We start from the raw sequence: 212226 nt of genomic DNA on the forward strand, positions 1-212226 counted from the left end.
AAAAGGGCATCTTCTACCTGCCAAATCTCCCCATTGGCGACCACTGCAATTTTTTTATCTTTGACCAAAGGAGGGATTTTTTCCCAATAGGCGGGTGGATTGTAGCCATCGCGTTTAGTACGTGCATGTATAGCAATGCTGTTAGCACCAGCGCTAACAACGGCATCGACAATTTCTTGGCTATTACTATCATCATCAAAACCTAAGCGAATTTTAGCACTTACTTCATGCTCATCATCAACGGCATCCCTTACCGTTTTTATAATCGAGTACATATGATCTGGATCTTTGAGTAATACAGCACCGCCTTTGCTTTTATTGACAGTTTTTGCTGGGCAACCAAAGTTTAAATCAACACCATGAGAGCCTAAGCCAATTGCTTTTACAGCATTTTCTGCTAACACGTCGGCTACTTGGCCTAATAACTGAATGCGAACTGGCGTGCCACTACGAGTGAGCCCCGCATTTTTAAGTTCAGGGCAATAACGGTGAAATACTTTATCTGGAAGGCAAGTATCTACAACACGGATAAATTCGGTCACACAAAGATCGAAGCCACCTATGTCGGTGAGTAGTTGGCGCATTTTAAAGTCAACGACACCTTCCATCGGTGCTAAAACAAGTTTCATAGTGTGATTAATTTATTACTGAAAAAGAGCGCCAGTTTACCTGTAAATCATAAATTGATAAAACGCTTATTAGGGTTTATAGTTAGTTTACTAAGTTATTTTTGAAAAAATAGATAATGTGAAAGTTTTTAGTTTTATGCAGGTCTACTTGTATAATGATGTTCAACAAGTTTAGAAGGTAATAAAAAATGAATACAATAAAGAAAAATTCAATTGCATTAACACTCGGCGCAGTGGTTGTTGGCAGTGCAAGTATGGCCAGTGCAGATGTACAAGCTAACCCATTTGAATTTCAGCAAATGGTTGCTGGTTACCAGTTAGACGCAGGTGAAGGCAAGTGCGGCGAAGGTAAATGCGGTGAAGCTAAAACCAAAAAAGAAGGAAAGTGCGGCGAAGGTAAATGCGGCGAAGCCAAGGCCAAAAAAGAAGGTAAGTGCGGCGAAGGTAAATGCGGTGAAGCTAAAGTCAAAAAAGAAGGCAAGTGCGGCGAAGGTAAATGCGGTGAAGCTAAGGCCAAAAAAGAAGGCAAGTGTGGCGAAGGTAAATGCGGTGAAGCTAAAACCAAAAAAGAAGGTAAATGTGGCGAAGGTAAATGCGGTGGTCACTAAACTTTTCTTTTAAATACGTTAAGCTATGGGGCCTATTAGGCCCTTTTTATTTAATATGAGGTTTTATTATGGCTCACATTCAAACGCCTAACTTTGGCATGGTCGGTTTAGGTTTGCGAAGAGAAATGCTAGATGAGCTAGACGGTGCTGTACCAAAACAAATTGAGTTTATGGAAGTGGCCCCAGAAAACTGGTTAAAGTTAGGTGGACGCTTTGAAAAGCAGTTCAAACAGTTAACCAATACTAATTATTTTGTTTGCCATGGTTTGTCACTTTCCATTGGCTCGCCTGAGCCACTAGACCTTGAATTTGTAAAGTCGTTAAAACCGTTTTTTGATACTCATAATATTAAAGTATACAGCGAGCATTTAAGTTATTGTTCAGGAAAAGGACACATGTATGACTTAATGCCGATCCCTTTCACTGAGGAGGCGGTTAACCATGTTGTTTCTCGGGTTAAACAGGTACAAGATATTTTAGAACGCCCACTTGCGCTGGAAAATGTGTCTTATTATGGCGCGCCTGGACAACAGTTAACTGAGCTTGAATTTACAAACGCTATTTTAGAACAGGCTGATTGCCAGTTACTACTAGATGTAAATAATATTTATGTTAATTCAGTTAATCATGGCTACGATGCACATGCCTTTTTAGCTGCATTGCCAACTAACCGAATTGCTTATGCCCATGTTGCAGGGCATTACAACGAAGCCGAGGACTTGATTATAGATACTCATGGCACCGATGTTATTGATCCCGTATGGCAGTTGCTTGATAGCGCTTATGAAACACATGGTGTATTTCCGACGCTGTTAGAGCGGGACTTTAATATTCCACCTATTAACGTGTTAACCAAAGAGCTGGATATAATTCATCAATTACAAGCAAAGCACCTGCAGCGGTTATCCACTGAGCAAAGTGCTTAAACAGTCCTATGCAGCTAGTAATAACAACAGCATGGTTTTAAAAGAGTATTAACTATGAGTTTTATCGATATTCAAAATGAGTTTATGGCTCATATTCGCCAGCCCAACACGAACCCTTGCCCAGCAGATGTTGAAGACAGACGTATGGCTATTTATCGGGAGCTTTTTTTTAATAATATTAATGGGTTTGTTTCATCAGCATTTCCAGTTTTAAAAACACTCTATAGTGAGCAACAGTGGCTATTACTGGTTCGTCAATTTTTTAGTGAACATGATTGCCAGTCTCCTTACTTTTTAGATATTGCTGAAGAGTTTATAACGTATTTAATGACAAGTTATGTGCCCAAAGAGTGCGACCCTGTGTTTATGCTAGCGCTGGCGCATTATGAATGGATTGAGCTTGATGTATCGGTAACTCAGGCTGACTTGGATGAGAGCGAACTGGAAACGAATCAATTAACCCAAAGCCCTTTATATTTATCTAAAACGGCACGTAACTTAAGCTATGAATTCCCCGTACAACATATTAGCGAAGCGTTTCAACCGCAACAGCCCTCTGAGCAGCCACATTATTTTGTGGTGTACAGAGATAAAGACGATGAAGTACAATTTTTAGCAACTAATGCGATGACCGCCATGCTGTTGTCTATTATTGACAATAACGCAGGAAGCACATTTGCGCATGTTTGCCAGCAAGTCAGTGAAAATGCACCTCAATTTAGCCTTGAGCAAATAACTCAAGGCGCATTAAGTACCCTAACGGCTATGGCACAGCGTCAAATTATAGTGACAAAAAATTAAGATTAAGCTCTTTATAGATTATTTCACATCGTCTATTATAACGCCTTTATTTGTTGTGCTTAATAAAAGGTTGTACCGATGTCAGATGATAAAGAGTTTAAAGACCCGTTTAATGCGACTTACTTTTTTGCATTTTTAGCCGTGTTTGCTGGAATAGGGTGTTTAAATGCTATTTTAGGTTGGATCACCAGCTTGACGTAATTTTTGCTTTATTTCATAAGGCTGTTGTTTTCATCAGCCTTATATTTTTTTATCTTGTTTACCCTTCCTGAATTTTTATAACTACCGCAAACTCGCAATTTACGCTCACTTAAGGTTATAATCACCTGCTTTGTAATATGAACCATTGAGCAGTTAAAATTATGACTCAAGTAACACCAGCAATTATCAAAAACAGCATTACTACAATTGCTGATTACCCTAAAGCGGGCATTATGTTTCGCGATGTAACAACCCTAATGGCAAACCCTGAAGCGTTTAAAGCAACCATAGATGCATTTATTAACGCCTATAAAGATCAAGGTTTTACTAAAATTATTGGCACAGAATCGCGTGGCTTTATTTTTGGTGCACCGCTATCTTATGCCTTGGGAATTCCTTTTATCCCTGTTCGCAAACCTGGTAAATTACCGCGCGAAGTTATTCGCCAAGATTACCAACTCGAATATGGTGAAGATACATTAGAGCTTCATACTGATGCGATTGTAGCCGGTGACAAAGTATTGCTAGTTGACGACTTGTTGGCGACCGGTGGTACAATTGAAGCAACAGCCAAGTTGGTTGCAAAATTAGGCGGCAACGCCACAGATGCAGCATTCGTCGTATCGTTACCTGAACTAGGTGGGGAGCAGCGTGTTGAAAAAATGGGTATTAAAATCCTAAAATTGGTTGAATTCGAAGGCGAATAATCGATGAGTTATCAGGTTCTAGCGAGAAAATGGCGTCCTCAAACCTTTCATGAATTGGTTGGGCAGTCTCATGTTAAACAAGCGCTGGTTAATGCGCTGAATCAAAATAGACTGCATCACGCTTATTTATTCACTGGAACCCGTGGTGTTGGTAAAACGACCATTGCGCGTATTTTTGCTAAAAGCTTAAATTGTGATGAGGGCATTTCTGCCACACCATGTGGTCAATGTAGTAGCTGTGTTGATATAGAAGCAGGGCGCTACATTGATTTACTCGAAATAGATGCGGCCTCACGCACAAAAGTTGAAGATACTCGCGAAATACTCGATAACGTTCAATATGCGCCAACCCGCGGACGCTACAAAGTGTACTTAATTGATGAAGTACACATGTTGTCAAAGCACAGCTTTAATGCCTTATTAAAAACGCTCGAAGAACCACCTGAGCATGTAAAGTTTTTACTGGCGACCACCGATCCACAAAAATTACCGGTAACTATTTTATCGCGCTGTTTACAGTTTAATTTAAATGCCTTGTCGCAAGCTGAAATTAAGCAACAGCTTGAGCATGTTCTTACACAAGAACAGCTCAATTTTGATAATGATGCCCTAAGTATTATTGCTAAAGCAGCCGATGGCAGTATGCGAGATGCGCTGAGCCTGACCGATCAGGCTATTGCTCAAACAAATGGCGATATTAATAATCAAGCTGTTCAAGCCATGCTTGGTTTAATGGATACCCATTATAGTCAGAGTTTACTCGCTGCATTACTCGCGCAGGATGGCGCAGCCTTAATGGCTGAAGTTGCCCAAGTCGCGAGCAGAAATCCTAATTACATTGCACTACTTGATGACTTAATTGCACTTACGCATATTATTCAATTAAGCCAATTAGTGCCTGAAGCGGCAGCACTTGATAGCAATAATGCTGACTACATTAAGCATGTTGCAGCGCACACTCATGCTCAGCAAATTCAAGTGTATTATCAGTTATTACTGAATGGCAAAAAAGATTTACAGTGGGCGCCTGAGCCACGCTTAGGGTTTGAGATGATTATGCTACGATTGTTAGCATTTCAACCTGAGCACTCACAAACGACGCATTCAGCACCTAGCTCGCAACCCGCGCCAGAGCAAAATGCCACAGGGCGTACCAATGCATTGCGTGATATTTTAAATAAAAATAAACCAGCGCATAGCAATAGCACTGAAAGTCAGCCATCAATACATAATCCACAGCCAATAGAGGCTGCTGAGCCTGAGGTTTCGCGCTCTGATAATAGCCGGACTCACATTGAGCAAGAGTCAACGCAAAGTCAGCCAAACGTGTCTGATACAACGCCAATGAGCGATGAACAAGCGCAGCGTCAAAGCGAAGATGATGCCTACATGCAGCACAGCGATGTAGAACAAACCATTGCAGCGCAATACGATGATGTAATGAGTAGCGCGGTTGACCAAGGATTTAATCCTGAGCTATCAAACGTACCTAGTAGCACTGAGCATTCAGCGCCAACAATGGGCGAGCAAGAAGCACGTGCACAGTATGCAATAGCGCGTATTTTACGTGACAGAAATATTTCCGGTGCGGGTAAACTGTCAAGCGCAGCAACCGAAAAACCTGTTGTGCCAAAATCGACCCCTACTAGGCCCGTCGATAAACCTATTAGCAATACACCTCAAGCTGTAGCGCAGGAGCCGCCTCCATGGGATAGTGAGGCGGGTGATGAGTTACCAAAAAAGCCAGCGCTCCCCATGTCAGGGAGCAAGCCACAGGTAAGCACTAAACCTGCAAATAAAGTTGACTTTAAAGCAAAGCATCAAACAATTACCGAAAATCTTGCACCTGAGCTATTAGAGCAAATTAATCCGCAAAAACCGGCTCCTGTTGTTGAACAAGCACCAAGTATTCCGGTGCCGGATGATTTTCAAAGCCCCATCAGTGAAATTAGATTTGCCCATCAACAAGATGAATGGGCTTATTTAATTAAGCGAATGGGGCTTGGCGGGCGCATGCGCCAGTTTGCCTTGCATTCAATTTTTACCAAGCAAGACAATCATTTTCATATTGAAGTGGATGAATCGCAAAAGCATTTAGATACGCCTATGCTGCGCCAAAAGTTAAATGTGGCGTTATCGACTATTTATGGGCATAACGTTGAGCTAAATATCGACTTTGCCAGTGGGGTGATTGACTCGCCTTATTTAATTCAACAAAAAATTGATGCAGGTCGTCATCAGCAAGCGATTGATGTGATCACAAGTGATGAAAATATAGTACAATTTCAACAGCTATTTAGCGCTGAAATTGACGAAAACAGTATTCAGGCATTGTAATTAACTATCAGTGCCCTTATTTATACTTCAGTTAATGTATTAAAAGAAAGAGAGACGATTATGTTTAAAGGTGGAATGGGTAACATGATGAAGCAAGCGCAGCAAATGCAAGAGCGCATGCAAAAAGCCCAAGAAGAAATCGCAACAATGGAAGTCGTTGGTGAAGCTGGTGCCGGTTTAGTTAAAGTAACCATGCTTGGTAACCACAACGTGCGCCGTGTTGAGCTTGATGAAAGCTTAATGGAAGACGACAAAGACATGATTGAAGATTTATTAGCTGCAGCATGTAACGATGCTGTTCGCCGTGTTGCCGATGAAACGCAAGAACGCATGGGTAAAGTGACAGGCGGTATGCAATTACCACCTGGTATGAAAATGCCGTTCTAAGCAACTATGCAACTTTCAGATAGTTTAACATCGCTTATTGAAGCACTTCGTTGTCAGCCCGGCATCGGTCCGAAGTCTGCCCAGCGTATTGCATTTCATTTATTAGAGCGCGACCGTAAAGGCGGCACTCAGCTTGGCAATGCGCTAACAAAAGCGATGACGGCTGTAGGGCATTGTCAGTCGTGCCGCACGTTTACCGAGCAAGCACAATGTGATATTTGCTTAAGCACTAAGCGCCAAGACAGTGGTATTTTATGTGTTGTTGAATCGCCAACGGATGTACTCGCCATTGAGCAAACAGGTCAATACAAAGGGCTTTACTTTGTATTAATGGGGCATTTATCACCGATTGATGGCATAGGGCCTAAAGAAATTGGCCTTGATGTACTCGAGCAAAAGCTTGCGCAAGGCGGTATTAATGAAGTCATTTTAGCCACAAATCCTTCGGTTGAAGGCGAAACAACGGCGCATTATATTGCTCAGCTTTGCCACAAAAACAATGTGGGTGCATCGCGTATTGCTCATGGTATTCCTGTTGGTGGTGAGCTTGATTTAGTCGATGGAATGACGCTTATGCATGCATTTAGCGGTAGGCGCTTAGTCAGCCATGAATAGTTTATTTTAAGCTTAACTATTTGAACTTACTTTAAAAGCCTACATACATGCTGTAGGCTTTTTTGTTGGCTTTAATTGCAATATAAACAAAAGTTTAAGGATGGTATGGCTGCAATAACCCAAAGTGCTAGTGTGATTGTTGATGACTTTATCGCACCTGTTTGCCATGAACACATAAAAATTATTTATCAAGATGAGGCGCTTTTAGTGATCAATAAACCTAGCGGTTTATTGAGTTTGTCGGGTAAAAACCCACTAAATTGGGATTCCGTTCATTATCGCTTAGTCAATGGTCAACAGGGTAAAACAGCCGCCTTTGCAGAAGCAAAGTTACCTCATCGATTAGATTTTGGAACCTCAGGGATCATGCTGGTGGCACTCAATAGTGAGTCGGCAAAAAACCTCAATCAACAATTTCAAAGTCACACCATAAGCAAACGCTATGTCGCTATGTTGCAAGGAAAAGTGTGCGATAACCACGGACAAATAAATTACCCGATTGCTAAAGACAAACTCCATTTTCCTCGTGTTAAGTTATGTAACACCACAGGCAAAGCGGCCTTAACACACTACACAGTACTTAAGCGTTTTATTCAACCAATCAAGACGTTAGTGCAATTTACCCCCGTTACTGGTCGAACGCATCAATTACGTATTCATAGTCATGCAATTGGGCATCCTATTTTAGGTTGCGATTTGTATAAAAGTGAACAGAGTGAGCAGATGGCGTCGCGTTTGCAGCTACATGCCAGCGATATATATTTTCATCACCCAAGCACTCAAAAGCCGATGCATTTACACTGTGCTAGCCCATTTTGAACAGATATTGTTTTTTATAATATTGTTGTTTTTTGCTGGCAGCTTTTTTTACTTTTTTCCCTTGAAGTTCTCACACCTCCCCCCATATTAAGTGCATAACGCAGACACTTTGCAAATTGGAGATACATAAATGACTGCAGCACAAAAAGAAACATTAGGCTTTCAAACAGAAGTAAAACAATTACTAAACTTAATGATTCACTCGCTTTATTCTAATAAAGAAATATTTTTACGTGAGCTTGTATCAAACGCATCTGATGCAGCCGATAAATTACGCTTTTTAGCGTTATCAAACGGCGACCTATATAAAGGTGATGCTGATTTACGTGTACGTATTAGTGCTGATAAAGAAGCCAATACGGTAACCATTTCTGATAATGGTATTGGTATGACACGTGATGAAGTGATCAGCTCTTTAGGTACAATTGCAAAGTCGGGTACCGCAGAGTTTTTCAAAAACTTAACGGGCGACCAAAGCAAAGATTCACAACTTATTGGTCAATTTGGTGTGGGCTTTTACTCAGCGTTTATTGTTGCTGATGAAGTGACAGTGCGTACCCGTAAAGCAGGCGAGACAACAGCTGTAGAGTGGCAATCAAAAGGTGAAGGTGAATACACGCTGCAAGAAATTGAAAAAGAAGGCCGCGGTACAGACATTATTCTACACCTACGTGAAGAAGAAAAAGAGTACGCAGACGAATGGCGCCTTCGTAGTATCGTGACTAAATACTCTGATCATATTTCTACACCAGTACAAATGTACAAAGCAGAAGTACCAGAGTCTGAAGGCGAAGACGGCGAGAAAATTCCAGCAGTTCCTGGTGAGTGGGAAAGCATTAACCGTGCTACGGCATTGTGGACGCGTGATAAGTCTGAAATCTCTGAAGATGAATACAAAGAATTTTACAAGCATGTAAGCCATGACTGGGAAGATCCACTTAGTTGGGGACATAACAAAGTTGAAGGTAAAACTGAATACACCAGCTTGTTATACATTCCGAAAAAAGCGCCGTTTGATTTATGGAACCGCGAGCGCCAAAGTGGCTTAAAATTATACGTGCAACGTGTATTCATTATGGATGATGCTGAGCAGTTTATGCCAAGCTACCTGCGTTTCGTTAAAGGTCTATTAGATTCAAATGATTTACCACTGAACGTATCGCGTGAAATACTTCAAGATAACAAAGTGACCCAAGCTATCCGTAAGGGGTGTACGTCGCGTATTATTAAAATGCTTGAGCGTATGGCGAAAAACAAAGCCGATGATTACCAAACGTTTTGGAATGAATTTGGTCAAGTAATGAAAGAAGGCCCAGCAGAAGATGCGGCTAACAAAGAGAGCATTGCTAAGCTATTACGTTTTGCTTCAACGCATACCGATTCAGACACTCAAGATGTATCGCTTGAACAATACATTGAGCGTATGAAAGACAGCCAAGATAAAATTTACTATGTTGTTGCTGACTCATTTATTGCAGCTAAAAACTCACCGCATTTAGAGATCTTCCGTAAAAAAGGCATTGAAGTTTTACTACTAAGTGACCGTGTTGATGAGTGGATGATGAGCCACTTAACTGAATTTGCAGACAAGCAATTTCAATCAATTACTCGCGGTGATTTAGATTTAGGCGATTTAGACGACGAAGAAACTAAAAAAGCACAAGAAGAGTCTGAAAAAGAAGTTGCAGGCCTTATTGAGCGTATTAAGACCGCATTAGGTGATGATGTTAAAGAAGTACGCTTTACACATCGTTTAACCGATTCGCCAGCCTGTGTGGTGAGCGACGACAACGACATGAGCTCGCAAATGCAAAAGCTGATGGAGTCAGTAGGTCAAGCAGTGCCAGAAGCTAAACCTGTGTTTGAGCTAAACCCTGAGCATCAGATTGTTAAGCATTTAAATGATGAGCAAGACGAAGATAAATTTTCGCAGTGGTCACATGTATTGCTAGATCAAGCATTACTAGCTGAGCGCGGTACGCTTAAAGATCCAACTGGATTTGTCACTCGCTTAAATAAACTTATGCTTGATTTAAGCAAATAAGTATTAAAAATCAATGATTGAGTAAAAAGGGAACGTTTGTTCCCTTTTTTTATGCGCTGGAGCATAGAGTTTATTGATTTTTAAAGGTTAAATTTGCTGCATAGACGCTGCCCGAAAGGGTCTGTCTGCCTACATGGATGGTGGCAAATGGCGTGAGCAGGACGCAGAAGCTTTGCTCGATTTTTACTCAGCCTACTAGGTTGCAAACCTTGCGCCGCTATTAAAGTGCCCCTAGTTTGTACAAATATTAATCCGCAAAGGCCAACAGACTCTAGACAATTAGTATAAGTTACTTGAGTATCTGCGGCGCTTGTGGAAGAATTCAGACTTTAAAATAAACTCTCATATTAGGGGACAATGATATGCGCATTATTCTTTTGGGCGCGCCGGGTGCAGGTAAAGGTACTCAAGCTCAGTTTTTAATGGATAGATACGGTATTCCACAAATTTCTACCGGTGATATGCTACGAGCTGCAATTAAAGAGGGCACACCACTTGGCCTTGAAGCAAAAAAAGTAATGGACGCAGGTCAGTTAATTTCTGATGACATCATCATTGGCCTTGTTAAAGAGCGCATTGCAAAACCTGATTGTGAGAAAGGCTTTCTACTTGATGGCTTCCCACGTACCATTCCACAAGCTGATGCAATGAAAGATAATGGCGTTGTCGTTGATCACGTTATTGAATTTGATGTTGCTGATGAAGTGATTGTTGAGCGTATGGGTGGCCGTCGTGTTCATCCTGGTTCTGGTCGTGTTTATCATGTTGTTTACAATCCACCAAAAGAGGAAGGTAAAGACAACGAAACAGGCGAAGAGCTTATTATCCGTGCGGATGACACAGAAGAGACAGTTCGTAAACGCTTAGGCATTTACCATGAGCAAACAATGCCATTGGTTGACTACTACCAAGCAGAAGCACAAGCTGGTAATACGCAGTACCATAAATTAGACGGTACTCAAGCGGTTGAAGCAGTAAGCAAGCAACTAGCTGAGCTTTTAGGTTAATTTTTATCTAAAATTAAGAGCATAATCAAAAAAACCGCTTCATAGCGGTTTTTTATTATCTGAAATTCGACCTTTAAAGCGTTTTAAGCTTTTCAATAACGCTATCGTATTCAGGCTCGGTTGATAAGCTACTAACTAATTGTTTATATATAACTTTATGGCTTTTATCGAGAATAAAAACAGCGCGAGTAAGTAACCCCATATCTTTAATTATTAACCCATACTTTTGGCCAAAATCACGCCATACAGAATCAGACAGTGTCGTAACTTTATCGATATTCTCTGCTTTGCAAAAACGTTTTTGTGCAAAAGGTAGGTCGGCACTAATCGTCAACATGGCCACGCCAGGAAACTGTTGCGCTACTTTTTCATTAAAATGCTTTGTTTGTAGGCTACAAATGCCAGTATCTAAGCTTGGTACCACGCTTATCAATACGGCTTGCCCTTGGTAATTTTCTAATGTAATGGCAGTAAAGCTGTCGTCGACCACTTTAAAATTTGGCGCATCAGCACCGACTTTAAGGCCTTGGCCTAGTAACGTAACAGGTTTACCTTGCGCTGTTACTTTTCCTGCATCTAAGGTGTTTTCAGGTAACTCTGATGCAAAACTAGTGCAACAAAACAGGCTCAATGCAAAGGCTAATGAACGACGCATGGATTTTTTCCTTTTAAGAATTAACGTAATAGTGGTGAGTGTATTATACTGTGATGGAGTTACCAAGCAGAATAATTGACGCGTTTATTTTCCCTAAAATTGTAAATAAGCAATACTTTGATTACTATGTATATATAAGAGATAGGTATTAATTAATAATATCCGTGCCTTTATTTTTTGCGGTGTCAGCGTACAACAAGTTTTAAAATAGAGAGATAATATGTCAACATCGGTTTTAATTTGTGATGATTCAAAACTAGCTAGACGTCAATTAGCTCGGTCTTTACCCGATGATTGGGATATTAAAGTTGAATTTGCATGTGACGGTGTAGACTGCATAAAACAAATAACTAAAGCCCAGCCTGAAATTCTTTTCCTTGATTTAAATATGCCAGAAATGGACGGTTATGGCGTGCTTGCTGCAATGAAAGAGCAAGGACTCGACGTTCTCACTGTTGTGGTATCAGGCGATATTCAACCGAGTGCGCATCAACGTGTGCTTGAGCTTGGCGCCATAGATTTTATTCAAAAACCGTGTTCCCCAGAAAAGCTTGCTGCCATTATTGAACATCATGGTATTAGAGATAGAGCACTGCGTGAACGCATGTCTCACTCGTTAGGTGAACAAGTTGACCCTGATGTTCGTGATATATATCAAGAGCTTACTAATGTTGCCATGGGTCAAGCTGGAGATTTACTGGCAAGACTGCTTAATGTATTTGTTAAGTTACCCATTCCTAATGTTAATGTTTTAGAAGTCAGTGAGCTCAACATGGCGTTAAGCTCTGTTGATACCAATGATACTACATCGGGTATTTGCCAAGGCTTTATAGGTGGCGGGGTATCTGGCGAGGCATTATTACTTTTAAATGACTCTAGTTTTAAAGAAATAGCCTCACTGATGAATTACGAAGGTGAACTAAACGACAAGGTTGAGTTAGAGTTGCTAATGGATGTAAGTAACATTTTAATTGGCGCTATTTTAACCGGCTTGTCAAAACAACTCGACATGACCTTTAGCCAAGGGCATCCAATAGTTTTGGGGCAGCATCGGGACGTTTCTGAACTTGTTCAGTCGAATAAGTCGCGCTGGCAACGGACTCTAGCCATAGAAATAAGTTACGGTATTGAAAATCATGATATTAGTTGTGATTTAATGTTGCTCTTTACTGAAGATTCACTAAAAACTTTAAAATACAAAGTTGCTCATCTACTAGAAGATTAAATATTTATGCCAGCTGATTTAGATTTGAATGAAATCCATTGGTTAATGGATATGTTTAATACGGTTGATGTCGGTCTTGTTGTACTCGATCGAGAATACAAAGTGCATGTATGGAATGGTTTTATGGAAAATCATTCTGGTTTGTTACCGAGCGCTGTAAAAGACAAAGACTTATTTGATTTATTTCCGGCCATTGATGAAAAATGGTTTAGAAGTAAATCTGAGTCAGTGTTTGTATTAAAGAATCGTTCATTTACTATTTGGGAGCAGCAGCCGTATATTTTTCGTTTTAAAAACTACCGACCAATTACCGGTAAAGCGGACTATATGTATCAAAATGCCACGTTTATTCCACTTACCAATGTGCGAGGCGAAGTCGAGCATATTTGTATTATTATTTACGATGTGACAGATATTGCGGTTAACAAAAAAGAACTAGAAGAGTTAAATAAAAAACTAGAACAAGTAAGCCAAACAGATAGTTTAACCCAGCTTGCCAATAGAGGGCATTGGGAGCATTTACTGCACCAAGAATTTTTACGAACGAAGCGAAACGAAGGTTGTTGCTCGTTATTAATTTTTGATATTGACCACTTTAAAAAGGTAAATGATGATTTTGGACACAGTGCTGGAGATGAAGCACTTCGTCATATAGCGAGTTTACTGAAAACTGCATTGCGTGAAACAGACATTGCTGGGCGATACGGCGGTGAAGAGTTTGTTGTTACTTTATTAGATACCGATAAACAAGGGGCGATTGTATTTGCTGAACGTTTACGCCAATTAATTGAAACCTCTCCGGCGAAATACAATGAGCACACGGTGCATATGGCCATTAGTGTGGGTATTGCGTGTTTTGATGATCAGTTTAAAGATCACGAACGCTGGATTGAAGCTGCCGATAAAGCGCTTTATCATTCAAAAGAAACAGGTCGAAATAAAGTGTCGGTATACGCTGATATAAAAAATGATGCTTAGGCATCATTTTTTAATTGGGGGGTAAAATAAGCAAGTCAGTTTTAAGTAAGCGCATTATTTTTTCTGCAGTATTACCAATGAGTTTTGCTTTAATTCCTACATTCCCAACAGATCCTATAATCACTAAATCAGCATTGAGCTTGGCCGCTAAGCTTGGGATCACCTGCTCAGGTAAACCCGCTTTAATATAAAGTTTGTCGCGTAAGTTATTATCAATAATGAGTTGTTGCTGTGATTGAGGTAATTTCTCAAAGGCATTGACTAGTTGCTCTTCTGAAAATACTAAGCCTAAATCTCTTAATATTGGAGAAATATACACTGTGTAGCCGGCATAAAATTCACAGTCTGTTCGCTGTGCGTATGCTAGGCCATATTTAATAATTGACTGATTAAGTTTATGTTTTGCGGTTTTTTCGCTGGCTAAATCAAGTGCGGCGAGTATGTTGGTATGCTTGCGCCATTTGTTATCTGCCGCTAAATACAAAGCGATGGGCGTAAAGCGGATAAGTTGCCAATCAAGTTCACTAAATTGGCTGTCGCTGTCGATATGGCGTGTTTTTATCACCATTTCGTAATCATCAGTATTAATATCTTCGTTAAGCCACTGCTCGGGGGCTTCATGCCATGCGGTTTGAAAGGTATAACTGCAACCCTCCAGTTCTGCGCTAATCAGTGGCTCCAACTGTGCCCTTAATGATGAAAGGCATTTATCTTGGAGTGAAAGCAATTGTTCTGGCGACAGAGAAAATAAAATATTGCCGGTTTCTTCAAAGCTAAATGCAACAATATCAATATGTTTATTCCCTTGCAGCGCTTTTTGTTTAGCATGCTGCAATGACGTTTTTGCAAATTCAACCGAATCAATCAGTACAAGAAGCTTTTTTTTGTCCATTATTTTTACTCTGTTGTATGGCGTGAATCATCAATTGGACATTGACCAATGGTTGAAATCTCACCAGAATTTGACTCCTGTTCCAGTTTTACCTTAAAGCCCCATAGTCTGTAAAGGTGTTTTAATACCTCCCCATGGGAGTTAGCCAGTGGAACGGCATTATGAGGTACATATCGTAGGGTTAAAGAGCGGTCACCGCGTAAGTCAACATCGTAAACTTGTATGTTAGGCTCATGATTACTAAGGTTATATTGTGCAGAAAGTGCTTCTCTAACCGCTTTGTAGCCATTATCGTCGTGAATAGCGCCTATTTCTAAATGTGGGTTACTAGCATGGTCGACTATGGTGAATAATTTAAAATCCCGAATCAGCTTAGGGGATAAAAATTGGCTAATAAAACTCTCATCTTTGAAATTTTGCATTGCAAAGTGCAGTGTCTCGAGCCAGTCACTGCCCGCATGCTCAGGGAACCAGCGTTTATCTTCTTCTGTTGGGTTTTCACAAATACGACGTATATCAACCATCATATTAAAGCCCAGTGCATAGGGGTTAATACCTGAGTAATAATCGCTATTGTATGGAGGTTGGTACACAACATTAGTATGGCTTTGTAAAAACTCCAACATAAATGAGTCGGTTAGTTTTCCCTCATCATATAAATGGTTCAAAATAGTGTAGTGCCAAAAAGTGGCCCAACCTTCATTCATTACTTGGGTTTGTTTTTGCGGGTAAAAGTATTGTGATATTTTTCGCACTATCCTGACGATTTCTCGCTGCCATGACTCGAGTAAAGGGGCATTTTTTTCAATAAAGTACAGAATATTTTCCTGTGGCTCTTGCGGGAAGTGGCGTTCGTGTTTTTTTGACTCTTGCTGTTGAGAAGGAATGGTACGCCATAATTCGTTAACTTGTGATTGCAAATACTCAGCCCGTTCTTGCTGACGCTTTTGCTCTTCAAATAACGAAATTCGTTGTGGACGTTTGTACCTATCAACACCGTAACTCATTAATGCATGACATGAGTCGAGTATGCTTTCTACTTCGGAAATACCGTACTTTTCTTCACAGCGGCTAATATAGTTTTTAGCAAACAATAAATAATCAATAATTGAGCCTGCATCAGTCCATGTTTTAAATAAATAATTCCCTTTAAAAAATGAGTTATGCCCATAGCAAGCATGTGCCATAACCAGTGCCTGCATCGGAAGGGTGTTTTCTTCCATTAGGTAAGCAATACAGGGGTTCGAATTAATCACAATTTCATACGCAAGTCCCATTTGACCGCGTTTATAATTTTGCTCCGTTTGAATAAATTTTTTACCATACGACCAGTGAGTGTAGCCAATGGGCATGCCTACACTTGAGTAGGCATCCATCATTTGTTCTGCGGTGATCACTTCAATTTGGTTAGGGTAGGTGTCTAACTTGTAGTGCTCAGCCACACGCGCTATTTCGTCTTGGTATTGTTGCAATAGTTCAAAGGTCCAATCTGGCCCATCACTTATTCGATTATCGTTCATAATGCTACCTCGCTTTGGCTATGCAGCCCCTTGCTGTTGACGACCTTTTTTAAATAGCTCCCTAAATATAGGGTAAATATCTTCAACACATTGGATATGCTGGATGGCAAAATTACTGTTCGTTTGACTAATGTTTTGATACTCGCGCCATAAACTTTGATGAGCACGTGTGGTAATTTCTATATAGGCAAAATAGCGAACAGCTTTAAGTATTTTATTACGTAAAATGTGTCCACATTGGGGCGTGTCATCGGCCCAATTATCACCATCAGAAGCTTGTGCTGCGTATATATTCCATTCATCAGCATTATAGCGCTCAGCTATTATTTCATTCATCAGTTTTAGTGCACTTGAAACAATGGTACCGCCTGTTTCTTGTGAATAAAAAAACTCTTGCTCATCAACTTCTTTGGCTTGGGTATGATGGCGAATATACACAACGTCGATGTCTTTGTAGCTGCGAGTTAAAAACTGATAAAGCAAAATGTAAAAGCGTTTTGCCATGTCTTTTGTTGCTTGATCCATTGAACCTGACACATCCATAATACAAAACATCACCGCTTTACTAGTTGGGTGTGGTTGTTTGTCGTAGTTACGAAAACGTAAGTCGTAATTATCGATAAAGGGCACGGTTTTTATTTGCTGTTTAAGTGTGTCGATTTCTTTTTGTAATAAGGCCACAGCGGCTTTATCACAGTGTGGTTGTTCAAGCAGCAGTGCTAGTTGCCCCTCAAGCTCGCTAAGGCGGCGTTTTTTACCTGCGGTCATTGCAATACGACGAGCTAGAGAGCCTTGTAATGAGCGCACTACATCAATATTACTGGGCATACCATCACTGCAAAACCCAGCGCGATGGGTTTTCATTTGCACTAGCTTATCAAGCTGATTTTCTTGCAAATTAGGGAGTTCTAAATCCTCAAATAACAAATCAAGGTATTCATCTTTAGAGATAGAAAAAACAAATTCATCTTGGCCTTCGCCAGAGTCACTTGCTTCACCTTCGCCTGCGCCACCGCCTTTGCCTCCTTTAGGGCGTTCTATTTTGTCGCCAGTAGAGAACTGATCGTTCCCAGGGTGTATTTGCTCTCTATTACCGCCTCTACCTTGATGAAAAGTAGGTTCGCTAATATCACGCTGCGGAATAGAGATACTCTCTCCAGAGCTTGAATCAGTGACACTGCGTTTATTGATCGCATCAGACACCGCTTCTTTGATCTGCTTTTTATAACGCCTAATAAAACGCTGGCGGTTAACTGTGCTTTTGTTTTTGCCATTTAAACGCCTGTCGATAAAATGCGCCATAATGACCTCCTAAAAACTGCAATTATGAAGGTTATTGCGATTTTCTAACCCGTAAATACCACTCAGATAGCAAGCGCACTTGTTTTTGCGTGTAGCCTTTTTCAACCATACGATTAACAAAGTCCTCATGCTTTTGCTGATCTTCAGCTGATGTTTTTGCATTAAATGAAATAACAGGGAGTAAGTCTTCCGTGTTTGAGAACATTTTTTTCTCAATAACCGTGCGTAGTTTTTCATAACTTGTCCACAGCGGATTTTTGCCATTGTTATGAGCGCGAGCACGCAGTACAAAGTTAACAATTTCATTTCTAAAATCTTTAGGGTTTGAAATACCTGCAGGCTTTTCTATTTTTTCAAGCTCAGCGTTGAGTGCATCACGGTCAAATAATTGCCCTGTATCAGGGTCGCGGTATTCTTGATCTTGAATCCAAAAATCAGCATAAATAACGTAGCGGTCAAAAATATTTTGGCCATATTCTGAATATGACTCTAAGTACGCGGTTTGTAGCTCTTTACCTATAAACTCAACATATTGTGGAATTAAATAGCCTTTTAAAAAGCTTAAATAACGTTCTTCAACCTCGGCACTAAATTGTTCACGCTCAATTTGTTGCTCAAGCACATAAAACAAATGCACAGGGTTGGCGGCCACTTCGGTAGTGTCAAAGTTGAATACTCGCGATAAAATCTTAAACGCAAAACGGGTTGAAAGCCCGGTCATGCCCTCATCAACACCAGCATAATCACGATACTCTTGATACGACTTCGCTTTTGGATCGGTGTCTTTAAGGGTTTCACCATCGTAAACTCGCATCTTAGAGTAAATGCTTGAGTTTTCCGGCTCTTTTAAGCGCGAAAGAGTGGTAAATTGGGCTAAAATTTTAAGTGTACCTGGCGCACAGGGGGCGTTGTAAAGCTCACTGTGTTCAATAAGCTTATCGTAAATTTTAATTTCTTCGGTCACTCGTAAGCAATAAGGAACCTTAACAATATAAACACGGTCTAAAAAGGCTTCGTTGTTTTTATTGTTTTTAAAGGTTTGCCATTCTGATTCATTAGAGTGGGCGAGTATCATGCCGTTAAATGGCAGGGCGCTTATGCCTTCTGTGCCGTTATAGTTACCTTCTTGGGTAGCTGTTAAAAGCGGATGTAACACTTTTATGGGGGCTTTAAACATTTCCACAAATTCCATTAAGCCTTGGTTGGCTAAACATAATGCGCCTGAATAGGCATAAGCATCAGGATCATTTTGTGCAAAGTGTTCAAGTTGGCGAATATCGACCTTACCGACAAGAGCAGAAATATCTTGATTGTTTTCATCTCCGGGCTCTGTTTTAGCAATCGCAACTTGATTTAAAATTGATGGGAAACGTTTAACCACTCTAAATTGACTAATATCACCATTAAATTCTTGTAAACGTTTTGCGGCCCATGGCGACATTACCGTTTTGAGGTAACGAGACTTAATTCCATATTCTTTTTCGAGTAGGCTGGCATCTTCAACGGGATCAAATAATGACAGCGGATGGTCATTAACCGGGGAGCCCTTAATTGCATAAATAGGCACTTGTTGCATTAAATACTTTAGCTTTTCAGCAATCGATGACTTACCGCCACCCACCGGGCCAAGCAAGTAAAGCACTTGTTTACACTCTTCTAAGCCTTGTGCCGCGTGTTTTAGATAAGAAACAATTTGCTCAATGGCGTCTTCCATACCATAAAAATCGGCAAATGCAGGGTAACGTGCAACAACACGGTTCGAAAATAAGCGACTTAAACGGGTATCGGTAGCGGTATCTACCATTTTAGGCTCGCCAATGGCCATCAGTAATCTTTCAGGTGCACTGGCATAAGCAGACTTATCGGTTTTACAAATTTCTAGAAACTCAGCAACACTGTACTCTTCTTCTTGTGTTGATTCATAACGTGCTTGGTAGTGATCAAAAATAGTCATAATGACCTCCGAAACCTACTTGGAAAATGTATTCACTATTAAAAGTCTAGTCACGAATTTAAATTTTTGTGCAATAAAATTAAAAATTTATATGAAAAATGATCATGATGCACTTTTAGAAAACAACCTACGTATAAACGGAATCAAATAAAGTAGCGGGCATAAAAAAAGACGCCTAAGCGTCTTTTTAAAGATTAGTTTAAAACTAATTATGCGAAGTTAGCGTTCGCGAATTCCCAGTTAACTAGTGACCAGAAACCTTTAAGGTAATCTGGACGCACGTTACGGTAATCAATGTAGTATGCGTGTTCCCATAAATCCACTGTTAGGATTGGTGTAACACCTGCATCTGTTAATGGTGTTGCAGCGTTAGATGTATTAACGATGTCTAGTGAACCATCAGCTAGTTTAACTAACCAAGTCCAGCTTGAACCAAAGTTATTTACTGCTTTGTCGTTTAACGCGTCTTTAAATGCGTCAAATGAGCCCCATTTAGCGTTAATTGCATCAGCAATTGCACCTGTTGGAGCGCCACCGCCATTTGGAGATAGGCTGTTCCAGTAGAAAGTGTGGTTCCAGATCTGAGCAGCGTTGTTAAATACACCGCCTTCTGAAGAACATACGATCTCTTCAAGTGATTTACCTTCAAACTCAGTGCCTGGGATTAAACCGTTAAGTTTAGTCACATAAGTGTTGTGGTGTTTACCATGGTGAAACTCTAACGTTTCTTGTGAAATATGTGGCTCAAGTGCATCAATTGCATACGGTAGTGACGGTAGTTCAAATGCCATTTTTTATCTCCATCTTCTTTTGGTTGATAGTCTATTTAGTAATACGTAATGCCTGCGCAAACAGGGCACTTATCTATACCAAACAGGAATATAGTGTTACTATAATTGTTGAGTATTTTACTCAAGTTTTAGCAAACAGCAATGCTCTTGCTAAAGCTATTTAAGATTGAGGCTTTAATTGCCTATGTTAATCTATATATCTGAGGCCACAGTGAAACTTTTTCAAGGCCTAATGTGTTCGCTATCGTCATTTTGAGGTTGTAAATGGAAACCATCGATAAAATTAAACAGCAAATTGCTGAAAACCCAATCATCTTATACATGAAAGGATCACCAAAACTGCCTAATTGTGGTTTTTCTTCACAAGCATCACAAGCATTAATGTCGTGCGGTGAACCGTTTGCATATGTGGATATTTTACTTAATCCAGACATTCGTGCAGAGCTTCCTGCTTACGCTAATTGGCCTACCTTCCCGCAACTTTGGGTTGAAGGCGAGTTAATTGGTGGCTGTGACATTATCATTGAAATGTTTCAACGTGGTGAATTACAACCACTGATCACTGAAACAGCTGCAAAGCATAAACCTGCAGACGCTGAATAAGCGTTTAGGTAAAAAAAGCTGCAATTTGCAGCTTTTTTTATGTCTATAAAGTATTTACTCATAGTTGCTTATACGATGACAGTACCGAATGAATAGGCAGCTTTTCGCGGTTTTTACTTAGCTCACTAGGTCATAAACTTCAGAACGCGATTGTATCATTTCTAAATTAGATGAGTTTTCAGCCTTAAAGCTAAACAACTCTCAAGGTAAACTTACAAAAACACTGATCCCGCCGACGTCCCGATTGTGTAGGCTAATTTGCCCATGATGGGCTTCAACAATTTCTCGACACAGTGCCAAACCTAATCCACTTCCTGCCACCTTGGTAGAATAAAAAGGGATAAGCGCACTGACCATAACTGTTTCACTCATACCTTTTCCTTTGTCGCTCACATTAATATGAGTGCCAAGGCTATCTTGTGTTACTTTTAAACTAATATGCTCTGCTAGCGACTCTGATTCATGTGCATTTTTCAACAGGTTAATCAGCAATTGTTCTATTTGGGTTTGATCGGCTTTTGTAGTGATGTCTTTTTGAAGGTCGAAATTAAATTGCCATTGGCTTTGTAATTGATCGAGTAATGAATGCCAGTCAACCGTTGTTATTTTAGGTGGTGGAAGTTTAGCAAACCTACCATAGCCTTGAACGAACTCGTTTAAATGCTTTATTCGCTCTTCAATGGTAGTGAAAACGCGCTTTAAACGAGGTTCATCCACTTTTTGCGTTAACAGTTGTGCACTATGTAACATGGATGACATAGGCCCTAGTGAGTTATTGAGTTCATGGCTAATGATCCTAATAACCTTTTTCCAAACTTCAACTTCTTGGCGGCTCAATTCGCGGGTCAACTGTTTAAAAACAAACAACCTATGGTGTTGGTTGTTAAGCAATAAGCGACCCATTGAAAGATGCCATGTTTGCGGTTCTTGTTCTGTTTTATCAAGAATAAATAAACCATCTACGCCTTTATTAACGGCATTAATTATTTGCTGTGGGGCTTTAGACAATAATGCTGAGATTTTTTCGCCTTCAAGGGCTGTACTTGCATTAAAAAAATCTCTCGCACTGTGGTTACTATAAACAATAAAATCATTATCATTAACCAATAATACAGCTTGAGGGGCGTTTTGTAATACCTTATCAAGCATTAACTCTCGTTGGTAAACCCATTGTTTTTCTTGTCTTAATTGCTTTGCAGTTTGGTTATAAAGCTGGCACAAATGACCTAATTCATCATTATGGTTATAGGCCAGTAAAGTCGATAGTTCCCCATCCTTAAAATTTAATAAGCCAGTTTCTAATGAAGTAATACCTTGAACCAGTTTACCACTGAGTCGATGAGCCAATAAACTACTTAGAATGGCTGTAAAAATGACACTTAGTGCTGTTTTTATAGCGTCAACACCCAGCAGCCAACAACAGATAAAAACAGGGATCACAGAGGAAAATACGCATACTAAAATCACTTTAGACGTTAAAGAGAAGCGGTATCCTGATTTAACCATTAGTAGGCAATCTCAAACTTATCAAGACGACGGTACAGTGCTTGTCTGCTAAGGCCAAACTCACGTGCTACTTTGGCAATCACCCCTTTATGTAAACGCATAGCATCCTCAATTTGTTGTTTGTTAGGCTCTACTTTTTGAGTGTGTGTTTGAGACGTAACAGGAGTTAAACCAAAGTCGTCGATGCTTATCTCACCGCTGGGTTTGAGCACACTGACACGTTTACATGCATTTTCAAGCTCACGAACATTACCGGGCCATGAATGGGCTAAAAGTAGGTTTTCGCATTGTAAATCCAGCTCACGTTCTACTAAAAAATGACGAATAAGAGGAAGTATGTCATCCGGTCGTTGGCTAAGACTTGGTAGGTTAAGTTCAATCACATTTAAGCGGTAGTATAAGTCTTCTCTAAACAGCCCTTTACTGATTGCATCTGTTAGGTTTTCATTGGTCGCTGATATTACACGGACATTAACTTTTCGAGTTTGGGTTGAACCTAAGCGCTCGAATTCTCCAGTTTGTAAAATCCGTAGGAGCTTCATTTGCCCTGATAAAGGGAGATTACCTATTTCATCTAAAAATAATGTGCCACCGTCAGCTGCTTCAAATCGACCAATCCTTTGTTTTGTGATCCCAGTAAAAGCGCCTGCTTCTGCACCAAATAATTCTGCTTCTATTAGTTGATGGGGAAGGGCACCTGCATTGACCGTAATAAACGCAGCATTTTGGCGAGGTGAGTTTGCTTGAATAATTTGTGCTATGCGCTCTTTACCACTGCCATTTGGGCCTGTTATTAATACTGAGACATCAGATTTGGCGACTTGTAATGCCATTTTAACTAATTGCTCCATGGCCGTACTGCGATAAATTAAACCTACTAAATTAGCATTTTCTAAAGATGCATCCCGCTCTTGCTGGTGGCGCAATAAGGTTTGATTTTGTTTTTTTGTCTTTCCTAGTTCAATTAGGTTTTTAACACAGGTAAGAAGCTTGGCATCATCCCATGGTTTTGGTAAATAATCAGCCGCACCGGCTTTGACAAGTTCAACGGCTGTTTCAAGCTCGGTCCATGCAGTGATCAGAATAATGGGCAGATGGGGATTTAGCTCTCTGAGTTGATAAAAGAGTAACTTTCCCTCTTCTCCTGAAGTTGTGTCGTTACTAAAGTTCATATCTTGAAGTACAAGTGCAATACGCTGGTATTGCACAATTTGAATAGCTTCAAATGGGCTATTTGCAGTAACCACTTTATAGTCGTGAATCTCTAGCAATAATGACAGAGCATCTAAAATTGCAGGATTGTCATCAACGATAAGTATTTTTTCCATGTTAATTTAATCGCTGTTTATTATTATTTAAATATTGAAAATGCTACACCGCGTTTAGCCAGTGTAGCATAGGTTGGGAGCTGTGCTATATGGTTCGGGTTGCGATACTCGGCGAAATATTTGCTGCGCGTTTAGCTGGGCCAAATACAGCCAAAAGACTCATTGTAAACACCATGATTGCCGTGACAGCAATATAACTTGATGGTAATGCCGCTATTGAAAAATGTTGCATTAATAACTGACCGAGTAAAAGTGCTGAAATAGCACCTAAAAATAAGCCAGCAATGCAAATCAGCGCATTTTCAACTAAAAAATAATTAACAATTGCAGATTTACGAGCGCCTAAAGCACGACGGGTTCCAATTTGCTTGGTACGTTTATTTATATTAAATAGCGTCAAACCAAAAATGCCCAGTGCGGTTACCAATACCAGTATGGTTATGAGCACAATTAACATACGCATCATCAATGTGTCTTCAGCCATGTATTGGGCTTTATCTTGGTCAAGGCCCCGAATTCGAATAATTACACGTTTGTTGTAATTTTCTAGCATCTCGTCTTCAATTCGTTTAGCAATATTTGCCCGCTCATTGGCTGCTGTGCGAACTAAAAAACTCCCCGAGATATTAGGATTTATATAAGGAATTAATGCGACATTATTTGGGCGGCTGTCTTTGAGCCATGGGCCTTTTGCATGCTTAATTACACCAATGACTTTCATTGGAATATCACCAAGGAATATTGTTTTTCCTAATCCATCTTCATCAGGAAATAGCTCATTTAATAATGCCTGTGTCACAATGGTAACATTGGCTCGCTGATCATTATCGTTAGTTACAACAACTTCGTCTTCTCTAAAATTGCGTCCAGCAATAAGTTCAACCCCAAGCGTGTTAATTGCATGATCATCTGTAAAAAAGTAAGCAGTTCTTGCAGAAAGCCCAGGCTCAGGGGCTGAATTTATACTGAAGTCAGAAGAGCTACCACTTCCCGATAAGGGGATGTTGTTTATATAGGCGGCGTCTTTCACTGCGGGTAAAGCTCTTAACATCGCTTCATCAAGTTCAAATTGTTGGTGGCTTTTGACATCTTTGCCAAAGTGCATGACATGAAAAGCAAGTATTTCATCTTCGGGGTATCCTGTATCCTGATTAAGATAAGTCATTCTATCTTGAATAATAAACGCTGCGTTACTGACAATAGCAGTAGTAATAGCTATTTGGATAAGTAACAGCAGCGCACCAACTTTAGATCGACACAGTGCATGGAAAATAGGTTTAATTTCTAACATCATAGTGTTCGTCCTTATTGGCTTTTTAGGTAAATTGCAGGATTGGTTTTACATACCAGCCAAGCAGGGTAAAGCCCAGCTATTATGCAGGTGCTAATTGCAATGAGTGGGGCGCTCAATAACATGGTTAAATCCATGGTCGCTAAGCTTTCGTAGTAGCTATAGCTTTGGCGAACACCCAATAAGCCAAACTGGGCAAGGACAATACCAAGTAGCCCACCTAATAGTCCTAGCATGGCGACTTCGATAATATGTTGCATAAAAATCTGTCGCTTACTGGCTCCAAGTGCACGGCGTACACCGACTTCTGGAGCTCGACGTAAAAATTTTGCAAGTAATAAGCCGAGAATATTCGCCAAACATACAGCCAAAAACATAAAACTAAGTGCGACTAAAATTTTGTTATCTTCACTGACCACGTTGTTATAGGCCATCCACTGGTTAACATCTCGAATACTGTAAGCTAACTCTTTGCGATTAAAACGACCAAGCTTTTGTTGCTCTTGCATGTAGGCTAATAAATAATTTTCATAATCATTTTTTTGTTGTTCGTTAGTTAATTCAACCCAGAATTGAATCCACACCATTTCTGACTGTAACTTGGCACTAAAGCTTCTAACATCCTCATGTTTCCAACCATTGGTATTCCCCCAATTACCAAGCTGTTTTGCTTCAAGAAGACTAAATGGCATAAAAAGTTGTTCAGGGTCATTAAATGAACCATTATTTAAATCGTAGTATTTGATGGTTAATGGCCAGTTTCTAGTAACCCCAACCACTTCATAACTCGCATCATCAAGGTAAATAATTTTACCCACTGAATTTTCGCCAGCAAAAAGCTTATTATTTAACTCTTCACTGATCACAACAACGGGGGTCGCGTTTTCTTCTTGCTGCTGAGACCATTTTTCACCATAGAGAAACTCAAGATCAAACATATTAAAAAATTCTGGGGTTGTTAGTCTCGCACTTTGGCTAAAAGGTTTTACTGTGTCAGAGTCTATGTAAACAGAGAATCCACTGCGCACCATTTTTAAACGCTGGCCACCTATCTCTGATTTATATAGGTTTGCAGCATCTTGATAAGTTAGTTGTAGCGGGAGGTTATCAGACGTCCACCAAGTGTGGCCATCATCCATTACTTGCAACTGCACAGCATAGAGCTGGCTACTTTTATGCGCAATGGGATCCGCTGACATCATGTGATAAACGCTTAAACTCGTCATAGTGATGCCAATACCAATGGCAATCGCCAGTACCATTAAAAAGCTTACTAACGGTGTGCGCTTGAAGCTGCGCCAACTTAAATCGAGGTAATGTAGAAGCATGGCTTAGGCTCCAGCAACATTTTTAAGGTTTTGTGCACCTTGGTACAAGGTGAAATCAGCAAGTTGACCGTCTACAACTTGAATATTTCGAGGGGCACGCCGAGCAAGTTCTGCATCATGGGTGACCATGACAATGGTTGCGCCATCGCGATTGATTTGTTCAAGCAGCTCCATTACTTGACGAGCCATAAGGCTGTCGAGATTACCGGTAGGTTCATCGGCTAATAAAAATCGTGGCTCGCCAGCAAGCGCCCGTGCTATGGCCACTCGTTGTTGCTGTCCGCCAGAGAGTTGCTGTGGCAAATGTTTTGCCCGAGAGGCAAGGCCAACTTGTTCTAAGCATTTTTCAATGCGACGTTTACGCTCTGCGGCTTTAATACCCCTATAACGTAGCGGTACTTCAATATTTTCATATAAGTTTAAGTCAGGTATTAAATTAAACCCTTGGAAGATAAAGCCTATTTTTTGATTTCGACAATCTGCACGTTGATTATCGTTTAACTTACCGACATCAATTCCATCAAGTAAGTATTCACCTGCGGAGAAGGGCTCTAACATTCCAGCGATATTTAAAAAGGTCGTTTTTCCTGACCCGCTAGGGCCTGTTACAGCAATAAATTCGCCTTCATCAACGTGCAGATTAAAGTCACGTAATGCATGGGTTTGCACCATTTCAGTTTGATATACTTTACTTATATTATTCATCTTTAACATGCTTTTTCCTTTTATTATTTGGTTCTACGCGATTGTTAGCGAAGTAATAACGTGTGTGTGTGTTTGAAACTGTTATAGCTTGAGATAATCAATTCATCGCCAGCTTGAACCCCTGAAATTAACTCAACCGCATTAATGCTGGTTGCACCAATTGAAATATCAATGAGCTGAGCTGTATCACCGGTAATTTTATAAACCTGTGTGCCGCCTTGTTGTAAAAATGCCCCACGCTTAACCTGTAAAACATCGTCACGATTTTCTAATAAAATACGTGCGGTTAATCGTTGGTTTTGTCTGATGCCCGTCATGTCTTTGTTAAAACGTACACGTGTTGTGACTTCTCTATTATTGACTTCTGGTGAAATGGCAGAAAGGGTACCCATCACTTTGCTAGCGCCCATTGTTATCTCTACGTCCATACCTAAACCAAGGTCATTTGCATAACTTTCAGGGACTTGTAGTTCTGCTTCAAAATTGCTCAAATCAACTAAAGTCATTAGTGGTTGGCTTTGTGTTACCGCTTCTCTTTGTTGAACTAGTAAGTTACCTACAATCCCTGACACAGTGGCTTTAATTGTTAAGTTATTAACTTTGCGAAGTAGATCATCGACAATCAGTTGTTGACGAGTGACATCTCGTTTAGCGGCCTGTAGTTCAAAAGCAAGTGTATCTTTGGACAATTCAACTTCTTGCTCTGCATGTTTATAAGAAAGTTTTGCACGGGTAAGCTCATCAATGGCTTTTTCATGATCAATTTGACTGATCACATTTTTTTGCATTGACAAAGTCGCTCTGCGATTTTCTCTATCGGCAGCGTTTAATTCTACTTGTGCTAGATCAAGCGCTTTATTTAAGCTTAATGATTGGCGGCGTGCCTCAAGGTGTTTACGTTGTAGCTCGCCCTCAAGACGAGCTAAAACAGACTGTTGCTGCTTTAATTCGTTTGTGAGCTCGGGGCTCTCAACCATGGCTATTACATCATTCAGTTTGACTGAGTCACCAGCATTTACCTTCAATGAAACAAAGCCTCGTTCAGGGCTGTAAACTTTTGGTGCTCTGGCGGCTACAATTTTACCGCTGGCTGCAACATCACGTATTAGTGATTGGCGCACCACTGTGGCTATTTGTAGGCTTACTCTATCAACCGAGATAGTACCTTCTTGATCAGTATTTAATAATGCATATACACATAGAGCAACTAAGCCCACAGTAAATATAAACAGCCATATGTTTTTTTTAAAATTTATAGGTCGTGAGATTTGCGTGTCTTGCCCGCTAGTGTCTTTAATCATTATTTGTTCTCTTTGCTTAGTGTTTTTCAAACACAGTAATCATTAGCGAGGCAATAAACAGAATAATTGGTGAAATTAAAAATAAGCCAATAGTAAACATTCAAATGCCCTCAAAATTTATATAGTTATGGAATATTCGAATAGCGTGCCATTTTTTATCTTGTTGAATTTAATTACTTTTTATTTTTAAACTTTCTTTTTATGTGTCCGCGGACATAAAAAGTGTCCGCTGCGGGCACTTTTTTGATTTGGCTGTGGGGTGAGATTACCTCAACGTAAAGCAAAGAAAGTTGTTAATTAATGCATAGCATAAGACTAACGTGCAAATTCATTGAATAAACTATGTGCTAATAGAAGTCGATGTAATTAAATGTCATGTTTAGATGTATTACGAATAAAGCAAAAATGATGGAATGATATCTGGTGAATAGTTATTCATTTTAAGCCTACTTTACGTTTACGTAAACTGCCTGTTGTGAGGAGGTTTTATTTACAAGTTCTTAAAAATAACACCGGTGTCATTAAAGTTTTCGATCCAACATCTACTCAAATGTTAATATTTAGCATTATTTTATGATTTTTAATGAAGTTGAAATATATTCAATATAATGAATATGTATTCAGAAAGATATTGACTCAGGTTAGGAATAACGCTAATTTTGATCGTCTGTTAGCAAATCGTCGAGCCGTTCATCCACGTTAACAGTGCAGCAAGGGGAGGGGTCCATGTTATATGACTCAAAACTAGAAAAAGATAATTGTGGCTTTGGCTTAATAGCCCAAGTTAATAACCAAGCGAGTCACCGACTCATCCGTACGGCGATCACCGGTTTAGATCGCATGCAGCACCGCGGCGGTATATCTGCTGATGGTAAAACGGGTGATGGTTGTGGCTTGTTACTTCAAAAACCAGACAGCTTCTTTCGTGCTATTGCTGCTGAAAATAATTGGCATTTAGGTAAAAATTACGCCGTTGGGATGATTTTCCTCAATGCTGATCCGGTATTAGCACAAGCAGCTAAAGATGTTTTAAGCGAAGAACTAGAAAAAGAAACGCTTAATATTTTAGGTTGGCGTGTTGTCCCTACCGATCCATCAATGTTAGGACCTATAGCACTAAAGCAATTGCCTGGGTTTGAACAAATTTTTATTAGTGCGCCAGAAGGTTGGCGTTCTAAAGATTTAGAGCGACGTTTATATGTTGCACGTCGTCGTGCAGAAAAGCGCTTGATGGATGATGAATCATTTTATATTGCGAGCTTATCTGGGCTAGTCACCATCTATAAAGGCTTAATGATGCCTGCTGACTTGCCAAATTTTTATCTCGATCTTGCTGATATTCGCATGACCAGTGCTATTTGTGTTTTTCATCAACGCTTCTCTACAAACACACAGCCTCGCTGGCCTTTAGCGCAACCATTTCGTTATTTAGCGCACAATGGTGAAATTAATACTATTGAAGGTAACCGTCAGTGGGCCCGTGCACGCTCTTATAAATTTGCTTCGCCGCTTATTCCTGATTTACAAAGCGCAGCGCCGTTTGTTAATGAAACAGGGTCTGACTCATCTAGCCTCGATAATATGCTAGAGCTGTTTTTAGCTGGTGGTATGGATTTATTCCGTGCGATGCGCATGCTAGTGCCGCCAGCATGGCAAAAAAACCGTGCTATGGATGACGACTTACGTGCATTCTATGATTTTAATTCGATGCATATGGAACCGTGGGATGGCCCTGCAGGGATTGTTATGTCGGATGGGCGTTTTGCAGCCTGTAACCTAGACCGTAATGGCCTGCGCCCTGCGCGTTATATTATTACTCAAGATGGCTTTATTACTTTAGCCTCTGAAGTGGGTATATGGGATTACACCGCTGACGAGGTGGTAGAAAAAGGACGTGTAGGCCCGGGCGAACTCCTCGTTATTGATACTAAATTGGGTAAAATTTGGCATTCAGATGAAATTGACCAAGATTTAAAATCACGCCACCCTTATAAGTCGTGGTTAGAAGAAAACGTTAAACGATTAACGCCTTTTGAAGCACTTACCGAGCAAGATGCGGGCAATCGCTCATTTGATGATGAAACCCTTGTCAAATACCAAAAGATGTTTGGCTATACTAACGAAGAGCTAGACAGCGTCATTCGTGTCATGGGTGAAAATGGGCAAGAAGCCACTGGCTCAATGGGTGACGATACGCCGTTTGCCGTACTGAGCGAAGGGCACCGTTCACTTTATGATTATTTCCGTCAAAAGTTTGCTCAGGTTACTAATCCGCCAATTGACCCGTTACGTGAAAACCATGTAATGTCGCTTGCAACGTGTATTGGCAGTGAGCAAAACGTATTTAATGAAACAACAGGGCACGCTAAACGCCTGCAATTTGATACGCCTATTTTAATGTATGCTGATATGCAGCAGCTACTTAACGCCGATGAAGCGCATTACAGCTATTGTAAGATTGATATTACTTACACCGTAGAAGAAGGCCTTGAGAATGCGGTTAAGCGCATCTGTGATGAAGCACAAGCAAAAGCCGCATCTGGCTGTATTATGCTGGTATTAACGGATCGTAACTTTGATGACAATCAATTACCTATTCCTGCTGCTATGGCGGTGGGTGCGGTACAAAAACGCTTGGTAGATAATAACTTACGCTGTGAGTCAAATATTATTATTGAAACTGGCAGCGTTCGCGATGCGCATCAATTTGCGGTACTACTTGGATTTGGTGCAACCGCAATTTACCCGTATTTAGCGTACGAGTCACTTGTGGCTATGAGCGATACCAAGGTAATTAATAAGTCATACTGTGAAGTTACACTGGCTTATCGTCAAGCAATTAATAAAGGCTTGTACAAAATCATGTCTAAAATGGGCATTAGTACCGTGGCTTCATATCGTTGTTCAATGCTGTTTGAAGCAGTTGGTCTATCGGACGCTATTGTTGAGATGTGTTTTAAAGGCGTGGCGAGTCGTATTAAAGGGGCGTGTTTTAGCGACTTTGATGACGATCAGCAAAGCTTGCATAAACTGGCGCTTAGTAAACGTAAATTATTAAGCCATGGTGGTTTATTTAAGTACGTACACGGCGGCGAGTACCATGCTTACAACCCTGATGTGATTCAAACGTTACAAAAAGCAGTACGTAGCGGCGAGTACAGTGATTACAGCGAATACGCAAAGCTAGTAAATCAACGTCCAGTCGCGACTCTGCGTGATATGTTGGCTTTAAAACTGCCAGAAAAGGGTATAAGTATTGATGAGGTAGAGCCTGCCACTGAGCTTTATAAACGGTTTGACTCAGCCGCCATGAGTATTGGTGCATTATCGCCAGAAGCGCATGAAGCACTCGCAATTGCCATGAATCGTTTAGGTGGCTGCTCAAATTCTGGTGAAGGTGGCGAAGATAAGCTGCGTTACGGTACAGAAAAAAATTCACGTATTAAACAAGTAGCTTCGGGTCGATTTGGTGTCACCCCACATTACTTACGTAGCGCTGATGTTATTCAAATAAAAGTGGCACAAGGCGCTAAACCTGGGGAAGGCGGACAATTACCGGGTGAAAAAGTCACTCCCTATATTGCCAAGCTTCGTTACTCAGTACCGGGTGTGACACTTATTTCACCTCCGCCGCATCACGATATTTATTCTATCGAAGATTTAGCCCAGCTTATTTTTGACTTAAAACAAGTAAACCCGAATGCATTGATTTCAGTAAAACTGGTATCTGAACCGGGTGTTGGCACAATTGCAACCGGTGTAGCAAAAGCGTATGCCGACTTAATTACCATTTCAGGCTATGATGGTGGCACAGGTGCAAGTCCATTAACCTCGGTTAAATACGCTGGCAGCCCATGGGAGTTGGGACTTGCTGAAACACAGCAAGCATTGGTAGAAAATGGCCTTCGCCATCGTATTCGCCTGCAAACAGATGGTGGTTTAAAAACCGGCCTTGATATCATCAAAGCGGCCATTTTAGGCGCCGAAAGTTTTGGCTTTGGCACAGGGCCTATGGTTGCATTAGGCTGTAAATACTTACGAATCTGTCACTTAAATAACTGTGCGACAGGTGTGGCAACACAAGACGAAACATTACGTCAAAAGCATTATCATGGTCTGCCAGAAATGGCGATGAATTACTTTAAGTTCATTGCTCAAGAAGCGCGTGAAATTATGGCAAGTTTAGGGGTTGCAAACCTAACCGATTTAATTGGTCGCTTAGACTTACTCGAAGCCATTGAAGGCAAAACAGCGAAGCAGCAAAAAATAGATTTATCAGCGGTTATCGCTCAGCCAAATAACCCAACAGGTGAAACTCTGTTTTGCAGTGCACCAAATAGCTCGCATTATTTAGGTGAGTTAAATGAGAGCTTACTAGGCAAGGCACAAGAGGCAATAGATAACTCAAGCGGCATTTCATTAGTAAGTCGTATTTGTAATACCGACAGATCAGTAGGTGCCATGCTTTCTGGGTATATTGCTGATAAATACGGTAATCAAGGCATGGCCGCAGATCCGGTAGTTATTGAATTACATGGTACAGCTGGTCAGTCATTCGGTGTATGGAATGCCGGTGGCCTTGAAATGACTTTGGTTGGCGATGCTAACGATTACGTTGGTAAAGGCATGGCTGGCGGTAAGCTAGTTATTCGCCCACCATTGGGTTCGTCATTTGAAAGTCATAAAGCAACAATTATTGGCAATACCTGTTTATATGGTGCAACCGGCGGTAAATTGTTTGCAGCAGGATGTGCAGGCGAGCGTTTTGCTGTACGTAACTCAGGCGTGCAAGCTGTTGTTGAGGGCGTAGGTGATAACGGTTGTGAATACATGACCGGTGGCGTTGTGTGTGTACTTGGTAATGTAGGAGTGAACTTTGGTGCAGGTATGACCGGTGGTTTCGCTTACATTTTAGATGAACGAGGTGATTTTGAGAAACGCATTAACCCAGAGTTGGTTGAAGTGGTTACTTTAGATGACTTAAGTTCACATCAAGAGCATTTACGCGGCTTAATTGCTGATCATTTAGAGCTAACAGGCTCATGCAGAGCAGAAACTATTTTAGCTAACTTTGAACTTTATTTACCGATGTTCAAATTAGTAAAACCTAAATCAAGTGACGTAAAAAGTTTACTCGGGCACCGCGCTCGCAGTAGCGCCGAACTACGTGTTCAGGCGCAATAAGGGGGCAGTATGAGCGAAAATGTATATCAATTTATAGACGTGCAGCGTGTAGACCCACGCAAAAAACCAATCTCGTCGCGTAAAAAATCGTTCGTAGAAATTTATGAACCCTTTTCAGAAAATCAGGTTAATTCACAAGCGGATCGTTGCCTTGATTGTGGTAACCCTTATTGTGAGTGGAAATGTCCAGTACATAACTATATTCCACAATGGTTAAAACTGATCCGTACAGGGCGCATTTTAGAGGCCGCTGAGCTATCGCACCGTACTAACAGTTTGCCAGAAGTGTGTGGACGAGTATGCCCGCAAGACCGCTTATGCGAAGGCTCATGTACATTAGATGAAGAGTTTGGTGCAGTAACAATCGGTAATATTGAAAAATACATCACCGACACCGCGTTTAAAATGGGCTGGAAACCAGACATGTCCTATGTAACATGGACTGATAAAAAAGTTGCCATTATTGGCGCAGGGCCTGCGGGCCTGGGCTGTGCAGATATCTTAGTGCGTAATGGCGTAAAGCCTGTGGTATTTGACCGTCACCCTGAAATTGGTGGGCTGTTAACCTTTGGTATTCCTTCTTTTAAATTAGAAAAAGAAGTCATGCAAAAACGTCGCGAAATATTTACCGAAATGGGTGTTGAATTCAAGCTTAATGTCGAAGTAGGTAAAGACATTAGCATGGATGAAATACTTAATGAGTATGACGCTGTATTTTTGGGCGTGGGGACTTATCAGAGTATGCGAGCGGGGCTTGAGAACGAAGATGCGCCGGGGGTGCATGATGCCCTGCCATTTTTAATTGGTAACACTAACCGTGTTATGGGTTACGATGAGTCTAAACAAGCTTGCATTGATATGGCAAACCAAAAAGTAGTGGTACTAGGTGGTGGTGATACAGCAATGGACTGTGTGCGTACCTCTATTCGTCATAACGCGTTAAAAGTAACGTGTGCTTATCGTCGTGATGAAGAGAACATGCCTGGTTCAAAACGCGAAGTAAAAAATGCCAAAGAAGAGGGCGTCATTTTTACTTATAACGTTCAGCCTAAAGGGATTGTGCTTGATGACAAAGGTGCTGTAGCCGGTGTTAAAATGGTAAAAACTCAGCTTGGCGAGGCAGATGAAAACGGCCGCCGTCGCGCTGAGGAAGTACCGGGTTCAGAGCATATTATTGAAGCCACACAAGTGATTATGGCATTTGGTTTTAAGCCACATAAAATGGATTGGCTAGAGCAGTACGACGTTGAAATTAACCACTGGGGTGGTATTAATGCACCCGAGCAAGGTGAATTTACACATCAAACCACTAATCCTAAAATATTTGCTGGTGGCGATATTGTTCGTGGTTCAGACTTAGTGGTCACCGCTATATTTGAGGGGCGTAACGCTGCAGAAGGCATTATGGATTATTTAAAAGTGTAAATAATGCTTTTGTTAGAATGGAGTCAAAAGCAAACCTTCGGGTTTGCTTTTTTTATTTCCTCAGTTTTACAAACAAAGGTAAATATTTATGGTTCCATAGTCGGTGTTTAAGGTCTACAAAAAGGGACGTAGGTTTTGACCTAGCTATTTACAATTATAAGATTTTACAAATAAAAAAGCCCGCAATACATAGATTGTGGGCTTTTTTAAACGCGCTGTTAGTTAATCCATCGAGAAGTGATCTAGGCTCGGTTTCACTCTGGCTTGTCGGCGTTTCACACTTTTATAGCAAATAACGTTACAAACAAGCTGTAGGCCAATAACTAACCAACTTAGTGTTATTAAGCCACTAATAGCTGTGCTGCTAAAAACTAACATAACAGCAATAACAATATGTACAATTAATGCCACATTTAAAAAGCGATATAAGCTCTGCTTAAATTGTGTATGTTTAAACTTACTAAAAACAGCCAAAAGTATACTGACAATCAGTAGCAGCCAGTTAATTGCTAAGCCAAAATAAATGACCGTCGTTTGCATTAATGTATCCTCACCGTATCAAGGTAACGCACTATAAAGCGATTCACTTTATCCGTGCGCTTTTATAAGCTCTTTTGCATTTGCTTTAGCTGTTTTGCTAATGTTATCACCACCCAGTAATCGAGCAATCTCATTTACTCGACCATCTTTATTCAATGCCAGCATATGCGTAAATGTTTCACCGTCTGCAATTTCTTTGGCAACAAAAAACTGCTGATGAGCGCTACTGGCCACTTGCGGTAAATGGGTTACACAAATTACTTGCGTAGACTTACCTAGTTGGCGCAGTAGTTTACCAACAGCAGCAGCTGTTGGGCCAGAAATACCAACATCCACTTCATCAAATATAAGCGTAGGGGTCGTGACTTTTTGCGCAATAATAACCTGAATAGCCAAACTAATGCGTGATAGCTCACCACCCGAGGCTACTTTTGCTAAAGGTTGCAATGGTTGCCCTGGGTTTGTTGATACTAAAAACGAAACATTATCAAAGCCTAAGCTATTTGGAGCGCGATCGTTTTGTGCAGTCAATGCTATTTCAAATACGCCATTTTCCATAGATAGATTAGCCATGCTTTCGCTGATCAATCCATTTAATGTATTCGCATACTGGTGGCGACTTGCACTTAATTGTTCACTGGCGTTTTGATAATCCTCAAGGGCATGTTCAATTTCACCTTCAAGTTGCTCAAGACGTGAGCTGTTATTACTTATCGACTCAAGCTCTTGTGCAATAGTTTGATGAAATCCAACGAGCTCTTGGGGTTTTATATGGTGTTTTCTGGCTAAGTCCATTGCACCACTGAGTCTATTTTCTACTTCAGTTAATCGCTGAGGATCCAAGTCGGCTTGTTCAGTGTAATTACGAACTTCTCGGCTTGCTTCTTCAACTTGAACAGCGGCTTCTGATAATAATGTTGCCACACTGGCTAAGCTTTCATCATACTGTGCAAGTTCAGTAAATTGTTGGGCGCTGTGCTGTATAATGGAACACGCATTTTGTTCATCATTTTCATATAAATGCTGCAACTCGCGCTGGCAGACTTGCAATATAGTTTGGCTATTGCTGAGTTTATAATGTTCGGCTTCTATTTGCTCAAATTCATCTGCCTGCAATGCAAATTCATCAAGCTCTGCGACTTGATACTCCAATAGTTGCTTTTGTGCGGCTTGTTGCTGCTGCTGTTGTTCTAGCTGTTTAAATTCTTTTTGTAAGTCAGCAAATTGTTTATAACGCTGGCTTACAGCATTAACAAGATTATGATGGCCTGCATATGCATCGAGTAATTGTAGCTGATGCTCTGCCTTTAATAGGTGCTGGTGCGCATGTTGACCATGAATAGAAATTAAATATTGGCCTAGCTCTTTTAGTTGTGCAGCGGTAACTGGGCTGCCATTAATGTAGCTTTTACTGCGACCATTTTTACAAACAACTCGACGAAGTAAACATTCGTTGTCGTCGTTATTAAGCATGTTCTCTTCTAAAAAAGCATGAGCGAGTGGTAAATTGCTTAAATCAAATTGTGCACTTACCTCTGCTTTATCAGTACCTGGGCGCACAGCAGACGCTTCTGCTCGCTCTCCAAGACACAATGATAATGCATCAATGGCGATTGATTTACCTGCTCCCGTTTCACCGGTGATAGCGGTCATACCCGAATGCCATTCTGTGCTTAAATTACTTACGATTGCAAAATTTTTAATTTCTAAACCAATTAACATACTGTTCATCCATCCAGTGAATTAACTGTTAATTTATACAGTGTTTTGGTTTTTTGCAAATTAAATTTCTATATTTTAAGCAAGGCTGGACTCAATTAATGTTTTTTTTTCTTCATCAATAGGGAGGTTTTCATCGTTAAGGTCAATACTATCAACTGGTTGCGCTATGTCTTCAGTTTTTAACTTTAAAATTAGCGTAGGAAGGACTTCTTGATAAAAGTTTTTATTATATAAAATACCTTGAGCTGGTAACTCTGCTATGAAATATTGAGTGGTATCGGAAAAAGCTTGGCTGTTATTATTTTTATAGGTTTTTATTAGTTCTTCGTTAAGTATATTAATAAGTAAATCGCATAGCGATTCTAGCTTATTTAAATTTTCATCAGTGTGTGGCTGTACCACAAAAAAATTACTGACAACGGCTTGAATTCGAGGAAGGTGTTTAGCACTAATGACTTTTGCATCAAGTAACTCGTTAAGTTTTATTTTTAAACGTGATTGAGTACTTGCAACGCGCTCGTTAAACAGCTTTTTCTTTGCTTCAATAGTCTTTTTACGATTACTTTCAATGAGTAAGTAACTGCCAAGTAAAGTAATTAACAATAATAAAGCAAGAAATACTACATAAGTCATTGCTACAATTTCCTGATGGTGATGATTAATAATCTAGCCCGATATTTTGCTCTAAAGTTGCATGTTTGGCAATAACTGAGAGATTGTTTATCTTTTGGGGTGAAACATGCACACTCAAAGAGACTCAGCCTTGCCTACCTGTTTAGAGGCAAGGGATATGAGCATGCGCAGTAGTTTTAATCGCTTTTTACTTTGTCCACTCGATTAACTATCTCTTGCTGCGATTACATCGCCTCTCAATTAAACAACTCTCAGTCCTAAAAGCTCAACCGTTTTTAGTATAAACGGCTACCCCAGTTTAACTTCTTACGAAGCACATTATAATAAGAGTAATTTTTTGGGTGAATTAACCGTAATTTTCTATCTGCTTTGCGAATAACGACCTCATCACCGGGTAATACGGCAAGTACAACATGGCTGTCGCAACTTACCTGTAAGCTATCGGTATTTTCTAAACTAAGCTTTAAACGTACTTCGTTATCGGCATCTACCACTAAAGGGCGGCTTGATAAAGTATGCGGGAACATAGGAACCAATGACATGGCGTTGAGTTCTGGGGTTAAAATAGGGCCGCCGCCCGATAAAGAGTAGGCTGTTGAACCTGTTGGAGTCGATACAATTAATCCATCAGAGCGTTGTGAGAATACAAAATCATCGTTAATAAATGCTTCAAACTCAATCATGTGTGCTACTTTATCAGCATGAAGCACCGCTTCGTTTACTGCCGAATTAGCGCTTTTAAGTTCGTTATGACGGTACACTTCTACTTCTAATAAAAAACGTTTTTCTTCAATGTAATCGCCACTGAGTACTTGTTCTAAACTGCCTTCAAATCCTTCTGGATTTAAATCGGTTAAAAAGCCTAAATTGCCTCTGTTTACACCGATTACCGCAATATCAAAACGAGCGAGTACTCTTGCAGCGCCAAGCATATTGCCATCACCACCAACCACAATGGCTAAATCGGCGCGCGCTCCCAAATCAACGAGTTTTACGAGCTTCTCCTCAGGTACATCACTAAGTTGACCTCCCGTGCGTTTTTCAACAATCACCTCAAAGCCTAAAGCTAATAAAAACGTATGTAATCGTTGTAACGTAGCGGCTGCATTAGGATGATTTGGCTTACCAATCAAGCCAATAGTGTTAAAGGGAGAGTCCATAATAAATACACTGAAAGTTTCGGTATTGGTAGAGTAACCTAAAACAGAAGTGTTTGAAAACACAGATCTTAGGGTCTGTTGTCCTTTCAATGCGAAACAGACACTGACTGAAGGGTTTTGACTAGAGGCGATTAACTTTTTGTTTTCGGTTTTCACTTCGGCCACTAGGTTACAAAGCTCGTATCGCGATTAAATCGCCCCTAGTTTGAACAAATTTTAATCCGCAAAAATAACAGAGCTTAATAGTGACTAATTGATTTAATTAATTCACTGTAAAATTTAGATTTATTAAATTTCTTATACTTGAAATAATAATACCTAGCCCTGATATAACAGTCATGCGTAAAGATGTAGATAACATGAAATTAAATCCTCGAGACCAGCAAATTTTTGCCGCTGTTATGAGCCTGTACTGTAATGGTGATGGCTTACCTGTGCCTTCAACAAAAATTGCAAAACAAAAAGGTATGGCGGTGTGTTCTGCCACTGTTCGCAACGCGATGGCACGCCTTGAAAAAATAGGCTTATTGTATTCACCACATACATCTGCAGGACGAGTCCCCACCAATGATGGCTTTGACTATTGGTTTGATGAGTTTTTTACTTTGGGTGCTATTGCTAATTATTGGCAGCCTGAGCAGGCTGAGCTAGTCGAATTGGCACATGGCTTGAGTCAACGTTATCAAGTATGCTGTTGTGTGGGGCTACCACAAGTTAGAACTCAGCAGGTATTTAGAGTAGAAGTACTCGACTTTGACGCTAATAACTGGCTTATCTTACTTTTAGACAGAGCAGGGCAAAGCCATAATATTTGCATTAACAAGCCTGATGATCCCAGTGACGGCCAACGCTACGAGTTTGCTACTTGGCTTAACACTGTATTTAGCCAGCAAACGCTCATTGAAGGGCTATACAGAATGCAGGCCATGGCAAATACGGCACCGCGTAATTGTCATGACTCTTTAACTCAATGGACGCGTGAGTTAAGCCAAAAATTAGGCTCAGATAACAGTATTGTGGTGGGCGAAAACTACCTTTATAAAAAAATAGATTGTGAGCAAAGTCTTAATATTGGTGTTTCATTTTTAAATTTTGTGGAAGATAAGCTCGCATTTAAAAACGGGGTCTCTATACTCAGTGCTGAAAATTTACCTTTTAGTACTTGTGATGATCTCATTGTGATCACTGTGCCGTACTTTCAAAATCAGGAATATCAAAGTCGTTTTTGTGTTATTTGTCCGAAATCAGCGCAATTAGAGAAAATAATCCAAGAATTTAAATTATTAGAGCCATCGGGCTCTTGAATCTTTTTATTCAATCCCCATAATTACCGCAGTTGTAAAGAATTGGAGCGTATATTTTATGTCTGAGCAGACACAAAACCCAGAGCAAGAAGTAGAATTGAACGAAGAAGTGGCGCAAATGGAAGCCGACGTTGAGGCTGCAGTAGAAGCAGCAGAACAACACGCCGAGCAAGAGCAAAGCCCTGAAGCAGAAATTGCAATGTTATATGCTGAGTTAGAAGCGGCAAAACAAACTATTGCAGATCAGAAAGATAGCGTCGTTCGCGCTGCTGCTGACGTTGACAATATGCGTCGTCGTGCTGCACAAGATGTTGAGAAAGCGCACAAATTTGCACTTGAAAAATTTGCTAACGAATTACTTCCTGTTATAGATAACTTAGAGCGTGCTATTGAGTTCTCTGATAAAGAAAATGAAACGCTTAAGCCTTTGTTAGAAGGTATTGATATGACAGTAAAAAGCTTTAACGATGCAGTGGCTAAATTTGGCGTTGAAATTGTAAACCCACAAGGTGAGCAGTTTAACCCAGATTTTCATCAAGCAATGTCGATTCAGCCAAGTAATGATGTGACGCCGAATACTGTGTTAGCAGTAATGCAAAAAGGTTACACATTAAACGGTCGTTTATTACGTCCTGCAATGGTTATGGTATCTAAAGCAGCTGATGCTTAATTAAGTATACAATTAAAAAATGCCTCATTATGAGGCATTTTTTTTGTCTTTAAAATAATGAACTAACTGCACTAGGATAGTGAGTACAACTGCGCTGAACATTAAACTTGAAAATGGAACTGCACTTTGTGCATGCATTACCGCTAATATAGGGCCTACTAATGCGCCACTACCAAAACGTAAGGTGCCAATAACCGCCGTTGCAGTCCCTGTATTTTGCTCAAATTTCATCAAAATCAATGAATCTGCGTTACTTGCTATTATACCTAGGCTCATCATCAACGGAGCAATAGCCGCAACAATAAAGTAAAGTGACAAGTTTAATACGCTAAAGCTAAGTAATGCTGCGCCAGAGATAAAGCCACACATTAAGCCATAATAAAGCATTTTGCGTGAGCCAATACGTGGCACTACGCGAGTATTTAAAAAATTACCAAACATCAACGCCATTACATTAAAAGCGAATAACAGGCCAAACAATTGTTCTGATACTTTAAATAGGTCGAGGTAAATATAAGGGACGGACGTTAAAAAGCAAAAAAAGCCAAACGACACAAACATCGAGCTTAAAATATCGGCGCGGGCGTGCGTATTACTTAATACCACTTTATAACTTGAGAAGAATAATGCTAATCCTTTTCGCTCATTTTTAAATATTGGAATATCGATTAAGTAACGTTGCACAAAAAGTAAAATAACAAAGCTATAGGTCGCTAAAACAATAAAAATAGTCGACCATACCGAAAAGCCTAAAATGACCGAGCCGATAGAGGGGGCAAGTAACGGTGCTATCATCATAATCATAGACACGTAAGACATACCTTTAGCAGTATTTTTTTGATATATATGCCTAATGATCCCAGGGACGACAACCGTAGCGGCCGCGCCTGTAAATGCCTGTACAGCTCTTAACAGCCAAAAAGTATGCACTTCAGTGGTAAATGCTAACGCCAGTGAACTTAAGCCAAATAAACTGAGACCTATCCGTGCCAGTTTACGCCTGCCAATTTGATCGGCTATGGGGCCAAAAAATAACATGCCCAATGCATAACCCGCTAAGTATATACTCAACGATATTTGAACATTTGGCATGCTGGTATTGAGATCATTGGCAATCACCAGCATCGCCGGTAAATACATATCAATGGCTAAAGGCGTGATCGCGACAATACTGGCTAATAAAGGCAATAAAATACGGGTATTAAAAGAAGAAGCCGAAGCGCTCATTTAAAAACTCAAAACAACGAATATAGGCCCAGCATTATAGCAGGGCAATAGCCTTGGATAAACTTAGTTTGCCTGCTAACTTAATTGTTTAATTGCAAAAAGCAAAGATTTTAAACTAACACCGCGTTTGCTATTCTATACTTAGTAACAAACTTTTTTAGGGTAACACAATGAAAAAATTGGTTTTGGTAGTTCTAGCCAGTGCAGTATTAGCAGGTTGTAAAACATCACCAACTGGGCGAACGCAAATTGCGCTTTACTCAGATCAACAAATGACTCAAATGGGTACTGCCAGTTTTGCAGAGATGAAAAAAACGCAGCCGATAAATAAAGATCCAAAAGTAAACAGTTACGTCAATTGCATTGCTGAAAAAGTAGTGGCCGTGCTTCCTACAGAATATGCATCTCAAAATTGGGAAGTGGTGGTATTTGAAGATGAATCTGCAAACGCCTTTGCATTGCCTGGCGGTTATATTGGTGTACATACGGGGCTCTTAAAAATAGCCACAAATCAAGATCAGGTTGCCACTGTTTTAGGTCATGAAGTTGGACACGTGATTGCTGAGCATTCAAATGAACGGGTCTCACAAAGTTCTATTTTACAAACGGGTATGCAGCTGGGCAATGCGGCGCTTGAAATGGGTAACGTGCAATACCGTAATGAAATTATGCAAGGCCTTGGTTTAGGCGCTCAATATGGTGTGGTTTTACCCTTTAGTCGCTCACATGAGTCAGAGGCAGATACAATTGGTTTAGATCTTATGGCGCAAGCAGGGTTTAATCCCAAAGAGTCTGTAACACTTTGGCAAAATATGAGCCAAGCGGGCAGTGGGGCTACGCCAGAGTTTTTATCAACTCACCCAGCACCAACGAGCCGTATTGCAAATTTACAATCGCAAATGAGTAAAGCGCTTAGCGAGCAAAAAACAGCTAAAGCACAAGGTAAAAATCCGCAGTGTAAGTTGTGATCAGCCATAAAAAAACCTGTCTAATGACAGGTTTTATTTTTTATAATTAAAACATTCAATTATATATTAGAAAGTCCACTCTAAATGAACTTGCGGTACTGATTCACTAACATCAGTACCAAATTTATTGTGCCAGTATTGCCATTCCATACCTAACAGTAAGGTATTTTCTTTCATTTCTAGCGCATGTCCCATATCCCATACAATAATAGGTTGGGCTAAAAACCAAGCACGCACATCGTTACCAAACTCATCTTTTCGTTCAGCAATGTACTCTGCATGTCCTTTTACGTTAAACTTTTGCGAGCCAATCATGAACGGGTAATCAAAGGCTACATCAAACATCCAGCTGTTAGTTTCAATGGGTGCACCGCCTTTTGCAACGCCTTCGCTATCATCAATGTATGCACTGATAAGGGTTGAAAAGAAATTAAAACCAGGCACATCCCAGCTTAATTTTACGCCTGGTAAATATTTAACTACTTTGGCATCGCCTGCAGCATTAATACCCATGGTTAGGCCAACATCAACAAGCGCCCCTGACGCTACTTTTTCGTCCATTACCGCAGATAAACTAAGGGTAGAGTAACCTTCAAAGTAAAAGTCTTGATCTTGAAAGCCATCATCGTTGCTGTCGGTACTGTAATCAATAAAGAAAAAGTTATCGCCATAATCATGCCCAGAAGCATGCTCAATTGAGTACACCGTGGTATTAGATTTTTGTTCAGTAAATGGGTTTTTGTGGTTGCCGTTATTAATATGAAGCGCCGTATTGCTCCAATTAGCAGCGGTAGCTGTTGAACTTAATGCACACGCACTTAGTGCAACGAGAGGAAGTAAGTTTTTAATTTTCATAACCATATTTTATGTGACACGCTGAATATCACATTATAGCAAACACGGTTAATTTGTTAATTATTTATTGTGATAAACAGTGCATTAGCACGCAGCTAATACACTGTAAAAAGGGAGATTATGCTTTATTGCGGCGCAAACAAATAACAGCAATAGCAGTAAAGGCTAAAATAAAGCAGTAGTAAGATGAGGTTGAAACATCCCACGGGCTAATTTTAAATGTAGCACCGAGTAATAATGCTTGCGCGCCATAAGGTAAAGACCCTTGGGTAACACAGGCAAAAATATCTAATAAACTGGCAGAACGTTTACCACTAATTTCGCCATCATCAGCCAGTTTTTTAGCAATAGGGCCTGTCACAATAATAGACACGGTATTATTGGCAATACACATATTACTGGTGACAACTAATGCCGCGATCCCTAACTGATCGGCTACTTTACGGTGCCATTTGGCAATAACTTTAGTAATAGCTTGAATTTTTTGAGCGATATAGTCGAGGCCGCCATTAATACGAATAAACTCAGAGAGGCCACCAATAAACATAGACAGTAAAAATATTTCCTGCATTTCACTAAAGCCTTTGTAAATATCTTTTACAAAGCTTGCACCTTCATAGCTGCCGGTAAAGCCCATTAATGCGGCAAACACAATACCGCTTAACAGCACTACAAACACATTAAAGCCCATTACCGCCAGGACTAAAATAAAGGCATAAGGAAGTACTAATAAAATATCGTAGTCTTTGGTATCAACTACTTGTGCTGCAGGCGTTAAAAATAATAGCAATGCAATAGTGAGTATGGCGGCCGGAACAGCAATTTTAAGGTTTTCTTTAAACTTATCTTTCATTTCACAGCCTTGCGTACGCGTAGCAGCAATCGTGGTGTCAGAAATTATTGATAAGTTATCACCAAACATAGCACCAGATACAATGGTACCGGCCATTAAAGCAGGATCAATTCCTGTTTTAATAGATACTGCATAGGCAATTGGGCCAATAGCACCAATAGTTCCCATTGATGTGCCCATAGCAGTAGAAATAACCGCCGCTATTAAAAACAAACCAGGTAGTAGTAACGAAGGGGGAATAAGTGAAAGTCCGGCATTAACAACCGCATCTACACCGCCGGTAGCACCAGCAACCGCCGAAAAAGCACCCGCTAGTAAGTAAATAAGACACATGGTAATAATATTGTTATTACCTACGCCCTTTATAAAGGTTTCTACGCTTTGGTTGATGCTGGTTTTATTTAAAATAAAGGCTAAAACAATCGCGGGTAAAATAGCGACTGGTGCTGGGAGTTGATAAAACGCGTAATCAACCCCTTGAGATTGTAAATATAAGCCTGAGCCTAAAAAAATAGCAACAAAGGTGAGTAGGGGAAGCAAAGAAAATCTTGCTTTATTTTTATCAAATGATGGCTGCATCATAATCCTCGTTAATTATTCATAGCAATCGAAGTCGATTGATATATTAAACAGCCAAAGCATCCCTCTTTTAGCTGAATTTAGTTGTTTGTTTTACTATCTAACCAGATAAGTAATCCAACAGCGCCCGCAAGCCAAAGACCAAATCGGCGCAAAAAAAGAAGTTTAAATGTATAGATGGCTAAATGCAAAGACTATCTGTTATTATTATGAGGGTCTGTTGATCTTTCAAGGTTAAATTTGCAGCAGTCTGTTTGGTATTTAGGCAAGGCAGAGCCTATGTGGTGTGGTTGTTCCCCATAAATAGGCGATAACGCATCATCAATGCCAAACAGGCGCTGCCCGAAGGGTTCTGCCTAGGGGCGATTTACTCTTTGTTGCTCGGTTTTTACTTAGCCCACTAGGTTACAAACCTCGCGCCACGATTAAACCGCTCCTAGTTTGAACAAATTTTAATCCGCAAAGGTCAACAGACCCTAAAATAATCGAAGCTTTTTTATAAGCTTTCCTGACTATTACATGAGTTTTAGATAAAATCTAGCTAACTAAAAAATACATAGGTTGTAAAAAGATGAATCGAGTAGGTGTGTTTGGTGCGAATGGCCGTATGGGACTGGCACTTGTAGAAGCAGCAACAATCAATAAAAATTCACAATTAGCGGCGGCCTATGTGCGCAGTCAGTCACCGTTATTAGACCTGCCCGTTAATCAGCTTAATAGCGCAGCGGCAAAAGAGATTAAGTTTAGCAGTGAACAGCAGGTTGAAAATGTAGATGTGCTTATAGACTTTACTTTGCCTGAAGGCATGAGAAATCATTTAAAAACAGCCGTTGAGCAAAAAACACCTATGGTAATTGGCACCACCGGCTTAACTCATGACGATATGGCGCTATTAACGGATGCCGCTAAACATATTCCGATTGTATTTGCGCGTAATTATAGCGTGGGCGTAAATTTACTGCTTAACTTAGTGCAAACGGCAGCGACAAAACTAGGCGATGATTTAGATATAGAAATTTTTGAAGCACATCATCGTCATAAAATTGATGCGCCATCGGGCACTGCACTTGCCATTGGCGAGTCGATTGCTCAGGCAAAAGGATGGGATCATGATGAGGTTGCCGTTTATGATCGCAACAACATAGAGCAGGCCAAATCACAAAATGAAATTGGTTATTCGGTGCTAAGAGGCGGTGATATAGTAGGTGAACACACGGCCTACTTCGCTACAATGGGCGAAAGACTTGAATTAACCCATAAAGCAAGTTCGCGAATGACCTTCGCGCTAGGTGCTATAAGAGCTGCGCAGTGGTTGAAAAATAAACCTGCAGGACTTTATGATATGCAAGATGTGCTAGATTTAAAGTAGTTAAGTTCCTTTTTTAACGCTTTGGAGTGGTTTTTTGCTATAACCACTTATTTATTACAATTTACTAATTAGCGTTAGACCTAAAAGCCAACTTCATGTAGAATGCAGCCAATTTGCCAAAAATTACTAAATGCGTGTTTCCAATTATACTCATATGGTTAGCAAAACCGGGGTTTGTGTGGGAATGAAAAGAGTTTTAGGCAAGAAAAATGAATGAAGGTTTAGTGGTTTACATCGGCATCATTTAAGACTGCGTAAAACAATTTAAGCTCACAGAAATCAGGTTTTGACCAATTATCTGAGTATTGGCGGGGTGTTAAGCAATTTGCTTACTCCCGTTTTTTACTGTTAGGAGGTTTAACTTGACTAAATCCGCTCTGTTAGTCCTAGAAGACGGCACAGTGTTTCGCGGTACTGCAATCGGCGCTGACGGCATGTCAGTCGGTGAAGTAGTATTCAATACGTCTATGACTGGTTATCAAGAAATTTTGACTGATCCATCGTACGCGGAACAAATCGTAACTTTGACGTACCCACATATCGGTAATACGGGTACCAACAGCGAAGACGAAGAAGCGAGTCATATTTGGGCTAAAGGCCTAGTGATCCGTGATTTGCCACTGCTAGCGAGTAATTTTCGTAACGAGCAATCGTTAGATGATTACTTAAAAGAACGTAATATTTTAGGTATTGCGGACATCGACACCAGAAAACTAACCCGTATTTTGCGTGATAAAGGCGCACAAAATGGCTGTATCGTTGCCGGTGACGAACTAGACGAGAAAAAAGCGCTTGAAGCTGCGCAAGCCTTCCCAGGCTTAAAAGGCATGGATTTAGCAAAAGTTGTCTCAACCAAGGAAAATTTTGAGTGGCGCGAATCAAGCTGGACATTAGGCGAAGGGTTTAAAACCTTACACGCTGATGATGAAAAGTTTCATGTTGTTGCCTACGACTTCGGTGTTAAACGTAATATTTTACGTATGCTTGTAGATCGTGGTTGTAAACTAACGGTTGTACCCGCTCAAACCTCTGCCGCTGACGTACTAGCATTAAACCCTGATGGTATTTTCTTATCAAATGGCCCTGGCGATCCTGAGCCATGTACTTATGCCATTGATGCAATTAAAACCTTTTTAGAAACCGATACGCCAATTTTTGGTATTTGTTTAGGGCATCAACTATTAGCGCTTGCCTCAGGTGCTAAAACAGTAAAAATGAAGTTTGGCCACCATGGTGGTAACCACCCAGTTAAAGATCTTGAGCGCGATGTCGTAATGATCACCGCACAAAACCATGGTTTTGCTGCAGATGAAGCCACATTACCAGATAACCTACGTGCAACGCATAAATCGTTATTTGACGGCACATTGCAAGGTATTCACCGTACAGATAAACCAGCATTTAGCTTCCAAGGTCACCCAGAAGCGAGTCCTGGTCCGCACGATGCAGCCCCATTATTTGACCACTTCATCGATTTGATGCAAGCGCGTAACCACTAATTTAACCGGAGTAATAATGCCAAAACGTACCGACATAAAAAGCATTCTTATCTTAGGCGCAGGCCCAATTGTAATTGGTCAAGCTTGTGAATTTGACTACTCTGGTGCTCAAGCGTGTAAAGCACTAAGAGAAGAAGGCTATCGAGTTATATTAGTTAACTCAAACCCAGCAACTATCATGACTGACCCAGAAATGGCCGATGCAACATACATCGAACCAATTCACTGGGAAGTGGTAGAAAAAATCATTGAAAAAGAAAAGCCAGATGCTGTCCTGCCTACAATGGGTGGCCAAACAGCATTAAACTGTGCGCTTGATTTAGACAAGCATGGTGTATTGGCTAAGCATGGCGTTGAGCTTATTGGCGCAACAGCCGATGCAATCGATAAAGCAGAAAACCGTGAGCGCTTTGATGTTGCTATGCGTAACATCGGCCTAGAATGTCCACGTGCTGAAATTGCCCATTCAATGGATGAAGCGCGCGATACCATGACCCGTATCGGCTTACCGTGTATTATTCGTCCTTCTTTCACAATGGGCGGCACCGGCGGCGGTGTGGCTTACAACATGGAAGAGTTTGAAGAAATCTGTGAGCGCGGTTTAGACCTTTCACCAACCAGCGAGTTATTAATAGATGAGTCGTTAATTGGTTGGAAAGAATACGAAATGGAAGTTGTTCGTGACAAAAAAGACAACTGTATTATCGTCTGTTCTATTGAAAACTTTGACCCAATGGGTGTGCACACAGGTGACTCAATCACTGTGGCTCCAGCACAAACATTAACCGACAAAGAATACCAAATCATGCGTAATGCCTCTATGGCCGTATTGCGTGAAATTGGTGTTGAAACCGGCGGTTCAAACGTACAATTTGGTGTAAATCCCGTTGATGGCCGTATGGTTATCATTGAAATGAACCCACGTGTATCACGTTCATCGGCACTGGCCTCTAAAGCAACCGGTTTCCCTATTGCTAAAATCGCCGCTAAGTTAGCGGTAGGCTACACGTTAGATGAGCTTCAAAACGATATCACTGGCGGTAAAACCCCAGCGTCGTTTGAACCGTCAATCGATTACGTTGTAACAAAAATTCCTCGCTTTAACTTTGAAAAATTTGCCGGTGCAAACGACCGTTTAACGACGCAAATGAAATCAGTGGGCGAAGTAATGGCGATTGGTCGTAACCAACAAGAGTCATTACAAAAAGCATTACGTGGTTTAGAAGTAGGCGCAACAGGCTTTAACCCAATTGTGGCACTTGATGACCCTAAAGCAAAAGAAAAAATCATTCGTGAATTACGTGAGCCAGGTGCAGAGCGTATTTGGTACATTGCCGATGCAATGCGCCATGGTATGAGCGTTGAAGATGTATTTGAATTAACTAAGATTGACCCTTGGTACTTAGTGCAAATTGAAGACATTTTAAAAGACGAAGCTAAAATTAGTGACGTTGGCATGGCTGGCCTAAATGCAGACTTTTTACGCAAACTTAAGCGTAAAGGTTTTGCCGACCCGCGTATTGCTGAAATTGCCGGTGTTTCTGAAGCTGAAATTCGTAAAAAACGTCATCAACTAAATATTGTGCCAGTGTACAAACGTGTTGATACGTGTGCAGCAGAATTTAGCTCAGACACAGCTTACATGTACTCATCGTACGATGAAGAGTGTGAAGCAAACCCAACAGACAAAGACAAAATCATGGTTATCGGTGGCGGTCCTAACCGTATCGGCCAAGGTATTGAATTTGATTACTGTTGTGTTCACGCAGCCCTTGCGCTTCGCGAAGACGGCTACGAGACCATCATGGTTAACTGTAACCCTGAAACGGTATCTACCGATTACGACACATCTGATCGTTTATACTTTGAGCCAATTACGCTTGAAGACGTACTAGAAATCGTCCGTGTTGAAAAACCAAAAGGCGTAATCGTGCAGTACGGTGGTCAAACACCACTTAAATTAGCGCGTGAGCTTGAAGCGAATGGCGTGCCAGTGATTGGTACTTCTCCTGATGCGATTGACCGTGCAGAAGACCGTGAGCGTTTCCAACAGTTAGTAGAGCGTCTTGATTTACTACAGCCAGAGAACGCAACGGTAACATCAACTGAAGAAGCACTACTTAAATCAGTTGAAATTGGTTTCCCACTGGTTGTGCGCCCATCGTACGTATTAGGCGGCCGCGCAATGGAAATTGTATACGACGAGCAAGATTTACGTCGCTACATGACCGAAGCCGTGTCAGCATCAAACGAGGCACCAGTATTACTTGACCGTTTCTTAGATAACGCAATTGAAGTTGACGTTGACGCAATTTGTGACGGCGAGCAAGTAATTATTGGCGGTATCATGGAGCACATTGAACAAGCGGGTGTTCACTCAGGTGACTCAGCATGTTCATTACCAGCACATTCTTTATCTCAAGAAGTGCAAGATGTAATGCGCAAGCAAGTAACCGATATGGCACTTGAGCTTGGCGTAGTTGGCTTAATGAATACACAGTTTGCTGTAAAAGATGGCAAAGTGTACTTAATTGAAGTAAACCCACGTGCAGCACGTACAGTACCGTTTGTATCTAAAGCAACGGGTGTAGCACTTGCAAAAGTAGCTGCGCGTTGTATGGCGGGTCAGTCACTGGCAAGCCAAGGCATTACTAAAGAAGTGATCCCTCCATATTACAGCGTTAAAGAAGTGGTTTTACCATTTGCTAAGTTCCAGGGTGTGGATCCTATCCGTGGCCCAGAGATGCGTTCAACAGGTGAAGTGATGGGTGTTGGCGATACTTTCGCCGAAGCGTTCGCAAAAGCACAATTAGGTGCAAGCAACACTTTACCACGTGGTGGTCGCGCGTTACTATCTGTACGTAATAGCGATAAGCCACGTATTGTAGAACTAGCTAAAACCATGACAGACCTTGGTTTTGAGCTAGATGCAACAGGTGGAACAGCTGCTGCACTTGAAGATGCTGGAATTACGGTTCGCCGTGTAAATAAAGTATATGAAGGTCGTCCGCACATTCTTGATAGAATCAAAAATGGCGAGTATAGCTATATCGTTAATACCACCGAAGGTCGCCAAGCGATTGAAGATTCGAAGGTGTTACGTCGTGGTGCATTGCAGCACAAAACCAATTATACTACGACATTGAATGCGGCATTTGCTAACTGTACTGCTAACCAAGCAGATGACCGCAGTAAAGTGACGTCTGTTCAAGAACTACACCTGCGATTGAACTAAGGAAATGTGCCAAGGCCGTAACCACGGCCTTGGGATTAAGTGAGAAAAGTATGCAATCAATTCCAATGACAGTTCGTGGCGCAAAATTATTGCGCGATGAACTTAACGAATTAAAAACTGTTACCCGTCCAAAAATTGTATCTGATATTGCTGATGCACGTGAACACGGTGACTTAAAAGAAAATGCTGAGTATCACGCTGCGCGTGAGCAACAGGGTTTTTGTGAAGGCCGTATTCAAGAAATTGAAGCAAAACTTTCAAACATGCAGATGATTGACGTAACAAAGATGCCTAATACAGGTAAAGTGATTTTTGGTACTACAGTAACCATCGTTAATGTTGAAACCGACGCTGAAGTTAAATATCAGATTGTTGGCGATGATGAAGCAGATATTAAAAGTAATTTAATCTCTGTCAATTCACCAATTGCTCGCGGCTTAATTGGTAAACAAGCGGATGACGCTGTGATTATCAAAACGCCAAAAGGTGATGTAGAGTACGAAATCATTGAGGTTGAGTATATTTAATTAGTTAACTCACTTTAACGTTTTATAAAAACCAGTGCTTAGCAATAAGCACTGGTTTTTTTATGCTTGGTTTTTATATTTGGTTTAGATACCGGTCAATTATTATTCATTGTTTGTAAATGTAGACTATGTTGTTATGGTAGTAACCTATTCTTCAATAAGGAAATAATATGGCAAATATACTGTATCCAGCACCTTTAAAAGTGGGATCTAAAATCGCCGTGTGTTCTTTATCAGCGGGGATCAAATCAAAATATCACCCACGGTTAGACATCGTCATTAATGGCTTAAAACATCGAGGTTATGAGGTTGTTGAAGGGGAGTTTTTACGTCAAAACGAGCCGCGAACTCAACTTACTGCTAAGCAGCATGCCAAGCAATTAATGGACTTTTTATTGGATGATAAAATAGATGCGATTATGCCGCCAATGGGCGGAGAGCTGGCAATGGAAATATTGCCGTTACTTGATTTTGGCGCAATTAAAAATGCCAAACCTAAATGGTTGGTGGGTTATTCAGATGTCAGCACGATTGCTTGTGCACTGACAGCAAAATGTAATTGGGCAACACTGCATAGCGCCAATTTAATTCAGTTACACCCCGATGAAAAAGATCCGTATTGTTTACAAATTTTTGAAAGTCTAAGCTATGAGGCTAATAGTGAGTTTGAGCAAGCCCCCTCGACTTACCATCAACATAGCAAGCCTGATTATGCACAAAACCCAAACGTATTATTTGATCACAGCGCGCCAACCCAGTGGCAATGTTTAAATTACACCGATAAACGCAGTATCGAAATGTCAGGGCGATTGTTTGGTGGGTGTCTTGATACGGTTGGGCTGTTGCTTGATTCGCCTTTTTTAGCACTGCATGAGTTTAAAAAGCATAATGCCTCGCAAGGTATTGTGCTTTATTTAGAAAGCGCAGAGCTCACGCCTGCGACGGTTGCACGGTTTTTATTGTCACTCAAATTAGCCGGTATGTTTGATGATATAAACGGGGTGATTATTGGCCGCCATGTAACCTTACAGGGGCAAGATCCGGGGTTTGATTATCGCCAAGGCTTAAATGCCGCTTTTGGCGGGTGTTTATTTCCGGTGATCATTGATGCCGATATTGGTCACATCCCTCCTAATTTAAATTTAATCAATGGAGCTTTATGCACTGTTACCGCAGATGTTGATCAAGGCAAAGTTATTAGTGCGTCTGTGGTCACAAAACTAGCCTAATAAAGTGAGCTGCTCACTAACAATTTAAAGTGAGCAGCTTTGACTTATAAAACCTGAATTACTTGGTCTTTGCTTAAACGTGATTTTGGCAGCTTAGCATTGTAGTCTTCTTCTGCATCATGGTAACCCAGCGCAAGTGCCACATCACAGATGTAGCCGTCTAATTCGCTTGCAAACTCTTCACCAATCAGCTGTGCATCAACGCCTTCCATCGGCGTGGTATCAATCCCTAAGCGTGCTGCTGCATGCATAGTATTGCCTAAAGCAATGTAGGTTTGTGCTTTGGTCCACGCGGCATTATTACCTTGCTCATCGGTATTTAAATCAACAAACGCAAAGGCGCCAAAAGCTTGCTCGCGGTTTTCTTTTTGAGTTCTGCCATTCTTTATATCGGCATCAATTACGTGTCCGTAATCTTCACGAGTATATTGCGGATTATGAGCAAATAAAATAATGTGCGACGCCGCTTTAATGTGTGGCTGATTAAATTGAAACTTGTTAGCAAAGGTAGTGTGCATACGCTCTTTTGCAGCGTCTGATTCAATCACTACAAATTTCCAAGGCTGCGAATTAATTGACGAAGGAGAAAGACGCATAGCATCATACAATACCGTTAAATCGTCTTGAGAAATGCGCTTTGTCGCGTCGTAACGTTTAGCAGTATGGCGGCTTTCAAGGTCGCGAATAATAGGGTGAGTCATAGTCTCTCCATAATAAAAAAGGGCTAATAAACAGTGTTCACTGAGTGTATGAGCAACATAATACAATTTGCTTTATTTAAAATAAACAGCATAATTATTGAATCATTATCAAATAAAAATAGATAATATGCAGATTGATGACTTAAAACTGATTTTAAAAGTAGCAGAGTGTCGAAGTATTACTTTAGCTGCTGCTAAGTTAGATATGCGCACAGCAACCGCCAGTGCGGCTATTAAGCGCGTAGAATCAGCCCTTGGCTGCGAATTATTTATTAGAACAACTCGCCATTTGCGTTTATCCAGTGCAGGGGAGCGATACATACCCCAATGCGAACAAGCGCTGGCTGTACTTGAAACGGCAAGGCAAAACCTCAAAGGAGAACATGATGCTATTGAGGGAGAATTGCGGGTGGCTACTTCATCTGATTTAGGGCGCAACCTAGTGATCCCCTGGATTGATGACATTATGGATAGGTACCCAAGTGTGAGCTTGCGTACGCACATTAGCGATAGCAATATCGATTTTTTTCGTGATTCGGTTGATATTGCACTGCGTTATGGCTCCCCAAGTGATAGCAGTGTATATGGGTTTAAAATTTGCAACGTACCGCGACTACTCTGTGCTACACCTACCTATTTAGCTAAATATGGTGAGCCAGAGCACCCTGATGATTTAGCGCAGCATCACGGGTTATTTTATCAGCTGCAAGATATTATCAATAATGTATGGGAGTTTACCGATGGCCAAAAAAAATACAAAGTAAAAATGCAGGGCAGACGTGCCTCAAACGATGGCGATTTAGTAAGGCGCTGGTGTGTGGCAGATAAAGGTTTAGCGGTTAAATCGGCGTTAGATATTGCTGATGACTTATTAAATAAACGCGTTGTTACTGTGATGCCAAACTATCAGCACACCCAAGGGGAGCTGTGGCTTATTTGCCCAAGCAGACAATCGATTACTCCCGCTGTACGACTACTACGCGATGTGTGCAGAGAAAAAACCGCTCACTTATTGAATCAGCTAGTAAAAGAGGGAATTGTTGATAAACGTGTATTAATTAACGAGTAACAAATACACGCTTAGTAATGTTAACTTAAGTGGTTATTAAAAAATGCTAATGTACGCTGCCATGCAAGTTCGGCATTTTTTTCATCGTAGCGGCCAGTTGAATCGTTATGAAAACCATGATTTGCGCCTTCGTACATGTGCATAGTGTAATCAACATTGTTTGATTTTAAGCTCTGCTCATACTCAGGCCATGTGGCGTTAACGCGTTTATCAAGCTCAGCTAACTGAATCATTAACGGCGCTTTTATATTTTTGTGTAAGCTTTCACTTGCAGGTGTGCCATAAAAGGGCACGCCCGCAGTCAATAAATTACTGTCTACGGCAGCTAAATAGTTAACAATATAGCCACCAAAACAAAAACCAACGGCACCTAATTTACCATTACTACTTGGATGCGCCTTCAAAAAATGCGCGGCGGCAACAAAATCATTTTGTATTTTAACGCGATCCATCGTGCGCTGCATGGCTCGACCTTCATCGTCGTTGCCTGGGTAGCCACCCAGTGGGTGCAACGCATCAGGGGCAAAGGCAATAAAGCCGGCTTTAGCCAGTCGCCTTGCAACATCTTTTACATACGGATTTAAGCCGCGATTCTCGTGTACTACTAATACAACAGGTAGCTTGCCTTGTGTATTTTTTGGAACCACTAAATAGCCTTTGCCCGAACCATGGCCATCAGGCGAATCAAATTCTTGGTAAGTGGCTTTTATGTCATCGTCGTTAAATGAGACTTGCTCGGCTTGTGCGTAATTAGGTAATAATGCACCTGTAAGCACCGTCATTGAAAAGCCCAATGCGGCTAAGCCACCAAGCTTTTTCATGAACGTGCGTCTATCAATTAAACCATGAGCGTATTCGTCATACCAATCAAATGCTTCTTGAGGAATGTGTTCAGACTGAGGGGAGGTCATAGTTGTGCCTTATTTATTATGATTATTAAATACCATAACGTAAAAGGCATAAAAAACGAGCAGTTTTCCTTTAATTATTGTAATTGTTATAAAACTACTCGTTAAGTAATAAAAGAATAGCCTCTCTTTGTTGCTTTGATATTAAAGCAACCATTTCAGGATGATTTAAACTTTTTACCTCGTTAATAGTTATATTTTTTTTATTAAGAGTGTATAAATCACTATATGGACTTACTTTGTCAGCGTTACTTGCAAAGATGTAAGTTTTTTTAGTGTAACTAGGTGCACTAAGTATATTGAATAGATTAAGCTTGTAAGACGGAACTCCACTTTCTTCAATTATTTTATTAGCCACTTCGTTCAAATAATCATCACCTAAAAACGTGCTATAAATAGGGTGGGTTAACCTAGCAATAGTATTTAATGCAGTTTTAAAATTAATCATAGGAGCAATAAGTATGTGTTTATTAATATTCAGCTTGCCTATTATGTGATTGCTCGCAACTGCACCCATTGAATAACTAACAAGAGATATATTTTCATATTTTTGCGTCTTTATATATTCACTCACAATATTTGCATTTACTAAACCAAAGTCAAATGGTTCATTTTGGTTAGGCGAAGGGGCAACAACAACGTCGGCTCCCGTAAAATGAGCAAGCCAGCGTGATTGCACTCCATAGATTGTATAATCAATACCATAACCTGGAAGTAAAATGATTAAATGATTTTTTTTAACAGGGTGTTTATTTGTATGATTTAAGGTTTCCTCAAACGTTTTAATTGTTGTGCCATTTTTTAATTTAAAATTGAGTGTAACCGTTGAAATTATTTTGCCTTTATAAAGTATTGTTGGTGAGGTGTATAAAAAGTTTACACACTGTTTTTTACTTATACAGTATTGGGTTTTCTGGCCCGTTACATTGCTATTCAATACCGATTTATCAAAAATTACTGGTCTAACAGGCTTCGTTATTTGTTTGGCAATAAAGTTCTGGCATCCACTCAAAAGAACTATAAAAGACAGGATTAGTGTTATAAAGCGCATTAAAACTCCTTTTTCTATATATACAATTTTTGTAAAAAGCTAAAACCTTAATTGCCTAATATTTAAGAACCCATAGAATCTGAGTCAAAGTGAATTTGAATAATGTGAACTTATATAGCTTTGTAAGTTTTATTCATAATTAGTCCCTGATAATCCTTCATCAAACCCGAGTAAAATCCCAATCCGGCAAATGAAAAAGAAATAGTTATTGCACCCAGCAGCGTAAAAAAACGAGCAGTTTACTATGCTCATCATAGGATCTTTTTAATCACGCAATTAAACGTTGAACAACATAGATAAAGCTAACCCAGTAATGAGTAATAAAAATCCGATAATTTGTGTTGCTATATCTCTTTTGCGAACGAGAGTTTCCGCTACAGGGCTAGTTAGTTTACGAGTAAGAAAGTTTGCTGGGATTAAGCGAATGCTTGCAAAGCCCATAAAACTAAAGCCAAAGCCAATGAGGAAGCTCGAATAGGTGGAGTCAATAATGCCACCGATAAACGTGAATAAGGCGATTAAATAAAGTGACATACTTGGCCAATGTATTACTTTTTTATTCATAGTTAGTCCTTGATAATCCTTCATCAAACCCAAGTAAAAATTCTAATCCTACAAATGCAAAAGAAATAGTTATTGCACCCAATAGCATTAAATTGCGGTTGTTCTTTTTGTAACCCAGAGTAGTCAATACGGCAAAGACGATAAATAAGATAAGCTGAAATGTGCCCATGGTTAATCCTTTAAGAGCAAAGTTTAGAGTTAAATTACCAGTAGGGAGACAAACTGGCAAATAGTTGAATGCTATTTTTTAACTATAAATAAAAAGCTCGGCATAATAATACCGAGCTTTTTTGGTTGGGATTTTACTTAATTTAGTGATTCGTCGTTGCTGGTTGGCCATCGACTAGGGCATCTTTACCGCGCCATTTGCGGATCAGGCGTTTTGCATCTTCAAGCGCAACATACTGACACGGTATAAGAATAAGCGTTATTACCGTTGCAAACAGCACACCAAAAGCGAGCGATACCGCCATAGGTATTACAATTTTTGCCTGTAAGCTGGTTTCCATAATAATCGGCATGACCCCAATAAATGTGGTAATTGAAGTCAGTAATATGGCTCTAAAGCGACGCGCACCGGCTTGCATTACCGCTTGTTTTATTGCCACGCCTTCAGCACGCGCTTTGTTTACAAAATCTACCATCACGAGTGAGTCATTAACCACCACACCGGCTACCGCAATAATGCCAAACATCGATAAGCTGCTCATGGTCATACCTAGTACCATGTGGCCAAACATTGCGCCAACCACACCAAATGGAATGACCGACATAATAATTAATGGTTGCGAGTAAGAGCGCAGAGGAATAGCCAATAATGCAAAAATTATGATCATCGATAGCGCAAAGTCACGTAATTGCTCATCAGCGCTATCCATTTCCTCTTGAATACGACCAGCCACATTACTTTGCACCCCTGGGTAGTTTTTAAGTAATGAAGGTAAGTACTCATCACGAATTTGTTGTGCAATGGCAAAGGGCTCTACTTGGTCAGTATTTACCGCAGCCCACACGTTTACTGTACGTTTTGAATTTTCACGGCGAATACGATTAACCCCATCAACTAATGAAATATTAGCAACTTCACTTAATGGTACTTCAGCGCCTGTTGGGGTGATAATACGTACGCTGTCGATATCGCTGATTGAGTTACGCTCATCTTCTGGGTAGCGGATCATCACTTTAATTTCTTCACCTTCTCGAAGAATACGTTGTGCTTCTAAACCGTAATAACTAAAGCTTACTTGTGACGCCACATCGGCAAGGGTTAGCCCCATGCTGTAAGCAAGTGGTTTTAAATCTAGCTGTACTTCATCGGTAGCGCTTTGCATTGAGTCATTAACATCGCCTACGCCTTCCATACTTTGTAACTTGGTTTTAAGCTTACCAGCGACTTCTTTAAGTACTTGTGCATTTTTACCTTCGAGTTTAAAGCTTACATCGCCATCGTCTCGACCCCCGTTCATAATACTGTCTTGAATGGTTAGGGTTTTAACACCCGGTAAGTTAGGCATTTGCTCGCGCCATAAGGCACTCAGTGCAAAGGTATCAATAGGGCGCAGGTCGGGTTCAACTAAAATAGCCATAATGTTTGCTTGCGTTCGCCCACGTAAGCTAACTGATAAATCGCGGATCATCGGTTTACCGTATTGCTCTTTGAGCTGGCTATCAACGCTCAGTATTAGCTGCTCTACTTTTTTAGCTGTCTCAAGCGTTGCTTGCTCAGAAGACGCTAAGTTCATTTCTATATCAATGCGTGGAAAATCGTGCGGTATTTTAGGATTAGGCACAAATTTAACTAAACCACCGGCAAACATTCCCGCACTGACAATCAGTAAACACATAAAACCGACAATTACGGTATAGCGATAATGAATGCAGCGACCAACAAACGGGGTGTAGTAGTTATCAACAAAACTTTTTAGGCCGTTATCCATTACTTTACGTGCACGGTGAAGCGGGTTTTTTGGATTTGGTTTACGGTCTTTCATTGCCGCAATATGTGCTGGTAAAATAAGTTTTGATTCAATCAGTGAGAAAATTAAACATAAAATAATCACCCCACCAATGGCTTTAGAAAAAGCCGCACCAGGGCCTGTGGCAAGAGTTTGCGGTAAAAATGCCGCAATAGTGGTAAGTACGCCAAATGTGGCTGGCATTGCCACGCGCTTTACGCCGCGTACTACGTTATCGAGTGTATGGCCGTGTTTTTCTATTTCAGCACTAGCAGATTCGCCCACAACAATGGCGTCATCAACCACTATCCCAAGCACCAGTATAAAGGCAAATAACGAGGCTAAATTAATGGTGACATCTAAAAAGCCAATTGGCATAAACAAAAAGGCACCTAAAAATGACACAGGTAAACCCATCATTACCCAAAAAGCTAAACGTAATGGTAAAAACAGCGCTAATACCAACATAACTAATAAGCCACCCCAAATCATATTGTCGACCATCATATCGAGGCGACCTTCGAGGTAGTAAGTTAAATCAACAATAGGAGAGAGCTTAACACCTGCAGGCAGTTGCGATTCTTTTTCAGCCATATAGGTTTTAAGTACTTTAGCAACATCGGTAATATCTTGATCTTTAGAGGCGTTTACTTCAAACGACAATGAGTTTTTACCATTGTATTTTGAGTATTGCAGGCCTTCTTCAAAGCCATCATTTATAGTGGCAACATCACCTAAATATACTTGCGCGCCATCGGCAAGGGTGATCAGTGGTAGTTTCGCAAACTCGCTACCACGGTAGGCTTGTTTCTCAACGCGCATTGAAATATAGCCATTTTCAGAGCGAATTTGCCCAGCTGACATATTGGCAGAAAAGCTTTGCACTGCACTGGCAATATCTCTAAACGTTAATCCATAAGCACGCAGTTTGTCTGGGCTTACTTCAATACCAATTTCGTAATTAAGGCCACCATTAAAGTTAACTAAATTAATATTAGGCAGTGCCTGAAGCTCGTCTTTTATATCGTTTCCGAGCTCTTTAAGTTGGTAGTTACTCATGTCACCGTAAAGGGCAAGTGTCATTACTTCTTGTTCGTATTTATCGCGACGAACAATAGGGCGCTCCATACCCGCAGGAAACGTATTAATTGAATCTACTTGTACTTTAATTTCATCGAGTACTTCTTGCGGATCAAACTGCTCTTCTATTTCAATCCATGCTTGTGAAGAGCCTCTATTGGAGTAGGTGATAAGGCGCTTTATTCCCTCTATACCCTCAAGGTTCTCCTCAACTTTTATAGTAATGCCTTCCTCAACCTCTTGCGGGGCTGCGCCAGGATATACCGCGGAGACACTGATCCAGTTACTTTCAAATTGTGGAAACATTTGTTTGCGAATAGTAAACGCCGTTAAAATGCCACCAATAAGTATAAATATCATCAATAGATTTGCTGCAACAGGGTTGCGCGCAAACCATGCAATTAGGCCTTTTTCACGTGTAGACATAAGTTACTCCTGTTTCAATGCAAGTTGAGTAACGTCTGGGGTTGTTACAACGTCTTCAATTTTTACCGCCATTCCCTCGGTAGGGTATTCAAGGGCAGAAGTAATTAGCTGTTCACCTTCATTAAGCCCTTGGTCTGCGATCACCATGCCGTTTTGTTCACGTATAATATTGAGAGTTTTAAACGACAGGGTTAAATCGTCATTTAATATCGCAATTTTATTTTCTTTGACTAAATGATGTGGCACAACAATGGCGTTATTAACTGCACGACCTTCTATGCTAGCGTTAACATAGGAGCCAAAACGCAATGGTTGAGTTTTGTTAGCATATGGGGTTGGTAATTGTGCCACTAAGTAGCTCATACGGCTTTTTTGATCTATCACCCCTTCACTGCGAACAACTTCTGCCTGCCATGTGGTTTCTTTGCCCGCGAACTGCGCACTAAATAACACTGTTGCACCAATACCGCCATTATTTAAGTATTGAAGCTCTTTATCGGCAACCGGTAAACGTACTTCAGCGACCGAAGTGGCGCTGAGTGAGCCAAAGCTATTACCTGGATTTACAACAGAACCCAAACTAATGCTACGCGCGTTAATAATCGCGTCGTAGGGGGCTTTAATATAAGTGCGTTCTAAATTACGTTTAGCACGTTTTACACTTGCTTGTGCTGAGCGATAACGCGCCATTTTCTCTGCTAATTGCGGTTTACGTAAATAAAGCGCAGAAGCGGTAATATCGCTTGAGTCTGCTTTAATGCGTTCCCATTCAGCTTTAGCAACATGCGCTTGAGCACGTTCAATCTCAAGCGCTGAACTTGCTTGGGCGAGCCCAGCCTCAGCTTCAATTAAATCAGCTTCGTAATCATTTGGGTCAATTCGTGCTAAAATATCTCCTTGCTTTACGAAGGCACCTTCAACAAATTGCCCTGCAACAGAAATAACTTGGCCACTTACCTGAGCAATCAGCTCAGTGCGGTCTTTAGGTTGCACAATACCGTACGATTTAACATCGAGAGTGATTGCATCAAGGTGAATAGGTTGTGCTGCAACCAATGGGCGAGTATCTTGTTCTGGTTTTTCTTCTGGTGGTTTTTTCATTGCTGAAAAGCCCGCTGCAAGGGCGATGCCACCAACAAGGACCGCGATAGGGAGTATTATTTGTTTTTTAGTCGCCACAGGGCATTCCTTCATAAATTGTGCTGATGGGCTAATGATACGCAATAAAGTGTTTACAGTGTGTTTGAAGATGTAACAAGTCATTGCATAATGCGGTTGCAAATAGAACAAATCGCTCTATTTAAATGCAAAGCAGCAACAATATAATTGAAATTTATTACTGAGGTTATAATGAAAACACAATCAATGGCGTGCCGTTTAGGCTGTGGAGCATGCTGTATTGCACCAAGTATTAGCTCGCCAATACCGGGTATGCCAAATGGTAAAAAGGCCGGAGAACGTTGTATTCAGCTGGATGAGCGTAATTTATGTAAGCTATTTGGTGATGAGTCGCGCCCTAAAGTGTGTAGTGATTTTAGCGCCACTTTAGATGTATGTGGGACGACTAATGAACACGCATTAACGTTAATTACCGAATTAGAGCAATTAACCTAATTTATTGTATTAAATACACATATATTTACAATTTATACGCTTGAAAAGTGTTGATAACCTGAACTCCGGATAATAAATCCATCTCAAGCAGCTATTTTCAGCGCTAACTGCGTTGAATTTACTTGCAATAGGCTAGCTATTGACGCGTAATTTCGCCTTGTTTTCACTAAAAATCTCTAGCTTGAGAAAATAAACATAAATATCATTTTGATTCAATATGTTAGTAAATCTCTTAACCAGAGTTCAGGTTAGATACTTACTTTGTGTTTCTAAAAGTAGTACTGAGAGTGCAATTACGTATCCACTTAGCATTGTCGCTAGTGTTTTTTCTCATTCAATTCTCTTTGTTCATACCGTTTTTAATGATAAATGCACAAAGAGGGCGAAGAGGCGCTGCGCTTTTAGAGTACGTAAAGTAGGGCGAGCTGCGGTATGAAATTTTTAAGTCAGTTTGTTGCTAGTCTGTTTATTATTTCAATTAAAAAAACACGCTCAGCGTGGGATACACCCTCGCCGAGCTAAATTGTTACCAGCTATACGTGGCGCTTAGCGTATATTGCTCACCGCGACCTGGCGTGCCTGGGATTTCTTCAAACGATTCATCCCACAAATTATCCGCAGCTAAAGTAATAAAGAAATTTTGCAGTGTAGCCGGGGTTATTTTTAACGTCAGCTGAGTAAATAGTGCCTCGTCATCTGAACGGCGCAGCGCATTGTTATGCTGTTTACGCCACTCATTATCTACTCGAAACTCTAACATATCCGTCGGGTTCCAAATCGCACCGAGTGTTACACGATGATCAGGAAAATTTAAGGCATAAAAGCTAGCATCAACATTTTCAGCGCCATAGGTTTCTGTTTTATGTAAGTAGGTATAGCTGGCAACAATTTCTGTATTATTAAATTGTTTAGTGGCTAAAAACTCAAGGCCTGTGGTGTCAATATCAACCGGCTGTGCAAATCGCGCTGAGCTTGAATCAAAGCTAAATGTCCAATCGGTTAGGTTGTTATCTTTACGATAAAAAAGTGCGGAATTAAGCTGCCAGCTTTGTTGCTCAAGCAATAAGCCCAGCTCTAAATTTTTAGTGGTTTCGCGCTCAAGATTAGCGTTACTTCTGAACAACCCACCAGTCTCGCTGCCACCAATGGCGGTGTAGCCTGCTACTTGGCTTGCCTCGGCATACGACAAATACAATGTTCGCTCAGTGCCATCGTTATTTTGGGTATTGAAACTAATATCACCAATTAGCGATAGCTCAGAATCATCACGACTGGTGTTATCAAACGCAGCACCTAAGCGGACGGTTAGTTGCTGCTTGCTTGCTAGTGCTGTTGTGTATTCAGGCAATACACTAAGCTTAAAGTAGTTACGTGAAGTAAAGTTATTTTCAAGGGTGGTGGAGTCAATACTGTCTTCTATATATTGCGCCGAGTAATTAACCGCAACTGACTTTGTTTGCGCATGACGACCTGAAATAGCCAATGATTTTACTTGTGTTTCATGAAATGCTTGGAACGCGCTTGGGTTCTCTCTTGAATAAACATAATGGTCGTTATGCTTGCGGTAATAAGCCGATACTTCAAATTCACTGTTGGTAGCATAGGCTTGCTTATGGTTGAGCATCCATAATTGGGTTTCTAAGTCTTCGGTTTCATTTACACCAAAGGGGGTATAAAGGTTTGGCCAACCAAAAAACTTTTCTTGTAAGCCGTAAAATAAATCAGTTTGTGAATCGCTCCCAGTTAACTGCACTCTTCCAGAAGTACGGGTAAAGTCATGATCGCCAAAATCAATTGAACCATCACTTTGTGAGTGCGAATATTCACCTTCAAAACCAATACGCCAATTAGCGTTTGCTTCAATTGGAGTACTCACACCTGCATGAATTGTTTGTAGGTTAAAGTCATTTGAGCCAGCGCCCAAAGAGACACTGCCACCAGTTGTTATTGGTTTCCAAGCAAACGACACAGTACCTACCGAGCTATTCATGCCATAAAGTGCATTATCGGCTCCGGTTAATACGCTGGCACCCGTTAGCATTTGTGGTGCAATAGGAATTTCTGCAAAGTAGTGACCAGACTGCGGGTCTAGTAGAGTTGCACTGCCGACTCTAAAGCCGGTATTTTCAAAAATACCACCGCGTATCGTTACATCAGCTTGTGCTTCAGCCATATTGCGTGATTGCAAGTCAACACGCGGGTCGTACTCTAAATTTGAAATAGGCGAATCAAATGTACCAACAGGTAATGTATTGGCGGTGGGTGACGCTTCAATTGTTATTTGTTCTATGGTTGCTGTTTCTTTACTCTGCTCTGCATAAGCAACAGTTGAAATACTGGCTAGTACGGCCGGTATAATAAGGTGCGGGGCACGATTCATATCATTATTCTCATTTTATGCAATGGCGCTAACAATTAAATACCTATCACTTTTTATCACATGATAAGGTAAGCTCACTAAGCTAGGGTGATTTTGGGCGCTATTGTACATTAATGATAAAAAACTGCATTTGATAATCAAATCTAGCGTTACAAAATAGTAACTCTGCATCCTATAAATTATTTACATTGGTCACTTTATTATGCAAACACAACAATCGAGTCATTCATTAAATCAGCACACACTTTATTTTGCTGGTGGTTGCTTATGGGGCGTGCAAGAATTTATGAAGTATTTACCTGGAGTAGTGACTACTGAGGCGGGGCGTGCCAACGGCAAGAGTAACACAACACAAGGTGAATACGATGGCTATGCCGAATGCGTGAAAGTAACCTTTGATGCCCAAGAAGTGACCTTAAATGAATTAATCGGCTATTTTTTTGAGATTATTGACCCATACAGTATCAATAAACAAGGTAACGATGTAGGCGAAAAATACCGCACCGCCATTTTTAGCCAAGACAGTAATCATTTAAACATCGCTAGAGACTATATTAGCCAGCGTGATGATGCTGAAAAAATAGCGGTACAAGTAGCGCCACTGACTAATTATGTCCCTAGCGATCCCGAGCATCAAGACCGTTTAACTAATCACCCAGATGACTACTGTCATTTACCCTTTGAGTTATTATATAAGTACAAAGCGAGTTAATTAAAACTATTGTTTATTTTTTCTTTGAACTTTTTTTGTTTATCTTTTTATCTTTTTTACGAGGGAACATATCTCTACTTAAGTAAGGTACCGCTAAAAAAAAGATCCCACATCCTAAGTAAAAAAGAAGGTTAAAAAGATAAGCAAATGGAGAGGTCGAGAAAAAATAAACCTCAGATTCAACTCGATAATCTGTTGGTGTATGAACATAACCGTCTTGTATAGAATTTACTGCGATTATTATAAGTAATAACCCTAAAGCAAAAGAAAACAAAGTGAATACTACTTGGCTCAATAGCATTCTAGTATTACTGATATCTACATATTTTACTTTTGGTTTCTTTTTTGATTGCTTCATTTTGGCCAAAAAAAGTAATAATGATTGCTACTAATATTCCTACAAAACCAGCGCTTGAAAAAATTAGACTGTATTCACTCTTAATATTGAAGATATTTAATAGGCTGGTTATTAACAATAAAAAAATACCAATAATTTTTATAATCGTGAGTGTTTTATTCAAACAAAACCATGTTTGACAAGAAGGGCATTGTTTTTCAATAAAAATACTATTTTTGTTAATATTATTTATATCTTTAGCTGCAAAATTACTTTTACAATTTGGGCACATTTCTTTCATTTTAATCCTTTAATTTATCTCACAACTTTAAACACTAGGTTTACTAAACGTCTTATTGATTAAGCTTTATCCCTTGTAACATGATTACTATAGCATTGAGCTATCACCTTGTTAATGCGCAACTTATTACATTATAGGCAAACAGTTTTTAAGCCATAAAAAAGCCCGCGAACATGCGGGCTTTTAAATATTAATTAAAATTTATTGCTGCGCTTTAGGCGGAAAGTTGCTTAAAATATTGGCAACCGTTTCTTTAATAGCGGCTTCACGTTGTGATGGTGTTTGTTTTTTCTTTAAACGACCATCTTTAGCACCACGCCAAATTAATTGGTTTGACTCACGATCAATAATATCGATAACTAACGTGCCTACTTCATATTCACGTGCGCTTACATCGTGGTTAAAGCCTGTGCCCCAGTAACCCCAACGTGCACCGTAGCCTACGTTAAAGGTATCTACTTCAAGCTCTTTATCAACACTTGCATGGTAATTAACAAGTACATCAGCTTGCGCTACGTCAACCAATTGCATACCTAACTGTTGGCTTAGTTGGTTGTTTACCGCATTGCGAACGCGTTTTTCCATAAGGCCACTGATTTGGTAGTTATTCGTGTCTTTGGTTAGGCTCGCGTTTTCTACCCAAGCAAACGTTTTGTAGTTACTAAAGTTTGCTGATTTATCGTAATCCCAATCGGGCGTTTGTGTACAGGCGGTAAGTAGCGCCAGTGCTGCGACAATAAATATATGTTTCATTACGTTTGCTCCAATAAAGTGCGTTTATTTAAACTACCATGGGCGAGGGTAATTTAAAATCTAAAAATAAGTGTAACTGGCTAAGATGAATAGCCAATTAATTTTTAGTCCAGTAGAGAGGCTTTATGTTCAACCTCAATCCAATCTTTTTCATCTACCCAGTTTTGTGCGCCGTTTTTTACTGAACGAATTGGCACAATATAATCACAACTTATTTGCGGTTTAACCGAAGCAAATATTGGCACAAAGCCAAAGCTCAGGGCGGTTTCTATAATTGCTTTTTGGTTTTGCGGATCGATATCAGCCGCTTCATCTATGTAAATAGGTATACGGTATAAGTTTTGTTCCTGATCGCTTAATAAGTAACGAATAAACAACATGCCACATAATAGCTTAATGGTGATACGCGTACCATTTGAACCAGCCGAATCTATTTTTTCAAAGTGCTCGGTTTCGCCCGCGCGGTTAACCACTTCAAAACGAATATCAAATAAATCGGTAAGGGTCAGGCCTGCTTTGTCTGAGGCGAGTTTAATTAAATGATCTTTTGCGTCGTTTACCGCACTTTCGCTGTACGGCTCTTGGCTAAGTAAATCAAGAGTATCGCCTTGTTCAATTTGGTTAGAGGTACTTATAATGGTATCAATGCTATCTACCAACATTTTGCGCGGGATAATATTAATTTTAAACGCTTGCAGGTTTGAAATACGATGCTGGCTTATGCCTTTATTAAAGCTATTCATTTCACGGCGTAGGCGGTCTAAATCTTCACGTAAGCCTTTAATCGTGGCGGCCACTTCGGTGAGGGCAACGCGACCTTGGCGCTCAACGGCATCACGCTCGTTATCAATATTATGAAACGCGCTAATAAGTTTTTGGTATTTACTAAACTCATCGTTTTCGTTATCGAATTTGGTAATACCTGCATTGTAAATATGCATATAAGTATTACGTACATTTATATCGAAATTACGTAGCTCTTGGCAGTCTTTGTTAAAGTGGTGAATTAAATCGCTTAAATTATCAAAATCGATTTTTATATCAATCATGTAAGGTGTCACTTTACCACTGTATAAATCTAACGTGTGGTCAATACGCTCGGTTTTAACTTGGCGCAGGCGCTCTGTTTGACGATTAATTTGCGCTTGTTTTGATTTAATTAACGAGCGTCTATCAGCAATTGAGCCACTGTTTTTTTGAATATCTTGTAGGTAGTCGTCAACTTGTTCGCGTTCGGCTAAAAGCTGCTCTTTTAGCATTGCTTGGGCGTCAACCGATTGTTGCATCACTTCAAATTGCTCTAAGCGTTTAAGTGCACTTTCAGCACTCATAAGCTCATCGTATAGCGCGTCTTTTTCTTTTTGCTTATCTGCAACATTGGCGGCCACTTCGCGCTGTTGTTTAAACTCTTTTAATGATTGCTCAAGTGCGGTTAATTGAGCACTCAGTTGCTCTTTGTTTTCGCCGCTTTGCATTTGCACAGGCGAGAGTTTTTTAAGCTTAATACTGGCACCGGGCAGGGTGAGTACACCGCCTTTTACGTTTTCACTAAGCTGCGCTAAAAATTCGCCGAAAGCATCGTCATCATCAATAGTGATATCGCCATTGCTGGTGGTAGCAAAGGAGAGAAGATCGGGGTTTAATAATCGCGATATTTCTTCAACTTCTTTCAGTGATAAGTCTTCACGCATACGAGTGAATAAATTAAATTCTAAGTTTTTAAGTTGTAACTTTAAGCTTTTAATTTGTTTTTGTGTTTCGCCAATGCGGTAATCAAGGGTGTGCAGGCTTTGACCTTGTGCACTCGTTATTGAGTGTGACAACGACTCGTAGTCATTTTTTAACTGCGTTAAGCTGGTTTTGAGCGTGGCTTTATTAACCAGCTCAAACTCACTTTTAAGAGCGTTGTAATCTAAAAACCACTGTTCAATTTGGGTTTGTTTGCGCTCTATATCGCGCGATTGTTGAACGTATAAGCTTTGTTTTTGTTCAAACTCGTGTTTTTCGTGCTCAATATCTTCAAGAGCGATGTTGAGCTCGCTTAGTTGCTCTTCCTGATACGTATCAAAATCAATCAGTGCTTGGTCAATTTTTGGTGCATAAGCGGCCAGTTTACCTTTAAGAACGGTTTGGTTTTCAAGCATAGATTCGAGGGCGGCTATGGGCTCTTGCATTGACTCAAGGGCTTTTAATTCACGTTTTGCGCGGTTTACTTTATCAAACGACCGGCGCCATACTTCGTAAAAGTCGACCTTTGAATTTGACATGTGGCGTTCAAACACACGTAACATAAAGCGCTTAACGTCGTTTGCGCCTAATTTATGTAAATTAAGAATACGACGAAATATTTCTTTGTATATTGCAGAGTCTTGAACGTTGTTAAGGGGGATCATTTTTAAATTGATCTCACCATCAAATTGCGTTGCACCGCCAGTAAGTAGGGCGTTTAACTCTTGCGCTTTAAGCTCTATCGGGTTGTAACCTTGCTGCTTTAAGTGATTAAACAGCTTGGTAAACTTAATAATGGTATTGCCTTGGGTGTACTGGGCTAAATCAAGTTTGCCTTGATAGCAAAAGTATTGGTGTGCATAACCGGCAATTTTACCTAAGCCTGCTACGCCAATGACAACTGAGCCATGGGGTAAATCGGCTTGCAATAAAATGTACGATTGATCTGATGAAAAATAAAACTTACGGGTTTCATCTAAATCGTGGCCATCCCACTCGGTAAGGCGTAAATCGTTAATTAGCGGAAATTGCAGTGCATTAATAACTGAGCTTTTACCTGTGTTGTTAGGCGCACAAATCGAGCTACTTTTATCAAGTGGGATCACACACTTTGCATAGCCTGCAGTATTAAGTAGGGCGAGTTTACTCAGTCCGTATAAGTTTTTCATTCCTCGTCCTCTCCTAAAAAGGTTTCTTCATTTACTTCCATTAAGGCATCAATATAGCGATGAATTGGCGCCTGTAGCATAAAGCCGCCTTCCACTTCGCGGGCAAGGCCTAAACGTACCATGCGTAAATACACATCTTTGCGTAAATCAGAACCCGAGAATATTTCAAGCTGATCAAATAAATGTTTATTAAGTTGTACCAAGGTTTGCATTAGCTCTAAATCGTTTGGCTCATCAAATAATGCACGCATTGGGTCTTTACCTGTGTTGGCAAAGTGTTCGATTAAAATATAAATAGTGAGCGCTATCGCGCGCGATATTTTGCCCATATTGGGGGTGCTTTCATCGCTAGCAAAATAATAAAAGCCACGACTGTCGTGCTTTAAATCATGGCCTAATGCTGTGAATAAGGCGCTGTAGGCTTCAATTTGTTGGTCAAGCTCTTGCCACATTACCGTGTCTTGTTCGCAAATGTGGTAACCCGCGACTAATTTTTTATTAATGGCTTGTAAGTGAGAAAGCTCATTTAAGTTTATCTGTGTCATGGTGATTACTCGTGCTCGGCTTTATCAGCCTGAGGCTCTGAATTAAAGGGGTACAAAGAAAAGTGCTGGCCTGCAATGTTAACGCGGGCTTTTTTATCGCTTTGGCTAATGTGTAGGGTGGTATCGCTCACTAGCTTTTGATATAAAAACAGCATTTCATCGGCTTCAAGCTCTGGGTAGCTTTCGTCTAAAAATTGCAGCAGAGGCTGTGGTTTTTTACGCTGCTTTTTGAAGCGTTTTGCAAACTGCGCTTTTACATCGTGATAGTCAGGAATGTTTGGCGTGACAAACGCAGGCACATCGTTTTGCTCTGGTAGCTGATATTCATGATGCTCAAATTCAGCCAGGCTTGCCATGTAGGCTACTATATGGCGCTGTTGACCCAATGAATACTTTTGCGCATCGCTTACAAAATGTGGCTGCACGGCGCTGAGCATATTATCTACCCCATTTTTACGTATTAGCCCTAATACTTTTGCTACTTGGCGGGTAACAAGGTTATTACGGCGCAACTCTTCACGCAGTGGCATAAGCATATCGGCACTTTTACGTAAGCTTATCCGGCCAACTAGGTGCATTTCTAGAATGCGGGTACGCAATTGTTCAAGCATGCGTTTATCGTTGTACGCTTTGCCTGAACGTTCAATATGTTCTATTTGGGTGCTAATTTGTTGCTCAATTAAAGTAAAACAGGCATGAAAGTCGCCTCTAATATCCACCATTTCTAGCATGGGTTCTATATATTCATCAAATGCTTCTATCACGGCTTTATAGCGCTTTTGCAGCGATTGCACCGCGTTATTTGATTTGGCTTGCTCAACAATATTTAAAATGGCGTTTTCGTTGTGTAAAAACAGTTTGATTATTTTACGCACCCGATCATCCATAATACGGCTAAAGCGGCGTAAATCATCAAAATCTTCCATTTCACCGGCATTAGATAGCCGATTACCTAAACGGGCCAAATCATCAACCAAGACACTAATTTCTTGTGCTAAGCCTAAATGTTCTTCTTGCAGTAAAAAGGTGGCAAAATCGGCAATGGCGCGGTTAATTTCCAGTTGTGACGATTTAGCCAGCGGAATAATAATTTCTTGATTTAATAACCGGTTGGTTTCTTTATAAATACGCTCATTATTCCACGTGGGTTGCTTTTGCTTAATGGCATTTTGAAGATCTTTAATACTAAAGTCGGCCATTTTAAAGCGCTTAAATAATAGCTCTAATACACCCCAGTGTTCATTTAGGGTATTAAGTAGCTTTTTAGCTGGGATCATAAGGCGTTGCAACTTCCTAGTATTCGTTATTTTATATTTCTCGAACTTATATGGTATTCGTTTTTGCGACGATTTAATAATAGTTTTTACACCCGCTTAGTGATAGTATCCGCGCCGAATATAGGCACATAGAGTTTGTGGGTATATTTTTTACATGGTTTCAATTTTTACTTAACCCCGAAGGTTGTTTAATATCATGGTTTCCTCGATTATCCTGACGCTGATAGCGATTGCATTCTTGCTTATCGTTATTGAGGATGTGATCCACGTTAACAAAGCCAAAACGACGTTATTTTTTGGTACACTTTGCTGGATTATCTCCTTTATTTTTCCTCTTAATGGGCAAAGCCCCGAAACGATTCAAACCCTCCTAGACCACAATATTTTAGAAATTGCTTCTTTATGGCTGTTTTTAATGGCCGCAATGACCTTTGTCGCCTATTTAAACTCTAAAGGACTTATCGAAAATGTTGTGAATCGGATTATGCCAACCAGCATTAGTGAGCGAAAGCTGATGTTTTTGGTGGGGTGTTTTGCGTTTTTATTTTCATCTATTTCTGACAACGTTACGGCCACGCTAATATCACTGGCAGTGATTATGTCATTAAAACTTGAAGCCAAAAAGTTAGTTAAGTACGCCACGCTTATTGTATTTGCTGTAAACTCCGGTGGTGTATCACTTATCACGGGTGATGTAACCACACTTATGATTTTCCTTGATGGTAAAGTAACAATTAGCAATTTATTACTGTTAATTGTGCCTGCGTTACTAAGTGTATTATTACTGGCTACTTTGTTATCAATTGGCATGAATAAGCAACTCGAGTTTAAAAAAACTAAATTTAAACGTATTGAAAAAACCGACATAACCATTGCGGTTATTTTCTTCACTACGGTTATTGCTACGCTTACATTGAGTGTTTTATACAGTGTACCGCCTCTGCTTACTTTTTTATTGGGTTTATCTATTATGTTTTTAGTCGCGCAATTTTTAATGCGCAAAAAAGACATCAACAAAGATATGATCGATTTTATACGCGACATAGAGTACGACACCTTATTGTTTTTCGTGGGTGTGTTACTGCTTGTTGGTGCGTTAAAAGAAGTTGGGGTACTGAGCCAATTTACTAATTTGTATACGGTAATGGCGCCAGAGTACGCAAACTACTTAATGGGTATTTTATCTGCAGGTGTTGATAACGTGCCACTAACGGCAGCGTTATTAAAAGCCGACATTGTAATGAGTCAACAGCATTGGTTGTCGTTTACGTATGCAACCGGTGTAGGTGGCTCTATGCTAATCATTGGCTCGGCGGCCGGTATTATAGCCATGAGTAAGGTAAAAGAGCTGACGTTTGCAAGTTACCTTCGCTTATCGCTGTATTTATTACTGTGTTACACCTTTGGTTATGCGGGCTCTTACTTAATGGGTAGTTTTATTTGATTTTATAGTAAAACGACTTGACAGCTAGACGTCTAAACGATAACTTTCAAAGCCGCACTCTTAGTGCGGTTTTGTTTTATTAGCCACAGGTTAATAATACATTCAGAAGAGGTGCGATACTTAGGTACTTAATGTGAGGCAACGACAGCCTGCGATCATTAAGGAGGGAAGTACTCGCCGAGGAAAATAATGGGTCGTTACCATTGTTTTTCGGTTTATGGGGCTGAATCCTCAAAACTGTCACCAATTTAGGTGGAGAGCTTCTGGCAGTAGATTTTTCTTATCTTTATTTCCTGCCAAGTTCTTCTTGTTTTATTGCGGTTTGGATGCCGCGAAAGGAGACGAAATGACTACCCAACCAGTGCCACAAAGTTCACAGTGCACAAAATCAGATTACATTGTTGCCAAATTTGGTGGCACCAGCGTTGCTAACTTTGAGGCGATGAGCCGTTGTAGCGAAATTATCGTAAACGATAAAAATGTACGTATTGTTGCAGTAAGCGCCAGTGCCGGAGTGACCAATCATTTAGTGGAGCTTTGCAAAGCGGGTATTGAAGCCACTAAACGCCAACAGCATATTGATGGTGTCCTTGCGATTCAGCAGGCTATTTTAAATGACCTGTCGTTAGATGAGGATTTAGCCCTTGGGTTTAATCAAACGCTTGATGCATTTCAAACGTTGGCGGCACAAACACTCAATACTGAGCAGCAGTTCGATGAGCTACTTAGCTTTGGCGAGCGTTTATCGTCGTACTTATTTACCCAAGTACTAAGGTTAAAGGGTTTAAATGCCACTCGTTTTGATGTGCGCCAGGTGCTTAAAACCGATAGCCAATTTGGTAAAGCAACACCAAATGTGGCCGCCACAGCGCAAGCCGCTCAAACACATTTAATTCCGCTGCTTGATGATAGCGTTATTGTGACCCAAGGGTTTATTGGTAGCGATGCAAACAATTTAACGACCACGCTCGGTCGAGGCGGCTCAGATTATAGCGCTGCACTGCTTGCTGAGGCTATTAACGCTAAAAGTGTGCATATTTGGACTGACGTAGTGGGTATTTTTAGCACCGATCCTCGTTTGTGTGTAAAAGCCACTCCTATTGCGCGTTTAAGTTTTGATGAAGCAGCAGAAATGGCGACCTTTGGCGCTAAAGTATTGCACCCGGCAACTATTTTACCTGCCAGTCGCAGCCATATTAATGTGTTTGTTGGCTCAAGCACAGAGCCAGAACTTGGCGGTACGTGGATTGAACGTGAAAAATCGCAGCTACCTGGTATTCGTGCGGTAACGCAACGTAAAAATCAAATATTATTAACCCTTAAAAGCCCAGAAATGCTGTTAGCCAGTGGCTTTTTAGCCCGTATATTTACTATTTTAAGTGAGTGCAATATTTCGGTAGATTTGGTCACCACTTCTGAAATTAGTGTGGCAATTACCCTTGATAATGCGCCTAATGCATCACGCCCAGAGCTAGATCAAGAGTGCTTGGATAAACTCGCTGAATTTTGCCATGTATCGGTTGAAAACAATTTAACGCTGGTAGCGTTAATTGGCTCTGAAATTGTTTTGCGCCAACATGAAATGAATTTAATGAAAGTATTATGTGACTTTAATATTAGACTCATTTGCCATGGTGCAAGTAAACATAACTTGTGCTTTTTAGTTGAGCAAAGCGAGTCTGATGCAGTGGTTCAAGCGATTCATAGTCGATTACTAGAAAGTGATTGCGCTGCGTAAATCGTTAATAGTTATTATTGAGCACCGCCAGTCGGTGCTTTTTTTTGCCACAACGCTAATATCAAACATGTCGTTATGTGCTCCAACCACGGTATTGCTACAAGCTGTAAGCTGAGTGTTATTAAGTTCGTTAAACACATTAGGGCTTAATAATTGAGCAATGGGGCGGCTGGTGGCTTTAGCCAGCGCTTCTTTTAATGTCCAAATCCTAAAAAAATGATGTGCTTGAGTTGTTATGTTATCTGTATTGGTTATTAAACTCACTTCGGCTGGGTGGTAAAAGTGTTTAGCGAGTTTATTAAAAGGGCGCTTTAAACTAATTTTTTCAATATCAAAGCCAAATTGAGTTGATGCTACATTTAACGCTGCACCTACAAAACCATGAGAATGAGAAATACAGCAACTGATCACGCCTGTTGTATTTTTAATATGTAATTCTAATTTACTGTTATCGGGGTTAAATTCAGAACTAATATCACACAGCTTTAATGATGCATAAGAAGAACAAGCGGTTTTTACTAGGTATTTAAGCACTAAACGTGTGGCTAAATATTCTTGTTTAGCCTGTGGATTTTTACGCCGATTAATAACATTGAGCTCAAAAGGGCTTAAATAGTGGGGTAAATCAAATTCACCCACATTGAGGGTTGTTGCGTTAAGCAACGCAATGCAATGGCTGTTATTTGCTAAAGCGGGCGTGGCTTTTAGCTGGTTTTCAAAGTAAGTTACACTCATCATTGCTCGTTATAAATGACGACCGATTACATATTTATTACCCAAAGCTGGATAGTTTGTGAGCGGTTGTTAGTTGTTGTGAGCGCTAAGTACATTTTTATTACTCAGTGGCTCTTAAATATGGTTTAATTCGCATTCGTTAAAATAATAACAGATTTGTAGGTGTATGGCACAAGTGCGTGATGGTTTTCAAAGTCGACTAGGTTTTGTATTGGCAGCAGCCGGTGCAGCGGTAGGTTTAGGTAATATATGGGGTTTTCCTACGCAGGCTGCTAATCATGGTGGCGGCGCATTTTTACTGGTTTACTTTATCGTTATTTTTTTGCTGGCGTTACCTGCTTTGTACACCGAGCTGTATTTAGGTTACAAAGCCCAAGCTAACCCTGTTAAAGCGCTAAGCCAAGCATGGCAAGATCATGCCCCTAAAGTGGGAGCCGCAGCAGGCTATATTGGCCTTGCCGGTGCCATCGTTATGTTAAGTTTTTACTCAATTGTGGCCGGTTGGATGCTTTCCTACGCTATAGAGCCTATAAGTAGCTTTTTTGGCTGGCATAGCTTGAGTGAGTTTTTACATAGCGACTCTATGTTACGTAATTTTATTTTTACGCCGCTTATGCTTATTTTAACCGCCAGTATTATTTTAAAAGGGGTGAAGTCGGGAATAGAAACCTGGTCACGCCGTTTAATGCCGCTTTTACTTGTTCTCCTTATTGGGCTTATTATTTATATTGCAACGTTAGATGGCGCAAGCGAAGGGTTTGCTGCTTATTTAGTGCCTGATTTTAGCAAAATACTCGACCCTGATTTAATTATTGCCGCAATGGGACAGGCGTTCTTTTCGTTGTCGCTTGGGGTAGGCTGTATGATGATTTACGGCTCATATTTAAAACCTGGTGCTAACTTACCAAAATTAACCGCAAGTGTTGCGCTACTTGATACCAGCGTGGCGTTTTTAGCGGGCTTATTAATAATTCCGGCTATTTATGTTGCCCAGTACAATGGCGTTGAAGTATTTAATAACGGTAAATTAATTGGTGAGGGGCAACTTATATTTGCCATATTACCTGAGCTATTTGGCACTATGGGTGAAATTGGTTTATTGGTTGGCTTATTATTTTTTGTATTGATGTCGATAGCTTCAGTTACCTCAACTATTTCATCAACTGAGATCCCTGTGGCATTTTTGGTTGAAAACCACAGTGTAGATAGAACCAAAGCAACATGGGCAGTCAGTGCCATTGTATTTGTTTGTGCCAGTACTATTATTGTTAATTTTGATTGGCTATTTGGTTTGGTTATTATGGTATTTACTCAATACCAACTTCCGTTGATGGGACTGTTTTATTTTATTACAGTGGGCTGGTTATGGCAGCGTGGTAATAAGCTTCATCAAGCAAGTTCTGGTGCACATTATTGGTTTGCTCAGTACATTCGTTTTGTCTGCCCAGTGCTAATGACCTTAGTATTTGCAAACGTTGCGTTTGGCTAGAACGCGTTAATAACTCATGTGTTATTGATAACAAAAAAGCGAACACTATATTTTGTTCGCTTTTTTGCTTTTTGTTTAGCCGCGCTATAGCACTTCGTTTGTTAAGCTATTTCCTTGAGTAACCTCAAATGCATTTTGTAATGTTATATTAGCGATTTCGGTTAGAGCTTCTTGAGTAAAAAAGCCTTGATGCCCTGTTATTAACACATTTCTAAAACTCACTAAACGAGAGAATATATCGTCTTGATTTATTTCGTCACTGTGGTTTTTAAAAAACAGTTCTGATTCTTGTTCGTACACATCGAGCCCTAAATACCCCAGTTTTTGTGATTTAAGTGCTTTAATACATGCTTGGCTGTTTACCAGCGCACCGCGAGAAGTATTAATGAGCATGACCCCGGTTTTCATTTTATTAAATGCGGCGTCATCGATTAAATGGTGCGTGTCTTCGCTCAGCGGGCAGTGCAGTGAAATTATATCGCTTTGGGCAAGTAGGGTATTTAAATCGGTAATAGTGTAATTGCCTGGTTTTGCAAAAGGGTCGCACACTAAAACGTTAGCGCCAAAACCATTTAAAATGTTACACAGTGCCAAGCCTATTTTACCGCAGCCTATAATACCTATGGTCTTGTTATGTAAGTTAAACCCAAGTAAGCCATTTAAATCAAAGTTGTCTTCGCGTACGCGGTTATAAGCTTTGTGTGTTTTACGGCTGAGGGTGAGCATAAGGGCAACACAATGCTCCGCGACTGCCTCAGGGCTGTAAGCGGGTACGCGTAACACGCTGAGGTTACGCTGTTTGGCAACAGGCAAGTCAACGTTATTGAACCCCGCACAGCGTAATAAAATAGCGCTAACACCCAATGTGGCAAGTTGCTCAATCACTGCTTTATCTACTGTATCGTTTACAAATACGCACACAGCGTCAAAGTTTTTAGCTAATATTGCCGTCTGCGCCGATAAACTTTGCTCAAAATAAGTAATAGTGATGTTAGAAAAGCCATTTAAACTTTGCTCAAAAAAAGGTCGCTCATATTTCTGAGCACTAAAAAAAGCAATATCCATTAACTAGCTCCAAGTAATCAATTATTTTATTACCATAAACTATTCTTACTATAGATGCTTCACTCTTGTTGTTTTAATTACGACAGGATTATTTTAATACAGCCGAACGGACTCCTAAACGAGCGGTCGTCGGTTTTATAACGGGCACTGATTCTAAGCAGCTTGTTATTACATTATGTAATGACTCTGGTTTAGTTCGCGGTGCATAGCGAGCAACCAGCTGCCCTTGTGCATTAACTAAAAACTTAGTGAAGTTCCATTTTATTGCTCGGTTTTGTGCAATCCCCCGTGTATGAGACTTTAAATAACTAAACAGTGGATGCGTATCTGGGCCATTTACCATGACCTTATTAAACACCTCAAAATTAATTGAAAAATGTTTTTGATAATAGTCTTTAATGGCCATTCCCTCTAATGGCTCATTTTTATCAAATTGATTACACGGAAAGGCTAAAATAGTAAACCCATCGTTTTTGTATTGTTGATATAGCTTTTCTAGCGCGCATAATTGCGCAGAAAAATGACATTTACTGGCGGTATTAACAATAAGAACCGTTTTTCCTTTTAGCTGACTCAAAGAAAAATCATCGTTATTACAAAGTGGTGCGTTAAATTGATAAATACTATCCATAGATTACCTACCTAATTTCCGTATGAGGGAAATTTTAAAAGACTTTCATTCGCTTTTTTAGCGGCCGATTGACATAATCGAGCTTATGTTTCTAAGTTATCAGTTAAATAGGTCATTTTTATGTCAGTAAAAATTGCATTTATAGGTTTAGGCGTAATGGGTTACCCAATGGCAGGGCATCTAGCAAAAGCGGGGCACAGCGTATGTGTTTATAACCGCACAGCAGCTAAAGCACAAAAATGGGTTGAAGATTTTAACGGCAGTTTTGCACCTACCCCGCGTGAAGCTGCAAGTGGTGCCGATATGGTATTTATGTGTGTTGGCAATGACGACGACTTACGGTCAGTGGTATACGGCGATGATGGCGTTTTAGCTGGTATGGACAAAAACACGATTTTAATCGATCACACAACTACTTCTGCTGAGGTAGCGCGTGAAGTTGCGGCAAAAGCGGCTTTACAGCATATCGACTTTATTGATGCGCCAGTATCGGGCGGTCAAGCAGGTGCTGAAAACGGGGTATTAACCGTAATGGCCGGTGGCAACGAAGCGGTATTTGCTAAAGCACAACCTATCATGGCGGCATTTAGCCGTTTTAGTCAGCTTTTAGGCGAAGTGGGCTCAGGGCAATTATGTAAAATGGTTAATCAAATTTGTATTGCTGGTGTGGTACAAGGCTTAGCTGAGAGCTTACATTTTGCTAAACAAGCAGGGCTTGATGGCGAAAAAGTAATAGAAACCATTTCTAAAGGCGCAGCTGGTTCGTGGCAAATGGAAAACCGCTATAAAACAATGTGGGCAGGCGAGTACGAGTTTGGTTTTGCTGTAGATTGGATGCGTAAAGATTTAGGCATTGCCCTTGATGAAGCTAAAAATAATGGTGCAACGCTGCCAATGACTGCAACGGTCGATCAATACTACGCCGATGTACAGGCTCTTGGCGGCGGCAGGTACGACACATCAAGTTTACTAGCGCGTATTGAAGCACTGCATAAAAAGTAATGTAATTGGTAAAAGTAAACTGTTCACAAAGAGGCTAAGAGGCGCTGCGCTTTTAGAGAAAGTGATACACATAAAAAATGAATGTTGGTTTTATGTTTTCTCATTTATTCCTCATTCACTTCTCTTTGTGGGATTAACTTTCGCTTACCTAGCTATACACAAAAAACGCGACACTTTATTGCTAAATCGTCGCGTTTTTCATGGGTTATATACACTAAAGCAAATTACATGCTTTGCGCGTAGTTATACAGCGCTTTTAAAATTGTAAGATTTTTTTCGCTGTCATCATGCTCATGCGCTAGGTTTTCAAGGGTGATCATAAAATCTTGTGCGCTGATTGATGGCTGATCTTCGCCATGCATTAACTTGCTTTGGCAATATTGACGCCATTGATCAAGCTCTTGCTGGTTTAGCGTTTGTGGCCAGTTACGCGCGCGGTATCTAAACAGCAAAGTATTAAACTTAGGATCTTCAAATTCAAGCTTTAAACTTGCCAAGTCTTCAGGTTTTGCATCACGAATAATCGCAAATTTGGCTTTATCAGCATGGCTAGTAAAGCCATCATAAAGTAAATAATCTACATTTGTAGTGGCGCTGTAATCGCCTTGCTCATTAAATACTTCAGTGACTTTATCGCGAAGCTCAGTATTGGCTTTTAAAATGGCTAAATTAGCCAAGCATTGCTCACGGTCAATACCCAAGCGAGCAGCGTTTTCAGGCAGTAGTGTTTTAGCTGGTGCTAAAATAGGGCACTTATTTAAATGCACCAATTTTAAACCTACGGGTAAATCACCCTCTGCTAAATCTATACGTTTGGTGTATAAACGCTTGCGTAATTGCTCTACATTTAAATCAAGTAACACCTGCGGGTTTTGGGTTAAATCAAAACAAATAACTGCGTTTTTATTAACAGGATGAAAGCTCATAGGTGCCACCCACGTGGTACAACCCTGGGTTGCTGGAATACGCGACGAGGTATGCACTAATGGGGTCATGTTAAACACGTCCACCAATTCAGCAAGGGCTTTCTTATTACGCAAACTAAAAAAGAAGTGATACAGCTTAGGCTGCTTTTCTTTTATTAATTTAGCCAGTGCAATGGTAGCCGTTACATCACTTAATGCATCGTGCGCAGCGGCATGTTCAATACCATTAGCTACAGTTAAATGCTCAAGTTTAAAACTTGGGCTGCCATCTTCTTTTAATGGCCACTCAATGCCCTCAGGGCGAAGTGCATAGCAGGCACGCACTAAATCTATAATATCCCAACGACTGTTATTGTTTTTATATTCACGCTCATATGGGTCGTAAAAGTTACGATAAAAGCTATATCGGCTTACTTCATCATCAAAGCGAATACTGTTATAACCAGCCACACAGGTATTGGGCACGCTAAATTCGGCATGAATTTTAGCAATAAACTCAGCCTCAACTAAGCCTTTTTGCATCGCCACTTGCGGGGTAATACCGGTGATTAAACACGCTTCAGGATGGGGTAAATAATCCGCTTGCGGCTTACAGTACTCAATAAGCGGCTCGCCAATAATATTTAAATCAAGATCGGTGCGTACACCTGCAAATTGGCTCGGCTTATCTTTTTGTGGGCTTGCTCCCCAGGTCTCGTAGTCGTGCCAATAGATTGTTGCTTGATTTTGCTCTTGATAAGCCATTAAAAAACCCTATAAGTTAGCTTGAAACGGTTTATATACCGCCAAGTTACTAAATTTATGAATTATTTAGATTATGGCATAGGGTCACAGAGGTTTATAGGCTTGAATAGGGAAATCTATTAGTCAAAACATGATTTAAGGGTGATTATTTATTTTTAAGGTTCTGTGATAGAGAAATTATTTATAAACATAACGGTTAATGTTATAACTTAAGCCAACACTCCATATTCTTTCAACAACATGAAACTAATAATAAAAACGACTCTATTTTGGGTATTAATCACCTCTACCGCTGCGTTTGCTGAGCTTGCAAAAGTTAAAGTAAATGGCTTTGATATTGAATATGAAATAGCGGGTAGTGGTAAACACACTGTTTTACTCGAGGCGGGTGGCTCTGCAGGGCTGAGTGATTGGGATCCCATTTATAACTCGCTTATCAAGCATGCAAAAGTAATTCGCTATTCTCGAATTGGCAATGGCGGCTCAGCGCAAATAAAGAAAAACTATAGCTCTGAGGAGTATGCTGCTGAAGCTTTACTATTACTTAAAGCGTTAAAAATTGAAGAACCTGTGATTTATGTGGCGCATTCTTATGGTGCTTATATCGCAAGAGTATTTGCAGCAAGCTACCCTGATAACATTAAAGCGTTAATGTTAATTGAACCCGCCTCAGAGCATGATGTTGATATTATGCGTAAGATTGATTTACCGCGCGCTGAAAAAGAAATTGCTGCTATAAAACGTGATGATATGAAAAACGGCATATCGAATCAGTATTTAGACTTTTGGTCGAAGCGGCCTTTGCCCGATTATCCACAAATAGCAGATATTCCCGTGACGGTTATTGCCTCAGTTAAAAAATATGAAAATCCATCGGTGTTATTTTTTACTGAAAAAGGGCGTGAAATGTGGGGAGAACTGCATTCAAACTGGGCTAATGCTTTTCCTCAAGGTGAGATAGTGCTAACGCGTAAAAGTTACCACTATCCACAAAATGATGAGCCAGAAATGGTGATCACCCAGCTAGTCAGGTTACTTAATCGCACTGATTAATTTTTAGTTTACAAAAATATACACAAGCCAAGTTTTAATTCTGTTATTTGGGTCGTTATTCTGTAAAATTATCGGCTTAACATTTGTGACCTAGTCGTTACATTTGTTGTTGGGGTTAATTATTCAATTAATATAAGCAGACGTTATGATTTTTTATATTATTGGGTTAAGTACGCTTGTTATTATTTTGTGTGTGGCGCTTTATGTGATTTACAGCAATATACGTAAGAGCCGAGTAAGAAAGTCAAAAGAATATAATGTGTTATTTGATAAAGACACCATTATTGATGAACTCATTGCTCAACTTAGCGAGAAAAACCAAACCCAAGAAAACCAGGAAAAAACAATTAAAGGCAAACAAGAGATCCTTGCAACTTTTATAGATTTGCATCGATCGGGTAGTTTTTGTGCGCATTTAAGCGAACAAGAAATTACGTATTTTGTTAAAAAGAAACTAAACATGGAGAGTACTCAAAATGGATAGCGAGCAACAAGCAGTCGCTGAGGCAAAAAACACCTCATTTATGGCACGTTTTGGTCGTCGTAATGTGATTTTACTAACATCCGTTGTCGTGGTGTTAGCAGTGATTGCAACATTAACGTCGCAGGTTATTTCATGGAATGAAGCCGATGAACGGCTAGTTCATCAGTCAGCTTTTACCGGTAATTTAACGGTAATAAATCAAGCGGGCCCTTACTTAAAAGCATTTGGTACGACATCAGCCTATAAAAAAGTTATTTCAATTAACTTTACCGGCGATAGCAGCGCAACAGCCAGTGCCATTGTACCACTCATTCCTATTCGATTCTTAGATACCACGACCGGTGGGGCACGCGGTGTTTCCCGCTTTAGATTGCCTGGCAACGTACCCGCTAGTGAATCGGGTGCTTTACGTGGTTTATTAAAAATTCATGAAGAATTTGGCTCCCAAGAAACCCTAATTTCTAACCTTTTAATGCGTGCCACTACAGAAAATGTAAAAGCGTCGGCACGTATGATGTCGGTGGAGCAACATTATTCAGGTGGTAATGGTCAATTAAGCCAAGATTTTTCTGATCAACTTACGAATGGTATTTTTGTTACTGAGCAAATTATTAGTACTGGCGAGCGTGACAAGTCTGACGATTTAAGTAATTTAAGTAAGCAACAACGCGTTACCATTAATATAAAGAAGGATGCTGAAGGTAATCCGCTACGTAATGCGCCTATTTTAGGCTCTTATGGGATCACAGTCGTTGATGCGAGTATTATTGATATTGATTACGAAAATAAAGTAAATGCACGTTTAGAGGCGCAAAAACAAGCGGCTGCTGATGAAGCGCTGGCAAGACAAAACCTTAAAAAAGCAGAGCAACAAGCACGTACTGAAGTGGCATTAGGCGAACAAGCGATTGCAAAGCAAAGAGCTGAGTCTGAAAAGCTAAAAATTAAAGAGCAAATTGATGCAGAACGAATAAAAGCGAATGCGATTATTTCTGCTCAGCAACGTGTAGCTGTTAAAGCGGAGCTTGCAAAAGAGCAAGAAGAAATTTTAAAACAGCAACGCTTAGAAGCATTAGGTATGGACGTTTTAGCTGAAGCGCGTTTACGCGCAAAATCAGCAGCGCTTGATCCTAAGTATGTATTTGATGAAACACTTAAAGCAGAAGTTAAAATTCAAACGGCTTTATTTAATAGCTTAGGTAACAGTCGCTTAGTGCCTGAAATTGTTATAGGTGCAGGGCAGGGTGAGCAAAATAATGGTTCTGAATTTATGCGCTTACTGGCGGCCGACGCGGCATTGAGCCTTAAGAAGCGTTTAGAAAAAGAGAAAAAATAAACGTTAAAAATCATTATAAAGCCCTAGCTTTAATTGCTAGGGCTTTTTTTGTGGTATCGCTTTGTAAGTGGTGAGTTTAAAACTTAGGACACAAAGCGTGGCTAAAGCCTTTTTCGGTTAGCAAAAAAGTGGCGCTGGGCGTCGAAAATATATATTCCTCATGAAGAAGAAACGCAATTGTTCCTTTTATTTGCTCACCTTGATGATCTGAGGCATCGCTAATTAATTGTTCAGGATCTAACTGGCTTGGGCTTGGAAAGTTATTATAAAGATGCTTAAAAATTAACGTAGCAATTGTGTTAAAGGTATCGTTATTTTTCATTTTTGGAGAGTCCTTAATTTATATATGTAGCAACAAACTGGCTGTTTTAAATATGCTTTTTAAATAATAACACATTAAAAATAGGTACATGATCATCCTACTATTTTTTTAAGCTTTAATTTTGCAAGCTGCTGCTTTCATTTATTAAAATGATGATTAATTGTCATGCTTACCCTGCTAAAAAGTAGTGTGTGTTGTTGGTGTGTTGCGCAAAATCATAAAGTGTAATTGAAGAGTTGTAAAAATACGTTATCATTGTAAAACAATATGTAAAATCAAGCAGGTACTTAGCTCACGCTGACCAAGTTCGAGTTAATAACATCAACAAGGCAAGCAAGGACAAATTATGACACCTATGAAACCTTTAGCACTGGCAGTGGCTATGGTTGTTTTTTCACATCCGGCACATGCAGATACAGATCTTGATAAAGTAAAGCAGCAATTAAGCAGCTTACAAAAACAAGTGGAAATGCTGCAAAAGCAACTTGCAAAAGCAGAGCAAAAAAGTGAAAAGACAATCGAGCGCACCATTGAACAGAAAGAAGATATAGCTGAAGTTAAAGTAGCTAAACATGAACACAAGCCTCAGGGAATTAAAATTGGCGGTGCTGTTCGAACCAACTATAGCCACACCTCGTATGATGACGACAATAAAAATCGCGGCGGCGATTTTGACTTTGATATTTTTCGCTTAAATTTCTCAGGCGATGTGGGTGATGTAAAACTAAACGCTGAAATTCGTTTTTTTGATTACATGACAGCTGTTAAATACGCCTATGCTGCTTACGATTTTGCTGATGATTGGCAAGTTCAAGCAGGTATTACTCAGGTTCCTTTTGGTAACTGGCCTTACAATTCACATAACTACTTTTTCAGCACTAACTATTACGTAGGCCTTGAAGACGACCACGATTTAGGGGTGTTATTTAAGCGTAAAATTGCCGATAACTGGCAGCTTGATTTAGGCTTTTTCAAAAATGATGAATTAGGTGGTGTTGATGGTTATGTAGATAACCGCAGCGATCGCTACTCATACGATATTGTTGGTTTTAGAGAAGCTGGTGATGGTGTTTACGCTGAGCCGACCAATCCAATTGGCGAATATAATACGTTCTCAGGTCGTTACGGCTACCACATAGAGCATGAGGGTGGTAAAACTGAAATTGGTGTGTCAGCGCTTGCTGGTGGCTTGCATGATGGTGTTGACCGCGCAGGTGACTATAACGCATGGGCGCTTCACTTAAACAGTAATATGGGCCCTTGGAACTTGCAATTACAACATGGCGAATACAACTACGATATTGATAACGTAAACCGTATTGCTGTAGGCGCTTACTCGTTTTACGATAGCATGGCAGCGGAAGCAACTATGTCGAGTGCAAACGTAGCATACAGTGTGCCGGTGCAATGGGGTGCAGTAACAAACTTACAGTTTTATAATGACTACAGCGCTATTTACGACAAATCAGACAACAGCAAAGATACCTGGATGAACGTAACCGGTTTCTCGGTCGCTGCAGGTGGTTTATTTACGTACTTTGACTTAGTTCATGGTAAAAACATGCCGTTTGTTGGAGGTTCATTAGCGGGCGATAGCAGCGAAACTGAGCGTCGCTTTAACATTAATATTGGCTATTACTTCTAATAAGCTAGTATTCAAAGCACACGTCTATATACTGGGCGTGTGCTGCTGTCGTTTTAAAAATTATTTTTACCCTACCAATTTCAGCACCTACAAATTGATAAATCTCTAATCAACTTCTAGTATAAAAGTTCAAATGGAATTAAATAAATAATCCATATAGCTTAGCTGGAGGCTAGACATCGATGTTTGTCGTTAATGAGCAGGTATTATCTGATGTAAACAAAAACTTTATTATTCCCCCAAAACCGCAAATTTTAGATGATCTTGATAGATTAGCACGTCAAAATGAGCCGTCTTTAATGGCTGCTGCAGATATAGTTGCTAAAGATGTGGCCATATCGTCTGCTATTTTAAAAATTGTTAATTCACCCGCTTACGGCTTAGTGCGAAGCATTGCTGACATAAAACAAGCCATCATGTTTTTAGGTTGGAATGGTATAGAAGCACTTATTCCTGCGCTTAAATTAAAGCAAATGTTTTTACAAAAAACATGTTGTATTAGTTTAGAGCGTTTTTGGGATAACGCGTCTGAAATTGCTAATGTAAACATGATTGTTGGGCAGCGAGTAAAAAATAAAATTCCAGTTGAATACTTATACACTCTCGGTTTATTTCATGATTGCGGCATAGTTCCGATGGCGATTAAATATGACGACTACGTCAATGTGCTGCATGGTTCAAATAGAAGCAGTAAAGAAAGTTTAGTTGATATTGAAGATCGTGTTTATGGCGCTAATCATGCCATTATCGGCTATTACTTAGCATCGAGTTGGCATTTACCAAGAGATATTTGCCAGCTTATTCTACGCCATCATGATTTAAGTTTACTTGAGGACACATCCGATCCTAATCAACAGCTCTGTTTTTGTGTGTTAAAGCTCTCTGAAAGCATAGTAAATAGTATTTTACGTGATGAAAAAATTAAAGATTGGGAGCGCCTTGAACCGTTTATACTTAAAAAGTTAAATATGTCTGAAGATGAATATATTGATTTACAAGAAGAAGTTATTGATTACTTAAATCAGTAAATAATCATGCCGGGTTTGCAGCCTAGTTAAACGAGCGGTTACTTGTCGCTTTTATTAAAACGAATATGCTCAGTTTAATTAGACTAAAGTCTATAGGTTAGTTTTTTTCACTTATTGGTTTGTTTTTAATCGTTTGTCGAGATTAAGTAAACACTCTAAAGTTTAGTTGTCGGCAACAAGCACGACTAACCAAATAGGAAACTAATCATGAAACGCTCACTTATCAAAACCATCGCTCTTGGCTCTTTATTAACTTGCTCAGCTGCTGTAATGGCTGATCAAAGTGACTACAAGTTAATGGTTATTGAAGAGGCTGCAACAGCCCCACAAGAATTCGAAGTTGCATTTAACAGTTGCGCATTAAATGTAAAATCAAAAAACTACAGCCAAGCTGAAGAAATTTGTTCAAAAGCAATTACATTATTACAGCAAAGTACAGGCCCGCGCTTTAAAGTACGTGAGCTGACTTCATTTGCTTTAAGTAACCGCGGTGTTGGCCGTTTAATGGCTAAAAACGAAACCGCAGCGTTATCTGACTTTTACGAAGCACAGCAAATATCAGGTAACGAGTTAGTGTCGCACAATTTAACACGTGCTAAGCAAGATCTTGCTCTATAAAATCTATTAGTGATTAAAAAAGCCCATGCTAATTTAGTTAGCATGGGCTTTTGCATTTATGTAGTTGGCTTATTTCATGTCTGTAAATTATTGTCGATTAAAAGTTGAGTCAATTTTTTTAATCCTTTACCTTTGTTGGTTATTTTCCATGCAAGGTATAAGTCTTGAATAGGACGTGGTTCAATGAGCTCCACAACATGAAGTTTTTTAGCTTTAATATGTTCAGCAATAAGGTTTACTGGTAAATAACCAATCCCGATTCCCGATAAAATAGCGGTAATTTTTTGTTTTACGGAGCTTACATAAAAACGTTGACTACCTTCGATTAAATTAGCTGACCACGGAATACTTTGTTTTGCAGAGTCATGAACTATCACTGTGGTGTATTGACCAAGCTCACTAGGCTTGATGGGTTTTTGCTCTTTTGCTAAAGGGTGGGTTGGGTGAACCACAAGTACATTTTGAATATCCGTTACTTTCACTGCTCTGATCCCTTTTTGAGCAGGCACGGGGGCGGGTGCACCAATCACTAAGTCAACATTGTCCTCTATTAACGCCTCCCATGTACCGCTCATGACCTCTTCTTTTACATCAATTTCAATGCTTTTATGTTCAATTAAAAATTGCTGCAAAGCAGCAAAAACATTTGTTACGTCAATAATTGAGTCACAAGCAATCCGTATTCTAGGCTCCCAGCCATTAGCTATGGTTTGTGTTTGCTCCGATAAATTATTTATAGCATTGAGCACTTTACGCCCCTCGCTCAGTAAATGTTTACCTGCGGGGGTTAAAACTGCTCGCCGACCTTGGCGCTGAAATAAAGTTACATTTAATTGCTCTTCAAGTTTATTAACAATATACGACAGGGCTGATGGCACTTTATTAAGTTGTTCTGCAGCGGCTGCATAACTGCCACGATGCTCAATGGCGTCTAATACCAGTAAAGCTTCTATGCTAATAGGGGGTGTATTCATCATCATACCAAATATTAACTGTTCAAAATATTTGAACATATAAAGCAAATAATAGGAGTTATTTAATTTTAATTCAACTTATACAATAGCTGCATAATCAACAGAAACAATACAGGTAAACATTATGACGATTAAAAATATCACAGCTGCCATCACAAAAACTGAACAGTCTTTTGCAACACTACCATTAAGGCTTATTGCAGGATTAGTGTTTAGTGCTCATGGGGCACAAAAACTGTTTGCGTGGTTTGGTGGCTATGGCTTGGAAGGCACAGGGCAATGGATGGAGTCGATTGGCTTAGCACCGGGCTATTTAATGGCATTAATGGCGGGTGGCGCTGAATTTTTTGGTGGATTACTACTCATCGTTGGTTTGCTGGTGCGTCCTGCGAGTTTTTTACTGGCTATCACTATGGTGGTTGCTATTTTTACCGTACATATAGATAACGGCTTATTTATGAGCAACAACGGTTACGAGTTTGGTTTATCGTTGTTGGCAATTACCTTGGCCTTATTTATTCAAGGAGCTGGAAAGCTATCCCTTGATGGAAAAATTCATAACAGATTAAACCAATAAGCTGATCATATAACTGATTGAACTTTAAGCTGCCAATCTGCGTAAGGTTGGCACATTCTACATACTTAGGAGACGGACATGGGATTACTTGTTAACGGTGAATGGGTCGATAAATGGTACGACACCGAAAAAAGCGACGGTAAATTTGTACGTCAAGACAGCCGTTTTAGGGATACTATTTCATCTGCGCCACAAAGCAAATTTACCCCTGAGGCGGGGCGTTATCATTTATATGTATCGCTGGCGTGCCCATGGGCGCACAGAACGATTATTTTTCGTAAATTAAAGCAGCTCGAAGATATTATTTCTATGAGTATTGTTGAAGCGCCCATGATGGAAAACGGCTGGGAATTTGGCGAGCAGGGCGATCCACTTTATAACTTAGATTACGCCTATCAATTGTATTTAAAAGCCGATCCTAGTTATGAAGGGCGGGTTACTGTGCCGATTTTATGGGATAAAAAAACGCAAACTATTGTAAATAATGAATCAATAGAGATCATTCGTATGCTTAATAGTGCGTTTAATGAGCTCACTGGCAATACTGATGATTATTATCCAGAGCCACTTCGTGAAGAAATCGAAACCGTGAATAACCGTGTCTATAACACCATTAATAATGGCGTATATAAAGCCGGTTTTGCTACTACACAAGAAGCTTACAACGAGGCTTACACCGCACTATTTGATAGTTTAGACTGGCTAGAAGCGCGTTTAGCTAAGCAGCGCTATCTCGTTGGTGATGTTATTACAGAAGCTGATTGGCGTTTATTTACAACCCTTATTCGCTTTGATGCGGTTTATCACGGGCATTTTAAGTGTAACCGTCAAAAATTAAGCGAGTTTCACCATATTAGCAATTACGTTAACGAGCTTTACCAAGTACCGGGTGTTAAAGAAACAGTCGATTTAGAGTACACAAAGGTGCATTACTATGTAAGCCACTTAACGATTAATCCAACACAAATAGTACCGCTGGGTGCAAAGCATCATTTTGATGCTCCACACGACCGTGAACGTCCATATTAATTAATGTTTATTCTTTTTGAGGAAAGACCATGATCAATCATTATCCAAAGAATAGTTTAGGCAGTGCCGATCACGGTTGGCTTAAATCTAAACATCATTTTAGTTTTGCACATTACTATAATCCGGCACGTATGGGCTTTGGTACATTACGCGTTGTTAATGATGATTGGGTTGCACCTGAAATGGGATTTGGAGCGCATCCACACAAAAATATGGAAATTATTAGTTTCATACGCAGTGGTGCCATTACTCATCAAGATAGTATGGGTAATAAAGGCATAACCGAGCAAGGTGAAGTGCAGGTAATGAGTGCAGGCACAGGCATTGTGCATTCTGAGTATAATCGTACCAATGAGCCACTTACTTTTTATCAAATTTGGATTCAAAGTAATAAACAAGATGTGCCGCCGCATTGGGAAAGTAAAAAATTTCCGACCGACTTAGCTAACGAGCTTACGCTTTTAGTGTCGGGTTATGCAGAAGATGCGGGTAACACCTTATTTATCAATCAACAAGCACGCATTTATGGTGGAAAGATTGCAAAAGGTACCACCATCACTCAGCGTATTGATCATCAAGCTTATGTACTTGCATCTGATGGTGTATTTACTGTAGATGACAAAAGCAGTGTAATTACCATGAACAAAGGGGATGGTGCTGAGGTCACTCATGCTGATTTTATGACGCTAACTGCAACAACAGAGTGTGAAATAATTATTATCGATACATTAGGTTAGGGCTCAGTAGCAGTCGCCAATAAGCGGGTTAGGTTAAAAAAAAGCGTTAATTAAATTGTTTTTAGATTATTAAAAACCCAGCATCGGCTAAATAATGGTGTAGCAGGCACCGCGCCATTATTTATCTTTATTTTTATTACACTTATAAACATTATTCCCTTAAAATAGCGCTAATTGGTTCATTTTTATAAAGGAATTCTGCTGTAAATGAATTCTATTTCCCCCAGCGTATTTGGCCGCCTGTTTACCCCACACCGCACTGTTGATATTGATCAACAAGGTTTAGTCATTAACAACAAAAAGCACACAGATACACTGAGTTGGTGCGATTTAACCTCGCCTATTTGTTATGAATATGGGGTGCTTGGACAAACACTACGTTTTTCAACACAGTCTGGGCAGTATCGAGTGTGGATGAGGGCTTATGGCAGTCACCGAATACTTAAAGCCAAGACGGATCAGCTATGGGTCAATAATAATATTGAACCATTAAATGAGCTGCTAGAAAATATTAACCAATTTGCACATCATCAATTTTTGCGTCAATCCTATGTGGCAGATATAAAACAGCGCGTTAAACAACAATACAACCGCTGGTTTCCTTGGATAAAAAAGAGTGAGGCATTGGCAGTTGTTAGCACGCAAATAAAACTGCTCGAACAATATAGTCAGTGGAGCGATCCATTAACTCGCTTTTTACAGCATAAATACACACAGACACAGTTGCAGCGTTATGCTGGTTTTTTCGATAACGTTGAAGCAAACCCACTTACTGAAAAGCAAAGCCGGGCATGCATTATTGATGACGATAATAACCTCGTATTAGCCGGAGCCGGCACCGGTAAAACCAGTGTAATGGTGGCGCGAGCTGGCTATTTAGTTAAAAGTAATCAAGCTAATTACAGCGATATTTTATTATTGGCCTATGGCAAGCAAGCTGCCAGTGAAATGGACGAACGCATTAAAACTAAGCTGAATACGCAGGCTATAAAAACCGCTACTTTTCACAGCTTAGGTTTAACTATTATTACTGAGGTTGAGGGCAAGCCACCTAAAATATCTAAACTTGCTGAAAACGAAAAAGCTAAAATAAAATGGGTTGAGGCATGTTTAGAATCACTTGCCAATGCTAAACCACAGTATGCTAAAGCATTGGTAAACTATATAAATAACAATCTTAATGACGTTAAAAGTGGGTTTGAATTAAGCACTGCAAAGCCTAATCATATAGCGCTACTAAAAGAGATAAAAGCTGGCGGTTATTTAACCAAATTAGCGACTTTATTTAGTCAATTAATTAGCGTGTATAAAACAGCAAATATAACGCTTGAGAACGATTCAAAGCAGATACAGCAGGCTTGGAAATTATTAAAGCCATTATTAGCCAACTATAACCATTATTTATATACTCAAGGTGAAATAGACTTTGACGATATGATCCTCAAAGCCCTCGATTATGTTAATACAGGAAAGTTTATATCACCTTGGCGTTATATCATGGTTGATGAATTTCAAGATATATCGCCTACGCGTGCGGCGCTGGTTAAAGCGCTGCGCGATAGTAAGCCTAGAAGCTCATTGTTTGTAGTGGGCGATGACTGGCAAGCTATTTACCGTTTTAGTGGTGCTGATATGCGCCTTACCACAGAATTTGCCGCACATTTTGGTTTTACTACACAAACCATACTGGATGTTACGTTTCGTTTTAATAATAAAATTAGTGAGGTTGCTTCATGTTTTATCATGAAAAACCCTGCCCAGTTAGCTAAGCAAATTAACTCATTATCACAAGTGACAAAGCCCGCTATTAGCGTATTAAAAACAGCGAATGTTGTCTCAAGCAAAAATACAAAAATAGCTGAGCTAAATAATGGGGCACTTGCCCATGTACTCGACACTATCAACAAAAATAAGCCCGCTGTTGTGTATTTACTGGCACGCTATCGCTTTCAGTTACCTACTAAAGCCGATATTAACGCCTTGCAGCACACCTTTTCTTCATTACAAATTGAGTGTGATACCTTTCATGGTTCAAAGGGTAAAGAAGCCGATTACGTAGTTATATTAGGTATGCATGGCGGGCAATTTGGATTTCCGAGCACTAAGCCATCGCCTGCAATGTTAGAAGCTCTCTTACCCGCTAAAGATTTGTATGCCCATAGCGAAGAGCGACGCTTATTTTATGTGGCGCTCACTCGTGCTAAACACAAGGTGTTTATCATAAGTGATGACAACAACCGCAGCTGTTTTGTTGACGAGCTAATAAACGAGCATCAAATTGAGCTAAAAGAGTTAAAAAACATAGCCAGTAAAGTGGTAACGCAGGTATAAACCGCTTAGCGGCAAACGAATAAGCTTAAGCGGTTTATTGCGTTAATTAACCTGCAACAGGGGTGTTACCTGTGGGTATTTTTTTCATACTTTTTATGAGCATATAAATACAGGTGGTAATTAAACAACCACCTAAATAAATAAGCACACCATGGCTTGCATCAGAAAAATGCGTTGCCAACAACGGGCCTAATACAGAGCCGACACTGTAGCTGAGCAGCATTATTTCAGTTGCTGACACTATTTTTGCCATAGGTAAGGAGTCGCACGCCAAAGTAATTGCAATCGGATAAAGTGCAAAACTACACGCACCTAATACAAAGTAACTTACAACTAATCCGCCAAAGCTATGTGCGTTCAATATTACCATTACGCTGGCAGCACCAACAAAACAAAAAATAGCCATAAGTAAGCTTTTTATAATACGGGTTGATAAATAACTCACTAAAGGTTGCACCAGCATGCCACCTAAAATAATCACCGCCATAAGTAAGCCGGTATATTGGGCTTGATCAGTTTGCGCGGCTATATAAACTGGTAATAACCCGTAAATAGGGCCTAGTAATAATCCTGATACTAAACAGCCTAAAATAGCAGGGCGGCTGAGAGTTTTTAACTCTTTAAGTGGCAGCTTTTGTAATTGCTGAGCATTAGGTTGGCCTTTTGTAATTAATAATGGAGCTAAAATAGCCAACGCCAAAAGGGCCACGACAAATAAATACGGTACGGCACCTTCAGTGCCAAGCGGTGTGATTGCTAATTGCCCCACAGCGCTGCCACCATATAAAGAGGTCATATATAAACCTAAGCGTTTAGCTCGCGCCTTAGGTGTATTCGCCATTAACAACCACGACTCAACCACTACAAATACTCCCGCAACAGCAATACCAGCAACAAAGCGAGCAATTAACCACATTGTGGCTGTAGGGGATATAATCTGTGCAATAACACTGATGATCAGCAACATTAAAAATGCGATAAATGCCATACGGTGGCCAATTTTTACTACCACACGCTCAATACACAGCGCGCCAATAAGTAAACCAAAATAAAAGACGCTGGCAAGCCAAGGCGCAAGATCAATACTTAACTTAAAAGCACTCAGTGATAACGGGATCAGGCTCATTAAAAAGCCCGAAGCAATAGCAAAAAAAGATAAACCAATAACAGGGGCTAAAGGATTATTTGATTTACTATTAGCGGCAAGTTCCACCATTAGATTATTCCGATAAAAAGGGTTTAAATAATTGCTGATTTAGGTGTGATAGTGGCGCGATTATTTGAAGCAGGTTAATTTGGCTGCGAATTTATGCTGCTTTTTATACCAAGTAAAGTGTTTTTTAATTGCTCAATCAAAATAATTTTTAAAATGTTTTTTTACGTAAACTAATCGCTTAATTGCAATCTGATTGTAGAAATAAGTTAGCGTTTTTGTTTTATATTTGTTGATTTTTTAAAGAGGGTGATAACGTAGTAATGGCGGGGTATAGTTAAAAAATAAAAGCCCATGTTGGGCTTTTATTGGTGTTTATTTTAGTGCATGGCAAGCGCAAGCTTATGGTACAAACCAATACCAACAATCACATTAAACGGAAACGTTACCCCTAAAGAGCTGAGCATAGCTAGGCCAATATCAGCCTTGGGAACGGCTGCTTTAATTGCCGCAGGGGCTGCAATATAAGACGCACTAGCCACTAAACTACCGAGTATCACCACCGAGCCTAATTCTAATTTTAATAGTGTGCCTACAGCCACGCCGATAGTACCTAAAAATAGCGGAGTAATAATAGCAAATGCAGCGAGTCTCCAATGCTGCCAAGGAAATGGGCGCAGAGTTTGCGCAGCTACTAAACCCATTTCAAGTAAAAACAATGCCAGTACTACTTTAAAACTACTGGTTAAAAGACTGGTTACTTGGCTGCCTTGCTGTGTGCCATACATCATTCCGATGATCACACCGCCTACCAATAAAATCACGCTTTTGTTAGTGAGTGTTTCGTGCCAAAGCGCTTTGAGCGACAGTGTATTACTTTGGCTATGTTGTTTGTCGAGTTTACGATACAGCATTAAACCGACAATAATGGCAGGTAATTCGAGCATCACTAAATACAGTGTAACCTCAGTACCTACCTCTAATTTAGCTGACTCTGCATAAGCCAATGCAACTGCAAAGGTACCTGCGCTTACCGAGCCATAATGCGCAGCAATACTGGCGCTATTGGCCACACTGAGTCTAACAACATATTTTAAAATAGGGTAAAGAGTAAGGGGAATAAGACCACCGAGTAACATAACCGAGGCCATTTCAGGAAGAAGTTGCCAGCTTAAGTTACCATGCAGCACCATGCCACCTTTTAACCCTATGGTGAGCATTAACAATAGACTTAGTGTGTCATAAGTGGCTTTAGGTATCGCTAAATCAGAACGTAAAATCCCCGCCACTAATCCTAAAATAAAAAACATTACGACGATATCAGGCACACTGTTCTCCTTTTTGTTATTAGTTACTCAATTTGTTAAGCGGCGCTATTGTAAGCCTATCTTTGTATAGTAAATAATAAAATGAATGATAGTATCTTATAGATAAAAATCTATGAGGTGAATAATGAACACAAGGCAGCTATCATTTAGGCTACTCGAAGTCTTTATGAGTGTAGTTAAAACCGACTCCATTAGCGAAACAGCTCGGCAATTGCATTTAACCCAGCCTACCGTTTCTTTGCAAATTAAGCGCTTACAAGAAGCCGTTAATGAGCCTTTAATTGTTATGCAACAGCAAAAATTACAGGTTACCGAGGCTGGCTTACAATTATTTAGAACTTGTGAGCAAGTGTTTGGGCACTTTGATGATTACCAAGACTATTTAGCCGAGCTTAAAGGCGGGGAGCGCGGGCGCTGTAAAATTGCCATGGTAAACACTGCACAATATATTTTGCCTAAGTTACTTGGGCCTTACAGTAATGCCCATCCCCATGTAGAGCTGCCATTAGAAATTGGCAACCGCTCTGCAGTGTTAGCGCGTTTTGAGCGTGGAGAAGACGACATTTATGTGTTTAGCCACCCACCATCACTTGAACATGCCCAAGCTGCGCGTTTTTTACATAACCCCTTAGTTTTTATTGTGCCGCTTGATCATCCGCTTGCCGATGTAAAAGCATTAACATTAGCTGATTTAATGCCATATCGATTTTTATTAAGAGAGCCAGGCTCTGCTACGCGTATGCTCTTTGAAAGCGAATTACAAAGCCGTGGTTTAGTCCTTAGTGATAGTGTGCAAATGGCCAGTAACGAAGCCATACGAGTTGCTGTTTCCTCGGGAATGGGGATTGCTGTGCTTTCCCATCATGTATTACCAAAAGGCGATAACAGTTTTAAAGTGCTCAATGTAACCGACACCTGCTTAGCCAGCCATTGGTATTTTGTAGTGCGCACAGACAGGCATATTTCTCATGCTGCGCGCAGCTTTTTAAAATTTGCCCAGCTGAATTTAGAGCAATATCTCGATAAGCAATGGGTGCGTAATGAGCTAAATGGGCTTAATTTAAAATAAAGAGTTAAAGCGAAGCGAAAAAATATAAGTTGGTATTAAAGTTGCTGTAGTTATTCACATACAAGTATCTAAGTGAAAATAGTTAAAGATAGATATTTTAACGCAAAAATGGATTTGAGCTGATGACATCAATAACCTTTAAAAATCAATATAGTACTTATGTTAGTACAATAAATAAACCGGCAAAAGCTGACGAAGTTGCGGCAACTTCTGGCCCTGCGGCAACAGCTAAAACCAGCGATAGCGAACAAACGCAAATCGCAAGCGCTAAGCCACATGACAAAAGCTTTTTAGAAAATGCGCAAGAGGCGCTTATCTATCAACGATTAGGAGTTGATAAAGAAAAAATTGCTGAGTTAAAAGCAGCAATCGAAGCATTGGCAGAAAAACTTCAAGAGCAAGGTGCTGATATAGACACCATTAAAGAGCAGCTTGCAGAGTTACAAAAAATGCTGGAGCAAGAATACGAAAAAGGCACTGATCGAATGGCCATGCAACCTACGCATGAAAAAGGCAAGCTTGTAACCGCGTTAGCTTAGATAACGACACGTTGCAAGCTCATTTACTTCTGATTTTAAATAGATTTTAAGAATTATGCACAAAGAGGGCAATGAGACGCTGCGCTTTTAGAGCAGTGATCTAAAGCATATTTTTTATGGCTTCTCATTCAATTCTCTCAGCTCATACTGTTTTTTATGATCAATTTACAAAGAGGGCGAAGAGACGCTGCGACTTTAGAGTAAGCGGCTGAAATAAATTTATTTTTTCCTGCTTATTTTATCCTCATTCATTTCTATCAGTTTAAATTATTTTTAAGTGATTAATACACAAAGAGAGCGAAGAGACGCTGCGCTTTTAGAGCAGTGATCTAAACCATAACTTTCATCTGCAACCAAAAAACCAAGCTTGGGCATATAAAAAGTATCAACATGCCTACACTAAGCAAGTTGCCTTTACAAAGATTAAAATCATCAAGAATTATGTGCCACTTATATTTAAATAAATACCTACCCACAAAAATATCTAAACTAAGCATTATCATTAGCCACACTAAGCCTAATTTAAAACAATCTAGGTAATTTGTAGGGGTAACCCATGGCAGGGCTAACCAAGTTATAGCAAAAATAATGGCGATGCCTGAGAGTAAACTAAGTGTTTTAGCGCGTCGTTGCCCATATAATCGATGCAGAACTCGCACCCGAATGTTACCATTAATTATCTCGCCTAAAGCAAGTAATAAGCCTATGGCTAGGGCTTTTAATAACATGATGATTTCCTTATATTACAAAGGCCAACAGTTAAACATTTATTTCAAATAGTTTACATCAATACCCAATTAGAGAGCCATTGGTTAGCCTTTTAATTTATAACCATCGGTATTTGTTGTTATTGTGCGCACTTTTTTATAAGGTGAACTTTGCTTATAAAAATAACAACGGGATCAACCGATGAAAACTCTACAACAACAACTTGGCCAGTATGGCTTGTATCATCGTTCAAAGCGTAACGTATTAACTCACTTTTTTGGTATTCCACTGATTGTATTTGCGGCATTGTGCTTACTAGCGCGTGTTGAAATTCCTCTAGGGAGTTTTAATGTCGATGGGGCGCAGCTTTTTGTCCTTGCCAGTGTGGTTTACTATTTTATGCTGAGCTTTTCGCTAGGTTTAATCATGGGCATCATTTTTACTTTATTGTTAGTGGCAGCGCAGCCTATCGCCGCAATGCCCTTTACATCTTGGCTGACGATTGGTGTGGGTGTGTTTGTATTTGGCTGGGTGTTACAGTTTATTGGTCATTATTTTGAAGGCAAAAAGCCCGCCTTTGTTGATGATTTAGTGGGTTTAATTATTGGCCCTTTGTATGTCACCGCAGAGCTGTTATTTATAATGGGCTTTTATAAAAATTTAGAACAGCAAGTTAATGAAATAGCGGGCCCAACTAAAGCATAATCAGTCAAAGAATATAAGGTAAACCATGGATTATAATAATAAAACAGTGTGGATCACCGGTGCATCATCAGGTATTGGTGAAGAGCTTGCAAAACAATTTGCAGAGCAAGGTGCGAAGGTTATTTTATCAGCGCGAAATATCGATAAACTCAACCAAGTAAAAGACGAGTTAAAAGGCGAGGGGCATCGTGTTATCCCCCTTGATTTATCAAAGCCCGAAACTGTACTGCAGGATGTATCAGCGCAAATAGATAGCTTAGGCCCAATTGATATTTTAATAAATAATGGTGGCGTATCACAGCGTAGTTTATTTTTAGAAAATGACTTTAAAGTGTACCGCCAACTCATGGAAGTAAATTACTTTGGTTTAATTGCACTCACTAAAGCAGTGCTACCTTCAATGGTGGCGCGAAAAAGTGGTTCTGTAGTGGCTATTAGTAGCGTGGCAGGCAAAGTGGGCTCTAAGTTTAGAACGGGTTATTCAGGCAGTAAATACGCTGTAGTAGGCTTTATGGATTGCTTACGCGCCGAAGTCGCGCAGCACAATATACATTGCTTAACTATTTGCCCTGGCTCAATTAAAACAGCGATTGCCCATAATTCATTGAACGGGCAAGGAGAGGCACAAAACAAACCTGAGCCTTCAATAGAAAATGGTATGAATGTAAATGTAGCCGCATCGAAAATGCTCACCGCAATCTATAATAAAAAAGACGAAGTTGTAATAGGCCAAGGGTTAAGCGGTTGGGCACCGTTCATAAAACGGTTTTTCCCTAGTTTATTTAATCGCTTAACCGCCAAGGTAGAATATAAATAGCCAAGCACTTAGACGCCAGCATTGAGCCGCTTAGCGCAATGCTGGTTCGTGTTCTGCTTTATGGCTGTTTTTGTACTTTCCAAGGTGGGTTTAATCGATTTTCTCCAGCTTTGTAGAGTTTAATTTTATTGCCTGAGGGGTCTCTTAAAATCGCTTCCTTCCACAAATATCTTTGCTCTGTGGGCTGCTGTTCGAATACGATCCCCTTTTTGATCAACTGTTGACACAATTGTTCAAGATCATCGTTCTCAAAATAAATTACAGAATGATTTTCAAAAAACTCACCCTCTAAAGACAATGAAAATGTAGAGTCACCTTCAGGGCAACTAAAACGTGCATAATGCGGTGTGTCAACAATTTGGGTAAAGCCAAGTGAGCGATAAAAACTCACCGCTTCATTCATATCTTTGACTGGCAAAGTTACTTGATTCAGTTTCATTCAAACTCCCACTACAAAAAATAGATAAATTTATATGGATTTACTTCCGACTAGGTTCATGTCCTTCATAACGAGGAAGCTGGGCATCTAAATCTTCCCAATTAGCTTTTGAGGTCACGAAATTATGCGATATTGGCCTTTCAACTATATCGGAAGTTAATGCGCCTAAACGCAGGCGATACCTTTTTGGCGATTGCGCATTAGCACTATAAATTGGTGCGCCGCAGGTTTTACAAAAGTACTTACGTTTGCCTTCACTGCTTTGGTAAAAGGTGAGGGTTCCGTTTTTGTCAGTTAATGTCAGCTCGCTGGCATTAATAAACCCATTGGTAGCAAAGGCACTGCCACTGGCCTTACGGCAAAGCGAACAATGACAATGGATAATATCAGTAACATTACCATTAATTGAAAAATTGATTGAGCCACATAAACAACTACCTGCGTACATCTGTATTCCTTGGTTTATATAATTTGTTCGTTATATTGTATTCTTGCCAGTAAATTGTTGACGCTTTATGGCTTGATTACACACTCTACAAAAATGCTTTTCGCATCCACATAACCACTAGCGCTTAAATATTCAGAGATTTCAAACAATGCATCAAGTCCTTGTCGTATTAGGTAAATAATTCCACTAATTAACTTTAATGTAAACAACTGATTATGCGAGAAATAAAATGGCTTTTGAGTGTCGTACCAATAGGACTGTAATAACGTGATGGGGGAAATGCAAAGTGAACTTATAAGAAGTGTATTTAATTTTGCTTAGTTGGGTAAATGTTTATCGAAGTTATTTAGTCGGGGAAATAAAAACCCCGCACTGTTAATGCGGGGGATAGGCTTAAACTTATTAGGTTTAATGTTTACTTGGCTTTTTTGGCTTCGAGCGCTTCTATTTCATTCCAAATTTTTTCAGCCTCGTCAGTTAACATAGCATAGCTTTTAATATCGCCTTTTCTTTGCGCTTGCATGCCTTGTTCTAATTTTGCGTCGTATTCTTTACGTAATTTTTTGATTGGATCTGGCTTTAAAAATGAAAACATCAACACCCTCGTTGTTTATTAGCTAGTTACAGTAACAATACGCAGTGAAGGCGCAAAAAGTTTTCTGTTACTGTAATTAGCGTATTAAAAGATTACTGTGGTTCAAGGCGCACAATGCCTTGGCCGTCTAATCCTAAGTAAATAGTGCCATCATCACCTTGTGCTAGGCTGCGAATACGGCCAATGCCTTCCAGTAATTTACTTTGTTTAACGACATTGCCATCTGCTATTTCAAGTACGCTAATAAACGCGTATTTCATTGAAGCGAGTAAAAATTTTCCTTTAAGCTCAGGATATTTGTCACCTTTTACGAGTAGCATGTCTGAAGGGGCAATAGAGGGTGTCCATTGTAATGTGGGCGCTTGCATGCCTGATTTTTCGGTTAAATCGGTAAACGAGGTGCCACTGTAGTTAATACCATAGCTTACCACTGGCCAGCCGTAGTTAGTTTTAGGCTTAATCATATTAAGCTCATCGCCGCCACGGGGGCCGTGTTCGTGTGCCCAAAATACATTATTTTCACCATCGAACCACATGCCTTGTGGATTACGATGCCCGTAAGACCAAATCGCTGGTTTTGCGTCTTTTTGGTTTACAAATGGGTTGTCGGTTGGAATTTTACCATCGTCGTGTAAACGATAAATTTTACCGCCATCGCGGCTTAAATCTTGTGGGTTAATATCTCGCGAGCCGCGATCGCCAATGGAAAAATACACATAATTTTGGTTATCAAACACAATGCGGCTGCCGTAGTGCTGGCCTTTTTTAGAGTTATGCTCGCCTTTGTATAATTGTTGTGGCTCGCGCAATTGGCTGTGATCGTTACTTAGCTTTGCACGCATAAGTGCGGTGTTACTGCCAGCGCCGTCACCTTCACTGCTTGAGTAAGTGATATACAGCCATTGATTATTAGCAAAATCAGGATGCAGTTCTAAATCAAGTAGGCCGCCTTGGCCGTTGGCATCAATTTTAGGTAGCCCAGAGATTTTAGTTAAGCTGGTGGTATTTTTACGCAGTAAATACAAGGTGCCACTGCGCTCAGTTATTAATAAATCACCGTTTGGCAGAGCCTCAATAGCCCACGGAATGGAAATCCCTTGGGCAACAGTGACTGGTTTTACATTAAGCGCTAATTTATCCAGTCCTTTAAAATCAACTGCATGAGCACTAAGGCTGGTAAGCGCCGAAAATGCAAATGCACAACTGGCTGTGGCGAGTGTAGAAAATTTTTTACGCGTTGTTACTTTGTTCATAATGGCTTCCAAAATTAACTAAATTTTAACTACCTTAGCACGCTATTAATCACAGTGTTAAGTATTTGGGATGAATGAAATTGCACGCTATTTAACCGCTTTAATGTTGGTTTTTAGCTTAATGAGCTTGTTTATGTCCCTCAGGTGTTTACTAACTTTACAGGTATAGGAATTAAAGACCGCTTTAAAAAAATTGAATAATTACTCTATTAGGGTTGAAATTTAAAAATTCGAGCGTACACTTGTGCGCTGAAAGTTGAGCTTACACGTGTAGGCTCAAATATTTAAAGCCCAGCACATGTGTTTGCGTGAATTCGCTTAACACAAAGTGATGGGTAGTCGATTTAAGTAGAGAATTAATAACCATGCTAACTTCGGTATTAGACCAATTTTCAAAATGGTTTTTACACCATCAAAGCTTTGCCGCTTACATAGAGCCTTTAATACAGGTCGTTAAACCTGCATGGCGAGCCGGCTTTTTTCGTGCGCAAATTATTGATGTACACGCGTTGAGTGGTCAGTTTTTAAGTGTAACGCTTAAACCCAATAAACAGTGGCGCGCCCACATTGCGGGCCAGCATATTAGTTTAACGCTTGAGCTCAACGGGCGTTTGCTTACCCGTGTATTTACGCTTGCTTGCAGCCCCGCGCAATACAAAGCAACCGGATTGCTGCGAGTTTTAATTAAAACCAATGAGCAAGGACGTTTTACAGCTCAGTTGCAAAACGCATTAAAAGCGCAGTCGTGGTGTAATATTTCTGCGCCAAGTGGCGACTTTGTATTTAAAAGCTGGCATAAAGCCAGCACCTTTGTTGCTGGTGGCTCGGGTATTACACCTATGCTAGCAATGCTTAGCCAGCAATTAGCAAATACTCAACACACCATTAAATTACTGTATTTTGCAAAAGCTAATGAGCACCAATGCGTTGAAGAACTTGCCGCATTAGCAGAGCGTTATGTGCATTTTTCTTACTTGTTACTCACTCGTGATAAGAGCCCGCAATTAACTACGCATATAAACATCGGTGACAATCCTGATATTTACTGCTGTGGGCCAGCAGCGTTTATGCAAAAAATTGCACATTTTGCAAACCAGCATCATTTAACCTATTACCAAGAAGCCTTTAGCCTTGCATTGCCAAGCTTAAATGATGACAGTCAATTTACTGTAAAAATTAATAATGATCACCACGACGTAGCAGCGAATGAGGTGTTGTTAACTCAGTTTGAGGCAAAAAAACTACCTGTGCAGCGAGGGTGTGGGATTGGTATTTGTCATCAATGCCAGTGCATTAAAAAAACGGGCGTGGTGCGCAATTTAAAAACCGGTGAGTTATCAGATAACGGCGAGCAGTTAATTCAACTGTGTGTTAGCCAAGCGGTCAGTGATTTGGAGTTACAGCTATGACAACCATAAATTATCAACAATTAGCCGAAGATTTAGATGGCATAAAAATGTCGACGCTTGCCAAAGTAGGGCAAAAGGATGCAAACTATATTCGTTCTATTGTGCGTAAGCAGCGGTTTTGCGAAATAGGCGGACGGATTTTATTGATGCTTGGTTTTGTACAGCCATTATTGTGGGTAGCGGGTGTTTTATTACTTGGTTTGGCTAAAATTCTCGACAACATGGAAATTGGCCACAACGTAATGCATGGTCAATACGATTGGATGAACGACAAACAACTTAACTCTAAAAGCTACGAGTGGGATATAGCCTGCGATGGCCAAAGCTGGAACCGCGTTCATAACTTTGAACATCATACTTACACTAACATTATCGGAAAAGATCGTGACTTTGGTTATGGCTTATTAAGGTTGAGCAATGACTTTAAATGGCGGCTAAAAAATACATGGCAGTTTATTACCTATTTAAATTTAAGCGTGCTGTTTCAGTGGGGCGTGTCGTATCATGAGCTCGCAGGCGAGCGAGTCTTTATAGGTAAAAAGAAACCAAACCGTGAAGGTGCTGTGGCGCATAGCACCTTAAAAAAACGCTTTTTTAGTAAAGGCGCGCGCCAATTAATTAAAGACTATGTGCTGTTTCCACTTTTAGCGGGGCCTCTGTTTTTATGGGTGCTAAGCGGTAACTTATTGGCGAACCTAATTCGTAATTTATGGACATCAACCATTATTTTTTGTGGCCATTTTACCGAGCAAACGCATACCTTTTACGAGCAAGATTGTGAAAACGAAAGCCAAGGTCAGTGGTATTATCGCCAAGCGCTTGGGTCGTCAAACATTAAAGGGGCGCGTTGGTTTCATATTTTAACGGGGCATTTAAGTTTTCAAATTGAACACCACTTATTTCCAGACTTGCCATCGTCACGCTACCAAGAAATAGCACCACAAGTGCAAGCTGCTTTACAAAAGCAGGGCATTGCATACAACACCGGCGGTTTTTTTCACCAATATACCTCGGTGTTAAAACGTATATTTCGTTATTCATTTAAATAGAGGTTAATAAAATAGCCGCTACTATAATGTATGCATTAAATAATCAGCTAACCTTAAATTGTTAGCTGATTATTGCATTAAAGAGTTAGTAAGTGCTTTTTTGATTAAATAATCATCAGCACATGCAAAAAATTCGTCTAATTAATTTAAAAACAGCCTGTTTTGCTATGGTTAAATAGTAGCGGGTTGTCATACAATGGAGAAAAATAGACCACACAAGAGAGAATAAAAATGGCCGCATTTGGTACTGTGTTTATGCCGCAGATGATTCAAGCTAAGTTTTCTGACAATCAGTGGGGCGAAAGCTCAATTGTTCCTTGCGATAAGCTTGAGTTGCATGCAGGTGCACACGTTCTTCATTATTCAAGTACATGTTTTGAAGGTTTAAAAGCCTTTCGCCATGAAGATGGTTCGGTAAATATTTTTAGAATGGATGCAAATATTGCGCGTATGCAGCAAAGTTCTGAATTATTAAGTTTACCAGCGGTTGATGGCGAGATGCTAAAAACAATGATCATCGATATTGTTCGTGAATACGCCGATGAAACGCCGCTTCCTCCTGGTTCTATGTATATTCGCCCAACCCACATTGGTACTGAAGCTGCCATTGGCAAAGCGGCTGCGCCTTCAATGAGTTCATTGCTTTATACGTTATTATCGCCAGTGGGTGACTACTTTTCAGGTGGTGCTACCGCGCTACGTGTTTTATTAGAAGAAGACGGCATGCGCTGTGCCCCGCATATGGGTATGATTAAAAGTGGTGGTAACTATGCTAGCGCGCTTGGCCCAATATCAGCAGCGCGAACTAAATATAAAGCCGACCAAATTTTATTTTGCCCAGGTGGCGATGTGCAAGAAACCGGCGCGGCCAACTTCATATTAATTGATGGCAACGAAATCATTACTAAAGCACTCGACAGCACCTTTTTACATGGTGTTACTCGTAATAGTATTTTAACCATTGCGAAAGATTTAGGAATGACGGTAAGCGAGCGTAACTTTACCGTAACTGAGCTTTTAGAGCGTGCAGCAAAACCAGGTACAGAGGCAGCACTTTCAGGCACTGCAGCAGTATTAACACCAGTAGGTACGTTTATCCATAACGATAAAGAATACAAAGTGGGTAATGGTGAACCAGGACCAACAACAGCACGTTTACGTCAAGCATTGAACGATATTCAATGGGGTAAAAGTGAAGATACACACGGTTGGTTAACTAAAATCTAATCGGGTTCTAGGGTCTGTTGACCTTTGCGGATTAAAATTTGTTCAAACTAGGGGCGGTTTAATCGCGGCGCGAGGTTTGTAACCTAGTGGGCTAAGTAAAAACCGAGCAACAAAGAGTAAATCGTCCCTAGGCAGAACCCTTCGGGCAGCGCCTGTTTGGCATTGATGCTGCGTTATCGCCTATTTATGGGGAATAACCACACCACATAGGCTATGCCTTGCCTAAATACCAAACAGACTGCTGCAAATTTAACCTTGAAAGATCAACAGACCCTAATCTATTAAAAAGCCACACTAAATAGTGTGGCTTTTTGTTTTTAGCTGCAGCTTAAAATTTCATTTCAACTTTGCCGTAAACATAGCGGCCATTAAAACCAAATGGCGAAAAGCCCGAGTAAGAGAACAAACGAGAGAAAGTGGTTACATCGCTCACTAAATCACGCGTTGGATCTGGGTATACATCAAACACATTATTCGCGCCTAAGCTCAGAGTAATGTTGTTATTAAGTGCATAGGCAACATCTAAGTCGGTGATCCACTTTGGCTTGAGCACTTCGTTACGCTCTGGAATTTCTGATGGGTCTTGTGTTTCACCATAGCGAGTGCTGCGAAGTGTGGTACGCCATTCGTTTAGTGTCCATGTAGCGCTTAGGTTGTATTTATTACGCGGGGTACTTACTTCAAAACGACGCAGTTCATTACCCGAGAACAAATTATCTTGTTCAACACCTACGCTTTGTAGCTCAGCGGGTGGGGCAATAATATTAGTCACTTCGTTTTTGCCGTAGTTATAGCCTAAATTAAACGCTACATCACCGTAGTTATCACTCATTAGGTTGTAAGAGGCAACCACATCAACGCCACGGGTTTTGCTATCAATCGCGTTTAAGAAAAACCGCCCTTGGTTAGCTCCAGTGCCCTCAAGTAAGCTTGCTACACCTGCACCCGACAGGTTATTTGATAACACAATACGGTCATCAATTAATATTTGGTAATAATCCACAGATAAGCTGAAATTAAAGTCGGTTGACCAGGTAAAACCTACCCCGTAGTTGGTGGCTTCTTCTGCATCTAAGCCCGGTGATCCCAATGCAACGGCTACATCACTGCTTGGGGCAAACGTCCCTGTTTGTGTTGGAATACCATCAACAAACACGGTGGCCACTGAAGTAAAATATTGCTGTTGCAGAGAGGGCGCTCTAAAGCCGGTTGATACAGAGCCGCGTAATGCTAAATCTTCTGTTAGCGTATAACGGGTGGCAATTTTACCATTAAGCGTATCGCCAAAGTCAGAGTAGTCTTCATAACGCGCTGCGACGGCAACGTTCCAGTTATCTGTAATAAAGGCTTCTAAATCAACGTAAAGGCTAACATTATGGCGGCTGTTATCACCCGCAGACTCAGGTGTGAAACCTGGGAATACTTGCGAACCTGCAGAGCCAAATGGGCCATTAACTGGGTCGGTTACTGCGCCACCAGGGCCAAAAGTGCCCTGTGCGTATGAGGCTTCTTCGCCTGCCTGAATTTCGTAGCCTTCACGACGATACTCAGCACCCACTGCGACGTTAATTCCGCTAGCTAAAAAGTCAGCATCAATCTCGCGGCTAAAATCAAGATTAATAGTCAGCTGATCGTAGGTAAGTGTACCGGCATCAAAACTGGTTTGACTGCTAGGTCCATATGAGGTGTTTAAGCTATCAATAACACCAAAGTTAAAGGCATCTTGGCCGTATACAGCAGAAGCGTCGTAATTCCATTCATTAGCAAAACCTTTTACGCCGAGTGCTAACGAAAAATCGTCAATATCTGAGGTGATCACCGGTAAAAAGCCATCAGGATAAATTTCTGTTACGTTACGGCTGTCTTGTGCGCGACGATAAAAACCTCCGCCTTCGCCTTCACGCTTGCTGTAAGAGCCAAACGAGTAGAGCTCGGCATCGTTAGTTAATTGATAACCGGCATTATAAAACAGCGCGAAGTCTTCAACGGTGCCATTGCCAAAGTTATGATTGTAACGATCCCATGTGAACTCACGCGGATCAAGAGAGCCATCAGGTAGGCGGGCGTAATTTTCGCGCTGGTCATAATCAGAGCGATTCGTTGAGCTACGGTCGCGATATTCAGTAGAAATACTTAAAAAGCCGTTATCGCCCAATTCAAACCCCATATTACCTTGCAGGGTTAAGGTTTGGCCGTCGGTAAGCGAGCGGTCACTGCCTTCATTAAAGGCTAAGTTGCCATTGGCGTCTTCAGAAACGGATTCTAGTTGAGGCACACCCTGCATTTCGGTGATGTTTGCTCCATATACAGCACCTAGGCTGCCGCCACTGCTATTACTTTTAAGGACAATATTGATCACACCGGCAATGGCGTCTGAGCCATATTGCGCTGCGGCACCGTCGCGTAATACTTCTATTCGCTCAATGGCATTGGCTGGAATAGCGTTTAAATCAACCGATGATGATCCACGACCGGTTGAACCGTTTAAATTAAGCAGTGCATTACTATGGCGACGTTTACCATTTACGAGCACTAAGGTGTGATCAGGTGCTAAGCCATGCAGTTGAGCTGGGCGCACATGGTCGCTGCCATCGGTGATTGATGGCTGAGGGAAATTAAAGCTTGGTAATAAAGTGCTCAGTAGTGCATTGGTTTCAGTTTGCCCTGAACTTTTTAGGGCATCGCCGCTAATGATATCAATCGGAACTGGGCTGTCTTCAACTGTGCGGCCGAGTCGGCGAGAGCCAATTACACTAATTTGTTCAATATTTTCTTCTGCTTGTGTGTCTTGCTGTGCGGCATTTACCGACCACGAGCCAAGTAGTGCAGTGGCAACACTGAGTGTAATGGTTTTTTTTGCTGTAAATAGCTGTTTTAGTTGCATGATTAGTTTCCCTCATTCAATGCTCTACAGGTAATTCAATTATTAATGAACTAATTGAAACTTCTGTTGTCAAGGTAGACCATTTTTACAACCAAGGTCAATTGAATTACATTCAATCTACAATTTATTTACAGTAGCGGGTGGAGTATTTGAGTAGCTTGTAGCGTAAGTCGCCATTTACCATTTAATTTTACCTGTGAGCATATCTTTAAACATTACCCAATCGCCCCATAAACTATATAACGGGTGCTTAAATGTAGCAGGGCGGTTTTTTTCAAAAAAGAAATGCCCAACCCACGCAAAGCCATAACCAATCACTGGTAATAACCATAACAACATAAGTTGTGAGCTAAAAAACGCATAGCCTGCCAGTAACAGTACTAAGCTACTGCCTATAAAATGCAATCTACGGCAGGTTTGATTACGATGCTCTTTTAAGTAATAAGGGTAAAAGCGTTTAAAGCTTGTAAAGGATTGAATTTCTGTCATTACTTAGCCTATTGGTGTTTAAACGTTGTTCATTAATGTATTTAAGCGTAACTAAGCGCAGGTTAACAGCGATAAATGACGTTTACCGCATCTTAATAGACAAAAGCAGTAAAAGTTAATAACTTAGAGTGATTATCAATAAGGGAATAAAATAACAATGCTAAAAAAAACACTGACCTGTGCGGTTGTAATCGCACTTGCGGGTTGTTCACAACCTGCAGAAAACACCTCTCAAAATGAAGTAAAAACAGCAATGAAAGCAGTTAACTCTCTAGATTACCCTGAAACTAAAAAAGGCACAGTGGTTGACACTTACTTTGGTGAAACTGTGGCTGATCCGTATCGTTGGTTAGAAGATGATATGAGTGATGAAACGGCTCAATGGGTTAAAACACAAAATAACTTAACTTTTTCATATTTAGAGCAAATACCGTACAGAGATATGTTAAAGCAGCGCCTTGAAAAGTTAATGAACTACGAAAAAATCAGCGCGCCGTTCACCGAAGGTGATTACACCTATTTTTACAAAAATGATGGCCTGCAAAATCAGTACGTTTTATACCGCAGTAAAGACGGCGGCGAGGCTGAGATTTTCTTAGATCCTAATACCTTTAGTGAAGATGGTACCACTTCAATGTCGGGCTTATCATTTTCAGAAGACGGCTCATTGTTAGCATACCAAATATCGGAAGGTGGCAGTGATTGGCGTAAAATCATTGTTATAGACACCGAAACCAAAGAGCAAGTAGAGCAAGCACTGGTTGATGTTAAATTTAGTGGCGTAAGTTGGTTGGCAAATGATGGTTTTTATTATTCAAGCTACGACAAACCAGAAGGCAGTGAGCTTTCTGCAAAAACTGATCAACATAAAGTGTACTACCATAAATTAGGCCAAGCCCAAAGCGAGGATACGCTAGTATTTGGCGATACCGCTGAGCAAAAGCACCGTTATGTAGGCGCTAAAGCGACCAAAGATGGCCGTTATTTGTTTATTAGTGCTAGCGTATCGACCTCAGGCAATAAGTTATTTATTAAAGATTTAACTAAGCCAGATAGCGAGTTTGTTACCGTAGTGGGTAATACCGACTCTGATACCAGTGTGATTGATAACGAAGGCAGCAAGCTATTTTTGGTTACTAACTTAAATGCTCCGAATAAAAAAGTAGTGACGGTTGATGCAAGCAACCCGCAACCTGAAAACTGGCAAGACTTTATTCCAGAAACCGAAAACGTACTTAATGTAACGCTTGGCGGTAACACATTCTTTGCCAACTACATGGTTGATGCTATCTCTAAAGTGAAGCAGTACAACAAGCAGGGCGAATTGATCCGCGATATTAGTTTACCAGGCGTTGGTACGGCGGGTGGTTTTGGCGGTAAAAAAGAGCAAACTACGCTTTATTACTCATTTACTAACTACAAAACACCTGGCACGACTTACAGTTTTGACGTACAAAGTGGTGAGTCTAAAGTATATCGTAAGTCAGGGATTGATTTTAATAGCGACAACTACACCTCTGAGCAAGTATTTTATACCTCTAAAGATGGCACTAAAGTACCGATGATTATTACTTACAAAAGTGATATTAAATTAGACGGTAGCAACCCAACTATTTTATATGGCTATGGTGGCTTTAATATAAGCTTAACACCTCGCTTTAGCTCTACAACAGCGGCTTGGCTTGAGCAAGGCGGCGTATACGCAGTGGCAAACATTCGTGGTGGCGGTGAGTATGGTAAAGAGTGGCATAAAGCGGGTACGCAATTGCAAAAGCAAAACGTATTTGACGACTTTATTGCTGCTGCACAATACTTACAAGATAAAAAATACACCTCTAAAAAGCGCCTAGCACTGCGAGGTGGTTCAAACGGCGGGTTATTAGTCGGTGCCGTAATGACCCAGCGACCTGACTTATTTCAAGTGGCGTTACCTGCGGTAGGCGTACTCGATATGCTTCGTTATCATACTTTTACAGCGGGTGCTGGCTGGGCATACGATTACGGTACTAGCGACCAAAGTAAAGAAATGTTTGATTACTTAAAAGGCTACTCGCCAATTCATAATGTAAAAGCAGGGGTTGAATATCCGGCGACGATGATCACTACAGGCGATCATGATGACCGCGTTGTACCGTCGCATTCATTTAAATTTGCAGCAGAGCTTCAAGCGAACCAAGCGGGCACTAATCCAACGCTTATTCGTATTGAAACCAATGCAGGCCACGGTGCGGGTACGCCAACAAGTAAAATTATTGACCTTTATGCCGACATGTACGGTTTTACGCTTTACAACATGGGCATTAAATCACTTTAATGTGACTTTATAAGCTAACGAAAAGCCGAGTTACTTAAATGACTCGGCTTTTTTTAGGCTCACTACTTTATTGTATGGGAGAGAACAACCGTTGATAAGTTTTATAAGCGTATTCGTCACTCATACCGCTTAAGTAGTCACAAATAATTCGCATGCCTTGATGGTGCTTTTCGGCTTCTAGGTAAAGTGCTTGCGTGGTTTCGGGTAATAACCGCATTGGATCGCTGGCAAATGCGGTAAACAGCTCAATAAGCAGGTTCTGCCCTTTAAATTCTATTTGCTGCATTTGAGGGTCGCGTATCAAGCGTTGAAACACAAAATGCTTAAGTATTTGTAATACGTTTTCGTATTGCTGATCTAATTTAGCGGTGTGCTTTAAAATAGGGCATTCAAAGGCATCGTTTTGTATGTCTAAATGAATATGAATAATAAAGGTATTTACTAATTCACCAATGGCATCTTTGCGTTCATGTTCGTGCTTTGAAAATAATCGCTCTGTAAGTGATTTAAGTAGCGTATTTAACCAATCATAGTTTAGTGCTTGTAAGTGCGGCAATGCATGGGTTAACCAATCGTCTAGGCTTAACACATCGGTGGCTATGGCATCTTCAAGATCGTGTACGGCATAGGCAATGTCATCAGCCAGTTCCATAATGGCACTATCGAGAGATTTATAGCGTGTTTTAGCACGGTATGAATCTACAATATTTTGGCTGGTTAATAATGCTTTATCATTTTGACTCAGTGGCTCAATGATCCAATTAAATATAGGTGCATCGTCATTGTAAATGCCTTTAGCAGGTCGCCAGTCGTCGGCTTTTATAAACGCGCGTTGTTTATCCACTTTGGGAATGTTGTACCACAGCTGGTCGATAAAACCAGGGTACTTTATAAACCCTAATAATGTGCGCCTTGTTAAGTTCATGCCATAGCCATTACTGTAAGGCTCTAGTTTGGCTACTATTCGTAGCGTTTGTGCGTTACCTTCAAACCCGCCATGATCACGCATCATGTAGTTAAGCGCAATTTCTCCGCCGTGCCCAAAGGGCGGATGGCCGATGTCGTGCGCTAAACATAAGGTTTCGAGTAATCCGGTTGATGGGAAATGTTCAAAGCGAGGGTGCTGGGCTTTTAAGTGGCGTAATATGCCCGTGCCTATTTGCGATACTTCTAAAGAATGGGTAAGACGTGTGCGATAAAAGTCATTTAAACCAATACCCATTATTTGAGTTTTTGCTTGAAGGCGTCTAAATGCTGCAGCATGAATAATTCGAGAGCGGTCTATTTGCCAAGGAGAGCGGTTATCGTTTGGGCGGTGCTTATATTGTTCAATTATTCTATTTTGCCACTGTTTATCCATGTCACAACCTATCTCTATATCTACGACTTTAACGCTTAGTATATTATAAATAATTCACAATAGGCGTATGAATTTTATTCAGTTGTTCGGTATTCGCGTTTATAAAGTGGCTTAGGTATAATGAGCGTTCGTATGTATGTGACTACACCATACATAACTTAGAGTTTAATTGAGATAATACATGTTAAAAACTATTTTTCAGTTGTTGTTAGCCGCCCTTGTTATTTGGGCACTTACTCATCCATTTATACAAACTGATGAGTTTGTTTCAGATGAACAAACACGTGCTGACGACATTAAAAAAGAAAAGAAGAAAGAAAAACCATTGCACAATGTTAAGTTGCCAAAATTCTCAGAATACACCGATGTAAAAGAGAAAAAGCATGCGTTTTTTAACTTCATTAAGCCCCATGTAGAAGCCGAAAACAAAAAGATTTTACAGCAACGTGCAAACATTGAAATTGCGCGCATGATGCTAGAGCACGACGAGCCGTTAAGTAAAAAACAAGCGAGCGATATTAAAAAAATACTTAAATTATACCGCTTACCTGAAACCTTAGATACGCTTACACTAACTCAAGCGCTGCGCCGTGTAGATATTATTCCTAAAGAACTTGCCCTAATGCAAGCTGCTAATGAGTCGGCATGGGGTACCTCACGCTTTGCCCGAATAGGCTTAAACTTTTTTGGCCAATGGTGCTACAAAAAAGGCTGTGGCATGGTGCCAAGAAGACGTAATAATGAAGCTGAGCATGAAGTGGCTGCATTTAAATCGGTTCGCGCTGCTGTAACGTCATATTTTAGAAATATTAATACGCATAATGCCTATAAACAATTACGCAGTATACGTGAGGATTTACGCGCACAGCAAAAGCCAATTAAGGCGACTAAGCTAACCCTTGGGCTGATGTCCTACTCAGAGCGTGGTGAAGCGTATATTGAAGAGCTAAATACGATGATCAATCAAAACCGAGCGTACTTTGATGAATAAACCAGTATTAAAATTAGTTACGACTATAGCGACCTGCTTTTTAGCAATAGCGGCAAATAACACCTATGCTAAAGAGTTTGTTATGTCGTATGACGGTTTTTACGACCGTTTAAAAGTAGTAAACAAAGGCGATTTTCAGTATGCCCGCGTAAACTTTTATATTAGCGATATTGGTACTAACGAAGTATGTAGTATCAAAAGCGGGACTATTTTAACTGAAAAAAATGAGTACCCGCTTAATTACACTGACAAAGCGCAACTGTTATTACCGTATGATAAGCAGCTCGATACTGACAAAGCGGTGATTGTGGTTCAGCCTAAAAATCCGGTTCATGATTGTCAGTTAAAGCTTCAAATAGAGGCCAACGAGCTAGAAGGGCTAACCTTTTCAAAGCAATCATTATTAACCATTAATCATGAGCTTGAAGCGCTTTTAACAGACTTGTCGGGCTTTTTTGTTAGCAAACTAATGTGGTATTTACTGCCTGAGCAAAAAGGGGTGGTTGTTACTTTTAACGCGCCTAAACAATTTGATGATGAGCGCATAACATGCGAAGAATCAGTATGTTATTTTGAAGTAACAGACAGCTGGCAAAACGACACCAAAGTATTGGCTGATATAAACGAGGTAGTTAAAGTAACGCCTTGGATCAGTAAGTAATAAAATTAATTGGTTTGATTATAAAGCGGGGTCAGGTTTGACCTCGCTTTTTTATCGCCAAATTAAATAATGGCAGAGGGGCTATTCATGAGCGCGCTTTTTTCATCATGAGTAACAACTTTATTTCGGCCCGTTTCTTTAGCAATGTAAAGGCGTTTATCAGCTTGCAATAGCAGCTCTTGCATATTTAAATCGCGAATAAGTGCGCTACTTACTCCAGCACTAACAGACAGTGCAATACTATTACCGTTAAAATAAAAGGGATATTGATCAATACTTCTGCATAGCTTTTGGGCTAACTGCCTTGCTTGAGTAAGATTTTTTTGGTTAAGGAAAATAGCAAACTCTTCTCCGCCAATTCGAGCGGTAATGCCTGCTTCAAAAAACAATTCGTTAATATGTTGTGCAATCCACTTTATTGCTTCGTCGCCAGTTTCATGACCATATCGGTCGTTCACTTGTTTAAAAAGATCGATATCGAGCATAATTAACGACACTCTGCTGTTAAGTGGTGCAGTGTGGGTTATTTTTTTACACAGGCGGAAAAAGCCTCGCCTGTTTAATAATTGTGTGAGCGGATCGTGATTAGCTAAGTTTATTAGTTTTGATTCTTCATTGGCAAAAGCAATAAACGGCAGAATTAACGCACTGGCTGTGGTTAAAAATAAATGCGAGACCAATAATAGTTGTAACCCTGCGGCTAAGTTCGCCTGACTAATTTGGCTAAAGTAGGGTAAAACAAGGAGTACAACTTGCAACAGCATTACTACACTGTGTAGTGAAAAGCAGGCAATTAGTAGTCGTTGCTGTACTTTAGCAACACTGGGGGTTTTGATCATTAAATAGGCCGCGTAGCTAAATAGTACGGCAGTAATGATACTGGTAATAATTTGCCCCGCATCAATGAGATACACAGCAAGTAGCAATGTGCAACATATAGCACAAGCATAATATAAAGGCGTTAGCTTCACTGCAGGCACCGTACTTTGTGGTATTAACCCTAAAATAAGCAGGAGTGGGGTTAAAATAATAAATAGGTAAGCAAAAAAGTAAGTTAAAAGTGGATAGTCAATCAATCCTCTCAAACCAATCAGGGCAATAGCGGTTATAAACGAGCAGCAGGCAGTAGCAAAAAATAAAAAGCTAGGTTGTTTTTTATATGAATACACTGAAAAAAAGAACACTGCAATAAACAAGTTAAGAATAAAACAGAGGCTAATTAATGTGGGTAAATGAAGCATGTTTTAGTTGCTCTTTTAGCTGAATAAGAAATAACGCTTAAATCATTATTAGGTAGTAACACTAAAATAGCAAGGGAGTAAAAAGTATTAACTTTATACTCCCTTGCTACAAACTTAACCCTTTAAGGTCAGTCGTTAAACTAAACTTTTTAATGCGGCATCGATTTCAGAAAAGTGAAAACGGTAATTATTTTCTAATGCTTTTTTAGGCACCACAAATTGGCCGGTTGTGAGTAGATCTGACATTTCTCCCATTAAAACATTGAGCACAGCTGCAGGCATGGGCATAAAGGCAGGGCGTGACAATGCTTTGCCCAATGATTGGCTAAATTGTTTATTGCTCACCGGATGCGGGGCAGTGGCATTTACAGCACCAGAGATATCTTGATTACTAATCAAAAATAAAATGAGCTGCACCATGTCATCAATGTGGATCCACGACATACCTTGCTCGCCATTGCCAATTGGCCCGCCTAAACAAAGCTTAAATGCAGGCAACATTTTTCCAAGTGCGCCGCCTTTTTTAGCCAGTACAATACCTGTGCGAAGTAAGCAAACACGGGTATCGTCAGACTCAGCTTTTAATGCAGCGAGTTCCCAATCCTTACAAAGTTGGTGACTAAATTCATCGTGCGGTTCTGTGTTGTTTTCATCAACTTGGGTTTTACCTTGGCGACCATAATAGCCTATTGCACTGCCTGAAATAAACGTATGTGGTGGTGTATGACACTGATTAATTGCATCACTTATGGCTTGGGTAATAATAATTCGGCTATCACGTATTTTTGCTTTTTGTTTATCACTCCAGCGTTTATTAACGATAGGTTCGCCGGCTAAATTAATGACAATATCGACCGTATTTAAATCGACATCGTCTAAGCTGCTAACAGCATTTACTCTGTGGCCTAACAACACTTTAGCTTTGGTTGGATTTCTACTTAGTACCGTAATGTCGTGGTGGTGCAACAAGAAAGGGCAAAGGTGCCTACCAATCAAGCCCGTGGCGCCTGTAAAAAATATATGCATTGCAACTCCAAAATTATAAATAAAGCGGGATGTTTAAAATTTATACTCCCCAGCTCAACGATTTGCAAATTTATACGTACTAATCATTATTATGATCACCCATAAATATTTCATTCTATTGGGTTTTGCCTTACACTGAAGCCAAATAACAGCAATAGGATAAGAGTATTGGCAAGTTTAACTGGGGTAAATAAAAGCTTAATTATTTTTGCAGCGTTGGTCATTGTATTAGCGGGCATTAAAGCCGCAAGTGCTATTGTTATTCCGTTTATTTTGGCAGCATTCATCGCCATTATTTGTAGCCCACTCATTAATTTTTTTGCTCGCTACCGTATTCCAAAAGGCATAGCGGTGGTGCTTGTAGTGCTTATTATTATGGGCTTAGGTGTTAGCTTAGGCGGTTTAGTGGGGCAGTCGGTTAACGATTTTTCAAAGCAGTTACCAGAATACAAAGCACAGTTAAAAGAAGAATTTGTATGGCTGGTTGATATGGCTTCGCAATACAATATTTTAATTAATAAAGAACAAATTTTGTCTATGTTCGACCCCGGTAAAATGGTTGATGTTGCCACCAATATGTTAACCGGCTTAGGTAGCGTAATGGCCAATATGTTTTTAATTATTTTAACGGTTGTTTTTATGCTGTTTGAAGGGCCCATACTTGGCAAAAAAATTCATTTAGCACTAGACGACCCCGACAGCAAAATTAAGCAAATTGACCGCTTTTTAGACTCTATTAACTCTTATTTGGCCATTAAAACCCTAGTAAGTTTAGCCACCGGTGTAATTGCTGGTTTTTACTTATGGATACTCGATGTTGATTACTTTGTACTTTGGGGCGTATTGGCATTTATGCTTAATTACATTCCTAACATTGGTTCAATCATAGCGGCTGTTCCAGCACTGTTACTGGCGCTTATTACTCAAGGCCCCTTAGTGGCAGGGCTTGTTGGCGCGGGTTATTTAACTATAAACACCGTAATGGGTAATATTGTTGAGCCTAAATACATGGGTAAAGGTTTAGGGCTTTCTACGTTAGTGGTGTTTTTATCGTTAATATTTTGGGGCTGGCTATTAGGCTCTGTGGGTATGTTGTTATCGGTGCCGTTAACCATGATTGTAAAAATAGCGCTAGAAGCCAGTGACGAAGGGCGTTGGTTAGCAACCATGCTTGGCACAGGTGAAGAAACCGTCATTAAATCAGAAGACTAATATCTTACAAAGGCGTGGCTAAGCACGCCTTTAACATTATTAAGTATTTATTAAATTAGCTAAGGCGCTATCTACGGCGTTTATAGCCCCCTCTAAATAGCCAGCCTCCTGCTTTGCAAACTCACTGCCCACAAAATGCACTTTTAACTGTTTAAGCTGCTCGCCAAGCCCTGAAAAATTAAATTCAGGATGCTGCGATACACCTAGTTGGTCATCCTTGTTGGCCACAAATTCATCCTCAGCCCAATCTTTTAATGTGCAATGAGTGGCAGTATAAGCCTGCTCACCATAAAAATAACCAAGCTGATCAAGGCAAGCTTGGGTTAATTGCTCGCGAGTTACTTTACTGCGCTGTAAGTAAGGCACACCAATAAAGCCAAATAGAGCAGGGTGAGCATGATCACTTGCTGAGGCATCATGAATTTCTACTAACGGGCCAACACGGCTAAAACATTGCCCCGATAAGTTTTTATCTCGCCAAAAAGCGTGCTCAAAAGTGGCAACAAACTTTGCTTGGCCTGCCATCCACGTCGGCACCGACGCTAAACGCTGGGCTAAAACATTATCAGCCCATAAATGCGGGGTTAAATGCTGGCTGATCATTCTAGGGGGTAACGCCAACAGTAACTGCTCGCAAGTAAAGTACTGCGTACTCCCTTGGTAATTAGCGCTAATATGCCAGCCATCGGAAAGCTTTTTCACTTCGCTAACAGCGTGTTCTAATTTAAGGGTGTTTGGGTCAAGCTGCTGATAAAGCGCATTAATAAGCTCGTTCATACCGTTTTGAATTCTAAATAGCTGCATTTCACCTGCGCCTGCAATTTGCTGAGCAGGGGCAGTATGCGATGCTTGATACAACACATCGCCTTGGGTGTATTGCTCAAAAACAGGGATGTTTAAATTAGTAACTAACTGTTGAATATTAGGCTGGTGCGGAAATATCCAGGTAGGGCCCAAATCATGGCCAATGATGTTGTTAGTTGCCAAAAAGTGAGAGGCAATTCGGCCACCCAAATTGGCTTTGGCTTCTAATAATAAAAACGGAATATTTCGCTTTTTTAGGTTGTAAGCGGCATATAAGCCCGCTAAGCCACCACCAATAATAACCACAGGTTTATGCATTTTGAAATCACTTTAGCTAAATCAATCTACTGGTAGGTAGCTTGTGGTTTTTATGCAGATTTGTCAAAACGTTTTATGGGCTGAGTGAGTAAGCTTTGGTGTGCACTCATACTCAGGAAAATGAGCGACGCGCGTATAGTATGCTAATTAGCACTACTTAAAAGAATAAAGCTTAATTATAGCAATGTGTTAGGTAATTTGTTAAAACTATATGTAGTAGAAAAAATAAGCGCAGCGCTGGTATAAATATACGAGAGTCATCGACTATAAAATTGTCTGCCATACTTAACAAAGGAAGGTCTATGAAAAAGGAAATCACAACAACATTTAACGCATTAGCAACATTCGTGGCACTGCTAGTGATAACTGTCCACGAATTAATATATTATGAACCACACTCCGAATCGAACACCGTTTTTATTGATTTGTTCTTTGAATCTTCGTTGTTTAAATCACTGTTCTTATTTGTAATGCTTATAACAATGATGCTAGTTTTTGCAGAAATTTTTCGAAATATATGGAATCGATTGTTTACCGATTTATTTAAACTTCGAGATATTAACTTAAATGAGGCGTATTCGATTACCTCCTTATTAACATTAGTACTTTTCAATTGATGGTTAACAAAAGCTTTAAGCGGATAAAAATGAAAAGCACTTTTTAGCTTAATCATGTATTACCAAACATAGAAGTAGATTATGAAAAATAAGTTTATGGTTATTGTGTGTTCTTTTTTATTAACGTTTTCTTTGAATGCGTTTGCTCAAGAGGATAGCTCAGCAAAAGTAGCCCAGATATTAGGGGATACAATACACTGGACTGATCTAGAAATAGATTTGAGGTTTTTAAAAGGATATAAGCGATCTTATCCTGATTTATCAGAAGATAATGTGCTTGATAAAATGCGAGCAGATAAATTAACGTCAATAATTTGGAAACGAATTATCCAAAAGTTATCTGATGAACATAATTTAGAACCAACAGCTGATGAAGTCGGAAGTTTTACTGAAGCCATGCATCGTTTTAGCTCAAAGCCATCAGCTGAGACATTAACTTCTGAGATGAAAGAAGCTTCATTTAGGGCAAATAGAGATGTCGTTAAAACTTACAAAATTAGTAAGTATCTTTATGAAACGTATGGAGGCACAGTTATTTTCCAACAGGGAAACCCTCATGAACCTGTAGGAGCCTACCGTAAACTTTTAGAAGAGTATCAAGCCCAAGGGAATTTTAAAATTTATAACCTAAAATATGAAAAAGCTTTCTGGGCGTATTATTTGAGAAAACATCCAATGGTTATTCCAGAGGATAAAGTCGATTTTTCCAAACCATGGTGGGAAAAAGCACAGGTTGAGTAGTGCGTAAAAGCGTATATCAAGCTGTTAAAAAAGCAAAAATATAGTTGACTGTTTTCGTTCCATTTTAACCTATAATTTTTTGTACATTATTATGGCTTGCCCTTGCCAGTGAATTAAATAACATCATTAAATTAGAGTGCAGTACGTAACGAGAATTAAATATTTAAAAGGAATTAATTAAATGACAATGAAACAGTTTAAAACAGCGCTAGGCTTTAGCCTGATCTTAGTTACATTTCATAGCTATGCAACATCACTACAGAATCAGAATATCAGCAAATCTTGTGTTAGTGTTGAGAGTGAAAAAGATAAAAAAAGCCGACTACAAAGAGGAGAAGAAAGAGTAGACATTTTTGTCGGTCTGAATTCATTTACTGCTTATGATGAAGGGTTTAGACAAAAGATGAAGAGCGTTCCTGTTAAAGAAATTATGCCATATTCGTTTACGTCCATCGGCATTATTGCTGCTTCAATGCAAACGGTTTTTCCTGTTTTACAATTAGCGTTGTGCAATGAGGAATATGCAATTAATAATAAGTGTAATTATGAAAGGAATATTCATGGAGGGCGGCTTATTAGTATGGAAACTGAATGGAAAAGTGATACCCAATATACAATGACACAATACGTAACCAATGCTGAAACTGGTGCTAAAAGAATAAAGCTGATTGTCTCATCTGAACTTCCAAATTACTGGAATGGTAATATGACATTGTTTAACGAGGATGGTTCTAAAGCTGAGGTATCTTGGTCTAGAAGTGATGATGGAACTGAATATTATCAAGGGCGAAGCCTAGGCGGCACTGATATATCTAGTATAACATTTACTGAGTACCCAAATTGCTCTGCAGAGGTAACATATGTCAAAAACGACGTCAAAATTACAGCTAATTGGACATTAGTTGATGAAAAAACAACAGGCAATTTTTTGTATTGTAATCAAAAAGGCTGCCACAATGGGCATTGGTAAATATTACAGATTTGATATGAATCTCTGTTTTGTTGTCGTAATTTAAATGATGACGCGATTATTATAATAATATAGCTGGAATGAAAAAATAAAATGAAGTCTTAGGACTGCATTTACCCAAAATATATTTAAAACCCTATCAAAATTATGATACCTAATAACACTGAGATTTGTTCTGGTTTAAGTACAGTCGAGCATTACTGCTATCTTTATTTATTGCTAGCACAAGCCACAAATAAGATAAGTGATAATAAGGGTAAAAACTACAATGACTCAAAATAATAAAATTAACTATATTGAAATTCCTGCACAAAATATTGCAGCTACAAAGGCTTTCTTCAGTACGGTGTTTGGCTGGTCATTTGTAGATTATGGCCCAGAATATTGTAGTTTTACCGCGCAAGGGGTTGATGGTGGTTTCTTTAAATCTGATTTAGTTGTTTCTACTAAAAACGGAAGCCCGTTAATTGTGTTATACAGTAATGACCTTGAAGCGACTCAAAATAAAATTGAAAAAGCAGGAGGCAAAATAATTAAGCCTACATTTTCATTTCCCGGTGGTAGACGATTTCACTTTAGCGATCCTAGTGGAAATGAATTTGCGGTATGGTCAGAGTAATCACATTTCAAACTATATAACTACAAAAATGCAGTCTTTAAGGCTGCACTTCCCAAAACACCAATAAACTATTCACTTAATTACCAAGCCACAACATAAATCGCTTCCCTATGAGCTAATTAAAGAGACGTTTTAAGCTGCTGAATAAATTGCTCGGTCATGGCTATTTCACACTCTTTGTAGGTAACAACGGCTTGTTGTGCATTAGGTTGTTTTAGCATGTAGCGCCATTGGCAGCTTCTTTGAATGTAGTTGTCTTTAGCGTTAATGCTTAGCTTAAATAATGACAAAATTTGGGTGTTGCCGGTTTCGCTTTCTAATGCAGATAGTTCAAAGGTACGCTTTTGGATCCAGCTATCTTGTTCTTGCTGTACTCTATTTAGTTTGGCATCTAAACATTGTGTATATGCTGTGATTTGTTCGGGTAGGGCGTTTTTTTCAAGTGTGCATTCAAGCGGCGCTGCAACGCTTGGAACAGCCCAAGCAAATAACAGAGCTAGAGTAAAAAAAAGGATATAGTTATTTTTTTTCATGGTAATTAAACTCGAGAATAAATTTTGCGCCGCCCAAACGTTGCGACTGAGAAATAGTTAACAACCCGTGATACGACTTCACCAAGTCAGATACAATCGCCATGCCAACACCATGGCCACTTTCGTAAGTATCAAGGCGAGTACCGCGTTGAAGCAATGACTCGCGTTTGTCTGGTTGAATACCCGGGCCGTCATCACAAATACTAATGCTAAGTGTTTTAGCTTGTGAAACGTCAATACTTACTTGGGAGCGACAGGCTTTGCAGGCATTATCTATTAAGTTACCTAATAACTCCATTAAATCGGTTTTATCGCCTAAAAAGTAATCTTTATCACTCACTTTGCAATTAAATATGATGTCTTTATCGCGATAAACCTTACCCATTGCACTTAAGATAGAGTCGATAACCGGTTTGATGGGGGTTTGCTTTTTCCATGTATCGGAAGCCCCAGTAGCAGCACGTTTTAATTGGTGCTCGATCATCACATTAATTCGGTCAAGTTGTTCTTGTGCGTCGGCATCGTTGGCCAGTGGGCTTGATTTTAATACAGCTAACGGCGTTTTAAGTGCATGTGCTAAATCACTGAGTGAGGCTCTGTAGCGCTCTTTTTGGCGCTGCTGCGACTCTAACAATAGGTTGAGGTCGGCTTTTATTGTTTGTAGTTCAACGGGGTATAAGCCTTTAATTTCTTGAATATCGCCTGATTCAATAGCTTTTATTTCTTTATCTAGGCGCTGCAGCGGCCTTGCACTCCAAATAAAACCAATAGCCATTAACCCTGCAATGGCAATGCCCATTATAAACATCCAATCGACTAAGGTTTGTTTAAACCCGTCCATTAAACGCAGTAGGGCATCGTTGCGTTTTAATAAAATAAATCGTGCTTGTTCTGACTGGTCAATATTATTAAGAATGACCGTTAAGCTTAACTGCCAATAGGCGGTGTTGTTATAAACCACGCGTCTAAAATCTGCGGCACCGGCTTTGGGCTCTATATATTGGGGAACAAAGTTAACGTTAACCGCAGACTCAGAATGCCAAATAGGCACATCGTCACGGTAAATCATGGCATAAGTATCAGAATTTAAGTTGTTGAGTTCGGGGGTTAAAATAGAGCTGGGCATAATAATACCACGCTCTGTAAAATCAACCTCGGAGATGAGTGAATACAGGTGCGCTTCGAGGTTTTTTTCGGTGGCATCAACAAGTGACGCGTAATACGCCTTACCTATGGAGTAAAACAAAATGGGTAAGGCGACTAATAAAACAAAGACAAGGATAAATCCTTGCCTTATTTTTAACGAAATTTGCGGTGCTACCACTGGCTTTTAAGCCTGTAACCACGCCCACGTAGTGTTTCTACTGGGTTAAGCACACCGTCTGGGTCGAGCTTTTTACGTAAACGCAATACAAACACTTCAATGACGTTTGAATCAAGATCGAAATCTTGGTCATAAATATGTTCTGTTAACTCAGACTTTGAAATTACTTTTTGCGGGTTAACCATTAAGTATTCAAGTACTTTATATTCGTATGCGGTTAAGCTTAGCTCTTTGTCGTTTACCCACACTTGTTGTGAACGCGTATGAATTTTAATAGGGCCGGCTGTCATTTCTGGGTTTGCTTTACCTGCACTTCGACGAATAAGCGCATTACAGCGAGCAATGAGTTCTTCAACATGAAATGGCTTAGTTAGGTAGTCGTCAGCGCCCGCATCGAGGCCTTCAACTTTGTCTTGCCAGCGATCGCGCGCCGTTAAAATTAAAATAGGGATAGTGATCCCTTGGGCGCGGGCTTTGTTTATAAGCTCTATACCATCTATTTTAGGCAGGCCTAAATCAACCACTGCCATGTCTAAAGGGTATTCTGTTATATGAAAAAGGCCCGCTTCGCCATCGTGACATAAATCAACACTGTAACGCTCTTTTTCTAATGCATTGCGCAGATTATCTGCCAAATGTAAATCATCTTCTATTACTAAAATTCGCATTGGTTAATCCTTTTTCACTTCGCCAGTTTTTTTGTTTATCTTCAAATCGACGACGTGGCCGTCAGCTTTTAAAATTCGTACTGTATAAAATTGTGTTTCTTCTGAAATTTTTAATGTTGTACCGTCTGTGGTTTGCTTTGCAAGTATTACTGCTTTCTTTTTGCTTATCTCAATTTTATCGGGTGTGCTGTTAGTATTATTTGCATGGGCAACATTAGCCAAACAAAAAACAGCAATTAAATTGAGTGTTAATAATACACGCATTACGAAACTCCTAGAACATACCTGCTTAGCCTAAAAAACTAAGCCACTAAAATTTAATTACTCTATTGAGTATTTAAATTTTTATAAGACAAAGTCTAATTAAAAATGAGTGAACAAACCCTGAATTACTGGTTGCAGTTAAACAAGGGAACTCACGTTAATGTTAAGCAGGGAACACTTTTTTGAATGGTTTAACAATTGAGTTTTCATATACGCCACCCGCAACATAAGGATCATCTGCGGCCCATTCTCTGGCATCTTCTAAAGAGTTAAATTCAGCAATCACTAAAGAGCCAGTAAAGCCCGCATCTTGAGGGTCTTCACTATCAACCGCTGGAAGGGGTCCGGCTGTTAATAGTCGACCTTCGTTTTCTAGCGTTTGTAAACGTGCTAAATGAGCAGGGCGAGCAGCTTTTCTGTGCTCTAAGCTGTTCTGGACGTCCGTTGAATAAATCATATACAACATAAAAATACTCTCAAAACTTGTTAAATTTAATTAACTGCATACTAGCATAGCGTTGATAAATGGTGAATTAAAAGTGTTTATGGCGATGTTTACAGCAAGAATGTTTTTTTACGCGGTAATTGCTTGAAAAGCGTTGTGTAACACTGGTAGAGTCCCTTGGATAAGATAAATAATAACAAGGTTATTACATGAGTGAAAATAGAGAGCACTTTAGCTCCCGCTTAGGATTTATATTAGCAGCGGCGGGTTCTGCTGTGGGCATTGGTAACTTAGTAGGCTTTCCAGTTTCTGCGACTAAGAATGGCGGTGGTGCATTTTTGCTCGTCTATGCTTTGTTCGTCGCATTCATTTGTTTACCCGTCATGATGGCCGAAATGGCTATGGGTCGCCACGCACAAAAAGATCCTCTTGGTGCATACAAAGCGTTAGCCAATAACGATAAGAAATGGAAGTTTGCTGGCTTTTTAGCCGTGTTAACGCCATTTATGATTGCCGTTTTTTACATGGTGATCACGGTGTGGATTTTTGGTTACTTAAGCCAAACCGCGCTGGGTAATTTAGATATGCTGGCAAACCCTGGACACTTTGGTGAGTTTATAAATAGCTATACTGTGTTTGGTTATATGGCGCTGGTAGTGGTTATCGTTAACCTAATTCTGGTCGGTGGCGTAAAAGACGGCATAGAAAAAGCAGCTAAATTTTTAATGCCAGCTTTATTTGTCATGCTTATTATATTGGTGGGTTACGTACTCACTCTTGATAACGCCATGGCCGGTGTTAAGTACTACATTATTCCTGATTTTAGTAAAATGAATGCCAGCGTGCTGAATGGCGCATTGAGCCAAGCGTTTTTCTCATTGTCGTTAGGTATGGGTATTTTAATTACCTATGCATCTTATATCTCGAAAAAAGATGACATTGTGGGCAGTGCGAAAATGGTTGCCATTACCGACTCATTAGTTGCCTTTGTTGCAGGCTTAATGGTGTTACCGGCTATTTTTAGCTTTGACCCAAATACCGATCCAACAAAGTTATCTGACTCGTCAGTTTCAATGATTTTTGTGTACTTACCAAAAATCTTATTAGCGTTACAACACGATATTGGCTATTTTGGTGCATCAGCCGTGGCATTTATTTTCTTCTTATTGGTATTTTTTGCTGCGATCACATCATTGGTATCTATTGTAGAAGTGCCGACTGCCACACTCAGCGACCGTAAAGGCATTAGCCGTAAAAAAGCGCTAGGCATACTTACCTTATCAACCGGTGTATTAACCATTATGTGTATCATGTCGTTTGGTATGATTGACAGCCTAACTACTTTTACTAGCTACGGCAGTGGTAACAAGAGCTTTTTTGATATTGTATATGACGTGTTCTACGACACTATTTTACCACTCAATGGTTTAATGGTGTGTTTGTTCGTAATGTATAAATGGAAGAAGGTTCGTTTAAGTGAAGAGCTAAGACAAGGTTCGCCTAATTATGCGAATAGCTTTATGGAAAAGTACGTTAACTTTTCACTACAAACATTTATCCCCGCGATTTTACTGCTTATTTTTGTAAATACCGTTGCGACCAAGTTTTTTAATATCAGTATTTTTGGTTTTTAATTAAAAACTAATTTAATAAAGCCGCGCTTGTCGCGGCTTTTTTATTGCGGTTAGTTAATTCAGTGCACCCGAATCTAAGTAGTCACCAATCCCTAGGGTAAACATCCAAATGCCCCATAAGCTGTGCTCAATAACACAGGCAAAAGTTGAGCGGCTTTGCGCGTAGGTATAGGCAAACAGTAAGCCACCGACAAACGCTAAACTAACAGCTATCCAATTGGCGTAAATAATATGTGCTAATGCAAATACACTGGCGCTGATAATTATACGTAGCCATTTACTGGGCATAATGCGCTTATAGCGATGAAAAAAATACGTTCTAAATATTAACTCTTGCGGGATCACCGACAACAAAGGGTAGAGCAGCAATAGCATCAGCCAATCGGTGAGGTTTTCACGCGGTAAAGTAAACCAGTGTCCTTGGTAGAGTAGGTTGTAAAACACCCCTGAAAATAACGCGCCAATAAAGAAAAAGCTAAACATACGGCGCTTCACAGCAGAAAACTGCCCCAAACTGGTTAATCTAAAGCGCTTAAAGTGAATGTCGTTTAGTAGCAGCATACAGCACACACTCATTAAAATGATCAGTGCTGGAATAAGCCAGTTAGATAAATACTGGCGAATATTAAAGCCAATTAAAGGCAGGATGATAAAAATAAAGGTAAATTCAAACCAGCGGTATTGATTAGCGTTCACGTTTGCTCACGGTGATTTTTATTTCACCTTAGCAAGCGATTAAGTCATCTTTATGACTATAAAACAGCCAAGCTGATTATATTTAACGCCACTCATTACCCCTTATGCACTTTGGGCTTGGTTAAGGTTGACTTACCCCCTTGTAACCCTTAGCCTGCCTGCTTTTATTTTTACATCATTGTATTGCCACGCTAGTTGGCTAAAGCCAGCGCGTGTATTTAGGAGCAAAAAATGAATAAGGCAGAACTTGTTACAGCCATGGCACTCACGAGCGAGTTAACAAAAAAAGACGCACAAGCTGCGTTAACCAGCTTACAAAAAGTGATTACAAAGTCGCTGTCTGAAGGCGATCAGGTACAAATTTCAGGCTTTGGTACTTTTGCACTTAGTTACTACCCAGCGCGTACTGGTCGTAATCCACAAACTGGTGCAGCGATTGAAATACAAGGGGCTAATAAAGCCGTATTTAAACCAGCAAAAGCGTTAAAAGAGCGCCTTTAATTTAAAATTTTAGTGCCTGTAAGTTCGCTTTTCCCCCAAAAGCTACTACGTAGCTTACAGGCTCTTTGCATTATTACCTTTGCCTGTAGTATCTGCAATCAGTGTAAATAATTTACATTACTTGTTTATTACCTTTTATAAAATCTTATTATATTCAGCGTGTTATGTTTGGTATGTGATATGCAAATACGGTTATGTATTGAATGAAATAAGGAGTATTTAATGAGTAACTTACATAACAGTAATCGTTTAAAAGGTAAAAAAATTGCCATTTTAGCCACCGATGGATTTGAGCAAAGCGAGTTACTCTCGCCACAGGCTGCATTACTTGAGGCGGGCGCCGATATAGATGTTGTTTCTATTAAAGAAGGGCAGATCACCGCATGGGATGAAGACAAGTGGGGTGAAAAAGTTGCTGTTGATAAATTAGATGCCGATGCCAATGCCGCTGACTACGATGCACTTTTACTGCCGGGTGGTTTGTTTAATCCCGATAGCTTACGTCAAAATACAGATGCCAAAGCGTTTGTTGATGGCTTTTTTGGAGCTAAGAAAAACAAACCCGTGGCCGCTATTTGCCACGCGCCGTGGTTATTAGCTGAAATTAATAAGCTCAGAGATAAAAAAGTGACTTCCTTCCCTAGTATTAAAAGCGATTTAATTAACGCAGGAGCTCACTGGGTAGATCAAGAAGTGTGTGTTGATAACGGCTTAGTCACTAGCCGCAGCCCTGCAGATTTAGATGCATTTAATGCAAAATTTATTGAAGAAATACTCGAAGGTAAGCACCAAGCGCACTAGCTCTGGGCTTTTAAATAGAAAAGGGCATATTACATGCCCTTTTTTATTGATAATGATAAAACACAGCTCGCTATTAAAGTGCAGTAGCGGCTTTCATATCGCTTACAAATGTTTTTAGCTGCGTGGTCATTGCATCTAAATCATCTAAGTTTGCTTCAATAATTTTTACCACAGCAGAGCCCGAAATAGCCCCCGCAGCACCGGCTTTAAGTGCCGCTTTTACATCTTCAGGCGTTGAAATACCAAAGCCTAATAATGCAGGTGCACTGTGGTACTCTTGTAAGCGCGTAACCACATGGGTTGCTGGCATTTGTGCTTTTGTGTCTGTACCTGTTACCCCAGCACGAGAAAGCAAGTAGGTGTAGCCACGGCCGTATGATGCACATTCACGCAGGGTATCGTCACTGGCGTTCGGTGTAGCGATAAAAATAGGGTCGATACCACTGGCTATGGCGGCTTTTCTAAACATTTTAGACTCATGTAATGGCACATCAGCCACTAAAATAGAGTCAACACCCACTGCTTTTGCATCGGTGTAAAACTTTTCTAAGCCACGTTTAAATATTAAGTTTGAATATAATAACAAACCAATTGGAATGTCGGCGTTATATTCACGGATCTCTTTAATAATATCAAAGCAGTCTTGCGTATTAATATGCACGTTTAAGGCACGAATATTGGCTTTTTGAATGACAGGGCCATCGGCAATCGGGTCGGAAAAGGGAATACCTAATTCAAGCCCGTCAGCGCCGCCATCAATTAAGCTTTTAATAATTTCGATGCTTTGCGCTTTACCTGGATCGCCAATGGTTACAAACGGAACAAACGCACCCTGGTTTTGCTCTTTAAGCGCGGCAAACATTTTTCCATAACGGTCAGTTTTTACGTGGCTCATAGTTGACCTTCCTCTGATAATACCTTGTGTACGTGGGCTAAGTCTTTGTCTCCACGACCACTTAAATTAATAACAATGATACTGTCTTGCGTTTGCTCTTCTGCATATTCGAGGGCATAGGCTAGCGCATGACTTGATTCAAGCGCAGGAATAATCCCTTCGTGTTTAGCCAATGCTTGAAAAGCATCAAGTGCTTTGGTGTCGGTAATACCGACATATTGAGCACGGCCAGTTTCGTGCAAAAAGGCATGTTGAGGGCCAACTGCGGGGTAATCTAGTCCCGCCGATACAGAGTAAGACTCTTCAATTTGGCCATCTGTATTTTGCATAATATAAGTGTAAGTACCGTGCAAAATACCTTTTGTTCCTTTACAGATGGTTGCGCCATGCTCGTGCGTGTCTAACCCTTTACCTGCAGGTTCAACACCAATGAGTTTAACGCTTGGCTCATCAATAAAATCGCTAAACATACCAATTGCGTTAGACCCACCGCCTACACACGCAATAACTGCATCAGGCAAACGGCCTTCGGCTTTAAGTACTTGTTGTTTTGCTTCTTCACCAATAATTTTTTGATATTCACGTACAATAGTCGGGAATGGGTGAGGACCCGCTGCAGTACCTAAAAGGTAATGAGCCTCTTGATAATTGGCAGACCAATCACGCAGTGCCTCGTTAACCGCATCTTTTAATGTACCCGAGCCTGCGGTTACCGGAATAACTTCAGCGCCCATTAGCTTCATTCTAAATACATTTGGTTGTTGGCGTTCAACATCTTTTGCACCCATATAAATGCGGCATTTTAGTCCAAGTAACGCACAGGCAAGTGCCGTTGCAACGCCGTGCTGGCCGGCGCCTGTTTCAGCAATCACTTCTTTTTTACCCATACGTTTGGTAAGCAGTGCTTGGCCTAAAACTTGGTTTGTTTTGTGCGCACCACCGTGGAGTAAATCTTCACGCTTTAAGTACAGTTTTACTTTTGGGTTTTTAACTAAGTTACGCGTTAAAGTAAGCGGGGTAGGACGACCCGCATACTCGTTAAGTAATTTACTTAGCTCTGCCTGAAATTCAGGATCTTTTTGTGCTTTATTAAATTCGTTTTCTAACTGCTTAAGCGCAGGGACAAGCAGTTCGGGTACAAACATACCGCCAAACTCGCCAAAATAAGCTGGATTTTGCATTTTAACCTCAATAATTTCTAATACTTGTAAAAGCATGATGTAGTTTGTTTGCACACTTTTTACCTGGAGACTCTTCAACACCTGAATTTAAATCAAGCCCAAGAGCACCTTGAAAAAGTGCATCGCTAATATTGTCTGGGTTTAAGCCGCCAGCAAGCATAAATGGGGTCGTGGCATCGCGAAGTACCGACCAATCAAATGTTTTGCCTGTGCCGCCAGCTTGTGAATCACTGTGGGTGTCGTATAAATGGCGATCGGCTCCTGTAATAGGTTGAGGCAAAGCATCTTTGATGGCCTGTGCTTTCCATATTTCACAATGACGTGGTAGTTCATTACGTAACGATGCAATGTAATGTTCATCTTCTTGGCCATGTAATTGAACAGCAGACAGTTTTAGTTGTTTAGCGTGCTCAGCAACCTCTGCTATGGCGGCATTAACAAACACCCCAACAAATTTTAAAGGGGCACTTTGGCTGATTTCTTTGGCGCAATCTAAATCAACAAAGCGCGGTGATTTTGGATAAAAAATTAATCCGCCATAAAGGGCACCGTTGTCGTAAGCCGCAATGGCATCTTGATTACGGGTTAATCCACAGACTTTGTTTTCGCCTAGGATTACGTGGCGACACGCTTGTAATAAATCAGCCTCAGCCATTAATGAGCTGCCAATTAAGAAACCATTACACAAAGGCGCTAAACGCTTTACATCTTGATGGGTATAAATACCTGACTCTGAAATAACCACTTTATCGTTAGGAATAAGCTTACGTAGTCGTTCGGTTGTGGCTAAGTCGGTGCTTAAATCGCGCAAGTCACGATTATTAATCCCAATTATTTGTGCATTGAGTGCCAGTGCACGATGCACTTCTTCTTCGTTACTCACCTCAGTTAGTACCGACATATTTAACGAATCGGCGACGGCATGCAGCGCTTTATACTGCTCATCGTCAAGCACTGATAGCATCAGTAAAATAGCGTCACCACCATAAATACGTGCCATGTAAACTTGGTATTCATCAATAAAAAAGTCTTTACAAATAAGTGGCTGCTCTACTTGGCTGCGCACAAACTCAAGGTAATCAAAGCTACCCTGAAAGTACTTTTCGTCAGTTAATACACTCATACAAGTGGCATACTGCTTGTACGCTTGGGTGATTTCTGTTAAATCAAACGGCTGACGAATTAACCCTTTAGAAGGCGATGCCTTTTTGCACTCTAAAATAAACTGCGTGCCAGGTGCCGCTAACGCTTGATAAAAGCTACGTGTGGTGGGTTTAGCTTGATGCTTAAAGCTCTCAAGTGGGCGCGCTGCTTTGCGTTCAATGAGTTCTATTTTTTTATCGGCAATAATTTTGTCTAATACATTAGCCATGACTTACCTCAATAATTGCATTTAGTGTGTCCATGGCCTTGCCTGAACGTAATAAAGAGTGTGTAATTTGTGCACCTTGTTTTAACGATTGTGCTTGGCCAGTTAAGTACAGCAATGCAGCAACGTTAACAATAATAGCGGCGTTATGTGCCTCGCTACCTTTGCCCTGTAAAATGGCAAGACTGGCGTTTGCATTGTATTGTGGGCCTTCACCGGCTAATTGTTCAAGTGAATAGTTTGCAAGGTCAAAATCACTAGGGTTGAGCGTGTATTGGGTGATTTTGCCGTTATCCAGCTCTACAACCTGTGTTGGGCCATGCAAGGCGATTTCGTCGGTGCCAGAGCCGTGAACTATCATAGCGCGTTTAGTGCCCAGAGTATGAAGAGTTTGCGCCATAGGTAGGCACAAAGATTCATCGTATACCCCGAGTAATTGAACATCTGGAGCAGCGGGATTAGCTAGCGGCCCAAGAATATTAAAAATAGTACGGGTTTTTAAGGTGGTTCGTACGTTCATCGCATGGCGCACGCCGCTGTGATAGTGCGGTGCAAATAAAAAGGTAAAATTTGTATGTTCAAGGCATTTAGCCGCTTGCGTGGGAGTCATATCAATATTGATCCCCAAGGCTTTGAGTAAATCAGCAGACCCTGAGTTACTCGATACACTGCGATTGCCATGTTTTACCATATTAACACCGGCAGCGGCTGCCACAATTGCCGCGGTTGTACTGATATTGATGGTGTTTGAACCATCGCCACCGGTACCACAGCTATCGGCAAGTTGAGTTTTATTGGTTATAAAAGCCACGGCGTTTTCACGCATTGAGGCCGCGGCACCGGCGATTTCATCGCTTATTTCACCTTTCATTTTAAGGCTAATTAACAGTGCAGAGAGCTCAATATCGCTCATATTCCCTTGCATTATTTGATCAAAAAGTGTTTTTGCTTGTGCATAGCTCAATGATTGCTTGGCAATAACGTGCTCAATAGCGTGTTGAACATTAAGCGAGTTTTGTAATTGTGTAGTCATAACGTTCCCTTTATTTGGCACGCGTTAAATAGGCAACGCTTTGCTGTAGCAGCATAGCGCCATTAGGCGTTAAAATAGATTCTGGGTGGAATTGATAACCCAGCGCAGTGTCTTGATGATGATAAATAGCCATTGGAATATCTTGATACTTTGCAATAACCGCTAAGTTATCAGGTACTTTTGTTGCCATTAATGAGTGATAACGCGCCACTGGCATAGTCGACCCCATCCCGTTAAATACCAGGTGATCGTCTAACTCAATAATTGATGATTTACCATGTACGGTTTCACCAGCATGACCGATTACTCCGCCGTAACTTTGTGTTAGTGCTTGTTGGCCTAAACAAATGCCCAGCATCGGGAATTTACCTTTGCATAGGCTAATTAATTCCATTAGGCAGCCCGCATCACTCGGTGCCCCTGGGCCTGGCGATAATACCAGTAGTACTTGTCCACGCTCTGCCTGCATTTTGTTGAATATTACTTCAGCGCTAATGTTATTTCTGTAAACAACTAACTCAGCACCTAGCATTGTTAGTTCATCAACAAGGTTATAGCTAAATGAGTCAAAGTTATCTAAAAAGTAAATTTTAATAGGGTGTGCTTCACTCATTTTATAAAGCCTCATATGTCGATTTAATCGCGGTGATCACCGCCTGTGCTTTAGCGCGGGTTTCGTTAGCCTCTGACATTGGGTCTGAATCAAACACAACCCCAGCGCCAGCTTGCACATAAGCAATATTATTTTTAACAAAGGCTGCACGAATAACAATACAGCTGTCCATTGCACCATCACCAGTTAAATAGCCAACTGCGCCGCCATAACTGCCGCGGCGTTTTCCTTCGGTTTGGCGCACAAGCTCTGCAGCTCTTACCTTTGGCGCGCCCACTAATGTGCCCATGTTCATACAGGCTTGATAAGCATGTAGGGCATCTAGTTCGGGTTTTAATTTACCCACCACGCGCGACACTAAGTGCATTACTTGTGAGTAACGGTCTACTTTTAATAGCTCTTTGGCATGGCGCGTACCCGGCACGCTAATGCGGGCCACATCATTACGCGCTAAATCAACCAGCATTAAATGCTCTGCACGTTCTTTTTGATCGTTTCTAAGCTCAAGCTCAATACGGCTATCTAAATCAGGGTTGATTTGTCCATTAGCAAATTTGCCGCGAGGGCGTGTGCCGGCAATCGGATAAACCTCGACCTGTTGAGACTGAACTTCGTATTTAAGCGCAGACTCAGGAGATGCGCCAAATAATGAGAAATCTTCATCGCGCATATAAAACATATACGGACTAGGGTTTTGTTTTTTTAGCTGGCTGTAGGCATGTAAAGAGTCAGGACAGGGTAATGAGAAAGTGCGAGAGGGCACCACTTGAAAAATATCGCCATCGACTATGTGTTGCTTAAGCTTAATTACTTGCTGACAGTATTGCTCATCACTAATATCAACACTCACTGGGCAGTCGCCAGTTTGGCTTGGTGCGCTAAAGTCAGCAGCGTGGTCGCATAATGTATTCAAGCGCTCTAATTGTTTGCCTACTTCAAAGCAGTTTGCATGTACATCAGGGCCATTAAATACATTACCAATTAATTCCGTTGTTTGTTTTTGATGATCAATAACAACCAGTGTTTCTGCTAAATAAAAAACATAGTCTGGACAGGTGTTTTCTCCGTCAGGTACATCGCTTAGCTGTTCAAAATTAGCCACCATGTCGTAGGCAAATACGCCGCCTAAAAACACCGAGAATGGATTGTTAGTGGTACTTTTGATGCTATTTAAACAGGTGCGTAATGCGCTAAAAGCGTTATCTGCAATCAGCTTACTGGCTTGGTCAATGGTGTCATCTGCTGGGTGATACTCCAGTATTAGTGTGGTATCGGATAACTGTGATGCGCAGTTTTTTACATTAGCTTGTAAATAGTTGAGTAACTGCTGACCATTATTTGATTGTGCTGTTACGCTCACTTGATTGCCTTGGCAGACAATACGCAGTGCACAATCAACGAGTATTAAGCTTTTTACGCTATCTTTAGAATCTATCTCTGCAGACTCAAGTAATAGTGAGTTAGGTTTATCAAGTGCCGCATACAATGCAAGTGGGCTACTTATGTAGTCTCGTACTTGCGTTATGCTGGTCACTTCACCTGGTGTTGTTGTTATATGACTAAAAATCAAACCTCATCCCCTAAAAAAAATAAAACCCCGCAATGCTAAGCAGTGCGGGGTTTGAATAACGATGTCTAAATTATAGATAGACCATTACCGTCCCGCTATGCCAGGCGCCACCACCAATGATGTGTAAGAGTATTTACGTTATTCATGTTTTTAATTCCTGTTAATCTTGTATTGCAAAATTTAGTGATAAAAAAACCCGCATGGTAGCGGGTTAGAATTTTTTGTTTAGACACGACAATTCATCACCCTTGATTTTAAGAGTGCCACCACCAAATGATGTTGTGAATTGTATTTTTCATTGTTGTTAATTCTTTAATGTCTAAAAGTGGCTACAGTAAAACGTATCAACTGCTTTTGTGTCAAGTGTTTATTTAAAACAATTTAGTTAAAAAACTTGTTATACTGGGTGAAACACCGTTAAACCCTAAATTTAAGTAGTTTTCATTTGATAAAATACGACCTACATAGTCACACCACGCACTCAGACGGCCACTTAACCGTTGAGGAATTATTAGCGCGAGCAGTCGATAAAAATATTGATGTATTTGCTATTACCGACCACGATACGGTGGCAGCTATCGAACCTGCGCAGGCTTTTATCAAACGTGAAAACTTGCCGCTTAAACTTATTAACGGGGTTGAAATATCAACCAAGTGGGAAAGTTTTGAAATTCATATTGTTGGACTAAATATTGATACCAACGATAGTACCTTGCATACATTACTGAGCGAGCAGCAGCAAAAACGCGAAACTCGCGCATTAGAGATTGGTAATCGACTTAATAAAAATGGTTTTGAGGGTATTTACCAACAAGCTCGTGAGCTGGCCGAAAATGCACAAATTACTCGCGCTCACTTTGCCAGAGCATTAATTGAGCGTGGTGTAGCTAAAAACTTTCCTGGGGTATTTAAAAAGTATTTAGGGCGAGGTAAAACCGGTTACGTGCCAAGTAATTGGTGTGATATGCAAACAGCTATTGCGGCGATTCATGCCGCAGGTGGGGTGGCCGTTTTAGCGCACCCAAGTAGCTATAAAATGTCGAACAAGTGGCTACGTAAATTGTTAGTGGAATTTAAATCAGTAGGCGGAGATGCAATGGAAGTTGCGCAGCCGCAGCAGGCGCCAAGTGAACGTCAGTTTTTAGGGTTATTGAGCCAAGAATACGAGCTACTTTGCTCACAAGGCTCTGATTTTCATTTTCCGACTAGCTATTTAGAACTTGGAAAAAACTTATACTTACCTAAAGATTGCCAAGGGGTTTGGCAAACATGGGAAAAGCACGAAGGAGTTGCATTATGAGTCAATTATTTCATATACATCCAGATAATCCACAGCCTAGATTAATTTCTCAAGCTGTTGATATTATTAAACAAGGCGGCGTAGTTGTGTATCCTACAGATTCAGGATACGCGATAGGCTGTAATTTAGGTAATAAGCAAGCTAAAGAGCGCATTGAACGTATTCGTGGTATTGAAAAACATCACAATTTTACTTTGGTATGCCGTGATTTATCTGAGCTGTCTACTTATGCGCGTGTTGATAACCAAATGTTTAGGCTTATTAAAAATAATACCCCAGGGCCTTACACATTTATTTTTAAAGGTACAAAAGAAGTGCCTAAGCGGTTATTAAACGACAAGAAAAAAACCATAGGCATACGTGTTATAGAGCACCCAATAGCGTGTGCTTTATTAGCTGAGCTGGGTGAGCCCTTAATGTCGTGCTCACTTATTTTACCGGGCGAAGAGTTTACTCAAGCTGATCCCGATGACATTTTAGAGCGCCTTGATAAACATGTGGATTTAATTATTCATGGTGGGTATTTACCTGAGCAGGCGACCACAGTGATTGATTTATCAGAAGATGATATTCAAATTCTTCGTGTTGGTTGCGGTGATACAACGCCATTTGAATAACAATGAAACAGTCTGAGACGCTATCATCAACGCCAACACCTGATATGCCAGTGCAGCAAAAGCTGCCTCTGGCTTTTTTACATGGTAAAGCCGTTGTTGATAAACCCGAAGATTTATATATCCCACCTGATGCCCTTGAAGTTATTTTAGAAACCTTTGAAGGGCCTTTGGATCTGCTGCTTTATCTAATTAAAAAGCATAAGCTAGATGTTCTTGAGTTGTCTATTTTTAGCATTACTGAGCAGTATGTAAAATATGTTGAAATGATGAGCGAGTTCCAACTAGAACTCGCGGGTGAATATTTAGTAATGGCGGCATTGCTGGCCCAAATTAAATCTAGGCTGTTACTGCCTGTTCATGAAGAGTTAGAAGAAGAAGACGATCCCCGCGCCGAACTTATAAAACGTCTACAAGAGTACGAACAATTTAAAAAAGCGGCCGAAAATATAGACAGCCTACCTCGTGTTGGCCGCGATATCTTTATAGCGCAGGCAAGCGTGCCGGAACTAGCAGAAAAAAACCAGCCATTACCTGAACTGGCAATCAAAGATTTATTGTTAGCGCTAAGCGATGTCATGGCGCGTGCAAAAACATTCGAGCATCATTTAATTAGCGCTGAAACCCTTTCAACGCGTGAGCGCATGAGCTTGATTTTAAATACCTTATCCCAATCAAAAGCGCCTGTTGCGTTTACTCAATTATTTACCTTTGAAGAGGGACGCAGTGGGGTTGTTGTTAGTTTTATCGCTATGTTAGAACTAATAAAAGAGGGCCTGATTGCCTGCTTACAGGTTGAACCTGATAGCCAAATATACGTGTCTCTTAACGAGTCAGCTGCTAGCTAATCCCTTCTCAACGTCATTTGCAATTATATTAACCTTATACATTTTACTGTGCGTATACGCACGATGAGTGTTTGCATATGCTATTTCAATCACCACTTAATCATTATATCGTAGTGTTATTACTAAATAAGAGATTGGCAGTAGGGAATGTTTAAAAACTCAAAAACCAGCTATGGCGTGGTGGCTATATTTTTACACTGGCTAATGGCGCTGACCGTGTTTGGTCTGTTTGGTTTAGGTTTATATATGGTTGAGCTGACTTATTATGATAGTTGGTATAAAGGATCATTAGACCTACACAAAAGCATTGGCCTTAGCTTAGCAGCGGTTTTTGTTTTTAGGCTGTTATGGCGACACTTTAGTGTTAAACCAAGTCCTATTGGCAGTAACAAGCAGTTAAATCAATTAGCCCAAACAGCACATATTTTAATGTATCTGTTTTTACTGATCATTATGGTGTCAGGGTATTTAATTTCGACGGCTGATGGACGACCCATAGAAGTATTTGGCTTTTTTTATGTAAAAGCTATCGACTTTGCGTTTGATTCTCAGGCTGATATAGCCGGGCAAATCCATTTCTATAGCGCATGCTTATTAATTGGATTTGTAGTATTGCACGTGTTAGGTGCGCTAAAACATCACTTTATCGATAAAGATAAAACATTAATTAGAATGATCACATTACAAAAGGATGATTAAAATGAAAAAATTATTTTTAACTTCAGCGTTATCAGCAGCGATGTTTATGACAGCGACCACTGCGAATGCCGCAGATTATGTTATTGACACAAAAGGTGCGCATGCTTTTGTAAACTTTAAGATTAAACATTTAGGCTACAGCTGGCTGCACGGGCGTTTTAACACCTTTGATGGCAAATTTAACTACGATGCTAAAAATCCAAATGCGTCTCAAATTAGTGTAAATATTGATACGGCAAGCCTAGATTCAAATCACGCAGAACGTGATAAACACTTACGTGGTAGTGACTTTTTAAACGTAAGCAAATACCCACAGGCAAGCTTTAAGAGTACAGCGATTAAGTTTGACGAAGACGGTGAAGAAGCCACTGTAACCGGTGACTTTACTCTACACGGTGTTACGAAGACAATTACCTTTGAAATAGATAAAATTGGTGAAGGTAAAGATCCATGGGGTGGTTACCGTGTTGGTTTTGAAGGAGAAACTAGCTTAAAACTGGCCGACTACGGTATTGACTATAACTTAGGCCCAGCATCTACCCATGTTGATATTGGTTTATTTATTGAAGGTATTCGCCAGTAAGACTATTTTAAAAAAGCTAAGCGCTAATTAGTAATACGCTTAGCTTTTTATTATTGTAAATGTGCTTCTAATTTGGGTTTTAAATGACTTGGTAGCCACCGGGTTAATACCTGTTTATAGTCTTCAGTTTGCTTAATCAGTTTGAGTTGTTGATTAAGCGTAGCAATATCTTCTGCACCTTGCTCGTTTTTAGTACAGCCAATGTAACCGTAACTTATTTCTGGTGCTTCAGTGAGCATCCGCTGGGTTAAATTATCAGTAAAGCCCATTGTTTTTGCTAAATAATAATGTTCACTTGGGTAACCTAATAAAATATCAATTCTTTTAAGGTTAAGCATATATGTTAACGTACTGAGGGTATCGCGAGTTGGTCGAATGACCAGATTTATACCGGGTGTGGTGTTGATTATTTTATCAATTTCACTGCCATAGGAGCGATTCATAGATACACCTAAGGTAAGCTTTTTATTAACTAATAAATTGGTTAATGACACTGGTTTAGCGTCTTCAATCTCTAGCGCACTACTTAGCTTGGTATGCATGGCAATTGATGGCGAAAGCCCTGCTGTAGAGCTTTGATGTGTGAAATAAACACGCTCTTCGCGGTATTTATTCCTATAGAGCGACAAAGCACAGGCATTAGACTGCAGGTTGGCAAGTTCCTGAATCACTTTACCTGAGGGGATGATCACTCTTTCAAAGGTAATATGCGGCAGCTGCTGTTCTAAAAGCGAAATAATACTTTCGTCACGACCTTGGGATTTGTTCGGCCCGCTTATAATGTAGTAGGGCGCAAAATCATGTGTTAACCATTTTATTGTTCTGGCATTACACTTTGTGCTTAAAAATACACAGACTAACAGTATTAACCACGAAAACCGCATTTGCACTACAACGAATAAATAAACAAGGATTTAAGTGTAGTCAATAATACACCAAAAAGTAAAATGCCAGCTTCACGCTGGCATTTAGATTTATTTATAAGTGTTTAACTTATCAATGATAATTAGCTGGCCTTGAGCCACTTTACAAATTGACGTGCATCACTTGCTTTTTGAAACAATGCATTTTTCAAACCTTGTGTATCGCTAAAGATTACACGATGTTTGTTAACCGAAATTGATTGCACTGGATGTGCTATTTGGATCATAGATCCGTTATATTTGTATGACATAATAAAACTCACTTTATTTTTGTTATTTATTCTGGGCTTTTTCTTAAAGCACATTACAGATGATAAATAATCTAATTGTGTTTAGCTTCATTACAGTGTTGACGATCTTTATGACACTTTTACGATGATATTAAAAATAAATCATCAAGGTATTAATAGGGGTTCTCGCCGTACAATAACTTAGCTTTTGAATATACGTTTTGCGGGGCTTACTGGATCAGGGTAAAGAGGTTAACCGCTAGGGCTTTTTATAGCCAAGCAGCGATACTACTTCACAACATTTTACTTTGCAAGCAATTTATTAAAATACTTTGAATCGCGTGGAATTCACATATAGCCATAAATATTAATTCGCAAAGGTCAACAGACCCGAATATATCTGACTATACTCAGTTTTTAACTGAGGGGGTCAAATGAGCTCACTATCTACGCCATATCAACATTTTTTATCTAATCCAATAGCAAAGCCGCCTGTCGTATGACAATGCGAATATGTATGGCTTTTTTGCTGAGGTAGAATTAGCTAAATCACAAAGATATATTGATTCAACGCTAAACGTAGGCGTTAAAGGGAATATTCGTTTTAAAATACTTGGCGAGTTTGCACTTATTACATTTACAGATATTGAAAAAATAGCCTCAATGACACCGCCTTTCGATCAGCATGGTTGGATGCAAGAAACAGATATTATCATCTGGTTGCCTGTCGCTAAAGTTGAAGATGAGGATATAACCTACCTATATTGGTATCCTGCATTTATCTGCGTTAATAACATTTATGCACTCATAAATGGTCGCGAAACGTGGGGCTATAATAAATATTTATGTGATTACATTATGCCCGAGTGTGTAACTGAGCTTTCGAATTTTTCACTATCTTTAGAATGCTTTGATCATTTTTCGCCTGAATCAAAGCTGCAAATGCATGAGTTATTTACAATTATAATAAACTCTCAGGGGCACGAAAATGACTTTTTCTCTGTCCTAGATGATTTTGGCGAGCAAGTAGCAAATTTGTTTTCTCGTAAACATTTAGGCATTGATTTGTCATTATTAAAGCAGCTATTGAGTGGGTTTGTTAATCCACAAATGGATCAAATATTGTTTAAGCAATTTCCCTATGGCAGTAGTGATTCAGCGGTATACCAAAGCGTAATGCACTCACCCTCTATGATTAAAAAAATACATCGCTTTAAATTTCTGAAACCTGAGTTTACGTTACATCTTAATAAATTAGATAGTTTCCCCCTTGCCGATATGTTTGGTCTGAAGTTAGGTAGTCAAGCGCTGCACTTACCATTTTATGTTCAAATGGATTTTGACCAGTTAGCCGCAACTAAGATTTAAATTGCTGAGAAGGATTTATCATGGGCCAAGAAAAAATTGTGATAATTGGTGGCGGTGTATCGGCTATGACTGCTGCACTGTATTTAACCGAGCAGCGTGATTGGCAACAGCATCGAACTATTACTGTATACCAACAAGGTTGGCGTTTAGGTGGTAAAGGCGCAAGTGGCCGTAATACGGCTCGTGGGCAGCGTATTGAAGAGCATGGCTTGCATGTATGGTTTGGTGCTTATGTAAATAGCTTTAAAACAATAGAAACGGTTTACACTCAGTTACAACGCCCAGTCGATTCACCTTTATCTACATGGCAGCAAGCATTAAAGCCGCATAGTTTTATAGCACTAGAAGAATATATTAATGATCAATGGCAAACATGGCCAATAGATTTCCCCTTATTACCTGGAAATCCTGCGGAGGGTAGTTTGGATATTACGCCATGGGACTTTATTAAAATGACCCTAGCTTGGCTAAAAAAGTGGATACTGGATTTACAATTAGCCGCAAAAAAAGCCAATAAAAATATAAATTTGAGCACAAAAAAATCTCGTGATCAGTCTTTATTACGCCATTTACATCAACAAATAGCGGACTTGGTTGATGATACAGAGGAAACTTGGCAACACTTTGCTGATGATATAAAACAATACTCGAGTGAAATAGCCTCTACTCCCAGCTTATTAATAAGTAAATTAAATCAGTTTGCTCACGCTGACAATACATTAAAACCCCAAGTACAAGAGAAAAAAGATGGCCTTGTCATTTGGTATATAGTTAGAAAACTAAAGCGTTGGCTAAATAGCGAAATGATTGAGTTATTAGACAATAATGCGCAGCTTAGGCGATTATATATTTGTGCAGACCTTGCTATTGCAATGTTGGTTGGCCTGGTCAAAGACAAAGTATATCGAGATGGGTTTGGGGTCATAAACAAATTTGATTTTAGACAGTGGCTGATAAGAAATGGGGCTAACGAGCATTACAGCGCTAACTCTGCGCCAATACGGGGATTTTATGATTTAGTATTTGCTTACGCTGATGGAGACATCAGTAAGCCTAATGTTGAAGCCGGTGTTGCATCACTGGCTATGTTACGTATTGCGCTGTGTTATCGCGGTGGCGTCATGTGGAAAATGCAAGCGGGGATGGGCGATGTCATTTTTGCTCCACTGTATGAGCTACTAAAAAAAAGAGGGGTTAAGTTTGAATATTTCCATCAATTGCAAAACCTGGAACCCAGCCTAAATGAGCAGGGTGAACGTTTTGTTGAGATAATTAAGTTACAGCAACAAGTTACTTTGAAATCAGGCGCTGAATATCAACCACTTGTTGATGTGAAAAAACTACCTTGTTGGCCAAGTGAGCCGCTTTATGCGCAAATTAATAGTGAACAAGCCGCACTATTAAAACAGCATAATATTAATTTAGAATCTTTTTGGTCTGACTGGCCAGCTAAATATGAAAACCATTTTGGGCAGCCCCTGCCAATAAAAAAATTACGCTACAAAGATGACTTTGGCAGGATGATTCTTGGCGTATCTGTTGCCTCACTTGAGCATGTATGCCCTTCGTTATTAGTATGGGATACAAATTTTGCAGCTCAAGCAAAACAAGTCAAAACGGTGGCAACGCAGGCAGCCCAATTATGGCTTAGTAAGACTGACGAGCAATTAGGTTGGCAATATAGGCCACCTAGCAAAGAAGGCCCCATTCTCAGTGGCTTTAGCGAACCATTTGATACATGGGCTGCGATGATGAATTTAATCGACAAAGAGCAATGGCCTATCGATTGTCCTCCTAAAAACATTGCTTACTTTTGCAGTGTTTTTCCTTGTGACTATTACCCGCCACAAAGTGAACATCAATTTGTTATTCAAGCAAAATCGCAAGTAAAAGCTAATCTTAAAGATATGCTAGAAAATAATATGCAGTCTTTATGGCCATTAGCGTATCAAAATAATCAATTTGATTGGTCTGTTTTACATGGCTCTCAGTTATCAGGGGATGAACGATTAAATGCTCAATACTGGCGGGTAAATGTGGATCCCAGTGAGCGATATGTTTTATCAGTTGCAGGCTCAAGTCAATATCGTCTGGCAACCGATGAAACACAATTTACCAATCTTTTTATTACCGGTGACTGGATAAAAACAGGCGTTAATGCCGGTTGTGTTGAAGCGGCTGTCATGGCTGGTATGCAAACAGCAAGAGCAATGGTAGGTTACCCACAACACATTAGTGGCGAAGATGCATTTGCAGCCCTCAAACATTAAAATATTATTCATATAACCGTATTATCGATTGATTAGTATATAATTAAACATGCTGTTTACATTTGTTTAGCGTAAAGGTCACAAGAAATGAAAAATAAAGGCAAGCTTCTCAATAAGAAAATAGGGTTGATATGCTTACCAGGCTTTTTACTGCCACTGCAGGCGAAAGTACTTGTAGATGATGAAAGTGCGAATGCGCGTAATATGGAAATCATAGAAGTTTATGCGCAAAAAAGAGCGCAAAAAATTGAAGAAGTTGGCATTTCTGTAAGCACCATTAAAGGTAATGATCTTCAAGTACAACACGTTAAAGATTCGACAGAGTTGTCTGTATTTGCTCCTAATCTAAAAATTAGTCAAAACGCAGCGGAAGGCACACCGCCAGCGGTTAACATTCGTGGTGTAGGGCTAGTTGATTACAATACGGCGAATACATCCCCTGTGGCGATGTATGTTGATGACATTGCTGTTGGCTCTGCAAGTAACCAAATTGTTAATTTATTTGATATTGAACAAATTGATATTTTGCGTGGTCCTCAAGGCACTTTATTTGGTCGCAACTCTACTGGGGGCGCTATTTTAATCCGCTCTAAACGCCCTGAGTTTGAACAAAGTGGTTATTTAAGCACCGGCATTGCTAATAACAATGCGACCAGTGTTGATGCTATGTTTAATTCAGCACTTAGTGAAAACACTGCCGTTCGTATAGCGCTTAATCATCAAGATTATGATTATTCCACTAACAATATTTTTACCGACTCACCGAAAGCTGGCATGCGACAAACGAATGGCCGAGTTTCCTTTTTAGCTGATTTTGACACGGTACAGCTATTGATAAAAGGGCATATTGCCGATTGGGATGGCATAGTACAGCCGGTTGGCAGTATTGGAATTGTTGCTAATCCACTAACAGGAGAGCGATGCTCGCCAGCACAAGCGGGTTCAACCAGCTGTTTTGATAATTTTGGCTTTAATGATGCCAGTGATGATTTTTATACAGTCAGCGTAAATAATAATTCGCCTCATAAAACAGATGGTAAGGGCATTAGCGCCCATGCTAATTGGCAATTAGACACACACAATGAGCTTGTTTTTTTAAGCAGTTATAACAAATTAAAACGGGACCATGCTTTTAATTGTGATGGCTCTCCCGCACAGTTATGTGAGGGCAACTTAGGGTTAAATACTGATTTGGTGATGCAAGAATTGCGATTGCAATCTCAGTTAGGTGAGCATTTTTTAACGACGGGAATATATTATGCTGATGAGTCTATTGTTCAAGATAATGTAAATGATATTTTACGCGACTATCGGGGAATTTTATCGACAGATTTAACCGCTACTTTTTTTTATAATAATAAAATAAACACAAAGAGTATGGCTGCGTTTACGCAACTCGATTATCAATTAAACCAAGATTGGTTGATCACTGCAGGGCTTCGTTACTCTTATGAATCGTTAGACTACGACTCAGTGTCACAGCTTAATGTTATTTTAGATGCTAACGATTTAACGGGGGTTAAGGTTCCATTTTATCGTGTTCAGGGAGAGCAGTCAGATAATGGCATTTCAGGGCAGTTAGGAGTGAACTTTAAAGTCGATGATTCAACTTACGCCTATTATCGTTTTGCTAATGGCGCCAAAAGCGGAGGCTATAACGGTGGCTTTTTATCATCGGTTGAACAGGCCCAACTCGCTGACTATCAAAAAGAGCGGTTAAACTCACATGAAATCGGATCAAAGTCCTGGTGGCCAGAGCAGGGTATTCGATTTAACTGGGCTGCATTTTATTATGATTATAATGATCAACAAGTCTTTATGAATCAGCCTTCAGCATCTGAGCAGAGCCCGCCAATTCAATTATTAGAAAATGTGGCTGACTCTATTATTTACGGTTTAGAAGCTGATCTTGAGTATTGGCTGACCAATAATTTGAATGTTAAGTTTGCTATGGGTTATATACCTCATGCAGAGTTTGAAGAATATGTTGATCCACTAGGGAACGCGTTAACTGATAATCGTTTGCCGTTTACCTCAAAATGGAATCTCAGTGCGGGTATTGAATACACTCTTGAGGTGGCTAATCACCCACTAACTACTCAATTATTAGTTGATTATCAATCCGATTACTATTTTGATCAGAATCAAAACCCCTATGCGATGCAAGACAGCTATAGTATTTTTAACGCCAATATACACTATCAACACGATAACTGGGGGGTTGCCATTTGGGGTAAAAACCTGTTTGGTACTCATTACAGTCACTTAAAATTTGATTTAAGTTCTTTTCTTGGCATGCTTGAAGATTTTAAGGGTGAAGGTCGGCGTTTTGGCTTGGATATTAGTTATCAGTTTTAATTTAAGGTGCAAAGTATGCCAATAAAGGCAGCTCTAAAGCTATTTATATATTGTGTATTTATATGCTTTAGCAATTTAGCAGTGGCAAATGCACTTGAGCCTTTTGCTTATACTTTGAAACAACAAGATACTGATTTGCTTAATCAAGGCAGTGTATTTCAAGTCACTGATGGCGCTTTTCCCCGAGATCATAGCGATATAGAAACGTGGCTTGAAAAAAAGCAACCACAGTCGAGAACATCGTTTTTTGGTGGTAGTTTTTGGTTTGTGATTAAGCTGGAAAACAAAACTGATTTAAATGAACTTGTGTTGTATCCCTATAACACACTGCTTTCAAAAATTGAGACGCGTATTTATGATATGTCGAATTTTGATGAGCCAATAAATCGTTATACAACGGGTGGCATTTACCCTAATGAGTTTGCATTTCATTATGGTAATAGAATTGAGCTGACGCCTACTCGTCCCTATATGTTAATTGCAAAATTTCAAAGTGAATACTTTTACACCCCACCTAAATTAGTGCTTTCACCTTATGATGATTTTTTTGTGAAAAAAACATCAGATAACATGATTATGCTGCTGTGCTTTGGGGTTGGTATTGCATTAGGTTTATACAATTTTCTTATTTACTTGGGTGATAGAGATAAAACCCATTTGTATTACGCTCTGTTTACCGCGTGCTGGGTATTAGCTTGGAGTCAGTTTTTTCATATACCAGATCAAATTTTTGGTTTTTACAACGCCCATTTTCATTGGCTAGGTTTTACCTTAATTCCCATCACAAATATCTTATTTTTTAACAGCTTACTTAAATTAAAGGAAACGTCTCCTCAATTATCACGGTTTTCAATTTACTTGGGCATTATTGCTACCGCAGGTACTCCATTTGCAATCATTTGGCCAGGTTTTGGCTTTATATGGGCTACTTTAGTAACGGGGGCTACTTTGTGCCTGGGTATGATTGTTGGTATACGAAGTTGGTTAAGTGGCTTTAAGCCCGCTCGCTATTTTGTTTTAGCGTATTTGGCGATGACCATTCCTAATATGGTCGGCAATTTAACTAATTTAGGGCTAATTGAACCCATAAAGATGGATCTCTATTTACTTGGGCTCATTGGTACCGCACTCGATGCAGTGCTACTTGCTTTTGCCGTGGCAAATAAATTTAGCATTTTACACCATGAGAATGTTGAATTGACTAAAAATTTAGAACACAAAGTACAGTTGCGTACTCAAGAGTTACAACAATTAGCTGAAGAACTTCGTGATGCAAGTGAAGCTAAAAGTCGATTTTTAGCCAATATGAGCCACGAAATTCGCACCCCAATGACATCAATCATTGGTTATGCTGATGGTATTATTTTAGGTGATATACAGCCTCATGAGAGAAACCATGGCATTCGGGTGATTTTGCAAAATAGTCGTCATGTTCTTGGCTTAATTAATGACATTTTGGATATGTCAAAAATTGAGGCTAACCGTCTAGAGATAGAGCTAGTTGAAACGGACTTGTTTGCCACTATTGCTGAAATCGAATCGTTATTAGGAAAACAAATCCGTGATAAAGGCTTAAAATTTAAAGTTGATTATCAATTTCCGCTACCTGATTGGATAGTCTCAGATCCAACTCGATTGAGACAAATATTATTAAATTTAGCAACCAATGCGCTTAAATTTACCAGCCAAGGTTATATAAAGCTAACGGTTAGCTATAATAAAAAACAACTAATTATTAAAGTGAAAGATACGGGAATTGGTATGACCGACAGTGAGCAAAAAGACTTGTTTACTCCCTTTCATCAAGCTGACTCGTCGATTTCTCGCAAATACGGTGGCACTGGACTTGGGTTAAATATCTCAAAAAGCCTAGCAACTAAACTAGATGGCGATATTACGGTTTATTCTGTGCTCGGAAGCGGCAGTGAGTTTTGTTTTACTATGGCACTGCATACAACGGCTCATACAAAATGGGTTAACGCATTTGACGATATTTGTAAGTCACAAAACAAAGAGCTCCCTATAAATAGTAACCAGCGAAATTTGATTGGTAGGGTACTCGTGGCTGAAGATCACCCAGAAAACCGACAGCTGATTAAGCGGATTTTAGAACGAATGGGTTTAACCGTGGTGACAGTAGAAAATGGCCGAGATGCTGCGCAAGCGACACTTGATGAACAATTTGATTTAATTTTATTAGATATTCAAATGCCAATTATGGATGGTGAACAAGCAATTAGTATTATGCAAGCAACAGGAGTAACAACACCGATTGTTGCGCTTACTGCGAACACGATGAAGCATGAAGTCGATCGTTATTTAAGACAAGGTTTTACCGACCATATTGCCAAACCCATCGATAGACGGTGTTTTAGTAGTAAAATCGCAAGTTATCTTGATATTGATATATGCGAAAATATTAAGCTGCCTGATGATGAGTTTGCACTACTCAAGCAAGAATACATTAAAGGATTAAAAAAACAAAAACACACATTACAGTCTCAATTTAAGCAGGGTGATATAACCGGTTTTGCACGCAGCGTACATATGATCAAAGGAACAGCAGGGATGTTTGAATGCCAAGCACTGTATCAACAAGCTGTTGAGTTTGAAAAACGATTAAAATCCGCTAACACCGTGCTTGATAGACATCAAGTAGAGGCTTTACTCAATACAATTGACGTTATTTTAGAAGCTTAAAACCATACTTTTTAAAGCCTTGTTTCCTGTGTTGTTATGATCTGTTTATAATAGGAAGATAATTTTTAAAATACAGCGTTATTAAAAAGGAAATTTTGTGAAGCTATCTGTTTGTATTATATGTAAAAATGAAAAGGATAAAATTGAGCGTTGTTTAGAGTCAGTAAAGTGGGCAGATGAAATCATTGTACTTGATTCAGGTAGCACTGATGAAACACGTGCTATTGCAAATAAATACACAGATAAAGTATTTGTGCGTGATGACTGGCAAGGGTTTGGTGAGCAAAGACGAAGGGCAGAAGCATTAGCAACTAACGATTGGATTTTTGCAATTGACTGTGATGAAGTTGTCAGTGAGCGTTTAAAGGAAGAAATAATAACGACATTGGCAAAATGCAATGAGAAAAATATTTTAAAGCTTAACCGTTTAACGTATTTTTGTGGCCAATTTATTAGACACAGCGGCTGGCATCCTGATCGTATTGCGCGTATTTACAATAAAAAAATAACAGGTTATAACCAAAACTTAGTGCATGAGTCTGTTGTAATGCTTGATTGTAAACCAATTGAGTTGAAAGAAAATATATTACATTTTCAGCATGAAGATATTTTTGGCTATATGAATAAAAGAAACCATTATGCGCACATAGGTGCAGAGCAAATGGAAAAAAAGGGTAAAAAACCATCACTCTTGAAGGCAAGTAGTTCCGCTTTTTTTGCCTTTATCCGCCATTATTTTTTAAGACGTGGCTTTTTAGATGGTAAGGCAGGATTTGTTATTGCGGTTATACAAAGTCAATATAGCTTTAATAAATACTTATTTGCCTATTATAAATAATCTCACTTAGCAGGTTAATTTTATAATCATCCGGTGGTTAAAATTAATCTGCAGTTATGCTCTACTCAGTAATGTTCTATTTGGTCGGGTGTTAAATAAAATGCCTGATGCCACCTTGGTAAAAAAATCGTTCCCTTATTTTTACTAATAGTGAATACCGTGCAGTTATTCGCTGCGGTGATATCAATTATAAAAATGCAATTACAGACACCTATTAACGAACATGCTTTAATGAAAAGAGGATGTTTTTCTAGGTGTTAACAATGCAATATCAACATATTACTGTGCCAGAAAATGGTGAACATATACTCATTGATGAACAAGGACAGTGGCATATACCCGAACACCCTATTATTGCTTATATTGATGGTGATGGCGTCGGCCTCGATGTGATGCCAGTGATGCGAAAAGTAGTGGATGCCGCCATAGAGCATAGTTATGGCGCAAGACGCAAAATTCATTGGATGCAAGTTTACAATGGTGAGCAAGCTGCCAAGCTTTATGACGGTGATTGGTTCCCTCAAGAAACGATTAATGCAGTACGAGATTGTAAAATCGCGATTAAAGGCCCTTTAACAACACCGCTTGGAGGCGGATTTCGCTCGCTAAATGTCGCGCTTCGTCATGAAATGGATTTGTATGTAAATATGCGAACCATTAAAGGATTTAGTGCATTACCGTCACCATTAAAAAACCCATTTACCACGCATATTACCGTGCTGCGTGATAGCAGTGAAGATGTGTACTCAGGAATTGAGTGGCAAGCGGGCAGTGTTGAAAGTGAAAAAATGCTCGATTTTTTATGTGAAGAAATGGGCGTAACTCGGCTTCGTTTTACCCAAGAATGTGGTTTAGGTATTAAAAATATCTCTAAAGAGGGATCAGAGCGATTAATACGCTATGCAATTAATTATGCCCTAAAAAATAATAGTGAATCACTCACTTTAGTTCATAAAGGCAATGTACTTAAGTTTACCGATGGCGCATTTAAGCGCTGGGGATTTACGCTGGCCAAACGTGAATACGCTGCCGTTGAGCATCAAAACGGGCGCTGGCTTGAAATACAACGTGCTGATTTACCGCCGCTGGTTATTAAAGAAGTGATTGCCGATAATATGCTTCAGCAGTGTTTAATGGATCCTGGCCAATTTGATGTGGTGGCCACTACTAATCAAAACGGAGACTTTTTAGCCGATATGCTCAGTGCACAAGTCGGTGGAGTAGGGATTATGCCGACGGCAAACTTAAATACCGAAGTTGCGTTTTTTGAACCCACACATGGTACATTTGAGCGCATAGCAGGGCAAGATAAGGCAAATCCGAGCAGTAGCTTATTAAGTGCGGTGCTAATGCTTAAGTTTATGGGATGGAGTGAGGCTGCTTGTTTAATTGAAAACGCGCTTGAAAGCACATTTGCCAGTGGACAGGTTACATTTGATTTAGCTCAATCAAATCATAACTCGACAACCTTAAGTTGCAAACAATTTGCCAACAAGGTTATCGAGCACTTTTAAAGGGCAGCATTTTACGCTGCAGAGGCGTTAGCTGTTTGCTCGCGATGAACGCATGGACGCTCTGTCAGCTCTGCAGCTCTGTGGTAAAGTTTATGGGCGCTTGGCTCTTCACAGAGTGTGCCACTAAGCGTATCCATTAAAGCAACCACAATAATCGCAGGCACTTGGCAACAGTATTCATCTAGAACGGCTGCGGTTGTTTGTGCATCTACATGACAATGTGGATGACTTTTACGTTGATATGCATTTAATAAAGTATTCACGTCGAGAATGTCGTTTTCTTGGTGTTTGGTTTTACGACATGCACACCCAAACTCATCAACTAGCGTGGCTAACGCTTGGTAAACGTGTTGCGTTTGAAGTGTTGTTTTACGACACAATTGTTGTTCAATGAATTGATGTAAATTTGCATCAATGAATAATCCGTCTTGTTGTGTGAAGCTTGCTGATGTTTGCATAATTATTACTCTTAGTTTGTTGGCTTAACTTCACTGTAGCGCTAAGTGTAATATTAATGAAATTATTGTTTTCAATAACTGATATTGATTTGATCAATATTTTAATTCTTTACCTATCAATCACTGTATTTGCAAACGCCAACAACTCGCGTCTAAGCCATTGGTGCGCTGGTGTATGATGTAATAACGGGCTCCATATCATTTTTATTTCTATGGGGACGATTTGAAATGGCACAGGGCTAATCACTAAATTAGTATGGCTAGTTAAAAGCTTTGCTTGACGACGCGGAAGGGTTGCAATAAGTTGCTCAGATTGACACAGTAAACTGGCAATCATGTAATGACGAGTAAATACGCGTATTTTACGTGTTTGTTCTAATTGCCATAATGCCTCATCGACCCAGCCTAATTTTTGTTTACCTGATTTATTGGTTACAGCGGGTTCGGGCCCCCAGCCGGCTCGATTAACCCAAATATGTTCACTTTTTAAGTATTGGTCTAAGTTTGCATCGTTTAAAAATGGATTATGTGGATGGGTTAAACAACAGTAGTTATCTCGCCATACAGTAGCTTGATGAAAAGAGCGCGGCAGACCATTAAAACGGTTTATTGCCAAATCGATAGTGCCTTTTTCCATATCCTGTAGGTTCACGTCGCTGGGGCTAAGTACATCGAAGTCAATGCCCGGATTTTTAGCTAGCTGCTCGCAAATAAAGGGGGCAATTAGCGTCGATTCTATATAATCGTTTGCCATAATACGAAACGTCACGTTGGCGGTAGCCGGATTAAACTGCTCACTGGGCTGCGTGATCTCTTCTGCCATTTTTAACAGCGCTTCAATTTCGGGCTTGAGGGCAAGGGCTTTAGCTGTTGGGGTCATGGAGCCAGCTGCACGAACAAGCAAAGGATCGTCAAATAAGTCTCTTAGGCGTTTTAACGCATTGCTCATAGCCGGTTGTGTTAATGCGAGTTTATTGGCCGCTTTAGACACACTTTTTTCATCTATTAATACATTTAAATAGACGAGTAGGTTGAGATCGACATTTCTTATATTCATATGATCAATTTTATTTATTTGCTGTATTAATTATCTAAATTAAAGCGTGCTTGCTAAGGTGTAAACCTCTAATAAAAAATAATCAGCATAATTGCTAAAAATAGAAGCGCCTATACTATGCCTAGCACGTCGTTAACGTCTACCCACAATCCTATACAAGAACTCATAGCCACTAAGTTAGCACGCGCTGTATTTGCTGGCTTTGAAGCTATGTTTGCACAGTTCTTAAATATTACCTTAGGGGCACAAAGTCGCTTTGAACAACGCCAATATCATGAGGTGCAAGCGGCAATGCGAGCGCGCTTGCAAGTGTATGAGCGTCAAGTAAAGCAGGTGAGTGAGGCCGTTAAAGTGATTGCCTATGATGAACTAAACTGTCCACAAACATGGCAACGAGCAAAAAATATTTATGGCGAAATGGTTAAAGAGCATGAAAACCAGCCAATTGCACATACGTTTTTTAATTCTACTTTTGGCGCTATTTGGGATGATAAAAAAATTCGTACGGTGCATTTATTTGTCTTAAAAGCAAAGTACCGGGGGCAACCACGTTCTTATGAAGGGCTTGTGAGTCGTATTTCCTTAAAAGAAGGCTTTGATAGCGCAGTTAAAACTTTAGTCAATGAACAAGTGTTTAGAGTGCCATTTAAAAATTTAAACGAGGACTTAGCTAAACTACAAGCAACGTTAACCCAAGGGGCGCAGCAACAATGCAGACAAGTGTATGAGCTAATAAGTTTAAATGACGGCTATATTGAGTACGCCAATTCACACTTTTACCGAAATAAAGCGTGTTATGTAATAGGACGATGTATTGCTAAAAATGGCGATAATATGCCCTTTGCAATAGCCATTTTAAATACCCCTGACGGGCTTACAATTGATGCTGTGATGATGGGTGCTGATCAGCTGAGCTTGTTATTTGGCTTTGCGCGCACGTACTTTATGGTAGATACCGACCAACCTGCAAGGTATGTAGATTACTTAAGTGTGTTAATGCCTCACAAACAACGGTTTGAATTGTTTAATGCGATAGGTTTTATTAAACATGCGAAAACAGAATTTTATCGCTATAAGGTGGACACGACTAAAAGTAGCCCCGAGCAATATAAATATCATTTAGCGCCAGGTACACCAGGTATGGTGATGCTTGTTTTTACAATTGATGGCCTAGACTATGTGTACAAAGTAATAAAAGATAAATTTAGTGCACCAAAAACGGCGACAAAACAGCACGTAAAAGATAAATATAACTTTGTAAAACAGGCTGATAGAGTAGGGCGATTAGTTGATACTCATGAATTTAGATACCTAGCCTTTGATTTAAGTCGTTTTAGTGATGAATTGCTTACACAAATGAAAAAACACATTGGTGATAGCTTAATTATTTCGGGCAAAGCGTTAATACTCAAACATGTCTATGTTGAGCGAAAAATGACACCGCTTAATTTATATATCGGTCAATGTACCAGTAAATCACTGCAGCAGGTGATGGTTGATTATGGTAAAGCGATTAAAGAGCTTGCCAGTGCTAATATTTTTGCCGGTGACATGCTAATGAAAAACTTTGGTGTGACACGTTGGGGGCGAGTGGTATTTTATGATTACGATGAAATTTGCCCTCTTACTGATTGTAATTTTAGAGAAGTGCCAAATACTGACAACGCGTTAGAGGAAATAAGCTCATATTCTTATTTTGACATAGACCAAAATGATATATTCCCGAGTCAATTTAAGGTGTTTTTTAGTGCCAGCAGCAGTGCCTTTAGCCATTTTAATCATTATCATAGTGACTTATTTACGGCAAAGTACTGGCAAATGACTCAGCAAGGTATTGAGCAAGGTCAGCTTCCTGATGTATATCCTTATAAACAAAGCTGGCGCTTTAATAATTTATAGTTTTGTTTATCTTTCAAGGTTAAATTTGAAGTTGTGTTTTTAGACAAGGCTTCCCCAGCAATTGCTGATAACGCAGCATAAATGCAGAACATGTACTGCCCAACGAGTTCGGCCAAATTGAACAAAGGTTAGTCCACAAAGGCCAATACACTGATTAAATCAGCACTGAATTTTTGTGCTTAAGGCGCTGTTAACTCCAAAAGGAGTATTATGAGTTTAAATTAGTTGGCTTCGCTTTTTTGTCAGGCTTTGTGTTTGCCAGTGCTAAAACCCCGAGGTTACATCAATAAAATTACTAACCACTACACACTTTAATCATATTACACAGTAAATAACGAGTTAGTTGAAGCCGAAGTATGGCGAAAATCAAATAGAATAAAATACGAGGAGATTTATGCAGTACATTTCACATCAAGATCAGCAGTTAGCGTTTGAACAAACCGACAAGCCGAAGATTAGCAGTAATGAAGTATTGGTAAAAGTAGCAGCGATTGGCGTTAACCGCGCCGATTGTATGCAGCGCCAAGGTAAGTATCCTGCTCCTGAAGGGGATAGCCCTATTCTAGGACTCGAATGTGCAGGTACCGTGTGTGAGCTTGGCAGTGAGGTAGACCCTAAATGGCAAGATAAGCGTATTTTTACTCTATGTGCCGGTGGTGCCTACAGTGAATATGTCGCGGTAGATGCGCAGCAATTAATGGAATTGCCAGATAATATTTCTATGGCACAAGGTGCTGCTATTAGTGAAGTGTATTTAACTGCCTTTGGCGCACTCTTTGAGTTAGGAAAACTACAATCAGGGCAAACGGCGCTTATTCATGCCGGTGCCAGTGGCGTAGGCGGAGCGGCTATTCAAATGGCAAAAAGTGCCGGTGCACAGGTGGTAATAACAGCAGGGTCTGATGAAAAATGTGAACACGCTAAAAGCTTGGGTGCTGACCATGTGATTAATTATAAAACCACTGATTTTGTTGAATATATGAAGGCACATAACTTAAGTGCAAACGCCATAGTCGATCCGGTTTCTGGCCGCTATTTAAATAAAAATGCCAAAGTGGCCGCAATGGATTGTCAGATTGTGATGCTCGCATTTTTAGATAGTCGCTTTGCCGAAGTCGATTTTGCACGCTTATTACAAAAGCGCATTTCGTTTCATGCCTCGACATTACGTAATCGCAGTATCGCGTTTAAACGTGCGTTAAGAGATGCATTTGTAGCGCGCTTTTATGATGATATTGCCAATCAGAAATATGACTTTAATATTTATAAAATCATGCCATGGCAACAAGCTAGTGAGGCACATGCCATTTTAGAGGGTAATGAAAACTCAGGTAAAGTTGTATTGTTGGTAGAGTGAAACAAGTAATGCCACAGGGATTAATATTGTTAATCCCTGTATGAGGCCATATACTTTAACAAACTATTTCGATTTTAAGGTTAATAATGAATCCAATTATTGCAATATTAAAAGAGCACAATGTCAGCGATGAAAAAGTAGCGGCATTATTTGAAGCATTTACCCAAAACCCAATGATGGCTATGGCATTAGTACAAGAGCTGGGCATACCACCTGAAAAACTTCAGCAATTGATGGCGGTAGTAATGACCCAACCTCATTTAATAAAAGAAGCAACGGATGAATTAGGTTTAGATTTTGCAAAAGTACAAGAAGCGAAAGACAAGTTAAACCAGCAGTAAACTATCTTTAGAGACATGTTTTATGCATGTCTCTATCCCTAAACATGTTTTGTTACACTCTCCTTTGAACGGCTCTGCATTTATACAGTCAAATAAACACTTAACCTATAGCAGAGTCATAACATGAAGCGACTTTATAAATTTTGGAAAAATAACCGTTCTTAAGGGCCTGTTAACCTTTCAAGGTTGAATTTGCAGTAGTCTGTTTGGTATTTAAGCAAGGCAGAGCCTATGTGGTGTGGTTATTCCCCATAAATAGGCGATAACATAGCATCAATGCCAAACAGGTATTGCCCAAAGGGTTCTTCCAAGGGGCGATTAACTCTTTGTTACTCGGTTTTTACTTAGCCCACTAGGTTACAAACCTCGCGCCGCGATTAAATCGCCCCTTGTTTGAACAAATTCCAATCCGCAAAGGTCAACAGGCCCTATTGTTTTTATTATTTTAATGAGTGTGTTTCGTAGTGCCGTCGCCGATTGGTACGAAGTACCAACAGGTTCAATGAAACCGACTATTGAAGAAGGCGACCGAATCCTTACCGATAAAATGGCGTATGATTTACGTATACCATTTACGCATGTATCCCTGTTAAGACTGGCAGAACCACAAACCGGCGATATTATTGTATTTGATTCTAAAGTGGCGGATAACCGTTTAATAAAACGCGTTATTGGCACACCAGGTGATATAGTTTCATTGCAAAATAACGAATTGACCATTAATGGCGAGAAAGTAAGTTATAGCACTTTAAACGAGAGTATTCGGTGGCTAGATAAAACTGAGCACTTAAAGGGGCATGCTCATACCATACGGCTTACCAAATCGGCAGCAAGCTTAGTGCAGTTTCCGGCAACACCAATAGCAGCAGTTCATTATCTGGTTATGGGTGATAACCGCGATAACAGTGCGGATTCGCGGGTCATTGGATTAGTTCCACGTGATGAGTTGCTTGGTCGGGCAGAGCGTGTGATTGTCTCGCTTGATTATGATGATTACTACTTGCCAAGAAGTGACCGGTTTTTGAAGCGTTTAGAATAAAAAACTAACTATTACAATGGCTAAGCAAGATTGGTTAGCCATTGCTGTTTCTGCAGGTAGGATTATTTAAGGCATTAATCAATATCAATCGAGTAAGCTTCTAACAGCTTGTTAAGCTTAACTTGCTCTGAAGCATCAAACTCTATACCAACGCTAAGGCGGTTGCCTTTCATTTGGTTATTCCTAATGTAAGACGTAATAATAACAGGCTCGTTGTCTAATGGAGAAAGTATATGCACAAAAACTTGACGTTTTTTTAGTGCAACAAATCCAGAGCTTACGTGAATAGCAAAGCGACAACCACTCGGAGAAATATCAATAATTAAACCGTGCAATAAGCTTTTATTATCAGCATCAATATCGCCTTTATGTAAACTAATTTTAGCCGGAATGTGTGTAGGCAACCTGCTAGTTTCACGTAATTGTCGGCTTTCAATTTTTTTAGGGTAAGCTAAATAAATTAATCGTTCAGGGCGAAATGAAATCGCTAATATGCTGGTTGAAAAAGCAACACATTCGCCCCGTTCGTCTTCAATGATATAACGTACAATAGCCCCATTACCTTCAACTAAAATGTCGCTGTAATCATTTTTACCTGCTTGAGCAGGGTATTTTAATATTAAATATTTACCGGTGTCGTAGCCGATTAAAGTGAGTTTAAAGCGAACCTGAATGGGATTGTTAAATTGTATATCAATTAGCTTTCCCGGGAGTAAATCGAGGAAAAACTTCTTTTGATCTTCAGTTGGTTTATCTTCAACAGTAGTATTATTTTTATTTGTTTCCACAAACACTTTCTCAATATTAACAGACGCTTAATTATCTTTTAATATAGTGTAAAAATCACTAGTATAAAAGAGTGCATTTAGTAAAAGAAAATAATACTTTGTGCTTGTAATAGTGAGCGGAGTTAGTATTTTACTCCGCTGTGGAGATTAGATTGTTACTCTTTTGGCAACAAAACAGTATCAATGACATGAATCACGCCGTTGCTGGCTTTTACATCTGCCATTACTACGTTTGCATTGTTGATCATAACAGAGCCATCATTGGTGGTTACATTCACAGACTGGCCTTGCACGGTCGTTGCACTGTCTAATTTTACAACGTCTGCAGCCATTACTTTACCTGATACCACATGGTAGGTAAGAATTGCAGTTAACTTGTCTTTATTTTCGCTCTTAAGAAGGTTTTCAACGGTACCTGCTGGTAGCTTGGCAAATGCTTCATCAGTTGGCGCAAATACAGTAAAAGGGCCATCTCCTTTTAACGTATCAACGAGGCCTGCCGCTTTGACAGCTGCAACGAATGTTGAAAAAGAACCATTGGCAGCAGCTACATCAACGATATCTTTTTTCATACCATGGTGATCGGCATGAGCTGCTGAAGATAGGGTTAAACTTGCTAATACAAAAGTCAGAACAGACGCTATTTTCTTAAACATGTTACTTTCCTTTAAATTGATTAGTTGTCGGTTAAATATTACGCCGGGTTGCTAGCTTACGATCATTTTAAAAAAGGGTGGGTCATTGCCTTATCCCAATAAAGGTATTTAATAAAAAGCAAAGCCAGCTATTAACCCTCCTAGTGAAAGCTTTTATGAGTAAACACGGTCTGTTTATTTTCAATTTTTTATATCCAGTTCAGCGATATAACGTCATTAATTAACAATAGGAAATAAACCATGAAAAAACGGGCTATTTTTACAGCGCTCATTGCATCACTTTCTTCATTAGCGTCTGTTGCTGGACAAACTGAAATGCAGATAAATACTTATAATCAACAGCTTGAAAATGTGGCTATGGTGGCACAATTAACGGGTGAAATGGCACAGCGTATAGTCAATGCAGCGTCTGCAGCGGCGCACAAAGACAATTTAGCTGTATCAATAACCGTTGTGGATGCATCTGGACAAACGCTGGCGGTACTTCGCGATCATCGTGCCGGTGTTCATACTATTCGTGCCAGTTATAAAAAAGCCTATACCGCCAATTCGCAAAAGCGAGAAACCGCAGTTATAGCAAAAGGCATAAATGAGGGCACTATTCCAGCAGACCTTCGTTATTTAGATGAAAACATTTTAATATTGGATGGCGGGGTGCCTATTTATATTAACGATACTGTGGTGGGGGCTGTGGGAGTTGGCGGTGCTCATGGCAGTGAGGATGTACGTGTTGCAAAAGCAGGGATCAAAGCGTTATGGTTAGCGCAGTAGAAAAACAGATCACGTTACTAAATATCTCCAAAAGTGATAGTAAAGGAGTTTACAGATTATGAACGAGACTGATTTAGCGCACTTAAAACGCACCGTAGCACTAGCTAAAGAGGCGTTAGAAGCAGGAGATGAACCGTTTGGCTCTGTGCTTGTTGATGCTGAAGGAAATATATGTATGGAAGATCGTAACCGTGTTGCGGGTGGCGATCATACTCGTCATCCTGAATTTGAGATTGCTCGTTGGGCAGCCAACAATATGACCCCTGAGCAACGCGCTGGGGCTACTGTGTATACCTCAGGGGAACATTGCCCTATGTGCGCCGCAGCACACGCATGGGTAGGTTTAGGTCGAATTATGTATGTCAGTTCATCTGCGCAATTAACTAGCTGGCTTAGCGAGCTCAAAATGACTAAGTCGCCGGTTAACCCGTTACCTATTGAAGCGGTTGCTCCTAATGTCGCTGTTTATGGGCCCGTACCAGCACTTGTTGAGCAGGTTCACGCCCTACATCGTCAATTCCACCAAGCAGATTAACAGCGCAGCACAGCGCATGGTATTTAGACTAAAGCGACTACCTGCTATAGTTAACGGTAGTCACTTTTATTAAACGCAGCACAAGGGATTATTATGATCGTTAACCTGTTCGATAAGTTAATATTTGCTTGCGCTTTTATTGTTTCATTGCAACTACCGCAGCTGAGTGATCATTACCAACAACATTTAGCGGGCTTATACCATGCAACAAAATGGCAAGTCGACGGCTATGCAAAAACGGCCAAGCAATATAACTTTTCTAGCACGCAAGCGATGATAAACCGCCATTTAGCAAACACTGAACCGAGTGTCAGAGCCGATGCAAATCAAAAACAGCAAACATTACTGCAATTTGCCGATTTAAAAAAAGGGATGGCTATTTTTGATCAAGGAAATCTACTACAAAAAATGCTGTATATGTTCTCCCCTGAGCGCGTTGACAGATTACAAAGTACACTTGATAACTTTAAGTTAGGTATTCCTTTAACCGCGAGTGCAGTGTTGTTTGCATTGGTATTAGCTATGTTATTAAATCAATTACTTATGCTGCCACATACTTTATATGTTAGGCGTAAAAAGCGTATTGCATCCGATGCAGTAAAATTTAATAGCTGATCGTTAATGAGTTATCATTGGTGATTTTCACTGGCCCTTTTAACAACAAATGCGCCACGAATGTCACCCAGTTTAAAATCAGTTGCCTGATCATTAGGGTATAAAGTCGCTATTTTTTTAGAAACTGTTGGGTCAATCTGACTGCCATGACACGCTAAACACGCTTTTTGAGTAGGAATCGCTTTTACAAAATACCAGCCATCCGGTCTTTGCTCTTGATATTCTATGCTTGCTACCGGCTCGCCATTGAGCTTACGTTGTTCAAAGTTTAATAAAACATTTTTGAGCCATGCATCGGGTTGATTATCTGAGCTACGAGTTTTCAAAGCACTGCGGCTAATTTGCCAAGGACTATTGCTATGTTGTGAAGCGATAGCGGGTGCAGCTGTATTACATACACTTATTGCCGCTAGTGGGCCGCTTTGTTTCATAGTACTAACCAGTACCTGTTTTAAATCACTTGAAAATGCCTTAATGGTTTGTCGTGCCTCGTCGGCATTGCTAGCAAAAGCAGCGGATGAAATAAATAAACTGGAAAAAAGTAAAATAACGCGCATAATACACCTCCAAACATTAGAGGGTTCTAATATACAGGGTGTCAGGTGTTTTTCAAGTAAATCGTTTAGCGTTTAAGCACTTTTTTACTTAAGGTACCGCGCCTAAAATCGATAAACAGTTTCAAGAGAAAAGATATGCACAATAAGCACGATGAGAATAAAATAATAAACCAACAAAATAACCATGATGCTGGTGGACTTAATGTACAAGATCCATTAGCCGCTATTAAAGCAATTCGACTCGAACAGTTAGCGCAATGTCGGCTTAAAACACAAAAAGAAATACAGCACATGCAAAACAAAAAATAGCCTTGGACGATAAAAACTTGCTAAGTTAACGTTATTAATTTTAAAAGGCTGGATAGTGCAATTAATCCTTTATCTATAAAACATCCGCATCAAATTATTACTTTTATAGCTTGGCTGTGCGCTTTAGCTGTGATGTTAATAGGGCTACTTGCGCCTGAAAATAAACGTGTTTTAATGCTGTTGTCACTGAGTTCGCTCTGCTTACTTGTGTTTAATAGTGTAACGATGTCAGCTTGGGTATTTAAACGTTTTAAAGACCAACAATTACGCTGTATTGCTCTTTTAGGCAGTGGCGCTTTTATGTTGTGTATCGCGGGTGATGTGGTTAATTTTAATTTACCCCAACACTATTATCGCTATAGTACCTTGATAAAACATGATTACTTAGTGGATTCAATCTTATTTTTTGCACCTGGTTACAGCCTTTTATTTATAGCCTGTGTGTTAGCTTTTAATCTAAAACGCCGGGTGTCGCTTATAAAAAGTGCACTTTTTTTTGTTGTTGTGTTGGTGCTAAGTAGTGCGTCGTTCTCTTCTATGTATCTTGAGGGGGCAGGAGATACTATTTTAGCTATGACAGGGGTTTATAGCTTAGTGATAACGGCTGTTGGACTTATGGGTCTGGTATTAGTTGTTGCCTATGGTGGGATTAACGCACCCAAATCAATAGTGTGGGTGAGCTTAGGGCTTTTCCTTGCTGCATTGGCTGATGCCATTATTGGTGCTTTTTGGATTTATGGTAATCAGGGGCAAGGCTTTTACCCTCAAGTGCGCTATATTAACTGGTTTGTGTATATTAGCTCGCAAAGCTTGGTGATTCACTTAGCAAAAGTTGTTGCAGTAATACCAAATCGCAATAATGCTTAATTATTTTCAGGAAGTAAACCAGAGAATAGCGGCGTTAAAAATTCTTATTAGAATAGCTAAATAACAGATGAAAAAAAAGCCGCTAAATATTAGCGGCTTTAAGCGATAATAATTACATTACGCGCATACCCGGCTCAGAGCCGTCGTCTGGGTTAAGAATGTAAATTTCTTTACCACCAGGGCCTGCCGCAAGTACCATGCCTTCAGACATTCCAAAACGCATTTTACGTGGTTTGAGGTTAGCAACCATTACAGTTAACTTACCTTCAATGTCCTCTGGTGCGTAAGCCGATTTAATTCCAGCAAACACTTGGCGAGTTTCACCGCCTATATCAAGGGTTAATTTAAGCAGCTTGTCAGCGCCTTCTACGTGCTCTGCTTTGGCAATTTTAGCTACACGCAGGTCTACCTTTGCAAAGTCATCAAACTCAATCTCTTCGCTAATTGGCTCTTTTGCAAGTGGGCTATTAGGATCGATTTTGTCTTTTTCAGCAACTAAACTTTCTTTTGATTCTTCAACCATTTTATTCACTTTATCCATTTCTACACGTTGCATTAACGGCTTAAATTTATTGATAGGGTGGTTTACTAACGCTGTTTGCGCACCTTGCCAAGATAATTCATCATTTAAAAAGGCTTCAACATTACTTGCCATGCCAGGTAGCACTGGTTTTAAGTAAGTGATCAACACGCGGAATAGGTTAAGTCCTAGTGAACAAACCTGATGCGCTTCTTCTTGCTTTGATTCATCTTTAATAAGCACCCAAGGCGCAGCATTATCAATAAACTGGTTTGCTTTATCTGCAAGTGCCATGATTTCACGAATTGCGCGGCTGTATTCACGGTTCTCGTAATATTCGGTGATTGTCGCTGATGCGTTTTGGAATTCTGCAAGCAATTGAGGTTGCATAACTGTATTGCTCAGCTTACCGTCGAACTTTTTAGTAATAAAACCAGCACAACGACTGGCAATATTCACTACTTTACCCACTAAGTCTGAGTTTACACGTTGTGCAAAATCTTCAAGGTTTAAATCTAAATCGGTAATGCCACTATTAAGTTTAGCTGCGTAGTAGTAACGTAAAAACTCTGGGTCTAGGTTATCTAAATAAGTACGCGCTTTAATAAACGTGCCTTTTGATTTAGACATTTTTGCGCCATTGACCGTAACAAAACCATGGGCAAATACGTTAGTTGGCTTTCTAAATTGAGCGCCTTCTAACATAGCAGGCCAAAATAGGCTGTGGAAATAGATGATGTCTTTACCAATAAAGTGATAAAGCTCAGCGTCTGAGCCTTCTTGCCAAAATGCATCAAAGTCGATGCCTTGTTTATCACATAAGTTTTTAAAGCTCGCCATATAACCAATAGGCGCATCTAGCCATACGTAAAAGTATTTACCTGGTGCGTTTGGAATTTCAAAACCAAAATAAGGTGCATCACGGCTAATGTCCCATTGCTGGAGACCATCGGCAAACCACTCATCTAACTTGTTGGCCATTTCTTGTTGAATTGTGCCTGAATGTAGCCACTCTTTAAGCATGTCTTCAAAGGCGGGTAAATCAAAAAAGTAATGCTCAGAATCTTTTAAGATAGGCTCAGCACCCGACATAACAGAGCGAGGGTTAATCAGCTCGGTTGGGCTGTAGGTTGCGCCACAGGCATCACAGCTATCCCCGTTCTGATCTTCTGATTTACATGTAGGACACGTGCCAGTGACAAAGCGATCTGGCAGAAAAATGCCTTTTTCTGGATCGAATAACTGTGAAATAGTGTGCTTTTTAATATGACCTGCATCGTTAAGGCGATTATAAATAAGCTCACTAAATTCTTTATTCTCTTGGCTATGGGTACTGTGGTAATTATCAAATTTGATATTAAAATCAGCAAAGTCGCGTTGGCGCTCGATACTAACGTTTTTTACCATTTCCTCAGGCGTGATCCCTTGCTTTTGCGCATTAAGCATAATAGGTGTGCCATGAGCATCATCGGCGCACACATAGTACGCTTCGTGGCCTTGTAGTTTTTGAAAACGCGACCAAATATCAGTTTGAATATACTCTAATAAATGCCCTAAATGGGTAGGGCCATTGGCATAAGGTAATGCGCTAGTAATCAGGATCTTTCGCTGTGCCATAATCATTCCGAATTAAGCGTTCCTAGTCAGGAACAGATGAAAATTATTACATTATCGATAAGCAAAGTGATAACAGAGCACACTGCTTATCGATATTTACTAATTGACTGGTGTTAATGCCCTGAATGTTACATAATTCCGTGGCACTTTTCATCAAAGAAACGCTATTTTATTGCTATGTTTGGACTGTCGAAACTATTCTCTGCAAAATCGGTGCAAAAACAACCGATTATTTCTGCTCTAGCGGCCTATCGCAGTGCCGCTTTCGCTGTGGGTATTGAGCAAGATTTCATTGCTGATATCACTCAAAACACCGATAAATCAATTACGGTTAAACTCAATCTCCCTTTTGCGGCGCAATCTGAAATGCCGCATGTGGCTCAATTTTTGACTGAGCGTTTAAAGATTGATGTAAACGTAACGGCCAGTGTTCACCTTAAAGAGGCTGCGAAATTTAAAGCCATTAAACATATTGTTTTAGTCGCCTCAGGAAAAGGTGGGGTGGGTAAATCTACTACGGCTGTAAATCTTGCGGGCTCGCTTAAAAATGAAGGCGCAAAAGTAGGCATACTAGATGCCGACATTTACGGTCCGTCAATTCCTATGTTGTTAGGATTAGTTGGCAGTGAGCCGGTTACAAAAGACAATAAACAATTACAACCGTTTGATGCCAATGGTATTAAAGCGCAATCTATCGGTTTTTTAGTCCCCAGCGATGATGCCACCGTATGGCGCGGCCCAATGGCCTCAGGCGCGCTTAGTCAGCTTTTAAATGAAACCGATTGGGGTGAACTTGATTATTTAATTGTAGATATGCCGCCAGGTACCGGTGATATTCAATTAACCATGAGCCAAAAAGTGCCAGCCAGTGGCACCGTGATTGTCACGACGCCACAAGACTTAGCGCTTGCTGATGCGCAAAAGGGTATTGCTATGTTTAATAAAGTAAATGTGCCAGTGCTCGGTTTGATTGAAAATATGAGCCATTACATTTGTGGGCATTGCGGCGAGGCCAATCATGTATTTGGTAAAGACGGTGCACAAAAATTAGCCCTTAAGCATGGTGTGCCTGTGCTTTCGCATATTCCGCTTGCGATTGATATCAGAGAATCCTCTGAGCAAGGTAAGTTGATTGCCGATGAGACAGATGCGGCTATTAGCAAAACTTACAGCGCGGCCGCACGATTGATTGCCAGCACGCTTTACTATCAACAACATCACAACGCGATTGACGTTGTGATTACGGAAGATTAAAAATGAGACTTTCAGATACACATATTAAAGAATACTTAAACGATGGGCGCATTGTTATCGAGCCCGCGCCAACGAGTGAAATGATTTCAGGGGTTACCGCTGATCTTCGCTTAGGTAATAAGTTTAGAACATTTCATGCCCATAATGCCGCTTATGTTGATTTAAGTGGTCCAAAAGATCAGCTTAATAAAGCGTTAGAATCAATCATGAGCGACGAAATTGTATTAGCTGAAGGCGAAGCGTTTTTTCTACATCCTGGCGAGCTTGCGTTGGCAATAACCTATGAAAAAGTAACCCTACCTGCAGACATTGTTGGTTGGTTAGATGGGCGTTCATCGCTGGCACGTTTGGGTTTAATGGTGCATGTTACAGCACACAGAATAGATCCTGGTTGGAGTGGTAATATTGTTTTAGAGTTTTATAACTCTGGTAAGCTGCCGCTTGCGCTCAGACCTATGATGAAAATTGGCGCAATGAGTTTTGAAACACTTACCGGTCCGTGTGAAAGCCCTTATAACACCCGCATTGATGCAAAATATAAAGATCAGAATAGTGCGGTAGCAAGCCGTATCAGTGACGATAAATAACTAAGCTAAACAATAGCTTATTTTTCTAGTTGATGAAGCGCATAACCTAATAGTTGAAAATAATGGTTAATCGCTTCATTGGCGTGTAACGTGTGCTTTAGCTCAGGATAAATTAAGTTATTATTACTCAAACCGCCGACTAAGAAACTGTTTTTGATTGTTTGATGCTCGTTGATACAGGCTTCAAAACACCGAGCAGCAAGCTCCTCTGGCATACTCATATACTGCTGATTATGCGCTTTATCAAACGCAATGCATTTATTTACAAATTCATTGGCATGTTCACCGCTTTGCTCTAAAAACACCTGTTTATAAAATTCATTAAGTGCATCATTAAGTGGATGGCTTAAGTCGGGAGAGTGTGATAACCATAACTTAGAGGCGAAACCAAAGCGGGTTTTTGATTTAAACAAATGCTCACTAATATGATGATCAAAAGCATGAAACCATTCATGGGCTAAAGCGCCACCGCCTGCATTTTTAGCCAGTGCTAAGGTTTGGTCATACGCATTATAATGTGCTTGCACGCCTTTTTGTCCACCGTGACCAAAAGCGAGATTAAGTTTGCCACGCAGGCCAATGGCAGTGGGTGGTAAATGCAGAATCTGCGCTAAATCAGCCAGCGCATCATAAATTAAGTTGGCACTAATAAAACGCTCTTCTTTAGTAACCCACTTACCAACCACCATAGAACGAAAACCAAAAGTGGTTCTTATATCACTAAAATCGACTTGATCGTCAAAACGATAGTCGGGGCCTTGGCGAGAAAATCCGCGTTTTAATCGAGATGTGGTATTACGCATCGGTTATTTTATTTCAGCTCATACATTACAAGTAACGTGCTTTTACGTGAGCGGGCATGTGTTGGGTTTGTTTTTTTATTAATTCCTCTAATAAACCATACAAGGGCGCAGGGTTTAGTGCTTCTATGAGCCATAAACTATGCGCTACTGCTTCTAGTGTCGATAAACTATCTGCTCTAGGGGCTTTACGAATAGCATAACGGTTGGTGGGAATATGGCTAAAGCTTACCGTTTTAAACTGTTGTAATAACGGGGTTAATTGCAAAATTTTAAAAGCTTTATTCCATGTACCATCAATCACAATTAAATGCGTAATATCTTGAAGGTTTTCTTTACTATTCGGTCGGTCTAATTTTACGGCGCTCTCGCTTGGGTAGAGTAATACGCTCGATTCAATAGGTAGGTTCTGTAAACAGGCGAAGTCTTGATTATTTTCGCCTCTAATAATTTTACAGTGGGTTAAACCCAAAGCTAATAGCTGCGCCGTATTTTTGCTCACTTTTGCTTCATTGGGGTGCTGCAAAATAATAACCTGAGTTTGGTTAGTAACACGGGTAATTGCGCTGCAAATACAAGTGCTTAGCGAAAAGTTACACTGTTTACAATGAGGACGTGCCATTGAATACACTATTTCGTTGGTACATTTGCCGTAATTATACATTTTTGCACTAATAAAGTTGGTTTTTTTTGTGCTTAGATATAGAGTAAGAGATAAGAAGAAAATCGATGGACCGTATTGAAGGGCATGAATATGACAGAGATCAATATTGACGAATCCGCTTTAGAAAGTATGGAATCGCTATTAGGTGAACAATTTCCAGATACGCTGGAATTTTGTTGTGCGGAATTTGAGCGATTGGGTAACGAAGCAATTGCTGCGCTTGGGCAAGATAAAGAGGCTGCTATTCGCCACTCTCATAGCCTTAAATCAAACGCCGCTCAATTTGGTGCGGCAAGTTTAGCCGAAGTTGCTCGTTTAATTGAATATAATTTAAATAACGGGAATGACGAGCAGGCTGTTAATGCAGCCGATGGATTAATGGCGCAAGTTACTGGTTCACAAGCAAAACTAAATGCATGGTTAGCTGGGCGCTAAACGCGTTTCAATAGTAATAAAAAAGAGTGTTAACGTGAATTTTTTTCAGTTTTAAGCGCTTAATTTTCCTAGTAATTCACGGCTATACTGCGTTAGTCTAATGGCTAACTTGCTCTTTAGAGGTAACAATGTCAGAAATAAAAAAGAGTCATAAATTAGACGGCGTCTGTTATGACATCCGAGGTCCCGTTTTAGTGCAAGCTAAAAAAATGGAGGATGAGGGCCAAAAGGTATTAAAGCTTAATATAGGTAACCCCGCCGCATTTGGCTTTGATATGCCAGAAGATATGCATCGCGATATCATCCGTAATTTATATTCAGCTCAAGGATACTGTGACTCTAAAGGTCTTTATTCTGCGCGTGTTGCTATTTATCAGCACTACCAACAGCGTGGCTTACACAATTTAGACGTTGATAATATTTACATTGGCAACGGTGTGAGTGAGCTTATCCAAATGGTTACTCAAGCACTGTTGAATAATGATGATGAAGTGTTAATTCCCGCTCCAGATTATCCGCTTTGGACAGCCTCGGTAAAATTAGCAGGTGGTAATCCGGTTCACTACTTGTGTGATGAAGAGCAAGATTGGTTTCCTGACATTGATGATATTAAGAGTAAAATCACCTCTAAAACCAAAGCATTGGTGCTAATTAATCCTAACAACCCAACCGGGGCTGTGTACAGTGACGCTTTACTTGAAGAATTGATCAATATTGCTCGAGAGCACAAGCTTTTGCTGTTAAGCGATGAAATATACGAGAAAATTCTATACGACGGCGTTACCCATACTTCTATTGGTTCATTATGCGATGATCTCCCTATCATCACCTTTAATGGCTTAGCTAAAACATACCGTGCTGCTGGGCTGAGAATGGGCTGGATGGTGTTAAGTGGTCGCACCGCATTAATGACAGATTTAATTAAAGGCTTAGATATTCTTGCCTCAATGCGTCTTTGTGCCAATGTGCCCGCACAATATGCAATTCAGCAAGCATTGGGTGGCGTTCAGTCAATTGATAGCTTAATTGACCCCGGTGGGCGTTTATATGTGCAACGTGATATTGCTTGGCGCGGCTTAAATGCGATTGATGGAATTAGTTGTAAAAAGCCTAAAGGGGCGCTTTATGCTTTCCCTAAAGTGGATACAGCTAAATTCAATATTAAAAGCGATGAACAAATGATGTTTGATTTGTTAAAAGCAGAAAAAATATTGTTAGTACATGGGCGCGCCTTTAACTGGCCAGAGCCTGATCATTTTAGATTGGTGTTTTTACCTAATAAAGATGATTTATCGAGTGCAATGATGAAAATGCAGCGTTTTTTCAAAGATTACCGACAAGAATAAAGAAAAAAAACGAGCCAAGTGGCTCGTTTTTTCGTTAATGCACTAAAGTAAATGGTCGTGTTTCAAAGCATGCAATAGGGCACTGCATACGTTGCCTTGGGATACCTGCTTCCATAAAGACGTGGCCTTGCACAGTAAACCCATTATTTTTGAATCGTTCTACTTCGTTTAAAATACAATTAATACTGATTGCTTCAATACCTTGCTCCGCTGCTAATTTAACAATGAAATTAAGCAGTGACTTATAAACATTGCGGTTGCGATGCTGCGGCAATACGGCGATTCTACCAATTAAACCATCATTACATAATCGACCTGTGGCAACAGGTGAGTGCATATTATCGGTGACCAGAATATGTTGAGCGAGTGCATCTAAGTTATCAAACTCAATACGTTTAGGAATATGTAACTCATATACAAACACTCGCTCCCTTATATGTTGCAGTTGACTTTTTTCACTTTGCCAATCAACTTTGTCAACCGTATAAACCATGACCTCCTCCTAGCTAAACCAAATACCCTCATTAACCAGTGTAGTAAAAGTTTCGATAAAATCTAGGCTAGGTGTGGTTGCATTAAGCACGCTACTATCAAATTCAATAAAATCAGTAAGCTGTTTTACCGCTTCTAAATCAGATAAGGGTAAAGCGAAGTTTTCGCCATTGATACTCAGAAGTAGCTCTGCATCCATACATTGATAAATAGCACGTGTGCCCCCTAAACGCTCAAATGTTACTTGGTTTTCAAGCAGTTGTTGTATTTGTTCGACACTAAATGGGTCTTCTTCAGGGGCTAAGTCCATATCATGCTTAGGTTGGCTAAGGGTATTACCTAACCAGTGTTTAAATAAACTCTCGTCTTCTAGCAATGCTTGCATTAACGTTTTTACTTTATCGACTTCGCTTTGGGTTAGCTCACCTTTAGAATCACGCAGGGCGAGGGTATGGTCGGTATACCTTTCTTGGCCGCTTTCTGTGTCGATAATATGATCAGCAAAACTTGAAAGTAAATCTTGTTGATTAGGTGCTCTAAAACCGACTGAATAGTTAAGTGCATTCTCAACCGCATAGCCTTCATGAGGACAACCGGGTGGTATATATAAAATATCACCGGGCTCCAAAATACAATCAATTACTGCACTGAAAGCTTCAACTTGCAGTAATGTTTTATTTTGAGCAAACTGTTTTAGTGTTGGGTCGGGTAATCCTACCCGCCAATGGCGCTTACCTTCACCTTGAATAATAAATACATCGTATTGGTCTAGGTGTGGGCCAACACCGCCACCTGGGGTTGAGTAGCTGATCATCAAATCATCTATGCGCCAATTTGGTATAAAGCGAAAAGGTTCAAGTAACTGAGCAGCCTCTGGATGCCAATGATCCACTGCTTGCACGAGTAGTGTCGAGTGCTGATCAGTGAGTATTTCAAAATCGTCAAATGGTCCTTGATGCGATTGCCATTGTTGATTGTGGTTAGTAATAATGCGCGATTCTATGCTGTCTTCCATAGCAAGGCCTGCGAGTTCATTCGCATCAAGTGGGTCTTGAAAATCTTTAAAACCAGCTTTGATCAACAGTGGTTTTTTTTGCCAATATTGACTTAAAAACGCTTGCTCTGATAATTCATTTATTTTTAATTGATACATAGAATGCCTATAACGTTAAGACCTAAATGAAAAAAGCGAAAGGCAGGTACCTTTCGCTTTTTATTAGTAGATTTGAGTGATTAAACTAAATCATCAATAAACTTAACAGCGCGACCAATGTAGTTAGCCGGCGTTAGTTTTTTCATTTCAATTTTTGCAGCTTCTGGTAGGTCTAAACCATCGATGAAATCAGCCATAATTTCTTGATTTACACGTTTACCACGGGTTAAATCTTTTAGCTTTTCATATGGTTTTTCAATACCGTATTTACGCATAACGGTTTGAATTGGCTCAGCGAGCAGCTCCCAGTTTTGGTCAAGCTCATCTGCTAAACGTTGCTCGTTTACTTCAAGTTTGCTTACACCTTTAAGGGTTGATTGGTATGCAATTACCGCATAACCCATACCTACACCTAAGTTACGTAATACGGTTGAGTCAGTTAAATCACGTTGCCAGCGAGACACAGGTAGTTTTTGTGCTAAATGACCAAAGATAGCATTGGCTAAGCCTAAATTACCTTCTGAGTTTTCAAAATCAATCGGGTTCACTTTGTGTGGCATAGTTGATGAGCCAATTTCACCGGCAATGGTTTTTTGCTTAAAGTGATTAAGTGCAATGTAGCCCCACATGTCGCGGTCAAAATCGAGCAAAATGGTATTAAAGCGTGCAATTGCATCAAAAAGCTCTGCTATGTAATCATGCGGTTCAATTTGCGTGGTAAACGGGTTGAGTGTTAAACCTAGGCTAGTTACAAACTTATCGGCGTGGGTATGCCAATCGTAGTCAGGGTACGCACTTAGGTGTGCATTGTAGTTACCCACAGCACCGTTTACTTTACCTAGCATTTCTACTTGTGCAATTTGGTCACGTTGACGCTTTAAACGCATGTAAACATTTGCAAACTCTTTACCCATAGTCGAAGGCGTTGCAGGCTGTCCATGTGTACGAGTCATCATTGGAATGGCTTTGTACTCAATTGCTTTTTCTTTAATGGCGCTTAATAACTCATCACAATAAGGTAAAACGACGTGGTTACGCGCTTCAGTTAACATTAAACCATGAGATAGGTTATTAATATCTTCAGAAGTACAGGCAAAGTGAATAAATTCGTTAATTGCGTGTAGCTCAGCATTATCAGCTACTTTTTCTTTTAGTAAATACTCTACGGCTTTAACATCATGGTTTGTCGTGCGTTCGATGTCTTTAACCCGCTGAGCATCAGCTTCACAGAATTTATCTACAATTGCATTCAACAGCGCATTTGCTTCGTCGCTAAAAGCGGGGACTTCTTTAATCTCGCTTGCTGCAGCTAACGCTTGCAACCAACGCACTTCAACGGTTACGCGGTATTTGATTAATCCAAATTCGCTAAAAATACTGCGTAGTTCAGTGGTTTTGCTGCCGTAGCGACCATCAACCGGAGAGATAGCCGTTAACGCTGAAAGCTCCATAATAACTCCTAAATTTTAGTTTGAACGATAATTAAATTTTTGTTTTAGCTATGGCGAGAATTTTTCTTTTCGCAAAAAAGAAATGACGACGTTTGCCGCCCATTTGTCGCCATAATACTGCACTGCGAATTCCGGCTAAAAGTAATGCGCGGATTTTATTTTGCGTGAGCTGCTGTTTTAATAACTCGGGTTTACCATAAACCTGAATTCGGTGCCCAAGGGGGCTTAGCACCGACGAGTATATATCTGCTAAACCGGCAACAACACTGTCATCGGTAATAGCAAAATGGTCTAAACGACGATGAATATCATCAATACGTTTACCTAATTCATTGAGGCTTTTACTGTTAGCACTAAGAGCACGCTCTAACTGCATTAAACCACCCACATATTTGACTATTTCTACATCTTTTTGAGCACCGGCACTCAGTTGTGCCATCAATGTTTTATAGCCATCACGTAAGTTATGCTCACCTTGATACACATCTTCAGGGGACGCTGGCGAGGTTTGCACAATACTTGATAATAAAATCGATAAATCTTGTTCATCACCGCGGCCATATTGGGCAACCTTCTGAACTTGCTTAGCCACTTGGCACATGGCAGCAAGCGCCATGACTTGATGTTGATTCATTATTTGATCACCGAGTCAATAATACCACCACCTAAACACACTTCATTAGCGTAAAATACGGCAGATTGTCCTGGGGTTACCGCTTTTTGTGGCTCATCAAATAATACACGTGCCATACCATCTTCACCGACTAACAAGGTACAGCTTAAGTCTTCTTGACGGTAGCGTGTTTTTACGGTGCAACGAGTAGTACCTTGAGGACCAACACGATCTACCCAGTGTAATTGGTTGGCATTTAGGCCATTACTGTAAAGGCGAGGGTGATTTTTACCTTGGCCCACAATCAATACATTGCGTTCAACATCTTTGGCTACAACATACCAAGGTTCGCCTGAGCCTTCTTTCATACCACCAATTAACAAGCCTTTGCGCTGACCTAAGGTGTGGTACATCAACCCTTCATGCTCACCAACGTTGTTACCATCTGTGTCTTCAATAACACCAGGTTGAGCAGGTAAGAATTTTTGTAAGAAATCTTTAAATTTACGCTCACCGATAAAACAAATACCAGTACTGTCTTTTTTATCGTGGGTAATTAAATCTTGCTCTTCAGCAATACGGCGCACTTCTGGCTTGGCAATATCTCCAACAGGGAACAGCGTTTGCGCGATATGTTCATGGCTCAATGTGTACAAAAAGTAGCTTTGATCTTTATTATCATCTAGGCCACGGCACATAACATATTTATCATCTCTGAGCTCACGACGCACGTAGTGGCCCGTTGCTATAAAGTCAGCACCTAGTGCTTGAGCCGCAAATTCTAAAAAGGCTTTAAATTTAATTTCTTTGTTACACATGATGTCTGGGTTAGGTGTGCGACCAGCTTTGTACTCAGCTAAAAAGTATTCGAATACGTTGTCCCAGTATTCCGCTGCAAAGTTAACGGTATGAAGTTCAATACCTAATTTGTCACAGACAGCTTGGGCATCTTTTAAATCTTCAGCGGCAGCGCAATATTCATCATTGTCATCTTCTTCCCAGTTCTTCATAAACAAGCCTTCTACTTGGTAGCCTTGTTGTTTTAATAAATATGCAGATACAGAAGAATCAACACCGCCGGACATACCAACGATGACTTTAATGTGACTATTTTCGCTCATGAATAATTTCGCTTATACAGATTACTGTTAACTTGGAAAGGCCGCGATTATAGCATGTATTTTGTAAGTGCTTAAAGAGAGGAAGGGCTATTGAATAGATTTTGTTGCTTTTTTTTATGTTGGTTAGGGATGATTTACTCTTTGTTAGTCGATTTTTACTTAGCCGATTAGATTACACATTTTGCGGTGCTATTATAGCCCCTTTGTTTGAACACATTTTAATTTGCAAAGAACAACAGGTCCAAGATGTCAGGCCATTAAATTATAAACACTCATTTAAGTTATAAATGATGAGTAAATGTTGTTTATTTAAGGTGTTAGTACTATTTATAGAATATCAAAGAATATATTTATTATTGTTCATTAACAAACCTTTACAACCAAATGATTATGCAATACCTTTAGATGAGTTTAAATTGAATAAACACTCAAATAAGTATTTATAATATAGTCAATGGAATGAATATATGAATTATGCTTCTCAAGCACAAAAGGTAAAATCTTACGTTGTTGAGTTATCAACAAAGGTACAACGCGATGATTGCTTAGTAGCAGAACAATTACCACATAACGTTAAAGAATCAGCTTACCAACTGTTTTATCAAACCATTAGGGTTCCTCGTCCTTACCGCTTTGAAGAACCCAACCCTATTTCAGCGCTATTTAGACTCATTGAACATTCTTTAGACTTTATTAATCCCTTTCAACAAGTCATTTTAAAGCAGCTAGAAAAGTGGTGGTTAGAATGGCATTTTGTTGCCACTATGAATGCTTCTCTTGAAATGAAACACGTTGAACAGCAGCGTTTTGTTAGTAGTGCAACTGAACATCCAATGCGAAAACATGAGCTGAGCCATTATGCAAAATTATTTACTATTTTGCCTTTGCCCGTGTGTAATGTTTGTATGGTAACTGGCGATATTTTAAAGCTTAATCAACGGTTTGTAGATGTATTTGGCTATACAATTGATGATATCCCTAATTTAAAACAGTGGTGGAAGGTCGCGTATCCTGAGCCTAGTTATAGAGAGTCTGCTCAAACGATGTGGGGTGAGTCTTTAGCGCAGGCAAATAAAAATAATGACGATATTCCTGCTAATGACTATCAAATTGTATGTAAAGATGGTTCGAAAGTGATAATGCAAGTGTCAGGTATTAGTGTAGAAAGTGAATTTATTGCTGTATTTAACGATGCGACGGAGCGTTTGAAAACCCAAGAGATACTCAGCGATATGGCCTTTTTAGACTCATTGACTAAAATTGCCAACAGACGCCGTTTTGACGAAAAATTACATGCTGAATTTAAAAAACTGATAAAAGTAAATACTCAACTTTCTATGATCATTATTGATATAGATAATTTCAAAAAATTTAATGATAGGTATGGTCATATTGCAGGGGATAAGTGTTTACATAGCGTAGCGCAAAAGCTAGCAGAAACAGTCAGTCGTCCTGAGGACTTTGTAGCGCGCTATGGCGGAGAAGAGTTTGTTGTTTTACTCCCACAAACAGATAATCAAGGTGCACTCTTTATTGCAGAACAAATACAAAAATCTATTGAAGATTTAGCGATAGCTCATGAAGATAGTTTTACTGGCTTTCTCTCTGTGAGTATGGGAGTTCATACGGTAAAACATGGCGAAAAAACTAACCATGTCGATTTCTTTAAAGCAACGGATAGTGCGCTGTATTATGCAAAAAGGCAGGGCAGAAATTGTATTGCCTTAGGAAGGCATGAATAACACAGCATATTTAACCTTTGCTTTTAATACCAGATAAGCAAAGGCTAACGTAAAGTATTAACTGTTGGTTGGTGGTCCACTGATTTTATATTGACCTGTTTCAATTCCATCGAGTGTGTATTTACCAATACTATAGCGAATTAACCGTAACGTTGGGTGGCCAATGTGTGCGGTCATTCGTCGAACTTGACGGTTTTTCCCCTCGTTTATAGTGATACTCAACCAAGATGTTGGAATTGATTTACGTTCTCTCACTGGGGGAGTGCGTGGCCAAAGCGCTGGTTCATCGATTAACTTTACCTGTGCAGGTAAGGTTAATCCATCTTTGAGTTCGACCCCTTGACTGAGCGCATCAATAGATGCTTCTGTAGGCACCCCCTCAACTTGTACCCAGTACGTTTTGTTGGTTTTTTTACCAGGAGCGGTTAAGGTATTTTGTAATTTCCCGCAATTGGTCAATAATAACAAGCCTTCGCTGTCTCTGTCTAAGCGACCCGCAGCATAAACATCTTTAATAGGAATAAAATTAGCCAGAGTTTGTCTATTTTGCTCGTCTGTGAATTGGCAAAGGACATCATAAGGTTTGTTAAATAAAATAACTTTTTTATCGCTTTGGGCTATCTGTGGCTTAATTGCTCTTTTTATCGGGCTCTTTTTTACAGCACTGCGCGAATATGTACGACCTGTATTGCGTTTACTTGTTGAAGATGACGTGTTTTTAGCTTTGTGTTTCATTAAATACACCGTGCAGGTTTAGGTAAGCCGGCAATTTTAGTGGCTTGTTTGGCCGGTCCCTTCGGAAAAAGCTTATACAGGTACATGCTATTACCTTTATCCTCACCGAGCGCTTTAGCCATGGCTTTGACTAACATTCTAATGGCTGGACTAGTGTTATATTCAAGATAAAACTCTCGCACAAAGTTAACAACTTCCCAATGCTGCTCAGTTAATGTGATGTTTTCTTGCTCTGCAATAACATTGGCTAACTCTTTTGACCAAACAGTATGATCTAGCAAATAACCTTGTTTATCAGTGTCTATTGTTTGATTATTAAATTCCAACATGGTTCACCAAGTAATTGATTGTTTTGCAGTTAAACTGAGGGTAACAAACTCATCATAGCTAATTGCTTTGTCGTTCATATTTAATGATATATCTCGAGCTTCTGCATCATCTTTTAAAATATAAAGTGAGTCAGCAAATTGTCTATATTGCCCTTTTGCAAAGCAAGCGTCACCCACGAGTAAAACACTGTCTGTGAGCATAATTAGATTATCTAAGCTGTGGGTACTGTAGTAATTCAGTGGTTTTGAAAAAATATGTAAAGTACTCATAGGGTCACCACATGCTGCTGATTGTGAATTAACTGTTTTTGGGCATTAAAGTTTACTATGTTTGCCTCAATGAGTAGTTCACTTTTACTTAAACCATAATCAATCAGTGACTTTTCACAAACGTAAATATTTTCAACATCATAGATTTCCAACATTTTAATGTTTTTAAAAAAATCTTTGATACCTAAACTATTTGGCTTTTGGTTTTTTTTAAGCGCTAACACAGCTGGGCCGCTAAACAACCAGCTAATATTTTGATCTACGGCAGCAAAAATAAGGGTCATATCAAGTGCATCGCGGATATGCATGTCATCAAATGGGCTTGACTGACTAATTACGAGTACATTAATCATTTAAATTGTATCCATTTATCTGCTTCACTGGCCAGCATGGCAAATTCAGCTAAGCCTGCAACAGCAAATGCGCCGGTATTTTTTATATCTAAGCCTCGCTTTTCAGCCGCAGTAACGCATAACATTAGATTTATATTTTTTTCAGCCAGTTGCTGCCAAAGCGAGGGAGTACTTAACTCATCTGAGGCTAACTCAAAATGAGTTGAAGCATGATAAATAGCATCTTGGTATAAAAATAACGCATCAACGCTATGTCCCTGCGCTAGGCAGGCATGAGCAAACTTAACAATACGTTGAGTGGTATCGTGATCTGATGGTGGAGTATGTAAAGAAAGTACAAAGCGTGCCAAAACTATTCCAATAAAAAAGCCCCAATAAAGGGGCTATTTTAACAGAACTATTTAATTAGTCATTATTTGCGCCAAGTAAGGCAAGTAATGAAGTAAATAGGTTATATACGCTAAGGTATAAAGATACAGTTGCACGGATATAATTTGTTTCGCCGCCGTTAATGATTCTGCTCGTATCGAACAAAATTAGGCCAGACATGATTAATACAACTGCTGCGTTTAGAACCATAAACATTAACGAGCTACCTAAGAAAATATTTACAATACTTGCCACGATAACCACAATTAAGCCTACAGTTAAAAAGCCACCCATGAATGAGAAGTCTTTTTTAGTGTTAAGCGCATAAGCAGATAAACCAAAGAAGATTAACGCCGTAGAACCTAGCGCTTGCATAATTAGCATAGGGCCATTAGGTAATTGTGCGTAGTGATTTAGTAGAGGGCCTAAGCCTGCTCCCATTAATCCTGTAAACGCAAACACCCAAAATACACCAGATGCTGTATCTGCTTTTTTATTAACAACAAAAAGTAGACCAAATGAAACTAGTGTGAATACAAGTCCCATAAAGTAAGGTAATTGCAGTGCCATTGAAATACCGGCAGTGACTGCACTAAATGCAAGTGTCATTGCAAGTAAGAAATAAGTGTTTTTAAGCACTTTGTTTGTTTCAATGGTCGACATTACCGGCTTTGCAGTATTGTACGATTGATTAAACGCCATTGTAGAGCTCCTGTAAGTGAAACTAAGTAGTTCCTGTAATTTAACTAAAATTAGATTACCAACTCTTATATGTTTGGGCAAACCTTTGTAGATCAATAGACAACTAAATTTAAATAAAAGTTCATTTGCCGGTTAGGATTTGCTCTCATTGCTTTATGTTTAAACAAATTAGTTGTTTTTTAATCACTTGAACAAAAAAATGAAAAAAAAGCTTCACAAAGCCCAAGGGTTTCCCTATTATTCAGGCCGTGCGGAGAGATGGCAGAGTGGTCGAATGCACCGGTCTTGAAAACCGGCAGGGGTTTATAGCCCCTCTAGGGTTCAAATCCCTATCTCTCCACCACCTTATTAAAATAATTATGAGTACACTCTTACTTGTAGTTTATGCACTTTCGGAGAGATGGCAGAGTGGTCGAATGCACCGGTCTTGAAAACCGGCAGGGGTTTATAGCCCCTCTAGGGTTCAAATCCCTATCTCTCCACCATTATCAGATAAGCCCGCTATTTGCGGGCTTTTTTGTGCCTCATATTCGCTATATCTTTTTCAAAACCAAGCATATTCAGTTAAAAAATACGACCATAGTCTCTATTTATAAGCTATGGCTCTTAGTGCATGCTTAGAAATTAAAGATTTATGTTTTTGTTAAGGATCTTACAATGAAACATCAACTCGCAAAAAGTGTCGCACTTTCATTATTATCTCCCGTTATTATTGGTAGTATGTTGGGGATTTACTACGCATTGACTATGCGCGGTGACGCGGTTTCTATTTTTTTAGGACTATTAATGACCGCTATTGCTAACGCGCACATAGTGGGTTTAACTATGGCCGCGTTTGTAGTGCCGGGTTATTTACTTATGTTTAAGTATTCTAAGGTAAATTATTCTGGAGTATTAACACTGGGCTTGCTGGGTGGCGCTATTTTTAGTTATCTTTTGAGCGCCACTACAGGCGAGATCTTTTTAATCAATAGTGTGATGTCAGGGTTTGCCGCTGGACTGTTTTTATTCGGCCTGCGTAAATCGGTACAAAGTTAATTGCGGAATATTTAATCAAGTGTGTCGTAAAACCATGTAATTTCCTTTTTTTTACCCGCAAAAGGTTTCAATTTTTAGTGACAAAGAGTACCTTTAGCTACTGTATGTTTAATAAGAAGTAGTTTGGTATGCAAAAGCACGATTTTTACCAGTCATTAGTTAAGCAAACTGAATCGCTGATAGGCGGTGAATCAAACATAATTGCCAATATGGCAAATATAAGCGCGCTGTTATTTACCTCTTTAGAAGATGTGAATTGGGCGGGCTTTTATTTTATGGATTCACCATCAGAATTGGTACTTGGTCCATTTCAAGGCAATCCAGCTTGTATTCGTATTCCAGTAGGAAAAGGGGTATGTGGCACTGCTGCGGCGACCGAGCAAACCCAATTAATTTCAGATGTGCATGCTTTTGACGGTCATATAGCCTGTGATGCAGCATCAAATTCTGAGATAGTTGTACCTATCATGAAAAATGGATCTGTATTTGCGGTACTAGACATAGATAGCCCAAGTATTGGCCGATTTGATACTGATGACCAAGCAGGGCTTGAAGCACTTGTAAAATGCTTAGAGGCTAGCCTGTAATGAAAGACTTGCTAAATGTTCAAGACTACCTTTTTGCCGTTCAAGATGTTGGTGATTGGGAAGGGGATGAAGAACATGTAGCGGAAACGCTCAATGATTTGATTCACATGGCATGGGATCGTCTTCCTGATGATTTAGACTGTGATTCAATTGATGAAATTATAAATGGTATTTGGGAACATTTACGTGGTGATATGGCTGTGATTGAAGCTGACTTTGAAGAGTTAGTTGATTGGTGTATCCACTATGTTGATTCTGCCCTTGATGAAAAGATGTGATTAAATAGGTTCTAAAATGGAAACCACAAACAAGCTAAAAGATATTAATGAAGTATTGGAGTTCTTATACCAAGAATTTCCACAATGTTTTAAACAAAAAGAGGGCATTCAGCCGCTTAAAGTAGGTATTTTCAAAGATATCGCTGAGCGCATTGAAGGGTCTGAAAAAGTTAGTAAGACACAAGTTCGTCAAGCACTTAGAAAATACACCTCTAACTGGCGCTACCTTGAGGCAGTTACTAAATCTGAATTTAGAATCGATCTTGACGGAAATCAAGGCGAAAAAGTTGAGCAAGAGCATATTGACCACGCACAAAAAGCGTTGGAAGAAAGCCGTGCTAAAATGGCAAAGCGTAAAAAGCAGCAGCGTCCTCGTCAAGATTCAGATGCAAAATCTTTCAAAAAGAAACCAGCTCATGCGGCTAAAAACTCACCGGCTGCAGCAAAACCTGCAAAAGCCGCTGCACCTAAGCGTTCAGGAAAAGTTGAACCTTTACCTGCAGGCGAGGTCAAGGTTAATAATAAGGTTAAGGTTAAACTTGGCCAAGCACTTGTTAATGCAGTAATCACTGAAGTAAACAAAGACGATGTTCACGTTGAATTAGTGACCGGTATGCAAGTAAAAACCAAAGCCGACAGCTTATACATCATTTAAGTTGCGAAAAAAATTAAGGAGTTGTGTATGAGTAAAAAGTTTACGCTCATTCCGTTAGTTGCTGCGCTGTTTTCAGGTTCATTATTGGCTGCAGTAGAGCCGGTAACATTAGAAGACTTACCTTTGCTCAAGCAAGAAAGTCAGCACGGTACAGCCAGTAAACGAGTGGCTAATCTATTTACTCGTTCGCATTACACACCCGTTCGATTTAACGATGAGCTTTCAAGTAAAGTGTTTGATCGTTACATCGAATCCCTTGATTTTAATAAAAGCGTGTTTTTGAAAAGCGATATTGACTCTTTTGAGCAATATCGTGAGCGTTTCGATAACGCGCTTATTAGCGGCAAGTTAGGCTTTACATTTGATATTTTCAACTTAAGCCTTAAACGTCGTTTTGAACGTTACGAATTTTCGCTTTCACTACTTGAAAATGAAATGACGTTCGACACTGAAGATGAATATTTTTATGACCGTGAAGATGCTCCATGGGCGACCACGCAAGCTGAATTAGATGAAATTTGGCGCGAGCGAGTAAAATATGATGCATTACGGTTAAAAATGACAGGTAAAGATTGGCCTGGCATAAAAGACGTTTTAACCAAGCGTTATAAAAATGCAGAGAAGCGTCTTGTACAATCAAAATCTGAAGATGCATTTCAAATTGTAATGAATTCACTTGCACGTAGTATTGAAGCACATACTTCATACTTATCTCCACGTCGTGCAGAACAGTTCAAAATGGATATGGATCTTGAGCTTGAAGGGATTGGTGCAGTATTAACGCCTGATGAAGACTACACGGTAATTCGTAGTTTAGTGCCTGGAGGCCCGGCAGACAAATCTGAGCAAATTAAAGCCGATGACCGCATTATTGGTGTGGCTCAAGAGGGCGAAGAGTTTGTTGATGTTATTGGTTGGCGTTTAGATGACGTGGTTGATCTTATAAAAGGTCCTAAAGGCACGAAAGTACGTTTACAATATTTAAAGGGTGCAGATGCTCACGGTACGCCAAAGGTAGTTGAGATAACCCGTGATAAAATTCGTCTGGAAGACCGAGCAGCAAAATCAGAAGTATTTGAAGCCAGCTATTCAGATCTGACTAGTAAAATAGGGGTAATCGAAATCCCTGGCTTTTACAACAACCTTTCTAAAGATGTAAAAGTAGAACTTGCTAAATTAAAAGAGCAAAAAGTTGACGGTATTATTATAGACCTACGTCAAAATGGCGGTGGTTCGCTATATGAAGCGACGCAGCTGTCAGGCTTGTTTTTTGATCAAGGCCCAGTGGTACAAATTCATACATTAAATAATCGCATTGAAGAACAAAAAGACCGTGACGGCATTACTTATTATGATGGCCCACTCACAGTGCTTGTTGATAGATACAGCGCGTCTGCATCTGAAATTTTTGCCGCAGCTATGCAAGATTATGGCCGCGCAGTTATCATAGGTGAACAAACCTTTGGTAAAGGCACTGTGCAGCAGCATAAAGGTTTAGCGCGTGCTTATGACTTATACGATAATCCATTAGGTAGTGTGCAATATACAATTGCAAAGTTTTACCGCATTAATGGTGGTAGTACACAGCATAAAGGGGTGATCCCAGATATTACGTTCCCATCGGCTATTGACCCTGCTGAGTGGGGGGAAAGTAAGCAAGATAATGCACTACCATGGGATAGCATAGTACAAGCGAAGTATAAGCAAATAGGGCGTTTAAATCCTGTTATAAATGTGCTTGAAAAACAGCACAATGAGCGAATTAAAACTGAACCTGAATTTAATTATGTGTTTGAGGATATCGCTCGTTACAACGAAGAAAAAGATCGTAAAACAATTTCTTTAGTCGAGAAAAAGCGCATTAAAGAAAAAGAAGAAAATGAAGCGCGAGCACTAGCACGCACTAACGAGCGTTTAAAGCGTTTAGGCAAACAACCTGTAGAAAACTTGGATGATGTGCCTGAGGTAATTGAAGAGCTTGACCCATTTCTTGAAGAAGCTGCTCTTATTACGCAAGATTATATCAAATATGGTCGCGTAGCTAAGCGCTAAATTCAGCTTCACTTTGTAAAAAAAAAGGCGCCTAGGCGCCTTTTTTACTATCGATAATTTGCTAAATTGTTATAATCGCGGATTACCAAAAGTTGAGCTAGATCAATAGTGCTCAATAAATGCGCGTACGTGCTAATAAAAATAATCAACATGCACCGAATGTGTGTAGGAGTCTATATTTTGAAGCCAATTGAAGAAAAACCACTAAAAAGTGCCTCGTTTTTTGATGCACTCATTCCAATTGCTGTATTAATTTGTTTATTAGGTGCCGCTGTGTACTTATTTGGTGATGACTCATCGTCAGGTCCCAATCAAATTGCCTTGTTGTTTGCAACTTTCGCTGCAGCACTAATTGGTTTAAAAAATGGCTACACATGGAAAAAATTAGAAGATGCAATGATTGAGGGAATTACCTTATCTCTTAGCGCTATTTTAATTCTACTCATGGTGGGGGCACTTATCGGAACTTGGTTATTATCAGGAACGGTTCCGACCTTAATTTATTACGGCTTGCAAATAATCAACCCTAGCTGGTTTTACGCCGCGAGTTGTTTAATTTGTGGCATTGTAGCAATGAGTATTGGTAGTTCGTGGACCACAGCAGCGACTATAGGTGTCGCGTTACTCGGTGTCGCTTCAGGACTGGGTTTAGAGCCGACAGTTACCGCGGGTGCTGTAATATCAGGCGCATATTTTGGCGATAAGCTTAGTCCATTATCTGAAACAACCAATTTAGCACCGGCTGTTGCTGGTGCTGATTTATTTGAACACATTCACCATATGTTATGGACAACTGTTCCAAGCTTTGTGATTGCATTAATCATCTTTGTTTTCATGGGCTTTAACGCGACAGCAGCGGGAGAGGCTGGTCAAATAGACCAAATAACTGCAATTCTTCAGCAAAACTTTAATATTGGTTTAGAAATGTTGGTGCCTTTAATTGTGTTACTAGTCTTAGCAATAAGAAAAATGCCAGCGTTTCCGGCTATTTCTATAGGCGCTGTCATTGGCGCTGTATGGGCATTGTTATTTCAATCTGATTTAATTGCTAGCCAAATAGATATGACCCAAGGTGAATTTGTTGGTTACTTTAAACTGGTTTGGACCACTTTTTTTGACGGTTTTACTATTAGTACCGGTGATACAAAAATGGACTCGTTACTCAGTGGCGGTGGCATGTCAGGCATGCTAACCACGACATGGTTGATCATGACGGCACTTATGTTTGGTGCGATTATGGAAAAAACGGGTCTACTTGATATATTTGTTAAAAGTATTCTTAAAATCGCAAAAAGTACCGGTTCATTAATTGCTTCAACTATTGCTACCTGTATTGGTACCAATATTATCGCAGCAGATCAGTATATTGCTATTGTTGTACCCGGGCGTATGTTTAAAGAAGAATATAAAAAGCGCGGGTTAAAGCCGGTTAATTTGTCACGCACACTAGAAGATGGGGGCACAATTACCAGCCCGCTCATACCATGGAATACCTGTGGTGCGTATATGCAAAGTGTTTTATTAATCAATCCGTTTGATTATGCACTTTATGCATTTTTCAACCTTATAAATCCTTTCTTAGCCGTTATTTATGCTTACTTAGGTATTAAGATACTGCGTATCAAGCCTAAGCAAACGGCTTAATTTAAGTAGCTCCTTTTATCACTAAAAGGGGCTATTTTTTTGGAGTGATCATGACTGAACTACAAAAACCTCAAGCAGAATATTTAAAAGACTATAAAGCCCCCGATTTTTCAATCGAGCATACTGAGCTGACTTTCGACTTACAGCCATTAACGACTCAAGTAAATGCTTTATTAACGCTTAAACGCGTGGGTGATTCAAATGTGCCTCTGGTATTAGATGGTATTGACTTAACTTTGATCTCTTTATCGATTGACGGTGCAGAGCTCACAGATTATAAAATTATAAATCAGCAATTAATCATTAATAATCTGCCTGATGAATGTCAGTTAAGCATAGTGACGCAAACTTCACCGCAAACAAACACATCACTTGAGGGATTGTACTTATCGGGAGGCGCTTATTGTACTCAATGTGAAGCGCAAGGGTTTAGAAAAATAACCTACTACATGGATCGTCCTGATGTACTTTCAACTTTTGATGTCACTATTATTGCCGATACGGCATTTCCGCATTTGCTCTCTAATGGTAACCAAGTGGACAGTGGTGAAACGCAAGATGGACGCCATTTTGTAAAATGGCAAGATCCGTTCAAAAAGCCGAGTTATTTGTTTGCTCTAGTGGCAGGGGGCTTTGATGTTTTACACGATAAATACACTACCCGCAGTGGTAAGGATGTCACCCTAGCGTTATTTGTCGATAAAGGAAACTTACCTAAAACAGAGCATGCTATGACGTCGCTTAAAAAAGCGATGGCTTGGGATGAGTCACGTTTTAATTTAGAGTATGACCTTGATATTTATATGATTGTTGCCGTTGATTTTTTCAATATGGGAGCAATGGAAAATAAAGGGTTAAACATTTTCAACAGCAAATGTGTGCTGGCAAATCAAGAAACGGCAACCGATAAAGATTACCACACCATTGAGTCCATTGTTGGCCACGAGTACTTTCATAACTGGACCGGAAATCGTGTAACTTGTCGTGATTGGTTTCAGCTGTCTTTAAAAGAAGGTTTAACGGTATTTAGAGATCAAGAGTTTAGCAGTGATTTAGGCTCTCGTGCGCTTAATAGAATTGATGCTGTAAAAGTGATGCGTACTCATCAATTTAGCGAAGATGCCGGCCCAATGGCACACCCAATACGCCCAGAAAAAGTCATCGAAATGAATAACTTTTACACCGTTACAGTGTATGACAAAGGGGCTGAAGTTATTCGTATGATGCATACATTGTTGGGTGAGGAAAATTTTCAAAAAGGCATGACACTGTATTTTCAGCGTCATGATGGCCAAGCGGTTACCTGCGATGATTTTGTTGCGGCAATGAGTGATGCATCATCAATTGATTTATCACAATTTAAGCGTTGGTATAATCAGTGTGGGACACCACGTTTAAACGTTACCAAAGCGTATGATGAAAGTGCACAAATCTTCACGCTCACTATAGAGCAACTTGCGCCCCTGAATCAGCCTGATAATGCGATGTTACATATTCCTTTTGCGATTGAACTTTTAGATCAGCAAGGCCAAAGTATTGCATTGCGATACCAAGGTAAAAAGGTTGATAGCGTATTAAATGTTACTCAAGCTAAACAAACATTTCATTTTGATAATATTGAACACAGTCCAACCGCCGTATTGCTAGAAGATTTTTCAGCACCGTGTATTTTGAATCAACAGATCACTGAAGCTGATTTATTACATATTATGCGTTTTGCACGCAGTGACTTTTCACGCTGGGATGCACAACAACAATTGTTTATTGATGCACTCAAGGCAAACGTTATTTCAGCTAGTAATGCACCACTAAGCGATGCCGTTATTGATGCACTTAGGGTGCTAATATCGCAACGAGAGGGTGATTTAGCGCTGATTGCTGAACTCTTAAAACTACCTAGTTTTGATACTTTAGCTGCGGAGTTTGACGTTATTCCGGTTGATGACATTATTACCAATATTGAGCTATTCGAAAAACAAATTGCCAAACAACTACATACTGAGTTTTTAAGTTGTTATCAGGCAATCACCGATGATGGTAGTGTGAGTGCCAAAGCGGTGGCTATTCGCGCTTTAAAACAACTTTGCTTGCACTATTTAGCAAAAACAGACAGTGCTATGGCGGCAAGCTTAATTGAGCAGGCAGCAGCATCAACAAATATGACTAATGTGCTTGGCGCTTTGAGCAGTGTAGTTAAAGCTGCGCACCCATTATCAAATCAATTACTTGCGCATTTTGACAGCCAATGGCGCCATGATGTGCTAGTAATGGATAAATGGTTTGCTTTACAAGCAATGAATAGCGCTGATGATGCCATTGAGAAAATTAAGGCTTTGTATACACATCCATGTTTTGATTTTTCAAATCCGAATCGAGTTCGTGCATTAGTGGGGAGTTTTTCGCACTTTAATACCGCACAATTTCATCGCTTAGATGGTCAAGGTTATACATTACTTGGCGATTTATTAATTAAGCTTAATGCGATTAACCCGCAAAATGCATCACGTATGTTAACGCCGTTTATGTCATGGCGCCGCTATGATGAAACCCGTGCCAGTGCAATGAAAGCGCAATTAGAGCGCCTTTCGAATTTAGAAGGTTTAAGCGATGATTTATTTGAAAAGGTTGAAAAAGCTTTACAATAAATCATGATAGAACATTATTTTTATATAAATTTGAGCTATAACGAGTGCATGGATTATTACCATGGCCGGTATAGCTCAATTCAAGTAACAGCTGATAGCGGCAAAACAATTCGTTTTGCTGCGCATTATCTTCGGCCCTTCATGTCTAGTTTAGGTATTCGTGGTCGGTTTAGACTTATTTTAAGTAATGAAAACAAGTTCATCCGTCTCGAACGAGTAGCCTAGCTGTTGTTTTTTGTGATATAGATATACACAAATATTGCCTTTTTGTTAATTTCGATTTGTTCTATTGTTAATTTACGTGTATAAATTATCTGGTATGACGTCTTACCAATACGTAAACGTTAAACAAATAAAAAACTTATAACTGATTGAAGGCGACCATTTGTAATTTGTTTAATTCGCTTCTATCGTTACGATTACACTAAAAACAATAACTTGATCACACAAAAAATACCCGCGACAGGGGGGAACCAAAATGATAAGAAGATCGCTTTTTGTTAAAAATAAAATAGTACTCGGCTTAACAGCTGCGGCTATCGGTTTATCAGCAGCACAGACACAGGCTGCAACATTTGAGGTAGGCGGTTTTGATATCGCTTTCGACTCTACTTTTTCTTATGGGCAAAGTATTCGCGTAGAAGACCGTGACTTTAACCTCATTGGTAAAAGTAATAACCCATCATTTGATTGGACAGGTTATAACCCAGCAATCAATACAATTTATTCATCTCAAGATGTCTGGGCTCAACCGGGCTCTTACTCAAATAATGGTGATGCAGGCGATTTAAACTTTGATAGCGGCAAAACTTTTTCAAAGCTATTAAAAGGCACGCATGATCTATCAATAAGTAAAGATAACTACGGCTTATTTACTCGTTTTATGTACTTTTATGATTTTGAATTAATGGACGGCGATCGTGCCTACGTTAATCCAACATCTGGTCAGGGTGTAGATCCGTGTGATGATGATGATACTAAAGAGCAAAGCTGTGCTGACATTCGTTTACTTGATGCGTATGTGTGGGCAAACTTTGATTTAAATGAAGGCAAAAACCCGCTTTCTATTCGAGTTGGTCAACAAGTGGTTAACTGGGGGGAAAGTACATTAATCTCTCATGGTATTAACGTAAACCCGGTTGATATTGACCGATTAAAAGCACCTGGTGCTGAACTAAAAGAAGCGTTTATTCCGGTTGGTATGTTGTGGGCCTCATTAGGGCTTACAGAAAACATGACCTTAGAGGGCTTTTATCAGTATCAATGGCATGAAACACGTTTACCTGCAGCAGGGACTTATTTTTCTACCAATGATTTTGCGGCTGAAAACGGTTATCAACAAAATGTACAGCTTGGTTTCACCTCAAACCCTGATATTGACTTAGCGTTTTTAACAGATAACTTGAATAACCTGATGGCAACTTATGGCCAAGTGGCTGCGAGCCAAGGTATTGACCCATCAAGTGCAGCTGGACAACAATTACTGGCCAATATGTACTTAGCGTACCCGACTAAGGTTGCCCTTAAAGGTAAAGGCTATGATGGAAAAACAGAGCCTGATGATGGCGGTCAATATGGTCTGCGCTTAGGTATGTTTTTGCCAGAGTGGAACGATACAGAAGTGGCACTTTACCATGTAAATTATCACAGCCGCCGTCCACTTATTTCGGGCCGCGTATCTAATTTCACGCAAGCATCATTGCAACAAGATTTAGCCATGATTGCCACCACTGAAATTACCTCTGATAACGTCTCTGACTTAAAAGCATTTGCTAAAGCGACAAACGAATACCCTGAAGATATTAAACTATATGGTTTGAGTTTTAATACCTCGCTGGGTGAAACCGCGTTTGCAGGTGAATTCACTTTCCGTGAAGACGAACCACTGCAAATCGATGACGTAGAATTACTTTATGCAGCTATGCCTGAGCAATTAGCTATTGCGGGTTTACGTCCTGAGTTTGCAGGTATTTCGCAAATGAGTAAAGGTGATGCTGCAAGTGTTGTCGGCCCTGGTGAATTAGCCAAAGGTTATATTGAGCGCAATACATCACAATTACAGTTTACGGCAACGCATTTATTTGGCCCGTCATTAGGTGCTGATAGTTGGGCTGTGGTGGGTGAAATTGGTGGTGTTCGTATCAACAATATGCCTGAATACGATGAAATGCGCTTGAATGTGTCAGGTACTGGTCGAAGCGGTATTATGCAAGGCCCTGGTAGTTCAGATTACTCTGCATTACACATGGCGTTATCAAATGGCCCTGAGCAAAAATCGTTTGCTACGGCGTCGTCTTGGGGTTATCGCTTAATTGCCAAAGGTGATTACTTTAATATTTACAATGGTATTAACTTCTCACCTCGTTTTGTGTTCTCGCATGATGTTAATGGTAATACGCCTGATCCAATGTTCTTATTCATTGAAGATCGTAAGTCACTAGGTGCTACTATGAGCTTTAATTACCAAAATGCATGGTCTTTAGATGTAAGTTACAACTCATTTTGGGGTGGTGGCGACACCAACACTTTCTCTGACCGAGATTACGTTTCTTTTAACTTAAAATATTCTATCTAGGGGTAACATTATTATGATTAAAAAACCTACCCTCATTGCTACAGCGTTTTGTAGTTTGTTTGCAAGCCACGCAGCGCTGGCTAAAATTAGCCCAGAAGAAGCTGCGCGCCTTGGTAAAGACCTAAGCCCAATTGGGGCAGAAAAAGCAGCGAATGCAGATGGTTCAATCCCTGCGTGGAACGGCGGTATTACTGCTGCTCCAGCAGGTTATGAACCGGGTATGCACCACTTGGACCCTTATGCAACCGATAAAGTATTATTCACTATTGATAAAAGTAATATTGATAAATACAAAGAAAACTTAAGCCCAGGACAAATCGCGTTATTTGAAGCGTACCCAGATACGTTTAAAATGCCTATTTACAAAACACGTCGTTCAGCATCATACCCACAGTTTGTATACGATGCGACAAAGAAATTTGCTACTACAGCTGAATTAGTTGAAGGCGGTAACGGCATTAAGAACACAGCAATTGGTATTCCATTTCCAATTCCTAAAACAGGTTTAGAAGCAATTTGGAACCATTTACTGCGTTATCGTGGCCAGTCTATTGAGCGTTTTGGTGGTCAGGCAGCACCGACGGCATCGGGTTCATATAACTATGTTGGTTTTGATGAGCAACTATTAGTTAAATATTCTGATCCAAGTGCAACGCCGGCTGAACTACAAGACTCTAATATTTTGTTTAAGTTTAAACAGCAAGTGACAGAGCCAGCACGTTTGGCAGGTACGGCATTGTTAGTACATGAAACTATGGATCAAATATTAACACCACGTCAAGCGTGGACGTATAATTCAGGTCAGCGTCGTGTTCGTCGTGCACCTAATGTAGCGTATGATGCTCCGGGTACAGCAGCAGATAGCTTACGTACTACTGATGATTTTGACATGTTTAACGGCTCACCAAATCGTTATAACTGGACGCTAAAAGGCAAGCAAGAGCTTTACATCCCATACAATAGCTACAAGCTTCATAGTGATAAGCTAACCTATGATGATATTTTAAAGCCGGGCCACATCAACCCAGAGCATACACGTTATGAAAAACACCGTGTGTGGGTTGTTGAAGCAAACTTAAAAGATGACACGCGCCATATTTATAAAAAACGTGTGTTCTACATTGATGAAGACAGCTGGCAAGTACATGTTACCGATATTTACGATAATCGCGACCAACTGTATCGTGTAGCAATAGCTTATGGCCTTAACTACTACGAAGTACCGACTCAGTGGAGTACGCTTGAGGTTTACCACGACCTTAACTCACGTCGCTACTTAGCCATTGGTTTAGATAACCAAGAAAAGATGTATGATTTTTCTCAGTCATTTAATGATAATGAGTTCACATCGAGCGCTTTACGTCGCGCTGGCAGATAGTATAAAAGCAGGCACCTAGTTTCCTAGGTGCCTTTTTTCTTTCACATCGCGTTTGTCTATTAACGCACAGGTTTTCCTCTTTATAACAGACAAACAAATCCTCAGTTCAAGGCGAATTTAATTTATGAAGTATTTGGTTTATGCCAGCCTGATCCTAAGCGGTGCGAGTTTTGCACAAGACGCACCTTTAAGTGCGATTAGCGCGATTAATGCAGATAAAGCACTCCTTACCGATATCACACAAACCTCAGCAGGGCTCATTGCTGTGGGTAAACACGGTACGGTCATTAAAAGTGTTGATGGTAACAATTGGCAACAAGCACAATCAGTGCCTACACAAGTATTACTAACGGCGGTTGAATTTACTAATGATTCTCGCGGCTGGGCATGTGGACATGACGCCACAATTATAAATACCACCGACGGTGGTGAAAACTGGCAGTTACAACAAGCAAAGCCCTCACTTGATAAACCCTGTTTAGATATTTATTTTAAAGACGATTTACATGGTTATGCGGTTGGCGCCTACGGTATGTTTTATCAAACCAGTGATGGCGGCGAACATTGGCAAAAACGGTTTTTAGATTCACTGTTATTTAGTGAAGATAGAGCGTACTTAAACGATTTAAAAGAAACCGATCCCGAAGGGTATGAAATAGAAACTTCGTCTATTTTGCCACATTTTAACCGCATAGAACCGACTAGCACGGGTTTAATGCTGGTCGGTGAGATGGGCTTAATGGCAAAAAGTGATGACGATGGCCAAACTTGGCAACGTTTAGATGAAATTTACCCTGGCTCGTTTTTTGGTTTTGCTTCTGATTCATCGCAACAAATCGTCGCAGGGCTACGCGGTAATATTTTCGTAAATAAAACCGACAGTGGACAATGGCAGCATTTAGAAAATGACAAAACCGCCACTATTAATAGCATTATCAACTACAACAATAAACAATGGCTATTACTGGCTAATAGCGGTGTTATTTTTCATCTAAAAGATGATGAGTTGTCATACGAGCAATTGGCCGATGGTAAGGCAATACTTGATGGTGTAATTGTTAAAGATAGACTTATTCTGGCGACAGAAAATGGCATTAAAGTGAAGGAGTTGACCCCTTAATGCAAGCAATTTTAGATTTTTTAGAAAAAGCGATTTTTAGACACCGCTTAGTGGTGCTCATAAGTTTTGTGTTGATCACCTGTTTATTGGTTTTTAAAGCAACACAGATTCAACTTGATGCGTCATTTAATAAAAATATCCCGCTCAATCATGAATACATGAAGGTATACACTAAACATGAGAAACAGTTTGGTGGTGCAAATAGTATTTTAATTTCTGTATGTGACGACAGCGGAGATATTTTTAACCCTGAATTTTTTACTCAATTAAAAGCAGTGCACGATCAGCTTTATTTTATTCCTGGGGTAAATCGTCCTTTAGTAAATTCTATCTTTTCACCCAGTGCCCGTTTTGTTGAAGTCGTTGAAGACGGTTTTGCCGGTGGCCCTATCATTCCAGCTAACTTTAAAGCAGACAAGCAAGGGTTAGGCGTTGTAAAAGAAAATATTGAAAAGGCAAAAGTAGTTGGTCGTATGATAGCAAGCGATTATTCGTGTGCCATGGTCACCGCCCAACTGTTAGAGACTGATCCGCAAACACAAGAAAAATTAGACACCCTTGCGTTTGCAAAAAAATTAGAAACCGAAATTCGTGAGCCTCTAAGTACTGATAATATCAGTATTCATATTATCGGTTTTGCAAAAATGGCTGGCGATATCGCTGAAGGTGCAAAAGGGGTTGTTTTATTTTTTGCCATCGCGATTGCGTTTACTTTTGTCATGGTATGGCTATTTTGTGGCAGCTTAAAACTTACTATCTTACCGATTGTGTGTTCAATTATTGCGGTAATTTGGCAGTTAGGATTGCTTTCTAGCTTAGGCTTCGGTCTTGATCCTATGTCTATCTTAGTGCCCTTTTTAGTCTTCGCTATTGGCGTAAGCCACGGTGTGCAGATGATTAATGCCATTGGTAAAAAGGTTGCTGAAGGTAAGTCTACAGCAATATGTTGCCAATCAAGCTTTAGGGCTTTACTTGTGCCTGGCGGGATTGCGTTGTTATCTGATACGGTTGGCTTTTTAACCCTATTAACCATTGATATCGGTATTATTCGTGAACTTGCTATTACTGCGAGTTTAGGTGTGGCAGTGATTATATTTACTAATCTGATTTTGTTGCCAGTGTGGGCGTCGTATATGCGCTTTGAAAACAGCATCCATATTCAATCAGGTGATGCTAATAAACCGAACATACTCGATGCAATGCGCGATTTGTTGGTTAAAGCAACCGACCCAAAAACAGCAAAAATCATTATTGGTTTCACTCTGGTTTTATTTGCACTGGGCTATTGGCAAGCAGACAAAATGCGTATTGGTGATTTACATGCTGGGGCACCATCATTGCACCAAGATGCACGTTACAACCAAGATACTTTCTTAATATCGGACAAATACACTATTTCTTCGGATATTTTAAAAGTCATTGTGGAAGCATATCCTGCTGCGTGTACCGAGCATGACGTCATGGAGCGTATATCGCGCTTTCAGTATAAGGTTGAAAATTTAGCTGGTGTACAATCAGCGGTCAGCCTAAGTTCAGTGGCACAATCAGTCAATGCCGGTTACAACGAGGGCAATTTAAAGTGGCAAAGTTTGCCGCGCAATTCTGCCAGCTTAGTGCAATCAACGTCGCGTGTGGAAACAAGCACAGGGTTATTAAACGGTGATTGCTCGGTAATGCCGGTGATTATATTTTTAGACGATCACAAAGCACAAACAATTGATAACGTGATTGCAAAAGTAAAACAATTTGCTGATGAAGAGGGCACAGATAAACTTGCCTTTAAATTAGCGTCAGGGCCAGTTGGTGTTATGGCTGCAACGAATGAGTCTGTTTCAGCAGCGCAAATACCTATGATGTTGTATGTATACGGTGCGGTTATTATTTTATGCTTACTTAGTTTTAAGAGTGTAAAAGCAACAATTGCGGTGGTATTACCCTTGTACATAGTATCAACCCTTGCACAAGCACTGATGGTACAGCTTGAGATTGGTCTGACTGTTTCAACGTTACCAGTGATTGCTCTGGGTGTAGGTATTGGTGTTGATTACGGTATTTATATTTTGTCATCGATGATGGGGCAGTTAAAACAAAACGTACCATTGAGTATTGCTTATCGTAATGCATTAGTTGAACGTGGTAGTGCGGTGTTATTTACCGGTATTACATTAGCGATTGGTGTAAGTACGTGGATTTTTTCTGATTTGAAGTTCCAAGTTGATATGGGAATTCTGCTTACCTTCATGTTTTTAGTAAATATGTTGGGCGCAGTGTTACTTTTACCTGCAATTGGCAGCTTGCTCTGGACTGACCAGAAAAAATAAGGTGAATAAATTTGCTCCAAAATGGCCAGTAATGGTCATTTATATCTATATTTTGTGAATAGATGACCAAATAGCTGAAATGCTTAAAATGTTTTCATCGAAAAGGCTGTTTATTAGTTTCAAAAGGGTTAGAATTTAACTGACTCCACGCTAATAAATGGCTGTACAAATACTCTGCTAAACTAGCAGTGATAGATTAAGGAACATACAATGACACGAAATGAAGGCCAAGCCTCGGTTATTTTAGATAACGTCTGTAAGCTTATCCAGAAAAAAGTTCGCGCTGATAATGTGTTACTCGTTGAGAAATTCGCCAAAGCCTTGTACAGCAATATGTCTAAAGAGGATTTGGCAAATCGCAACGACAGTGACTTATATGGTGCTGCACTTAGCCTTTGGAATTCGCTAGAAAAAAATACATCAGATGACGCAGTTATTCGCGTTTTCAACCCTGAAGTGGCAAAAGATGGCTGGCAGTCATCGCATACCATTGTAGAGATCATTGCTAAAGATATGCCATTTTTAGTTGACTCTGTGCGTATGGCCATGACACGAGAAAACATTGCCTCTCACTTACTTCTACATAGCCCACTGAAAATTCAACGTGATAAAAACGATAATATATCAGGGTTATCAAGCTTAAAAGCAGAGCAAGAATCAACATCAACAAAAACAGTATTCTTCATAGAAATTGACCGTCAAACAGATGCTACTGTTATTGAGTCTTTCAAAAAAGAACTTGAATCTGTACTCGTTGATGTATCGGTTGCGGTTGAAGATTGGCAGCCTATTCGCGAAAAACTAATCGCAGTTAGCAAAAGCTTGCCTAAAAGCCACAAAGATAAAAATGATAACGAAATAAATGAAACCGTTGAGTTCTTAGATTGGCTAGTAAAAGACAACTTTACATTAATGGGTTACCGCCAATATGAGCTCTCGCCAGTCCAAGGTGATTATCAATTAAAAGGTAAAATGGATACCAGCTTAGGGTTAATGAAAAACTCGGATGCTGAGCACACACGTTTACTTTCTGAGTTACCTGAAGTGGCTCGTCAAGAAGCACGTAGTAGCAACTTATTAATTTTAACGAAAACCAATTCATTATCTCGAGTTCATCGCCCAGCCTATATTGATTATGTGGGTGTTAAGCGTTTTGATGACAAAGGTAATGTGATTGGTGAAGACCGTTTTATAGGTTTATTCTCATCTAACTTTTATAATAACAGCGCTGCTGATGTCCCAGTTCTTAAAAGCAAGATTAATCGCATTATGGATATGTGTGATTTTGCTAAGGGTACACATGCATACAAAGCGGTATTAAACATCTTAGAAACCTACCCACGTGACGAATTAGTGCAAGCTCGCGAACATGAGCTACTTGAAGTTGCTATGGGCGTGTTACAAATTCAAGAACGCGATATGTGTCGTTTATTTGTTCGCAAAGATGCATACGGTCGCTTCCTATCTTGTATGGTGTATGTACCACGTGAACGTTATAACACGGCGCTGCGCCGCGAAACGCAGGCTATTTTAGCGAATGCATTTAATTCTGACGTTAAAGTCGAATTTACTACCTATTTCTCAGAGTCAACACTGGCGCGTACTCATTACACCGTTCGTGTGACCGATAACAATATTGAATATAACGTGAAAGACATAGAAAATAATCTAATAGAAGCCGCTCGTACCTGGGAAGATAAACTCCAATCAGCCTTACTCGAATCTGCTGGTGAAGCACGTGGTAACGAATTAAACCGTAAATACTGCAACGCTTTTGCACGTTCATATAAAGAAGAAGTACTACCAAGTGCCGCTGTTGTTGATATTGAAAAGCTAGAAATGCTAAACGATGACAACAAACTTGAGATGTTGTTTTATCGTCCACAAGAAGAGGCGAGCAGCAATATTGTTCGTTTAAGCTTATTCCACAAAGATGAGCCAATTCACTTATCAGATGTGATGCCAATGCTGGAAAACTTTGGTTTACGTGTTGTAGGTGAAACACCTTACTCAGTTAAAACCAGTGATGGTGGCATTAATTGGATCATGGACTTCTCAATGCTGATTGATAGCAAAGGGATGGCCGATTTTGATAAAATTTCCGCACGTTTTCGTGCCGCACTAACCAGTGTGTGGGCAAATCGTTTAGAAAACGATGGTTTTAACCGTTTAGTGTTAATGGGTGGGTTAACCGGTCGCGAAGCATCAATTTTACGTGCGTACGCTAAATACATGCGCCAAATTGGGGTTACTTTCTCGCAAACGTACATCGAAAGCACCTTTGCTAATTACCCACACATCGCGGCTAAAATCGTTAATTTATTTGCTAAAAAATTCTCAGTTAAAAGTCCTGCAAGTGCTAAAACACTTGAAAAACTAGGCTTAGAAATTTATGCAGAGTTAGAAAACGTAGCGAATCTTGATGATGACCGTATTATCCGTTTATACGTTGATATGATTGTTGCAACGCTGCGTACAAACTACTTCCAAAAAGATGGTGAAGGTAAGTTTAAGTCATATATTTCACTTAAAATTCAACCAAGTTTAATTCCAGAAGTACCACTGCCTGTTCCTGCGTTTGAGATTTTCGTTTACTCGCCGCGTGTTGAAGGTGTGCATTTACGCTTTGGTAAAGTTGCGCGTGGCGGCCTTCGTTGGTCAGACCGTCGTGAAGACTTCCGTACTGAAGTTTTGGGCTTGGTAAAAGCGCAGCAGGTTAAAAATACCGTAATTGTACCGGTTGGTTCAAAAGGTGGCTTTGTATGTAAACAACTACCTAGTGAGCGCGAAGCGTTTATCAAAGAAGGCCAAGAATGTTACAAAATCTTCATTCGTGGCTTATTAGATATCACAGATAATATTGAGCGTGGCGAAGTTGTACCTGCTGTTGATGTTACTCGTCATGATGAAGACGATGCATACCTAGTGGTTGCAGCGGACAAAGGAACTGCGACTTTCTCTGATATTGCGAACGGTATCGCAATCGAATATAACTTCTGGCTAGGTGATGCGTTTGCATCAGGTGGTTCAGTAGGTTACGACCATAAGAAAATGGGTATTACTGCCCGTGGTGCATGGGAGTCTGTTAAGCGCCATTTCCGTGAAATGGATATTAACTGTCAAACCACAGACTTTACTGCCGTTGCCATTGGTGACATGGCCGGTGATGTATTTGGTAATGGTATGTTGTTATCAAAGCACATTCGTTTGCAAGTGGCGTTTAACCACTTACATATTTTTGTGGATCCAAACCCCGATGCAGCTGCTTCTTACCCAGAGCGCGAGCGTTTATTTAATTTACCACGTTCATCATGGGAAGATTACAACAAAGAGTTAATTTCAAGCGGCGGTGGTGTGTTCTCTCGTGCAGCCAAGTCGATTACGCTAAGCCCAGAAATGAAAAAAATGTTGGGCACTAAAAAAGCCAGCATGACGCCTAATGAATTGATCAAAGCCTCACTTATGATGGAGTTTGATTTATTGTGGAATGGCGGTATTGGTACATACATTAAGCACTCTAAAGAAACAGATGCGGATGTAGGGGACCGTGCAAACGATGCACTGCGCATTAATGGTAAAGACCTTGGCGCTAAAGTCTTTGGCGAAGGCGGTAACTTAGGGGCAACCCAGTTAGGTCGTATTGAATTTGCTGCTAAAGGTGGCCGTGTAAATACTGACTTTATCGATAACGTAGGCGGTGTTGCGTGTTCAGATAACGAAGTAAACATTAAAATCTTACTTAATGGTTTAGTTGCCGAAGGTGATTTAACACGTAAGCAACGTGATGAGTTACTTTACTCAATGACCGACGAAGTATCTGAATTAGTGCTTAAAGACTGTTATCGTCAAACACACACTTTATCGATTACCCAATCGAAAGGGACCTCAACGCTTAAAGAAAAAATTCGTTTTATTCATGCGCTTGAAAAAGAGGGCAAGTTAGACCGTGCGATTGAGTTTATTCCGACGGATGAGGAGTTAGCAGAGCGTGCTGCCGCAGGCAGAGATTTAACACGTCCTGAGCTTTCAGTGTTGGTCTCTTATGCGAAAATGGTTCTTAAAGAGTCATTAGTAACCGACGAAATTACCGAAAACCCTTACTATCGTCAGTTATTGGTTAAATCATTCCCACGTCCATTACGTGAGAAGTTTAACGATGCTATGAATAATCACCCACTACGCAAAGAGATCATTGCCACTAAGTTAGCAAATAATATTGTTAACGATATGGGCTTAAACTTTATGGTGCGTATGAATGAAGAAACAGGTGCAAACGAAGCTGAGATTGCATTATGTTATTCAATCGCAAGTGAAATATTCCAAATGCGTGACACTTGGTTATCAATTAGTGACTTAGATAACAAGATACCGTCTAACGTACAAACAGAAATGTTGTACCAGTTACGTCGTACTGTTCGTCGTGCAACTCGTTGGTTCTTACGTCACCGTACGAAAGCACAAACAATTGAGCAATCAATTGAAGCATTTGCACCAACGTTTGCCGATTTAAGTGAAAACTTAACTAAATACATCGTGAAAACAGAAAGCGATCGTATAGAAAGTGCACGTGAAGAGCTAACGCAAAGCGGTGTTCCGGTTGAGATTGCTCAGCGTATTGTATCGTTATCAAGCTTGTTCTCTGTAATGGACTTGACACAAATTGCGCAAAACTCTAATCGTAAAATCGATATGGTATCGCACACTTACTTCAAACTTGGTGCGCAAATGGGGCTACATTGGTTCTTAGACCAAATTACTAATCAACCTGTTTCAAACCATTGGCAAGCACTTGCGCGTGCTTCATATCGTGAAGAGTTAGATTGGCAACAACGTACATTATCTGAAGTAGTGTTAAACAGCTTTGAAGGTGATAGTAGTGATGTTGATGGCCAAATTGAACAGTGGATGGATAGCCAAGATCTGTTATTACAGCGCTGGAAACAAATGCTAACTGAATTTAAAACATCGCAAAGTCATGACTTTGCAAAATTCTCAGTTGCACTTAGAGAGCTTATGTTACTAGGCCACAACTGTGATACCTCTGCAAAGTAATAAACTGCAACTGATTAAAATTAATCGTTAAACAGTTTTTTGTTATATAATACCTCAGCCTTGTCTGAGGTATTTTTTTGTCTACAACTTTAAGAGGATTATATTCATGTTTTACGATTTAGCTCGCCGTTTTATGTTTACCCGTGATGCGGAGTGGGCCCATGATTTTGCTCTTAATAACTTACGTCGCTTTGCTAATACACCGTTAAGTGCCGCGTGGTCACAAAGCGTGGCAAATAAGCCTGTGAACTTTTTAGGCCTCGAATTTAAAAATCCCGTAGGGCTTGCCGCTGGTCTTGATAAAAATGCCGAGTGTATTGATGCATTCGCCCAAATGGGGTTTGGTTTTGTTGAAGTGGGTACAGTAACACCGCGTCCTCAAGCGGGTAACGATAAGCCTCGTATGTTTAGATTGCCACAGTCGAATGCAATTATTAATCGCATGGGCTTTAATAATAAAGGCGTTGATAATCTAGTAAATAACGTAAAAGCAGCAAAGTATGATGGCATTTTAGGTATTAATATTGGTAAAAATAAAGATACGCCGAATGAACAAGGCAAAGATGATTACATTCACTGTATACGAAAAGTGTTTGAGTATGCATCTTACATAACCGTCAATATTTCATCACCTAACACACCAGGATTGCGTGACTTACAATATGGCGCAGCATTAGATGACCTATTGCAAAGTTTAAAAAATGAACAGTTAGATTTAATTGCCAAGCATAATAAAAATGTACCTATGCTGGTTAAAATTGCGCCAGACTTAGATCCTATTCAAATTGAACAAGTGAGCGAATCATTATTAACGAATAAAATTGATGGTGTGATTGCCACAAATACCACCCTTGAGCGTAGCCTAGTGCAAGGTCAGCAGTATGCTGATGAAGCAGGGGGGTTATCGGGTGCTCCGGTAAGAGAGCGTTCAACTCATATTGTTTCTGAACTAAAACGTTTAACTAATAATCAATTACCTATCATTGGTGTAGGCGGTATTGATGACGTTCAATCGGCTAAAGAGAAGATGAACGCAGGGGCTGATTTGATTCAAGTTTACACTGGATTTATTTATAAAGGACCACAATTGGTCAAGTCGATCATTAACGACTTATAAGGATCAGTTATGTAAGCTTTTGATCGTTCGATAAATGTTCTAAAAAGACGTTTTAAAAATGGTCAAAAGCAGCTATACTCTAAGCTTATTGTCTTATTTTATTTTTTTAAGTACTAAGTAGGGAGGAGCAAATGTTACAAGCGTCAAAGCAATGGCAGTGGATAGCGTGTGCTGAAAAAAACCGCTTACTGCTTGATTTAAATGACGATATGCAACTATGCACCCCTTATAAATTAAGGCAATTAACAGATTGCACCTTTAAAAACCCTTACTTTAGTTTAGAAGACGCCGCTTTTTATGAGCAGGTATATTATTACCTCGAGCAGTTTAACTTATGGAATCCTGCGCAATTATGTCAAATAGCGCTCAATGCCACCGCGGTTAAGTTTCAATTAAAGCCCGTTTTAGCTAAAAGTTGGTTTTTTAAACCCTACACGGGTACAAGACCTAGTACTGAAGCCGTTATCAACTTGAGCTCTGAATCTCAAACTGGCGAGTTTTTAATTGTGGAGCATTGCCCTGATGCTTCTGTGTGTATTAATTTAAGCGAAACCTTTGCGCTTGACGATAATTTATCACTCTCACAGTTTGAAGTGATCCGCGTATTAAACAACCGTGTTCACCCGCTTATTATCTCACAGTACGATAGTCAAACCGCTTAATCTAATTTAGTTTTCCCACCGTGTTTATGGCGTATTTGTACGCAAACCTATGTTATAATCCCGCGCAATTAGCTATTAAGGGTTTTTACTTTGCAATTTATCGCACTTACTTCTATCGGAATCGAAAATTTATTGGTTGATGAACTTACAGAGCTTGGCGCTACGGTGTCAAAACAAACTGTGGGTTCTGTTCGCTTTGAGGCTGACTCATTGCTAGCGCAAAAGGTGTGTTTATCAACACGCTTTGCTACGCGTGTACTTATGCTTATTGAAGAAAAAGAAGGCGTAAATGACAAAGACAGCTTGTATAAATTTGCACGCTTGCAACCTTGGCAAGAGTGGTTTGGCCCTACGCAAACCTTTGCTGTTGATTTTAACGGCACCAATGACTCGCTTAAAAATACACAGTTTTCAGGCTTAGTGATTAAAGATGCGATTGTTGATTATTTTAATGATCTGTATGAACAGCGCCCAAATGTTGATAAGCAAGATGCCAATGTACGAGTGGTTGCACGTTTAAATCGCCATGGTGTTTCACTTTATATTGATTACTCTGGCCCGCGTTTATCAGAGCGTGGTTACCGTCAAGGTCAAGGTAAAGCACCAATTAAAGAACATTTAGCTGCAGCGATTATTAAGCGCAGTGGCTGGCTTGAAAATGTTAATCAGCCTTTATTTGATCCCTGTTGTGGTGCTGGTACTATTTTAATTGAAGCCGCTGGAATGGCGCGTAATGAAGCGCCAGGTCTATTTCGTGAAGGCTTTGCGTTTGAACGTTTACCTAGCTTTAGAGTAGCAAAGTTTAAAGAACTAAAAGAGCAGCTTTTAGCAAATATTACCGATCCTAAATTGTGGTTGATTGGCCATGATTACGACGCAAATGTCCTTGATAAAGCCATTGCCAATGCGCAGCGCGCAGAACTTGATACGGTAATTAAGTTTAAACAAAGCGATGCAACTAAATTGACTGCGGTTGCTAAATTGCCGGGTGTTGTTATTTCTAATTTACCTTATGGTGAGCGAATTGGCTCTATGGCTGAGCTGGTTAACTTACATCGCAGTTTAGGTGTTGGCTTTAAAAAACACTTCAACCACTGGAAACTAGCTTTATTAGGCATGGATGAAAGCTTGTTTAAACTGCTTAAATTGGTGAAGCAAAAACGTTATAAATTTAAAAATGGTCCACTTGATGTTGAATTAAACTTGTATCAACTTGATGACAAGCAAGTGAGTCTTACCACGGATGACAAACCGGCTTTAAACTTTGAAGGCTCGATGGCATTTGCTAATCGCCTGAAAAAGAACAAGCAAGGCTTAAAAAATTGGCTTAAACAAAATCAAGTACATGCCTATCGCGTGTATGATGCGGATATTCCTGAATATAACGTTGCGGTTGATATTTATGGTGATTCAGCGGTTATTTTTGAATACGCAGCACCAAAAGAAATTGATGAAAAAACCTCAGAAAAACGCTTGCAAGATGTTATTAGCTTAACAGCGCAACAACTGGATATTGCACCTGAAAACATTGCGGTAAAAGTACGTAAAAAGCAAAAAGGTGAAGAACAATATACCCCGATGGCTAAGCAAAACAGAACCATGGTGGTAGAGGAGTTTGGTGCTAAGTTTAAAGTTAACTTATTTGATTACTTAGACACCGGACTATTTTTAGATCACCGTCTTGCGCGTCGTTACATTCAAGAAAATGCAAAAGATAAACGCTTTTTAAATTTGTTTGCCTACACGGGAACAGCGTCGGTTCATGCTGCATTAGGCGGTGCAAAAGCAATTACTACCGTTGATTTATCTAAAACCTACCTAAAATGGGGGCAAGATAACTTTGCACTTAACGATATTAGCAATACACGTTATCGGTTTGAGCAAGCCGACTGTTTAAAATGGCTAGAGCATGCACAAGGCCAATACGACTTGATCTTTTTAGACCCTCCAACATTCTCTAACTCTAAGCGAATGAAAGATGCGTTTGATGTACAAAATGATCACATTAAGCTGTTAACTTGGGTTAAAAAAATATTGAGCCCATCGGGTACGCTTATATTTTCTAACAATAAACGCGGCTTTGTGATGGACGAAGTAGGGTTAATGGGCTTAGGCTTAAAAGCGGAAAATATTTCAGAAAAAACCTTATCTCCCGATTTTAAACGTAATAAAAAAATTCATAATAGCTGGTTAATTAAACATGGCTAAGTGGGTTTTATATCACACAGACGGTTGCCACTTGTGTGAGCAAGCAGAGCAACTGTTAAAACCGTTACTTTCATCAGCTGATGAATTACAACTTATTGATATTATGAGCGATGACTCATTAATTTTAGAGTATCAAATCAGTATTCCGGTTTTAAAAAATCAACAAGGTCAGCAATTGTTTTGGCCATTTACTGCACCTCAGGCGCAGCAGTTTTTAGCGCAAGCAGAATAAGAGTAAAGATTAATTATGGATTTAATTAGAATTTCAAAAGCACAATTAGCCTACGGTACGCACCCATTATTAGATAATGCCGATGCGGTTATAGAAAGCGGTGAACGTGTGTGTATTGTAGGGCGTAACGGTGCAGGAAAATCAACGCTTTTAAAAGTACTCGACGGTCAAGTAATACTTGATGATGGCGAAATAAACCAAGTTGGTAGTTTAAAAATATCGCGTTTAGAGCAAGATCCACCTAAAGGGGCAAGTGGCACTGTATTTGATTATGTTGCCCAAGGTATGCCCGAAATTGCTAACTTACTTATTGACTTTCATCATGTAAGCACACAATTGCAAACAGATTGTACTGATCAGTTACTCAACCAACTAGAGCACTTATCAAATAAGTTAGAAGCAGCAGATGGCTGGCGTTTTGATAGCCGAATTCAACTTGTACTTACTCAATTAGAGCTAACTCCTGATGCGAAACTTGAGTCGCTCTCAGGTGGTTGGTTACGTAAAGTTGCATTAGCGCGTGCTTTAGTGAGTGAGCCTGATTTATTACTGCTCGATGAGCCTACTAACCACTTGGATATGACAAGTGTAATGTGGTTAGAGCAATTCCTAAAAGAATTTAAAGGCGGTATTGTATTTATATCGCATGACCGTGCATTTATTCGAGCTGTTGCTACACGTATTTTAGATTTAGATCGCGGTAAACTAATTTCTTACCCTGGTGATTATGCAACTTACTTAGAACAAAAAGCGCATGATTTAAAAGTAGAAGAAACACAAAATGCATTGTTTGATAAACGCTTAGCGGAAGAAGAAGCATGGATCCGCCAAGGTGTTAAAGCCCGTCGAACCCGTAATGAAGGCCGTGTTCGTGAGCTGAAACAATTACGTAATGAACGTAAACAACGTGTGGAACAAGTAGGTAAAACTGATTTCAATATCGAAACAGCGGATCGTTCAGGTAAACTAGTATTTGAAGCTAAACACTTAAATCATGCATTTAAAGACAAAGTGATAGCTGATGATTTCTCTACCTTAGTGATGCGTGGCGATCGTATTGGTTTGGTGGGGCCTAATGGTATTGGTAAAACAACGCTATTAAAATTATTGTTTGGTGATTTAAAAGCAGACAGTGGTGAAATAAAGCAAGGTGTTAACTTAGAGTTTGCATATTTCGATCAGTACCGTGAGAAGCTTGATGAAGAAGCGACCGTTCAAGATAACGTTGCTGAAGGTAAGCAAGAAGTGATGATGGGCGGACGCTCACGTCACGTGTTAGGCTATTTACAAGACTTTTTATTTCCGCCAGCACGTGCTCGTACACCGGTAAAAGCACTTTCAGGTGGTGAGAAAAACAGGTTGTTATTAGCCAAGTTATTTTTGAAACCTTCAAATATATTAGTGCTCGATGAGCCTACCAATGACTTAGATATAGAAACATTAGAGCTCCTTGAGGATATTATTAACCAATATCAAGGTACTGTGCTTATAGTAAGCCACGACCGAGAGTTTATTGATAATACCTGTTCGAGTGTTTGGGCATTTGAAGGTAACGGCAAAGTCACTGATATAGTTGGTGGCTACAGTGATTATGAAGCGTATACCAACTATTTGGCAGAGCAGCACAAAGAGTTGCAAAAGCAGCCAGTCAAAAAAGTTGAAAAAACAGAGCCAACGCCAGTTAAAAGCAATAACAAAGCAAATAAACTCTCTTACAAATTAAAACTTGAACTAGAGCAACTACCTAATAAAATGGAGCAACTTGAAGCTGAACTTGAAAAACAACAAGAACGAGTAAGCCATGAAGATTTTTTCAAGCAAGACAGTGATATAACAGCCAAGGAATTGAACCATTTAGCCCAACTTGAGTCTGACCTTGAAGCCGCTTTTGAGCGTTGGGAAGAACTTGAAGAATTAAAGAATCAGTAGTAAGGAATAAAATGAAATATAAATTACTCGCGGCCAGTGTTTTAGCCACACTGAGTACATCGGCATTAAGTGCTACCTATGCGTTAACGGAGTTAGGTAACTTTGAAAACGCAAAACATACTTATGTTACCGATGTGAGTGAAAACGGACATGTCATTGGGCTTGCTAATGGCTTATATAATATCCCAATTGATATTAGTTATATTGATTTTACCGATAGTTTAATTAAGAACGCTTATACTAATGAAGTAAATTCATTTGAACTAAGTGACAAAGAAATTACGTTTACACTTGATGACATCGAAAACAACGACGCTATTTATACCAATGCTGATGCGCATACTTTTATGGTTCGTTTTTTGTCAAACTTATCTGCTAACTTTGAATATCAAAAAATTAGCTCAATTGTTGCTACAAATTACAACAGTGGTGTAATTACAGAGCAATCTTTGTTTGATGTGGCTTCGGTTGATTATGATGGATTAACGCGCTCGACTAGCAACTTTTATAATGCAGTTGCACAGGACGGTACGACCGTAGGTTGGGGCAGTGCACCGTTTGATAAAATCACTTTTACACCAGATGGTGAAACTGAAGAAGAAACTTGGTTTACCCGAGAGTTTATAGAACGTGGTATTTTAATTTCTGAAGGCGGTGTAGAAGTGCCGCTTGTTCCAGAATTTACTGAACATGGTGGGACGAGTAAAGCGTCTGATATTGTTGCCACTGACACGGGTTACGTTGTTGTTGGTAATGTATCAGTGAGTATCCCTACAGAGAGACAAACCTTAATTGCTGATAATTGTGATGGTCTTGATGAACCTGTAATGACGTGTATTGAATCAATTAATAGTCGTAACACACGTGGTTTATTTAATAAAACAGCGGTTAAGTGGACACTAGACAGTGCCTATAATGTAACCTCAACAGAATTGTTAGGTTTAGCGCTGACACCAAAAGAAGATGAAGACAGTAACCCATTTATTAGTAATGCATTAGCGGTTAATAAAAATGGCGTTGCGGCCGGTTTTTCTAATACCCGTTACTTTGATAGAGATTCCACAATCTTAACGATGCCAGCTTACTTTAAAGATGGTGAAGTGGTCGATTTTATTGAACAGCGAGATGACTGGCAAAGTGGTAAAGCATTTGCTATCAACGATAATGATATTGTTGTAGGTTATGCGACCAAGCGAATAGAAGGCACGCTAAGAAACAAACTTTTTTACCATGATATAAATACAAACACGACCGTGTTTCCTGAAGGTTACTTTATAAGCTCAAGCTCATATGCAAATGACATTAATAATCAAGGCTACATTGTTGGTGAAGGTGAAATTGGAGAATCAGATAATTCACGTCGTTCAGAAGCCTTTATTTATAAAATTGGCGATGACAAGATCACTAACCTAAATAAATTGCTGCCTTGTTATGACAGTGATGGTGAAACCAGTTTCAGCTATAAAATGGTAGAAGCTAAATCGATTAATGAAAACAACGAAGTATTTGGTGTTGCAACTAAAACAGTTGAAAAACGAAATTCATTGGGCGGAGTTGTTACCGATGTAAATGGTAATATTGAGTATGAAAGTATAGCCGTTGCGGTAAAACTTTCGCCTATCCCTAATGGTGAAGTTGAGAATTGTAAAGCCCCAGATGCTGAATTTTACGAACGCAGTTCAGCGAGCTTTTCTTGGTTTGGTTTATTATTACTACCACTTGTTGGATTAAGACGTGTATTTAGATTTTAAATGAGCTTAAATCGTTAAACAGAACGACTAAAAAACCCAACTTGTTAAGTTGGGTTTTTTTTGTCTATAGTAATGTAAGCATTTAAAGGAAGAGAGGCTAATTATTTCTCATTCCCCATGCCCGCCTTACAGAGCGGCGCCAAATTAGATCTATTCCAAAGTAGCCAATAACACTGGCGATAGAGGCGCATACCAAAGAACCGACTAAGAATGCAGGGCCAATTGTCGTTAAGCTTTCTATAAACCATGCCCAACTGGCTTCGAACGCAAAGTGTTGTTTTGGTTGATTAAGTACTAATGTACCAACAAGGTAGGAGCCGTAAAAAATTGGCGGCATAGTCAGTGGATTAGTGATCCATACTAGCGCAACAGAAATGGGTAAATTAACTCTCAAAATTATCGCTGCGGCAGCCGCGAGCACCATTTGAAAAGGAACAGGGATGAAAGCAAAAAAGAGCCCAACAGCAAAAGCACCTCGTGCCGAACGTCTATTTAAATGCCAAAGGTTAGCATCATGTAAAAGACGGCCAAATATTCTTAGCGATTTGTGATGTCTAATTTTATTTGGATCGGGTAAAAACCGTTGGATCGTTTTTTTAGCCATTTAAAGCAACCATTTACTTCTGTGTGGATGAGTCTTGGGTTTGTTATCGGAGTTGTTGTTACCGTATTTTATTACCAAACCCTTGAATTTACAGTTATCACAATTTCAATCCTCATTGTGAGCACGTATTTTAAGCCGTTTTTAACTGTATTGTTAGGCTTTATTTGCGGTATTTGTTGTGTAGCGGCACATTTTATCTTGTTTTATTCATTTGAATTACCTAATCAGCACGAAAAATATGCTTATTCAGTCAATGTTGTTGTCGAAGAGGTTATTTCTTCAACCCCTCCACAATACGTAAAAGTGAAAATAACTCGTTTGGAAGATAGCGAATATAGTCAGTTTAGAGCACCTAATGCCTTATTAAGTATTAATTCAACACAACCTATTCAGCCAGGGGATGCTTTTACTGCTCAAGTTAGGTTAAAAAATTTTAGGGGGATTAAAAATTTTACTGTGTTCGACAGTCAACTCTATGCCTTTACACAAAAAATAGCGTTTAAAGGCACAGTATTAAATAAGCAGTTAGCGATTTACAACCGCCCACAAAATAATCATATTGTGGCTTACCGGACTTATGTCAAAAAGCTCGTAAGTAGTGCTGAGCTTAATTGGCTATATTACGTGCTCTTAACCGGAGACAAGTCGTTAATGACCTTTGAGCATAAACAATTAATGCAAAGTCTTGGGTTAAGTCATTTACTGGCTATTTCTGGATTGCATATCTCTTTGGTTTTCGGCTTTTGTTATTTTGCAGTGCGCTGTTTTCTTAAGTTGATTAAGCCTGAACTAAATCAATCATTAAATATTGCTATTTTTTATAGCGCTGCTGGCTTTGTTGCCGCTTTTATTTATGTTTACTTGAGTGATTTTATTATTTCGGCAACCCGCGCCTTAATTATGTTGGGTTGTTATTTGTTGCTTTATTATTTAGCGAAGCAAGCGCTTAGATGGCGAAGTATTTTATATGCGTTGGTTATTATTCTAGCGGTTAATCCATTTAGTTTGCTTAATCCTGGCCTGTATTTTTCCTTTTTAGCGGTATGTATTATTTTTATGGTTTTAAAACAGTTTCCGCTGCGAGGTCATTCATTGTTAGCCAATATTCGCACTCTTTTTATTATTCAACTGGGATTATTTATTGGCTTATTACCGCTGTCATTATACTTTTTTAATGGCGTGAGTTTAGCAGGTTTAGTTTTAAATCTTGTCGCTATTCCCATTTTATCTTTTGTATTAATGCCTGCTTTATTTTTAAGTGTGTTGCTGGGGTTATTAACCGACTGGCATGCGTTTATTGTGTTGTATGATTTTCCACTGACCTATATTTATCAAATGTTGCTGGCAATACCGCAGCACATACGTTGGCTTAATGTTGGTCAGGTAAGTATAACCACTGTGGTGCTGCTTTATAGTGTGGTTCCTTTACTTTATTTTATTGAGCTTCGCGTACTGGCGTGTATTCCGCTTTTGACTTTACTGTCTAATTATTATTTTACGCAATCTAGTCTTTGGCAGTTGAACGTATTTGATGTAGGCCATGGCCTTATGGTGCTGATAAAAAAAGATAAGCATGCGTTTATTTATGATTTTGGCCCGAGTTACTTTAATCGCTTTAGTCGTGTGCCTAGTGTATTACTACCCTATATTGACGCCCATAATCTAACGGTAAGTACCTCGATTGTCAGTCATCAAGATAACGATCATGCCGGAGGTGTTGCGCATTTTAAAGCAGCCGGTTATGCATGGAGTTTTGATTATTTTCATCCAAATGGTGTATATAACGACTGTATAGCAACAACACGCGATTTTAATGGATTGAGTATTCAAACTTTTGCTAAAGAGGAATTTAATAATAGTAATGATAATTCCTGTATCGTTAAAATCTCAGCTGCAAACTA

At 39.9% G+C, this 212226-nt stretch carries 190 protein-coding genes, 2 tRNA genes and 1 riboswitch (1 of these 193 cut by a window edge); of the genes, 105 read left to right on the forward strand and 87 right to left on the reverse strand.

All coding sequences use genetic code 11. The features are described 5' to 3' along the window. Positions 1–629, reverse strand: partial view of a tRNA-dihydrouridine synthase gene (locus ACTRWE_RS00270; RefSeq protein WP_008466224.1) — the 5' portion only. Its footprint begins 352 nt before the window's first position; 629 of the gene's 981 nt are visible here — the first part of the coding sequence; the start codon lies at positions 627–629; the stop codon falls past the left edge of the window. Between the two features lie 188 nt (positions 630–817). Here ACTRWE_RS00270 and ACTRWE_RS00275 point away from each other — a divergent pair, with 188 nt between their 5' ends. From ACTRWE_RS00275 to adk, 11 genes are all read left to right on the forward strand, one after another. Beyond that, positions 818–1237 (forward strand): HvfA family oxazolone/thioamide-modified RiPP metallophore, encoded by a 420-nt coding sequence (locus ACTRWE_RS00275; RefSeq protein WP_016900409.1) that lies wholly within the window; start codon positions 818–820, stop codon positions 1235–1237. Between the two features lie 68 nt (positions 1238–1305). After that, entirely contained in the window at positions 1306–2163 is an 858-nt protein-coding gene (locus tag ACTRWE_RS00280; RefSeq protein ID WP_013465196.1) for an HvfB family MNIO-type RiPP peptide maturase, read from the forward strand. Positions 2164–2217: 54 nt separating this feature from the next. Further along, positions 2218–2964: an HvfC family RiPP maturation protein gene (locus tag ACTRWE_RS00285; RefSeq protein WP_013465195.1), complete on the forward strand. Its 747-nt coding sequence runs from the start codon at positions 2218–2220 to the stop codon at positions 2962–2964. Positions 2965–3042: 78 nt separating this feature from the next. Next, positions 3043–3165: a hypothetical protein gene (locus ACTRWE_RS00290; protein ID WP_013465194.1), complete on the forward strand. Its 123-nt coding sequence runs from the start codon at positions 3043–3045 to the stop codon at positions 3163–3165. Between the two features lie 161 nt (positions 3166–3326). After that, positions 3327–3872 carry an adenine phosphoribosyltransferase gene (gene apt, locus ACTRWE_RS00295; RefSeq protein ID WP_013465193.1) on the forward strand — a complete coding sequence of 182 codons (546 nt, stop codon included), beginning with the start codon at positions 3327–3329 and terminating at the stop codon, positions 3870–3872. Positions 3873–3875: 3 nt separating this feature from the next. Further along, positions 3876–6209 carry a DNA polymerase III subunit gamma/tau gene (gene dnaX / locus ACTRWE_RS00300; RefSeq protein WP_013465192.1) on the forward strand — a complete coding sequence of 778 codons (2334 nt, stop codon included), beginning with the start codon at positions 3876–3878 and terminating at the stop codon, positions 6207–6209. 60 nt (positions 6210–6269) lie between these two features. Next, on the forward strand, positions 6270–6596 hold the full coding sequence (locus ACTRWE_RS00305) for a YbaB/EbfC family nucleoid-associated protein (RefSeq protein ID WP_013465191.1): 327 nt from the start codon (positions 6270–6272) through the stop codon (positions 6594–6596). Between the two features lie 6 nt (positions 6597–6602). Continuing rightward, positions 6603–7211, forward strand: coding sequence for a recombination mediator RecR (gene recR / locus ACTRWE_RS00310; RefSeq protein WP_013465190.1), 609 nt, complete (start codon positions 6603–6605; stop codon positions 7209–7211). Between the two features lie 105 nt (positions 7212–7316). Then, entirely contained in the window at positions 7317–8030 is a 714-nt protein-coding gene (locus ACTRWE_RS00315; RefSeq protein WP_013465189.1) for an RluA family pseudouridine synthase, read from the forward strand. 130 nt (positions 8031–8160) lie between these two features. After that, positions 8161–10074: a molecular chaperone HtpG gene (htpG, locus tag ACTRWE_RS00320; protein ID WP_462879296.1), complete on the forward strand. Its 1914-nt coding sequence runs from the start codon at positions 8161–8163 to the stop codon at positions 10072–10074. 362 nt (positions 10075–10436) lie between these two features. Then, the gene (gene adk, locus ACTRWE_RS00325; protein WP_013465187.1) at positions 10437–11081 is read left to right on the forward strand and encodes an adenylate kinase; all 645 of its coding nucleotides are present in this window, start codon (positions 10437–10439) and stop codon (positions 11079–11081) included. Between the two features lie 73 nt (positions 11082–11154). Here the strand turns inward: adk and tpx are convergent, their stop codons facing one another. Further along, on the reverse strand, positions 11155–11736 hold the full coding sequence (gene tpx, locus ACTRWE_RS00330) for a thiol peroxidase (protein ID WP_013465186.1): 582 nt from the start codon (positions 11734–11736) through the stop codon (positions 11155–11157). A gap of 220 nt (positions 11737–11956) precedes the next feature. Between tpx and ACTRWE_RS00335 the strand changes: the two genes are divergently transcribed. Both ACTRWE_RS00335 and ACTRWE_RS00340 read left to right on the forward strand, forming a co-directional pair. Further along, on the forward strand, positions 11957–12961 hold the full coding sequence (locus tag ACTRWE_RS00335; protein WP_035113247.1) for a response regulator: 1005 nt from the start codon (positions 11957–11959) through the stop codon (positions 12959–12961). Between the two features lie 6 nt (positions 12962–12967). Continuing rightward, positions 12968–13939 carry a sensor domain-containing diguanylate cyclase gene (locus tag ACTRWE_RS00340; protein WP_013465184.1) on the forward strand — a complete coding sequence of 324 codons (972 nt, stop codon included), beginning with the start codon at positions 12968–12970 and terminating at the stop codon, positions 13937–13939. Between the two features lie 10 nt (positions 13940–13949). On the opposite strand, the gene ACTRWE_RS00345 is transcribed toward ACTRWE_RS00340, so the two are convergent. From ACTRWE_RS00345 to ACTRWE_RS00365, 5 genes are all read right to left on the reverse strand, one after another. After that, a complete protein-coding gene (locus ACTRWE_RS00345; RefSeq protein ID WP_013465183.1) occupies positions 13950–14831 on the reverse strand; it encodes a universal stress protein in 882 nt (293 codons plus the stop codon). Positions 14832–14836: 5 nt separating this feature from the next. Beyond that, on the reverse strand, positions 14837–16351 hold the full coding sequence (locus ACTRWE_RS00350) for a SpoVR family protein (protein WP_013465182.1): 1515 nt from the start codon (positions 16349–16351) through the stop codon (positions 14837–14839). Positions 16352–16369: 18 nt separating this feature from the next. Next, positions 16370–17653: a YeaH/YhbH family protein gene (locus ACTRWE_RS00355; protein ID WP_013465181.1), complete on the reverse strand. Its 1284-nt coding sequence runs from the start codon at positions 17651–17653 to the stop codon at positions 16370–16372. 31 nt (positions 17654–17684) lie between these two features. Further along, the gene (locus tag ACTRWE_RS00360) at positions 17685–19607 is read right to left on the reverse strand and encodes a PrkA family serine protein kinase (RefSeq protein ID WP_013465180.1); all 1923 of its coding nucleotides are present in this window, start codon (positions 19605–19607) and stop codon (positions 17685–17687) included. Between the two features lie 209 nt (positions 19608–19816). Then, entirely contained in the window at positions 19817–20398 is a 582-nt protein-coding gene (locus ACTRWE_RS00365; RefSeq protein ID WP_010388603.1) for a superoxide dismutase, read from the reverse strand. A 264-nt stretch (positions 20399–20662) separates the two neighbouring features. Between ACTRWE_RS00365 and ACTRWE_RS00370 the strand changes: the two genes are divergently transcribed. Further along, entirely contained in the window at positions 20663–21001 is a 339-nt protein-coding gene (locus tag ACTRWE_RS00370; RefSeq protein WP_008113155.1) for a Grx4 family monothiol glutaredoxin, read from the forward strand. 201 nt (positions 21002–21202) lie between these two features. Here the strand turns inward: ACTRWE_RS00370 and ACTRWE_RS00375 are convergent, their stop codons facing one another. From ACTRWE_RS00375 to ACTRWE_RS00400, 6 genes are all read right to left on the reverse strand, one after another. After that, positions 21203–22507: a sensor histidine kinase gene (locus ACTRWE_RS00375; protein WP_013465179.1), complete on the reverse strand. Its 1305-nt coding sequence runs from the start codon at positions 22505–22507 to the stop codon at positions 21203–21205. Continuing rightward, positions 22507–23835 (reverse strand): sigma-54-dependent transcriptional regulator, encoded by a 1329-nt coding sequence (locus tag ACTRWE_RS00380; protein ID WP_013465178.1) that lies wholly within the window; start codon positions 23833–23835, stop codon positions 22507–22509. The genes ACTRWE_RS00375 and ACTRWE_RS00380 overlap by 1 nt, the downstream gene beginning before the upstream one ends. An 85-nt stretch (positions 23836–23920) precedes the next feature. Beyond that, a complete protein-coding gene (locus ACTRWE_RS00385) occupies positions 23921–25126 on the reverse strand; it encodes an ABC transporter permease (RefSeq protein WP_029610012.1) in 1206 nt (401 codons plus the stop codon). A gap of 14 nt (positions 25127–25140) precedes the next feature. Continuing rightward, positions 25141–26454, reverse strand: a complete 1314-nt coding sequence (locus ACTRWE_RS00390) for an ABC transporter permease (protein WP_013465176.1) — start codon at positions 26452–26454, stop codon at positions 25141–25143. A gap of 3 nt (positions 26455–26457) precedes the next feature. Next, positions 26458–27168 (reverse strand): ABC transporter ATP-binding protein, encoded by a 711-nt coding sequence (locus ACTRWE_RS00395; protein ID WP_013465175.1) that lies wholly within the window; start codon positions 27166–27168, stop codon positions 26458–26460. 35 nt (positions 27169–27203) lie between these two features. Beyond that, a complete protein-coding gene (locus ACTRWE_RS00400; protein WP_016900405.1) occupies positions 27204–28460 on the reverse strand; it encodes an efflux RND transporter periplasmic adaptor subunit in 1257 nt (418 codons plus the stop codon). Between the two features lie 726 nt (positions 28461–29186). Here ACTRWE_RS00400 and gltB point away from each other — a divergent pair. Further along, positions 29187–33644 carry a glutamate synthase large subunit gene (gene gltB, locus ACTRWE_RS00405; RefSeq protein WP_058154827.1) on the forward strand — a complete coding sequence of 1486 codons (4458 nt, stop codon included), beginning with the start codon at positions 29187–29189 and terminating at the stop codon, positions 33642–33644. A gap of 9 nt (positions 33645–33653) precedes the next feature. Beyond that, positions 33654–35069 (forward strand): FAD-dependent oxidoreductase, encoded by a 1416-nt coding sequence (locus ACTRWE_RS00410; RefSeq protein ID WP_013465171.1) that lies wholly within the window; start codon positions 33654–33656, stop codon positions 35067–35069. A 222-nt stretch (positions 35070–35291) separates the two neighbouring features. Here the strand turns inward: ACTRWE_RS00410 and ACTRWE_RS00415 are convergent, their stop codons facing one another. The 4 genes from ACTRWE_RS00415 to nadK all read right to left on the reverse strand — a co-directional run bounded on the left by ACTRWE_RS00415 (position 35292) and on the right by nadK (position 39124). Beyond that, on the reverse strand, positions 35292–35609 hold the full coding sequence (locus ACTRWE_RS00415) for a hypothetical protein (protein WP_013465170.1): 318 nt from the start codon (positions 35607–35609) through the stop codon (positions 35292–35294). Positions 35610–35657: 48 nt separating this feature from the next. Then, positions 35658–37331, reverse strand: coding sequence for a DNA repair protein RecN (gene recN, locus ACTRWE_RS00420; RefSeq protein ID WP_013465169.1), 1674 nt, complete (start codon positions 37329–37331; stop codon positions 35658–35660). Between the two features lie 75 nt (positions 37332–37406). Beyond that, the gene (locus ACTRWE_RS00425) at positions 37407–37964 is read right to left on the reverse strand and encodes a hypothetical protein (RefSeq protein ID WP_013465168.1); all 558 of its coding nucleotides are present in this window, start codon (positions 37962–37964) and stop codon (positions 37407–37409) included. Positions 37965–38239: 275 nt separating this feature from the next. Further along, the gene (nadK, locus tag ACTRWE_RS00430) at positions 38240–39124 is read right to left on the reverse strand and encodes an NAD(+) kinase (RefSeq protein WP_013465167.1); all 885 of its coding nucleotides are present in this window, start codon (positions 39122–39124) and stop codon (positions 38240–38242) included. Between the two features lie 338 nt (positions 39125–39462). Here nadK and ACTRWE_RS00435 point away from each other — a divergent pair, with 338 nt between their 5' ends. Together ACTRWE_RS00435 and grpE are read left to right on the forward strand one after the other, a co-directional pair. Further along, positions 39463–40428, forward strand: coding sequence for an HrcA family transcriptional regulator (locus ACTRWE_RS00435; protein ID WP_016900402.1), 966 nt, complete (start codon positions 39463–39465; stop codon positions 40426–40428). Between the two features lie 58 nt (positions 40429–40486). Then, positions 40487–41098, forward strand: coding sequence for a nucleotide exchange factor GrpE (grpE, locus tag ACTRWE_RS00440; protein WP_013465165.1), 612 nt, complete (start codon positions 40487–40489; stop codon positions 41096–41098). A 27-nt stretch (positions 41099–41125) separates the two neighbouring features. Here the strand turns inward: grpE and ACTRWE_RS00445 are convergent, their stop codons facing one another. Further along, the gene (locus ACTRWE_RS00445; protein WP_013465163.1) at positions 41126–42325 is read right to left on the reverse strand and encodes a Bcr/CflA family efflux MFS transporter; all 1200 of its coding nucleotides are present in this window, start codon (positions 42323–42325) and stop codon (positions 41126–41128) included. Between the two features lie 170 nt (positions 42326–42495). Here ACTRWE_RS00445 and ACTRWE_RS00450 point away from each other — a divergent pair, with 170 nt between their 5' ends. Then, positions 42496–43293, forward strand: a complete 798-nt coding sequence (locus ACTRWE_RS00450) for a M48 family metallopeptidase (protein ID WP_013465162.1) — start codon at positions 42496–42498, stop codon at positions 43291–43293. 66 nt (positions 43294–43359) lie between these two features. Here ACTRWE_RS00450 and ACTRWE_RS00455 read toward each other — a convergent pair whose 3' ends face one another. Both ACTRWE_RS00455 and ACTRWE_RS00460 read right to left on the reverse strand, forming a co-directional pair. Beyond that, positions 43360–44148 (reverse strand): nucleoside-binding outer membrane protein, encoded by a 789-nt coding sequence (locus ACTRWE_RS00455; protein WP_024602952.1) that lies wholly within the window; start codon positions 44146–44148, stop codon positions 43360–43362. Between the two features lie 118 nt (positions 44149–44266). Further along, positions 44267–45580 carry a Na+/H+ antiporter NhaC family protein gene (locus ACTRWE_RS00460; protein WP_013465160.1) on the reverse strand — a complete coding sequence of 438 codons (1314 nt, stop codon included), beginning with the start codon at positions 45578–45580 and terminating at the stop codon, positions 44267–44269. A 571-nt stretch (positions 45581–46151) separates the two neighbouring features. Here ACTRWE_RS00460 and dapB point away from each other — a divergent pair. From dapB to ACTRWE_RS00485, 5 genes are all read left to right on the forward strand, one after another. Beyond that, a complete protein-coding gene (dapB, locus tag ACTRWE_RS00465; protein ID WP_008463955.1) occupies positions 46152–46949 on the forward strand; it encodes a 4-hydroxy-tetrahydrodipicolinate reductase in 798 nt (265 codons plus the stop codon). 362 nt (positions 46950–47311) lie between these two features. Continuing rightward, positions 47312–48448 carry a glutamine-hydrolyzing carbamoyl-phosphate synthase small subunit gene (gene carA / locus ACTRWE_RS00470; RefSeq protein WP_016900401.1) on the forward strand — a complete coding sequence of 379 codons (1137 nt, stop codon included), beginning with the start codon at positions 47312–47314 and terminating at the stop codon, positions 48446–48448. 16 nt (positions 48449–48464) lie between these two features. Next, positions 48465–51683, forward strand: coding sequence for a carbamoyl-phosphate synthase large subunit (gene carB / locus ACTRWE_RS00475; RefSeq protein ID WP_462879298.1), 3219 nt, complete (start codon positions 48465–48467; stop codon positions 51681–51683). 50 nt (positions 51684–51733) lie between these two features. After that, positions 51734–52210 (forward strand): transcription elongation factor GreA, encoded by a 477-nt coding sequence (gene greA / locus ACTRWE_RS00480; RefSeq protein WP_010388635.1) that lies wholly within the window; start codon positions 51734–51736, stop codon positions 52208–52210. A 170-nt stretch (positions 52211–52380) separates the two neighbouring features. Then, positions 52381–53439, forward strand: a complete 1059-nt coding sequence (locus ACTRWE_RS00485; protein WP_013465157.1) for a S66 family peptidase — start codon at positions 52381–52383, stop codon at positions 53437–53439. Between the two features lie 44 nt (positions 53440–53483). Here ACTRWE_RS00485 and ACTRWE_RS00490 read toward each other — a convergent pair whose 3' ends face one another. Next, positions 53484–54140 carry a nitroreductase family protein gene (locus ACTRWE_RS00490; protein ID WP_013465156.1) on the reverse strand — a complete coding sequence of 219 codons (657 nt, stop codon included), beginning with the start codon at positions 54138–54140 and terminating at the stop codon, positions 53484–53486. 127 nt (positions 54141–54267) lie between these two features. Here ACTRWE_RS00490 and ACTRWE_RS00495 point away from each other — a divergent pair, with 127 nt between their 5' ends. Further along, a complete protein-coding gene (locus ACTRWE_RS00495) occupies positions 54268–55209 on the forward strand; it encodes a LysR family transcriptional regulator (protein ID WP_029610011.1) in 942 nt (313 codons plus the stop codon). 20 nt (positions 55210–55229) lie between these two features. On the opposite strand, the gene ACTRWE_RS00500 is transcribed toward ACTRWE_RS00495, so the two are convergent. The 6 genes from ACTRWE_RS00500 to ACTRWE_RS00525 all read right to left on the reverse strand — a co-directional run bounded on the left by ACTRWE_RS00500 (position 55230) and on the right by ACTRWE_RS00525 (position 62372). Beyond that, positions 55230–56120, reverse strand: coding sequence for a dienelactone hydrolase family protein (locus ACTRWE_RS00500; protein WP_013465154.1), 891 nt, complete (start codon positions 56118–56120; stop codon positions 55230–55232). A gap of 94 nt (positions 56121–56214) precedes the next feature. Continuing rightward, the gene (locus ACTRWE_RS00505) at positions 56215–57168 is read right to left on the reverse strand and encodes a hypothetical protein (RefSeq protein WP_013465153.1); all 954 of its coding nucleotides are present in this window, start codon (positions 57166–57168) and stop codon (positions 56215–56217) included. A gap of 276 nt (positions 57169–57444) precedes the next feature. After that, complete coding sequence (locus ACTRWE_RS00510; RefSeq protein WP_013465152.1) at positions 57445–57732, reverse strand: hypothetical protein; 288 nt, start codon at positions 57730–57732, stop codon at positions 57445–57447. Beyond that, complete coding sequence (locus tag ACTRWE_RS00515; RefSeq protein WP_013465151.1) at positions 57725–57901, reverse strand: hypothetical protein; 177 nt, start codon at positions 57899–57901, stop codon at positions 57725–57727. Before ACTRWE_RS00515 ends, ACTRWE_RS00510 begins: the two co-directional genes overlap by 8 nt. Positions 57902–58043: 142 nt before the next feature. Then, positions 58044–61193 carry an efflux RND transporter permease subunit gene (locus tag ACTRWE_RS00520; protein WP_462879299.1) on the reverse strand — a complete coding sequence of 1050 codons (3150 nt, stop codon included), beginning with the start codon at positions 61191–61193 and terminating at the stop codon, positions 58044–58046. Positions 61194–61196: 3 nt separating this feature from the next. Beyond that, a complete protein-coding gene (locus ACTRWE_RS00525) occupies positions 61197–62372 on the reverse strand; it encodes an efflux RND transporter periplasmic adaptor subunit (protein ID WP_013465149.1) in 1176 nt (391 codons plus the stop codon). Between the two features lie 171 nt (positions 62373–62543). Between ACTRWE_RS00525 and ACTRWE_RS00530 the strand changes: the two genes are divergently transcribed. Further along, a complete protein-coding gene (locus ACTRWE_RS00530; protein ID WP_008109286.1) occupies positions 62544–62807 on the forward strand; it encodes a YkgJ family cysteine cluster protein in 264 nt (87 codons plus the stop codon). 526 nt (positions 62808–63333) lie between these two features. Here ACTRWE_RS00530 and ACTRWE_RS00535 read toward each other — a convergent pair. Continuing rightward, on the reverse strand, positions 63334–65187 hold the full coding sequence (locus tag ACTRWE_RS00535) for a TonB-dependent receptor plug domain-containing protein (protein ID WP_013465147.1): 1854 nt from the start codon (positions 65185–65187) through the stop codon (positions 63334–63336). 202 nt (positions 65188–65389) lie between these two features. Between ACTRWE_RS00535 and ACTRWE_RS00540 the strand changes: the two genes are divergently transcribed. After that, positions 65390–65899, forward strand: coding sequence for a peptide-methionine (S)-S-oxide reductase (locus tag ACTRWE_RS00540; RefSeq protein WP_013465145.1), 510 nt, complete (start codon positions 65390–65392; stop codon positions 65897–65899). Positions 65900–65912: 13 nt separating this feature from the next. On the opposite strand, the gene ACTRWE_RS00545 is transcribed toward ACTRWE_RS00540, so the two are convergent. The 6 genes from ACTRWE_RS00545 to ACTRWE_RS00570 all read right to left on the reverse strand — a co-directional run bounded on the left by ACTRWE_RS00545 (position 65913) and on the right by ACTRWE_RS00570 (position 72009). Continuing rightward, positions 65913–66257, reverse strand: coding sequence for a hypothetical protein (locus tag ACTRWE_RS00545; RefSeq protein WP_157137412.1), 345 nt, complete (start codon positions 66255–66257; stop codon positions 65913–65915). Then, entirely contained in the window at positions 66208–66537 is a 330-nt protein-coding gene (locus ACTRWE_RS00550) for a hypothetical protein (RefSeq protein ID WP_013465144.1), read from the reverse strand. The genes ACTRWE_RS00545 and ACTRWE_RS00550 overlap by 50 nt, the downstream gene beginning before the upstream one ends. A gap of 201 nt (positions 66538–66738) precedes the next feature. Beyond that, positions 66739–67290 carry a DUF4136 domain-containing protein gene (locus ACTRWE_RS00555; RefSeq protein WP_013465143.1) on the reverse strand — a complete coding sequence of 184 codons (552 nt, stop codon included), beginning with the start codon at positions 67288–67290 and terminating at the stop codon, positions 66739–66741. Between the two features lie 104 nt (positions 67291–67394). Further along, positions 67395–70187, reverse strand: a complete 2793-nt coding sequence (locus ACTRWE_RS00560) for an AAA family ATPase (protein WP_013465142.1) — start codon at positions 70185–70187, stop codon at positions 67395–67397. After that, a complete protein-coding gene (locus tag ACTRWE_RS00565) occupies positions 70184–70732 on the reverse strand; it encodes a condensin complex protein MksE (protein ID WP_013465141.1) in 549 nt (182 codons plus the stop codon). The genes ACTRWE_RS00560 and ACTRWE_RS00565 overlap by 4 nt, the downstream gene beginning before the upstream one ends. Before the next feature lie 5 nt (positions 70733–70737). Beyond that, positions 70738–72009 carry a hypothetical protein gene (locus ACTRWE_RS00570; RefSeq protein WP_013465140.1) on the reverse strand — a complete coding sequence of 424 codons (1272 nt, stop codon included), beginning with the start codon at positions 72007–72009 and terminating at the stop codon, positions 70738–70740. A 196-nt stretch (positions 72010–72205) separates the two neighbouring features. Between ACTRWE_RS00570 and nhaD the strand changes: the two genes are divergently transcribed. Both nhaD and lysC read left to right on the forward strand, forming a co-directional pair. Beyond that, complete coding sequence (nhaD, locus tag ACTRWE_RS00575; RefSeq protein ID WP_013465139.1) at positions 72206–73453, forward strand: sodium:proton antiporter NhaD; 1248 nt, start codon at positions 72206–72208, stop codon at positions 73451–73453. Positions 73454–73551: 98 nt separating this feature from the next. Beyond that, positions 73552–73724, forward strand: a riboswitch (Lysine riboswitch). A 75-nt stretch (positions 73725–73799) separates the two neighbouring features. Then, on the forward strand, positions 73800–75191 hold the full coding sequence (gene lysC, locus ACTRWE_RS00580; protein ID WP_029610010.1) for a lysine-sensitive aspartokinase 3: 1392 nt from the start codon (positions 73800–73802) through the stop codon (positions 75189–75191). Here lysC and ACTRWE_RS00585 read toward each other — a convergent pair. Continuing rightward, on the reverse strand, positions 75168–75926 hold the full coding sequence (locus ACTRWE_RS00585) for a 4'-phosphopantetheinyl transferase family protein (RefSeq protein WP_013465137.1): 759 nt from the start codon (positions 75924–75926) through the stop codon (positions 75168–75170). The two genes, lysC and ACTRWE_RS00585, sit on opposite strands and share 24 nt — an antisense overlap. A 166-nt stretch (positions 75927–76092) precedes the next feature. Here ACTRWE_RS00585 and ACTRWE_RS00590 point away from each other — a divergent pair, with 166 nt between their 5' ends. Beyond that, a complete protein-coding gene (locus tag ACTRWE_RS00590) occupies positions 76093–77415 on the forward strand; it encodes a sodium-dependent transporter (RefSeq protein WP_013465136.1) in 1323 nt (440 codons plus the stop codon). Between the two features lie 84 nt (positions 77416–77499). Here ACTRWE_RS00590 and ACTRWE_RS00595 read toward each other — a convergent pair whose 3' ends face one another. Then, positions 77500–78480 carry a 2-hydroxyacid dehydrogenase gene (locus ACTRWE_RS00595; RefSeq protein WP_013465135.1) on the reverse strand — a complete coding sequence of 327 codons (981 nt, stop codon included), beginning with the start codon at positions 78478–78480 and terminating at the stop codon, positions 77500–77502. Positions 78481–78568: 88 nt separating this feature from the next. Continuing rightward, on the reverse strand, positions 78569–79111 hold the full coding sequence (locus ACTRWE_RS00600; protein ID WP_013465134.1) for a glutathione peroxidase: 543 nt from the start codon (positions 79109–79111) through the stop codon (positions 78569–78571). Positions 79112–79231: 120 nt separating this feature from the next. On the opposite strand from ACTRWE_RS00600, the gene ACTRWE_RS00605 reads away from it, so the two are divergent. Next, positions 79232–80113, forward strand: a complete 882-nt coding sequence (locus tag ACTRWE_RS00605; protein WP_016900397.1) for an NAD(P)-dependent oxidoreductase — start codon at positions 79232–79234, stop codon at positions 80111–80113. 224 nt (positions 80114–80337) lie between these two features. Here the strand turns inward: ACTRWE_RS00605 and sbcB are convergent, their stop codons facing one another. Continuing rightward, a complete protein-coding gene (sbcB, locus tag ACTRWE_RS00610) occupies positions 80338–81783 on the reverse strand; it encodes an exodeoxyribonuclease I (protein WP_013465132.1) in 1446 nt (481 codons plus the stop codon). Between the two features lie 240 nt (positions 81784–82023). Between sbcB and ACTRWE_RS00615 the strand changes: the two genes are divergently transcribed. From ACTRWE_RS00615 to ACTRWE_RS00625, 3 genes are all read left to right on the forward strand, one after another. Then, positions 82024–82836 (forward strand): alpha/beta fold hydrolase, encoded by an 813-nt coding sequence (locus ACTRWE_RS00615; RefSeq protein ID WP_013465131.1) that lies wholly within the window; start codon positions 82024–82026, stop codon positions 82834–82836. Between the two features lie 145 nt (positions 82837–82981). Beyond that, the gene (locus tag ACTRWE_RS00620) at positions 82982–83320 is read left to right on the forward strand and encodes a hypothetical protein (protein WP_013465130.1); all 339 of its coding nucleotides are present in this window, start codon (positions 82982–82984) and stop codon (positions 83318–83320) included. After that, positions 83313–84656 (forward strand): SPFH domain-containing protein, encoded by a 1344-nt coding sequence (locus ACTRWE_RS00625; protein WP_013465129.1) that lies wholly within the window; start codon positions 83313–83315, stop codon positions 84654–84656. The genes ACTRWE_RS00620 and ACTRWE_RS00625 overlap by 8 nt, the downstream gene beginning before the upstream one ends. Positions 84657–84732: 76 nt before the next feature. Here ACTRWE_RS00625 and ACTRWE_RS00630 read toward each other — a convergent pair whose 3' ends face one another. After that, positions 84733–84978 carry a hypothetical protein gene (locus tag ACTRWE_RS00630; protein ID WP_013465128.1) on the reverse strand — a complete coding sequence of 82 codons (246 nt, stop codon included), beginning with the start codon at positions 84976–84978 and terminating at the stop codon, positions 84733–84735. A gap of 346 nt (positions 84979–85324) precedes the next feature. Here ACTRWE_RS00630 and ACTRWE_RS00635 point away from each other — a divergent pair, with 346 nt between their 5' ends. From ACTRWE_RS00635 to ACTRWE_RS00645, 3 genes are all read left to right on the forward strand, one after another. Beyond that, positions 85325–86623 carry a porin gene (locus ACTRWE_RS00635; protein WP_013465127.1) on the forward strand — a complete coding sequence of 433 codons (1299 nt, stop codon included), beginning with the start codon at positions 85325–85327 and terminating at the stop codon, positions 86621–86623. A 182-nt stretch (positions 86624–86805) separates the two neighbouring features. Continuing rightward, positions 86806–87651: an HDOD domain-containing protein gene (locus ACTRWE_RS00640; RefSeq protein WP_013465126.1), complete on the forward strand. Its 846-nt coding sequence runs from the start codon at positions 86806–86808 to the stop codon at positions 87649–87651. A gap of 207 nt (positions 87652–87858) precedes the next feature. Continuing rightward, positions 87859–88269: a hypothetical protein gene (locus ACTRWE_RS00645; RefSeq protein WP_013465125.1), complete on the forward strand. Its 411-nt coding sequence runs from the start codon at positions 87859–87861 to the stop codon at positions 88267–88269. 74 nt (positions 88270–88343) lie between these two features. Here ACTRWE_RS00645 and ACTRWE_RS00650 read toward each other — a convergent pair whose 3' ends face one another. Then, positions 88344–89243: a LysR substrate-binding domain-containing protein gene (locus ACTRWE_RS00650; protein WP_016900396.1), complete on the reverse strand. Its 900-nt coding sequence runs from the start codon at positions 89241–89243 to the stop codon at positions 88344–88346. A gap of 124 nt (positions 89244–89367) precedes the next feature. Between ACTRWE_RS00650 and ACTRWE_RS00655 the strand changes: the two genes are divergently transcribed. The 4 genes from ACTRWE_RS00655 (at position 89368) to helD (ending at position 93917) form a co-directional block, all read left to right on the forward strand. Then, positions 89368–89820, forward strand: a complete 453-nt coding sequence (locus ACTRWE_RS00655; RefSeq protein ID WP_013465123.1) for a DoxX family protein — start codon at positions 89368–89370, stop codon at positions 89818–89820. Positions 89821–89898: 78 nt separating this feature from the next. After that, complete coding sequence (locus ACTRWE_RS00660; protein WP_013465122.1) at positions 89899–90849, forward strand: glutathione S-transferase family protein; 951 nt, start codon at positions 89899–89901, stop codon at positions 90847–90849. A gap of 29 nt (positions 90850–90878) precedes the next feature. After that, positions 90879–91586: a pirin family protein gene (locus ACTRWE_RS00665; protein ID WP_076922291.1), complete on the forward strand. Its 708-nt coding sequence runs from the start codon at positions 90879–90881 to the stop codon at positions 91584–91586. A 207-nt stretch (positions 91587–91793) separates the two neighbouring features. Then, positions 91794–93917 (forward strand): DNA helicase IV, encoded by a 2124-nt coding sequence (gene helD, locus ACTRWE_RS00670; RefSeq protein ID WP_462879301.1) that lies wholly within the window; start codon positions 91794–91796, stop codon positions 93915–93917. Between the two features lie 46 nt (positions 93918–93963). On the opposite strand, the gene ACTRWE_RS00675 is transcribed toward helD, so the two are convergent. Together ACTRWE_RS00675 and ACTRWE_RS00680 are read right to left on the reverse strand one after the other, a co-directional pair. Beyond that, positions 93964–95133, reverse strand: a complete 1170-nt coding sequence (locus tag ACTRWE_RS00675) for an MFS transporter (RefSeq protein WP_138764365.1) — start codon at positions 95131–95133, stop codon at positions 93964–93966. A 317-nt stretch (positions 95134–95450) separates the two neighbouring features. Further along, entirely contained in the window at positions 95451–96398 is a 948-nt protein-coding gene (locus ACTRWE_RS00680; protein ID WP_138764366.1) for a sodium-dependent bicarbonate transport family permease, read from the reverse strand. A 124-nt stretch (positions 96399–96522) separates the two neighbouring features. Between ACTRWE_RS00680 and ACTRWE_RS00685 the strand changes: the two genes are divergently transcribed. Together ACTRWE_RS00685 and ACTRWE_RS00690 are read left to right on the forward strand one after the other, a co-directional pair. Next, on the forward strand, positions 96523–97467 hold the full coding sequence (locus ACTRWE_RS00685; protein WP_138764367.1) for a LysR family transcriptional regulator: 945 nt from the start codon (positions 96523–96525) through the stop codon (positions 97465–97467). 122 nt (positions 97468–97589) lie between these two features. Continuing rightward, positions 97590–98006, forward strand: coding sequence for a hypothetical protein (locus ACTRWE_RS00690; protein ID WP_024603120.1), 417 nt, complete (start codon positions 97590–97592; stop codon positions 98004–98006). Positions 98007–98335: 329 nt separating this feature from the next. On the opposite strand, the gene ACTRWE_RS00695 is transcribed toward ACTRWE_RS00690, so the two are convergent. Beyond that, on the reverse strand, positions 98336–98734 hold the full coding sequence (locus tag ACTRWE_RS00695; protein WP_138764368.1) for a hypothetical protein: 399 nt from the start codon (positions 98732–98734) through the stop codon (positions 98336–98338). Between the two features lie 181 nt (positions 98735–98915). Here ACTRWE_RS00695 and ACTRWE_RS00700 point away from each other — a divergent pair, with 181 nt between their 5' ends. Next, entirely contained in the window at positions 98916–99419 is a 504-nt protein-coding gene (locus ACTRWE_RS00700; RefSeq protein ID WP_138764369.1) for an Mpo1 family 2-hydroxy fatty acid dioxygenase, read from the forward strand. Positions 99420–99444: 25 nt separating this feature from the next. Then, on the forward strand, positions 99445–100236 hold the full coding sequence (locus ACTRWE_RS00705) for an SDR family oxidoreductase (protein WP_138764370.1): 792 nt from the start codon (positions 99445–99447) through the stop codon (positions 100234–100236). A 58-nt stretch (positions 100237–100294) separates the two neighbouring features. Here the strand turns inward: ACTRWE_RS00705 and ACTRWE_RS00710 are convergent, their stop codons facing one another. The 4 genes from ACTRWE_RS00710 to ACTRWE_RS00725 all read right to left on the reverse strand — a co-directional run bounded on the left by ACTRWE_RS00710 (position 100295) and on the right by ACTRWE_RS00725 (position 102971). Further along, on the reverse strand, positions 100295–100675 hold the full coding sequence (locus tag ACTRWE_RS00710) for a VOC family protein (protein WP_462879302.1): 381 nt from the start codon (positions 100673–100675) through the stop codon (positions 100295–100297). Between the two features lie 40 nt (positions 100676–100715). Next, positions 100716–101123: a GFA family protein gene (locus ACTRWE_RS00715; protein ID WP_462879303.1), complete on the reverse strand. Its 408-nt coding sequence runs from the start codon at positions 101121–101123 to the stop codon at positions 100716–100718. Between the two features lie 415 nt (positions 101124–101538). After that, complete coding sequence (locus tag ACTRWE_RS00720; RefSeq protein ID WP_010390276.1) at positions 101539–101718, reverse strand: DUF6435 family protein; 180 nt, start codon at positions 101716–101718, stop codon at positions 101539–101541. Positions 101719–101810: 92 nt separating this feature from the next. Then, on the reverse strand, positions 101811–102971 hold the full coding sequence (locus ACTRWE_RS00725) for a PQQ-dependent sugar dehydrogenase (RefSeq protein ID WP_462879304.1): 1161 nt from the start codon (positions 102969–102971) through the stop codon (positions 101811–101813). A gap of 365 nt (positions 102972–103336) precedes the next feature. On the opposite strand from ACTRWE_RS00725, the gene ACTRWE_RS00730 reads away from it, so the two are divergent. The 3 genes from ACTRWE_RS00730 to ACTRWE_RS00740 all read left to right on the forward strand — a co-directional run bounded on the left by ACTRWE_RS00730 (position 103337) and on the right by ACTRWE_RS00740 (position 106656). Then, the gene (locus ACTRWE_RS00730) at positions 103337–104380 is read left to right on the forward strand and encodes a flavin reductase family protein (protein ID WP_462879305.1); all 1044 of its coding nucleotides are present in this window, start codon (positions 103337–103339) and stop codon (positions 104378–104380) included. Then, positions 104377–105429: a fatty acid desaturase family protein gene (locus ACTRWE_RS00735; protein WP_462879306.1), complete on the forward strand. Its 1053-nt coding sequence runs from the start codon at positions 104377–104379 to the stop codon at positions 105427–105429. Before ACTRWE_RS00730 ends, ACTRWE_RS00735 begins: the two co-directional genes overlap by 4 nt. A 225-nt stretch (positions 105430–105654) precedes the next feature. Then, complete coding sequence (locus ACTRWE_RS00740) at positions 105655–106656, forward strand: branched-chain amino acid aminotransferase (protein WP_288369064.1); 1002 nt, start codon at positions 105655–105657, stop codon at positions 106654–106656. 328 nt (positions 106657–106984) lie between these two features. On the opposite strand, the gene ACTRWE_RS00745 is transcribed toward ACTRWE_RS00740, so the two are convergent. Both ACTRWE_RS00745 and ACTRWE_RS00750 read right to left on the reverse strand, forming a co-directional pair. Further along, positions 106985–109540 carry a TonB-dependent receptor plug domain-containing protein gene (locus ACTRWE_RS00745; RefSeq protein ID WP_462879307.1) on the reverse strand — a complete coding sequence of 852 codons (2556 nt, stop codon included), beginning with the start codon at positions 109538–109540 and terminating at the stop codon, positions 106985–106987. A gap of 177 nt (positions 109541–109717) precedes the next feature. Next, positions 109718–110029 (reverse strand): Mpo1-like protein, encoded by a 312-nt coding sequence (locus ACTRWE_RS00750; protein ID WP_090492397.1) that lies wholly within the window; start codon positions 110027–110029, stop codon positions 109718–109720. A gap of 157 nt (positions 110030–110186) precedes the next feature. Here ACTRWE_RS00750 and ACTRWE_RS00755 point away from each other — a divergent pair, with 157 nt between their 5' ends. Beyond that, the gene (locus ACTRWE_RS00755; RefSeq protein ID WP_462879308.1) at positions 110187–112343 is read left to right on the forward strand and encodes a prolyl oligopeptidase family serine peptidase; all 2157 of its coding nucleotides are present in this window, start codon (positions 110187–110189) and stop codon (positions 112341–112343) included. A 67-nt stretch (positions 112344–112410) separates the two neighbouring features. On the opposite strand, the gene ACTRWE_RS00760 is transcribed toward ACTRWE_RS00755, so the two are convergent. Then, entirely contained in the window at positions 112411–113703 is a 1293-nt protein-coding gene (locus ACTRWE_RS00760; RefSeq protein ID WP_024603109.1) for an anti-phage deoxyguanosine triphosphatase, read from the reverse strand. A gap of 181 nt (positions 113704–113884) precedes the next feature. Here ACTRWE_RS00760 and ACTRWE_RS00765 point away from each other — a divergent pair, with 181 nt between their 5' ends. Both ACTRWE_RS00765 and ACTRWE_RS00770 read left to right on the forward strand, forming a co-directional pair. Further along, positions 113885–114694 (forward strand): glucosaminidase domain-containing protein, encoded by an 810-nt coding sequence (locus tag ACTRWE_RS00765; RefSeq protein WP_013465099.1) that lies wholly within the window; start codon positions 113885–113887, stop codon positions 114692–114694. Continuing rightward, positions 114687–115355 (forward strand): DUF2987 domain-containing protein, encoded by a 669-nt coding sequence (locus tag ACTRWE_RS00770; RefSeq protein WP_462879309.1) that lies wholly within the window; start codon positions 114687–114689, stop codon positions 115353–115355. The genes ACTRWE_RS00765 and ACTRWE_RS00770 overlap by 8 nt, the downstream gene beginning before the upstream one ends. A gap of 62 nt (positions 115356–115417) precedes the next feature. Here the strand turns inward: ACTRWE_RS00770 and ACTRWE_RS00775 are convergent, their stop codons facing one another. Continuing rightward, complete coding sequence (locus ACTRWE_RS00775) at positions 115418–116596, reverse strand: GGDEF domain-containing protein (protein ID WP_462879310.1); 1179 nt, start codon at positions 116594–116596, stop codon at positions 115418–115420. A 135-nt stretch (positions 116597–116731) separates the two neighbouring features. After that, positions 116732–117622: a TIGR01777 family oxidoreductase gene (locus ACTRWE_RS00780; protein WP_462879311.1), complete on the reverse strand. Its 891-nt coding sequence runs from the start codon at positions 117620–117622 to the stop codon at positions 116732–116734. Positions 117623–117790: 168 nt separating this feature from the next. Here ACTRWE_RS00780 and ACTRWE_RS00785 point away from each other — a divergent pair, with 168 nt between their 5' ends. After that, positions 117791–118834: an AI-2E family transporter gene (locus tag ACTRWE_RS00785; RefSeq protein WP_013465095.1), complete on the forward strand. Its 1044-nt coding sequence runs from the start codon at positions 117791–117793 to the stop codon at positions 118832–118834. Positions 118835–118873: 39 nt separating this feature from the next. Here the strand turns inward: ACTRWE_RS00785 and ACTRWE_RS00790 are convergent, their stop codons facing one another. Further along, positions 118874–119956 carry a flavin monoamine oxidase family protein gene (locus ACTRWE_RS00790; protein ID WP_462879312.1) on the reverse strand — a complete coding sequence of 361 codons (1083 nt, stop codon included), beginning with the start codon at positions 119954–119956 and terminating at the stop codon, positions 118874–118876. A gap of 698 nt (positions 119957–120654) precedes the next feature. On the opposite strand from ACTRWE_RS00790, the gene ACTRWE_RS00795 reads away from it, so the two are divergent. The 3 genes from ACTRWE_RS00795 (at position 120655) to ACTRWE_RS00805 (ending at position 122903) form a co-directional block, all read left to right on the forward strand. Further along, positions 120655–121314, forward strand: a complete 660-nt coding sequence (locus tag ACTRWE_RS00795) for a hypothetical protein (protein ID WP_462879313.1) — start codon at positions 120655–120657, stop codon at positions 121312–121314. Between the two features lie 181 nt (positions 121315–121495). Further along, positions 121496–122284 carry a hypothetical protein gene (locus ACTRWE_RS00800; RefSeq protein WP_462879314.1) on the forward strand — a complete coding sequence of 263 codons (789 nt, stop codon included), beginning with the start codon at positions 121496–121498 and terminating at the stop codon, positions 122282–122284. A 268-nt stretch (positions 122285–122552) separates the two neighbouring features. Next, entirely contained in the window at positions 122553–122903 is a 351-nt protein-coding gene (locus ACTRWE_RS00805; protein WP_024603101.1) for a VOC family protein, read from the forward strand. Positions 122904–123022: 119 nt separating this feature from the next. On the opposite strand, the gene ACTRWE_RS00810 is transcribed toward ACTRWE_RS00805, so the two are convergent. From ACTRWE_RS00810 to ACTRWE_RS00830, 5 genes are all read right to left on the reverse strand, one after another. Beyond that, entirely contained in the window at positions 123023–123436 is a 414-nt protein-coding gene (locus ACTRWE_RS00810; RefSeq protein WP_462879315.1) for a hypothetical protein, read from the reverse strand. After that, positions 123423–124760 (reverse strand): ATP-binding protein, encoded by a 1338-nt coding sequence (locus tag ACTRWE_RS00815; protein WP_028835133.1) that lies wholly within the window; start codon positions 124758–124760, stop codon positions 123423–123425. Before ACTRWE_RS00815 ends, ACTRWE_RS00810 begins: the two co-directional genes overlap by 14 nt. Next, positions 124754–125428, reverse strand: a complete 675-nt coding sequence (locus ACTRWE_RS00820) for a response regulator transcription factor (RefSeq protein ID WP_008109187.1) — start codon at positions 125426–125428, stop codon at positions 124754–124756. Before ACTRWE_RS00820 ends, ACTRWE_RS00815 begins: the two co-directional genes overlap by 7 nt. Before the next feature lie 3 nt (positions 125429–125431). Then, entirely contained in the window at positions 125432–125692 is a 261-nt protein-coding gene (locus ACTRWE_RS00825) for a PepSY domain-containing protein (protein ID WP_016900388.1), read from the reverse strand. Between the two features lie 163 nt (positions 125693–125855). Beyond that, the gene (locus tag ACTRWE_RS00830) at positions 125856–126158 is read right to left on the reverse strand and encodes a YciI family protein (protein ID WP_016900387.1); all 303 of its coding nucleotides are present in this window, start codon (positions 126156–126158) and stop codon (positions 125856–125858) included. 188 nt (positions 126159–126346) lie between these two features. Here ACTRWE_RS00830 and ACTRWE_RS00835 point away from each other — a divergent pair, with 188 nt between their 5' ends. After that, positions 126347–127771: a sodium-dependent transporter gene (locus ACTRWE_RS00835; RefSeq protein ID WP_290171846.1), complete on the forward strand. Its 1425-nt coding sequence runs from the start codon at positions 126347–126349 to the stop codon at positions 127769–127771. A gap of 54 nt (positions 127772–127825) precedes the next feature. On the opposite strand, the gene ACTRWE_RS00840 is transcribed toward ACTRWE_RS00835, so the two are convergent. Continuing rightward, a complete protein-coding gene (locus ACTRWE_RS00840) occupies positions 127826–128467 on the reverse strand; it encodes a CPBP family intramembrane glutamic endopeptidase (RefSeq protein ID WP_290171847.1) in 642 nt (213 codons plus the stop codon). 231 nt (positions 128468–128698) lie between these two features. Here ACTRWE_RS00840 and ACTRWE_RS00845 point away from each other — a divergent pair, with 231 nt between their 5' ends. After that, on the forward strand, positions 128699–128968 hold the full coding sequence (locus ACTRWE_RS00845) for an HU family DNA-binding protein (RefSeq protein WP_024603096.1): 270 nt from the start codon (positions 128699–128701) through the stop codon (positions 128966–128968). A gap of 222 nt (positions 128969–129190) precedes the next feature. Further along, complete coding sequence (locus tag ACTRWE_RS00850) at positions 129191–129769, forward strand: type 1 glutamine amidotransferase domain-containing protein (RefSeq protein WP_462879317.1); 579 nt, start codon at positions 129191–129193, stop codon at positions 129767–129769. Positions 129770–129842: 73 nt separating this feature from the next. Here the strand turns inward: ACTRWE_RS00850 and trpA are convergent, their stop codons facing one another. The 6 genes from trpA to ACTRWE_RS00880 are packed head-to-tail and all read right to left on the reverse strand — an operon-like array spanning position 129843 to position 136430. Then, the gene (trpA, locus tag ACTRWE_RS00855; protein WP_462879318.1) at positions 129843–130664 is read right to left on the reverse strand and encodes a tryptophan synthase subunit alpha; all 822 of its coding nucleotides are present in this window, start codon (positions 130662–130664) and stop codon (positions 129843–129845) included. After that, positions 130661–131845 carry a tryptophan synthase subunit beta gene (gene trpB, locus ACTRWE_RS00860; protein ID WP_069439692.1) on the reverse strand — a complete coding sequence of 395 codons (1185 nt, stop codon included), beginning with the start codon at positions 131843–131845 and terminating at the stop codon, positions 130661–130663. The genes trpA and trpB overlap by 4 nt, the downstream gene beginning before the upstream one ends. 7 nt (positions 131846–131852) lie before the next feature. Next, a complete protein-coding gene (gene trpCF / locus ACTRWE_RS00865; protein ID WP_462879319.1) occupies positions 131853–133217 on the reverse strand; it encodes a bifunctional indole-3-glycerol-phosphate synthase TrpC/phosphoribosylanthranilate isomerase TrpF in 1365 nt (454 codons plus the stop codon). After that, positions 133210–134247, reverse strand: a complete 1038-nt coding sequence (gene trpD, locus ACTRWE_RS00870) for an anthranilate phosphoribosyltransferase (protein ID WP_138765154.1) — start codon at positions 134245–134247, stop codon at positions 133210–133212. The genes trpCF and trpD overlap by 8 nt, the downstream gene beginning before the upstream one ends. Before the next feature lie 10 nt (positions 134248–134257). After that, positions 134258–134860: an aminodeoxychorismate/anthranilate synthase component II gene (locus ACTRWE_RS00875; RefSeq protein ID WP_138765155.1), complete on the reverse strand. Its 603-nt coding sequence runs from the start codon at positions 134858–134860 to the stop codon at positions 134258–134260. A 1-nt stretch (position 134861) separates the two neighbouring features. After that, positions 134862–136430, reverse strand: a complete 1569-nt coding sequence (locus ACTRWE_RS00880) for an anthranilate synthase component 1 (protein WP_138765156.1) — start codon at positions 136428–136430, stop codon at positions 134862–134864. A gap of 445 nt (positions 136431–136875) precedes the next feature. Between ACTRWE_RS00880 and rnm the strand changes: the two genes are divergently transcribed. From rnm to ACTRWE_RS00905, 5 genes are all read left to right on the forward strand, one after another. Further along, a complete protein-coding gene (gene rnm, locus ACTRWE_RS00885) occupies positions 136876–137730 on the forward strand; it encodes an RNase RNM (RefSeq protein ID WP_350645259.1) in 855 nt (284 codons plus the stop codon). Further along, positions 137727–138347: an L-threonylcarbamoyladenylate synthase gene (locus tag ACTRWE_RS00890; protein WP_013465078.1), complete on the forward strand. Its 621-nt coding sequence runs from the start codon at positions 137727–137729 to the stop codon at positions 138345–138347. The genes rnm and ACTRWE_RS00890 overlap by 4 nt, the downstream gene beginning before the upstream one ends. Before the next feature lie 2 nt (positions 138348–138349). After that, complete coding sequence (locus tag ACTRWE_RS00895; protein ID WP_024603088.1) at positions 138350–139192, forward strand: segregation and condensation protein A; 843 nt, start codon at positions 138350–138352, stop codon at positions 139190–139192. Positions 139193–139339: 147 nt separating this feature from the next. Continuing rightward, positions 139340–139891, forward strand: coding sequence for a cytochrome b (locus tag ACTRWE_RS00900; protein ID WP_024603087.1), 552 nt, complete (start codon positions 139340–139342; stop codon positions 139889–139891). A 1-nt stretch (position 139892) separates the two neighbouring features. Further along, the gene (locus ACTRWE_RS00905) at positions 139893–140474 is read left to right on the forward strand and encodes a YceI family protein (RefSeq protein ID WP_013465075.1); all 582 of its coding nucleotides are present in this window, start codon (positions 139893–139895) and stop codon (positions 140472–140474) included. 50 nt (positions 140475–140524) lie between these two features. Here the strand turns inward: ACTRWE_RS00905 and ACTRWE_RS00910 are convergent, their stop codons facing one another. Both ACTRWE_RS00910 and ACTRWE_RS00915 read right to left on the reverse strand, forming a co-directional pair. Continuing rightward, positions 140525–141358 (reverse strand): transporter substrate-binding domain-containing protein, encoded by an 834-nt coding sequence (locus ACTRWE_RS00910; RefSeq protein WP_024603086.1) that lies wholly within the window; start codon positions 141356–141358, stop codon positions 140525–140527. Positions 141359–141480: 122 nt separating this feature from the next. Next, complete coding sequence (locus tag ACTRWE_RS00915; RefSeq protein ID WP_007375427.1) at positions 141481–141648, reverse strand: hypothetical protein; 168 nt, start codon at positions 141646–141648, stop codon at positions 141481–141483. A gap of 492 nt (positions 141649–142140) precedes the next feature. Here ACTRWE_RS00915 and ACTRWE_RS00920 point away from each other — a divergent pair, with 492 nt between their 5' ends. The 6 genes from ACTRWE_RS00920 (at position 142141) to icd (ending at position 152675) form a co-directional block, all read left to right on the forward strand. After that, on the forward strand, positions 142141–142995 hold the full coding sequence (locus ACTRWE_RS00920; RefSeq protein WP_253944080.1) for an acetoacetate decarboxylase family protein: 855 nt from the start codon (positions 142141–142143) through the stop codon (positions 142993–142995). Between the two features lie 20 nt (positions 142996–143015). Next, positions 143016–145265 (forward strand): NAD(P)-binding protein, encoded by a 2250-nt coding sequence (locus ACTRWE_RS00925; RefSeq protein ID WP_462879320.1) that lies wholly within the window; start codon positions 143016–143018, stop codon positions 145263–145265. Between the two features lie 87 nt (positions 145266–145352). Beyond that, the gene (locus ACTRWE_RS00930) at positions 145353–147623 is read left to right on the forward strand and encodes a TonB-dependent receptor (protein ID WP_024603084.1); all 2271 of its coding nucleotides are present in this window, start codon (positions 145353–145355) and stop codon (positions 147621–147623) included. Between the two features lie 15 nt (positions 147624–147638). After that, a complete protein-coding gene (locus tag ACTRWE_RS00935; RefSeq protein WP_024603083.1) occupies positions 147639–150323 on the forward strand; it encodes a 7TM diverse intracellular signaling domain-containing protein in 2685 nt (894 codons plus the stop codon). Between the two features lie 97 nt (positions 150324–150420). After that, a complete protein-coding gene (locus ACTRWE_RS00940; RefSeq protein ID WP_462879321.1) occupies positions 150421–151161 on the forward strand; it encodes a glycosyltransferase family 2 protein in 741 nt (246 codons plus the stop codon). A gap of 263 nt (positions 151162–151424) precedes the next feature. After that, positions 151425–152675 (forward strand): NADP-dependent isocitrate dehydrogenase, encoded by a 1251-nt coding sequence (gene icd / locus ACTRWE_RS00945; RefSeq protein WP_024603081.1) that lies wholly within the window; start codon positions 151425–151427, stop codon positions 152673–152675. Positions 152676–152686: 11 nt separating this feature from the next. On the opposite strand, the gene ACTRWE_RS00950 is transcribed toward icd, so the two are convergent. Both ACTRWE_RS00950 and ACTRWE_RS00955 read right to left on the reverse strand, forming a co-directional pair. Further along, a complete protein-coding gene (locus tag ACTRWE_RS00950; RefSeq protein WP_024603080.1) occupies positions 152687–153133 on the reverse strand; it encodes a hypothetical protein in 447 nt (148 codons plus the stop codon). A 109-nt stretch (positions 153134–153242) separates the two neighbouring features. Continuing rightward, positions 153243–154190 (reverse strand): LysR family transcriptional regulator, encoded by a 948-nt coding sequence (locus tag ACTRWE_RS00955; RefSeq protein WP_024603079.1) that lies wholly within the window; start codon positions 154188–154190, stop codon positions 153243–153245. 117 nt (positions 154191–154307) lie between these two features. Between ACTRWE_RS00955 and aceK the strand changes: the two genes are divergently transcribed. The 4 genes from aceK to lepB all read left to right on the forward strand — a co-directional run bounded on the left by aceK (position 154308) and on the right by lepB (position 158826). Further along, positions 154308–156089, forward strand: a complete 1782-nt coding sequence (gene aceK / locus ACTRWE_RS00960; protein WP_024603078.1) for a bifunctional isocitrate dehydrogenase kinase/phosphatase — start codon at positions 154308–154310, stop codon at positions 156087–156089. Between the two features lie 394 nt (positions 156090–156483). Then, on the forward strand, positions 156484–157446 hold the full coding sequence (locus ACTRWE_RS00965) for a zinc-binding dehydrogenase (RefSeq protein WP_024603077.1): 963 nt from the start codon (positions 156484–156486) through the stop codon (positions 157444–157446). A gap of 86 nt (positions 157447–157532) precedes the next feature. Beyond that, the gene (locus ACTRWE_RS00970) at positions 157533–157787 is read left to right on the forward strand and encodes a DUF2999 family protein (protein WP_008113615.1); all 255 of its coding nucleotides are present in this window, start codon (positions 157533–157535) and stop codon (positions 157785–157787) included. 448 nt (positions 157788–158235) lie between these two features. After that, the gene (gene lepB / locus ACTRWE_RS00975; protein WP_024603076.1) at positions 158236–158826 is read left to right on the forward strand and encodes a signal peptidase I; all 591 of its coding nucleotides are present in this window, start codon (positions 158236–158238) and stop codon (positions 158824–158826) included. Between the two features lie 74 nt (positions 158827–158900). On the opposite strand, the gene ACTRWE_RS00980 is transcribed toward lepB, so the two are convergent. Both ACTRWE_RS00980 and ACTRWE_RS00985 read right to left on the reverse strand, forming a co-directional pair. Then, positions 158901–159614: a flagellar brake domain-containing protein gene (locus tag ACTRWE_RS00980; protein WP_013465062.1), complete on the reverse strand. Its 714-nt coding sequence runs from the start codon at positions 159612–159614 to the stop codon at positions 158901–158903. 155 nt (positions 159615–159769) lie between these two features. Continuing rightward, positions 159770–160270: a fasciclin domain-containing protein gene (locus tag ACTRWE_RS00985; RefSeq protein WP_262975880.1), complete on the reverse strand. Its 501-nt coding sequence runs from the start codon at positions 160268–160270 to the stop codon at positions 159770–159772. Between the two features lie 240 nt (positions 160271–160510). Here ACTRWE_RS00985 and ACTRWE_RS00990 point away from each other — a divergent pair, with 240 nt between their 5' ends. From ACTRWE_RS00990 to ACTRWE_RS01000, 3 genes are all read left to right on the forward strand, one after another. Further along, a complete protein-coding gene (locus tag ACTRWE_RS00990; RefSeq protein WP_262975881.1) occupies positions 160511–161041 on the forward strand; it encodes a GlcG/HbpS family heme-binding protein in 531 nt (176 codons plus the stop codon). 58 nt (positions 161042–161099) lie between these two features. Next, complete coding sequence (locus ACTRWE_RS00995) at positions 161100–161576, forward strand: nucleoside deaminase (protein WP_024603073.1); 477 nt, start codon at positions 161100–161102, stop codon at positions 161574–161576. A 93-nt stretch (positions 161577–161669) separates the two neighbouring features. Beyond that, positions 161670–162191, forward strand: coding sequence for a DUF2937 family protein (locus ACTRWE_RS01000; RefSeq protein WP_262975882.1), 522 nt, complete (start codon positions 161670–161672; stop codon positions 162189–162191). A gap of 14 nt (positions 162192–162205) precedes the next feature. On the opposite strand, the gene ACTRWE_RS01005 is transcribed toward ACTRWE_RS01000, so the two are convergent. After that, on the reverse strand, positions 162206–162748 hold the full coding sequence (locus ACTRWE_RS01005) for a Tll0287-like domain-containing protein (protein ID WP_024603071.1): 543 nt from the start codon (positions 162746–162748) through the stop codon (positions 162206–162208). A 135-nt stretch (positions 162749–162883) separates the two neighbouring features. Here ACTRWE_RS01005 and ACTRWE_RS01010 point away from each other — a divergent pair, with 135 nt between their 5' ends. Further along, a complete protein-coding gene (locus ACTRWE_RS01010) occupies positions 162884–163057 on the forward strand; it encodes a hypothetical protein (protein WP_171048717.1) in 174 nt (57 codons plus the stop codon). 225 nt (positions 163058–163282) lie between these two features. Continuing rightward, positions 163283–163924, forward strand: coding sequence for a hypothetical protein (locus ACTRWE_RS01015; protein WP_262975883.1), 642 nt, complete (start codon positions 163283–163285; stop codon positions 163922–163924). 112 nt (positions 163925–164036) lie between these two features. Here the strand turns inward: ACTRWE_RS01015 and metG are convergent, their stop codons facing one another. After that, complete coding sequence (metG, locus tag ACTRWE_RS01020; protein ID WP_138765426.1) at positions 164037–166061, reverse strand: methionine--tRNA ligase; 2025 nt, start codon at positions 166059–166061, stop codon at positions 164037–164039. Positions 166062–166238: 177 nt separating this feature from the next. Between metG and apbC the strand changes: the two genes are divergently transcribed. Further along, entirely contained in the window at positions 166239–167315 is a 1077-nt protein-coding gene (gene apbC / locus ACTRWE_RS01025; RefSeq protein ID WP_138765427.1) for an iron-sulfur cluster carrier protein ApbC, read from the forward strand. A gap of 2 nt (positions 167316–167317) precedes the next feature. Beyond that, a complete protein-coding gene (dcd, locus tag ACTRWE_RS01030; protein WP_013465052.1) occupies positions 167318–167902 on the forward strand; it encodes a dCTP deaminase in 585 nt (194 codons plus the stop codon). 17 nt (positions 167903–167919) lie between these two features. Here the strand turns inward: dcd and ACTRWE_RS01035 are convergent, their stop codons facing one another. Together ACTRWE_RS01035 and ACTRWE_RS01040 are read right to left on the reverse strand one after the other, a co-directional pair. Continuing rightward, complete coding sequence (locus ACTRWE_RS01035) at positions 167920–168705, reverse strand: CLCA_X family protein (protein ID WP_024603068.1); 786 nt, start codon at positions 168703–168705, stop codon at positions 167920–167922. 25 nt (positions 168706–168730) lie between these two features. Beyond that, the gene (locus tag ACTRWE_RS01040; RefSeq protein WP_024603067.1) at positions 168731–169324 is read right to left on the reverse strand and encodes a tRNA-uridine aminocarboxypropyltransferase; all 594 of its coding nucleotides are present in this window, start codon (positions 169322–169324) and stop codon (positions 168731–168733) included. Positions 169325–169456: 132 nt separating this feature from the next. Here ACTRWE_RS01040 and ACTRWE_RS01045 point away from each other — a divergent pair, with 132 nt between their 5' ends. Both ACTRWE_RS01045 and ACTRWE_RS01050 read left to right on the forward strand, forming a co-directional pair. Next, positions 169457–169801: an Hpt domain-containing protein gene (locus tag ACTRWE_RS01045; protein WP_013465049.1), complete on the forward strand. Its 345-nt coding sequence runs from the start codon at positions 169457–169459 to the stop codon at positions 169799–169801. Positions 169802–169929: 128 nt separating this feature from the next. Further along, positions 169930–171147, forward strand: a complete 1218-nt coding sequence (locus tag ACTRWE_RS01050) for a pyridoxal phosphate-dependent aminotransferase (RefSeq protein ID WP_016900382.1) — start codon at positions 169930–169932, stop codon at positions 171145–171147. Between the two features lie 34 nt (positions 171148–171181). Here the strand turns inward: ACTRWE_RS01050 and ACTRWE_RS01055 are convergent, their stop codons facing one another. From ACTRWE_RS01055 to mnmA, 5 genes are all read right to left on the reverse strand, one after another. Beyond that, positions 171182–171640 carry a GNAT family N-acetyltransferase gene (locus tag ACTRWE_RS01055; protein WP_013465047.1) on the reverse strand — a complete coding sequence of 153 codons (459 nt, stop codon included), beginning with the start codon at positions 171638–171640 and terminating at the stop codon, positions 171182–171184. A 9-nt stretch (positions 171641–171649) separates the two neighbouring features. Beyond that, positions 171650–172792 carry a ribosomal protein uL16 3-hydroxylase gene (locus tag ACTRWE_RS01060; protein WP_024603066.1) on the reverse strand — a complete coding sequence of 381 codons (1143 nt, stop codon included), beginning with the start codon at positions 172790–172792 and terminating at the stop codon, positions 171650–171652. 80 nt (positions 172793–172872) lie between these two features. Beyond that, positions 172873–174243, reverse strand: a complete 1371-nt coding sequence (gene purB / locus ACTRWE_RS01065) for an adenylosuccinate lyase (protein ID WP_462879322.1) — start codon at positions 174241–174243, stop codon at positions 172873–172875. 31 nt (positions 174244–174274) lie between these two features. Next, a complete protein-coding gene (gene hflD / locus ACTRWE_RS01070) occupies positions 174275–174877 on the reverse strand; it encodes a high frequency lysogenization protein HflD (RefSeq protein ID WP_024603064.1) in 603 nt (200 codons plus the stop codon). After that, positions 174877–175977, reverse strand: coding sequence for a tRNA 2-thiouridine(34) synthase MnmA (gene mnmA / locus ACTRWE_RS01075; RefSeq protein WP_024603063.1), 1101 nt, complete (start codon positions 175975–175977; stop codon positions 174877–174879). The genes hflD and mnmA overlap by 1 nt, the downstream gene beginning before the upstream one ends. Before the next feature lie 467 nt (positions 175978–176444). Between mnmA and ACTRWE_RS01080 the strand changes: the two genes are divergently transcribed. Continuing rightward, complete coding sequence (locus ACTRWE_RS01080; protein ID WP_024603062.1) at positions 176445–177719, forward strand: sensor domain-containing diguanylate cyclase; 1275 nt, start codon at positions 176445–176447, stop codon at positions 177717–177719. Between the two features lie 57 nt (positions 177720–177776). On the opposite strand, the gene ACTRWE_RS01085 is transcribed toward ACTRWE_RS01080, so the two are convergent. The 6 genes from ACTRWE_RS01085 to ACTRWE_RS01110 are packed head-to-tail and all read right to left on the reverse strand — an operon-like array spanning position 177777 to position 180477. Next, positions 177777–178454 carry an rRNA large subunit pseudouridine synthase E gene (locus ACTRWE_RS01085; RefSeq protein ID WP_024603061.1) on the reverse strand — a complete coding sequence of 226 codons (678 nt, stop codon included), beginning with the start codon at positions 178452–178454 and terminating at the stop codon, positions 177777–177779. Beyond that, complete coding sequence (locus ACTRWE_RS01090; protein ID WP_010390172.1) at positions 178454–178783, reverse strand: TusE/DsrC/DsvC family sulfur relay protein; 330 nt, start codon at positions 178781–178783, stop codon at positions 178454–178456. Before ACTRWE_RS01090 ends, ACTRWE_RS01085 begins: the two co-directional genes overlap by 1 nt. A 3-nt stretch (positions 178784–178786) precedes the next feature. After that, entirely contained in the window at positions 178787–179053 is a 267-nt protein-coding gene (locus tag ACTRWE_RS01095; RefSeq protein WP_010390171.1) for a DsrH/TusB family sulfur metabolism protein, read from the reverse strand. After that, entirely contained in the window at positions 179050–179406 is a 357-nt protein-coding gene (tusC, locus tag ACTRWE_RS01100) for a sulfurtransferase complex subunit TusC (RefSeq protein ID WP_024603060.1), read from the reverse strand. The genes ACTRWE_RS01095 and tusC overlap by 4 nt, the downstream gene beginning before the upstream one ends. Next, on the reverse strand, positions 179403–179756 hold the full coding sequence (tusD, locus tag ACTRWE_RS01105; protein WP_054201015.1) for a sulfurtransferase complex subunit TusD: 354 nt from the start codon (positions 179754–179756) through the stop codon (positions 179403–179405). Before tusD ends, tusC begins: the two co-directional genes overlap by 4 nt. 55 nt (positions 179757–179811) lie before the next feature. Continuing rightward, complete coding sequence (locus ACTRWE_RS01110) at positions 179812–180477, reverse strand: Bax inhibitor-1/YccA family protein (protein WP_008112034.1); 666 nt, start codon at positions 180475–180477, stop codon at positions 179812–179814. Positions 180478–180729: 252 nt separating this feature from the next. Between ACTRWE_RS01110 and ACTRWE_RS01115 the strand changes: the two genes are divergently transcribed. The 21 genes from ACTRWE_RS01115 (at position 180730) to ACTRWE_RS01215 (ending at position 209721) form a co-directional block, all read left to right on the forward strand. Then, positions 180730–180820 (forward strand) — tRNA-Ser (locus tag ACTRWE_RS01115). A gap of 51 nt (positions 180821–180871) precedes the next feature. Then, positions 180872–180962, forward strand: a tRNA-Ser gene (locus ACTRWE_RS01120). A gap of 172 nt (positions 180963–181134) precedes the next feature. Next, positions 181135–181515, forward strand: a complete 381-nt coding sequence (locus ACTRWE_RS01125; protein ID WP_008112036.1) for a hypothetical protein — start codon at positions 181135–181137, stop codon at positions 181513–181515. Positions 181516–181643: 128 nt separating this feature from the next. Next, positions 181644–182102: a GAF domain-containing protein gene (locus tag ACTRWE_RS01130; RefSeq protein WP_054201014.1), complete on the forward strand. Its 459-nt coding sequence runs from the start codon at positions 181644–181646 to the stop codon at positions 182100–182102. Next, positions 182102–182380, forward strand: coding sequence for a hypothetical protein (locus ACTRWE_RS01135; RefSeq protein WP_138606053.1), 279 nt, complete (start codon positions 182102–182104; stop codon positions 182378–182380). The genes ACTRWE_RS01130 and ACTRWE_RS01135 overlap by 1 nt, the downstream gene beginning before the upstream one ends. Positions 182381–182396: 16 nt before the next feature. Next, complete coding sequence (gene proQ / locus ACTRWE_RS01140; RefSeq protein WP_198523240.1) at positions 182397–183035, forward strand: RNA chaperone ProQ; 639 nt, start codon at positions 182397–182399, stop codon at positions 183033–183035. Between the two features lie 27 nt (positions 183036–183062). After that, positions 183063–185087, forward strand: a complete 2025-nt coding sequence (prc, locus tag ACTRWE_RS01145; protein ID WP_262975886.1) for a carboxy terminal-processing peptidase — start codon at positions 183063–183065, stop codon at positions 185085–185087. Positions 185088–185246: 159 nt separating this feature from the next. Continuing rightward, positions 185247–186731: a Na+/H+ antiporter NhaC gene (gene nhaC / locus ACTRWE_RS01150; RefSeq protein WP_390897783.1), complete on the forward strand. Its 1485-nt coding sequence runs from the start codon at positions 185247–185249 to the stop codon at positions 186729–186731. Between the two features lie 50 nt (positions 186732–186781). Further along, positions 186782–189376: an aminopeptidase N gene (gene pepN / locus ACTRWE_RS01155; protein WP_462879324.1), complete on the forward strand. Its 2595-nt coding sequence runs from the start codon at positions 186782–186784 to the stop codon at positions 189374–189376. Positions 189377–189379: 3 nt separating this feature from the next. Continuing rightward, on the forward strand, positions 189380–189601 hold the full coding sequence (locus ACTRWE_RS01160; RefSeq protein WP_016900377.1) for a DUF2835 family protein: 222 nt from the start codon (positions 189380–189382) through the stop codon (positions 189599–189601). Positions 189602–189854: 253 nt separating this feature from the next. Then, entirely contained in the window at positions 189855–191951 is a 2097-nt protein-coding gene (locus ACTRWE_RS01165) for a DUF1302 domain-containing protein (protein WP_462879325.1), read from the forward strand. A gap of 13 nt (positions 191952–191964) precedes the next feature. Then, positions 191965–193329 (forward strand): DUF1329 domain-containing protein, encoded by a 1365-nt coding sequence (locus ACTRWE_RS01170; protein ID WP_462879326.1) that lies wholly within the window; start codon positions 191965–191967, stop codon positions 193327–193329. A gap of 124 nt (positions 193330–193453) precedes the next feature. After that, positions 193454–194449 carry a WD40/YVTN/BNR-like repeat-containing protein gene (locus ACTRWE_RS01175; protein ID WP_462879327.1) on the forward strand — a complete coding sequence of 332 codons (996 nt, stop codon included), beginning with the start codon at positions 193454–193456 and terminating at the stop codon, positions 194447–194449. Continuing rightward, positions 194449–196770 (forward strand): efflux RND transporter permease subunit, encoded by a 2322-nt coding sequence (locus tag ACTRWE_RS01180; RefSeq protein WP_462879328.1) that lies wholly within the window; start codon positions 194449–194451, stop codon positions 196768–196770. Before ACTRWE_RS01175 ends, ACTRWE_RS01180 begins: the two co-directional genes overlap by 1 nt. 210 nt (positions 196771–196980) lie before the next feature. Beyond that, a complete protein-coding gene (locus ACTRWE_RS01185) occupies positions 196981–201822 on the forward strand; it encodes an NAD-glutamate dehydrogenase (protein ID WP_462879329.1) in 4842 nt (1613 codons plus the stop codon). A gap of 106 nt (positions 201823–201928) precedes the next feature. Then, positions 201929–202939 (forward strand): quinone-dependent dihydroorotate dehydrogenase, encoded by a 1011-nt coding sequence (gene pyrD, locus ACTRWE_RS01190; protein WP_462879330.1) that lies wholly within the window; start codon positions 201929–201931, stop codon positions 202937–202939. A 131-nt stretch (positions 202940–203070) separates the two neighbouring features. Continuing rightward, positions 203071–203601: a cell division protein ZapC gene (locus tag ACTRWE_RS01195; protein ID WP_462879331.1), complete on the forward strand. Its 531-nt coding sequence runs from the start codon at positions 203071–203073 to the stop codon at positions 203599–203601. A gap of 90 nt (positions 203602–203691) precedes the next feature. Next, positions 203692–205809, forward strand: a complete 2118-nt coding sequence (gene rlmKL, locus ACTRWE_RS01200) for a bifunctional 23S rRNA (guanine(2069)-N(7))-methyltransferase RlmK/23S rRNA (guanine(2445)-N(2))-methyltransferase RlmL (RefSeq protein WP_024603050.1) — start codon at positions 203692–203694, stop codon at positions 205807–205809. Next, positions 205802–206041, forward strand: coding sequence for a glutaredoxin family protein (locus ACTRWE_RS01205; RefSeq protein ID WP_016900376.1), 240 nt, complete (start codon positions 205802–205804; stop codon positions 206039–206041). The genes rlmKL and ACTRWE_RS01205 overlap by 8 nt, the downstream gene beginning before the upstream one ends. 15 nt (positions 206042–206056) lie before the next feature. Next, complete coding sequence (gene uup / locus ACTRWE_RS01210) at positions 206057–207970, forward strand: ATP-binding cassette ATPase Uup (RefSeq protein ID WP_350653638.1); 1914 nt, start codon at positions 206057–206059, stop codon at positions 207968–207970. Positions 207971–207981: 11 nt separating this feature from the next. Then, on the forward strand, positions 207982–209721 hold the full coding sequence (locus ACTRWE_RS01215) for a DUF3466 family protein (protein WP_350653636.1): 1740 nt from the start codon (positions 207982–207984) through the stop codon (positions 209719–209721). Between the two features lie 97 nt (positions 209722–209818). On the opposite strand, the gene ACTRWE_RS01220 is transcribed toward ACTRWE_RS01215, so the two are convergent. Beyond that, positions 209819–210325 (reverse strand): DUF2062 domain-containing protein, encoded by a 507-nt coding sequence (locus ACTRWE_RS01220; protein ID WP_076921379.1) that lies wholly within the window; start codon positions 210323–210325, stop codon positions 209819–209821. Here ACTRWE_RS01220 and ACTRWE_RS01225 point away from each other — a divergent pair. Next, positions 210305–212226, forward strand: a 1922-nt coding sequence (locus tag ACTRWE_RS01225) for a DNA internalization-related competence protein ComEC/Rec2 (protein WP_462879332.1), incomplete at its 3' end; no start/stop codon positions are given. The two genes, ACTRWE_RS01220 and ACTRWE_RS01225, sit on opposite strands and share 21 nt — an antisense overlap.

The sequence above is a fragment of the Pseudoalteromonas sp. G5_S1_54_S4 genome, from assembly GCF_054968565.1.

Coding starts and splice junctions, on each gene's coding strand:
- ACTRWE_RS00275 (WP_016900409.1), top strand. CDS start 818: ATGAATACAATAAAGAAAAATTCAATTGCATTAACACTCGGCGCAGTG.
- ACTRWE_RS00280 (WP_013465196.1), top strand. CDS start 1,306: ATGGCTCACATTCAAACGCCTAACTTTGGCATGGTCGGTTTAGGTTTG.
- ACTRWE_RS00285 (WP_013465195.1), top strand. CDS start 2,218: ATGAGTTTTATCGATATTCAAAATGAGTTTATGGCTCATATTCGCCAG.
- ACTRWE_RS00290 (WP_013465194.1), top strand. CDS start 3,043: ATGTCAGATGATAAAGAGTTTAAAGACCCGTTTAATGCGACTTACTTT.
- apt (WP_013465193.1), top strand. CDS start 3,327: ATGACTCAAGTAACACCAGCAATTATCAAAAACAGCATTACTACAATT.
- dnaX (WP_013465192.1), top strand. CDS start 3,876: ATGAGTTATCAGGTTCTAGCGAGAAAATGGCGTCCTCAAACCTTTCAT.
- ACTRWE_RS00305 (WP_013465191.1), top strand. CDS start 6,270: ATGTTTAAAGGTGGAATGGGTAACATGATGAAGCAAGCGCAGCAAATG.
- recR (WP_013465190.1), top strand. CDS start 6,603: ATGCAACTTTCAGATAGTTTAACATCGCTTATTGAAGCACTTCGTTGT.
- ACTRWE_RS00315 (WP_013465189.1), top strand. CDS start 7,317: ATGGCTGCAATAACCCAAAGTGCTAGTGTGATTGTTGATGACTTTATC.
- htpG (WP_462879296.1), top strand. CDS start 8,161: ATGACTGCAGCACAAAAAGAAACATTAGGCTTTCAAACAGAAGTAAAA.
- adk (WP_013465187.1), top strand. CDS start 10,437: ATGCGCATTATTCTTTTGGGCGCGCCGGGTGCAGGTAAAGGTACTCAA.
- tpx (WP_013465186.1), bottom strand. CDS start 11,736: ATGCGTCGTTCATTAGCCTTTGCATTGAGCCTGTTTTGTTGCACTAGT.
- ACTRWE_RS00335 (WP_035113247.1), top strand. CDS start 11,957: ATGTCAACATCGGTTTTAATTTGTGATGATTCAAAACTAGCTAGACGT.
- ACTRWE_RS00340 (WP_013465184.1), top strand. CDS start 12,968: ATGCCAGCTGATTTAGATTTGAATGAAATCCATTGGTTAATGGATATG.
- ACTRWE_RS00345 (WP_013465183.1), bottom strand. CDS start 14,831: ATGGACAAAAAAAAGCTTCTTGTACTGATTGATTCGGTTGAATTTGCA.
- ACTRWE_RS00350 (WP_013465182.1), bottom strand. CDS start 16,351: ATGAACGATAATCGAATAAGTGATGGGCCAGATTGGACCTTTGAACTA.
- ACTRWE_RS00355 (WP_013465181.1), bottom strand. CDS start 17,653: ATGGCGCATTTTATCGACAGGCGTTTAAATGGCAAAAACAAAAGCACA.
- ACTRWE_RS00360 (WP_013465180.1), bottom strand. CDS start 19,607: ATGACTATTTTTGATCACTACCAAGCACGTTATGAATCAACACAAGAA.
- ACTRWE_RS00365 (WP_010388603.1), bottom strand. CDS start 20,398: ATGGCATTTGAACTACCGTCACTACCGTATGCAATTGATGCACTTGAG.
- ACTRWE_RS00370 (WP_008113155.1), top strand. CDS start 20,663: ATGGAAACCATCGATAAAATTAAACAGCAAATTGCTGAAAACCCAATC.
- ACTRWE_RS00375 (WP_013465179.1), bottom strand. CDS start 22,507: ATGGTTAAATCAGGATACCGCTTCTCTTTAACGTCTAAAGTGATTTTA.
- ACTRWE_RS00380 (WP_013465178.1), bottom strand. CDS start 23,835: ATGGAAAAAATACTTATCGTTGATGACAATCCTGCAATTTTAGATGCT.
- ACTRWE_RS00385 (WP_029610012.1), bottom strand. CDS start 25,126: ATGTTAGAAATTAAACCTATTTTCCATGCACTGTGTCGATCTAAAGTT.
- ACTRWE_RS00390 (WP_013465176.1), bottom strand. CDS start 26,454: ATGCTTCTACATTACCTCGATTTAAGTTGGCGCAGCTTCAAGCGCACA.
- ACTRWE_RS00395 (WP_013465175.1), bottom strand. CDS start 27,168: ATGTTAAAGATGAATAATATAAGTAAAGTATATCAAACTGAAATGGTG.
- ACTRWE_RS00400 (WP_016900405.1), bottom strand. CDS start 28,460: ATGATTAAAGACACTAGCGGGCAAGACACGCAAATCTCACGACCTATA.
- gltB (WP_058154827.1), top strand. CDS start 29,187: ATGTTATATGACTCAAAACTAGAAAAAGATAATTGTGGCTTTGGCTTA.
- ACTRWE_RS00410 (WP_013465171.1), top strand. CDS start 33,654: ATGAGCGAAAATGTATATCAATTTATAGACGTGCAGCGTGTAGACCCA.
- ACTRWE_RS00415 (WP_013465170.1), bottom strand. CDS start 35,609: ATGCAAACGACGGTCATTTATTTTGGCTTAGCAATTAACTGGCTGCTA.
- recN (WP_013465169.1), bottom strand. CDS start 37,331: ATGTTAATTGGTTTAGAAATTAAAAATTTTGCAATCGTAAGTAATTTA.
- ACTRWE_RS00425 (WP_013465168.1), bottom strand. CDS start 37,964: ATGACTTATGTAGTATTTCTTGCTTTATTATTGTTAATTACTTTACTT.
- nadK (WP_013465167.1), bottom strand. CDS start 39,124: ATGGACTCTCCCTTTAACACTATTGGCTTGATTGGTAAGCCAAATCAT.
- ACTRWE_RS00435 (WP_016900402.1), top strand. CDS start 39,463: ATGCGTAAAGATGTAGATAACATGAAATTAAATCCTCGAGACCAGCAA.
- grpE (WP_013465165.1), top strand. CDS start 40,487: ATGTCTGAGCAGACACAAAACCCAGAGCAAGAAGTAGAATTGAACGAA.
- ACTRWE_RS00445 (WP_013465163.1), bottom strand. CDS start 42,325: ATGAGCGCTTCGGCTTCTTCTTTTAATACCCGTATTTTATTGCCTTTA.
- ACTRWE_RS00450 (WP_013465162.1), top strand. CDS start 42,496: ATGAAAAAATTGGTTTTGGTAGTTCTAGCCAGTGCAGTATTAGCAGGT.
- ACTRWE_RS00455 (WP_024602952.1), bottom strand. CDS start 44,148: ATGAAAATTAAAAACTTACTTCCTCTCGTTGCACTAAGTGCGTGTGCA.
- ACTRWE_RS00460 (WP_013465160.1), bottom strand. CDS start 45,580: ATGCAGCCATCATTTGATAAAAATAAAGCAAGATTTTCTTTGCTTCCC.
- dapB (WP_008463955.1), top strand. CDS start 46,152: ATGAATCGAGTAGGTGTGTTTGGTGCGAATGGCCGTATGGGACTGGCA.
- carB (WP_462879298.1), top strand. CDS start 48,465: ATGCCAAAACGTACCGACATAAAAAGCATTCTTATCTTAGGCGCAGGC.
- greA (WP_010388635.1), top strand. CDS start 51,734: ATGCAATCAATTCCAATGACAGTTCGTGGCGCAAAATTATTGCGCGAT.
- ACTRWE_RS00485 (WP_013465157.1), top strand. CDS start 52,381: ATGGCAAATATACTGTATCCAGCACCTTTAAAAGTGGGATCTAAAATC.
- ACTRWE_RS00490 (WP_013465156.1), bottom strand. CDS start 54,140: ATGACTCACCCTATTATTCGCGACCTTGAAAGCCGCCATACTGCTAAA.
- ACTRWE_RS00495 (WP_029610011.1), top strand. CDS start 54,268: ATGCAGATTGATGACTTAAAACTGATTTTAAAAGTAGCAGAGTGTCGA.
- ACTRWE_RS00500 (WP_013465154.1), bottom strand. CDS start 56,120: ATGACCTCCCCTCAGTCTGAACACATTCCTCAAGAAGCATTTGATTGG.
- ACTRWE_RS00505 (WP_013465153.1), bottom strand. CDS start 57,168: ATGCGCTTTATAACACTAATCCTGTCTTTTATAGTTCTTTTGAGTGGA.
- ACTRWE_RS00510 (WP_013465152.1), bottom strand. CDS start 57,732: ATGAATAAAAAAGTAATACATTGGCCAAGTATGTCACTTTATTTAATC.
- ACTRWE_RS00515 (WP_013465151.1), bottom strand. CDS start 57,901: ATGGGCACATTTCAGCTTATCTTATTTATCGTCTTTGCCGTATTGACT.
- ACTRWE_RS00520 (WP_462879299.1), bottom strand. CDS start 61,193: ATGTCTACACGTGAAAAAGGCCTAATTGCATGGTTTGCGCGCAACCCT.
- ACTRWE_RS00530 (WP_008109286.1), top strand. CDS start 62,544: ATGAAAACACAATCAATGGCGTGCCGTTTAGGCTGTGGAGCATGCTGT.
- ACTRWE_RS00535 (WP_013465147.1), bottom strand. CDS start 65,187: ATGAATCGTGCCCCGCACCTTATTATACCGGCCGTACTAGCCAGTATT.
- ACTRWE_RS00540 (WP_013465145.1), top strand. CDS start 65,390: ATGCAAACACAACAATCGAGTCATTCATTAAATCAGCACACACTTTAT.
- ACTRWE_RS00545 (WP_157137412.1), bottom strand. CDS start 66,257: ATGAAGCAATCAAAAAAGAAACCAAAAGTAAAATATGTAGATATCAGT.
- ACTRWE_RS00550 (WP_013465144.1), bottom strand. CDS start 66,537: ATGAAAGAAATGTGCCCAAATTGTAAAAGTAATTTTGCAGCTAAAGAT.
- ACTRWE_RS00555 (WP_013465143.1), bottom strand. CDS start 67,290: ATGAAACATATATTTATTGTCGCAGCACTGGCGCTACTTACCGCCTGT.
- ACTRWE_RS00560 (WP_013465142.1), bottom strand. CDS start 70,187: ATGAAAAACTTATACGGACTGAGTAAACTCGCCCTACTTAATACTGCA.
- ACTRWE_RS00565 (WP_013465141.1), bottom strand. CDS start 70,732: ATGACACAGATAAACTTAAATGAGCTTTCTCACTTACAAGCCATTAAT.
- ACTRWE_RS00570 (WP_013465140.1), bottom strand. CDS start 72,009: ATGATCCCAGCTAAAAAGCTACTTAATACCCTAAATGAACACTGGGGT.
- nhaD (WP_013465139.1), top strand. CDS start 72,206: ATGGTTTCCTCGATTATCCTGACGCTGATAGCGATTGCATTCTTGCTT.
- lysC (WP_029610010.1), top strand. CDS start 73,800: ATGACTACCCAACCAGTGCCACAAAGTTCACAGTGCACAAAATCAGAT.
- ACTRWE_RS00585 (WP_013465137.1), bottom strand. CDS start 75,926: ATGAGTGTAACTTACTTTGAAAACCAGCTAAAAGCCACGCCCGCTTTA.
- ACTRWE_RS00590 (WP_013465136.1), top strand. CDS start 76,093: ATGGCACAAGTGCGTGATGGTTTTCAAAGTCGACTAGGTTTTGTATTG.
- ACTRWE_RS00595 (WP_013465135.1), bottom strand. CDS start 78,480: ATGGATATTGCTTTTTTTAGTGCTCAGAAATATGAGCGACCTTTTTTT.
- ACTRWE_RS00600 (WP_013465134.1), bottom strand. CDS start 79,111: ATGGATAGTATTTATCAATTTAACGCACCACTTTGTAATAACGATGAT.
- ACTRWE_RS00605 (WP_016900397.1), top strand. CDS start 79,232: ATGTCAGTAAAAATTGCATTTATAGGTTTAGGCGTAATGGGTTACCCA.
- sbcB (WP_013465132.1), bottom strand. CDS start 81,783: ATGGCTTATCAAGAGCAAAATCAAGCAACAATCTATTGGCACGACTAC.
- ACTRWE_RS00615 (WP_013465131.1), top strand. CDS start 82,024: ATGAAACTAATAATAAAAACGACTCTATTTTGGGTATTAATCACCTCT.
- ACTRWE_RS00620 (WP_013465130.1), top strand. CDS start 82,982: ATGATTTTTTATATTATTGGGTTAAGTACGCTTGTTATTATTTTGTGT.
- ACTRWE_RS00625 (WP_013465129.1), top strand. CDS start 83,313: ATGGATAGCGAGCAACAAGCAGTCGCTGAGGCAAAAAACACCTCATTT.
- ACTRWE_RS00630 (WP_013465128.1), bottom strand. CDS start 84,978: ATGAAAAATAACGATACCTTTAACACAATTGCTACGTTAATTTTTAAG.
- ACTRWE_RS00635 (WP_013465127.1), top strand. CDS start 85,325: ATGACACCTATGAAACCTTTAGCACTGGCAGTGGCTATGGTTGTTTTT.
- ACTRWE_RS00640 (WP_013465126.1), top strand. CDS start 86,806: ATGTTTGTCGTTAATGAGCAGGTATTATCTGATGTAAACAAAAACTTT.
- ACTRWE_RS00645 (WP_013465125.1), top strand. CDS start 87,859: ATGAAACGCTCACTTATCAAAACCATCGCTCTTGGCTCTTTATTAACT.
- ACTRWE_RS00650 (WP_016900396.1), bottom strand. CDS start 89,243: ATGAATACACCCCCTATTAGCATAGAAGCTTTACTGGTATTAGACGCC.
- ACTRWE_RS00655 (WP_013465123.1), top strand. CDS start 89,368: ATGACGATTAAAAATATCACAGCTGCCATCACAAAAACTGAACAGTCT.
- ACTRWE_RS00660 (WP_013465122.1), top strand. CDS start 89,899: ATGGGATTACTTGTTAACGGTGAATGGGTCGATAAATGGTACGACACC.
- ACTRWE_RS00665 (WP_076922291.1), top strand. CDS start 90,879: ATGATCAATCATTATCCAAAGAATAGTTTAGGCAGTGCCGATCACGGT.
- helD (WP_462879301.1), top strand. CDS start 91,794: ATGAATTCTATTTCCCCCAGCGTATTTGGCCGCCTGTTTACCCCACAC.
- ACTRWE_RS00675 (WP_138764365.1), bottom strand. CDS start 95,133: ATGGTGGAACTTGCCGCTAATAGTAAATCAAATAATCCTTTAGCCCCT.
- ACTRWE_RS00685 (WP_138764367.1), top strand. CDS start 96,523: ATGAACACAAGGCAGCTATCATTTAGGCTACTCGAAGTCTTTATGAGT.
- ACTRWE_RS00690 (WP_024603120.1), top strand. CDS start 97,590: ATGACATCAATAACCTTTAAAAATCAATATAGTACTTATGTTAGTACA.
- ACTRWE_RS00695 (WP_138764368.1), bottom strand. CDS start 98,734: ATGTTATTAAAAGCCCTAGCCATAGGCTTATTACTTGCTTTAGGCGAG.
- ACTRWE_RS00700 (WP_138764369.1), top strand. CDS start 98,916: ATGAAAACTCTACAACAACAACTTGGCCAGTATGGCTTGTATCATCGT.
- ACTRWE_RS00705 (WP_138764370.1), top strand. CDS start 99,445: ATGGATTATAATAATAAAACAGTGTGGATCACCGGTGCATCATCAGGT.
- ACTRWE_RS00710 (WP_462879302.1), bottom strand. CDS start 100,675: ATGAAACTGAATCAAGTAACTTTGCCAGTCAAAGATATGAATGAAGCG.
- ACTRWE_RS00715 (WP_462879303.1), bottom strand. CDS start 101,123: ATGTACGCAGGTAGTTGTTTATGTGGCTCAATCAATTTTTCAATTAAT.
- ACTRWE_RS00720 (WP_010390276.1), bottom strand. CDS start 101,718: ATGTTTTCATTTTTAAAGCCAGATCCAATCAAAAAATTACGTAAAGAA.
- ACTRWE_RS00725 (WP_462879304.1), bottom strand. CDS start 102,971: ATGAACAAAGTAACAACGCGTAAAAAATTTTCTACACTCGCCACAGCC.
- ACTRWE_RS00730 (WP_462879305.1), top strand. CDS start 103,337: ATGCTAACTTCGGTATTAGACCAATTTTCAAAATGGTTTTTACACCAT.
- ACTRWE_RS00735 (WP_462879306.1), top strand. CDS start 104,377: ATGACAACCATAAATTATCAACAATTAGCCGAAGATTTAGATGGCATA.
- ACTRWE_RS00745 (WP_462879307.1), bottom strand. CDS start 109,540: ATGCAACTAAAACAGCTATTTACAGCAAAAAAAACCATTACACTCAGT.
- ACTRWE_RS00750 (WP_090492397.1), bottom strand. CDS start 110,029: ATGACAGAAATTCAATCCTTTACAAGCTTTAAACGCTTTTACCCTTAT.
- ACTRWE_RS00755 (WP_462879308.1), top strand. CDS start 110,187: ATGCTAAAAAAAACACTGACCTGTGCGGTTGTAATCGCACTTGCGGGT.
- ACTRWE_RS00760 (WP_024603109.1), bottom strand. CDS start 113,703: ATGGATAAACAGTGGCAAAATAGAATAATTGAACAATATAAGCACCGC.
- ACTRWE_RS00765 (WP_013465099.1), top strand. CDS start 113,885: ATGTTAAAAACTATTTTTCAGTTGTTGTTAGCCGCCCTTGTTATTTGG.
- ACTRWE_RS00770 (WP_462879309.1), top strand. CDS start 114,687: ATGAATAAACCAGTATTAAAATTAGTTACGACTATAGCGACCTGCTTT.
- ACTRWE_RS00775 (WP_462879310.1), bottom strand. CDS start 116,596: ATGCTTCATTTACCCACATTAATTAGCCTCTGTTTTATTCTTAACTTG.
- ACTRWE_RS00780 (WP_462879311.1), bottom strand. CDS start 117,622: ATGCATATATTTTTTACAGGCGCCACGGGCTTGATTGGTAGGCACCTT.
- ACTRWE_RS00790 (WP_462879312.1), bottom strand. CDS start 119,956: ATGCATAAACCTGTGGTTATTATTGGTGGTGGCTTAGCGGGCTTATAT.
- ACTRWE_RS00795 (WP_462879313.1), top strand. CDS start 120,655: ATGAAAAATAAGTTTATGGTTATTGTGTGTTCTTTTTTATTAACGTTT.
- ACTRWE_RS00800 (WP_462879314.1), top strand. CDS start 121,496: ATGACAATGAAACAGTTTAAAACAGCGCTAGGCTTTAGCCTGATCTTA.
- ACTRWE_RS00805 (WP_024603101.1), top strand. CDS start 122,553: ATGACTCAAAATAATAAAATTAACTATATTGAAATTCCTGCACAAAAT.
- ACTRWE_RS00810 (WP_462879315.1), bottom strand. CDS start 123,436: ATGAAAAAAAATAACTATATCCTTTTTTTTACTCTAGCTCTGTTATTT.
- ACTRWE_RS00820 (WP_008109187.1), bottom strand. CDS start 125,428: ATGCGAATTTTAGTAATAGAAGATGATTTACATTTGGCAGATAATCTG.
- ACTRWE_RS00825 (WP_016900388.1), bottom strand. CDS start 125,692: ATGCGTGTATTATTAACACTCAATTTAATTGCTGTTTTTTGTTTGGCT.
- ACTRWE_RS00830 (WP_016900387.1), bottom strand. CDS start 126,158: ATGTTGTATATGATTTATTCAACGGACGTCCAGAACAGCTTAGAGCAC.
- ACTRWE_RS00835 (WP_290171846.1), top strand. CDS start 126,347: ATGAGTGAAAATAGAGAGCACTTTAGCTCCCGCTTAGGATTTATATTA.
- ACTRWE_RS00845 (WP_024603096.1), top strand. CDS start 128,699: ATGAATAAGGCAGAACTTGTTACAGCCATGGCACTCACGAGCGAGTTA.
- ACTRWE_RS00850 (WP_462879317.1), top strand. CDS start 129,191: ATGAGTAACTTACATAACAGTAATCGTTTAAAAGGTAAAAAAATTGCC.
- trpA (WP_462879318.1), bottom strand. CDS start 130,664: ATGAGCCACGTAAAAACTGACCGTTATGGAAAAATGTTTGCCGCGCTT.
- trpB (WP_069439692.1), bottom strand. CDS start 131,845: ATGCAAAATCCAGCTTATTTTGGCGAGTTTGGCGGTATGTTTGTACCC.
- trpCF (WP_462879319.1), bottom strand. CDS start 133,217: ATGGCTAATGTATTAGACAAAATTATTGCCGATAAAAAAATAGAACTC.
- trpD (WP_138765154.1), bottom strand. CDS start 134,247: ATGACTACACAATTACAAAACTCGCTTAATGTTCAACACGCTATTGAG.
- ACTRWE_RS00875 (WP_138765155.1), bottom strand. CDS start 134,860: ATGAGTGAAGCACACCCTATTAAAATTTACTTTTTAGATAACTTTGAC.
- ACTRWE_RS00890 (WP_013465078.1), top strand. CDS start 137,727: ATGAGTCAATTATTTCATATACATCCAGATAATCCACAGCCTAGATTA.
- ACTRWE_RS00895 (WP_024603088.1), top strand. CDS start 138,350: ATGAAACAGTCTGAGACGCTATCATCAACGCCAACACCTGATATGCCA.
- ACTRWE_RS00900 (WP_024603087.1), top strand. CDS start 139,340: ATGTTTAAAAACTCAAAAACCAGCTATGGCGTGGTGGCTATATTTTTA.
- ACTRWE_RS00905 (WP_013465075.1), top strand. CDS start 139,893: ATGAAAAAATTATTTTTAACTTCAGCGTTATCAGCAGCGATGTTTATG.
- ACTRWE_RS00910 (WP_024603086.1), bottom strand. CDS start 141,358: ATGCGGTTTTCGTGGTTAATACTGTTAGTCTGTGTATTTTTAAGCACA.
- ACTRWE_RS00915 (WP_007375427.1), bottom strand. CDS start 141,648: ATGTCATACAAATATAACGGATCTATGATCCAAATAGCACATCCAGTG.
- ACTRWE_RS00920 (WP_253944080.1), top strand. CDS start 142,141: ATGTATGGCTTTTTTGCTGAGGTAGAATTAGCTAAATCACAAAGATAT.
- ACTRWE_RS00925 (WP_462879320.1), top strand. CDS start 143,016: ATGGGCCAAGAAAAAATTGTGATAATTGGTGGCGGTGTATCGGCTATG.
- ACTRWE_RS00930 (WP_024603084.1), top strand. CDS start 145,353: ATGAAAAATAAAGGCAAGCTTCTCAATAAGAAAATAGGGTTGATATGC.
- ACTRWE_RS00935 (WP_024603083.1), top strand. CDS start 147,639: ATGCCAATAAAGGCAGCTCTAAAGCTATTTATATATTGTGTATTTATA.
- icd (WP_024603081.1), top strand. CDS start 151,425: ATGCAATATCAACATATTACTGTGCCAGAAAATGGTGAACATATACTC.
- ACTRWE_RS00950 (WP_024603080.1), bottom strand. CDS start 153,133: ATGCAAACATCAGCAAGCTTCACACAACAAGACGGATTATTCATTGAT.
- ACTRWE_RS00955 (WP_024603079.1), bottom strand. CDS start 154,190: ATGAATATAAGAAATGTCGATCTCAACCTACTCGTCTATTTAAATGTA.
- aceK (WP_024603078.1), top strand. CDS start 154,308: ATGCCTAGCACGTCGTTAACGTCTACCCACAATCCTATACAAGAACTC.
- ACTRWE_RS00965 (WP_024603077.1), top strand. CDS start 156,484: ATGCAGTACATTTCACATCAAGATCAGCAGTTAGCGTTTGAACAAACC.
- ACTRWE_RS00970 (WP_008113615.1), top strand. CDS start 157,533: ATGAATCCAATTATTGCAATATTAAAAGAGCACAATGTCAGCGATGAA.
- lepB (WP_024603076.1), top strand. CDS start 158,236: ATGAGTGTGTTTCGTAGTGCCGTCGCCGATTGGTACGAAGTACCAACA.
- ACTRWE_RS00985 (WP_262975880.1), bottom strand. CDS start 160,270: ATGTTTAAGAAAATAGCGTCTGTTCTGACTTTTGTATTAGCAAGTTTA.
- ACTRWE_RS00990 (WP_262975881.1), top strand. CDS start 160,511: ATGAAAAAACGGGCTATTTTTACAGCGCTCATTGCATCACTTTCTTCA.
- ACTRWE_RS00995 (WP_024603073.1), top strand. CDS start 161,100: ATGAACGAGACTGATTTAGCGCACTTAAAACGCACCGTAGCACTAGCT.
- ACTRWE_RS01000 (WP_262975882.1), top strand. CDS start 161,670: ATGATCGTTAACCTGTTCGATAAGTTAATATTTGCTTGCGCTTTTATT.
- ACTRWE_RS01005 (WP_024603071.1), bottom strand. CDS start 162,748: ATGCGCGTTATTTTACTTTTTTCCAGTTTATTTATTTCATCCGCTGCT.
- ACTRWE_RS01010 (WP_171048717.1), top strand. CDS start 162,884: ATGCACAATAAGCACGATGAGAATAAAATAATAAACCAACAAAATAAC.
- ACTRWE_RS01015 (WP_262975883.1), top strand. CDS start 163,283: ATGTCAGCTTGGGTATTTAAACGTTTTAAAGACCAACAATTACGCTGT.
- metG (WP_138765426.1), bottom strand. CDS start 166,061: ATGGCACAGCGAAAGATCCTGATTACTAGCGCATTACCTTATGCCAAT.
- apbC (WP_138765427.1), top strand. CDS start 166,239: ATGTTTGGACTGTCGAAACTATTCTCTGCAAAATCGGTGCAAAAACAA.
- dcd (WP_013465052.1), top strand. CDS start 167,318: ATGAGACTTTCAGATACACATATTAAAGAATACTTAAACGATGGGCGC.
- ACTRWE_RS01035 (WP_024603068.1), bottom strand. CDS start 168,705: ATGCGTAATACCACATCTCGATTAAAACGCGGATTTTCTCGCCAAGGC.
- ACTRWE_RS01040 (WP_024603067.1), bottom strand. CDS start 169,324: ATGGCACGTCCTCATTGTAAACAGTGTAACTTTTCGCTAAGCACTTGT.
- ACTRWE_RS01045 (WP_013465049.1), top strand. CDS start 169,457: ATGACAGAGATCAATATTGACGAATCCGCTTTAGAAAGTATGGAATCG.
- ACTRWE_RS01050 (WP_016900382.1), top strand. CDS start 169,930: ATGTCAGAAATAAAAAAGAGTCATAAATTAGACGGCGTCTGTTATGAC.
- ACTRWE_RS01055 (WP_013465047.1), bottom strand. CDS start 171,640: ATGGTTTATACGGTTGACAAAGTTGATTGGCAAAGTGAAAAAAGTCAA.
- ACTRWE_RS01060 (WP_024603066.1), bottom strand. CDS start 172,792: ATGTATCAATTAAAAATAAATGAATTATCAGAGCAAGCGTTTTTAAGT.
- purB (WP_462879322.1), bottom strand. CDS start 174,243: ATGGAGCTTTCAGCGTTAACGGCTATCTCTCCGGTTGATGGTCGCTAC.
- hflD (WP_024603064.1), bottom strand. CDS start 174,877: ATGAATCAACATCAAGTCATGGCGCTTGCTGCCATGTGCCAAGTGGCT.
- mnmA (WP_024603063.1), bottom strand. CDS start 175,977: ATGAGCGAAAATAGTCACATTAAAGTCATCGTTGGTATGTCCGGCGGT.
- ACTRWE_RS01080 (WP_024603062.1), top strand. CDS start 176,445: ATGAATTATGCTTCTCAAGCACAAAAGGTAAAATCTTACGTTGTTGAG.
- ACTRWE_RS01085 (WP_024603061.1), bottom strand. CDS start 178,454: ATGAAACACAAAGCTAAAAACACGTCATCTTCAACAAGTAAACGCAAT.
- ACTRWE_RS01090 (WP_010390172.1), bottom strand. CDS start 178,783: ATGTTGGAATTTAATAATCAAACAATAGACACTGATAAACAAGGTTAT.
- ACTRWE_RS01095 (WP_010390171.1), bottom strand. CDS start 179,053: ATGAGTACTTTACATATTTTTTCAAAACCACTGAATTACTACAGTACC.
- tusC (WP_024603060.1), bottom strand. CDS start 179,406: ATGATTAATGTACTCGTAATTAGTCAGTCAAGCCCATTTGATGACATG.
- ACTRWE_RS01110 (WP_008112034.1), bottom strand. CDS start 180,477: ATGGCGTTTAATCAATCGTACAATACTGCAAAGCCGGTAATGTCGACC.
- ACTRWE_RS01125 (WP_008112036.1), top strand. CDS start 181,135: ATGAAACATCAACTCGCAAAAAGTGTCGCACTTTCATTATTATCTCCC.
- ACTRWE_RS01130 (WP_054201014.1), top strand. CDS start 181,644: ATGCAAAAGCACGATTTTTACCAGTCATTAGTTAAGCAAACTGAATCG.
- ACTRWE_RS01135 (WP_138606053.1), top strand. CDS start 182,102: ATGAAAGACTTGCTAAATGTTCAAGACTACCTTTTTGCCGTTCAAGAT.
- proQ (WP_198523240.1), top strand. CDS start 182,397: ATGGAAACCACAAACAAGCTAAAAGATATTAATGAAGTATTGGAGTTC.
- prc (WP_262975886.1), top strand. CDS start 183,063: ATGAGTAAAAAGTTTACGCTCATTCCGTTAGTTGCTGCGCTGTTTTCA.
- nhaC (WP_390897783.1), top strand. CDS start 185,247: ATGTGTGTAGGAGTCTATATTTTGAAGCCAATTGAAGAAAAACCACTA.
- pepN (WP_462879324.1), top strand. CDS start 186,782: ATGACTGAACTACAAAAACCTCAAGCAGAATATTTAAAAGACTATAAA.
- ACTRWE_RS01160 (WP_016900377.1), top strand. CDS start 189,380: ATGATAGAACATTATTTTTATATAAATTTGAGCTATAACGAGTGCATG.
- ACTRWE_RS01165 (WP_462879325.1), top strand. CDS start 189,855: ATGATAAGAAGATCGCTTTTTGTTAAAAATAAAATAGTACTCGGCTTA.
- ACTRWE_RS01170 (WP_462879326.1), top strand. CDS start 191,965: ATGATTAAAAAACCTACCCTCATTGCTACAGCGTTTTGTAGTTTGTTT.
- ACTRWE_RS01175 (WP_462879327.1), top strand. CDS start 193,454: ATGAAGTATTTGGTTTATGCCAGCCTGATCCTAAGCGGTGCGAGTTTT.
- ACTRWE_RS01180 (WP_462879328.1), top strand. CDS start 194,449: ATGCAAGCAATTTTAGATTTTTTAGAAAAAGCGATTTTTAGACACCGC.
- ACTRWE_RS01185 (WP_462879329.1), top strand. CDS start 196,981: ATGACACGAAATGAAGGCCAAGCCTCGGTTATTTTAGATAACGTCTGT.
- pyrD (WP_462879330.1), top strand. CDS start 201,929: ATGTTTTACGATTTAGCTCGCCGTTTTATGTTTACCCGTGATGCGGAG.
- ACTRWE_RS01195 (WP_462879331.1), top strand. CDS start 203,071: ATGTTACAAGCGTCAAAGCAATGGCAGTGGATAGCGTGTGCTGAAAAA.
- ACTRWE_RS01205 (WP_016900376.1), top strand. CDS start 205,802: ATGGCTAAGTGGGTTTTATATCACACAGACGGTTGCCACTTGTGTGAG.
- uup (WP_350653638.1), top strand. CDS start 206,057: ATGGATTTAATTAGAATTTCAAAAGCACAATTAGCCTACGGTACGCAC.
- ACTRWE_RS01215 (WP_350653636.1), top strand. CDS start 207,982: ATGAAATATAAATTACTCGCGGCCAGTGTTTTAGCCACACTGAGTACA.
- ACTRWE_RS01220 (WP_076921379.1), bottom strand. CDS start 210,325: ATGGCTAAAAAAACGATCCAACGGTTTTTACCCGATCCAAATAAAATT.